At 71.6% G+C, this 230,686-nt stretch carries 171 protein-coding genes, 1 other RNA gene and 1 pseudogene (2 of these 173 running past the window's edge); 74 read left to right on the top strand and 99 right to left on the bottom strand.

Going from position 1 to position 230,686, the window contains the following annotated elements; genetic code table 11:
* Positions 1-288, bottom strand: partial view of a hypothetical protein gene (locus tag WMF19_RS37580; protein ID WP_437894764.1) — the 5' portion only. Its footprint begins 114 nt before the window's first position; the window shows 288 of its 402 coding nt (coding positions 1-288); its start codon is at positions 286-288; its stop codon lies off the left edge, out of view.
* Between WMF19_RS37580 and WMF19_RS37575 the strand changes: the two genes are divergently transcribed.
* Positions 275-2,992 (top strand): outer membrane protein assembly factor BamB family protein, encoded by a 2,718-nt coding sequence (locus tag WMF19_RS37575; RefSeq protein ID WP_437894763.1) that lies wholly within the window; start codon positions 275-277, stop codon positions 2,990-2,992. The two genes, WMF19_RS37580 and WMF19_RS37575, sit on opposite strands and share 14 nt — an antisense overlap.
* A gap of 88 nt (positions 2,993-3,080) precedes the next feature.
* On the opposite strand, the gene WMF19_RS37570 is transcribed toward WMF19_RS37575, so the two are convergent.
* The 12 genes from WMF19_RS37570 to WMF19_RS37515 all read right to left on the bottom strand — a co-directional run bounded on the left by WMF19_RS37570 (position 3,081) and on the right by WMF19_RS37515 (position 27,484).
* A complete protein-coding gene (locus WMF19_RS37570) occupies positions 3,081-4,205 on the bottom strand; it encodes an alpha/beta hydrolase family esterase (protein ID WP_437894762.1) in 1,125 nt (374 codons plus the stop codon).
* Between the two features lie 1,417 nt (positions 4,206-5,622).
* Complete coding sequence (locus WMF19_RS37565) at positions 5,623-6,387, bottom strand: hypothetical protein (RefSeq protein WP_437894760.1); 765 nt, start codon at positions 6,385-6,387, stop codon at positions 5,623-5,625.
* A gap of 470 nt (positions 6,388-6,857) precedes the next feature.
* A complete protein-coding gene (locus WMF19_RS37560) occupies positions 6,858-7,490 on the bottom strand; it encodes a glutathione S-transferase family protein (RefSeq protein WP_437894759.1) in 633 nt (210 codons plus the stop codon).
* A gap of 619 nt (positions 7,491-8,109) precedes the next feature.
* On the bottom strand, positions 8,110-13,542 hold the full coding sequence (locus tag WMF19_RS37555) for a hypothetical protein (RefSeq protein ID WP_437894758.1): 5,433 nt from the start codon (positions 13,540-13,542) through the stop codon (positions 8,110-8,112).
* A 662-nt stretch (positions 13,543-14,204) separates the two neighbouring features.
* A complete protein-coding gene (locus WMF19_RS37550; protein WP_437894757.1) occupies positions 14,205-15,029 on the bottom strand; it encodes a formylglycine-generating enzyme family protein in 825 nt (274 codons plus the stop codon).
* Between the two features lie 50 nt (positions 15,030-15,079).
* Positions 15,080-16,174, bottom strand: a complete 1,095-nt coding sequence (locus WMF19_RS37545; RefSeq protein ID WP_437894756.1) for a PEGA domain-containing protein — start codon at positions 16,172-16,174, stop codon at positions 15,080-15,082.
* Positions 16,175-16,688: 514 nt separating this feature from the next.
* Complete coding sequence (gene ltrA, locus WMF19_RS37540) at positions 16,689-17,963, bottom strand: group II intron reverse transcriptase/maturase (protein WP_437894755.1); 1,275 nt, start codon at positions 17,961-17,963, stop codon at positions 16,689-16,691.
* 564 nt (positions 17,964-18,527) lie between these two features.
* The gene (locus WMF19_RS37535; RefSeq protein WP_437894754.1) at positions 18,528-18,962 is read right to left on the bottom strand and encodes a type II toxin-antitoxin system VapC family toxin; all 435 of its coding nucleotides are present in this window, start codon (positions 18,960-18,962) and stop codon (positions 18,528-18,530) included.
* Entirely contained in the window at positions 18,946-19,269 is a 324-nt protein-coding gene (locus WMF19_RS37530; RefSeq protein WP_437894753.1) for a hypothetical protein, read from the bottom strand. The genes WMF19_RS37535 and WMF19_RS37530 overlap by 17 nt, the downstream gene beginning before the upstream one ends.
* Before the next feature lie 100 nt (positions 19,270-19,369).
* Complete coding sequence (locus WMF19_RS37525) at positions 19,370-22,117, bottom strand: hypothetical protein (protein ID WP_437894752.1); 2,748 nt, start codon at positions 22,115-22,117, stop codon at positions 19,370-19,372.
* Positions 22,114-25,581 (bottom strand): poly-gamma-glutamate biosynthesis protein PgsC/CapC, encoded by a 3,468-nt coding sequence (locus WMF19_RS37520; RefSeq protein WP_437894751.1) that lies wholly within the window; start codon positions 25,579-25,581, stop codon positions 22,114-22,116. The genes WMF19_RS37525 and WMF19_RS37520 overlap by 4 nt, the downstream gene beginning before the upstream one ends.
* A gap of 70 nt (positions 25,582-25,651) precedes the next feature.
* On the bottom strand, positions 25,652-27,484 hold the full coding sequence (locus tag WMF19_RS37515; protein WP_437894750.1) for a S53 family peptidase: 1,833 nt from the start codon (positions 27,482-27,484) through the stop codon (positions 25,652-25,654).
* A gap of 374 nt (positions 27,485-27,858) precedes the next feature.
* Between WMF19_RS37515 and WMF19_RS37510 the strand changes: the two genes are divergently transcribed.
* A complete protein-coding gene (locus WMF19_RS37510) occupies positions 27,859-30,381 on the top strand; it encodes a hypothetical protein (RefSeq protein WP_437894749.1) in 2,523 nt (840 codons plus the stop codon).
* Between the two features lie 159 nt (positions 30,382-30,540).
* Here the strand turns inward: WMF19_RS37510 and WMF19_RS37505 are convergent, their stop codons facing one another.
* Positions 30,541-32,043, bottom strand: a complete 1,503-nt coding sequence (locus WMF19_RS37505) for a hypothetical protein (RefSeq protein WP_437894748.1) — start codon at positions 32,041-32,043, stop codon at positions 30,541-30,543.
* A gap of 1,974 nt (positions 32,044-34,017) precedes the next feature.
* Complete coding sequence (locus WMF19_RS37500; protein WP_437894747.1) at positions 34,018-34,269, bottom strand: hypothetical protein; 252 nt, start codon at positions 34,267-34,269, stop codon at positions 34,018-34,020.
* 82 nt (positions 34,270-34,351) lie between these two features.
* Between WMF19_RS37500 and WMF19_RS37495 the strand changes: the two genes are divergently transcribed.
* The 3 genes from WMF19_RS37495 to WMF19_RS37485 are packed head-to-tail and all read left to right on the top strand — an operon-like array spanning position 34,352 to position 42,694.
* The gene (locus WMF19_RS37495) at positions 34,352-40,675 is read left to right on the top strand and encodes an AAA family ATPase (RefSeq protein WP_437894746.1); all 6,324 of its coding nucleotides are present in this window, start codon (positions 34,352-34,354) and stop codon (positions 40,673-40,675) included.
* On the top strand, positions 40,672-41,121 hold the full coding sequence (locus tag WMF19_RS37490) for a response regulator (RefSeq protein WP_437894745.1): 450 nt from the start codon (positions 40,672-40,674) through the stop codon (positions 41,119-41,121). Before WMF19_RS37495 ends, WMF19_RS37490 begins: the two co-directional genes overlap by 4 nt.
* Complete coding sequence (locus tag WMF19_RS37485) at positions 41,033-42,694, top strand: PAS domain-containing sensor histidine kinase (protein WP_437894743.1); 1,662 nt, start codon at positions 41,033-41,035, stop codon at positions 42,692-42,694. Before WMF19_RS37490 ends, WMF19_RS37485 begins: the two co-directional genes overlap by 89 nt.
* Before the next feature lie 286 nt (positions 42,695-42,980).
* On the opposite strand, the gene WMF19_RS37480 is transcribed toward WMF19_RS37485, so the two are convergent.
* The 6 genes and pseudogenes from WMF19_RS37480 to ppdK form a co-directional block, all read right to left on the bottom strand.
* On the bottom strand, positions 42,981-44,177 hold the full coding sequence (locus tag WMF19_RS37480) for a PAS domain-containing protein (protein WP_437894742.1): 1,197 nt from the start codon (positions 44,175-44,177) through the stop codon (positions 42,981-42,983).
* 240 nt (positions 44,178-44,417) lie between these two features.
* Positions 44,418-45,100 (bottom strand): annotated as a pseudogene (locus tag WMF19_RS37475) (helicase-related protein); the annotation flags it as partial.
* 396 nt (positions 45,101-45,496) lie between these two features.
* The gene (locus tag WMF19_RS37470; RefSeq protein ID WP_437894741.1) at positions 45,497-46,231 is read right to left on the bottom strand and encodes a hypothetical protein; all 735 of its coding nucleotides are present in this window, start codon (positions 46,229-46,231) and stop codon (positions 45,497-45,499) included.
* Positions 46,232-46,524: 293 nt separating this feature from the next.
* Positions 46,525-47,256, bottom strand: a complete 732-nt coding sequence (locus WMF19_RS37465) for a PspA/IM30 family protein (protein ID WP_272102502.1) — start codon at positions 47,254-47,256, stop codon at positions 46,525-46,527.
* A gap of 87 nt (positions 47,257-47,343) precedes the next feature.
* The gene (locus WMF19_RS37460) at positions 47,344-48,888 is read right to left on the bottom strand and encodes a hypothetical protein (RefSeq protein WP_437894740.1); all 1,545 of its coding nucleotides are present in this window, start codon (positions 48,886-48,888) and stop codon (positions 47,344-47,346) included.
* A gap of 202 nt (positions 48,889-49,090) precedes the next feature.
* Positions 49,091-51,862, bottom strand: a complete 2,772-nt coding sequence (ppdK, locus tag WMF19_RS37455; RefSeq protein WP_437894738.1) for a pyruvate, phosphate dikinase — start codon at positions 51,860-51,862, stop codon at positions 49,091-49,093.
* A 177-nt stretch (positions 51,863-52,039) separates the two neighbouring features.
* Here ppdK and WMF19_RS37450 point away from each other — a divergent pair, with 177 nt between their 5' ends.
* The 3 genes from WMF19_RS37450 to WMF19_RS37440 all read left to right on the top strand — a co-directional run bounded on the left by WMF19_RS37450 (position 52,040) and on the right by WMF19_RS37440 (position 55,117).
* Positions 52,040-52,975, top strand: coding sequence for an FKBP-type peptidyl-prolyl cis-trans isomerase (locus WMF19_RS37450; protein WP_437894737.1), 936 nt, complete (start codon positions 52,040-52,042; stop codon positions 52,973-52,975).
* Positions 52,976-53,040: 65 nt separating this feature from the next.
* Complete coding sequence (locus tag WMF19_RS37445; RefSeq protein ID WP_437894736.1) at positions 53,041-54,270, top strand: AAA family ATPase; 1,230 nt, start codon at positions 53,041-53,043, stop codon at positions 54,268-54,270.
* 181 nt (positions 54,271-54,451) lie between these two features.
* Positions 54,452-55,117 carry a PE-PGRS family protein gene (locus tag WMF19_RS37440; protein ID WP_437894735.1) on the top strand — a complete coding sequence of 222 codons (666 nt, stop codon included), beginning with the start codon at positions 54,452-54,454 and terminating at the stop codon, positions 55,115-55,117.
* A gap of 43 nt (positions 55,118-55,160) precedes the next feature.
* On the opposite strand, the gene WMF19_RS37435 is transcribed toward WMF19_RS37440, so the two are convergent.
* The 5 genes from WMF19_RS37435 to WMF19_RS37415 all read right to left on the bottom strand — a co-directional run bounded on the left by WMF19_RS37435 (position 55,161) and on the right by WMF19_RS37415 (position 62,540).
* Complete coding sequence (locus tag WMF19_RS37435; protein WP_272102496.1) at positions 55,161-55,811, bottom strand: hypothetical protein; 651 nt, start codon at positions 55,809-55,811, stop codon at positions 55,161-55,163.
* 133 nt (positions 55,812-55,944) lie between these two features.
* Positions 55,945-57,684, bottom strand: coding sequence for an ABC transporter substrate-binding protein (locus tag WMF19_RS37430; protein WP_437795581.1), 1,740 nt, complete (start codon positions 57,682-57,684; stop codon positions 55,945-55,947).
* Positions 57,685-58,009: 325 nt separating this feature from the next.
* Positions 58,010-59,815, bottom strand: a complete 1,806-nt coding sequence (locus WMF19_RS37425) for an acyl-CoA mutase large subunit family protein (RefSeq protein WP_437894734.1) — start codon at positions 59,813-59,815, stop codon at positions 58,010-58,012.
* Between the two features lie 60 nt (positions 59,816-59,875).
* Positions 59,876-60,382, bottom strand: a complete 507-nt coding sequence (locus tag WMF19_RS37420) for a hypothetical protein (RefSeq protein WP_437894733.1) — start codon at positions 60,380-60,382, stop codon at positions 59,876-59,878.
* An 82-nt stretch (positions 60,383-60,464) separates the two neighbouring features.
* The gene (locus WMF19_RS37415) at positions 60,465-62,540 is read right to left on the bottom strand and encodes an OmpA family protein (RefSeq protein WP_437795590.1); all 2,076 of its coding nucleotides are present in this window, start codon (positions 62,538-62,540) and stop codon (positions 60,465-60,467) included.
* Positions 62,541-62,788: 248 nt separating this feature from the next.
* Here WMF19_RS37415 and WMF19_RS37410 point away from each other — a divergent pair, with 248 nt between their 5' ends.
* Positions 62,789-62,992, top strand: a complete 204-nt coding sequence (locus tag WMF19_RS37410) for a hypothetical protein (protein ID WP_437894732.1) — start codon at positions 62,789-62,791, stop codon at positions 62,990-62,992.
* Between the two features lie 41 nt (positions 62,993-63,033).
* On the opposite strand, the gene WMF19_RS37405 is transcribed toward WMF19_RS37410, so the two are convergent.
* From WMF19_RS37405 to WMF19_RS37325, 17 genes are all read right to left on the bottom strand, one after another.
* A complete protein-coding gene (locus WMF19_RS37405; RefSeq protein ID WP_437894731.1) occupies positions 63,034-63,291 on the bottom strand; it encodes a BolA/IbaG family iron-sulfur metabolism protein in 258 nt (85 codons plus the stop codon).
* 124 nt (positions 63,292-63,415) lie between these two features.
* The gene (locus WMF19_RS37400; RefSeq protein ID WP_437894730.1) at positions 63,416-64,597 is read right to left on the bottom strand and encodes a thiolase family protein; all 1,182 of its coding nucleotides are present in this window, start codon (positions 64,595-64,597) and stop codon (positions 63,416-63,418) included.
* A gap of 9 nt (positions 64,598-64,606) precedes the next feature.
* The gene (locus WMF19_RS37395) at positions 64,607-66,988 is read right to left on the bottom strand and encodes a 3-hydroxyacyl-CoA dehydrogenase/enoyl-CoA hydratase family protein (RefSeq protein ID WP_437894729.1); all 2,382 of its coding nucleotides are present in this window, start codon (positions 66,986-66,988) and stop codon (positions 64,607-64,609) included.
* Between the two features lie 586 nt (positions 66,989-67,574).
* Positions 67,575-67,850 carry a hypothetical protein gene (locus tag WMF19_RS37390; RefSeq protein ID WP_437795602.1) on the bottom strand — a complete coding sequence of 92 codons (276 nt, stop codon included), beginning with the start codon at positions 67,848-67,850 and terminating at the stop codon, positions 67,575-67,577.
* 310 nt (positions 67,851-68,160) lie between these two features.
* Entirely contained in the window at positions 68,161-68,475 is a 315-nt protein-coding gene (locus WMF19_RS37385) for a hypothetical protein (RefSeq protein ID WP_437711844.1), read from the bottom strand.
* A 218-nt stretch (positions 68,476-68,693) separates the two neighbouring features.
* Entirely contained in the window at positions 68,694-69,125 is a 432-nt protein-coding gene (locus WMF19_RS37380; protein WP_437894728.1) for a hypothetical protein, read from the bottom strand.
* 85 nt (positions 69,126-69,210) lie between these two features.
* Entirely contained in the window at positions 69,211-69,507 is a 297-nt protein-coding gene (locus tag WMF19_RS37375) for a hypothetical protein (RefSeq protein WP_437894727.1), read from the bottom strand.
* A gap of 222 nt (positions 69,508-69,729) precedes the next feature.
* Complete coding sequence (locus WMF19_RS37370; protein WP_437894726.1) at positions 69,730-70,593, bottom strand: helix-turn-helix transcriptional regulator; 864 nt, start codon at positions 70,591-70,593, stop codon at positions 69,730-69,732.
* A gap of 118 nt (positions 70,594-70,711) precedes the next feature.
* Entirely contained in the window at positions 70,712-71,488 is a 777-nt protein-coding gene (locus WMF19_RS37365) for a PP2C family protein-serine/threonine phosphatase (RefSeq protein WP_437894725.1), read from the bottom strand.
* Between the two features lie 118 nt (positions 71,489-71,606).
* Positions 71,607-71,990, bottom strand: a complete 384-nt coding sequence (locus tag WMF19_RS37360; RefSeq protein WP_437894723.1) for a hypothetical protein — start codon at positions 71,988-71,990, stop codon at positions 71,607-71,609.
* Positions 71,987-73,591 carry a hypothetical protein gene (locus tag WMF19_RS37355; RefSeq protein WP_437894722.1) on the bottom strand — a complete coding sequence of 535 codons (1,605 nt, stop codon included), beginning with the start codon at positions 73,589-73,591 and terminating at the stop codon, positions 71,987-71,989. Before WMF19_RS37355 ends, WMF19_RS37360 begins: the two co-directional genes overlap by 4 nt.
* Positions 73,592-73,622: 31 nt before the next feature.
* Positions 73,623-74,687: a PEGA domain-containing protein gene (locus WMF19_RS37350; protein ID WP_437894721.1), complete on the bottom strand. Its 1,065-nt coding sequence runs from the start codon at positions 74,685-74,687 to the stop codon at positions 73,623-73,625.
* A gap of 2 nt (positions 74,688-74,689) precedes the next feature.
* Entirely contained in the window at positions 74,690-75,751 is a 1,062-nt protein-coding gene (locus WMF19_RS37345) for a hypothetical protein (RefSeq protein WP_437894720.1), read from the bottom strand.
* A 109-nt stretch (positions 75,752-75,860) separates the two neighbouring features.
* Positions 75,861-76,568, bottom strand: coding sequence for a sigma-70 family RNA polymerase sigma factor (locus WMF19_RS37340; protein ID WP_437894719.1), 708 nt, complete (start codon positions 76,566-76,568; stop codon positions 75,861-75,863).
* Positions 76,561-76,824: a hypothetical protein gene (locus WMF19_RS37335; RefSeq protein WP_272102473.1), complete on the bottom strand. Its 264-nt coding sequence runs from the start codon at positions 76,822-76,824 to the stop codon at positions 76,561-76,563. Before WMF19_RS37335 ends, WMF19_RS37340 begins: the two co-directional genes overlap by 8 nt.
* A gap of 35 nt (positions 76,825-76,859) precedes the next feature.
* The gene (locus WMF19_RS37330; RefSeq protein ID WP_437901714.1) at positions 76,860-78,926 is read right to left on the bottom strand and encodes a serine/threonine-protein kinase; all 2,067 of its coding nucleotides are present in this window, start codon (positions 78,924-78,926) and stop codon (positions 76,860-76,862) included.
* Entirely contained in the window at positions 78,923-79,435 is a 513-nt protein-coding gene (locus WMF19_RS37325; RefSeq protein WP_437894718.1) for a hypothetical protein, read from the bottom strand. Before WMF19_RS37325 ends, WMF19_RS37330 begins: the two co-directional genes overlap by 4 nt.
* Positions 79,436-79,988: 553 nt before the next feature.
* On the opposite strand from WMF19_RS37325, the gene WMF19_RS37320 reads away from it, so the two are divergent.
* Entirely contained in the window at positions 79,989-80,783 is a 795-nt protein-coding gene (locus tag WMF19_RS37320) for a hypothetical protein (protein WP_437894717.1), read from the top strand.
* Between the two features lie 326 nt (positions 80,784-81,109).
* On the opposite strand, the gene WMF19_RS37315 is transcribed toward WMF19_RS37320, so the two are convergent.
* The 4 genes from WMF19_RS37315 to WMF19_RS37300 form a co-directional block, all read right to left on the bottom strand.
* Positions 81,110-82,279, bottom strand: coding sequence for a trypsin-like peptidase domain-containing protein (locus tag WMF19_RS37315; protein WP_437894716.1), 1,170 nt, complete (start codon positions 82,277-82,279; stop codon positions 81,110-81,112).
* Complete coding sequence (locus tag WMF19_RS37310) at positions 82,276-84,078, bottom strand: hypothetical protein (protein WP_437894715.1); 1,803 nt, start codon at positions 84,076-84,078, stop codon at positions 82,276-82,278. The genes WMF19_RS37315 and WMF19_RS37310 overlap by 4 nt, the downstream gene beginning before the upstream one ends.
* Positions 84,079-84,127: 49 nt before the next feature.
* Positions 84,128-86,110, bottom strand: a complete 1,983-nt coding sequence (nuoH, locus tag WMF19_RS37305) for an NADH-quinone oxidoreductase subunit NuoH (RefSeq protein WP_437894714.1) — start codon at positions 86,108-86,110, stop codon at positions 84,128-84,130.
* 79 nt (positions 86,111-86,189) lie between these two features.
* Complete coding sequence (locus tag WMF19_RS37300; RefSeq protein ID WP_437894713.1) at positions 86,190-86,981, bottom strand: ABC transporter ATP-binding protein; 792 nt, start codon at positions 86,979-86,981, stop codon at positions 86,190-86,192.
* A 96-nt stretch (positions 86,982-87,077) separates the two neighbouring features.
* Between WMF19_RS37300 and WMF19_RS37295 the strand changes: the two genes are divergently transcribed.
* From WMF19_RS37295 to folK, 6 genes are all read left to right on the top strand, one after another.
* The gene (locus WMF19_RS37295) at positions 87,078-87,830 is read left to right on the top strand and encodes a polyhydroxyalkanoate synthesis regulator DNA-binding domain-containing protein (protein WP_437325415.1); all 753 of its coding nucleotides are present in this window, start codon (positions 87,078-87,080) and stop codon (positions 87,828-87,830) included.
* 34 nt (positions 87,831-87,864) lie between these two features.
* Positions 87,865-88,551: a sigma-70 family RNA polymerase sigma factor gene (locus WMF19_RS37290; RefSeq protein WP_437894712.1), complete on the top strand. Its 687-nt coding sequence runs from the start codon at positions 87,865-87,867 to the stop codon at positions 88,549-88,551.
* Positions 88,548-89,423 (top strand): anti-sigma factor family protein, encoded by an 876-nt coding sequence (locus tag WMF19_RS37285; RefSeq protein WP_437894711.1) that lies wholly within the window; start codon positions 88,548-88,550, stop codon positions 89,421-89,423. Before WMF19_RS37290 ends, WMF19_RS37285 begins: the two co-directional genes overlap by 4 nt.
* Before the next feature lie 82 nt (positions 89,424-89,505).
* Positions 89,506-90,462, top strand: a complete 957-nt coding sequence (gene gshB / locus WMF19_RS37280) for a glutathione synthase (protein WP_437894709.1) — start codon at positions 89,506-89,508, stop codon at positions 90,460-90,462.
* Positions 90,463-90,517: 55 nt separating this feature from the next.
* The gene (locus WMF19_RS37275) at positions 90,518-90,883 is read left to right on the top strand and encodes a hypothetical protein (RefSeq protein WP_437894708.1); all 366 of its coding nucleotides are present in this window, start codon (positions 90,518-90,520) and stop codon (positions 90,881-90,883) included.
* Positions 90,884-91,058: 175 nt separating this feature from the next.
* Positions 91,059-91,556 (top strand): 2-amino-4-hydroxy-6-hydroxymethyldihydropteridine diphosphokinase, encoded by a 498-nt coding sequence (gene folK, locus WMF19_RS37270; protein ID WP_272102458.1) that lies wholly within the window; start codon positions 91,059-91,061, stop codon positions 91,554-91,556.
* 31 nt (positions 91,557-91,587) lie between these two features.
* Here folK and WMF19_RS37265 read toward each other — a convergent pair whose 3' ends face one another.
* From WMF19_RS37265 to WMF19_RS37255, 3 genes are read right to left on the bottom strand one after another with little or no spacing between them, the layout of a single operon-like run.
* Positions 91,588-92,178: a hypothetical protein gene (locus tag WMF19_RS37265; RefSeq protein WP_437894707.1), complete on the bottom strand. Its 591-nt coding sequence runs from the start codon at positions 92,176-92,178 to the stop codon at positions 91,588-91,590.
* 4 nt (positions 92,179-92,182) lie between these two features.
* Entirely contained in the window at positions 92,183-92,959 is a 777-nt protein-coding gene (locus WMF19_RS37260; protein WP_272102456.1) for a 3'-5' exonuclease, read from the bottom strand.
* The gene (locus WMF19_RS37255) at positions 92,956-94,041 is read right to left on the bottom strand and encodes a DsbA family protein (protein WP_437894706.1); all 1,086 of its coding nucleotides are present in this window, start codon (positions 94,039-94,041) and stop codon (positions 92,956-92,958) included. The genes WMF19_RS37260 and WMF19_RS37255 overlap by 4 nt, the downstream gene beginning before the upstream one ends.
* A gap of 59 nt (positions 94,042-94,100) precedes the next feature.
* On the opposite strand from WMF19_RS37255, the gene WMF19_RS37250 reads away from it, so the two are divergent.
* Positions 94,101-94,895 carry a response regulator transcription factor gene (locus WMF19_RS37250; protein WP_437894705.1) on the top strand — a complete coding sequence of 265 codons (795 nt, stop codon included), beginning with the start codon at positions 94,101-94,103 and terminating at the stop codon, positions 94,893-94,895.
* Between the two features lie 86 nt (positions 94,896-94,981).
* Here the strand turns inward: WMF19_RS37250 and WMF19_RS37245 are convergent, their stop codons facing one another.
* Positions 94,982-96,352 carry an OmpP1/FadL family transporter gene (locus WMF19_RS37245; RefSeq protein ID WP_437894704.1) on the bottom strand — a complete coding sequence of 457 codons (1,371 nt, stop codon included), beginning with the start codon at positions 96,350-96,352 and terminating at the stop codon, positions 94,982-94,984.
* A 135-nt stretch (positions 96,353-96,487) separates the two neighbouring features.
* On the opposite strand from WMF19_RS37245, the gene WMF19_RS37240 reads away from it, so the two are divergent.
* The gene (locus tag WMF19_RS37240) at positions 96,488-97,183 is read left to right on the top strand and encodes a hypothetical protein (RefSeq protein ID WP_437894703.1); all 696 of its coding nucleotides are present in this window, start codon (positions 96,488-96,490) and stop codon (positions 97,181-97,183) included.
* 13 nt (positions 97,184-97,196) lie between these two features.
* On the opposite strand, the gene WMF19_RS37235 is transcribed toward WMF19_RS37240, so the two are convergent.
* The 4 genes from WMF19_RS37235 to WMF19_RS37220 all read right to left on the bottom strand — a co-directional run bounded on the left by WMF19_RS37235 (position 97,197) and on the right by WMF19_RS37220 (position 103,866).
* Positions 97,197-98,393: a metallophosphoesterase gene (locus WMF19_RS37235; RefSeq protein WP_437894701.1), complete on the bottom strand. Its 1,197-nt coding sequence runs from the start codon at positions 98,391-98,393 to the stop codon at positions 97,197-97,199.
* Between the two features lie 99 nt (positions 98,394-98,492).
* On the bottom strand, positions 98,493-99,365 hold the full coding sequence (locus WMF19_RS37230) for a hypothetical protein (protein ID WP_437894700.1): 873 nt from the start codon (positions 99,363-99,365) through the stop codon (positions 98,493-98,495).
* A 304-nt stretch (positions 99,366-99,669) separates the two neighbouring features.
* Positions 99,670-101,778: a hypothetical protein gene (locus WMF19_RS37225; protein ID WP_437894699.1), complete on the bottom strand. Its 2,109-nt coding sequence runs from the start codon at positions 101,776-101,778 to the stop codon at positions 99,670-99,672.
* 69 nt (positions 101,779-101,847) lie between these two features.
* Positions 101,848-103,866 carry a SpoIVB peptidase S55 domain-containing protein gene (locus WMF19_RS37220; RefSeq protein ID WP_437894698.1) on the bottom strand — a complete coding sequence of 673 codons (2,019 nt, stop codon included), beginning with the start codon at positions 103,864-103,866 and terminating at the stop codon, positions 101,848-101,850.
* Between the two features lie 129 nt (positions 103,867-103,995).
* Between WMF19_RS37220 and WMF19_RS37215 the strand changes: the two genes are divergently transcribed.
* The 17 genes from WMF19_RS37215 (at position 103,996) to WMF19_RS37135 (ending at position 121,606) form a co-directional block, all read left to right on the top strand.
* Positions 103,996-104,238 carry a hypothetical protein gene (locus tag WMF19_RS37215; RefSeq protein WP_012240189.1) on the top strand — a complete coding sequence of 81 codons (243 nt, stop codon included), beginning with the start codon at positions 103,996-103,998 and terminating at the stop codon, positions 104,236-104,238.
* A 10-nt stretch (positions 104,239-104,248) separates the two neighbouring features.
* Positions 104,249-105,244, top strand: coding sequence for an aldo/keto reductase (locus tag WMF19_RS37210; protein WP_437894697.1), 996 nt, complete (start codon positions 104,249-104,251; stop codon positions 105,242-105,244).
* Positions 105,241-106,026 carry a phytanoyl-CoA dioxygenase family protein gene (locus WMF19_RS37205; protein ID WP_437894696.1) on the top strand — a complete coding sequence of 262 codons (786 nt, stop codon included), beginning with the start codon at positions 105,241-105,243 and terminating at the stop codon, positions 106,024-106,026. Before WMF19_RS37210 ends, WMF19_RS37205 begins: the two co-directional genes overlap by 4 nt.
* Before the next feature lie 332 nt (positions 106,027-106,358).
* Positions 106,359-107,054, top strand: a complete 696-nt coding sequence (locus WMF19_RS37200) for a cytochrome c3 family protein (protein ID WP_437325431.1) — start codon at positions 106,359-106,361, stop codon at positions 107,052-107,054.
* Positions 107,051-110,050, top strand: a complete 3,000-nt coding sequence (locus WMF19_RS37195) for a TAT-variant-translocated molybdopterin oxidoreductase (protein ID WP_437894695.1) — start codon at positions 107,051-107,053, stop codon at positions 110,048-110,050. The genes WMF19_RS37200 and WMF19_RS37195 overlap by 4 nt, the downstream gene beginning before the upstream one ends.
* Positions 110,047-111,480, top strand: a complete 1,434-nt coding sequence (gene nrfD, locus WMF19_RS37190; protein WP_272102442.1) for an NrfD/PsrC family molybdoenzyme membrane anchor subunit — start codon at positions 110,047-110,049, stop codon at positions 111,478-111,480. Before WMF19_RS37195 ends, nrfD begins: the two co-directional genes overlap by 4 nt.
* Positions 111,470-112,237 (top strand): DUF3341 domain-containing protein, encoded by a 768-nt coding sequence (locus WMF19_RS37185; RefSeq protein ID WP_437894694.1) that lies wholly within the window; start codon positions 111,470-111,472, stop codon positions 112,235-112,237. The genes nrfD and WMF19_RS37185 overlap by 11 nt, the downstream gene beginning before the upstream one ends.
* Positions 112,234-112,845: a c-type cytochrome gene (locus tag WMF19_RS37180; RefSeq protein WP_437325434.1), complete on the top strand. Its 612-nt coding sequence runs from the start codon at positions 112,234-112,236 to the stop codon at positions 112,843-112,845. Before WMF19_RS37185 ends, WMF19_RS37180 begins: the two co-directional genes overlap by 4 nt.
* Entirely contained in the window at positions 112,842-114,044 is a 1,203-nt protein-coding gene (locus WMF19_RS37175; protein ID WP_437325435.1) for a hypothetical protein, read from the top strand. Before WMF19_RS37180 ends, WMF19_RS37175 begins: the two co-directional genes overlap by 4 nt.
* Before the next feature lie 10 nt (positions 114,045-114,054).
* A complete protein-coding gene (locus WMF19_RS37170; RefSeq protein ID WP_437894693.1) occupies positions 114,055-114,705 on the top strand; it encodes a hypothetical protein in 651 nt (216 codons plus the stop codon).
* Positions 114,705-115,547: an SCO family protein gene (locus WMF19_RS37165; RefSeq protein ID WP_437894692.1), complete on the top strand. Its 843-nt coding sequence runs from the start codon at positions 114,705-114,707 to the stop codon at positions 115,545-115,547. The genes WMF19_RS37170 and WMF19_RS37165 overlap by 1 nt, the downstream gene beginning before the upstream one ends.
* Positions 115,548-115,577: 30 nt before the next feature.
* On the top strand, positions 115,578-116,522 hold the full coding sequence (coxB, locus tag WMF19_RS37160) for a cytochrome c oxidase subunit II (RefSeq protein WP_272102436.1): 945 nt from the start codon (positions 115,578-115,580) through the stop codon (positions 116,520-116,522).
* Between the two features lie 19 nt (positions 116,523-116,541).
* Positions 116,542-118,179 (top strand): cytochrome c oxidase subunit I, encoded by a 1,638-nt coding sequence (gene ctaD, locus WMF19_RS37155; RefSeq protein ID WP_437325438.1) that lies wholly within the window; start codon positions 116,542-116,544, stop codon positions 118,177-118,179.
* The gene (locus tag WMF19_RS37150; RefSeq protein ID WP_437325439.1) at positions 118,176-118,862 is read left to right on the top strand and encodes a cytochrome c oxidase subunit 3 family protein; all 687 of its coding nucleotides are present in this window, start codon (positions 118,176-118,178) and stop codon (positions 118,860-118,862) included. The genes ctaD and WMF19_RS37150 overlap by 4 nt, the downstream gene beginning before the upstream one ends.
* Before the next feature lie 15 nt (positions 118,863-118,877).
* The gene (locus WMF19_RS37145) at positions 118,878-119,384 is read left to right on the top strand and encodes a cytochrome C oxidase subunit IV family protein (protein WP_437894691.1); all 507 of its coding nucleotides are present in this window, start codon (positions 118,878-118,880) and stop codon (positions 119,382-119,384) included.
* 193 nt (positions 119,385-119,577) lie between these two features.
* Positions 119,578-121,050, top strand: a complete 1,473-nt coding sequence (locus WMF19_RS37140) for a sensor histidine kinase (protein ID WP_437894690.1) — start codon at positions 119,578-119,580, stop codon at positions 121,048-121,050.
* 7 nt (positions 121,051-121,057) lie between these two features.
* Entirely contained in the window at positions 121,058-121,606 is a 549-nt protein-coding gene (locus WMF19_RS37135) for a response regulator transcription factor (RefSeq protein WP_272102431.1), read from the top strand.
* 87 nt (positions 121,607-121,693) lie between these two features.
* Here the strand turns inward: WMF19_RS37135 and WMF19_RS37130 are convergent, their stop codons facing one another.
* Positions 121,694-122,890: a trans-sulfuration enzyme family protein gene (locus WMF19_RS37130; RefSeq protein ID WP_272102430.1), complete on the bottom strand. Its 1,197-nt coding sequence runs from the start codon at positions 122,888-122,890 to the stop codon at positions 121,694-121,696.
* Between the two features lie 85 nt (positions 122,891-122,975).
* Here WMF19_RS37130 and WMF19_RS37125 point away from each other — a divergent pair, with 85 nt between their 5' ends.
* Positions 122,976-124,640 carry a nitrite/sulfite reductase gene (locus tag WMF19_RS37125; protein ID WP_437894689.1) on the top strand — a complete coding sequence of 555 codons (1,665 nt, stop codon included), beginning with the start codon at positions 122,976-122,978 and terminating at the stop codon, positions 124,638-124,640.
* Positions 124,641-124,667: 27 nt separating this feature from the next.
* Here WMF19_RS37125 and WMF19_RS37120 read toward each other — a convergent pair whose 3' ends face one another.
* From WMF19_RS37120 to WMF19_RS37100, 5 genes are all read right to left on the bottom strand, one after another.
* Complete coding sequence (locus WMF19_RS37120; RefSeq protein ID WP_272102428.1) at positions 124,668-126,785, bottom strand: ATP-dependent helicase; 2,118 nt, start codon at positions 126,783-126,785, stop codon at positions 124,668-124,670.
* Positions 126,786-126,873: 88 nt separating this feature from the next.
* Entirely contained in the window at positions 126,874-127,863 is a 990-nt protein-coding gene (locus tag WMF19_RS37115; RefSeq protein WP_437894688.1) for a hypothetical protein, read from the bottom strand.
* 51 nt (positions 127,864-127,914) lie between these two features.
* Positions 127,915-129,300, bottom strand: a complete 1,386-nt coding sequence (locus WMF19_RS37110; RefSeq protein ID WP_437894687.1) for a serine/threonine-protein kinase — start codon at positions 129,298-129,300, stop codon at positions 127,915-127,917.
* The gene (locus WMF19_RS37105) at positions 129,297-130,289 is read right to left on the bottom strand and encodes a serine/threonine-protein kinase (protein WP_437894686.1); all 993 of its coding nucleotides are present in this window, start codon (positions 130,287-130,289) and stop codon (positions 129,297-129,299) included. Before WMF19_RS37105 ends, WMF19_RS37110 begins: the two co-directional genes overlap by 4 nt.
* 191 nt (positions 130,290-130,480) lie before the next feature.
* Positions 130,481-131,923, bottom strand: coding sequence for an extensin family protein (locus tag WMF19_RS37100; RefSeq protein WP_437894685.1), 1,443 nt, complete (start codon positions 131,921-131,923; stop codon positions 130,481-130,483).
* Positions 131,924-132,163: 240 nt separating this feature from the next.
* Here WMF19_RS37100 and mrtC point away from each other — a divergent pair, with 240 nt between their 5' ends.
* A complete protein-coding gene (gene mrtC, locus WMF19_RS37095; RefSeq protein ID WP_437894684.1) occupies positions 132,164-132,994 on the top strand; it encodes a myxosortase MrtC in 831 nt (276 codons plus the stop codon).
* Positions 132,995-133,051: 57 nt separating this feature from the next.
* Here mrtC and WMF19_RS37090 read toward each other — a convergent pair whose 3' ends face one another.
* The gene (locus WMF19_RS37090; RefSeq protein WP_437894683.1) at positions 133,052-134,191 is read right to left on the bottom strand and encodes an AI-2E family transporter; all 1,140 of its coding nucleotides are present in this window, start codon (positions 134,189-134,191) and stop codon (positions 133,052-133,054) included.
* Between the two features lie 194 nt (positions 134,192-134,385).
* On the opposite strand from WMF19_RS37090, the gene WMF19_RS37085 reads away from it, so the two are divergent.
* The gene (locus WMF19_RS37085; RefSeq protein WP_437894682.1) at positions 134,386-135,129 is read left to right on the top strand and encodes a TM2 domain-containing protein; all 744 of its coding nucleotides are present in this window, start codon (positions 134,386-134,388) and stop codon (positions 135,127-135,129) included.
* An 81-nt stretch (positions 135,130-135,210) separates the two neighbouring features.
* Here the strand turns inward: WMF19_RS37085 and WMF19_RS37080 are convergent, their stop codons facing one another.
* The 10 genes from WMF19_RS37080 to WMF19_RS37035 all read right to left on the bottom strand — a co-directional run bounded on the left by WMF19_RS37080 (position 135,211) and on the right by WMF19_RS37035 (position 149,815).
* On the bottom strand, positions 135,211-137,361 hold the full coding sequence (locus WMF19_RS37080; RefSeq protein WP_437894681.1) for a beta-galactosidase: 2,151 nt from the start codon (positions 137,359-137,361) through the stop codon (positions 135,211-135,213).
* A gap of 103 nt (positions 137,362-137,464) precedes the next feature.
* The gene (locus WMF19_RS37075; protein WP_437894680.1) at positions 137,465-138,985 is read right to left on the bottom strand and encodes an NADH-quinone oxidoreductase subunit N; all 1,521 of its coding nucleotides are present in this window, start codon (positions 138,983-138,985) and stop codon (positions 137,465-137,467) included.
* Between the two features lie 3 nt (positions 138,986-138,988).
* Complete coding sequence (locus WMF19_RS37070) at positions 138,989-141,253, bottom strand: complex I subunit 4 family protein (RefSeq protein ID WP_437894679.1); 2,265 nt, start codon at positions 141,251-141,253, stop codon at positions 138,989-138,991.
* 7 nt (positions 141,254-141,260) lie between these two features.
* A complete protein-coding gene (locus WMF19_RS37065) occupies positions 141,261-143,852 on the bottom strand; it encodes an NADH-quinone oxidoreductase subunit L (protein ID WP_437894678.1) in 2,592 nt (863 codons plus the stop codon).
* 207 nt (positions 143,853-144,059) lie between these two features.
* Entirely contained in the window at positions 144,060-144,827 is a 768-nt protein-coding gene (gene yihA, locus WMF19_RS37060) for a ribosome biogenesis GTP-binding protein YihA/YsxC (RefSeq protein ID WP_437795722.1), read from the bottom strand.
* A complete protein-coding gene (locus WMF19_RS37055; protein ID WP_044966844.1) occupies positions 144,824-145,162 on the bottom strand; it encodes a gamma-butyrobetaine hydroxylase-like domain-containing protein in 339 nt (112 codons plus the stop codon). The genes yihA and WMF19_RS37055 overlap by 4 nt, the downstream gene beginning before the upstream one ends.
* Before the next feature lie 223 nt (positions 145,163-145,385).
* Positions 145,386-146,405 carry a Gfo/Idh/MocA family protein gene (locus tag WMF19_RS37050; RefSeq protein ID WP_437894677.1) on the bottom strand — a complete coding sequence of 340 codons (1,020 nt, stop codon included), beginning with the start codon at positions 146,403-146,405 and terminating at the stop codon, positions 145,386-145,388.
* Complete coding sequence (locus WMF19_RS37045) at positions 146,402-146,803, bottom strand: hypothetical protein (RefSeq protein WP_437894676.1); 402 nt, start codon at positions 146,801-146,803, stop codon at positions 146,402-146,404. The genes WMF19_RS37050 and WMF19_RS37045 overlap by 4 nt, the downstream gene beginning before the upstream one ends.
* A gap of 55 nt (positions 146,804-146,858) precedes the next feature.
* Positions 146,859-147,812, bottom strand: a complete 954-nt coding sequence (locus tag WMF19_RS37040; protein ID WP_012240223.1) for an acetyl-CoA carboxylase carboxyltransferase subunit alpha — start codon at positions 147,810-147,812, stop codon at positions 146,859-146,861.
* A gap of 122 nt (positions 147,813-147,934) precedes the next feature.
* Entirely contained in the window at positions 147,935-149,815 is a 1,881-nt protein-coding gene (locus WMF19_RS37035) for an adenylate/guanylate cyclase domain-containing protein (protein ID WP_437894675.1), read from the bottom strand.
* A 269-nt stretch (positions 149,816-150,084) separates the two neighbouring features.
* On the opposite strand from WMF19_RS37035, the gene glpK reads away from it, so the two are divergent.
* Positions 150,085-151,596 carry a glycerol kinase GlpK gene (gene glpK, locus WMF19_RS37030; protein WP_437894674.1) on the top strand — a complete coding sequence of 504 codons (1,512 nt, stop codon included), beginning with the start codon at positions 150,085-150,087 and terminating at the stop codon, positions 151,594-151,596.
* A 276-nt stretch (positions 151,597-151,872) separates the two neighbouring features.
* Positions 151,873-152,670, top strand: a complete 798-nt coding sequence (locus WMF19_RS37025) for a UPF0158 family protein (protein WP_437894673.1) — start codon at positions 151,873-151,875, stop codon at positions 152,668-152,670.
* A gap of 96 nt (positions 152,671-152,766) precedes the next feature.
* Here WMF19_RS37025 and WMF19_RS37020 read toward each other — a convergent pair whose 3' ends face one another.
* Positions 152,767-154,083, bottom strand: coding sequence for a carbohydrate porin (locus WMF19_RS37020; RefSeq protein ID WP_437894672.1), 1,317 nt, complete (start codon positions 154,081-154,083; stop codon positions 152,767-152,769).
* Positions 154,084-155,362: 1,279 nt separating this feature from the next.
* Entirely contained in the window at positions 155,363-156,064 is a 702-nt protein-coding gene (locus WMF19_RS37015) for a hypothetical protein (RefSeq protein WP_437325463.1), read from the bottom strand.
* 130 nt (positions 156,065-156,194) lie between these two features.
* Between WMF19_RS37015 and WMF19_RS37010 the strand changes: the two genes are divergently transcribed.
* Entirely contained in the window at positions 156,195-156,683 is a 489-nt protein-coding gene (locus WMF19_RS37010) for a nitrate reductase associated protein (RefSeq protein WP_437894671.1), read from the top strand.
* A 37-nt stretch (positions 156,684-156,720) separates the two neighbouring features.
* Positions 156,721-157,755: a BMP family lipoprotein gene (locus tag WMF19_RS37005; protein WP_437894670.1), complete on the top strand. Its 1,035-nt coding sequence runs from the start codon at positions 156,721-156,723 to the stop codon at positions 157,753-157,755.
* Positions 157,756-157,788: 33 nt separating this feature from the next.
* Here the strand turns inward: WMF19_RS37005 and WMF19_RS37000 are convergent, their stop codons facing one another.
* Genes WMF19_RS37000 through folP form a run of 3 tightly spaced genes read right to left on the bottom strand, consistent with a single transcriptional unit; the run spans position 157,789 to position 160,956 of the window.
* Positions 157,789-158,727, bottom strand: a complete 939-nt coding sequence (locus WMF19_RS37000; protein ID WP_437325466.1) for a CdaR family protein — start codon at positions 158,725-158,727, stop codon at positions 157,789-157,791.
* A complete protein-coding gene (cdaA, locus tag WMF19_RS36995; RefSeq protein WP_437894669.1) occupies positions 158,724-160,040 on the bottom strand; it encodes a diadenylate cyclase CdaA in 1,317 nt (438 codons plus the stop codon). Before cdaA ends, WMF19_RS37000 begins: the two co-directional genes overlap by 4 nt.
* A complete protein-coding gene (gene folP, locus WMF19_RS36990) occupies positions 160,033-160,956 on the bottom strand; it encodes a dihydropteroate synthase (RefSeq protein ID WP_437894668.1) in 924 nt (307 codons plus the stop codon). The genes cdaA and folP overlap by 8 nt, the downstream gene beginning before the upstream one ends.
* A gap of 493 nt (positions 160,957-161,449) precedes the next feature.
* Between folP and WMF19_RS36985 the strand changes: the two genes are divergently transcribed.
* From WMF19_RS36985 to WMF19_RS36975, 3 genes are all read left to right on the top strand, one after another.
* Positions 161,450-163,399, top strand: a complete 1,950-nt coding sequence (locus WMF19_RS36985) for an HDIG domain-containing metalloprotein (protein WP_437894667.1) — start codon at positions 161,450-161,452, stop codon at positions 163,397-163,399.
* Positions 163,400-163,464: 65 nt separating this feature from the next.
* Positions 163,465-165,192, top strand: a complete 1,728-nt coding sequence (locus tag WMF19_RS36980; RefSeq protein WP_437894666.1) for an acyl-CoA dehydrogenase family protein — start codon at positions 163,465-163,467, stop codon at positions 165,190-165,192.
* 250 nt (positions 165,193-165,442) lie between these two features.
* Positions 165,443-166,684: a serine/threonine-protein kinase gene (locus WMF19_RS36975; protein WP_437894665.1), complete on the top strand. Its 1,242-nt coding sequence runs from the start codon at positions 165,443-165,445 to the stop codon at positions 166,682-166,684.
* A 67-nt stretch (positions 166,685-166,751) separates the two neighbouring features.
* Here the strand turns inward: WMF19_RS36975 and WMF19_RS36970 are convergent, their stop codons facing one another.
* Entirely contained in the window at positions 166,752-167,450 is a 699-nt protein-coding gene (locus WMF19_RS36970; RefSeq protein WP_437894664.1) for a hypothetical protein, read from the bottom strand.
* A 120-nt stretch (positions 167,451-167,570) separates the two neighbouring features.
* Positions 167,571-168,671 carry a DUF362 domain-containing protein gene (locus WMF19_RS36965; protein WP_437894663.1) on the bottom strand — a complete coding sequence of 367 codons (1,101 nt, stop codon included), beginning with the start codon at positions 168,669-168,671 and terminating at the stop codon, positions 167,571-167,573.
* 327 nt (positions 168,672-168,998) lie between these two features.
* Between WMF19_RS36965 and WMF19_RS36960 the strand changes: the two genes are divergently transcribed.
* The 10 genes from WMF19_RS36960 (at position 168,999) to WMF19_RS36915 (ending at position 180,195) form a co-directional block, all read left to right on the top strand.
* The gene (locus WMF19_RS36960) at positions 168,999-169,613 is read left to right on the top strand and encodes a ComEA family DNA-binding protein (RefSeq protein ID WP_437325474.1); all 615 of its coding nucleotides are present in this window, start codon (positions 168,999-169,001) and stop codon (positions 169,611-169,613) included.
* Positions 169,614-169,956: 343 nt separating this feature from the next.
* Entirely contained in the window at positions 169,957-171,444 is a 1,488-nt protein-coding gene (locus tag WMF19_RS36955; protein ID WP_437894662.1) for a UDP-N-acetylmuramate--L-alanine ligase, read from the top strand.
* Positions 171,441-172,328: an inositol monophosphatase family protein gene (locus WMF19_RS36950; RefSeq protein ID WP_437894661.1), complete on the top strand. Its 888-nt coding sequence runs from the start codon at positions 171,441-171,443 to the stop codon at positions 172,326-172,328. Before WMF19_RS36955 ends, WMF19_RS36950 begins: the two co-directional genes overlap by 4 nt.
* A 307-nt stretch (positions 172,329-172,635) precedes the next feature.
* Positions 172,636-172,828, top strand: a non-coding RNA gene (ssrS, locus tag WMF19_RS36945) — 6S RNA.
* Positions 172,829-173,105: 277 nt separating this feature from the next.
* Entirely contained in the window at positions 173,106-173,948 is an 843-nt protein-coding gene (locus WMF19_RS36940; protein ID WP_437894660.1) for a hypothetical protein, read from the top strand.
* A gap of 3 nt (positions 173,949-173,951) precedes the next feature.
* Positions 173,952-175,718 carry an MXAN_5187 family protein gene (locus WMF19_RS36935; RefSeq protein ID WP_437894659.1) on the top strand — a complete coding sequence of 589 codons (1,767 nt, stop codon included), beginning with the start codon at positions 173,952-173,954 and terminating at the stop codon, positions 175,716-175,718.
* A 42-nt stretch (positions 175,719-175,760) separates the two neighbouring features.
* Positions 175,761-177,332: an OmpP1/FadL family transporter gene (locus tag WMF19_RS36930; RefSeq protein WP_437894658.1), complete on the top strand. Its 1,572-nt coding sequence runs from the start codon at positions 175,761-175,763 to the stop codon at positions 177,330-177,332.
* Between the two features lie 170 nt (positions 177,333-177,502).
* Positions 177,503-178,462, top strand: coding sequence for a thioredoxin-disulfide reductase (gene trxB / locus WMF19_RS36925; protein ID WP_272102391.1), 960 nt, complete (start codon positions 177,503-177,505; stop codon positions 178,460-178,462).
* 10 nt (positions 178,463-178,472) lie between these two features.
* Positions 178,473-179,618 carry a uracil-DNA glycosylase family protein gene (locus WMF19_RS36920; protein WP_437894657.1) on the top strand — a complete coding sequence of 382 codons (1,146 nt, stop codon included), beginning with the start codon at positions 178,473-178,475 and terminating at the stop codon, positions 179,616-179,618.
* Between the two features lies 1 nt (position 179,619).
* The gene (locus WMF19_RS36915) at positions 179,620-180,195 is read left to right on the top strand and encodes a DUF2085 domain-containing protein (protein ID WP_437894656.1); all 576 of its coding nucleotides are present in this window, start codon (positions 179,620-179,622) and stop codon (positions 180,193-180,195) included.
* Positions 180,196-180,198: 3 nt separating this feature from the next.
* Here the strand turns inward: WMF19_RS36915 and WMF19_RS36910 are convergent, their stop codons facing one another.
* Complete coding sequence (locus tag WMF19_RS36910) at positions 180,199-181,509, bottom strand: hypothetical protein (protein WP_437894655.1); 1,311 nt, start codon at positions 181,507-181,509, stop codon at positions 180,199-180,201.
* Positions 181,510-182,055: 546 nt separating this feature from the next.
* The gene (locus WMF19_RS36905) at positions 182,056-182,835 is read right to left on the bottom strand and encodes an ExbD/TolR family protein (RefSeq protein WP_437894654.1); all 780 of its coding nucleotides are present in this window, start codon (positions 182,833-182,835) and stop codon (positions 182,056-182,058) included.
* Between the two features lie 62 nt (positions 182,836-182,897).
* On the opposite strand from WMF19_RS36905, the gene WMF19_RS36900 reads away from it, so the two are divergent.
* The 3 genes from WMF19_RS36900 (at position 182,898) to WMF19_RS36890 (ending at position 187,394) form a co-directional block, all read left to right on the top strand.
* Positions 182,898-184,514: an AMP-binding protein gene (locus tag WMF19_RS36900; RefSeq protein ID WP_437894653.1), complete on the top strand. Its 1,617-nt coding sequence runs from the start codon at positions 182,898-182,900 to the stop codon at positions 184,512-184,514.
* A 95-nt stretch (positions 184,515-184,609) separates the two neighbouring features.
* The gene (locus WMF19_RS36895; RefSeq protein ID WP_272102385.1) at positions 184,610-185,215 is read left to right on the top strand and encodes a hypothetical protein; all 606 of its coding nucleotides are present in this window, start codon (positions 184,610-184,612) and stop codon (positions 185,213-185,215) included.
* Between the two features lie 124 nt (positions 185,216-185,339).
* Positions 185,340-187,394, top strand: coding sequence for a hypothetical protein (locus WMF19_RS36890; RefSeq protein ID WP_437894652.1), 2,055 nt, complete (start codon positions 185,340-185,342; stop codon positions 187,392-187,394).
* A gap of 209 nt (positions 187,395-187,603) precedes the next feature.
* Here WMF19_RS36890 and WMF19_RS36885 read toward each other — a convergent pair whose 3' ends face one another.
* The 3 genes from WMF19_RS36885 to WMF19_RS36875 all read right to left on the bottom strand — a co-directional run bounded on the left by WMF19_RS36885 (position 187,604) and on the right by WMF19_RS36875 (position 191,842).
* Positions 187,604-188,521, bottom strand: a complete 918-nt coding sequence (locus WMF19_RS36885) for an alpha/beta fold hydrolase (RefSeq protein ID WP_437894651.1) — start codon at positions 188,519-188,521, stop codon at positions 187,604-187,606.
* Between the two features lie 106 nt (positions 188,522-188,627).
* Positions 188,628-190,259 carry a multiheme c-type cytochrome gene (locus WMF19_RS36880; protein ID WP_437894650.1) on the bottom strand — a complete coding sequence of 544 codons (1,632 nt, stop codon included), beginning with the start codon at positions 190,257-190,259 and terminating at the stop codon, positions 188,628-188,630.
* A gap of 110 nt (positions 190,260-190,369) precedes the next feature.
* On the bottom strand, positions 190,370-191,842 hold the full coding sequence (locus WMF19_RS36875) for an MlaD family protein (protein ID WP_272102381.1): 1,473 nt from the start codon (positions 191,840-191,842) through the stop codon (positions 190,370-190,372).
* A 124-nt stretch (positions 191,843-191,966) separates the two neighbouring features.
* Here WMF19_RS36875 and WMF19_RS36870 point away from each other — a divergent pair, with 124 nt between their 5' ends.
* The 4 genes from WMF19_RS36870 (at position 191,967) to WMF19_RS36855 (ending at position 197,682) form a co-directional block, all read left to right on the top strand.
* A complete protein-coding gene (locus WMF19_RS36870; protein ID WP_437894649.1) occupies positions 191,967-193,124 on the top strand; it encodes a CAP domain-containing protein in 1,158 nt (385 codons plus the stop codon).
* A gap of 168 nt (positions 193,125-193,292) precedes the next feature.
* Positions 193,293-195,761, top strand: coding sequence for an Hsp70 family protein (locus WMF19_RS36865; RefSeq protein ID WP_437894648.1), 2,469 nt, complete (start codon positions 193,293-193,295; stop codon positions 195,759-195,761).
* Positions 195,761-196,144, top strand: coding sequence for a hypothetical protein (locus WMF19_RS36860; RefSeq protein ID WP_437894647.1), 384 nt, complete (start codon positions 195,761-195,763; stop codon positions 196,142-196,144). Before WMF19_RS36865 ends, WMF19_RS36860 begins: the two co-directional genes overlap by 1 nt.
* Positions 196,102-197,682, top strand: a complete 1,581-nt coding sequence (locus WMF19_RS36855) for a hypothetical protein (RefSeq protein ID WP_437894645.1) — start codon at positions 196,102-196,104, stop codon at positions 197,680-197,682. The genes WMF19_RS36860 and WMF19_RS36855 overlap by 43 nt, the downstream gene beginning before the upstream one ends.
* A gap of 368 nt (positions 197,683-198,050) precedes the next feature.
* Here the strand turns inward: WMF19_RS36855 and WMF19_RS36850 are convergent, their stop codons facing one another.
* Together WMF19_RS36850 and WMF19_RS36845 are read right to left on the bottom strand one after the other, a co-directional pair.
* Positions 198,051-199,157, bottom strand: coding sequence for a cation diffusion facilitator family transporter (locus WMF19_RS36850; protein ID WP_437894644.1), 1,107 nt, complete (start codon positions 199,155-199,157; stop codon positions 198,051-198,053).
* Positions 199,154-200,386, bottom strand: coding sequence for an acetyl-CoA C-acetyltransferase (locus WMF19_RS36845; protein ID WP_437894643.1), 1,233 nt, complete (start codon positions 200,384-200,386; stop codon positions 199,154-199,156). Before WMF19_RS36845 ends, WMF19_RS36850 begins: the two co-directional genes overlap by 4 nt.
* Positions 200,387-200,507: 121 nt before the next feature.
* On the opposite strand from WMF19_RS36845, the gene orn reads away from it, so the two are divergent.
* Positions 200,508-201,071, top strand: coding sequence for an oligoribonuclease (gene orn / locus WMF19_RS36840; protein WP_272102375.1), 564 nt, complete (start codon positions 200,508-200,510; stop codon positions 201,069-201,071).
* 524 nt (positions 201,072-201,595) lie between these two features.
* Here the strand turns inward: orn and WMF19_RS36835 are convergent.
* From WMF19_RS36835 to WMF19_RS36825, 3 genes are all read right to left on the bottom strand, one after another.
* The gene (locus WMF19_RS36835) at positions 201,596-202,900 is read right to left on the bottom strand and encodes a serine/threonine protein kinase (RefSeq protein ID WP_437894642.1); all 1,305 of its coding nucleotides are present in this window, start codon (positions 202,898-202,900) and stop codon (positions 201,596-201,598) included.
* Positions 202,901-203,192: 292 nt separating this feature from the next.
* Complete coding sequence (locus tag WMF19_RS36830; RefSeq protein ID WP_272102373.1) at positions 203,193-203,648, bottom strand: helix-turn-helix domain-containing protein; 456 nt, start codon at positions 203,646-203,648, stop codon at positions 203,193-203,195.
* 175 nt (positions 203,649-203,823) lie between these two features.
* The gene (locus tag WMF19_RS36825) at positions 203,824-205,635 is read right to left on the bottom strand and encodes an ABC transporter ATP-binding protein (RefSeq protein WP_437894641.1); all 1,812 of its coding nucleotides are present in this window, start codon (positions 205,633-205,635) and stop codon (positions 203,824-203,826) included.
* A 346-nt stretch (positions 205,636-205,981) separates the two neighbouring features.
* Here WMF19_RS36825 and WMF19_RS36820 point away from each other — a divergent pair, with 346 nt between their 5' ends.
* The gene (locus WMF19_RS36820) at positions 205,982-206,359 is read left to right on the top strand and encodes a hypothetical protein (RefSeq protein ID WP_272102371.1); all 378 of its coding nucleotides are present in this window, start codon (positions 205,982-205,984) and stop codon (positions 206,357-206,359) included.
* Positions 206,360-206,816: 457 nt separating this feature from the next.
* Positions 206,817-207,329 (top strand): hypothetical protein, encoded by a 513-nt coding sequence (locus WMF19_RS36815; protein WP_272102370.1) that lies wholly within the window; start codon positions 206,817-206,819, stop codon positions 207,327-207,329.
* 81 nt (positions 207,330-207,410) lie between these two features.
* Here WMF19_RS36815 and WMF19_RS36810 read toward each other — a convergent pair whose 3' ends face one another.
* Together WMF19_RS36810 and argS are read right to left on the bottom strand one after the other, a co-directional pair.
* Positions 207,411-208,643 carry a choice-of-anchor L domain-containing protein gene (locus tag WMF19_RS36810; RefSeq protein ID WP_437894639.1) on the bottom strand — a complete coding sequence of 411 codons (1,233 nt, stop codon included), beginning with the start codon at positions 208,641-208,643 and terminating at the stop codon, positions 207,411-207,413.
* A gap of 364 nt (positions 208,644-209,007) precedes the next feature.
* Positions 209,008-210,741 (bottom strand): arginine--tRNA ligase, encoded by a 1,734-nt coding sequence (gene argS, locus WMF19_RS36805; protein ID WP_437894638.1) that lies wholly within the window; start codon positions 210,739-210,741, stop codon positions 209,008-209,010.
* A 114-nt stretch (positions 210,742-210,855) separates the two neighbouring features.
* Here argS and WMF19_RS36800 point away from each other — a divergent pair, with 114 nt between their 5' ends.
* The gene (locus tag WMF19_RS36800) at positions 210,856-213,024 is read left to right on the top strand and encodes a serine/threonine-protein kinase (RefSeq protein WP_437894637.1); all 2,169 of its coding nucleotides are present in this window, start codon (positions 210,856-210,858) and stop codon (positions 213,022-213,024) included.
* A 175-nt stretch (positions 213,025-213,199) separates the two neighbouring features.
* Positions 213,200-213,532, top strand: a complete 333-nt coding sequence (locus WMF19_RS36795; protein WP_437894636.1) for a hypothetical protein — start codon at positions 213,200-213,202, stop codon at positions 213,530-213,532.
* Positions 213,533-213,936: 404 nt separating this feature from the next.
* Here the strand turns inward: WMF19_RS36795 and WMF19_RS36790 are convergent, their stop codons facing one another.
* The gene (locus tag WMF19_RS36790; RefSeq protein ID WP_437894635.1) at positions 213,937-215,316 is read right to left on the bottom strand and encodes a GH1 family beta-glucosidase; all 1,380 of its coding nucleotides are present in this window, start codon (positions 215,314-215,316) and stop codon (positions 213,937-213,939) included.
* Positions 215,317-215,363: 47 nt separating this feature from the next.
* Positions 215,364-215,567, bottom strand: coding sequence for a CopZ family metallochaperone (locus WMF19_RS36785; RefSeq protein WP_437894634.1), 204 nt, complete (start codon positions 215,565-215,567; stop codon positions 215,364-215,366).
* 224 nt (positions 215,568-215,791) lie between these two features.
* On the opposite strand from WMF19_RS36785, the gene WMF19_RS36780 reads away from it, so the two are divergent.
* Together WMF19_RS36780 and WMF19_RS36775 are read left to right on the top strand one after the other, a co-directional pair.
* Positions 215,792-216,571 (top strand): helix-turn-helix domain-containing protein, encoded by a 780-nt coding sequence (locus WMF19_RS36780; RefSeq protein ID WP_437894633.1) that lies wholly within the window; start codon positions 215,792-215,794, stop codon positions 216,569-216,571.
* Between the two features lie 15 nt (positions 216,572-216,586).
* Complete coding sequence (locus WMF19_RS36775; protein ID WP_437894632.1) at positions 216,587-217,024, top strand: membrane spanning transport protein; 438 nt, start codon at positions 216,587-216,589, stop codon at positions 217,022-217,024.
* 11 nt (positions 217,025-217,035) lie between these two features.
* Here the strand turns inward: WMF19_RS36775 and WMF19_RS36770 are convergent, their stop codons facing one another.
* On the bottom strand, positions 217,036-218,262 hold the full coding sequence (locus WMF19_RS36770) for an ROK family protein (RefSeq protein WP_437325505.1): 1,227 nt from the start codon (positions 218,260-218,262) through the stop codon (positions 217,036-217,038).
* A gap of 849 nt (positions 218,263-219,111) precedes the next feature.
* Here WMF19_RS36770 and WMF19_RS36765 point away from each other — a divergent pair.
* Positions 219,112-219,801, top strand: a complete 690-nt coding sequence (locus WMF19_RS36765; protein WP_437894631.1) for a Kazal-type serine protease inhibitor domain-containing protein — start codon at positions 219,112-219,114, stop codon at positions 219,799-219,801.
* 59 nt (positions 219,802-219,860) lie between these two features.
* On the opposite strand, the gene WMF19_RS36760 is transcribed toward WMF19_RS36765, so the two are convergent.
* Positions 219,861-220,622 (bottom strand): hypothetical protein, encoded by a 762-nt coding sequence (locus tag WMF19_RS36760; RefSeq protein ID WP_437894630.1) that lies wholly within the window; start codon positions 220,620-220,622, stop codon positions 219,861-219,863.
* A 363-nt stretch (positions 220,623-220,985) separates the two neighbouring features.
* Here WMF19_RS36760 and WMF19_RS36755 point away from each other — a divergent pair, with 363 nt between their 5' ends.
* Both WMF19_RS36755 and WMF19_RS36750 read left to right on the top strand, forming a co-directional pair.
* Entirely contained in the window at positions 220,986-221,327 is a 342-nt protein-coding gene (locus WMF19_RS36755) for a hypothetical protein (protein ID WP_437894629.1), read from the top strand.
* Complete coding sequence (locus tag WMF19_RS36750) at positions 221,324-221,899, top strand: hypothetical protein (protein ID WP_437894628.1); 576 nt, start codon at positions 221,324-221,326, stop codon at positions 221,897-221,899. The genes WMF19_RS36755 and WMF19_RS36750 overlap by 4 nt, the downstream gene beginning before the upstream one ends.
* A gap of 185 nt (positions 221,900-222,084) precedes the next feature.
* On the opposite strand, the gene WMF19_RS36745 is transcribed toward WMF19_RS36750, so the two are convergent.
* The 4 genes from WMF19_RS36745 to WMF19_RS36730 form a co-directional block, all read right to left on the bottom strand.
* A complete protein-coding gene (locus WMF19_RS36745) occupies positions 222,085-223,002 on the bottom strand; it encodes a metallophosphoesterase (RefSeq protein WP_272102356.1) in 918 nt (305 codons plus the stop codon).
* A gap of 310 nt (positions 223,003-223,312) precedes the next feature.
* Entirely contained in the window at positions 223,313-224,416 is a 1,104-nt protein-coding gene (locus WMF19_RS36740; protein ID WP_437894627.1) for an alpha-hydroxy acid oxidase, read from the bottom strand.
* Positions 224,417-224,627: 211 nt separating this feature from the next.
* On the bottom strand, positions 224,628-225,659 hold the full coding sequence (locus WMF19_RS36735) for an expansin EXLX1 family cellulose-binding protein (protein ID WP_437894626.1): 1,032 nt from the start codon (positions 225,657-225,659) through the stop codon (positions 224,628-224,630).
* 57 nt (positions 225,660-225,716) lie between these two features.
* On the bottom strand, positions 225,717-227,060 hold the full coding sequence (locus tag WMF19_RS36730; protein WP_437894625.1) for a hypothetical protein: 1,344 nt from the start codon (positions 227,058-227,060) through the stop codon (positions 225,717-225,719).
* 419 nt (positions 227,061-227,479) lie between these two features.
* Between WMF19_RS36730 and WMF19_RS36725 the strand changes: the two genes are divergently transcribed.
* Together WMF19_RS36725 and WMF19_RS36720 are read left to right on the top strand one after the other, a co-directional pair.
* Positions 227,480-228,253 (top strand): hypothetical protein, encoded by a 774-nt coding sequence (locus WMF19_RS36725; RefSeq protein ID WP_437894624.1) that lies wholly within the window; start codon positions 227,480-227,482, stop codon positions 228,251-228,253.
* A 2-nt stretch (positions 228,254-228,255) separates the two neighbouring features.
* On the top strand, positions 228,256-230,686 hold the 5' portion of the coding sequence (locus tag WMF19_RS36720; protein WP_437894623.1) for a protein kinase domain-containing protein. Its footprint extends 2,003 nt past the window's final position; 2,431 of the gene's 4,434 nt are visible here — the first part of the coding sequence; the start codon lies at positions 228,256-228,258; its stop codon lies beyond the right edge, outside the window.

Genomic DNA, 230,686 nt, shown 5'->3' with positions numbered 1-230,686 from the left:
CGGGTACAGCTCTGCAACCACAGGAGACGGCGGCGGCGGCTCCGCTGCCACGGGCAGCGGCGGCTCCGCTGGCCACGGCGGCGGCGGCTCCGCTGCCACGGGCAGCGGCGGCTCCGCTGGCCACGGCGGCGGCGGCTCCGCTGCCACGGGCAGCGGCGGCTCCGCTGGCCACGGCGGCGGCGGCTCCGCTGCCACGGGCAGCGGCGGCTCCGCTGGCCACGGCGGCGGCGACGAGAGCACCTCGACCGGGAGCGGCGGCTCGCCAGCAACATGCGTGCCGGGATCCATCGTCGCGTGCTACGCCGGCCCCGAGGGGACCAACGGCGTCGGGCGCTGTACGGCCGGGACGCAGACCTGTCGTCCTGACGGCTTCGGCTACGGGCCCTGCACGGGTGAGATCACCCCTGCTGCGGAGCTCTGCGCCACGCCGCAGGACGAGAGCTGCGACGGCGACCCCCATTGCCCGCAACCGGCCGCCTGGGCGCGCGGGTTCGGCATCGAGCCCACCTATCCCACATCGACAATCGCCGTCGACGCCATGGGGAATTACTACATCCTCGGCGCCTTCAAAGGAACGGTCGACTTCGGCACCGGCCCTCTGACCAGCGCCGGTGACAGCGACATCTTCCTTCTCAAGCTCGACCCCTCGGGCGCGCCGCTCTGGAGCAAGCGCTTCGGCACCCCCTTGCGCGAGACAGGAGATACCCTGGCCATCGATGGAAACGGCAACGTCCTGATCGCCGGCAACTACGAGGACGACTTCTCTGGCATTGGCATGGAGCTCGACTTCGGCGGGTGCGCCCTGCCGCCTCCGCCCGATCGTTCCGGGCAATTCATGGCGAAGCTCGACCCCGACGGCAATCACATCTGGAGCGATGGATTCCGCTTCTGGCCTTCGCATCCTACCTGGGCGACGAAGGTGGCCATCGATGCTCTCGGCGACGCGTACCTCGCCATCGGGCTGGAGGACGCGACAGCGGTGGTGAAGCTGGACGCGATGGGCAATGTCCTCTGGAGGCGTAGCACTCCGGGCAGCCCGAGCTTCCAGATGAACCTCGCGCTCGACAGCGCCGGCAACGTGGTGACAGTGAACAAAGCAGGTATCGATGGCGACTACCTTGTCCTCTACACGTACGTCTCGAAGCTCTCTCCGGCTGGAGATTTGCTCTGGTCCCGGAGATTGGACGGCTACGGCTTCCGTGGCAAGGTGGCGGTCAACTCGGCGGGCGAGACCCTCGTGTTGGTCGAGGGAGCTCTCATCAAGCTGGATCAGGACGGCGAGGAGGTGTTCACCCAGCCCGCCCGCCACACCGGCAACATCGCGGTCGACCCTGCCGACAACATCTTCCTCGGCGGGGGTGGGCTCACGATGCTCGACCCGAGCGGCACCGAGCTCTGGACGCGCGACTTCGCGGCCTCGGTAGCGGACATAGCCATCTCCCCGAACGGCGCGGTCGCCGTCACCGGCGTCGTGAGTGGCGCTGTGGACTTCGGGACCGGCCCGATCGCGTATACAGAAGGCTGGGATATCTATGTTGCCACATTCAATCCGCCGGCGAGCGGCGACAGCGGCGAGGGAGGAGGCAGCGGCGGCAGCGACGGCGCCGGCGGCGGCGGAGACCCGTCCGAGACGTGCGTGCCAGGCTCGATCATCGCGTGCTACTCCGGCCCTGCCGGGACCAGGGGCGTCGGACGCTGCGCTGCGGGGACGCAGACCTGCCGACCCAACGGCCTTGGCTTCGGCGCCTGCGTGGGCGAGGTGACGCCTGCCGACGAGTTCTGCTCCACGCCGGAGGACGAGAACTGCGACGGCGACCCCCATTGCCCCATGCTGTCGTGGGCGCGCGGGTTCGGCAGCACCGGCGCCGACGAGGGCCTGAACATCGCGAGCGATGCCGCAGGCAACTACTATGTCGCCGGCACCTTCACAGGAACCGTCGACTTCGGCGCGGGCCCTCTGACCTCCCCGTTCAGAAGCCACTTCCTGCTCAAGCTCGATCCATCGGGCGCGCCGCTCTGGAGCGAGCGCCTGACGAGCGGCCACCCGCTCGTCATGGCCGTCGATGGCAACGGCGACCTCCTGCTCGCCGGCACCTACTCGGGTGGCGCCGACAGGGTGTTGAACCAGTGCCTCCCCCCCTTCGAACCGGGCCACAATACCGTGGGCTTCGTGGCCAAGCTCGACCGCGATGGCAAGGCCATCTGGAGTCAAGCGCCCATCTACACGTCGGACGCGATCGACAGCTACAGCGTTCCCGAGCGTATCGCCGTCGATGCGCTCGGCAACACCTACCTGGTCTACGCCGACCTTTGGGCGAACGGTGCCTATCTGTTAAAGCTGAGCCCTGGCGGCGATGTCCTCTGGAAACACAGGATCACGCCCCCTCCCGACGAGGAGGACTATTTCACCACCCTGGAATACCACGCCGATCTCGCGATCGACAGCGCGGGCAACGCGCTGACCGTGACCGCACCGCAGGCCGACGCAGGGTATCTCACGGTCAGCAAGTTCGACCCGACCGGCGCCGTGCTCTGGAGCCGCCCGTTCGCGCCGGATCCGTCGATCGCCCCTGGCGGCGCGTGGAAGGCGGACTGGTCGGTGGCCGTCGATGCGGCTGACGAGGTCTTCGTGGCCGGCACCACGGACGGGACCGTCGATCTCGGCGGCGGCGTGCTGCCCGCCGGCCCCGTGCTCCTCAAGCTGGACGCCGCGGGTGCCCACGTGTTCAGCGACTCGATCCCCTTCGACGACGCGCTGGCGCTCGACTCCGCTGGTAACATCGTCGTCGCCGGAGACGGGCTCGCCAGGCTCGACCCGAGCGGCGCCGAGCTCTGGACCCTCAGCTTCGGCGCCAGCGCACATGGCATCACGATCTCGCCGAGCGGCGTGATCGCCCTCACAGGGGCTGCGAGCGCTGCGGTCGACTTCGGGACCGGCCCCATCCCCCACGCCGGCGGCTCCGACATCTTCGTCGCGACGTTCAATCCCTGAAACCCATGGGGGGAAGGGCGCCATGTCGAGGCGCCCCGAGCGCGGCGCTACGCGCGGGCGAGGGTCCCGTCCGCGCCGAGGACGTCGGTCAGAACTGCTTGAAGAACTTCCACGACTCGATGGGAATCCAATTCGGATTGCCGTCGATGTTCGTGTGCCCGCCGCCGAAGGTGCACACCCGCGTCGGATGTTCCGGATCGCAATCCTGGAAATCGAAGCAGCTGTACGCGCCGTTTGAAGTCGGGATGTTGTTCGGGATCGTGCAGCCGTTGTCTTCGGCTTTTTCGAGGGCGATGAACTTGGACCCTCTCTTTTGACCTTCGTTGTTCACCCAGGGGCAAGTCCCGTCGCTCATGCCCGTCGTGTGCATCCAGGCGATGGGCTTATGTGTCTTTTCAGGCAACCAGATGTTGTAGTTGGCCGGGGCGATGCCCACGGCCGCACGGATCTCCGCCTGATGGTTCGTCGACAGCGAATAGGTGATCATCCCTCCGAAGCTGAAGCCGGTCGCGAACACGCGGGTCGTGTCGTAGCAGACACTTTCATTCATGAGCTTCATGATGTCGTCGAACAGCGCGTGGTCCTTCTCTTGCCACGTTGCACCGTCCGAGGAGGGGGCCACGAAGATGGCTTGCTCTCCGTCGGCCTCCAGCTGCGGCTTGAGAAAGTAGAAGTCTTGCCCCTTGACGTCCTGGTAGCGGCTGCCGATCCAATGCGAGGTGTAGAACAGCCGGTAGGGCTTGTTCATGTCGTAGTTGCGGGGCATATCGACGTAGTACACGCGATTTTGGCCCGAACTCGAGATCGTATACTCCTTGCTCGTCAGCGTGGTTGCCTTGCCGCACCCCGCGCTCCGCACAGGCGCGTTCCCCAGGGGAATGGCGCCTTCGGGCCAGCCACCCGTGCCATTACCGCCGCTGCCGGTCGGCTCAGCCCCGCCATTCCCGCCGCTGCTGTCACCACCAGTCCCGGCCGCGGTGGTGCCGCTGGAGGTCGCAACGCCGCTGCCGCTCGCGCTGCCGCTAGAGGTCGCAACGCCGCTGCCGCTAGAGGTCGTAACGCCGCTGCCGCTCACGCTACCAACGGAACTGGTCGCCGTCGCTCCGCCCCCTCCGTCGTTGTTCGAGTCGGACTCGGCGGGGGCGCACGAAATCGCGACCCAACTCGCAAGGGTGACACAAAAGGCGAGTCGCCTGAACGTTTGATGTTGCATCACAGGTCTCCTACGTACCGGAATCAGGTGAAAAGGAAACAAAACGATTCGATCGTATCAAGGGCGACTCGCCACACTCGCCTCAGGTGACAGAGCGTTCCTTACGGGATCCGCCTCCCTGGCAAAGTGCCTCCCACCCGGCTCAGACGAGCTCCCGGACGGGGCCGATGTGATGACACCGGTGCGCCCGAGGAGCGTCTCAGCACGGCCCGCCGCAACATAGGTTCCCTCGTTCCCGAGCTTGCCATCCGGCCGCTTCGCCAGCGTCGCCGGATTCTTGACGAAATCATCTCCGGTGGAAAGCACGCAGGATTTCATGGCAGCCGTCGAACAAGCGAGGGTTGTCGCGTCCTCTATTTGGATCGCTCTTGGCAAAACGCCGATCACCATCGAGCAGCCATCGCTTCCGCGACGACCGAGCGACCAGGATCGGTGTAAAAAATCGACCGAATGGATCAGATTGACGGAGAGCTCGGTGCTCAGGAGGACCCGAGCAAACCGAAACAAAAGGATGGCCCTCGACTGGACTGTGAACGTTCACATTGCCGGTGTCAATTCCAATCGACCGGCCCTCGGGTATCTTCGGGCCCGAGGGAGGACATGGCTGGCAGGGCTCCTTCGGAGCGCCGCGTTAAGAGGGGTGGGCGCCGGACTGCCCGACCACAATCGTACTGCCAGCGTGTCATGTTGCCGCGGCCGATGCGGAAACCGTGCCGCCATGGTCACTGAGCCCCGGAACATCGTCCCTCCCGGGGCTCGCCCTACCACGGATCAGCCCGCCCTTGCGCTCCGAGGCGCCCGATGGTGCGGCGACCTTGCAGGAAGGCTCCAGTCTTACAGGGTGAGAGACGCTCGAATCTCCCGGCATCGGTTCCGCCCAGGATCGCATCGGCGCTGAATATTTCCTGCGTGACTGCGTGCTTCTGCTGCGTTCGCCGTCCTCGCGCTCATCGGCTGCTCCACGCGGCCGCAAACCCTACGAGACGACGTCGCTTCGCTCACCTCGGCCCTCGGCCCGCCGCGATTGGAGCCACGTGGCCGACGCCAACAGCTGCCTGTTCATGCAGGGCGGGGCCTACGACGAGGCGCACGATCGGGTGGTGGTGCTCAGCGGTCTCGCGGCCGACCACGTCGGCGCCGACCGCTCGCGGAGCACGAGCACGCGTCGCCGTGGTCGTCGGGCGCCACGTACACGCTCGCGGGGGCGCGCGCGGGCCGCCGACGTCGTTGCCGCCGACGCTGCCACGGTTGCCGGCGCCGCCGTTGCCCCACCATCCGATGCGAGACGGCACATCGATGCCTCGACAGCGCTGCATGCAACTGCACCATACCCCTGCTTCCTGGCGCGGCTCGCTGCTGGCCACCGCCGGAGTGCGCCCATGCATGCAGGCGAGAATCTCAGCTCATAAGGCTTCAATCATGGCCGCAACGTAAAGAACGTGTTTCCAGCCAACGTACGAAATCTCGCGAATCTGGGCCCTGGACTTCCAGTCCCTGCGGCTCTCCACCCGAACAAGCCTGTTGAGCTTGGGTCCCGGATGGCGACCCGCAACCGAGCCACATCAATCGCATTCTGTATAAAATTTCGAAAATCCGACTGCATTCGATCGTTGTCGTTGTTCGCGGCATTGACCATCTGCTGCAGCCGACGACGAACCCCCGGATCGTGGTTCGGATAATCGGAGAACCCATCAAACTGATTGGCGGCGCGAATGATGTCGATCAAATTATTCGCCCCGGGCGCCCCGAACTGAGAAGGATCGCTCGCCAATCGATTCTCCAGAACCCGTTGCATCCACCCCATACTGTCCAATGTGTCTGCTGCCAGGTAGTCTGCGTGGGAAGGACCGCGGGCCTCCGACATCAACAGTCTGGCGACAGCTCCAGCTTCAGTGGCAGGATCCGGTAATTCTATCGCAACGTCGACCACAACCCTTAGTGTCGCCTGGATTCCGGACCGTGTCTCCGCAGTCACCGTTACAGGGCCGCTACCTGATGTTGTAGCAAGGGCTTTGAGGTAAAACGAAAAATTGCCAACGGCGCGTATGCGAGGCATGCCGTCGACGCTAATTACATCAGGATTGCTGCTCGTTATTCTGGGAACACCATCCGGGCGTGGAACATCGGCGATCTCGATGCTGGCCGAAGAGTTCCCTTCGGTGCTCGATATGTGAATCGTCACAGCCGTAACATCTGTTCCATGTCGCCGAAAACGCATATATCACCTTCATATAGCGCAAGGCCCGAATCGACGCTTTGCTTCTGCATCACTCTCCAGGCCTGTGCAAGGCCAGGATCTCGCCGGAAACATGACCGTCCGTAGCGCAAGCGCCCGATCAACGCCAGCGTGATCGTCGGCGCAGCGCCGGTTCCCTTTCCCCCTTCGCGACGAAGGAGGAAGCTCGAGCGCCGCGTCGGGAGGTGGACGAGCTCGCCCTCGAAGGAGGCGACCTCGTCGCTCCACGAGGTAGAGCGAGTCGAAGCCGCGCGCCTCCACGGCGCGCGCCAGCTCTACGATGCCGATACCGCGATCGATGACGAAGTGGTTAATGCCGCAGCGGATAGGCGCTCTTACCATGTCGCCGTAGCGCACAGCGCAGGAAGAGGACGCGGCGCTCGCCGAGGCGCTCCGCTTCAATCCTTCAGGGCGCTCTACGCCCCAGGCATCTTGAGGCCGCGCTCGTCCATCACGGCTTTGTTGCGCGCCTCGCTCTTCGCGTACGCCGGGCGGGCTTTGACCCGCTCGGCATATCCGGTGAAGCTCGGGCGCGGCTCGAGCATCTTGAAGTCGAGCATGTACGCGATGGTGCCGCCGAAGATGACGTCGGCCATCGAGAACTCCTTACCGAGGACGAAGTCACGGCCAGAGATGGCCGATTCCATCGTCGCGATCATGTCGTCGTAGTTGCCCCAACCGGCGGCGCCGGCGCGGAACTCCCAGTTGCCGGCCTTGGCCATCGAGCCGGGCTCGATGACCGAGGGGGCGAAGAGCGACCAGCGAAAATAAGTGCCGCGCGCCGCGTCGTCGAGCTTCGGCGCCAGGCGGCCCGGGGCATAACGATCCGCGAGATAGAGGCCGATCGCCGCGGATTCGGTGACGACGGTGTCGCCGTCGACGAGCAAGGGCAGCTTGCCCATCGGATTGAGCTTCGTGACGTCCTCCTTCTTCTGGTCGCCGGCCATGATGTCGACGAACTTGAGCTCGTACTCGACGCCGACTTCCTCGAGCATCCACACAGTGTTGGCGGCGCGCGAAAACGGGTGGTGGTAAAGAACGATGGCCATGGTGGTGTCTCTTTCTCCGTTCGTTTCCGCCGGTCGGTCGGCGGCGCGGCGGAGGCTACCAGAGGCCGGCCCCGTTGGGCGCGGCGCCAGGTGCGGCAGATTTGAATTCCTCTGCCCGCAGCGTTCATGGTTCCCGCCTCGGCGCGTGGCGACCTCGACCGCTACCCGGCAACGCGGCGGCGGAGGGCGCCCCGATGGGCCGCACCGGAGCCGCCCTCGGCGGCGAAACAGGCGGAGAACGATGGCGATCGCCGCTATTTTCGGCGGCCGCTCGTCATCGGCCGTTTTTTCTGACGGGATTTCTGACAGGCGGAACCAGCACTGAAAGCCCATCGACCCTTGCGAGCTGGGTCGAAGCGGAGTCGTGTTCCGATCGAGAGTCCGAGTCCGATGGGAACACCGGCGCGGCGCACGCGTCGTCCGGCGAGAGGGCGCGCGCCCCGGGCGACGGAAACGGCATCGGCGGTATCCTCCAGGACGGGCATCGGCTGGTGGTGAGGGCGGCGCCTCAGGCGCGCCTCGCTCCGGTGCCCATGCGGACACGCCCAGGCTCTCGCGCTCGGCGCGTGCTGCCTCGGCCCCTCCGCGGCGCGCGCCGGCGCCGGCCGGGCAGCCTGCTTCACGGCTCTTCCCACGAGGGCTCGACGGCCGGCCGCTCGCGCTCGATGCGTCCGCTCCCCTCCTCCTGCCGCTCGCGGAACGGCGTCGACGCCGGCGGGAAGTCGCGGAGACCGCGGCGGGCCGTGTAGTCGTAGCGGAGGAAGGCCAAACCCGAGGCGCGCGGCGACGTCTCGGCTGGGCTCGGGACGTCGAACAGGAACGTCCCCTCCACGCCCAGCGAGACGCGGTGCCCGCGCGCGAGCCAGCTCCAGAACGTGAGCCCCGCGGTGAACGCGTCGCGCAGGAAGGCCTCGTCGCGCGCCTCGTTCACCGGCCGGTAGCTCGCGAGCCAGCCGAGCTGGATCCACGGCCACAGCCCCCGGCCGGGGAGCAGGTCGAGGTCGAGCGTCGCGTCGATGCGGTCGAGCGCCGACGGCACCGGGCTCAGGCGCAGCGACGTGCCCGCCGTGACGAGCGCGTCGACGAACGGCCGGTACCGCAGGCGCGCCCCGAGCGAGGCCTGCGTGTCGTGCTTGGCGCCGTACGGCGTGTAGACGTCCTTGTCGGCGCCGGTGAAGCCCCGCAGCGACTCGTCGACCGCGAGCCACGTGAAGCCCGCCCACGGCGAGAGCGTGAGCTCGCCGAGCGGGATGGACCAGAACGCGGTCGCGGCCGCCCTGGCGCCCATGGCGTCGCTGGCGTCCGGCTGGAACACCACGCGGCCGCTCAGCGAACCGCCGGGAACCCAGCCGCTCGAGCTCAGGTCGAAGCGCGCCTCCGCGCCGAAGCTCTCCGGCCCGTCGCGCAGGCGACCGAACCCCGCGGCCGCGATCCAGGCGCGCCGCTCGATCAGCTCGCGGTGCACGTCGAGGCCGAGCTCGAGGAAGCGGACCGGAAGACGGAAGTCCTCCTCGGTGAGCTCGCTGTCGACGAGGCGCGCGTAGCCGCCGACGGAGAGCGGCCCCGGGTCCGGGTCCTCCCCCACCGGGGGCGCCGGGCGGAGCAGCTCGTCCGCGGGCGCGAGCGGCGCGGGCGCGGGCGGCGGAGCGGGCGGCGGCACGCGGGGGCGGGGCGCGCCGCGCGCGACGGCGAGCTCGACGCGGAGCAGCGCCCTGCCGCCGGGCGAGGCGACGCGCAGCACGTGCGGGCCCTCGGGGAGGACGGCGACGCGCGACTCGACCTCGCCGCCGAGCCAGAAGAACGGCTCGCGCGTGACGCCCAGACGGCGCGCGGCGCGGTCCTCGGAGGCGTCGAGCGCGAGGGAGCCCTCCTCCACCGCGCCGCCGCCGGCCTCGCCGCCGGCACCGTCGAGCGGCGCCACCGAGAAGCGCAGCTGGCCGGAGGGCGTGGCCGCGGCGACCTCGGGATGGCAGGCCGGATCCCCGCCGTCCGCGGGCGCGGCGCGCGCGCGGGGCGACGCGCACTCGTAGGCGGCGCGGGCGCGGATGCGCACAACGGTCGGGCCGACGAACGCGAGCTCCAGGGGGCGCGCGGGGTCGATGTCATTCCATGTCGACAGGACGCGGCCCGAGAAGGGCTGCGCCGCGCCGGCCGCGGTCGCGCGGATCCAGCCGAGGACGCTCCGGTCCGCCGGAGGCCGCGCCTCGATGCGGTGGCTGCCCCGCGGCACCTGCACGACGCAGCGGTCCGCCGTCGGCGCGGGCGCCGCGGAGCACGCGACCGGCTCGCCGTCGAGCGCGATCGAGAACGCGCAGGGGGTCTCCTCGCGGTCGAGCGCCCGGCAGACGCCGTCGAGAACGATCGCGCCCGGCGCGGCGCGATCGAGCCGGAACTCGGCGCGCGCGCCGTCGGTGATGAGGAGCGACGCCTCCGGCGCGTCGACGAGCGCGCGCCGCACCCGCACGCGGAGCGGCAGATCGCGATCGGCCCTGGCCCGCATCTCGAGCGTCGCCGTGCCGGCCGTGGCGTCGGCGCGCGGCGGCACGGCCCAGCCGGTCACCGGGGCCAGCCGCGCGAGGGCGGCCGGCGGGAGCTGGACAGGCGGCGACGGCGCGCCCGGCGCGGCGCCGGCGGGAGGAGCGATGGCCGGGCCCTGCGCGGCGTTCCCCGAGGCTGCGGGCGCGGCGCCCTGCCGACCTGCGGAGGCCTCGCGGGCGGCCTCCTGCACGGCGAGCTCGGCGAGCACGAGGGCGCGCAGCGTGAGCCGTCGATCTGGCGCCGGGGCGGCGGAAGCCACGTCGGTCGCCAGGTTCGCGGCCCGGGAGAGCGCCGCGGCGGACCGGTGGGCGAGCCCGATCCGGGTGAAGGCGTCGGCGGCGATCTGCACCTCGCTGGAGCGCTCGGCGAGGAGGCCGAGCAGCAGCGCGTCCGCGCCCGCGCTGTCGCCCGCAGGGCCCGCGAGCAGCGCGACGCCGCGCCGCGGATCGCCGTTGGCGCGCGCGCCGCGCGCGGCCGCGAGGGGCGCGCGGTCGTCGGGCAGCGGGAGCGGCGGCACGCGCGCGGGCAGGCCGAGCGGGACCGCCACCGGGCTGCCCGGCGGCAGGGAGAAGACGGTGCTCGGCGGCGCGCCCGCGGTCGACGCGCCGGGCAGGTGCGCCGCATCCCAGGGATCCTCCTCGGCGGGGCGGTCGAGCGCGGCGAGCGCCGGGAAGCCGAGGGCGTCGAGCGCCGCGGCGCGCTGCGCGTGGAGCGCCGCGTGGGCGGGCGAGGGGGCGGCGCGGAGGGCGCGCGTGGCGCCCCGGATCTGCTCGAGCGTGCCGTCGACGGGCGCGCCGTCCGGCGGGCGCACCGGCGTGACGGCGCGCGGCGCGCCGGGCGCGGCGGGGTGCAGGCGCACCGAGGCGCGGAGGAGCGCCGGCGCGTCGGTCTCGACGCGCAGCTCGCGCGCGCCGGCGGGGACCGGGACCTCGATCGAGCCCGTGGCGCCGGCGCGCACCCAGGCCTCGTGGACGGCGGCGCCTGCGCGCACGCGGAGCACGCGCGCGGGGCCGTCCGCCGGGGGCGATGGGCCATGCGCTCCGGGCGCCATCGCTGCGGCGCCCTGCGCTCCGGGCACCGACGCAGCGGCTCCAGGCGCCGGTGCTGCGGCGCCATGCGCTCCGGGCACCATCGCTGCGGCGCCCTGCGCTCCGGGCGCCGACGCAGCGGCGCCATGCGCTCCGGACGCCAGCGCCGCCTCGCCCATCACGGCGGGCGGCGCGATGACGACGCGGGCCACCGTGGCGCGCTCCGGGTCGGGGAGCGCGAAGGTCGCTGCGCCGTCGACCCAGGCCCACTGCACGATCTCGCGCAGCGACGCGCACGGAGCGCGCCCGCTGCGCGGGATGCGCGCGAGCGCCGGCGGAGCGCCCGCGGGCCGCTGGAAGGTGCGCGCCCCGGGCGCCACGGCGACGACCGACGTGAGCCCGGCGCCGCCATGCACCGCGGCCGGCGTGCCGTCGATGAGCACCGACGACTCGGGGACCACCTGGTTCGAGGCGCTCCGCAGGAGCACCCGCGCGTGAGCCCCCGGCGGCGCCTCGACGTCGATCTGCGCGCGCTCGGCGTCGAGGACCGTCCAGCGAAGCCCGGACTCCGCGTCCACCTCGCAGAAGCCGTCCGCGGCGGCGCGTGCCGACGTGCCGCCTCCCGCGGGCGGCAGCGCGTCGCGAGGCTGCGCGATCGAGCTCCACGCGGCCACGCCATCGGGGATGTCGAGCGCGTCCCACGGGGCCTCGCGCGCCCAGGCGGTGCGCGCGAGCGGCGCCGCGCTCTCGACGTCGCCATGGCCGAGCGCATAGCGCTCCGCGAGCGGCGCCCCCGCTGGCCGGCGGCCGTCGCGCGGCGGCGACATCGCCGCGCCCAGCGCGGACACGGCCGCGATGTCGTCCGGGTGCGCGCGGCCTCCGCCGCGATCACGCGGCGCCCCTGCCCCGGGCCCAGCGGGCCCGGACCAGGGCGCATCCGCGGCGCCCGGCTCCGCGTGCGCCGCGGCGAGCCGCGCGAGGGTGGCGCGCTGAAGCGACGTGGCGCCCGCCGCCGCGCGGCCCTGCGCCGCCGCATCGCCTCGCGCCGCGGCAGAGGCCTGCGCCGCCGTGTAGGCTTGCGCCGCGCGCGCGAACGCCGCGCCGGAGGAGGGCGCCCACCGCACCGACTCCGCGAGGACGAGCGCCCGGAGCGGCGGCGGCACGGCCGGCCGCGCGGCGAGGTCGAGCGCGGCCTTCGCGGCGGCCGGCGCGAAGGCCCGGTCTGCGGCGGCGAGGAGCCGCGGCGCCTCGGCGTGGACCGGCGCGCGATCGCCGCCGCCGGCCAGATCGCGCCGCGCCGCGCGATCGAGCAGGGCGGCGCGGTCGCGCTGCGGCGCGAGGAGCTCGGCGACGCCGGCGCGTTGCTGGTAGCCGCTGGCGGCGACGGCGACCTCCCCCTCGACGACGTCGACCGTCGCCGCGCGCGCATCGACCGGCAGCGGCACCCGGATCCACCGCGGCTCGCTCCAGCGCACGGCGTCCGCGAGCCGCGACCCGGTGCGAACGACGAGCTCCCGGACGACGGCGCCACCGGCGCGCACCACGACGCGCGTGGTCCCGTAGGCGCGCGCCCGGAGGGCGATACGCAGCACTTCCGCGCCGGGCGCGCGGAGCTCCAGCCGCGCCCCGGCGCCGAGCGAGCGCCATGGCGTGGCGCGCTCGACGGCCGGGAGATCGGGGCTTTCGCGGCCTCCGCGCGGCTCGACGTCGCGCCCCACGAAGTACGGCTCGACGAGCGGCCGGAGGAGCAGCGACTCCTCGAGATAGCGCGCGGTGAGCCATGCGGCCGCGGCCGGGTCGAGGCGCGCGGAGGGCGCGCCCGCCGCGGCCGGGGCGGCGAGCGCCGCGCGTGCGGCGTCGACCCAGCGGAGCAGCGCGCCCGCCTCGCCCGGCGCGGCGGCCGGCGCGGGCGCGCGGCCGCCGAGCCACGCGGCGACGTCCTCGTCGAGGCGATACCAGGCCAGCGGCGCGCGCTCCCGTGCGGCGACCCGCACGGCGACCGGCGTGCTCCCGCCGCCGCGCGCGGCGGCCGCGCGCACGACGACGAAGCGCGCGCTCGACCACGTCGGCACCGCGACGTCGCGCGCGCCGGCCCTGAGGGGAGGCAGCGGCATCCAGGTGATCACATCGGGCACGCTCCCGACGCCCGAGCCGAGGCCGATCCCTGCGACGTCGCCGCGCAGCTCCAGCCGGTCGCCTGGGTCCACGGGCACGAGGAGCAGCTGCCCCGCGGCGAGCGCGATGGGCCCGGTGGGGTCGGCTGCGACGGGCGCGGCGCGGTCTTCGTCCGGAGCGGGGGCGCCCTGCTGCGGGCCGTTGCTCCACGCCACGACGCGGACGCTGGGGGGCGCAACCCAGGCGAGCGGCTCTGCGGCGGTTGCTTCGCGTGCGCCCAGAACGCCGTGGGCGACTCCGAGGGCGAGCACGAGCGCCGCGGCGAGCCGCACACGGCGGGCGGCGGCCCCGGGGAAGGCGTCGAGATCCACGGCGATTACCCTTGCACCATGCCCACTTACGCCCCGCGCCGTGAGCTACCGGGCTACCCGATTTCCGGGTTCGAGCGCAAGCGCGCGATCGGCGAGGGGTCCCGCGTTCCAGGAACCGGTCCGACCGCCCGCGGGACCCCGGAGACGCTCCCGGGCGACCGGTCCGACCGCCCGCGGGACCCCGGAGACGCTCCCGGGCGACCGGTCCGACCGTCTCCGAAACGCCGGAAACGCTCCCGGTCGACCGGTCCGACAGCCCCGCAGCACCGGAAATGGCTCATGAAAGCAATCGAATCGACGACACCACAGGCCTCTACGTCATCCAGCCACCGGAAGAGCTCTCCCTCTCCCCCGCATTCGATGACACACATCCGTTCAGGAAGAAGATGTCGCGGCGGATTGGGAAACGGAGGACCCATTTCGACGCGTGGAACAATGTGCAGCGCAAGAATCGAGAAACAGTTCAAGGAGAAAACTCCGAATATTTCTCGATCATCGGCATCAACGGTGCGACGGGAGGCGCTGCGCGGAGGGGATAATCTCGATGGGCCGGCTCTCTGCGACATCGGCCAACACGTTCTCGGCGACCGCGCTCTGCCGCTCTCGCGCGTGTGAGCACCGGCGGCAGGCCCGTGCGCTCGACCGCGTAGCGTCGTCGCCCCCTACTCGCCCCGCGCGCAGCGGAACCCGTAGAAAGACAGCGTCCTCTCCGGCAGCTCGCCGATACGGTACGTCGGGCTGAGCGTCTCCTCGGTGTGGGAGAACGCCCCTCCGCGGGAGCCCCTCCCGTAGCCTCCGTCGGTCAGCGCCGCGCAGTTGTTGCACGTCTCCGTCAGATCGGCATGGTAGTCGAGGACCCACTCGAACAAGCTCCCCGCCAGATCGGCTTGCCCCCATTTCCCGTCGCCCGCTGGGGATTTCGACCCGACAGACGGGATCGGGCACACAGTCGTCGTGGTATCGCAGCCGTACACCGCCAGCTCCTGGCTCGGGGCCTCGTCTCCCCACGGATAGGCGCGCTGCTCGTTCCCCCCGACCGCGGCGTAGTTCCACTCCGCCTCTGTGGGCAGCCGGCCCTCGTCCCAGGCGCAGAAGGCGAACGCGAGATACCAGCTCGCGCAGTTGATCGGCACTGCCTCGTTGCCGGCGGGCTCGTCGGTCCACGTCCGAAAATTGGGGTCGCATTCCAGCGATGCCCGCAGCTCGTCCTGCCCCGCGGGCAAGCTCGCATCCCACGCCGGATCCCAGCCGCTGCCCTGGATGAGCGGATGGGCGCCCGCTCCCGCCTTCGGTCTGGTCGCCGGGTAGCCCGCGACGAACTGCCGGAACCGGCCCACCGTCACCTCGAAGCGATCGAGCTGGAAGTCGGCGACCGTGGCCGGATAACGCGCGTCGTTCAGGCGGTTGAACTGGCCGCCCACCACCACGCCCGCCGTGGGCTCCACGTCAGGGATGCACGCGCCCGCCGCGACCAGCGGGATCGCCATCGCTGAGAGAGCTCTGAAGAACACCACGCGTCTTGCCTCGCCCGTTCGCATCAGAAGCTCCCGGAGATGCTGGCGCCAGCGCCGGACGGCGCGATCCACGGGAGCGCGACGGCCGCCGGCGCCTCTTCGCCGCCCGACCGGACGATCCCATAGGCCGCCACCCCCATCGCCACGAGCCCCGCGGCGCCGAGGCCGACGAAGAGGCCGAAATCGCGGTTCTTGCGCGCGTTGTCGGACGCGAAATCATAGCCGGGATCGCAGTACGTCCCGCCGGCGACATCGCGGCAGCTCTCGCGCAATGCGCTGATCGCGGAGAGGTCATCGATCAGGAACCCGACCGACGCGCCGGCGAGGGCGATCCCCGCGGCTCCGGAGATCCAGGCCCAGGTCGGGGCGCCCCCGCCTCGCGCCTCGTTCGCCTTGGTGGGCGGCTTCGCGGCGTTGGCCGCGGCCGTGGCCGTGGCCGCGGGTCGCAGCGTGAGCTCGACCGTCGTCGTCTCGCCCTCCGCGAGCATGATCGAGCGGGTCTCTGTCTCGTGCCCGGGGGCGGTCGCGCGGATCTCGTGCGGGCCAGGATCGACCGGCAGGGGCTCTCCGAGCGCGGCCGCCGGGAGCGCCGTGCCGTCGCGCAGCACCTCCATGCCGGCAGGCGCGCCCTTGACCACGATCACGAGCTTCGGTACGCGAGGCTCGAGGGCCGCGATCCCCTTGTTCGCGACCTCCTCCAGGCTTCGTCGCCGCTGCTCCCCGGCCGTCTCGCGGTTCAGGACGAGGGCCCGATGATAATCGTACCACGCCGTCGCGAGCTTGCCCTCGCGCTCGCGGCAACGCGCGATGTTGATCTGGGTGCTCGCCGAGGGGTTGAGCGCGAGGCTCGCCTCGAACTTCGGGCACCCCGCCGCGTCGTCCCCCTTGTCGACGAGCGCGCGCCCGGCCTTGAAGAGCGCCTCCGCGGCCACCGGGTCGCGCCCGGGCTCCTGCGCGTGCGCCGCCGCGCCGCCGAGCGCGACCGCGACAGCGGACGCGAGGCCGGCGAAGGCGCGCGCGCCTCGCGCGCGGCCAGCACCACGACGGGTGTCGGCGAGGCGAAGGATGGGCACCGCAACAAGGCATTTCCCGAGCGGGCTCGTCGTCGTTTCCGCCATGTGTGCTCGTTCCGCTGCAGCGCGCCGCTGGGGCGCGCGGGGAGACCCTACAACAAAAAGGGCGACACGACCAACCCGTCAATGAGCGAGCGCGTGGTTCGGCTTGACGAGGAGAGCCCCTTCCGATGCCATCCGCACCGCTCGACGTAGCTCCCACGCAGCTATGCGGCGCGCGGTGCGTGTACACCGGGACGCGACGGACCGCGGCAGCTGCGGCCATGGCGACAACGCAGGCGCGTGCGAAGAGGCACCGTGCCAGTTCATCCTTGCCGGCGATAAACGCTTTCAGGTGGCCCATTTGGCTGCACACCGGCAGGGATTACGGGGCCGGAGGGCCTCCCGCGGCGTTGTCAGGCGAGCTCTCTCGATGACAATCCAGCGTATGCAGGGCGGCACGCGCTGCGACGATCAGGATTGATCTGGTCGGGTAGGCCGAGGAGAGCGCCCTGAAGGACGCCCTCCCCGGCCCCCCACGGATCCGGACGTGCAGAATTCCCGCATCCGGCTCTTCAGATCATGGATTCGCTGCTCGCGGCGTGTATGGGCGCGCAATACGCGGCTGCTGGAGCGGGTACCGCTCCAGCAGCGCGTGCATCCGGTCCCAGTTCACGCGGGCGCGTTGCGAGCGGCGATCAAGCCACTTGCGCCACGCGCGGGTGACCTCGTGCAGAAAGCGTCGAAGGGCCTCCACGTTCCCGGTGATCCCGAAGTACCCGTAGTGCCCCATGAGCTTCTGCACGAGGGCTTGCTGTTGCGCTCGTAGGTCATCGTGCCGGTGCTTGCGGCACCAGTCGGCAACCCGTCGGAGCGCTCGTCGAAAGCGGTCCTTGGCGGTCGATCGACGTACGATCCACTTCCCGGCGCGTGACTTGCCCCAGTAGTGGGTGAAGCCGAGCAGATCGAAGGTCCCTGGCCGGAGCGGTGCGCCACCGCTCACGAGCGGCGCGCGTCGATCAGGCCGCCGGAACTCGACCAGCCGCGTCTTCTCCGGATGCAGCGTCAGGCCGTACTTGCCGAATCGCTTCGGCAGCACGGCCATCACCCGGCGCGCGTCCTGCTCGTGCTCGAAGAGGAGCACAGCGTCGTCCGCGTAACGGACGACGTGCGCTCGACCCGACAGACGCGGCTTGACCTCTCGGTCAAACCACACGTCGAGCACTTCGTGCAGGTAGATGTTCGCCAAGATCGGCGACACTACCCCGCCCTGCGGGCTGCCCGCGTCCGGGTACATGATGCCCCCGGCCTCGAACACACCCGCAGCGAGCCACTTGTCAACGAGGCGCAGCAGCACCCCGTCGAGCACCCTGCGGCGCAGGATCTCCCGGAGGCGTCTGTGATCCAGCGTGTCGAAGAACTTGCGCACGTCGACGTCGAGGATCCACCCGCCCGCAAGCCGCGTCGTCTGGAGCCAGAGAGCTTGCAGCGCTTGATGCGCGGAGCGACCAGGCCGGAAGCCGTACGAGCCGTCGATGAAGTCTTGCTCGTAGACAGCCTCCAGCATCATCGCCACCGCGCGTTGCAGGACCTTATCCTCGAAGGTTGGAATGCCGATGGGCCGGGTCTCCGTCCCATCGCTCCCCTTCGGGATGTGGACCCGCCGCACGGGCGGCGCGCGGTACGTGCCCGACTTCGCGCGATCAAGCAGCGACCGGAGGTTGTCCTCCAGGTTCGCCGCGTACTGCTTCGCGGTCTGCCGGTCCACGCCCGTCGCGCCGTCCTTGCGCGTGCGCCGGTACGCCTCCTGAAGCCAGGCGAGATCGACGTGATGGGCGAGTGTTGTGAACGCCATGCCGGGCGCCTCCCGCGCCCGCGATGCTATCCGTTCGAGTTTCGTGGAGATGGTGGCGGAGCTCGGTGTCTTCGTCATCTTTCCCTCGAACGGGTCCGTGACCTGGTGCCGCCCTTTGCTCGGCGGGGTCCCTCGGGCCGGTTCCCCCGCGTCACTGCTCGTACTGCGGCACTCCGACTTCCCGACGCCCCCGCTCCGCTCGCTTGCGCTCTGCTCGGCGGTTCCACGTACCGTGGAGGTGTCGGGATCTCCCAGGTTCCTGGGGAACCCTCCCGTGCATGCCCTGCTCTCCGACCTCGGCGGGACCGCTGCACCGGACCATCAGGGCAGTGCCCATCCTTGGGCGCAGCGATGTTGCCTTCCACGTTTTCAACCGCGTCGGCTCCCGCAACAACCATAATTTCGAGGCTCAATCGCACGGCCTGCACGCTCGCTGTCTACGCTTCGCAGCCACGGTCGCCCGTGCACCACGCAAGACTCACTTCCGGCTGGTGGCCCACCTTGGCCGGGCGGGGTTCGAACCCGCTGGGTTCCACCGCGAGGTTTCCGCTCTGGTTCGCTACGTCATCGCTTCCTCCTCGCCCAGGCTTCGCCTGGCGCACCGAAAATGCTGGTAATGGCCAAACCAGGCACGCGGAATAGCGGGCTGGTTCTGCGCTCGGTTGTGACCATCTCTTCCGCGCCCAGCGTGAGCGCTGCCGCGACGTGCAACGCATCCATCCCGGCCAGACCGTGCCGCGAGACCAGAGCGAACGCCTGCTCCGAGAGCTCGACGGAGAGCAGCGCCCAGGCGCAGACCGCGGAGAAGAATGTCTCGTAGAATTCGACCTCTTCCTTACGGCGGAAGTAGAGAGGCTTCGGCAGCACCTCCAGCTTCAATAGCGGACTGGAGACGAATTCCCTCCCTGCATCATCGAGGATCGAGAGGGCACGCTCCGCGTGCTCGCCAGCACCACGAGCCGCAACGATCAAGACGCCCGCATCAACGAAGGTGCGCATCGTCCTCATCGCCTTCCAGGTCCAGTTCCAGGTCCAGCGCCGCGGCGCCGCCCCGGTGCTCGGCCAGCTCCTGGCGCACGCCGACCTCATCGAGCAGCGGCTCGCCCGAGCGCTCGATCCGCGCTCGGATGGCGCGCAGCCTGCCACCGAGCGTACCGAGCGCCTCGCCTCCCGCGCTCACACCGGCTACGCGGCTACTCCCCTGCGCCTCTGCCGCCGCCTGAGCCACGATGCGCTCGGCCAGCCGAAGCCGGTCGGCAAGCGGCAGCCCGCGCACATGCTGTTCGTAGACGTCGTCGACGGTCATACCGGCCCCTCGCTCGCGTTGCCCTCGGCTCCTCGCTTCGGGCTACTCAAAGCCTACAGACCAGGCGCATCCCGCGCGCGGACGCCCCCTACGCTCCTCCTCACGGATCGTCCTCCACCCACAGCCTCGGCCCGTCGTCCCGCCCCGGCGCCTTCTGCCCGACCAGCACCGCCCCCACCCAGACCGCCTTCGCCGGCTCCCCCGTATCGCCCGGCTGCGGCCCCAGCAGCGACAGCCTCACCACCCGCTCCCCCGGCGCCAGGTCGTCCCCCAGGCGGATCACCCCGCGCCCCACGCCATCCGTCCCGCGCTTCTCCGTCGCCGCCTCCCACAGCGTCGCGCGCGTCAGGTCGCCGCCGCGGCCCGCCAGCACGCCCTCCGGGATCGTCACGCGCCGGAAGAACGCCGCCTCCCGCGACGCCGGCTTCGCCCCCTCGAGCCGGTACCGGATCCGGTAGTCCGCGTTCTCCCCGGGCGTCACCACGAACAGCACCAGGTGCAGCGTCTCGCCCGCCTCCTGCTTGAACTCGTACGTCATCGGCCGGGCGCGCGTCAGCTCGAACACGTCGCGCCGGCGCACGATCGCCCCGCCGTTCGCCGGCGGCGCGTCCGTGTACGCCACCCCCGCCTCGCCCAGCCCCTCGACCTCGACCCGGCGCGCGCCCGCCGGCGCCGTCACCCGCAGCGACCCGGACAGCGCCACGATCGGCTCCTTCAGCGCCACCTCGCCGTCCACGCGCACCGCCACCTCCTTGCCGAGCGACGCGCGCGCGGCCCGGTAGATCACCGACAGCCGCCCGGCCCGCGCCCCCGCCCCGTCCACCCGCACGTCCTTCGCCACGAGCAGCGGCGTCCACGCGTCGCCCGGCGACGGCTCCCCCGCCGACTGCCACGCCGGCATCAGCAGCCGCCGGCGCACCGGCGCGTGCTCCGGGACGAGCACCCGCTCCGGCCGATCCGCGTCCGACCTCGCGCCCTCCCCCGCCCGCTCGATCCGCACCTGCTCGCGCAGATCCGAGAAGCGCTCCTTCCGCTCCAGATCGTCGAGGTTGAGCGCGCGGACGTCCGTCCACGTGCTCACGTCGAACGGCGCGTAGCGCCACGTCTCGTCCTCGGCCAGCGTGACCCGGTACGGCAGCCGGTACAGCGTCTCGTTCACGCCCGGCTCGATCGCGCGCAGCCGCAGGCGCGTCCTCGCGTCGCCCGTGATCTCGATCCGCTCCACCCCCGCCGGCGGCCGGAGGATCGCGAGCCGCGGCTCGGACGCGTCGAACCCCTCGTTCCACCACTCGAACCGCGATCGCGGGAGCGTCACCTTGAGCTCCGCCCGCTCGGACGGCCCAGGGCCCCACCGCGCCACCACCGTCGCTTCGCCCTGGTTCGCGCCCCCGCTCGCGTCGATCTGCGTCCGGAACAGCAGCCCGAGGAGCTCTTGCCCGGGCGCCATGCGCGCGATGACCGGGTCGCTCGGATCCAGCGCCAGGTAACGCACGATCCGCACGTCCGGCGGCGTCTGCAGCCGCGTAGGAGCCGCTGCCGGCGCCGCCGCGGGCGCGGACGGAGCGGGCGGCTCCTCGGCGGCCCCCGGCGGGAGCGCCCCCGGCGCAGCGCCGGGGCCCCCCTCGCCCGCGGGCAAGGGCATCGCCGGGTGGACGATCTCGCCGATCTGCTGCATCGCCTGCGCCTCCGACGCGCTGAACCGCACGCCGAAATCCGGGCCGACGCCGTCGATCACCACCGTCCGGATGTCCTCCCGCACGAGCCGCACCGTGGCCCGCCCGAGCGGGCCGAGCGCGACGCTCGTGGACCCGCTCGCGCCGTCGCCGACCCGCACCGTGCGGCCCGGCGGGCCCTCGATGTCGAGCGACAGCGGGCCGCGGAAGTTCAGCGCGGCCGCGCGGCGCTCGCCGATCACGAACTCGGACGCGCCGCGCCCCTCGGCGCGCGGGTACGGCATCCGGAACCGCCGCAAGAGCAGCCGCGACATCTCGTAGTCGATCCCCTCGCGGCCCCCCGCCTCGAGCCGCCGCGCCCAGCCCCGGAGCAGCGCCTTCCGCGCCGGCTCCGGCAGATCGGCGAAGCCGAGCGCCGACGCCCGGAGCCCGAGCTGCCGCCGCTCCTCCGCGTCGAGGCTCTGCTCGTAGACCGCGCGCGACGCCTCGCTGCGCTGGTAGCGCCCCTCCAGCCGCGACAGGATCGTCAGCTCGCTCGGCACGCGCGCGCCGTCGCTCCCCACCGCAGGCTTCGCCCGGAGCCGCACCTGCCCGCCCTGCGGGAGCACGTCGTGCGTGATGAGCAGCGTCGAGCGCGGATCGGTCACCGCGCCCCCGCCGCTCGCGAGCCGCGCCGCGTACTCGCCCTCGCCGAGCGGCCGATCCGGATCGCAGCTGACCCGGCTCTCCAGATCGATCGCGTGCCGCGCGACCTCCTCCCCGCGCTCGTTCACGAACGCCGCGATGAACCCGTACGGGTAGCGCCGCGCCGAGTCGCAGGCGTCGGCCCTCACGCTCCCCCAGGTCGTCACCTCCACCGCGTCGATCTCGGCCGGGACCTTGATCACGAGGTCCCGCTCCGGCTCGATGTGGTAGGCGAGGATCTCGTCCTCGGCCGGCAGCGAGCTGCCCAGCGGCGGCGCGCTCGACAGCTGCGAGAGCGCGAACGCCGTCACCCCGAGCAGCGCCATCGCGATGAGCCACCGCGGGTTCAGCGCCCTGCGCGGCGCGCCGTCGCGGGCGCGGAACCCCGCCGTTGCCATGCGCGCCCGGGACGCCGGCCGCGCCGCGTGGGAGCGCGGCGGCGCGGGCGCCCCGTGGCCCGCCGGCTCGCGGCGCTTCGCCGGGGCGGTCACGGGGTCGCCCTCTGCGGCGCCGCCCCGGGCCCGGCCGCCTCGACCCGGAGCGCGCTCGTGCCGACGGTGACCGCGCGCCGCAGCCGCGAACCGCCGGGCACGGCCGCACCCGGCACCGCGACGAGCGCGCCGTCGATCGGCAGCAGCTGCGCCTCCCCCGGCCGCGCCGCGATCACCCACGGGCGCCCCGTGATCACGTCGCGCCCGATCTCCACATGGCATTGCGCCTCGCCCCGCGGCGCGGCCGGCGCGCTCCCGCGCAGCGCGGCCGCCGCCGCGGCGCGCGCCGCGGCCGCCACCCCTGCCCGAGGCGCCACCGCCACCGCTGCCCGCGACGCGTCCGCCCCTGCCCGCGGCGCGTCCGCCACGCCCGCCCGCGGCGCGCCCGCCGGCGCCGGAGCGCCCCCCGGCCCCGCCGTCTGCGTCGAGAAGTGCGCCCTCAGGTAATACGGGTTCCGCTCGGTCGTGTAGCGCCGGAAGGGCTCTATCGCTGCGGAGAGATCGCACTCTGCGGTCACGCCCCGGGTCGGGCAGAGCTCGTCCCCGCTCGCGCCTGCGCCGGCGGTCCCCGCGCACGACGCGAGCGCCTGGGCGCGCGCCGCCACGTCGGCCGGCTCGGGCGTCACGCCGAGCCGCGCGAGCCGCGCCTCGAGGCGCGTCTCCCCCTGCCCCGGCTCCACGAAGCGCCGGAGCTCGAAGAAGCGCCGGATCGCGCTGCCCAGGTACACGATCGCGAACCGCCCCTCGGCGAACCGCTTCGCATAGGCCATCGCCATGTCCGTCGCGCCGCTGAACGGCACCTGCTCGCGTGTGCCGTCGAAGATCCCCACGCGCAGCTCGAGATCGCGCAGCGTCTCCAGCAGCGGCCCCGCGAACGTCGGCACGTGCCCCGGCCGCAACACCTCGTACCCGAACGAGATCACCGCGTCCCGCTCGTAGGTCCGATCCGCCTCGATCGCCTGCACCGACAGCGCATTGCCGCCGTCCCCGACCCAGACCTCGTGCGCCCGCTGGAAGTAGCTGCGCAGCCCCTCGGCGCGCCGCACGTCGGCGGCCCCGCTCGGCTCCGCCGTTGGCACCGCTCCGGAGAGCAGCAGCGACTGCGCCGAGAGCGCGTCGGCGAGCGCGAGCCCCGCGCCGAACGCCCCGATCTGCCACCGCGGCGCGGGCACCTCGACGAGCATCGCGCCCGTCAGCGGCGACCTGACCGCCTCCGTCGAGGGCGCCGTGGGCAAGATGTCGCCGCTCGACGCAGCACGCGGCAGCGTGGGCGGCAGCGTGGACTGATGCGTCAGCACGAGCCACGCCGGGTTCCCGCGCCGCTCCGGGCCGCCCTCGTCCGGCCCGGGCTCCGCGATGCCCCACGCCGCCGGCGCCTCGGCGGTGCCGCCGATGCGCACCTCGCGGAAGCCGAGGCGCCCGAGGATCGCCCGCTCCCACGCGGTCGGCGGCGCCGCGCCGGACGCGCCGCCGGGGCGCGTCGCCGCCGCGATCAACCGCGGCGCCACCACGGCGTCGAACAGCCTGAGCTCCTCGAGCGACGGCGGACGGAAGCGGCCCGGCTGGACCTCGGTCAAGGACACCATCCGCTTCGCGAGCTCCTCCTCCAGCGTCCCGGTCCAGCGCACGGCCTCCGGCGCGCCGAGCGAACGCGCGCCGACCGCCTCGGCGACCTCGCGCGGCACGTGCAGGCGCGGCGCGTCGCCGAGGGGCGTCGACGGCTCCGCCGCCTGGCGGAACGTCATCGCCGTCTCGGCGCCGAGCCCCAGGCCGATCGACACAACGGGCAGCCCCGCCGGCGAGCCGACGACGCTGAGCTCCGGCCCGTCGCCGCCGCCCGGCTCGACGATGAGCACCTGGGGGTCTTCCATGGCGTCGATCATCGCGGCCACGAACGCCTCGTCGTGGCGCCGGATCGCCCCGTGGCGCGACAGGAGCACGACCCCCGCCGCGTCGAGCAGCCCCGCGACCCGGAGCGCCACCGCCGGCAGCGCCGAGCCGAGCTCGGTGGGCGCCGCCAGCACCAGCCACTCGGGCGCGGACGTCGGGCTCCTGCCGACGCGCTTGCGGATCGCCGCCCGCGGCACGCCCGGCGCGTCGTCCGGATCGTCGAACCGCGGGCTCAGCACGTACCACGGCCGCTCGCCGTCGCCCTCCCGCGCCACCGACACCCGCGCGCGCTCCGCCGCGCCGAGCAGCTCGTCCGCCGGCCGCCCGTCGCGCAGCACGCTGCGCGCGAGCCGGTGGGCGATCCGCCGCGACTCGATGTCGGCGGCGATCGCGGCCGCCCTCGGGCGCGGGCCGGGCCGGGGCGCCGTGTCCGCCAGCACGAGCGACAGCGCGGCGCTCTCGATGCGCGGCACCGGCCTCGCCGCGGTCGCGGGCGGCGGCGGCGCGCCTCCCCAGCCGAGCGCCACGAGCGCGTAACCGACGCCGTTGCCGACGAGGAACGCGGTGAACGACACCTGGATCGTCGGCATGATCACGATGCCGACGTGCTCCTTGTTCCACATCTTCACGGCGAGCAGGCTCGGGAGCAGGTAACCGAAGCCGAAGTAGTCGACCATCTGCAGCCCCGGCGCGTACCGCACCATGGCGAAGCCGATCGCCATCTTCACGAGGAAGCCGAGCACGTACACGAAGATCATCCGCCGCGGCCCCACGAGCAGCATCCGGGAGAACGGGCGGACCGAGGTGATCCAGCGCGAGAGGTAGAAGACGGCCAGCGCCTCGATCGTCGTCGTGAGCAGCTTCGTCGGCTCGTACCACGCCACGGCGAGCAGGCCGGGCACGAGGATGCCGTTGTAGTCCCACCCGTAACGGACGTTGTTGCGCGCGCCCATCAGCGCGCCGATGACCAGGATGATGTGGGCCTTCGGCAGCTCGAGGAACTCGAGCGACAGGCTCTCGTTGAGCACCTGGAAGCGGGAGACCGAGAGGTTCGTCGTCCGGAGCAGCACGCCGAGCACGAGCGCCGTCAGCGCCGTCACGACCGCGAGCCGCGGCGCCGCGCGCAGGAAGCCGCTGTTCCAGAAGGCGTTCGCGATGAGCGGCACCAGCACGAGCCCGATGCTGTAGAGCTCCCGCGAGTGCACGAAGTCGTAGCGCGCCGAGACCTCGGGCACGACGAAGCCCTCGACGAAGAGCCGCACGATCACCGCGCCGACGATGAACAGGTAGAACCGCTCGCGCCCGAACGCCGTGGACCACGCGCCGGTCCGGGTGATCCAGCGGCCGATCAGCGCGACGAACAGGTACGTCACGATCGACTCCGCGATGATGAACACCGCGGTGACCGGGGCCGCGAAGAACACCGTCGCGAGGTAGCCGGGCACGACGAGCCCCGCGTACGTCCAGCCGAGCGTCTCGGTGAAGAACGTCCCGAAGACGAGGCCGATCAGGACCGCGGTGTGGAGGCTCCGATCGAGCCCGTTCGGTGGAAAGAGCGGCAGGTTCTCGAGCATGCGGCGGGACGGCGGCGGCGGGGCGGGTCGGCGCGCGCCGCCGCCCGGCGCGGTTGCCAGCGCGGGCGCGCTACGGCAGCGTGGTGGCCAGGCCGATCGCGCTCGGCGCGCCCCAGCCCGTCGGGTAGTCCCAGCCGGGCCCCGCGGCAAAGAACTCCGTCTCGCCGCGCACGACGTCGCGGAACGTCGCCTGCACCGCGGGGGTCGTGTAGAGGATCGAGTTGAGGAACCCGGCGCGCGGCAGGCCCTGCTCGGCGCGGTAGCTGTTCACCACGGCGATGAGCCCCGCGAAGCAGGGCGAGGCGAACGACGTCCCGCCGTACCGCCGCCACTCGCCGAGGTAGTAGACCCAGTACGGGGTCGGCGAGCTCCCGGCGTGCATGGCGACGTCCGCGACCGCCCGCTTGCCGCCGGACCCCTCGACGACCCCGACCTGCCAGGAGGGGATCGGGAACGAGAGCGTCGGGCCGGAGCCGGAGCCGGACCAGGCGAGCTCGTCCTCGACCTCGCCGTCCGCGTCGAGCGAGAGCGACGTCCCGCCGACCCCGGTCACGTACGGGCTCGCCGAGGGCGTGTCGGTCTGCGCCGAGTCGCCGGTCGCCGCGACCACGGTGATCCCGAGCGCCGCGGCCATCTGCGCCGAGCGGTGGTACTGGAGGCGCACGGCCGGCGGCTCGGAGTCCTCGCGGTGGGCGAACGAGTCCGTGATGACCGACACCTCGCCGCGGCCGACGGCCTCGTTGAACGTGTAGACCATCGACGTGTTGCGCGCGTCGGGGCCCTGGTACACCACGAGGTCCGCGCCCGGCGCGAGGCCGCCCGACCACGCCACGTCGAGCGTCGACTCCACGTAGCGCGTCGAGGCCGGCTCCATGGTCTGGACGACCTCCGGGTTCGCCCGCTCCACGCCGAGCGCCCGCCAGAACGACTGCAGATCCTTGTACTTGAAGGCCGCGCCGATCGTGACCCCGAGCTTCACGCCCTCGCCGGTGAACCCGAGCTCGTAGAGGTCGTCGACGTCGTACGCGCCCGCGATCTGCGCGGGGGTCAGCCCCCTCTCGACGCCGGCCGGCGGATCCGGCGCGATCTCCCCGCCCTCGCCCGGCAGCGGCCTGGTGCTCGCCGCGAGATCCGCGGTGAGGATGCCGGTCGTGCGTTCCGACACCCACGTCGGCACGGTGAGCTGGCCGAGGGTGCCGTAGACGTCGAAGGGCGGATTCCCCGCCTGAGGGTTCTCGCGCTCGAAGACCCGGAGCTCCGTGTCGAAGGTCTCGTTGAACTGGCTCACCGTGCCGGTGAACTGGATCAGCAGCCGGTTCGTGGCCGTGAAGTTCACCTGCATCCCCTGCTCCTCGAGCCAGAGCTTCACGAGGTGCACGTCGCGCTCCCGGGGCGCGTACGCCGCGATCCACTCGTCCCGGGTGAGGTACTGGCGGAAGCGCGGGCCCGTCGGGTCGTAGATCTCCGCGATCCTCTGCTCGAGCAGCCCCGAGTTGCGGATGGGGAAGCCCATCAGCGCGCGGACCACCTCGTCGCCCCCGGCCACGCCCTTGTCGGTGTACACGCCCGGCAGCGGGCTCGGGATGCCGTCCGTGGCCTCGGTGGGCTCACGCTCCTCCTCGGTGAAGTCGGGCAGCTCGTCCGGCAGCTCCTCCCCACCGGCGCCGCCGGCCCCGCCGCCGCCGACCTCGGCCGCGCCACCGCCGCCGCTCCCGGCCGCGCCGCCGCCGCCCCCGGTCGCGCCGCCGGCGCCCCCGCCGCCCGCGCCCCCGCTGCCCGAAGAGTCTGCGATCTGCACATCCGACTCGCAGCCACAGCTCGAGGCCGAGAAGGCCACGCTGCTGACCAGGCTGAGCAGGCCGAGGATGGGCGCGGCACGAAGCACAGGTGAAGCACGGCGCATACGCAGCAACGATTCAAACCCCTTCCGACAGGCCGATCCAGCCGAATCGTCACAGGGCGCTGACGTCGCATCACACGTGCGCCGCCCGCAACACAACGCGCCTCGGCGGAGCGTTGGGAGCACCACGTCGCACCCTGGCGCGACCAGATTCGCCGCGGCGCCGCGGCCCGGTCGGAGATCGCGGCGCGCCGGAGGACGATAGAGGCGGGCGCGACGGCTGCGCCTGCGGCCCTGGGGAGCGACCTTCTCGTCGCACAGCCGATGTTTTTGGCGCGGCGGCCCCGGGTGGACAATTGTATTGATTCGACCACGATGCGACGCTCAGGCTGCCCGGGGCGTCCCGCGCCCCCTCGAGGCCGCGGCCTTCAGCGATTATGGCGAAGACTTACCGTCCGCGGATCCCCAAGCCCTTTCGCATCCCGCGCCCGATGGGCGCGCAGGCGGATGCGGCGCGCTTCGGGTGGCTCAGGCCCGAGGTGCTCTCGATCGTCGCGGGGGCGCTGATCGCCGCCGTGGCGCCGCTCGATCGGCTCGACTACGTGGCGCGCGGCCTCACCGCGTCCGCGCTCGCCGACGCCGCGCCGTCCGCGCAGGTGCTGCTCGTCACGGCCTCGCCCGAGTCGCTGCGCGAAGGGCTCTGCGAGCGCTCGCTCCCCGGGCTGCTCGAGCGCGGGCGCGCGCGCGGCGCGCTGCTGATCCCCCCGGCGGACGCGTTCTGCGGCGGCGACGCCGGGAGCGCCGCGAACACCACGAGCGCCGCGAACGCCACGAGCGCCGCAAACGCCACGCGCGCCGCGGGCGCCGCGCCGGTCGTCCGGATGCCGCCCGAGCTGCTCCGCCTGAGCGCCGGCGATGTCGTCGGCTTCTTCCCGCTGACGGCGGAGAAGCGCGCGCCGGAGCTCGGCGCGCTCGGCGTCTCGGCGGCGCCCTGGGTGCTCAAGAAGGCGCCGCAGAGCGTCCCGGCGGTCAGCCTGCGCGATCTCGCGGACGGCCAGGTCCCCGCGAGCGCGCTCGAGGGCCGCGTCGCCGTGGTCGCGGTGGGCGCCGGCGGCGTCGCCCCCCAGGCGGTCGCGACGTCGGCCCTGCCGCCGGCGAGGGGCATCGCCGCGGTGCTCGGCGGGCTGCTCGACGGCGGCCGGCGCGCGGCGGCGCCGGCGTGGGTGCCGGCGCTGTTCGTGCTGCTGGCGGGCGGGCTCGTGTGGATCGCGCGCCGCCGCTACGGGAGCCTTGTCGCCACGGTCGCGCTGTTCCTCACCGTCTTCGCGCTCGCGGCGGGGCAGGGCGTGCTCGCCGCGCGGGCCGAGGCGAGCCTCATCGCGCTGCCGAGCGCGCTGTTCGGCCTCGCTGTCGCGTTCACGGGGGTCATGATCGTGCGCGGGCTCGTCGTCCAGCGCTCCGTCGATCGCGCCGCGGAGCTCATCCAGCGCGCCGCGCTGTTCCGCATGCAGGGGGTCCACACGCTGCCGGACGAGGAGTTCTGGCCGCGCGTGGCGCGCCTCGCGGAGCAGGCGCACCCGGCCGATCTCGTGCTCGTCGCGGAGCTGCCCGCGGGGAGCTGGCACCTCCGGTTCTGGAACGACAGGCAGGGTGGCGGCGAGAGCCTCGTCGCCGAGCTCCGCCGCGACGTCCGCCGCCCGCCGTACAGCAGCGAGCAGGGCGTGCCGGCGATCCGCCTCTCGCGCCGGTTCCTGGCCAAGCAGGACATGCCGGCGGTCGTGGTCCCGCTCATGGCGTTCGGCGAGATCGAGGGGTACGTGTTCTTCTGCGGCCCGGTCGCCGAGCAGACGTTCTCGCGCGAGCCGGAGCGGGCCGAGCACGTCGGCCGCGAGCTCGCGCTGCTCCTGCGCAGGAAGCGCCTCGCGCGCACGGCGCAGGCCGGCGCGGGCGAGGCGCGCGGCGGCGGCTCGCCGGAGGACGATCTTGTCGAGGGCGCGCGCGTCGCGCTCGACGACCTCCAGCTCTTCGGCTCGATGCTGCGCAGCGCGCCGGTCGGGCTGCTGTACGCGGACGCCTTCGGCGACGTCCGCTTCGTCGCGCCGGAGTTCGCGAAGTGGCTGCGGGCGCGCGACGTCACGGTGCCAGCGGAGAGCGCGAGCGCGGCGCTCCCGCCGGGCTCGCTCACGCTGGGCGACGTCCTCGGCGCCACGTCCGCGAGCGACGCCGCCGTGTCGCTCTCCAGCGTGATGGCGAGCGACGACGGCATCGAGTTGAGCGTCAGCGCGCCCGAGCCGGCCGTGCTCTCGGTGCGCCCGCTGCGGCGCGAGTCCGACGGCTCCTCGTGGATCGCGGGCTACGTCGCCGCGCTCATCCCCGTCCAGCAGGCCGCCCCGGTGTCCGACAACGTGCGGCCGCTCGCGGTGCGCGACGCCGCCGATCCGCTCTGCGCCTTCCAGCTCGGCGACGTCGTGGCCGATGCCGTCGCGAGCGCCGCCCGCGCGACGGGCCGGGCCGTGCGGCTCGAGCCCATCCGCGGCGCGACGCACGCCCTCGGGCACCGCGGCGAGCTCGAGCAGGTGCTCGAGGCGTTCCTGACCGACGTCGCGGGCCGCGGGCTCCCTGGCCACGGCCCGGTCGTGTCGGTGCGCGAGGCGCCCCAGGGCGTGCAGCTGTCGATCCTGGACGTCGGCTTCGGCCTGGGGCTGCCCGAGTCGGCGCTTCAGCGCGTGCTCACCGCCCCTGGCTCCGCCCCGGCGGGTCTGGAGCCGCTCGGCCGGCTGATCGTGGCGGTCGAGGACAGCCACGGTCACGCAGAGCTCAAGACCAACGACGGCTGGGGCATCACGCTCACCGTGACGCTCCTCAGGGCGCACCCGCGCGCGTTCGTGTCCGCGAACGAGGGCGGCAAGCCGGCGGCGCAGCAGAACGTGATCGCGATCGGCAGGGCGGGACCGAAGTAGGGGCGGGCGCCGGGGGGGACGAGCACACGGGCGCGGCGCGGGAGCGCGCCGCCCGAGGAGGTGGGGCGGGGCTGACGAGATCGCTTCGTCGCCTGGGACAACGCCGCTGCTGCCCTGGCCCGCGGAGAGGAGAGGGCGTGAGGGCCCGGCGTGGCGTGCTCAGGTCGCGGGCACGACGGTGATCTCGCCGGTTGTGTAGAGCGCCGAGGTGTCCCAGGCGAGGCCTGAGGCGAGCGGCACGGCGATGTTCACGGCGGCGAACGTCCCCTCGAGGTCACCGCCCCAGCCCAGCAGGGCGATGGTGTCCCCGACCTGAAACGACACGGAGCTGTCGGCCGGCACGACCTCCAGCCCCCCATCGACGAGGAGGTCCCCGTCGACCTGGAGGAGCGGCGAGGGGCTCGATCCCCCGACGACGATCCTCAGGGTGGCCCCCGGCCCCTGGCTGTAGCTGCCGACGATGTCCGTCGCCGGGTGAGCCTCTCCGACCGAGAGCTCGCCGGACTGCATGTTGGCGAGATCTCCCACGAAGCTGCCGGTTTCGAGGCGCCCGCCGGCGAAGTCGAAGTCTCCCGCCTCGATCTCCATGGCGCCCGCGATGAGGTCGCCGTCCTCGATGCGCACGGAGGGCCCCAGGTGGGGATAGAGGCCGACGGCCTTCGGCGCGGTCCGGAGGAGGCCGTCGATGCTCACGAAGGCGTCCTTGCCGACCACCACCGACGGAGACGCATTGCCGCTGGCAAAGACGGTGACGTCGCCGCTGTTGAGCCATGACGCATAGACGTCATTCACCTTGATGAAGGCGTGGCCAAGCTCGGAATAGATCTCGGTATCTTCCGTCACGAGGGTCCCGTACGCCCCGATGGTGAGCTCGCCACTTCCTTCCACCGTCCCCACGCGAAAGAGCCCCTGGTTGGTCCACGTACCACCCCAACCGTGCACGCTGGCCTTGCTTCTCGACAGGGTCTCCCTGCGACCGATCCTCGCATTGTTCGTGAAGACCTCGGCCCGGTCGATGTCCAGCGTGCCCTGACTGTTCACGCCCAAGATGAATTCTCCCGTGCTCACCCACCTCGTTGCGGAGCCGGTCACGGTCACGTGGCCATTGCAGCTCGAGCAGCCCGACGCGCCGCTGCCGCCGCCGATGTAGACATTGTTCGAGAAGAAGCTCGCCCCTTGCTTGATATCAACCCGACCGCGCGCTCCGACGCCGACGTACGTATTCACCTGGCTCGTCAGGGTGGCGCCATACCCTTCGACGAGCACGTTGCCACCATAGCTCTCGGAGCTTCGATTACCCACCACAAGATCATCGGTGAGCACCTCGGCGCCGTTCCGGACGACGAGCAGCCCCTGACAATTGGAGCCCTTGACGCAGAGCTGGATGGATCCGCTGTTGGTCCACTTCGAGCCGTACCCGACGACCTGAACCGTGCCGCTGCGATCATTTCCTAACAGTGCGCCCGCGCTGAACAGCTGCCCGCCGCTCGCGACGGTCACCTCCCCGCTAGTGAAGGTGGGCTCCCAGGGGTTGCTCGCGCCGCCCACGCGGAGGGTGCCCGCCCCCAGATCCCACGGGTCGCTCGGGTTCCCGGGCGACACATCCCCCGTGATGGTCACGTAGGCATGCGCTGTTCCCGCCACGCCCAGCGACGTAGCCACGAGCAGGGTCGATAGAGCAGTTCGAATGTGTTTGTCCATAAATCGTACCCTCCGCCAATGGTTCAATGGTCATGAGAGCCCACCGTCGCCCTGATGCTCCCGCGACGCGGGAGCGCCATGCGCGCGCAGTCCCCCACGATTAGATCTATAGATGAATCAGTCGACCACGACAACACCATTTAGTAAGTTAGCGCGACTTGGTCCGGCGCATTTTGGTCCGGACAAGATGGTCCAGGCCGCAGAGATCAGGCCGTGAGCCCCGCGGTCCCCATGGCCGGGCACCGCAGGATCATGCGCGGTCGGACCGAGTGCGACTGGTCCACTGGTCATGAGAGTCCGCCGACGCCCTGATACCCCTGCGACGCTGGAGAGTCAGGGACGCGCGATCTCCCACGATCAACTCTGTACATGGACCAGTCGACTATGGCAACACAATTTCGTAAATCAGTTGCATTTGGAGCATTTTGGTCCGGACGAGATGGTCCAGGCCGCAGAGATCAGGCCGTGAGCCTCCGCGGTTCCCGTGGCCGGGCACCGCAGGATCAGGCGCGGTCGGACTCCGAGCGACTGGTCCAATGGTCATGAGAGCCCGCCGTCGCCCTGATACCCCCGCGACGCGGGAGCGTCATGCACGCGCGGTCTCCCACGATTAACTCTGTAATTGGGTCAGTCGACTATGGCAACACAATTTAGTAAGTCGCCGCATTTTAGTCCGGACGGGATGGTCCAGGCCGCAGAGATCAGCCCGTGGGCCTCGCGGGCCCCGTGGCCGGGCACCGGGGGATCGCCGGAGAATGAGGGAGCCGCCAAGGCGCCAGAAGGCGCCAAGATCTTTGTGTTTTTTTGGCGTGCTTGGCGTTTTGGCGCGCTTGGCGGTTCCAAAGACCCTACCTTCGGCCAAAGTACCCCACCACCCGTCGCCGCGCGGCCGGGGCGATGCCCCCCCGATGTCCCATCGCGCGCCGCGCGCGCCCCGGACCTGCTCCTGTCTATCAACAGCGCTTCCAGCGCGAACCGGCTGGCCAGATCGATCGCGCTCCCAGCGGAATCGGCTGCGACCCCTCGCGCTCTCCTCGAGCGCTGGCGACGCCCGATGGTCCCCGCCGGGCAGCGCGAATCAATACGGTGCGCGTCCCTCCGATGCCGCGCGCAGCCGAGACATTCACGCCGAGAAGCGACGACGCGCCCTCCAGAGGAGGAGGAGCGCCCGCGCGGCAGCGGCCGACGCGGGGCCGTGGGCCGCTCCCTGCACACGCGCTCTCTGCTCTGCGCGCGAGACGCGAGGATGCCGAGACATGGAGCGCCGCATCACGCCCGGAGCTCCTCGGCGTCCGGGAGCGAACGCGATCCATGGAACACAAGGCCAGAGGACGGCGGGCGATACCTGCCAGGGGAGCCCTCCGGGCTTGCCGGACGGGTCGCGCACCGTGCGGCGATCTCCGGAGGTATCCCGGAGCAGGTCGGCGACCCGCTTCGCAGGCCGAGGGGCTTCCCGGATCAGGTGATCGACCCCTTCCGTAACCGTCGGACCGCGGCTCGGAGCGCGGAGGTCAGCGCGACGCGAACCCCGCCCCGCGGCAGCACTCCGGGGGTCAGCCGGGCACCGTTGCACGCCTGCCGCGCCTTCACGAGCATCCTCATGAGCCGCTCCAGCTCCTCCTTGCGCAGCGCCCGGCGCTCTGCGATCGCGCTCGGCCGGGCCCGGTAGTCCGCCTCGAGCTCGCGCTGCTCCCGCGTGAGCAGCGAGCGCCGCCCGCGCGACGGGCCGGGCCGTGCTCGAGCCCATCCGCGGCGCAACGCACGCCCTCGGGCACCGCGGCGAGCTCAGGCAGGTGCTCGAGGCGTTCCTCACCGACGTCGCGGTTGGCGAGGTCGACCGGCGGCTCGCCCTCTGGACGCCCCTGGTTGGCCTGGTTCTGCAAATTGCACATCAGTACAACACCGCAGTCCACCGCAGTTCGGACATGCCTTGCCTTACCCGCCTTCGTCCTGAGTCGATTCGACGGACGCGATCTCCCGCAGGGCGGCGCGCAGGTGGTTGTTGTTGGTGTCGTCCGCCGACCCGCACCTAGCTCTGGGGAGCTCGTTCCGCCGCTCGTACTCGTCATCGAATAGGTGCTGGCTCAGCACGTCGGGCTCGGAGCGGTTGGCCGGGTGCCGCGTCCCCCGCGGGGACTCCCAGTTGGTCACCCCGTTCGGCGACTGCACCTGAACCTGGTTCGCCATGATGTTAGCGGGCCGGGGGGCGTGGGCAGTACCAACCCCTGGCGGCACAGCTCGGTGCCAGATCTCCCCCTCGGAGATATAATTGGTTGCGTGGACAACATTTCACGAGCAGGCGAGCAAGGTTAGGTTATCGATGATCGTCGAAAGAGGTTATGCGCTCGTCGAGAAGATCGAGGAGAACGTCGATTTCAGCTTGATCCGCGCATGCCGTGAAGACGACGGTGTCCCGATCTTGCTGAAAGTCCTGCGCGCGGAAAGAGCGACTCGCGCCGAGGTCGCGCGCTTCAAGCACCAGTACGAGCGCATCGCGCAGCTCGCCTCGCCTCACCTCGTCGCGCTGCGCGGCATCGAGGAGCTCTCCGGCGTACTGATTGTCGTTCTCGAGGATTTCCCGGGCCGCGATCTCGCGCGGATCCTCGCCGCGCGCCCGTCGCGCACAATGCCGGTCAGCGAGGCGCTCGATCTCGCGGCCGCGCTCGCCGAAGGCCTCGCCGCGGTGCACGCGGCGGGGCTCATCCACCGCGATCTGCGCCCGCACAACGTGCTCGTCGACGCGTGCGGCGCGGTCAAGATCACAAGCTTCGGCGTCGACGCCGAGATCACCCGCGCGCACGAACGGCTCTACGCGCCGGCGGTGATCGCCGACGTGCTGCCCTATATCTCCCCCGAGCAGACAGGCCGCATGAACCGCGGCGTCGACTACCGGACGGACCTCTACGCGCTCGGCGTCATCCTTTACCAGATGCTCACGGGTCAGCGCCCCTTCGAGTCCCTGGACCCGATGGAGCTCATCCACGCGCACCTCGCCCTCGCCCCCGCGCCGCCGTCCCGCGTCGACCCGACGATCCCCGAGGCCATCTGCGGCGTCGTACTCAAGCTGCTCGCGAAGAACGCCGAGGACCGCTACCAGAGCGCCGAGGGCCTGCTCGCCGACCTCGAGCGCTGCCGCGAGGCCCTGCGCGGCACGGGGACGATCGAGCCCTTCGTCGCGGGCCAGCACGATCGCCAGGACCTGTTCCGGATCCACCAGAAGCTCTACGGCCGCGAGCAGGACATCGAGGCGCTGACCGCCGCGTTCGAGCGTGCGCTCGAGGGCAGCCGCGAGAGCGTCCTCGTCTCCGGCTACTCGGGCATCGGCAAGTCCTCGCTCGTGCAGGAGATCCTGCGGCCGCTCGCGCGGCAGAAAGGCTATTTCACGAGCGGCAAGTATGACCAGTACAACCGCGACGCGCCCTACAGCGCGGTGATCCAGGCGTTCGACGGCCTGGTGCGGCAGATCCTCACCGAGAGCGAGGCGCGCATCGAGCGCTGGCGCAGCGCGATCCTCGAGGCGCTCGGGCCGAACGCGCAGGTCGTCTGCGACGTCATCCCCTCGCTCTCGTATGTGGTCGGCGCGCAGCCGCCCGTGCCAGCGCTCGACCCGCTCGAGGCGCAGAACCGCCTGAACCGGTGCTTCTTGCTATTCGTCTCGGTGTTTGCGCGCGGTGCGCACCCGCTCGTCCTGTTCCTCGACGACCTGCAGTGGATCGACCCCGCGAGCCTGGGACTGCTCCGCACGCTCCTCGCCGACGACTCGCTCGAGGCGCTCTTCTTTTGCGGCGCCTACCGCGACAACGAGGTGTCGCCCGGGCACCCGTTCGTCCGGGCCATCGACGAGCTCAAGCACACAGGGATCGTCGTGCGCGACATCGTGCTCGCCCCGCTCGCGCGCCCGCACCTGCTGGAGATGCTCTCGGACAGCCTCAAGCGCGACGACTGCGGGCCGCTCGTCGATGCGGTGCAGAAGAAGACGGGCGGCAACCCGTTCTTCGTCAAGGAGTTCGTCCGGTCGCTGCACGTTCACGACGTGCTCACGTTCGCTGCGGGGTCAGGCTGGCGCTGGGACCTCGCCCGGATCGAGGCGCTCGCGTACACGGACAACGTCGTCGACCTCATGGTGCGCACCATCGCGCGCCTGCCGTCGGAGGCGGTGGAGGCGCTCAAGCTCGCCGCGGCGATCGGCAGCCGGTTCGAGCTCGACGTGCTCGCCACGGTGAGCGAGTGCTCGCCGGAAGAGGTGTACGGCCGCCTCGATCCCGCCGTCGGCGAGGGGCTCGTGCTCGCCGGGCGCGAGGGCTACCGCTTCGCTCATGACAAGGTCCAGGAGGGCGCCTACGCCATGATCCCGGAGGCGGACCGGCCGGCCTTCCACCTCCGGATCGGCCGGCTGCTCGCGGGCAAGCTGGACCTCTCCGAGAGCCAGAGCCTCTTCGACGTCGTCAGCCACCTGAACAGCGCCGGCGACCTCGTGTCGGACCCCGCGGAGCGGCTTTCCCTCGCCCGCATGAGCCTCGAGGCCGCCTGCCGCGCCGAGGACGCGTCCGCCTTCGGCGCGGCCCTGCGCTACCTGAAGCTCGGCCTCCTGCGCCTTCCGGAGGACGCCTGGACGTCGCAGTACCCGCTTCGCCTCGAGTACGGGATGAAGACGGGCCTCATGCTCTCGCTCTCGGGCCAGCACGACGATGCCCTCGCGGTCCTCTCCGACTGCCTGGAGCGCGCCACGAGCCGGCTCGATCGCACCGAGGTGCTGCGGCTCAAGATGAACGTGCAGGTGCTCAAGAATGATCTGCCCGCTGCGCTCGCGGAGGGACTCGCGGCCCTGCGCCCGTTCGGGCTCGACCTGCCCCTGTTCCCCGACGAAGCTATGGTCGACGCCCAGATCCGGGCGACGGTGGATCTCGTCCGGGAAAAGACGCTCGAGGCGCTGCCAGACATGCCGCCGCTCGCGGACCCGGAGATCCGCGCCATGCAGGATGTGCTCGAGGCGCTCTTCCTCCCCTGCGGGTTCTTGAGCCCCAACAACCGCGGCATCACGGTCGCGAAGCTCGTCGAGAACACGCTCCGCCACGGGCTATCGAAGCACGCGATCTTCGGCTGCATCAACTTCGCAACGTTCCTCTGCGGCCGCGGCGACATCGAGCTCGGCTACCGCTTCGGCCGCGCCGCCATCGACCTTTCGGAGCGCTACCCGGACAAGAAGTCCGAAGCGATACTCCGCAACATGTGGGGCTCCTACGTGCAGCACTGGAGGGAGGGTTACCCCGCCTGCCAGAAGTCGCTGCTCGCGGGGATGCACACCGGGCTCGAGACGGGCCAGTACATCTGGGCGTTCTACACCGCGGTCAACGCCGTGCTGAACAGCCTCCTGCGCGGCCTCCCGCTCTCCGACCTCCTCGCCGAGGCGCAGAGCTACAAGCCGATATGCAACCTCGACAGGGGCAACGCCATCTCCTGGATGGTCGATGCGGTCGTACAGATCGCGCACCAGCTCTCGGTCGAGACCGCGCACCCGGCCAAGCTCAAGGGCGCGTGGATCGACATCGACGAGGTGATCGAGAAGGCCCGCCGGATGGGCAACGTGGTCTCGCCTCCCTCCGCCCAGATGTACATCGTGATCCTCGGCGTCTTCCAGGGCGCGTTCGAGGAAGCGGCGCGCATCGCGCTCTCGATGGACTTCGAGATCCAGAGCGTGGCGGGCTGGCTCGGCATCCCCGCGTGCCATTTCTACGCCGGCGTCGCGCTCACGCGGGCGGCGGACGTGGTCTCTCCGGACGAGCGCGCGCTCTTCCTCGCCCGAGCGGAGCTCTTTGCCGAAAAACTCTCGCGCTGGGCGGACCTCTGCCCGGAGAACATGGCGCACCGCAGCGCCCTGCTCGGCGCCGAGCTCGAGCGCATCCGCGGCGACGCGCGCGCTGCGTGGGAGCGCTACGACGAGGCGATCGCCCTCGCGCAGCGCGGCGGCTACCTCCACGACGAGGCGCTCGCCAATGAGCTCGCGGGCGTTTCCTTCCGCGCGCTCGGCAAGACCACCATCGCCCGCGCCTACCTCACCGAGGCGCACAGGGCCTACGGCCGATGGGGCGCGACCGAGGCGATGCGGCGCCTCGAGCGCTCGTACCCCGACCTCGTCCCGTGCGAGATCCTCCGCGGCGCGACGTGCCCGGAGGCCGACGCGCCCGCCACCACCGCGCTCGACCTAGGCTCGGTGCTCAATGCCTCCCAGGCCATCTCGGGCGAGATCGTCCTCGACCGCCTGCTCGACGCGCTCATGCGCATCCTGGTCAAGAACGCCGGGGCGAGGCGGGGCTGCTTGCTCCTCGCCCGCGCCGAGACCCTGTTCTTGGCTGCCGAGGCAAGGGCGGAGGGGTCCCAGATCGAGGTGCGTATTCCCCACGAGCCCGACGCCTCCCCTTCGGACCTGCCGGCGTCCCTGCTCAACTACGTCCGGCGCAGCCGAGAGAAGGTGATCCTGGACGACGGGACGGCACGGAATCCCATCATCGCCAGCGACGACCTCTATCGGTACCCCAAATCCGCCCTCTGCCTGCCCATCCTGCGGCAGGCAGAGCTCGTGGGGTTGCTCTACCTGGAAAACGACCTCGTCGCCGGCGCGTTCACCCCGGACCGGCTTTCAGTGCTGGAGCTGCTCGCGGCCCAGGCCGCCATCTCGATCGCCAATGCCACGCTCTACGCCGACCTGCTCCAGGAGAACAGCGAACGCCGGCGAGCGGAGCAGGCCGTGCGGGACAGCAAAGAGCTGCTGCAGTCGATCGTCGACAACTCGACAGCGGTCATCTACCTCAAGGATCTCGAGGGTCGTTACCTGATGATCAACCGGCGCTACGCCGAGCTGTTCCACGTCGGTGAGCAAGCGATCGTCGGCCGGACCGACTACGATGTCTTCCCCAAGGAGCGGGCCGATGCCTTCCGCGCCGTCGACCACGAGGTGCTGGCCACCGGAGCGGCGCTGCAAGCCGAGGAAGAGGTTCCCCAGAGCGATGCGCTGCACACCTACATCTCTCTCAAGTACCCCCTGTGCAACGCGGCGGGGCAGCCTTATGCCGTCTGCGGCATTTCCACCGACATCACCGAGCGCAAGCAGGCTGAAGCGGAGCGCCAAGCCCGCAAGACGGCCGAAGCCGAGAGCCGAGCGAAGACCGAGTTCCTGAGGAACATGAGCCACGAGCTGCGCACGCCGCTCAACGCCATCCTCGGCTACGCCCAGATCCTCAAGCGCTCCCGGGGGCTCGAAGGCCGCGAGGCGGTGGGACTGAATACCATTCAGCAGAGCGGTCAGCACCTCTTGACCCTCATCAACGACCTTCTGGACCTGGCCAAGATCGAGGCGGGCAAGCTCGATCTCTACCCCGAACCGATCCATCTCTCGACCTTCCTGACGGTCGTCGCCGACATCATCCGCGTCAGGGCGGAGCAGAAGAGCCTTTACTTCGTCTTCGAGGTCACGCCCCACCTGCCCCAGGCGGTGCTGGCCGACGAGAAGCGCTTGCGCCAGGTGCTGCTCAACCTGCTGGGCAATGCGGTGAAATTCACCGACCGGGGGCGGGTGCGCTTCGGGGTGCAGGGGCTGGCCCAGGACGGGGCCACGGCGCGGCTGCGCTTCGAGGTGGAGGATACAGGCGTCGGACTGACGCCGGAGCAGCTGGCCAAGCTCTTCCAGCCCTTCGAACGGGTGGGGGATGCGCGGCGCCGCGCCGGGACCGGCCTTGGGCTGATGATAAGCCGCCAGCTGGTGCACCTCATGGGCAGCGAGATCCACGTGCAAAGCCGGCCCGGCGAAGGCAGCCGCTTCTGGTTCGACGTGACCCTGCCAGTGGCCGAGATCGCAGCACCCCTCCGGCCCTCCGAGTGGGACGCCATCGGCTACGAGGGGCCGCGCCGGAAGGTGCTGGTTGCTGACGACGTGGTGAGCAATCGGGCGGTGCTTCTGGACCTGCTGAGCGGCCTGGGCTTCGAGGTCTGCGAGGCGGCCAATGGCCAGGAGGCCGTCGAGCAGGGGATGGCGGCGTCGCTGGATCTGGCGGTGATGGATCTGATCATGCCGGTGATCGACGGGCTGGAAGCCATGCAGTGCATTCGTCGCAATCGCCAGGCTCGGGGGCTCGCGCGGCTGCCGTTCATCGTCGTCTCCGCGAGCGCCAACGAGGAAGACCAGGCTGAGAGCATTGCCGCCGGTGCCGACGCCTTCCTCGCCAAGCCGATCGACCGGGAGAGCCTGCTGCGGATCATCGGCGCCCAGCTCGGGTTGACCTGGGTCTATGGCAGACCGGCCGAGGAGCGAGCCGGGGACGGGGAGGGCGCGGAGCTCCTGGCGCCGCCCCGAGAGGAGATGGAAGTCCTGCATACCCTGGCCCTGAAGGGCAACATGCGCGACATCCGAAAGCGGGCGGCCTACCTGACCACCCTCGACGAACGCTACCGCCCCTTCGCCGACCGCCTGCATCGCCTGGCGCAGGGCTGCCAGTCCAAGGCGATCCGCAGCCTGGTCGAGGAGCACCTGCAGGGGATGGAGCCGAGGGCGAGGCTGGGGCTGGAGCCGCGGCGCATCGGGGGCGACCGGCGACCATGAGCAGCGCCACAGCGTCCGGTGCTCGCACCCGCATTATCCTGATCGTGGATGACATGCCAGCCAATCTCAACGTGCTGGTGGATAATCTGGAATCGGTGGGTCATGAGGTGCTCATCGCTGAGGACGGTGAAGAGGCTTTGGAGCGGGCCCGCCTCATGCAACCCGACCTGATCCTGCTGGACGTGTTGATGCCTGGCATCGACGGTTTCGAGACGTGCCGGCGCCTGAAAGCGGATGAAAACACCCGAGACATCTCGGTGCTCTTCATGACCTGTCTTACCGATGCGGCTGACAAGCTCGAGGGGTTCAAGGCGGGGGGGCGTCGATTACATCGCCAAGCCATTCGAGATTGGAGAGGTGATAGCGCGGGTCACGACGCATCTGAGCCTGCGCGATGCGCAAAAGGAGCTCGAAGAAAAGAACGCGGAGTTGCAGCGTGCCCATGAAGAGCTGGAACAACGGGTGCGAGATCGCACGGCCGAGCTGGCCAGCTCGAACGCCGCTCTCCGCGAGAGCCAGCATCTGCTTCAGGCCATCGTCGACAATACGGCCGCCGTCATCTTCGCCAAGGACATCGAGGGTCGCTACATGCTCGTCAACCGCGGGTTCGAAGAGCTCTTCCAGATGCGCCGCGAGCAGGTCATCGGCAAGACCGACCGTGACGTCTTCCCACGCGAGCAGGCCGAGGAGTATCGCGCCAACGATTCGCTCGTCCTGCAGCAGAATCGGGCCATCGAGCTCGACGAGCTGGCCCCCCAGAGCGACGGCGTACGCACGTACATTTCCCTCAGGTTCCCGCTGCGCGGCCCCAACGGAAAACCTGAGGGCATTTGCGGGATCGCGACCGACATCACCTCCCGCAAGCGCGCCGAGGACGTGCAGCGCCATTCCTACTCGCTCCTCGAGGCTACGCTCGAATCGACGGAGGACGGCATCCTGGTCGTCGACGGCGCGAGGCGCATCGTGCGCCATAACCACAGGCTCGCGCAGATGTGGCGCGTTCCCACCGATGTCCTCGCCAGCGGATCGGCCGATGTGTTCCTCGCGTTCGCCGGCGGCCAGCTCCGCGAGCCCGAGCTATTCCTGCAAAGCGTCCGTGACCTCGATGCCGATCCCGAGGCGAGCGTCTTCGATACGTTCCCGCTTCGGAACGGGTGGGTCTTCGAGTGTTATACGCAGCCCCAGCGCCTCGAAGGGCGCGTGGCCGGGCGGGTCTGGAGCTTCCGCGACATCACCGCGCGCGTGCAAGCCGAACAGCAACGCGATCGGCTCCTCCTGGACGAGCGGCGCGCGCGCGCGGCGGCGGAGGAGGCCATCCGCCTGCGGGACGAGTTCCTCCTGATCGCCTCGCACGAGCTCCGCACGCCGGTCACCACCCTGCAGCTCTCTATTCAATCGCTGGAGCAAAGGCTCTCGCGGGGCATGGACGGCGAGCGCGTGCGATCGGCGGTCGCCCTCTCCGGCCGCCAGGTCAAACGCCTCGCCCACCTCATCGACATGCTCCTCGACGTCTCCCGGATCCAGGCGGGGAGGATCGAGCTGAACCGGGCGCCCGTCGATCTACGCGCGTTGGTCGCCGAGATCGTCACCCACCTCGGCGACCAGCTCGCGCAGTCGGGCAGCACGCTCGCTGTGCGCGCGGAGCAGCCGGTCACCGGCTGGTGGGACCGGTACCTGCTGGAACAGGTCGTGACCAACCTCCTGACCAACGCCATCAAGTTCGGGGAACGCGCGCCGATCGAGATCACCATCACCGCGGAAGGTGGGGTCGCACGGCTCTCGGTGACGGACCACGGGATCGGGATCCCGGCCGAGGTGCGGACGCAGCTGTTCGAGCGATTTCGCCGCGGCGTCTCGTCGCGGCATTATGGGGGGCTCGGGCTCGGCCTCTATATCACGCGCACCATCGTCGAGGCGCACGGCGGACGAATTAGCGTGTCGAGCGAGGTCGGCCTGGGCTCGACCTTCTACGTCGAGCTGCCGCTCTCGACCGAGAGCGCAGCGAGCCACTATGCATAGCTGGAGCCGGTCACCCCCAGCATACCGGCTTCGGGGCTACTCCCGACCCCAGTCATCGATACCGCCGAGGCTCGTCACCTGCTCGTAACCGGCCTCGATGAGCACGTCTTTCGCCTGCTGCGCTCGCCTCCCGGCGAGCTTTGGATTGCAGACCGTGCATACGCCAATCCCCCAGGAATCGCGTGGGTAGCTCCTGCGCGCTGAGGTTCCAGTCGTTACAGACGTTCAGGTCCGCGCTCATGGCGAGCGCGATCGCTCATGCGGGAACACTGGGGCAAGTTCTCGTTTAACGCCGATGCGGTCCGATCCTCTGCGCCAGCGCGCCCTTTCGATCGAGCGCATAGGCCACGCCGGCCCGGAGATCGCCGCGCGTGATCAGCGCTCCGAAATCGACGCCTAGCTGCACCAGCGCCTGGGCGATCGACGGCGCGATCCCGACCAGCACACACTCGGCGCCGAGCAGCGCCGCGGCCCGCGTCGCCTGGATCACGTGGCTCGCCACGGCCGTATCGACCGTCGTCACGCCCGTGATGTCGATGATGACGATCTCCGCCTGGTGTCGCTGGATGCCGTCGAGCAAGGTCTCCGTGAGCCGCTCCCCCCGCTCGCTGTCCATCTGCCCGATCAAGGGCACGACGAGCACGCTCTCGTGGATCGGCAGCACGGGCGTGGACAGCTGCCGGATCGTGTCGAGGAGGCTCTCGCGCGCCTTCGCCAGGTCCAGCTCGACCTCTTTTTGACGGGTCACGTCCCGCACGAGGCCCACGAGGTAAAGGGGCTTGTCGTCCCTGTCGCGGACAGGCACCTTCGTCGTCTGAAAGCTCCGCGTCCGCTTGTCCTCGAACAGAAGCTCCTCCTCGAAGAAGGCTCGCTCGTGACCGGCGGCGATGCGCTCGTCCATCGCGTTGAGGTGCCCGGCGACCTCCGGCGGGAAGAGTTCGTCGTTGCGTTTCCCGACGATGGTCTCGGTCGTCAGACCGACGCCCTCCGCGCCGGCCTTGTTGCTGAAGACATAGCGTTGCCCGTCGGCGCTCTTCACGAACAGGATATCGGGCACCACGTCGATGGCGGCCTGGCAAGCGATCCGGAGTAGGCGCAGCTCCTCGGCGTGCGCCTTCTTGACCCCGCTGATGTCCTCGAACACGACGCCCACACGCCCTTCTCCGAGTGGGAACGCCTTGACCAGCAGGACGGGCGCGCCGTCGTCGCCCCCGCCCAGGCGGACGCCTCCTAGGCAGGCGGGCGAGCCCGATCTTGCCACGCGGGCGCAGAGCTCGGGGACGCCCGCGCCTCGCAGGGCCGGGAACACCTCCTCGACGCGCGCGCCCGCTGCGCCGCGGCCGAGGGCGCGCACGGCCGCCGGGTTCGCCGCGACGAAGCGCGGCTCCGGGGTGACCTCGGCCCCGTCGCAGCTGTAGACATGAACCGCCGTCGGCAGGCGCTCGAACAGATCCGTGAAGGCGCTCCCGCTCCCGTCGCTCATGACGCCACTTCACCCTGTTTCACGCGGCATCGCAATTCCGAGTCAAGGCGGAGGGCGCGCTGCAACGCTCAGGCGATCACGCGACGCCAGGTTTTCCAACGTCGTCTTCGCCGCTCTCTTCCTGGCCGGCGCCTCCTCGTCGCGGCTTCTTCTTCCCTGCCGCTGCAGCCGCGCGCGCCTCCTCCGCCCACCGCGAGAGCTCCTCCGGCGAGTCCCGTACGGGAAGCTCTACGTCGGCACCATGCGGTGCGCGCGGGCCGTGCGCTGGTCGAGGCGCGCCGGGTTCCACGGCAGATCCAGGTGCACGACGTAGCTCGCAGCCTGCAGGTTGAGCCCCATCCCGCCGGCGTCCGTGCTCAGGAGCACCCGCACCGCCGGGTCGTCCCGGAACCGGTCGAGCAGGGCCGGGCGTCGGTCCGTCGGAACGTCGCCGTGGAGCATGGCGTGGCCGACGCGCAGCCGGTCGCGCTCGCCCGTCCACCGCGCGATCTCCTGCGCCCACTGGTGCTTGAGCGACGCCGCCGTGACGATGAGGACCCGCCGCGCCTCCCCGCGTCGCCGCAAGAGCTCGCATGCCGCTATCGCCTGGCGGGTCTTCGCCACGCCGGACGCTCCGCGACCGCGCGGCGCACGGCCTCGAGATGCTTGCACGTGCCGAGCTCATTGCCCAGGAAATCAGGGCAAGAGCAGGTGTCGTGGCGCGCGCCGGCGTCGACGAGATCGACGACGTACCGCCCCCCGCTCCCGCTCACCACAGCGTAGTCGCCGTCGACTCGACCGCTGAGCGGCGTGACGGAGAAAGGCTCGCTGTGCGCTCGATAGACACGCACCTCGCGCTCGTACCGGCGGACAGCGTCGGTATCCTCGTAGTCATCGCATCGCGGGGAACCCCAGCGGGTGGGCTCGATCGAGGCAGGGCGCACGGCGCAGCTTTGCCGCAGCCGCCAGGTTGTCGCAACAGCCCAGAGGAGAGGGTCGTATCGCCGTCCACCTGCGCCCGAGCGGCGCCCCGATGCGCCCGGTTGCCCAGCTTGGCGCGCCTTCGAGGCGCAGCTTCATCGCAGGCTGGCCCGAGCTCACGGCGTCCGGCGAGGTCGCGCGGCCGCCGCGCCGTGCGACCTCGCCCACGGCGGCCCGCGCGCGGAGCTCCTCACGCGGCCACGAGCGGCTTATGAGGAGTCGAGACGAGCGAGGCCGACCAGCGCAACCGCACCGCGCGCACGCGAGCAGCCTTACCTGGTCGCGCCCTTTACGTTCTTCCTCTCCGTCAGGTGCGGCCTCCGTCGGGCGGAGGCGTGCCGCTTGATCTGCGACGTGCTCTATTCGATGGAGAGAGTGACGGCGTCATCCGTCACGTCCGCCACATCGAGGGTTCCGGTGAAGATCGCATCGAACGTGAAGTTGCGGAGGACGAACGAATGGCGCCCCTCGCCGATCGCCGCCGCCGCGTCCGAGAAGGAGTGCTCCAGGATGTCGATATGGATGTCCCCCTCGAACTCGCGCGACGCGATCCAATAGGGATCTCCCTCGACCAGCACGGGCACTAGGGCGCACGCGTCGTTGGTGGGCTCGCCGTCGATGAAGTCGGTCTCCCCGACGCCCCAGGCCCCGTCCACGAACGTCGCGCAGCCCGCCGTGGCGGCTTCATCGGAAGCGATCGCGAGCTCCGTCGTATCGAGGCTGCTGCCGCCCGCGCCGCCGCCGCCTTCCGCATTGCCACCCGCACCTGCGCCGCCGCCTTCCGCATTGCCGCCCGCGCCGCCGCCGCCTTCCGTATTGCCGCCCGTGCCTGCGCCGCCACCGCCATCCGCACTGCCGCCCGTGCCCGCGCCGCCGCCACCTTCGGCACTGCCGCCCGTGCCTGCGCCGCCGCCGCCTTCCGCATTGCCGCCCACGCCCGCGCCGCCGCCGCCTTCCGCACTGCCGCCCGCGCCCGCGCCGCCGCCACCTTCGGCATGACCGCCCGCGCCCGCGCCGCCGCTACCAAAGCTGACCTCGTCATCCCCGCAGGCAACCAGCAAGCACCCAAGAAAGACGATCGATATCCACTTCATTCGCACCTCGGCTCTCTGTGACGCGCGGCAGCGTAACATGAGCTACAAAGACGCCAAAAATCTCGGGCCGGACGGCTGAGCCCGCAATCTCGCGACGCGCGCCCGGTGGCCGCGCCGATGTGCGGGATGTCGCCCGCACCGCTCCGTGATGGAGCCTTCGTCACCTGTCGAAGGAAGGGTGCTCGCGACGCGGAATGACGCTCGATGCATCGCCAGCGCCGCGGAGCGCGTCCGGCGAGGACGGCCGCCGCTCCCCCGCCCTCGTGCCGCGCTTCCTCTCGGCTCTCAGCCCCTCAGGACCCGATCCGGATCCGCTTCTTCAGCGCGGCGAGCTCGTCGTCGACCGCCGCCCCGCCCGGCTTGTCCGCGCTGCCGCCGCCGGCGCCCCCGCGGCCGTGCTCCAGCTGGGCGAACTTCGCCTCCAGCTCGGCCGCCGACAGCCCGCCGCCGGAGATCGCCTCCTCGATCTCGCGCGACGCCGCGACCTGCGCCACCTGCCCCTCGACCTGCTCCTCCATCCGCCGGAACTCGGAGAAGGCGCTCTGGCCGCCCCGCGCCCCGAGCCCCTCGGCGCCGCCGCCGGCGCGCTGCTGCTGGATCTGCGCCGCCAGCGTGCCCTTCCGCGCCTGGAACTCCTCCTGCTTGGCCTCCATGCGCTCGAGCTCGGTCTTCATCGAGAGCACCGCCGAGCGCTGCTCCGCGCGCATCGCCTCGGCGCGGTCGCGCTCGCCCACCACGCGCTTCTTCTGCACGAGCGCCTCGCGGGCGAGCTTCTCGTCGTTCGCCTTCAGCGCGAGCTCGGCGCGCTTCTCCCACTTCTCCGCCTCGGCGTCGAGCTCGTCGACCTTCTTGCGCAGCACCTTCTCGGCCGCCACCGCGTCGACCAGCTCCTTCCGCGCCGCGCGGACCTGGTCCTTCATCTCCTCGACGATGAGATCCAGCGACTTTTTCGGATCTTCCGCCTTGTCGAGGAGCGCGTTGACGTTGCTCGAGATGACCTTTCCCATCCGGTCGAAGATGCCCATGCCGCTAGCGTGCACCGCCCCGCCGCGCCTGTAAAGCGCCCGCGCGCGGGGCCGCAGGCGCCCCCGCGGCCCCGGGGAGACCGGCGATCAGGGCGGCGGCGGGTACGCCGGACCGAAGCTCGACTCCACGGACGACCGCGTCGTCAGCAGCGGCGTCTTCAGCGTCTCGTCCTCGTACAGCGGCCTCACCACGCAGGTGTCCTCCCCGCACTCCCCCCCATCGACGAACGCGACGTCGGCGACCAGCCAGTACCGGGTGCTCCCGTCGGCCGGCGCGAACGTGACGGGCGCCTCCGGGTCGTAGAACCCGGTCGGGCCGAGATCCGCCCCGAGGGAGCCATTGCAGAAGATCTTGATCCGCGGATGGACCGCGTAATTCCGGCCATGAGCCGAGTAGTAATGGACGCCGATCCGCGTCCACTGGCCGAACGGCGGAAAATCCACGTTGATGTTCTCGGGCGCGCAAAAATCATCGCTGTCCGGGTTCGTGACGTCGGGGTCGCACGTGATGTTGTCGATGTCGAGCCGCGGGTTATAGCAACCCTGATCGAGATCGCGCCACGCCTGCCCGGCGCCGCGAGGGGCGTAATAACACGTGTTCTTGGCCTCCTCCGGGTCCGCATACCAGCTCACCGGCTCCGGCGGAGACGCGCCGTCGCTGAACCACCGGAGCTCCGGATCCGACCCCAGCGTGTCCACGGTGCAGTTGTTGTAGCCGCAGTCGTTCGGCGAGCCGGAGACCGCCCACGGCTGCGTGTCGCCCGGCTTGTGCAGGTGCAGATCGAGATCCACCCCTTGGCCGCCGAGGTCGTGCTCCCACTCGAGCTCGACCCGCAGGCCGGGCGCGCCGACGTAAAGGGCATACTCGCAGGAGTCGGTCGCGCCGTCCGCGAGGCGCTTCGTGTAGATGACCTTGTACTCCCCCGACTGGAGCGGCTTGTAATCATCCGCCGGGCTCGCTCCGGACACCGCCGGACAGGGATCGATGCCCGCGGGGCAAACGACGCTCCAGGTCTCCGAGCCAGGCTCGGCGTCCACGCTGAACGTGCCTGTCCCCTCCTTCAGATCCACGTTCGCGAACGGAGGCACCCTCAGCGCGTGGCACCCCGCGGGGTTCTCGCTGAAGCAGGCCTCGGTCGCGTGGCTGCCGCCGACGCACGGCCCCCAGACCCCCACCTCGTTGCAAAGCTCGGTGCCAGGAAAACACCCCTCCGCCGCGCGGTACGAAGGATCGCCCATGAAGCACGCGTGCGCCTGCCCCGCGACGCAGGAGCACGTCTCGTCGACCTGACCGTCGCAGTCGTCGTCGAGGCCGAGGTGGTTGAGATCGCAGAGCTCCTCGGGACCGCACTGGGTCCCGCACGGGTTCACGGCAGCATCGCCGCCGCCGCCGTCGTCTCCGCCAGGGGCAGCCCCGCCAAGGCCGTCATCCGGAACGAAATCGCCGCTGCCGCTGCCGCCCTCGGGCGCGCCGCCGCCGCCCGCGCCGCCGCCGCCGTCCCCGGGCGCGCCGCCGCTCGCGCCGATCTCGGCGCGCGGGCCCGAGGCGTGGCAGCCGACCGCGACGAACACACCCGATGTCGCGGCCCCGAGAAATGCGAGGAGCGCAGAGGAGACGCCGAGATGACGCATGAAACCTCCATGTCTCGCCAGCGCGCGGTGGTGCGGCTCGGGCAGGCAGGCGCGCCCGGCGAGACACCGGCGATGAACAGCGAGGTTCCTGGTTTAGCAGACTTGGCGAGATACCAAAGCTCGCACGAGCGTAATCAAAGCACGCTCGTGAGAACGGATGTCCCGACGCCCTCTCCGGGCATATGTCGCCGGACGGTGGGTGTCAGTCCGTCGCGCGCGGACCCCTCGCGGCCTCGGCGGCGAGCGCCGCCTGCGCCGCGGCGAGGCGGGCGATGGGGACGCGGAACGGGGAGCAAGACACGTAGTCGAGCCCTGCCCTCTCGAAGAACGCAATCGAGCTCGGATCGCCGCCGTGCTCGCCGCAGATACCGAGCTTCAGCCCGGGCCGCGCCGCGCGCCCTCGATCCCGCCCGATCTCGACGAGCTCTCCGACGCCGGGCACGTCCAGCGACTGGAACGGATCCTTCGCGAAGATGCCGGCCTCGACGTACGCGCCGAGGAACCGGCCCGCGTCGTCGCGCGAGATGCCCAGGGTCGTCTGCGTGAGGTCGTTCGTGCCGAAGCTGAAGAACTCGGCCTCCTCGGCCAGCTCGCCGGCCCTGAGCGCGGCGCGCGGGAGCTCGATCATCGTCCCGAACCGGACGTCGACCCGCCGCCCCTTCTCGGCGAAGACCTTCTCCGCGACCCCCTCGACGAGCGCGCGCGTGAGGGCGAGCTCGCGCCGGGTCATGCTGAGCGGGATCATGATCTCCGGCTCCACCTCGATGCCCGCCGCCGCGACCTCGCACGCCGCCTCGAGGATGGCGCGCGCCTGCATCTCGTAGATCTCGGGCGACGTGATCGCCAGCCGGCAGCCGCGGTGGCCGAGCATGGGGTTGTACTCGGCGAGCTCCGCGCTCTTGCGCTGGAGATCCTCCGCGGAGACGCCCGTCGCCCTCGAGAGCTGCTGGAGCTGCGCCTCGTCCTGCGGCAAGAACTCGTGCAGCGGCGGATCGAGCAGCCGGATCGTCACCGGCAGCCCGGCCATCTCCCGGAAGACGCCCACGAAATCGCTGCGCTGGAACGGGAGCAGCTTCGCGAGCGCGCGCCGCCGCCCGACCTCGCCGTCCGCGAGGATCATCTCCCGCACCGCCTGGATGCGCTCCTCGTCGAAGAACATGTGCTCGGTGCGGCAGAGCCCGATGCCCTCCGCGCCGAAGTTGCGCGCCGTCCTCGCGTCGTGCGGCGTGTCGGCGTTCGACCGCACCCTGAGGCGCCGGACCGCGTCGGCCCAGGCCATGAGCTCCTCGAACTCGCCGCTCAGCGCCGCCGGGATGGTCGGCACCGCCCCGAGGTAAACGGTGCCGGTGCCGCCGTCGAGCGTGATCAGGTCGCCGTCCTTCACCGTGATCGTGCCGGTCGCGCGCCCGTGATCGTCGTAGATCGTCACCGCCATCCGGCCCTGGCTCACGCTGATGGCCGAGCAGCCGGCGACGCAGCTCTTGCCCATCCCCCGCGCCACCACGGCCGCGTGGCTCGTCATGCCGCCGCGGGCCGTCAGGATGCCGCGCGCCGCCTTCATGCCGTGGATGTCCTCCGGCGACGTCTCGGAGCGCACGAGGATCACCGCCCTGCCCTGGCCGGCGCGCCGCTCCGCCTCGTCCGCGCTGAACACCACCTGCCCCGTCGCCGCCCCGGGGCTCGCCGGCAGGCCGCGCGCGAGCAGCTGCTTCGGCGCGCTCGGGTCGATGCTCGGGTGCAGCAGCTGATCGATCGAGCCCGGATCCACCCGCAGGATCGCCTCCCGCTGGCTGATCAGGCCCTCCTTGGCCATCTCGACCGCGATGCGCACGGCCGCGCGGCCCGTGCGCTTGGCGGTGCGGCACTGGAGCAGGAAGAGCTCGCCCTGCTGGATCGTGAACTCCAGGTCCTGCACGTCGCGGAAGTGCTGCTCGAGCTTGCCCTGCACCTCGACGAGCGCCGCGTACGCCGCGGGCATCCGCGCCTCGAGCGAGCTCTCGTCGTCTACACCGCGGCCGCCCTCGCCCGCGCCGGACATCGACAGCGGGTGCGGCGTGCGCACCCCCGCGACGACGTCCTCGCCCTGCGCGTTGGGGAGCCACTCGCCATAGAAGCGCCGCTCTCCGGTCGACGGATCGCGCGTGAACGCGACCCCCGTGCCGGAGTCGTCACCCAGGTTGCCGAACACCATCACCTGGACGGTGCAAGCCGTCCCCCAGGCCTCTGGGATATCGTGCATCTTCCGGTATACCTGGGCCCGGTGGTTCTTCCAGCTATCGAATACGGCGCCGATCGCCCCCCAGAGCTGCGCGTAGGGCTCGTCGGGGAACGGGCGGCCCGTCGCCCCGAGGACGATATCCTTCTGCCGCTGGATCAAGGCCGCGAGCGACTCCGGATCGAGCTGGGAGTCGGGCACCTTGCGCTCGAGCTCGGCCGAGTTCAGGCGCGTCGCGTCGACGCCGAGCTTCGCGGCGGCCTGCCTGCGCGCGCGGCCGAGCGCCTCCTCGAAGCGGTCGCGGGGCACGCCGAGCACGATATCGGCATACGCCAGGATGAACCGCCGATAGGCGTCGAGCGCGAATCGCTCGCTGCCCGTTCGCCGCGCGAGCCCCCGCGCGATCTCGTCGTTCAGGCCGAGGTTCAGGATGGTATCCATCATTCCCGGCATGGACGCGCGCGCGCCCGAGCGGACCGACACGAGCAGCGGCGCCTCGGGGCTGCCGAACCCCGCGCCGCGCAGCGACTCCAGCCGGCCGATCGCCGCCTTGATCTCGTCCTCGACGCCGGCGGGGAGCGCCTTCCCTGAAGCGTAGTAGGCGTTGCAGACCTCGGTGGTGACCGTGAAGCCCGGCGGCACGGGGATGCCGAGGCGGGTCATTTCCGCGAGCCCCGCGCCCTTTCCGCCGAGCAGATCCTTCTGCTGAGCGTCCCCGTCCGCCTGCCCTGCGCCGAAGAAGTATATCGATCTCCCCATGGCGGGCGCACGCTAGACCGTCCTCGCAGTCAGGTCGAGAGCCCTCGAACCGCGGAATGGAGGCCCGACGGACGGCCGGCCGCCGACGTCCCCTGTCGGATCCAGAGCCGTCGGAACCGCGGCGTGCACCTCACAAAAATACCGGCCCTCGACGGCAGACGAGCTATGAAGCCGCGCATGAAGCGCTTTTCCCTCGTCCTCGTTGCGATGCTCGCCGTCCCCCTCACCGCGTGCGACCAGAAGCCCGCCTCACAGGCGACCGCCGACGCGCCGGTGAGCGTCTCGGTCAACCAGGCCCCGCCGCCGCCCACCCCGGAGCCCCCCGCCGCGCCGCAGCAGCCCGAAGAGCCCGCCGGCCTGCCCGCGCCGCCGGACGTCGCGGCGCCGCCCGCCGACGCGCAGAAGACCGCATCGGGCCTGGCGTTCAAGGTGCTGGCGCCGAGCAAGGAGAAGGCGCATCCCGGCCCGGACGACAAGGTGACGGTCCACTACACGGGGTGGACCACGGACGGGAAGATGTTCGACAGCTCCATCGTCCGCAACGAGCCGGCCACCTTCCCGGTGGGCGGCGTGATCAAGGGGTGGACGGAAGCGCTCCAGCTCATGAGCAAGGGCGAGAAGCGCCGCCTCTGGATCCCTGGGGACCTCGCCTATGGCGACAAGCCGACCCGCCCGGGCGCCCCGGCCGGAATGCTCGTGTTCGACGTCGAGCTGCTCGACTTCGCCCCCGCGCCGAAGCCGCCGCCCGCGCCGAAGGACGTGAAGGCGGCGCCGAAGACCGCGACCAAGACCGCCTCCGGGCTCGCCTACCAGGTCCTGCAGAAGGGCACGGGCACCGAGCACCCGAAGCCGACGAGCCGCGCCACCGTCCACTACACGGGCTGGACGACCGACGGGAAGATGTTCGACAGCTCGATCGTCCGCGACGAACCGGCCACCTTCCCGGTGGGTGGCGTGATCAAGGGGTGGACCGAGGGCTTACAGCTGATGGTGAAAGGCGAGAAGGCGCGATTCTGGATACCGGCCGACCTCGCTTACGGCGACAAGCCCACACGCCCCGGCGCGCCCGCCGGCATGCTGGTATTCGACGTCGAGCTGATCGACTTTCGCTGAGCCGTCGGCCGGCGCTTTACAACCGGCCGACTGCCTGGTCACATGATCGCTGCGAGCGGCCAGGCATGCTGACATCCATCCGACTCAGGAACTTCAAGAGCTTCGCCGATCAAACGGTGGAGCTGGCCCCCTTCACGCTGCTGCTCGGGGCCAACGGCTCCGGGAAGAGCAACTTCCTCGACGCCCTGCGTTTCCTGCAGGGCGTCGGGCTGGATCTACCCCTGTGCGACATCTTCCGCGGCCGCGTCGACGGCAAGCGCGAGGTGTGGCCGGGCCTGCGCGGCGGCACGCACGGGGCCACGCACAGGGGCGCCAAATCGTTCACCATCGAGAGCCGATGGGCGATCGGGAAGGAGGAGCTCACACACAAGATCACGTGTCAGGTCGAGCCTGACGTGATCGTGGAGCACGAGTCGCTCGAGGCGAGGTCGGCCGGGGGCACGCTCTTCGACACGCCGGCGTCGGCGCTGAAGGGGCTGGAGGGGTTCGCCTCGGGCGGAGCGATGAAGGCGGCGTCGAAGAAGGGCCGCTCGATGCGGATCGCGTCGATGGATCGCAACCCCGCGCGGCGCAGCCTGCTCGGCCAGATAGAGCACCACCGCGGGCGCGGCGACGACGTGAGCCTCGCGGACGTCATCGCGCTCTGCAACGCGCTCCAGGTCGCGATGCGGAGCACGCTGTCGCTCGACATCGATCCTTCGCGGATGAGGGGTTACGTGCCGCACGAGATAGAGAACCTCGGCGCCGGCGGGCAGAACCTCTCCGCCGTGCTCCGCTGGCTCTGCCAGGAGGCCGAGCACAAGGCCGATGTGCTCGGCTGGGTGCGCTCGATCTTCGCGCCCGAGATCGAAGATATCGAGTTCGCGGAGACGGGCCTCGGCGACGTCATGATGGTGCTCGTCGAGAAGGGCGGCGCCCGCGTCCCGGCGCCGAGCCTCCCGGACGGCGCGCTGCGCGCGCTCGGCAAGATCGCCGGCGTGCTCACCGCGCCGGAGGGCTCGCTCCTCCTCGTGGAGGACCCGGACGCCGGCATGCACCCCGAGCGCGCCGGCCTGCTCGCGCAGCTCTTCGAGGGGGCGGCGCGGCCCTCCGTCTGCCAGATCGTGGCGACGACGCACTCGCCCGCGCTGCTCCGGGGGGTGTCGAAGCAGGGCCTCAGCCGCGCGATCGCGTTCCAGCGCGACCCCGAGACCTCCGCCACGACGACGCGCCGCCTCGCCGACCTCCCGCGCTTCGAGGACATGGCCGAGCGCGACCCGGGAGAGCTGCTCTCCTCGAAGGCGCTCTCCGCGTAGACGCGACGAACCAAGCCCCGTACAGCTCTATCATTGCATTGCAGTGTCGCGAGCTCGCGATAACGATAAGCATTTTCATTTTCTGAAATGCGTTGTGGATGGTAACGATGCCATCTAGGGTCCTCCGCGAGTTGACGGCGCGGCGCTCGCCGCGCGAACACAGCGTCAAAGAGGTCCTCACATGCTTTCCCAGAAAACTGCACTTCAACTGGTCCTCTGTCTGACCATCGGCTTCTCGGCGGCTGCCTGCTCTGACGACGGTGGCGAGACGGGCAACAGCACAAGCACCTCGACCAGCACCTCGACCGGCAGCAGCAGCACCAGCAGCAGCTCGGGCCAGGGCGGCGGCACCGGCGGGACCGACGGCCAGGGCGGCGCCGGCGGCGCGGATGTCGGCACGGGCGGCCAGGGCGGCGGCACCGGCGGCGCGGATGTCGGCACGGGCGGCCAGGGCGGCGGCACCGGCGGCGCTGGCGCCGGCGAAGGCGGCTCCGCCACCCCAGGCGATCCCGCGTGCGGCGCGGACACCGCGACCTTCGCTGACGTGCGGCCGATCCTGCAGACGAACTGCGCGGGGTGCCACGGCAATAACGGCCCGGCGTCCGGCGGCCTCGATCTCCGCGCGAACGCGGCCCACGACGGGCTCGTCGAGCACGACAGCGCGACCTGCGACGGCAGGGTGCTCGTCGTGCCGGGCAAGCCGAGCGAGAGCTACATCATCAACCTGCTGCACGGCCAGAACCTCTGCGCCGAAGGCAAGCGCATGCCCCCGCCCCCGAACCAGGCCCTGTCCGCGGCCAATATCAAGAAGATCAACGACTGGATCTGCGCCGGCGCTCCCGAGTGAGCCCCTCTGCCCAGCTCAGCGCCTGTCCCGACGGCGCAGGCTCTCAGTAGACCTTGCAGCGCGCGCCGCCCGCGGCGCGCGCATACGGGATCTTCGCGCTTCTCCCCTTCACGTAGATCGCCCCGCCCGGAGCGGGCCTCGGGATCACGGCGCCTGTCGCGAGCGGCCGCCCGGTGGGCAGCTCCTCGACCTCGATGACGATATCGTTCCCTTCCTGATCGACCGCCGAGATCGAGGGCCGCCGGCTCTCCTCGTCGGCAGCGCCGCCCGGGCAGGGCACCCCGCGCGCGCTCAGGGCGATGGCCAGCGTATTTGCCGAGGTCTCCGGCGCGCCGGCCGCCCACTGGAACCTGGGGTCGCGCGCCTCCCCCACCTCCACGGCCAGGCAGCTGCAGCGCTCCTTGCGCGACTCGGCGCGCGCGAGCGAGAGATCGTGCCGCACGCCCACCCACGACGAGGGCGCCCGCTCCTCGGGCGTGGACGGGGCGCCGCCGAAATCGTCGGGCTCGCCGAAAGCCCTGCGCGGCGCCTTCTTCTTCGCGCCCGCCTGATCCTCCGGCGCGGCGGGATCGACGGCGTTGCCCTCCCAGAACGCCGCGGCGCCCGCGTGCTGGTTGCCGCCGCAGGCGGCGAGGAGGAAGACTCCGGAGAGGAGCGCAGCGAAGCGTGCAATCTGGACGCCCGAGGGGAGCATGCAGTGCGATCTTCGCACCGGCGCCGCCGGCGGCCAAGGTTTGTGCTGAGTCGGAGGGATGAAGAGAGAGAGAAAGGCTAGGCGGGGACACACACGCTGCGCGCCGGAAGCCCGGCGCGCAGCGCAGGAGCCTTCACTTCGGCTTGATCTCGGTCAGAACGAGCAGGTAGTCCGGCGAGTTGTTCGGCGACAGCTTCGCGTACGGGTTCTCCTTGCTGGGCCACCCGACGAAGCGCTTCGTGCTGTACTCGCCCCAGGACGGGTTCTTGAACAGCGGGATGACCGGCACCTGCTGGGCGTAGATCATCTGGAGATCGTCGACGATGGCCTTCTGCTCCGCCGGATCCGTCGCGGCCGCGAACTTCTTGAACAGCGGCTCGGCCTCCTTGGCGGCGAAGCGGTGCCAGTTGCGGTTCGAGACCTCGTTGACGGGCTTCACGAACTCCGGGGCCATGAGATCGCGGTAGTAGTTGAACGGCGTGGGCTCGGTGTTGGTCCAGCCCATCGACATGTCGAACGTGCCCTTCTGGAGCGCCTCGAAGAACGCGCTGAAGTCGTAGGTCTTCAGCGTGGCATCGATGCCCACGGCCTTCAGGCTCTGCGCGGTGATCTGGACGGCGCGCACCCAGTCGGACCAGCCGGTCACGACGTTGATGTCGAACTTCAGCGGCTTGCCGTCCTTCGCGCGGATCCCGTCGGCGCCCTTGGCGTAGCCGGCCTCGTCGAGGAGGGCGTTCGCCTTGGCCACGTCGAAGGTCGTCCAGTCGCCGGCCGCGGCAGCCTTGTCGCTGCGCCAGCGCCCGTAGGCGTCGTCGAGCCCGGTCCCGTCCGCGCCGACCGTGTAGCCGTTGACCGCGACCTTCGCGATCTGGGCGCGGTCGATGGCCATGCTGATGGCCTTGCGCAGCTTGATGTCGTCGAACGGCTTCTTCGTGGCGTTCGGGTAGAGCGTCACGGTGCCGCCGACGAGCGGGAACCAGTAGTGGTTGTTCTCCGGGTCCTTGGCGACGTAGGTCTTGTCGATGTCGGGCACGAAGTTGCCGGCCCAGTCGACCTCGCCGTTGATGAGCGCCAGGTTCGCCTGGTCGTTGCCCGGGTACGCCGGGAAGCGGAGCCCCTCGACCGCCGGCTTGCCCTTCTGCCAGTAGTTCGGGTTCTTGCCGAGCTCGTAGATCTGGTTCTGGAAGGTCTTCACCTCGGTGAAGGGGCCCGTCGCGACCGGGTTCTCGTTCGTGAACGTGACCGGGTCGGCGACGTCCTTCCACTTGTGCTCCGGCACGATCGGCTGATGGCCGATGTAGGTGAGGCCGGGGACGAACGCCTCCTTGAAGACGAACTCGACCGAGGTGTCGCTCTTGGCCTCGACCGAGTCGATGAGCTTCCACACGCCCGTGAGATCGAGCGCCGGGAACTTCTTGAGGAGGCCGAACGTGAACGCGACGTCCTTCGCCGAGAAGGGTTGTCCATCAGACCACTTGACTTCGGAGCGGGTCGTGAAGGTGAGCTTCTTGTTCGAGTCGCTCCACTCGTACTTCGTGGCGAGCCACGGGACGTACTCGCCCTTCATCGTGTTGTACACGATCATGGGCTCGTAGATGCCCGCGACGGTGGGGAAGCGCGTGGCCCCCTCGCCGAGCAGGGGGTTGAAGTTACGAACCCAGGACGCCTGCTGCTCCCTGGAGATGGTGACGAACTTCGCGCCGCCCTTCGCATCGCCCTTCGCGCCCGCAGCCCCGGCAGCGGGCCCGGCCGAGCCAGCGGGCCCCGCGGCACCGGACTCGGGCCCCTTGTTGTCGCAGGCCGCCGTGGCGCCGACAGATAGGACGAGCGCCGAAAGGGCAAAAATGCGGCGCGACATGGATCGACTCTTCATAAGCTTGCTCCCTACGCGGCGACCTCGGTCGCCCACGACGATCCTCTTTCTCGACCGACAGCTCGCAGCGCCGCAGCGCAGCGACAACAGCAGACCGTACGGCGGCGCCACGGATGAGCCGCGACTGCGGCAACCTGACGCCGGCGCACTCTACCGGCCGACGTAGAGAAGTGTCAACCTGACGAATCGAGGGGTTCCCCGGCCCCTACGCCGCCCGCAACCTGATCGGATGCGCACGCCGGGGCCCGCGGCGCACCGCAGCAAGCGGCGCGCGCTCCTTCCTGTGCGCTCTTACCCGAGCGATCCCGCGCGTTCCCGCGCGCGCTCAGAACTCGGCCGGATCGCTGTAGGTCCCCAGGACGTCGCGCAGCACGTCGCAGATCTCCTGCTCGGTCGCGTAGGCGCTGGCCGCCGCGATGAGGGGCGGCATCAGGTTGTCGCGGCCCCGCGCGGCGCTCCGCACGTCGGCCAGGGCGCGCCGCACCCGGTCCTGGTCGCGCTGGGCCTTGACCCGGGCCAGGTTCTCGCACTGCACGCGCTGCACCTCCTCGTCGATGCGGAGGAGGGGGATCGTCTTCTCGCCCGCCGCGGCGTAGCGGTTGACGCCCACCATGATCCGCTCGTTCGATTCCAGCTCTCGTTGAAACCTGTAGGCCGAGGCGGCGATCTCGCGCTGCGGATACCCCTTCTCGATGGCGGCCACCATCCCGCCCATCTCGTCGATCCGCTGGATGTAAGCGAGGGCCTCCTTCTCCAGGCGGTCTGTGAGCCACTCCACGTAGTAGCTGCCGCCGAGCGGATCGATGGTGTTCGCGACCCCGCTCTCGTGGGCGATGATCTGCTGGGTCCGGAGGGCGATGGTCACGCTCTCCTCGGTCGGGAGCGCGTACGTCTCGTCGAGCGAGTTCGTGTGGAGCGACTGGGTGCCGCCGAGCACGGCGGCGAGCGCCTGGAGCGAGACGCGGACCACGTTGTTGTACGGCTGCTGCGCAGTCAGCGACACGCCGGCTGTCTGCGCGTGCGTCCGCAGCTTCATGCTCTCGGCCTTCTTCGCCCCGTACCGCACCTTGAGGAACCGCGCCCACATGCGGCGCGCGGCGCGGAACTTGGCGATCTCCTCGAAGAAGTCGCTGTGGACGTCGAAGAAGAACGACAGGCGCGGCGCGAAGGCGTCCACGTCGAGGCCGCGCGCGACGCAGCTCTCGACGTAGGCGAGCCCGTCCGCGAGCGTGAACGCGAGCTCCTGCGCGGCGGTCGAGCCCGCCTCCCGGATGTGGTATCCGCTGATCGACACCGAGTTCCACCGCGGCACCTCGCGCGCGCAGAACTCGATCATGTCGGTCACGATGCGCATGGCCGGGCGCGGGGGGACGAGCCAGGCGTGCTGGGCGATGAACTCCTTGAGGCAGTCGTTCTGCACGGTGCCGCCGACGCGGCTCCGCGGGATCCCGCGCTTGTCGGCGAGCGCGATATAGAACGCGAGCAGCACGGCGGCGGGGCCGTTGATGGTCATCGACGTCGTCACCTGGTCGAGCGGGATGCCGTCGAAGAGCACCTCCATGTCGCGGAGCGTGTCGACCGCGACACCGCACATCCCGACCTCGCCGAGCGACCGCGGAGAGTCGGAGTCGTAGCCCATGAGGGTCGGGAAATCGAAGGCGGTCGACAGGCCCGTCTGGCCCTCTGCGAGCAGGTATTTGAACCGCGCGTTCGTCTGCTCCGGCGTGCCGAAGCCCGCGAACATCCGCATCGTCCAGAGCCTGCCGCGGTACATCGTCGGCTGGACCCCCCGCGTGAACGGGTACTCCCCGGGCAGCCCGAGATCCGCCGCGTGGTCGACCGGCGCGTCGGCCGGGGTCGCGAGGTCGGGCACGTCGATGCCGCTCCACGTCGTGAACCGCTCGCTCCTCGGCGGGAAGCGCGCCGACGCCTCGGCGACCGGGCCCGCGCGCCACGCGGCCACCGCGCGCCGGAGCGCCGCGAGCCCTGCCTCGTCGAGCCCGAGCCCCTCTCCGCCCCCGCCGTTCGTGCATCGGAGCGCGTCGCCGCCGCGCTCGCCGGCGTTTTCCGGGGATCCGACCGCGCGATCCGCCGCCGTCTCCGGAGGGGGGGTGAGCTCTCGAGGCGCCATGGCCGGCATTTTAGCGCGGCGCGCGCGCGATGGCGCCGGGCAACGCGCCGGTGCGGCGCATCACGGGCAGTCCGCGTGGAACACCGCGGAGGCGACCGGCGTCGCCCCGTCCTCCAGCGAGTCCTCGATCGCGCCCGTGATGCGGATCCCCTCCGCGGCGCAGAGCGCCGCCGCGGCGTCGGCCGGGAGCGTCCCGCCCTGAGCGCCGGTATCGACGGTGAACGCCACGGTGACATCGCTGTCCGGAGCGACCTCGACCGGAAGCGCCGCCGTGGTCTCGGCGGGGAGCGGCTCGACGATCGAGGTCTTCTGATCGGCGCTCGTGATCGCGAAGGTGCGCACCGCGACGCGGCTGGGCCCGCTGGCCCGCGCGCTCAGGTGGAGCTCCAGCGCGAAGCTCGCGGTCAGGCCGGTCCCCAGCGCACTCGAGGAGACGGTCGCCTCGGGCGCCGCGATGGACGGGTCGACGAACACGGCAGCGTCGGTGTTGATGCAGCCGCTCGCCGTCATGGCGAGCGCCGCGGCGGCGAGCGTGGTGGCGGCGGAGCGGCTGGCTCGGGCCTTCATGGGCCCACTCTCTCCCGGCCCGACCCGTCCTGTCCAGATCGGCGGCGCCGCCCTTTCGCTCAGGGCGGCGCCGCACCTCCGCTCAGGGAGGCGGCGGGTTGACGCCCTTGGATCGGGCCAGGGCGCAGCCGAGCTCCACGTTGGTCGGCCCCTTGTCGGTCCGCACGACCTTGAACTCGACGCGCCGGTTCTTCTCCCAGGCGGCCGCGTTGTGGGCCGGATCGATCGGGCAGTACTCGCCGTAGCCCATCGAGCGAACGCTGTCCTTGTTGACGCCGCGCTGCGCGAGCGCCGCGGCGACAGCGTCCGCGCGGGCCTGGGTCAGCTTGAGGTTGTACGCGTCGGCCGAGCGCTCGTCGGCGTGCCCCTGCACCTCGATCATCGTGAACTCCGGGTGGTGCTTCAGCGTCTCGGCCACCGCCTGCACGATGCCGAACGACTCCGGGAGGATCTCGGCGCTGCCGGTCGCGAACTGGATCTTCTCGAGGATGACGATGTTGTTCTCCTCGATCACGACGCTGCCCTTGTCCGGGCAGCCGTCCTCGTCCTCGAGGCCGTTGAACGTCTCCGGATCGTTCGGGCACTTGTCGGCCACGTCCGGGATGCCGTCCCTGTCGTTGTCGGGCTCCGGGCACCCGTCCTCGTCCTCGAAGTCGTCCTTGTCCTCGGGGTCGTTCGGGCACTGGTCGGACTTGTCCGGGATGCCGTCCTTGTCGTTGTCCGGATCCGGGCAGCCGTCCTTGTCCTGGAAGCCGTCGCGGTCCTCCGGGTCGTCCGGGCACTTGTCGCGCGAGTCGAGGATGCCGTCGCCGTCGCGATCGCCGTCGCTCCCCTCCGGGCAGCCGTCGTCGTCCTCGTCGCCGTCGCGGTCCTCCGGGTTGTTCGGGCAGCGGTCGTCGACGTCGAGGATGCCGTCCTCGTCGTTGTCCGGATCCGGGCAGCCGTACTTCCCCGGGGGCGAGTCCGCCTTCGTGTCCTGGAAGCCGTCGTAGTCCTCGGGCTCGTCGGGGCAGTCGTCCTGATCGTCCTTGATGCCGTCGCCGTCCCGATCGCCGATCGACGGCTCGAAGACGAACCCGATGGTCCCGCGCTGCGCCGCGGCCTGGAACCCGGGCGTGTACCCGACCCCGAAGCCGAGCATGAGGAAGCTGTTCCGCTCGATGAAGAGCTTGATGCCCCCCATCGCCTCGGCCGACAGCTTCTGCTCGGCGCTGTCGCCGCCGCCGACCTGCTGGGTCAGGTAGGTCTCGACCACGAGGTCGAGCGGCGTGAGGACGCGGTAGCTCATGCCGGCCCCGGCGGTGATCAGGTCGGAGTACTCGAGGTCCCCGTGCTTGAGCTGGAAGGTCGTGCCGTCCTGGCGCAGGCCGAACACGGGGTTCTTCCCGGCGTGGCCGCGGTAGCCGACGTTCGCCGCGATCCGGAACGGGTTGGTCGTGCCGAGCCGCTTCTCGAGCACGAGCTGCGGCCAGAAGAAGAACCCCGGATCCGACGCGAAGTCCTGGGTCCCGCCGACCCCGATCCCGGCCTGGGCGATCACCGCGAGCCCGATCACGTCCTGATCGGGGCGGAGGATGCGCGCCTTCGCGTGGATCGCCAGGTTGCCGAGCGCCTGCGCGTCGAGCGAGTCGTCGTTGTAGTTGGCGCTGCCGCCCGGGCCGATGTCGTCGACCGGCTTGCCCCCGTTGAGCACCACCGGGACCGAGAGCCCGACGACCAGGAAGTTGGCGATGCCGTAATCGAACTGGAACGTCCCCTGGAACGCGTGATTGAGCATCACGTCCGTCCCCCGGTCGTTCTTGGTGAGCGGCAGGATGTTGTGCCCGTAATCGAGCACGAGCCCCAGGCTGATGTCGTTCGCGCCGAGGATGTCTGCCCCGTTGACGGAGAAGAGCCCCTTGGAGTCGATCGCCGGCCTGAACAGGTGCAGGTCCATGCCGTCGCCGTTGGTGCCGTCTCCCGTGCGCGTCTGGGCCGCGGCGTCGCCCGCTGTGGCGGCGGTCATCGCGGCGCCGAGGACGAGGGAGAGCAGCCCGGCGCCCAGGCGGGAGGCTCGGCCGGGGCGCGCCTGGGCCGGGAGCGCCGGGAGCCGGGCGTCGTTCGCCCCAGGGGCGCCTGGGAGCGGTTCGGCGGGGAGCAGCGGGGAACGAGGCGTCATGGGAGGGTCCTCGGGATCGTGTGAGGTCGCTATCGGGCCAGCGCGTGGGGCGCCCGGCGCCACGTACCATCGCGCGAATTCCGGTGTCAAACAGACGGCGCGGCGAGCTCGCGGCGCGAGCGACGGCGGCGCCCCGCCGGACCTGCCACACGCCCGGCGCCGGGCGACTCGCCCGGGAGCGGCGCGCGCCCGCCGCGCCCTTACGGGAGGCCCGTGATTCGCCGGGAATCCTGAGTCGGTGCGCGTCGATGCGCGCTGACGTGCTGCGCGGCCGAACGCCGGGACGTCCGGGTAGGGCGAAGTTGTCCGGACGATCGGAGCGGAGTATTCCGTGGAAGGTTGGGGCAACAGGTGCTCGGCGCGCGCTCGGGGGTCGAGGGGAGGCCCCCGTCGCCGGCAACACCGCCAACGGCGACGGCTGCAGCAGCACCTGCCACGTCGAGGGCGACTGACGTCACGCCCCCCGCTGATTCGCCGAGCGGGGCGCCCCCGCTTAGGGCGTACGCGTCTTGAGGCTGTCGATCGCGTGGACGGGCGCCTGGTCGCCGGCCATCAGGTGGGCGATCGCCCCGTAGACCAGCCGCTGGCTCTCCAGCATGCTCTTGCCGGCGAACACCGGCGACGTCACGACCAGGTTGAAGTGGCCCCCGCCGCCGGTCACCTCGGCGGTGGAGCTCTCGATCTTCGCTTCGATGGCCTGCTTCAGGGCCTCGGGGATCGACCCCTGAAAGGTCGTCAGGTGGCTCGGCATGGGCGATCTATAGGCCATCGCCCCGCCGCGGGAAAGCCGGAGCGCTGGGCTCGGGCCGCGGCGGGGCGCGCTGTCGACGGGATCGACGAGACGGGAGGGGAGAGGCGGGATCGGCGCTGTGGGATCAGGCGCGCGCGGCCGCGCCGGCCAGCTCGATCAGGCCGGCCGCGCCCATGCCGCCGCCGATGCACATCGTCACGACGGCGTACCGGCCGCCGCGCCGGCGCAGCTCGTAGAGCGCGGTCGCGGTGAGCTTCGCGCCGGTGCACCCGAGCGGGTGGCCGAGCGCGATCGCGCCGCCGTTCACGTTGAGCTTCTCCTCGGGGATCTCGAGCGTCCGCTGCACGTAGACGGCCTGCGAGGCGAACGCCTCGTTGACCTCGAAGAGGTCGATGTCGGCCATCTTCAGCCCCGTCCTCGCGAGCAGCTTGCGCACCGCGGGCACCGGGCCGATGCCCATGATGGCGGGGTCGACGCCGACGGTCACGAACGCCCGGAAGTACCCGAGCGGCTTCACGCCGAGCGCGTCCGCCTTCGCCTTGCTCATCACGAGCGCCGCGGCCGCGCCGTCCGACAGCGGCGAGCTGTTGCCCGGCGTGACGCTCCCCTTCGCCGAGAACGCCGGCTTCAGCCCCGCGAGCGCCTCCGCCGTCGTCTCCTTGCGGATCAGCTCATCGGTGCGGAAGTCGAAGGTCGCGCGCTTGCCGTTCTCGAAGCGCACCCCCTTCACGGTGACGATCTCGTCCTCGAAGCGCCCGGCCGCGCGCGCCGCCGCCGCCTTCTGGTGGCTCTTCAGCGCGAACGCGTCCTGGTCGGCGCGGCTCACCTGGAAGCGGTTCGCCACGTTCTCCGCGGTGATGCCCATCGGCGTGTACACCGTCGGACAGCGCTCCATCGCCTCCGGCGACGCGCTCAGCTTGTTGCCGGTCATCGGCACCATCGTCATCGACTCGACGCCGCCGGCGACGGCGATGTCGAGCGATCCCATCGCGATGCTGCCCGCGGCGCTCGCGATCGCCTGGAGCCCGCTCGAGCAGAAGCGGTTGATGGTGATCGCGGACCCTTCCTGCGCCATCCCGCCGAGGAGCGAGACGACGCGCGCGACGTTGAGCCCCTGCTCGCCTTCCGGCATGGCGCAGCCGAGGACGAGGTCCTCGACGTCCTCCGGCTTGACCTGGGGGACGCGCTGGAGCAGCGCGGCGACGACCTCGCCGGCGAGCTCGTCGGGGCGCTTCAGCGCGAGCGACCCTTTGTGGGCCCGGCCAACGGCCGAGCGGACGGCCTCTGCAATTACGACGTCGACCATGGCGTTCACCTAGTTCCGGAGGGGCTTGTTGTTCATCAGCATGTACTGCATTCGCTCGGCGCTCTTGGGCTCGCCGCACAGGCTGACGAACGCCTCGCGCTCGAGCTCGAGGATCTCGTCCTCGGTCACCTCGCGCGCCCCGCCGCCCGCGCCGCCGCAGAGCACCTCGGCGAGCTTGCGCGCGATCTTCGCGTCGTGCTCGCTGGCGTGGCCGCCGGCGACGAGCGTGTCGATCATCATCTGCAGCGTCGCGATCCCGCTCTCGCCCGGAAGCTTGTAGGCGCGCGGCACGGGCGCGTGGTACCCGGCCTCGGCCAGCCCGATCGCGCGCGCCTTCACCTCGTACAGCTGGCGCGCGCGGTCGAACGAGACGCCGTCCGTCTTGCGGAAGAAGCCGAGCGCCTTCGCCTCGTCCGCGCTGGTCGCCACCTTGGCGAGGGCGATGTTCTTGAAGACCTGCGTCACGATGTCGTACGTCGGCACCGTCACGCCCTCGGGGATCCCCTCCAGCGCGCGCCAGAGCATGTTGAGCGTCCCCGCGCCGCCCGGGATCAGGCCGACGCCGACCTCGACGAGCCCCGCGTACGTCTCGGCCGCGGCCTGCACCGCGTCGCAGGCGAAGCAGAGCTCGAGGCCGCCGCCGAGGGTCATCCCGTAGGGCGCGGCCACGACCGGCACGCTCGCGTACTTCAGCCGCTGGGTCGCATCCTGGTACGCCTTCACCATCTTGCGGATCGCGTCCCAGTCCTTGTTGCCCGCGGCCATGGCCACGAGGAACAGGTTGGCGCCCACGCAGAAGTGCTCGCCCTGGTTGAAGACCACGAGCGCGCGGAAGTCCTGCTCTGCCTTCTCGGCGGCGAGCGAGAGCATCCCGATCGAGTCCGGATCGAGGCTGTTCGCCTTGGTCTTGAAGGTGACGCCGAGCACGCCGTCGCCGAGGTCCCAGGCCTCTGCGCCGTCGTTGGCGAGCACGGCCTTCGCGCCCCTCGCTGTCGCCCGCGCGCCGGCCAGCGTCACGTTGCGCGGATCGACGGGCCGGGCGACGTACTCTCCCTTGAGCAGATCGAACACCGCCCCATCGGCGCGGTAGAACGACGTCGCGCCGCTCTGCTTCATGCGGAGGATCGACTCGGGCAGCTTGATGCCGTCCTTCTGCATGCGCTCGACGGTCTCGGCGAAGCCGAGCGCGTCCCAGGTCTGGAACGGCCCGAGCTCCCAGTTGTACCCCCAGCGCATGGCGTCATCGATCGCCACGATGCTGTCGGCGATCTCGCCGACGCGCCGCGCCGTGTACGCGAGCGAGCGGGAGAGCACCTTCCATGCGAACTGCCCGGCCTTGCCGGTGTCGCTGGCGAGCTTCTTCACGCGCGCGGCGGGGTCCTCGATCTTCTCGCACGACCTCGTGGCCTTCTTGATCGCCTCGTCGCCGCCGTGGGGGCGGTACTCGAGCTTGGCCGGGTCGAGCGTCTCCAGGCCTTCCTTGGCCTTGCGGTAGAAGCCGCCCTTCGTCTTGTCGCCGAGGAGCTTCGCCTCGATCATCTTCCGGATGTAGGCGGGCACCTTGAAGACGTCGCGGTCCTCGTCGCGCTCGAGCGCCGAGTAACAGTTGTCGGCGACGTGGGCGAAGGTGTCGAGCCCGACGATATCGCCTGTCCTGAAGCTCGCGCTCTTCGGGTGGGCCATGGCGATGCCGGTGATGGCGTCCACGTCTTCCGGCGCGAGGCCGTCCTCGATCATGAGGTGGATGGCGGTCAGCATCGCGTGGGTGCCGATGCGATTGCCGACGAAGTTCGGCGTGTCCTTGCCGAAGACGAGGCCCTTTCCGAGCACGTCCTCGCCGAGCTTCCGCACGCGGGCGACGACGGCGGGATCGGTGTCGGGCCCGACCACGAGCTCGAGGAGCTTCATGTACCGGACCGGGTTGAAGAAGTGCATGACGAGGAATCGCTTGCGGAAGTCCGCCGAGCGCCCTTGCATCATCTCCTCGATGCGCAGCCCGGACGTATTCGACGCCACGACCGCGTCAGGCCGCAAGACCTCTTCGAGCCGCGCGAAGAGGGCGCGCTTCGGCTCCATCTTCTCGATGATCGCCTCGATAACGAGGTCGCATTGGGCGAGCTCGGCGAAGTGGTCTTCGGTGTTGCCGGTGCGCACGAGGCGGGCGTTCGACGGGTGGAAGAACGCGGCGGGCCTGGCCTTGAGGGCCTTCTCGAGCCCGCCTGCGGCGAACCTGCTGCGGGCGGCCGGGTCCTTCTTTTCGGCGTCGGTGAGGTTCGGGGGCACGATATCGAGGAGCAGGACCTCGATGCCGGCGTTCGCGAAGTGGGCGGCGATGCCGCTGCCCATGACGCCCGCGCCGATGACGCCCGCGCGGCGGATTGGTTTCGTCATGCAGATCCTCCGGAGAGATGAATGGGGCGCAAACCATTGACGGAAAGGGCCCCGAGCGCAAGCGTATCCGAGGTGGACGGCCGCGCGGGAGAGCGAGCAAGGTCACGCGTCGCTGTCGGGGGCGCGCGCTGATCGGCGGGGCGCCGCGGGACGCCGGGCGGACCAGCGCGGGTGTGCGACACGGAGCGACAGCTGCAATGAGAGGCGGCGTACGTGGGACACCGCACGGGCGCGGGTGGGTGATGCGAGCGGAAGCTGCGATGAGAGGCGGCGCGCCGGAATGAGGGGTGGCGCATCCGGACGAGGGACGGCGCAGCCGAGCCGACGCGGCAGCGTCCTCTGGATTACCGACGACCCGTGCGTTCCAGCGATTGGCCGTCCTCTGTGCGCTTCCGTTTCCGGGAGAGCGGCGGAGATAGGGAGTTGGCTTCTGAGACGAGCTGTCCAGGGCGCCCGCCTGCGATGCGGCCGTGCTCAGGTGAGGCCGCGCAGGCGCGCTCAGGTGAGGCCGTGCGGGCGTGCTCAGGCTGGGCGTGCGGGCGTGCTCAGGTGAGGCCGCGCGGGCGCGTCGGCTGGTGTCGGTCGCTCAGTGCCATGCCTGAGCGGACTGAACTGGCTGTCCGGTGCGGTCGTGCTCGGCGAGGAGGCGCTTCGAGATCTCGACGCACTCGACGCAGGTGGCGAAGCGCGACTTGTGCAGGCACTGGATCCAGGTCGCCGATCCTTGCGCCAGGAACTCCTCCGGATCGAGGTGCTTGCCGCAGGCGACGCAGTGGATGTGCTTGTGCTCGTGGGGCTGCGCCGGGCGCGCGGGCGCGAGCGCCTTCCGCTCGCGCTTGGTCAGTCGCTTCTCTCGCTTCATGGTCTCCTCGATGACGGGTGGCCGCACGGCCTCGTGCGGGCGCCGGTGAAGCTACCACGCGCCGCTTGGCGAGGGTCCCGGACGGCGGCGCGGAGGACTGCGGTGCGGCGGCGCGGGACGGACCGGCGCGACGTCGCCCGCCGATGGCAGCGGCGTGTGGGCGTGTGGGTTGACTTCGTCCATGGGGTGTGCGTACCGGGCCAGGCGACCGCGCGCCGGAGTCCGCGCTGCGCTCGGACGGCGTTGCGAGAGCGGCGCGGACTGCGGGAGTGGCGTGGGCGCTGGGCCGGACGCCGTGGGCCCGCGCGCGTTACCCCTCGCCGTCCTCGCAACCACGGAGCGCCTCCTCTTCGTCCATCTCGGCGACCTCGGTCGCGTAGTACCGAAGGGAGTGATAGGTTCGCCGCAAGGCCTTCAGGAAATCGAGCCCATCCTCGAGGTTGTAGACGCGCTCGTAGCTAGGCAGCCCTTGCTCGAGGATGTCGCCCACCGCGTTCATGCAATTCGGGTGGAGCTTCACGATCTGCACGGGGGGGCCCTCCGACCCGAGGACGAAGCGAGCCAGCGGGACGACCTCCTGGTGAGCCCTGACGAGGTGGAGCTCCACGAATTTGACCTTGGCCATCTTGCTCTCACTCTACCTTGATTTTTCAGCTCTTCGTCGAAGTTCGGGCCAGCGTATTCACGCGGCAGCACGCAGGGGAGCCTGCATCGCTGAAGATGGCCGAGCACGGGGTCCCGTTCACGCCACGCTTGATTCATGTGCCGACGACCTCGAGAACGCCTGGCTCACTCCCAGGGCTCCGAGCGCCGCTCTGCACGCGCCGCCTCGCGTCTCCTGCTTCAATGCGACGCTGCGAAGATGACGGAGGGTGCCTGCTCGATCTCCGGTCTGTCGTAGACGATCTCCCCCGCGTCATTCTTGCGATAGATCTGGAACACCTGGACCGCTTCGCCCGAGGCGAGCTCCACGACGGCATGGATGGCGTCCACGTCCTCCGATGCGCCTCGTTCGCGGACCCGCACGTCTCGATAGAGCGCGACCGCTCGGAGCTCCTCGGCCGCCGCGCGCTGCCGGAACGCGGTCGTGAGAAGCGTCCAGCCGTCAACACCGCCGTGCGGTGCGACGCCAATGGCGTACTTCCCGGCGGCGTCGACCGCGATGGAACCGGGAAGAAATGTTCCCTGTTCCTCCAGAGCACCCTTTGCAATGTCGAGCGCCAGCGCAACGAGACGCGAGAGCTCGCGCATCCTTTCGTGATTTTCGTTGTTCATAGACGGCATGTCCCGATCCTGATCGGTTGATGGATGTCTCGATGAAATACAGTGAGCCGCGAGGCGGAGCAAACAGGTCCTCCCGTCATGACGTGATGCCAAGCAAGAACGGCGCGTCGGACCAGAGGGGCCAGAGCGTGCGGTACGGGTGCGTCGCCAGCATCACACCGCCGCTCGGGAGGCGGCGGACGTGGTAAGGAGAATGGCGTTCGATGAACCAGATGTGCTTGCCCGTGTAAACGTTAACCTCGGAGGTGGGCGCGCCCTCCTTCGTCTCATGGATGAGTTCGAGCGCGCGCAGCTCGACAGCGCGCCACTCGTCGACTGACACGGCGGAGGCTTCGAGCGCATCGAGCAGTATGGCTGGCGGCGTGGAGAGCATCGCGAGAACTTGCTCGCGCGTGAGTTCGACATCGCCCGGGAGGCGGGCACGTGGGCCGCGCCGAACCGCGCTGGCGTGTGCAGGCCGCTGCCTCGATTGTCATAGAATTCCCGCTCATGTCACCCGTCTCCCAGCCGCGCCAGCACGCATGTCACGTTGTCTGGTCCGCCATACTCCCAGCCACCAGGCGTCCGGTCAGGGAGCCCGGAGGCAGAGATCTTTTCACCCATGGCGCCCTACGCCCGGGAGTGTCGTGTTCAGGGGAGAGCGCTCTGCTTCCTCCCAGTCGGAAGCATTGGCAGCGCTCGCCCCTCCTTCGTCGGGCTGTAGCGGGAAGCTCGTCAGGGTGGCAGCGCGGCGGGCGAGCTCTTCCCCCGCGACGGCGCGGACAGGGCGCGGTGGCCGGAGCTGCGGCAGGGGAGGCGGCGGGAGCTTCGCCCGCGGGTTCCTGGCCGCGAGCTCGGGAGACGGCACCACGGGCGGAGGAGTGTCGAGCGCGCGGGGAGGTACCGTCGGCGGAGCCGGCGACGCCGGGCTCTCGCGCCTGGTGACGGGCTCGCCGACCTGGACCACCACGGTATCCTCCGCGTCAGTCCGGCGGTCGTCGTGCAGCCGCCAGAGGCGCTCCCAGTACCGCGCCGGCGTGCCGGTGAAGGTCTCCAGCTGCCGCGCGAGGCCGGGCGTCATGGGCAGGTCGCTCCTCAGCAACCGTTCCACCTCCCTCGGTTCCAACCCCGTGCTCTCGCCCAGCTTTCTCCTCCACGAAGGCGTCGTCGCACAGAACGACTCGAGGACCCTTCCCGGCCAGGGGACGGGGCGCCCTCGGGCGTCTCTCAGCTCGGCGAGCGTCGCATCGACGTGACAGTCCAGGATGCGCCGGTATCGATCTCGCTCGCCCGCTGCCTGCTCCTTCGCATCGGTGAGGGCTGCCTCCTCTTCATCGTGCGCGTGCTCGCGCGCCTCACGAAGCCCGCGCTCTCGTCCCAGCGCTTCGCGCGCGGTGACCGCGAAGCCGATCGCGACGCACGCGATCATCGCGAACCCGAGCGGCGAGACGAGCCACATTGCACCCAGCATGTCCTCCATGTTCCCTCCTCAACCGTGAGCCTTCTTGTCCGCTGTACGGCGGAGCCAGGCCTTGTGCTGCCCGACACGAGGCATCCCCTCGAGTCCGCCCTTCGTCGCGCCTGCCACGGCGCGCACGTCACCCGCCTCCCAGCCGCGCCAGCACGCACGTCACGTTGTCCGGCCCGCCGTGCTCGTTCGCGAGGTCGATCAAGAGCTCCGCCGCAAAGCCCAGGTCGCGATGCGCCCCGAGGATCCCGGCGATGCGCTGCTCGGGTACCGGGCCCCACAGCCCGTCCGAGCAGACGAGGAAGATGTCTCCCGGCGCCGTCGCCTCCACGCGCGACTCGATGTCGACGTTGTCGTCGGCCCCCAGCGCGCGGGTGATCGTCCTCGCCCGGTTGCTCAGCGCCTCGACCGCCTCCCGCGCTCCGTCGCCGTCACCGAGCAGCTCTTCCAGCAACGTGTGATCCCGCGTCAGCCGCTCCAGCTTTCCGTTACGCAGCCGGTAGACGCGCGAGTCGCCCACGTGCGCGATGTACGCCATGCCCGGACCGAGCAGCACTCCTGCGAAGGTCGTCGCCATGCCACGCACCTCGTCCCGCCGCTGGCTCGCCTCGTAGATCGCGCGATTGGCCTTCCGCACGCTCAGCACCAGCCGTACCTCGTCCCGGTCGTGTGGCGTCGCCGTGCCGTAGGGCCACGTCTCTTCGAGCGCTTCATCTTCCTCGAAGCAGCTCTTGACGACCTCGATGGCCATGCGGGACGCGACCTCTCCGGCCGCGTTGCCGCCGAGCCCATCGGCCACCATGAAGAGCCCCACGCACGGCAGCGCCGCGAAGCTGTCCTCGTTGTGGCTCCGTCGCCGGCCCACGTCCGACTGCGCTGCCGCCTCGATGGCGAGCTGTGGATACACCTTCGTCCTCCTCGCGCGCTCGTCGTCAAGACGAGCCGAGCCATGGCGCGCCGCCCTCGGCGGCGCGCGTTCCTCGAGATCTGAGCAGTCCGCGCCGCGCGCGGCCTTCGCTACGTCGCTATCTCAGCGCTACCAGCGCCACGCCGCACATGACCGCCAGCACGAAGAGCACCGCGCCGAGCAGCGCCAGGCGCGAGCTGCGCCGCTCGGTCTCGCCGTTCTCCGGCACCGCGCTCACCCACGCCTCGTCGCCCGCCCTCTGGGTGGCGGCTCGCTCTTCAGCGGCCCACTGCTCCACCTGGCTCGCCAGCCGCACGAGCAGCGCCTCCATCCGGGGGTCCTCGACCCCATAGATCTCCATGACCCGTCGGGCCCGCTTCTCCGCGAGCCGCTGCTTCTCCGCTGGCGGCGTCGTCGCGCACCACACCGGATCCATCCACGGATCGAGCGAGGCTGCCGGATCCGCTCGCAGCTGGGCGCGGATGTCCTCCATGCTCATCATGGCGTTGACCCCTCACACGGCGCCTGCGCCCCGAAATCCCAGCAAACCCCGCTCGCCCCCGGCGCCCCGGCGCTCACGGGCGGGCCGCCCGGCGCGGCGCTGCCGCCGTCGCCCGCCGTGCCGGGGGTGAACTGTACCGCAGGCGCTTTGCCCGGGGCCGCCGCATAGGCAATGCCTACGGCGTGGCCGCCTCGACCGCCGGCGCCTGAGCCGCCAAGACCGCCTCGGCCGCCATCTCCACCCTTGCAGCCGGGAATCGAGTCGCCCTGTCCCGACCTGTCACCGCCGGCACTACCTGCACCTCCAAGGGCACCCGGTTGTCCGCTCGCTCCATCGCCGCCCTTGCCGGCCTTGCCCACCGCGACGGTCACGTCCGTCAGCACCAGCTTCGTGCCCACGCTGAGGATGCCGACGCTCGACCCGCCAGCCTTGCCGCCGCCTCCTCCTTTGCCGCCGCACCCGCCGGCTCCGCCGCCGCCACCGCTCGCGCCCACGCCATCGACGAGGGTGGAGTTGAGCGAGCAGAACAGGCCGGCCTTCGCGCCGCCCCCGCCTCCTCCCCCTTGACCTCGCGTCCCCAGTGTGCCGTTGCCGCCGTCGCCGCCCGCGATGCCGGTCATCGTCAGCGTCGTATCGCTGCCAGCGACGCCGGCGACGCCGGCATCGCCGCTCTTGCCGTCCTCTCCACGCCTGCACTCATCAGCCGCATCGGTTTGACCGGTGCCGCCCAGCCCCTTGTTGTTCGGGTTCGGGTCCGGCATCGGCTCGCCATCCCGGCCCACCTGCCCGTTGCCCTCCTCTGTCCCCGTGATCCCTCCGGTCCCGCCGTCTCCGCCGCGCGTCTCGCCGTCCTCGCACGTCGTCACGCCCGCGGTCCCGCCGATGACCTGGTTCGGCGCCACGCATGCGTTCGACGCTTTCATCGCCTCTGCGCTCGCGCCCGTCACGGGCGCCTCGGTCGGCGTCGTCCCGTTCTCGCCGTCCATCCCATCGCCCGCGCTCACGTCCACCTGCGCGAGTTCCGCCTCGATGTCCGCCACCGCCACGCCGATCGACGACCCGCCCGGCAGCGTCGCGCTCGCCGCGCGCACCGCAAAGCTGCGCACCTTCGCCCCGCTCGCGCCCTCCGCCAGCGTCAGCGCGATCCGATCCGCGGGCCCCTCGATCGCGCTGCGTGCCTCGGCGCTCCAGATCCATCCGGCGTCGCAGTCGAAGCCGCCGATCACCTCGACCTCGGCTCCGATCGTCACGCTCTCCGCGAACGCTCCGCTCGCGCACGCGAGCACCCGCTTGCCGTTCGCGTTCGCGATCGCTTCATCGAGCGACGCGTACGGCTGTGCCTTCGTCCCATCCCCACCAGGCTCGGCGCCTGCGCTCGCGAACACCGCGCACTCCTCCGTCACCGTGCTCGCGTCCTCCGTTGGGTCCGCATCGCACACGGCGTCGCTGCCGCCTCCACCGCCCTCACCGCTGCTTACGTCGCACACGAGCGTGAGCGTGCAGTCGTCCGGCATCACATACGGGAAGCATCCCAGCGGCTGGCTGCCCGCAACCATCACCCCGAGAAGGATCACCGAGCCACAGCGAGCAGTCCGACGCATGTTTCTCTCTCCTCGATCCCCTACGCCCTGCTCAGAAGCCACCGCGCACTCCAATCCCGAGGCCGTTCGACCCGACGAGAGGCACTACATGCACGCGCTGCTCGTTCACCGGGGGGCGGGAGACGACGCCATAGACGACTGTTCCGATCGCGACCGTCCCCGCACCGACGAAGCTCCAGAACGCCGCGTTGCTGAAGTCGTAGCGAGCGGCGACGGCGTCCTTCAGCTCCGTGCATCGCGCAGGTGCCCTCGGAGCCTTACACGCATCCAAGCCGCCCTCTTGGCGCAGCAGGCTTCGCTGCTCTTCCGCGTCGCTGGCGTTCGCGTTCGCCAGCACCGTGAACACCACCCCCGCCACCGCCGCCGCCCCCGCCGTCGCCGCGCCGCCGATCAGCAGCGCCGTCCTCGGATCGCGGGCGTGCTTCTCGGCGCCGCGGACCAGCGGCGCCATGGTGGTCTCCGGTCGCTTCGGCGGCGGTGCACCCGCCGATCTTTGCCCAAGCTCCACCTCATCCTCGATCTGCGCGCCGGCCACGAGCTGCACCGTCATCTTCTTCGTCTCGTAGTCCTCGTGCTCCACCGAGATCGCGTGCGCCCCAGGCTCGACGAACAGCGGATCCGCCAGCGGCGTCAGCCCCCGCAATATGCCGTCCACAAACACACGCGCCCCGTCCACCTTGGTGCGCACCACCAGCGTCCCCACCTTCGCCCGCGCCGCTGCGTACGCCGCTTCCCCTCGGGCGCGCTCCTCCGCGGTGCTCGTCGCGTCCTCCGCCATCTCCCGCACGTACCTCGCCAGGTGCTCCGCCGCGTCGCGGTGGCGGCCCAGCTTCAGCTCCGCTGCGCCCAGATTGCCGCGGATGGTGTAGTGGGGGTTCAGCGACAGCGCCGCCAGGAACGCGGCCCGCGCGTCGGCCCAGCGGGACTGCGCGAAGGCATCGACGCCTTCTCTGAACAGCTTTCGAGCTTGCTGGGTCATCGCGACGGTTTCCGCCTCGTGCGGCGCCGTGCTCGGCTGTGTCCTGCCTGGCACGGTCGTCGAGAGCAGCGCGAGAAAGCTGGCGACAGAAGCGATGCTGCGAATGTAGCTAGGCATGATCAGAACTTCGGCTCCGTGTGGAAGGCGCGAATGGCCGATGGATCGCGGGACGCGTTGACGCTGGCAGCAGGCGCCAAAGACGGCGCCTCCGTCGACGCGGTCGCGGGTGGTGCCGGTGTGACGGGTGCCGGTGGCGGCGTGTCGGCCGTCCTCACCGGTGAAGGCTGCCGCGTCGGCGGTTGCGGCTCGGGCACCCTCGGCGCCGGCGCGTGCACCGCGGGCGCAGGTCTTCGGCGCGCAGCAGGCGCTGCTTCACCTCGATCGGAAATCACCGCAGGCGCCGCGCGTTCGGCGGACGCCTCGGGCGGCGCTCCCTCGGCCGCGATCTCCTCGACGGCCAGCGGCGCGCTCTCCGCGCGCTCGTCGCTCCCTGTCACGGCTGCGCCGCTCGCTGCCGCGCCGCTCGCCGCCGCCTCGCGCATCGCGCGCTCAGCGCTCGCCGCGTCCCGCGCGACCGCGCTCTCCACCGGCGCCTTCTCCTTCGCCCCGCACATCGCCGCGGCCCCGATCCCCGCCGCCAGCGCAAGCATCGCCGCCACCGTCCCGGCGCGCCGCGCCTTCCCCGGCCTGGCGTCGGTCTCGCCGCCGTCCTTCTCCTCCGCCGCCTCGCTCCTCGGCCGGTGCGCCGACGGCAGCGCGCTCTTGTCGATCACCGCCGCCCCGGCCGCCGCGTCCGCCGCCCACGGGCTCCCCCCGCCGCTCTTCTCCGCGCCGCTCTTCCCTCCGCCCCGCTTCGCCGCTCCCTTGCGCGGCGCCATCGCCTCGCGCAGCCGCGCCGCCGTGCTCGGCTTCTCCTCGTGGTCCACCCGCACGTTCACGCGCGGCTCTCGGGGCGGCGGCCCTTGCTTCGTCCTCTCCCACACCGCGTACGCCTTCCAGTACGCCTCCACCTCGTCGCGCAGCTCCGGCTCGATGTAGATCACCCCCGTCCGGAACGCCGGGTGCGACACCAGCTGGCTCGGCGTCGGCGCCGGGCTGGCCGGCGCGCCGGCGTCCGGCTCGCTCGCCGCGCCTCCCTCCGCCTCGCGCTCCCCGCGCTCGTCCCGGTCCTCGTCCTTCACCGCCTCGCCTCCTGTCCGTGCCGCCGGCCCCTCACCGCGATCCATCGTCCCTGCGCGCGCGACTTCTCATCTTTCTCATCCCCGATCGACCCGCCCGCCCGCCGCCCGCTCACAGCTCGTCCTCGCGCGGCGGCGGCTCGGTCACTCCGGCCGCGCGCAGCAGCTTGCCGAGCCGCACGATCGCCCGGTCGTGGACCCGGTACGCGCCCGGGTGCGGGATCCGGAGCGCGCCGCCGATCTCCGCGAGCGGCCGCCCCTCCACGTAGCGCATCGACAGCACCTCGGCCTCGCGCGGCGTCAGACGCTCCAGGGTGCGCCGCAGCAGCGCGTGCGCCCGGCCGTGGCGCTCGCGCCGCGACAGCGCCTCCTCCCCGGTCTCCGGCGTCGCCACGCCGGCGGCCGTCGCGAAGACGCTCGCCGCGAGGCCGTCGACATGGTCGAGGAGCCGCTCCTCCGCCTTGCCGTCGACGTCGGTCATCACGTCGCCGGACCGCCGCTGCCGCGCGATGTAGTCGTACCCGCCCTGCAGGCAGAGCGCGACCACCCGGTCCTGCTCCCGCGCCTCCCGGAGGTACCCGTCGAGCATCGCGCCCCGGATGCGGTGCCGCGCGAAGCGCGGGAAGCTGTCGTCCCGCGCCGGATCGTAGGCGAGCGCCGCCTCGATGAGCCCCGCACGGCCGAGCGACATCAGCTCGTCGAACGAGAGGTGCTTTCGCAGCCTCGGCGAAAGCCGGCGCGCCGCGCCGCTCACCTCGTGCAGCGCCGACGCCGCGAGCGCCTGCTGCGCCGGCGTCAGCCTCGCCTCGGGGTCAGCCATTGTCGCCGCCCCCCGCCTTGCGCCGGGGCTCCACGGCGCCGTCCCGGGCCGCCACGCCGCTCCCGAGCGGCGCCGCGCGAGGCCGCGCGCGCTCCAGGAGGTCCCGCCCGACCTCGTCCTCGGTGAGCGCCTCCACGAGCAGCTCGCGCATGGTCTCGATCACGTCGTGCGACGCGATCCCGCGGTAGCGCGCGAGCGTCCGCTCGACGACCTCGTCGAGGAAGGGATCGGTCGCGCTGGGCTCGTCGTTCGACATGTCTTCGCTCCTTGCTCGTTGCTCTGCGCTCACCCTCAGAAATTGGGCTTGTTCCCGAACGGCAGCTCCTCGTGTCGTCTCTCCCGGGGCGGTGCCGGCCGGGCCGGCGCCGAAGCGCGCCCGCTCGAGGGCATCGGGTAGATGTCCTCCTCCTCGTCCGGGGAGATGTCCTTCTGCCCGCCACGCCCCTTCGACGTGAGAAGCCAGTCCCACGGGCGCCGTGCGGGCGCTCGCGCCGCCCCCGCGACCGGACGCGCCCGTGTCGCCGGCACGCTCGGCGACGCCGGCGCGCTCGGCGACGTCGGCGCGCTCGGCGACGCCGGCACGCTCGGCGGCGCCGGCGTGCTCGGCGGCGCCGGCACGCTCGTCTGCGCCGGCGTGCTCGCCTCCGCAGGCGCGCTCGCCTCCGCAGGCGCGCTCGCTCGGGCCGCCGTTCCCGTGGATTCGGCGGGAGGTGACAGCGCGGCCTCGGACGCCTCGACGCCGCGGGGTTCGGCTGCGCTCTCCGGCACGCGCGCGTCCGGCGGCGCCCCGCTCTCGGCGCGCGTGGCGTGCATGGCGTTGGAGCGCGCCGGCGCCGCCGGCGCGCTCGCGACGACCCCGCCGGCGGACGCGGCCGGCACGGCCCCGCTCTCGGAGGCGGCCATCGCAGGGCGCTCGCGGCGCACATGGATGTACAGCGCTGTCGCGGCGCCCGAGACGGCGATCGCCAGCACCGCCGCGACGGCGCAGCGGCGCAGGAGCTGCATTCGCCAGCGCCGGTCGGCGACGCGGTCCGTCGCCGGCAGACCAGGTCCCACGAGGCTCGCTCCCTGGGCTCCCGGGGACGATCGCACCGTGACCGGCCCGGGGGTCACGAGCAGCGGCCAGCCCGGGTCGGCCCCCGGCGGCACGCTCGGCGGCGGGTGCCACGGAGGAGCCGAAGGCTGCGCCGGCCGCGCCGTGCCCTCCTCGCGCGCAGCATGCGCCGCGTCCTCCTCGCGCGCCGCCGGCGCCGTGTCCGCGTCCTCGCGCGCATCGCTCCCGCCGAGCTCGGCCGAGGCTGCCGGCCCGGGGACGATCACCCGGCTCTCGTCGGGCTGCGGCGCCGTGATCAGCCGCTCGGGCGATCGCGGACCGTGGTGCTCCCGCCGGGCGCCCGGCGTCCCTGGGTCCGGCCCCGCGGCGAGCCGGCCGGCGCGCACGTCCGACAGGTAGCGCTCCCGGAGCTCGCGCAGCGCGCTCGCCGCCGCGCCGGCGTGCCTGAAGCGCTCGGCCGGCCGCTTCGCCAGGCCGGTCTGGACCACCGGCCAGACGTAGTCCGGGATCGACGGCACGATCTCGTGCACCGGCACCGGCATCCGCAGCATGTGCGCCGCGACGAGCTGGCCCTCGCTGGGCATCCCCGAGAGACCCCGGCCCGTGGCGAACACGTAACGGCCGGCCAGGAGCTCGTAGATCACCAGCGACAGCGCGTAGACGTCGCTCGCCGGCGAGCACGGCTCTCCCCAGCACTCCTCCGGCGCCGTGTACGCCGTCGTGCCGAACCGCTGGCCCGGCCGGGTGCTCGGCAGACCGTCGACCCGGATCTTCGCGATGTTCAGGTCGAGCAGCTTGACCTCGCCGTGCCGGTCGACGAACACGTTCTCCGGCTTCACGTCCCTGTGCACGATCCCGAGGTCGTGCGCCGCCGCGAGGCCGTCGGCGATCTCGATCCCGACGTGGAGCGCCCGCGCGATCGGCAGCGGCGACTCCACCTGGCAGATCCGGCGGAGCGACTGGCCCTCCAGGAGCTCCATGGCGATCCAGACCGTACCGTCGGGCAGCGCGTCGGCGCTGTGCACGGCGACGATGTTCTTGTGCCGCAGCCGGCAGAGCGCGATGGCCTCCTTGTGGGCGCGCTCGCGCACCTGCTCGGAGCTCGCGTAATGCGGGAGCAACAGCTTGAGCGCGACCCGCCGCTGCGTGAACTCGTGGACCGCCTCGTAGACGACGCCGACGCCGCCCGCGCCGATCATCCGCACGAGCCTGTGGCCCGCGACGTTGCTCCCCGGAAGATAGGTCGCCGGCGGCGAGGACGTCCCGGCATCGTCGTCTCGCGTGCTGAGCTCGCCCTGACTCATCCAAGCCACCCCCGCATCAAGAGCGCGCCGACCATACCAAAGAACGCCGCGGTCGCGGCGACGGCGAGCCAGCTGGCCACCGGCGCTGGCGGACGCGGAGCGAGCGCCCGCGCGGAGCACGCGCGCCACTCCGTCGGATCGGAGCGTGGAGCCCGGCGGACCGGAGGACAGGGCACTTCGATCACGATGGGTCGCGTCACGATGGGTCGCGTCACGACAGGTCGCGTCACGACAGGTCGCGTGACGGCCGCCGGTGCGACCGGCGCGAACGGCGACGGCGCCGTCACCACGGGCACCGGCGCCGTCGCCACGGAAGCGGGCGGCGCCTGGGACGGCTGCCAGGGAAGAGGCGAATCCGGGCGAAACGACACCGAAAGCGGCGCGGTGATCAGCGGGGCCGGAGGGGGCGCGACGCGACCCAGCGGCCCGGCGGCGCCCTCGCCGGCGCGAAGGACCTCGTCCAGGGGCACGGTCGCGAGCGAGCATTCGATCGAGCTGCGGGCGGTCACGGCCAGGTTCCTCTCCAGCAAGCGCGGGCATGAGCGCAGGCATGAGACGGCGGCGGCAACGGATCCCGGGCGTGACATCCGAAGGGGGTCGTCGCTCTCCTGCCGTCCACGGGTACCATCGACCCTGCGCGCCCGATTTCTTAGAAAAGTGATCGGTCCCGGGAAAACCATGGGCGCCTGAGGGTGCGGCTGCGCTCCCCGAGAGCATGGCTGCGCAGGCGGGAGCCGTGGCTGCACGCTCGGGGGCCATGGCTGCAGGAATGGCTTTCTCCGGCCTGGTCCGCCGCGTGTCATCACGTGTCATCGCGTGTTATCGCGTGTTATCGCGTGTTATCGGATCGCGCGTCATCGCGTGTTATCGAATCGAGCGCTCTCGTTGATGGTGCCGCCGGATCCATAGAGCACTCACCATGCCGAGCCGGTGGAGCAAAAAACCGACGGCTGCTCACACCCGCGCGCGCAACAATCCTATTCCAACCGTCGAAACACCCATTGTAGCTTCTGTTCTCATTGCCGCCGTCCGGATCCCCCGGTCGGCAGGGAGGAACTCAGCATGGATTATTCGGACGAAGTCCTCGAGATCACGCCGGAGCGCGTCACCAAGTTCTTGACGGGGCTCGGCGCTGTCGCCGCGATTCGCACGTCGATGGCCGGGGCGGGGATGACCGATGACGATATCGTGGAGGGCCGCACGCTGCTCCTCGATGTCCTCGCCGCTCCCCGCAAGATCGGCGCACCGCCCGACACCGACGATGCCAGGGCGCAGCGCGCCGCGACGGGGGAGCTCGATCAGTGGGACGAACGCAACTTCACCCGTCATGGCGCCGCGCTCCGCCGGCGCTTCCCCGAGGTGAACGCTTATGTCTTCAAGGACCTCGCGCCCTCCACCGGCACCGCGGCCGTCCAGGGAGTGGCCACCTTCCTCGCGCGGCTCGATGCCCTCGAGAATGGCACCGACCCGGGCCGCGCCGGAACGAAGCAGGGCGACAAGAAGGCAGTCGCTTTCCTCGCGACTCGCAGCCTCGACAAGGCCGAGCGCAAGCGCCTCCAGGGGCTCGTCGACGTCGCGCTCGGCCCGACATCCCCTCTGCCCGAGCAGACCGAGCTCCCGGAGACCGCGCGCCGGCGCGAAGCGCTCGTGAAGCTGCGCGGCTGGTTCGACGAGTGGTCGACCACGGCCCGCGCCGTCATCAAGAAGCGCGGGTACCTCATCCGCCTCGGCCTCGCGAACCGCAAGGCACGCCAGCGCAAGCCCACCGCCGCGCCGCCCAAGCCGGGCAAGCCCACGGCCGCGCCATCCCAGCCGACCTCGCCGGGCGAAGAGACCCGCGAGAACGACGTCGAGTAACCCGATTCACAAATCAATGCTTCCGGCGCGCCGGTCTGCCCTTCCGACGCGCTCCGGAAGCTTCCGACGCGTTCTGAAAGCTTCCGACGCGCTCCGGAACACGACATTTCGCATACTTGGCAGCGTCCGCTGCGCCCCCGAGGCCGTCCGACGCGCGCCGGGGGACGAGTTTCCCGGCAAATTCCGCATCCCGCCTCCGCGCCGGAAGCTTCCGGAGCGCGTCGGAGACCTCCGGCGCGCGTCGGAAGCTTTCGTGCCGGCGGCGCGAACCTTCGCGAGCGCAACGGATCCCGCCCGCCGCGCCCCCGACGCTTCCCCGCGCCCCCTCAGCGCACCGCCGCCGACTCGAACCTGGGCGCGGCGTCGAACGTCTCCGCCAGCCTCCTCCGGTACTCGTCGGCCATCTGCACGAGCCCATCGATGAGCAGCGCCACGTCGTGGTCCGCGCAGCCCTCCAGCGACGCCACGCACGACGCCGACACCTCGTCGCCCGTGAGCGACACGCGGAACTCCCCCGTCGTCTGGTCGTTCATCGTGAGCAGGAACCGGTAGAACGGCTCGTGGTTCGCCGCAGGCAGCCCCACGACCGGCGCGCGCAGCGTGAGCAGGCGCCCCGCCTCGTCGATCTCGATGTCCACCTGCGTCGCCGTCTCCGCCGTGGGGTACGGCCGCTGCGCGATGCGCCACGCCCTCGGACCGACGCGCACCCGGTTGGCGATGAGCCCGAGCGCCGTCAGCCCCTGCCGGATCACCCGCTCGACGCCCGCGCGCGCCGGGCACGGCGGGTACGCGTGCGGCAGCAGGCGGCCGCAGCCCAGGCACCGGTCGCACTCGACGTCGAACGGCTCCTCGCACGCCGGGCATCGATACACAGGCGCCCGGTCCCTGAGCTCCGCGAGCGGCCGGTCCCCCAGGGCGAGCAGCGGCTGGAACGCGCCCGCCGGGACCACCACGCAGTGACCCGCGAGCTCCCCGGCCGCGCCGGACGGCGCCGCGACAACGCCGATCACCCGCCCCTCCGGATCGAGCACCGGCGCGCCGAGAGGCGCCGCCACGTCGAGCTCGAACGCCGGGAGCTGCCCGTCGACCTTGCGCGCCACGTGGCACACCCGCGCGACCGCGAGGCGCAGGCTCTGCCCCGGGAGGCAGCTCAGCACCGCGGCGCGCTCGCCGAGCCGCGGCTCGGCCGCCGCGCGGGCGGCGAGCGCCGCGACGCCGGGCGGCTCGGCCGGCGCGACGAGCGCCACGTCGCGGCCCACGTCCGCGGCGATCACCCGCCCGGCCATGCCCCGCCCGTCCTCGAACGTCAGCGCGACCTCCGTCGGGTAGCCGAGCCCGCGCCGGCTCGCCACCACGACGCCGTTGCCGAGCGCCACCCAGCCGGTCGTCACGAGCGCGCCGGCGCGGATCGCCACCACCGAGCGGCGGGCGCGGGCGACGCGCTCGTGGAGCAGCGCGAGATCGCCGTCGCCGTGCGCCGCCAGCTGCGACGTCATTGCGCGACGATCCTCGAGAGCGCCGTCATCAGCAGCTCGATCGTGCCGGGCTTGGCGCCGTCCCGCTGCGCGTAGGCGACGATGTCGCGCAGCCGCTGCTCGGTCTTGGCGGGCAGCTTCGTGCGCACCAGGAGCTCGGACAGGGCCCCGATCGCGAGGAAGTGGCGGAGCATCGGGTCGGCCGGCGCGCGCTCGATCTCGCGCAGGTAGCGGCCGAGGTGCTCGCGCGCGAGCGCCGCCGTGGTGAGCGGATCGATGTGCAGCGGCTTCTCCTCGGGCACCTGGCCGCGCATCGCCACGAGCCGCTCCATCGCGAGGAGCGCCGGCTCCGCGACGCCGGCGGTGTTCCCGCGGCGCGAGCCGCCCTCGGCCTGGATGAGCTCGCGCGTCGCGGCCGCCGTGCAGCGGTAGAGGTGCGCGACAGCGTCGGGCATCGCCTCGCCGTGCTCGTAGATCGCCCGGAAGACAGTGCACCGGATGAGGAGCACCATGACGCCCGGCCGCTCCTGGAAGCTGAGCGCCGCGCCGAGCACCTGCGCGTCCCGGAGCAGCTGGCAGAACCGATCGGCCGCCGCGTTCGCCGACTCCGGGCGGGACGGGATGCTCCGGCGCGACGGAGGCTCGATCTCGACCTCCGGCAGCGCGGGCGGGCGCACCGACAGCGGCGTCACCGCCATGGAGGGCGAGCGACGAAAGGGCACGGTGCGCGCGCTGCGGCGATCGCCGACCTGCGCCGGATTGTCCGCGGCCGCCGCCGGCTCGCCCGACAGCGGCGCCGCCGCGCTCGCCGAGATCGGCTTCGCAGCGCCGCCCTCCGACCCCGGCGTCGCGGCGCCGCCGCTCGCCTTCGACGCCGCGCCGGCGTCGTGCGCCGGCGGGAGGATGCCGGCCTTGGGCGCGGGCGCGCCGCCGTTCTTCGATGACGCGACGCTCGCCGCCGGCATCGGCGCCGACGCCAGCGACGGGGACAGGATGTCGGGGATCGCGTCCGCGTCGCGGATGGGGCGCGCGACCGACTCGGGCAGGCGCGGCAAGGGGGGCGCCGCCCACGCCGCCAGCTCCTCGAGCGGCGTCCGCGCCCCCGAGACAGGCGCCGCCGGCGCACCGGCCCGCACCGAGGGAGCGCTCTGCGGGCGGGCCGGCGCGGGCGGGACGGTGAGGTTCTTGAGCGGCCGGGCGCGGCCGGCGGAGGCCCACGTGAGGCTCGCCCGCTGCTCCTCGGAGAACGGCGGCCGCGCGTCGAACCACGCGCCCAGCGTCTCGCCGAGCCGTTGCGCCGCCTCGCCGCTCTCGCGCAGCGCCTGGCGCAGCGCCTCCGGCGTGAAGGCGGCGACGCGGCCGACGCGGCGGAGCAGCAGCAGATCCTCCCGCATGCAGAGCCGGAACGGCTCGGAGCCGCCCGACAGCTCCAGCGCCGTCCTGAGCAGCGGCACCCGGTGCCGCTCCGCGACGCGCACGACCGGGACGTCGATCGACACCCGCTCGTTCGCGGCGTCGAGCGAGGCGAAGAGCGTCATCGCCCCGAGCGGAACGATCCACCCCACGCCCTCCTGCAGCGTCGTCGCCTGGAGGCTCGCCCCGGCCTCCGCGGAGGCGCAGTGCGCGACGAAGCGCACCGGGTCGCGCGTGCGCCAGGCGTCGATCGAGCTCCCGTCCCAGTCGGCGTCCGCGGGCGGCGGCTTGCGCGAGACGGAGAGCGCCGGCGACCGGTCCACCCCGCACGCCTCGCACCGCGGCCCACGCAGCGGGAACCCGCACGCGGAGCAGAAGTCGGAGGCCGGGCTCGAGGGGACCGCCACGCCGACAGCATACCTCAGCGCAAGGCCGAGGTGGCACCGCGGTTTGCGCTCAGAGGAACGGATTCAGGTGGAGCGCGACCTTGGCCTCCCGCAGGTTGTGCTGGACCCTGCGGATGAAGTGGATGAACAGGTACGCCCAGGCGGCGAAGGTGACGACGCTGATGACGAGCTGGACCGTCTTGCTGACGCCGATCACCATCCAGAGCGCCGTCAGGAGGAAGGCAACGAACGACAGCGGGACGAACCACTTCCAGCAGAGGTTCATCATCTGGTCGATGCGGACGCGCGGCAGCGTCCAGCGGATCCAGATGACCACGAAGACGAGCGCCCAGCTCTTCAGCAGGAAGACGAAGACGCCGACGAGCTGGAGCCCGAAGCTCGCCTCCTGCTGGGCCGGCGAGACGCCGGGGATCTGCCAGCCCCCGAGGAAGAGCGCGCTCGCGATGCCGCACATCACGAAGACGTTCGCCCACTCGGCGAAGAAGAAGAAGAGGTACCGCATGCCGGAGTACTCGGTCGAGTAGCCGGCCACGAGCTCGCTCTCCGCCTCGGGCAGGTCGAACGGCGCGCGGTTGCCCTCCGCGAGCGCCGTCGTGAAATAGAGGAAGAACAGCGCGAACGTGATCGGGTTGCGGAAGACGAACCAGTGCCAGGGCCAGCCGCCCACGTCGAGGAGCGAGGGCCCGGCGCCGCCCTGCGCGCCGATGATGTCCTGGAGCCGCAGCGAGCCCGTCATCATCACGATGCACACGATCGCGACGGCGCCGGGGATCTCGTAGCTGATGATCTGCGCCGCCGAGCGGATGCCGCCGAGGAGCGACCACTTGTTGTTCGACGCCCAGCCGCCGGTCATGAGGCCGATGGTGACCAGCGACGTCACGGCGATGACGAAGAGGATCCCGATGTCGAGGTCGGCCGCGATGAGGTACTGGCCGAACGGCATGACGACGAAGGTGGCCGACACGCCGACGAACACGAGGTAGGGCGCGAGCCGGAACAGCGCCTTGTCGCTCTCGGCCGGGATGACGTCCTCCTTCATGATCGACTTGATCCCGTCGGCGACCCACACGAGGAAGCCCTGCGGCCCCGCGCGGTTCGGCCCGATGCGGGACTGCATGCGCGCAGAGACGCGTCGCTCGACCCAGGTGATGATCCCCGCGGTCGGCGCCATGAAGAGGAGGATGATCGCGGCGGCCACGCCGAGGATGATCCCGGCGCCGAGCAGATCGGTCGGGGCGCTCGCCTGGAACCCCTCGGTCGAGAGCTCGATCTCGGACGGGGTCGCTCCGCCGCCCCGCCGGATTCCGATCGCGGACCGCCGCTCGTGGCCGCTCGGGATCACGTCGGCCTTCGAGAGGACCTTCACGCCCTCGAAGCGCGTGATCACGTCGCCGGGCTGGAGCCCTGCCTGGCCCGCCGGGCTCCCGTCGCGCACGCCCGTCACGACGAGCCCGCCGGCGGGCGGCGCCTCGGCCGCGACCTCGACGCCGAAGAACGCGAGCGCGCGCGCCCCCTCCTTCACGCGCGCCTCGATGACGGCGCGGCGCGGGGTCGGCGGGAGGAAGTCCATGGTGACGCCCCTCACCGTGCCGTTCACGGGGAGCGCGCCCTGCGCGGTCGCGGGGATCTCGACGACGACGTCGCCGTGGAAGGTCGTGTGCACCGCGTCGTCGCCGCGGCCGGCGAAGCGGGATTGCAGGCCCTCGGAGAAGACCAGCGAGATCTTCGTGCTGCTGACCTGCGCGCCCTCGATCTCGATGCTCTGGCCGGTGAGCGGCGCCTGGCCGGGGCGGCGGAGGGTGCCGCGGAACGTGACGACCGCCTCCTTCGCCTCGGCGGTGGGCAGGTTGGTCCCGAGGATCTCGATGCGGTCGCCGAGGTCGACCTCGCGCGGCACGACGTCGACGACGCTCAGGAGCTCGGGCGCCGTCCTGCTCTCGGCGCAGCCGGCCGCGCCGAGCAGCGCGAGGAGGGCCAGGAGGCACGGCAGGAGGCCGAGAGAGAGAGCTCTCCAGGGAGGAGATCCGCGCATGGTGCCGCTTATAAACCGCGCCGCTCGTGCGGTCGAGAATGCGGAGAAGAGCGCTCGCGCCGTCCACCTACCGACTTGCCTACCGGCCTCGGACGGGGAGGAAGTAACGGCTGCCGTCGAGCTCGTTCACGCCCACGTAGAGCTCTGCCTCGAACACGTCCTTGAGCCGGCGGTAGGTCATCACCTCCTCGACGGTGCCGTGGGCGACCAGCCGCCCGGCCTTGAGGAGCGCCACGCGGTCGGCGTACTGGGCGGCCGCGTTCAGGTCGTGCAGCACCGCGACGCAGGCGAGGCGCCGCTCGGCCACCTCCCTGCGCACGACCTCGTGGACCTCGATCGAGTGGCGGATGTCGAGGTGCGCCCCGGGCTCGTCGAGGATCAGCACCTGCGCCTCCTGCGCGAGCGCGCGGGCGATGGCCACCCGCTTCTGCTCGCCGCCGGAGAGCTCGGCCACCGGCCTCCCCGCGAGCCCCACGAGATCGCAGGCGTCGAGGGCGCGGGCGACCGCCTCCTCGTCCCGGCCGGCGGCGAGCATCCACGCGCCCTGGTGGGGCGCGCGGCCCATCATGACGACCTCGCGCACCGTGAAGCCGGGCGCCGAGGCGATCCCCTGGGGCACGACCGCCACGCGCCGCGCGATCGCCCGCCGGTCCATGCCGGCGAGCGGCCTCCCCAGCAGGGTCGCCTCGCCCCGCGCCGGCCGCAGGGCCCCCGAGAGGACCCGGACCAGCGTCGATTTTCCCGCGCCGTTCGGCCCCAGGACGGCGCAGAGCTCGCCCGCGCGCACCTCCAGGCTGATCCCCTCCAGCGCCAGCCTCCCGGTGGGATAGCTCGCGGCCACGTCACGCAGATCGATCGCCGGCCCCTGCACGCGGTCTCTTTTGTCGAATGATTCGAGTGATATCGAGTGATCTTCCCTTGCGCGAGGTTTCTCGCGGTGGTCCAATCGACTCGAGGCGTAGAGGAGATGGAAACGGCGAAGGAGACTCTGGGAGGCGGCGAGGTACCGCGTCGCGTTATTAAGCGCTACTCCAATCGGAAGCTCTACGACACGAAGGACAGTCGTTACGTCACCCTGCAGCAGATAGGGGAGATGGTCCGGGCTGGCGAAGAGGTCCAGATCATCGACAACGCGACCAAGGAGGACAAGACCGAGGTCACGCTGGCGCTGATCATCTCGGAGGATCTCAAATCGCAGCCGCGCTCGGTACCGCTCGGCACGCTGAGAGATCTGATCCAGGAGCGCGGCGAGCGGCTGCTCTCGCAGCTGCGCGAGGGCCCGATCGGCCGGCTCATCCCCGGCGCGGTCCCTGGCGAGGGCGGCGTGGCGGCGCCTGGAACGGCGCCCGCCCCGGGGACGGAGCAGGCGACGCCCGTGTCGCCATCGTCCCATCCGCCCCCGCCGCTCGACACGGACAGGTCGAGCCACGCGAAGGGGCGCCTGAGCGGGATCGTCGAGAGCTCGAAGCAGACGCTCGATCAGTGGCAGCAGGCCGTCGACGAGCGCATCCGCGCCATCCTCCCGGGCCTCGGGCTGGTCCGCGATCTCCAGGCCGATGTCAAGCGCCTGTCGCAGCGCATTGACGAGCTGGAGGCGAAGCTCCAGGGACGCGCGGGTGAACCCATCGAGGACGCGGCTCCGCTCCAGGCGGGCTCCGGCGCGGACGAACCCGCGGGCGAGGGTCGCGAGGGTCAAGGGAGCGAGAGCAGGCTGGAATAGCCCTGGGCGCTCCTCTGTTCCCCCAGGCGAGCCCATGCCGTTCTTCTTCAGCAAGAAACCTGCGTCCGTAGCGCAGGACCTGTCGTTGGCCAGCGCCGACGGTGGCCGCGCCGACGCCTTCGAGATCGAGCTGCTGGGTCATCTGGACACGCTCTATGGCGTGAGCTGCCGGATGACGAAGAGCTCGACGGAGGCGGAGGATCTGGTCCAGGACACCATCGTCAAGGCGATGCGTGCCCGGGGTCAGTTCGAGCCGGGCACCAACCTCAAGGCCTGGCTGCTTCGGATCCTGACGAACACGTTCATCAACCGGTACCGTCGCGGGGGCCTCGAGCGAGGCATCTTCGACGGCCCCGACGCCGAGCCGCTCACCGATGCGTGGGTCGGCGCGACGACGATGCGCGCGATGCGCGATCCGGAGACCCAGGCGCTCACGCCGCTCGTGGAGGCGGAGGTGCAGCGCGCCCTCGACGCGCTGCCCGAGGAGTTCCGGCTGGCCGTGGTGCTGTCGGACATCGAGGAGCTCTCCTACAAGGAGATCGCCGAGGCGATGGGCTGCCCGATCGGCACCGTGATGTCGCGCCTGCACAGGGGCCGCAAGCTCCTCCAGAAGACGCTGCGCGAGCACGCGATCCTGATGGGCATCGTCAGCGAAGACGCCGCGAAGGACGCGCCCGCCGACCTGGACGCGTACCGCAAGCGGAAGCGGGGTGCCGCATGAGCGCTGCGAAATCGATCGAGAGCTGTTCGCGGTTCGACTACGCGCTGTCCGCCTACGTCGACGGCGAGCTGGATCCGGATCACGCCGTCGATCTCGAGTCCCACCTCGTCCAGTGCCCTCCGTGCTTCGAGCAGGTGAGGCTCTTGCGCTCGCTGCGGACGAGCCTGAAGCGGGCGCGGCCGTCGGGGTGCCCGGACGCGCTGCGGGCGCGCGTCGCCGCGGCGGTGGCGCACGAGCAGGCGCGCGGGGCGGCGCGCGAAGCGGCGCAGTCGGTCGAGGCGAGGCCGCGCCTCGTGCACAAGGGGTACGCGATCGCGCTCGCCGCGGCGGCGGGCGTCGTCTTCATCGTGGGCGTGGCGCGGCGGCCGGACGCGCCGGCGGACGCCGCGAAGGCGAGCCCCTCGAGGGCGGCGGTCGATCTCGCGGGCGCGGAGAGCGTCGAGGTCCTGCTCGACGATCTCGTCACCCAGCACGCGCAGCCGCTGCCGCCGGAGACGACCAACCCGGAGGACCTCCCGCGCTTCGATCCGTTCGTCGGCGTCCCGGTCCGCAGGCCGCAGTTCCAGTCGATTCCGGCGAACTTCATGGGCGCCCGCGTGCACACGATGCGCGATCGGCGCGCCGCGCTGCTCCAGTTCGTGGTGCGGGGCAACCACCGCGTGACGGTCTACCTGTTCAACTCGCGCGCGGTCCCGGTGCAGAAGGCGCAGCCGATCCTGCAGCCTCGCGTCGTGCGCGAGCGCCCCGTCTACGTGGGCAACATCAACGGCTACTCGGTCGCCGCCGCCGAGCGCAGCGGCGTCGGCTACGCGCTCGCCTCGGATCTCGGCGACGACCTCAGCACGCAGCTCGTCCTCGCTGCGATGCAGTGAGCGCCCCCGCCCCGCTCCGTGGCGGGGTGCAGTCCTCCCCCTTTCTCGATCACCCCGACCAACCCCTACCGCGAGAGACCGCATGCGCTTCGTCTTCGTCATGGATCCGCTGAGCCGCGTGACGCACGACAAGGACACGTCGTTCGCCTTCATCCGAGCGGCGCAGGCGCGCGGCCACGAGAGCTACCACTGCTTGCCGCGCGACCTCTCGATCGAGGGCGGCGAGGCGCACGCCTCGGCCTCGCCGCTGCACATCGGCGACGCGCCCCCGTTCATCTCGCTCGCGGCGGGCCCCGAGCGGCTCCGGCTCGCGGACGTGGACGCCATCTTCATCCGCAAGGACCCGCCGTTCGATCGCAGCTACCTGTACGCGACGCTGATCCTGGAGCGCGCGCGGCGCTGCCCGCTCATCGTGAACGACCCCCGCGGGCTGCGCGACGCCAACGAGAAGCTCTACGCGCTGAACTTCCCCGAGTGGACGCCGAGGACGCTGGTGACCGCCGACCGCGAGCAGATCCACGCGTTCGTGCGCGCCCTCGGCGGCGCGGCGGTGATCAAGCCGCTCGACGGCGCGGGCGGCCTCGGCGTGCTGCAGATCAGCGAGCGCGACAAGAACGCGCGCGCCATCGCGGACATGATGACGAGCGAGGGGCAGCGCCTCGCCATGGTCCAGGAGTACCTGCCCGCCGTCGTCCACGGCGACAAGCGCGTCCTCTTGCTCGACGGCGAGCCGCTCGGGGCCATCCTCCGGGTGCCCCGCGACGACGATCACCGCTCGAACATCCACGTCGGCGGGCGCGTCGTCTCGACGGAGCTCTCGCCGCGCGAGCTCGATCTCGTCCGCGCTGTCGCGCCTCGCCTCCGCGCCGACGGCCTCTTCTTCGTGGGCCTCGACGTCATCGGCGAGCGCCTGACCGAGGTGAACGTCACGAGCCCGACGGGCATCCAGGAGCTCGGGCGCTTCACCGGCGCGGATCCGGCGGCGAGGGTGATCGCCTGGGCCGAGGAGCGGGCGCGCGGCCGGTCCGCGCGCGCGTGAGCCACCTGGCTCCGGAAAGTTGGCCCGGAGCGCCCGCCTCTGCGAAGGCTTCCCCATGGGCGAGTCATTCGAGCGGTGTGCCGTCTGCAGCGACGGCGAGCAGGGCGATCGGGAGGGCGGCGCGCCCGGGGATCCTCGCGCGAGGACGCGGATGGCGCGCGTGGTCATCCAGGGGCGCTCGCTGAGCCTGTGCCGGACGCACGCGGCGACCGTGGCCGCCGCCATGCCGGAGACGTTCGAGGAGATGCGCGCGCTGTTCGTGGGGCTCCAGCGCAGCGCGCAGCCGGCGCAGCGCGAGCCGTCCATCGAGCGCCGCTCCCCGATCGCGCGCCGCAGCCCCGAGGATCGGCGCGTCTTCCCCCCGCGGCCGGAGGGCCGGCGGATCGGTGGAGGACGCCGCGCCTCGGATCCGGGCGAGTGATCGCGACGGCCGCGACGGCGCCCTCCCGGCGCGCGCCGGAGCCCACCGCGCGCACGCCGGAGCCCACCGCGCGCGCGCCGGAGCGCACCTCGCGCCGTTCTCCGGAGCGATACCCGCGCTCCGCGCGGAGCGCCGCGGGCCGCCGGGTGCGCGCGGCGCATGGTAAGTTCTCGCCATGAGGCCCCGCCGGCGCGTCGTCATCGGGATCGGGTCGAGCCTGGGCGATCGCCTGGCGACCCTCCGCGCCGCCATCGCGGCGCTCGGCGCTGATCCCGATCTCGACGTCATCCGCGAGTCGTCGCGCTACGAGTCGCCGCCCGCAGGCGGCCCTCCGCAAGGCGACTACGTGAACGCCGCGGTGCTCATCGCCACGTCGCTGCCCGCGCGCCAGATCCTCGAGCGCACCCTCGCCGTGGAGCGCTCGCTCGGGCGGACGCGCCCCGATCCTGTGCGATGGGGGCCGCGCACGATCGATCTGGACCTGCTCTGGATCGAGGGCGAGGCCGTCGCGGAGCCGGATCTCGAGGTGCCTCACCCGCGGCTCTGCGGCCGTGTGTTCGCGCTCAGGCCGCTGCTCGACGTCGCCCCCGACGCGCGCGACCCTCGCACGGCCGTCGCCTACGCCGCGCTCCCCGAGGCGAGCGCGCCCATTCGCAAGCTCGATCCGAGCTGATCTGCGCCGCAGCGGCGCGCGGGCGCGGCGCTCAACGCGAGCGCGGCGGGCCGGGAGCGGCGCGGGATCGGAGGCCGGCGCTGCCGCCGGCGTACGACGCCGCGCTGCCGATCGTGACGACCACGACCAGCAGCAGCGCCCACCCCAGCGCGCCCGCCGGCGCGCCCTCGGCGAGGGCGAGCGCCCAGGCGAGCGCCGCGACGACGGCGCCGCTCGCGGCGGCCTCGCGCCGCCCGGCGCGCCCGCCGAACCGCCCCACGAGGTAGCCGCCGGCGACCCCGGCGAGCGCGAACGCGATCACGTTGAGCCCCACCATCGCGAGCCGCACCGAGCCCTCTGCCCCTGCGTCCCCCGTCCGCTCGATCATCTTGCGCAGCAGCGTGTTGACGAGGCCCGCGAGCGGCAGCCACGCGATGAAGATCGCCACCGTCCCGAGCGCGATCCAGTGCCACGGCGGCCGGTCCTCGCCCTCGTCGTCGCCGCTGCTCTGCAGCACGGGGAGCTTGCGCTTCTCCGGCGCTGCCGCGCCGCCGCCGGGAGGCGCCGCGCCGCCGCCGGAGGGCGCCGCGCCTGCCGCGCCGCTGCCGACGACCGGGAGGCGTCGCTTCGGCGCGTCTCCCATGACGTCAGCTGGGCTTCGAGGTCGGGGGCGGCGCGGCGGCAGGAGCCTTCCGCCAGAACTTCCGCGCTTCGTCCTGCTGGCGGACCAGCCGCCGCTGCTCCTGGATCAGGCCGCCATAAGCGCGAGGCACCCGCGGATCCTTCGCGAGCGCGTACAGGACCTGGAGCGCCGCCTCGGCGTCGTCCGTCGCGCGGTGCGCCTTCTCGAGCGAGATCCCGAGCCGCGCGGCCATGTCGCCGAGGGCGCGGCTCTCCTCGTTCTTGTAGAGCTCGCGAGCGAACGTGAGCGGATCGACCCAGTCGACCTCGCGCCGCATGGCGGGCGGCGGCTCTTGCGGACGCATGCCCACGCGCTCGAGCTCGGCGAGCAGGAACGAGCGGTCGAAGGTGGCGTTGTACGCCGCGGGGATCGCCCCCTTGAAGCAGGCGAGGATCTCCTCCGCGACCTCGGCGAACGACGGCTTGCCCTCGACGTCCGCGTCCTTGATCCCGTGGATGGCGGTGCTCTCCGCGGGGATGGGCCGCCCCGGGTGGATGAGCCAGTTGTAACGCGTCAGGATCTCCCCGGCGCGGCCGATGACGATGCCGAGCTCGATGATCCTGTCACCCGCCGGATCGCGCCCCGTGGTCTCGACGTCGACGAAGGCGATGGGCTGCTCGATCCAGGCGCTGCCCGCGTCGATCTCCGACGCGACGCCGACGGCGCGCACCTTGAGGAGGTGCGCGATCCCAGGGTAGTGCCGGCCCGTCGGGAAGCAGCCGCACGGGTCGGCGACCTTCACGGCGTCCTCGGCTTGGCGGGCTGAGCGGGTGCAGCCGAGGTCGCGGGGCGCGCCGCGCCGCCCGCCGGCGCGCTGGTGCCGGCAGCGGGCGTCGCGCTGGCCGCGGGCGTCGCGCTGGCCGCGGGGATCGCGCTGCCTGAGGGCGGCGCGTCGCCTGCCTTCGGGGGCGCAGGCCGCGGCGTCTTGCCGAGGAGCTCCAGATCGAGCTTGACCCAGGCCTCGAGATCCTCGCCGGGGTTCGTGAGGAGCTGGAGGTTGACCTCGCGGCCGTTGATGAAGATGAGGGGCGTCCCCTCGAGCCCGACCCCGTCGGCCTGCAGCTTGTCCTTGTCGATGCGCCCCTTGGTGTCGGTCGAGACGAGATCGGCGCGGAACTTCACCATGTCGAGCTTGAGCCGCTGCGCGTAACGCTCGAGGTCGGCCTGCTCGAGCTTGTCCTGGTTCTCGAAGAGGAGGTGGTGCATCTCCCAGAACTTGCCCTGGTTGAGCGCGGCGGTCGCCGCGCGCGCGGCGGGCTCGCCGTGGACGTGCGCCGAGAGCGGGTAGAACTTGAAGACGAGGCGCACCTGCCCGTCGAAGCGCTTCACGAGCCCCTCGAGCAGCGGCGCCATGAGCCTGCAGAACGGGCACTCGAAATCGGCCCACTCGACGATCGTGATCGGCGCGTCGGGCGGCCCCATCTCCGGCGAGCCGTCGGTGGCGAGCGTCTTCACCTTGTTCGCGTCGAAGCGCATGTGGAACGCGTCCTCGCGCTCCTTCTTCGACCGGCCGTCCTTGACCTGATCGAGCAGGAGCTGCGCGGCGGGGAGGCACGCCTTGCACGCGCGCTGCTCCTTCACGCACTGCGCGATGCTCACGGGCGTGTCCGGGCAAGGGGAGAGGAGCTCGGAGACCTGTGCCCCCCACTCCCGGCGCTCGCGGGGTGTCAGCGAGGAGGTGTCCACGCCCGGCAGCGAGACCGTTACCTCCGGGCTCGCGGCCGGCTTGGGCTCGTTCGAGCTCGGGTTCCCAGGACAGCCCGTGGCGCCGATCGCGAGCAACGGCAACGCGAGGAGCGGCGGCATCCAGCGCAGGAATGACATCGCGGCGCGAGCTTAGTCGGACCCCTTGCGAGATGCTAGCGCGGGTGTAGCGTCAAGAGGTGCGGAGCGTCCTCTACCGCTTCCCGGATCTGCAGCAGTTCGAGCAAATCGTGTGCGATCCGGAGGAGCGTGACCTCGAGCTCGGGCTGCCCGCGGGGGAGTCCGTGGCCGACGGCGAGTGGGTGCTCGCCATCTTCGAGCTGGGCGAAAACCGCCGCGCGACGTCGGCCGCGGCGTGCGCGTCGGTCTCACCGGAGGGGGCGCGGCTCACGTTCGAGCCGCGCGACTGGCATCGCCTGGCCCACTTCGCGCGGACGGAGGCGCCCCGCCCCGGATCCGTGCCCGACACCGACGCCGCGGCGCTCCTCCGCGCCGCGGACGGGGCCGGCGCCGCGCCAGCCGGCGTCCAGGGCGCCGGCCCGGCGGGCCGGGCGCCGCCGCCCCCTGCGCCGCCTCGGCTGAAAGGCAAAGGCTCACGGGTCCTCGTTGTCGACGACGACCCCCACATCCGCGAGCTCCTGTCGGCGATGCTCGAGGCGGTCGAGCTCACCGTCGTCGCCGTCGCCAGCGCGGAAGATGCGCTGGCGCGGGTCCGCGGCTCGCCGTTTCACCTCGTCGTCCTCGACTGGAACCTCCCGAAGATGACCGGCATCGACCTGTGCCGGACGCTGCGGCAGGAGCCCGGGCTCCGCGATCTTCCGGTCCTCTTCCTGACGGCGCACGCCTCCTCGCAGGACATGGTCGAGGCCTTCGCCAGCGGCGCCGACGACTACATGGTGAAGCCCTTCCGCGCCCCCGAGCTGGGGGCTCGCATCTTCAGCCTGCTCCGCCGGACGCGGCGCTTCACCTCCTGAGGCCCCTCGCCGCGGCGCAGCGGCTCCGCCGCGACGCGGGCTCGCGCTCGGTCACCGCACGCAGATTCCGCGCGCAGATTCCGCGCTCAGAAGGCGACATCGACGTTGAGGTTGAGCACGCCGATGTTCTGCGTGTAGTGCCCGCCGGAGTCGGGAGCCCTCGAGTTGGGGTGCAGGCCCGCGGTGATGCTGTCCCCCGTTGTGTCGCGGTCGACGTAGAACAGCTGGGTATACGACGCGGCGAGGTGCAGCTGCTCCGCGACATGGAAGCGCCCGCCCAGGGAGAACGAGACGTCGTGGAAATCGACGCCCGATGGATCCAGGGTCTCGTCAGGAACTGCGTTGGAGTCGTACCCGAGGCCGCCGAAGAACTCGATCGCGGGCCGTGGCCAGTGGCTCCAGCCCACGCGCACGCCGAACGTGTCGTTCCAGCGGCGGGGGATGTTCTGGACCACGCGGGCTCCCTCTCCGGCGAAGCCGTCGCTGTCGATCGCGCACGCCGCGCCGACCTGGGTGAGGCACTGGTTTTCCATCGAACTCCACCGCGTCCAGTCGCCGAAGAGCCGCACCTCGAAGCGCTCCGCCGGGACGAAGCGGGCGCCGAGCCGCACGATGTCCGGCAGGCCCTCGTGCAGCTCCACGTCGCTCGGGGAGCCCGACACGCCGCTGAAGCGGTTGGTGAGCGTGCCCTCGAGCGAGTCTCCCCCCGTGACGTTCGGCCGCGACTGGTACGACGCGCCGATCCAGAGCTGCTCCGGCACCGCCTCGACCAGCGCGCCGACGCCGAAGCTCGCGTGGAAGCCGCTCACCTCGAGCAGCGAGCGCCCCTCGGTCGCAAGGAGGTTGTCGCCGGAGGCGTTGCGGGCGCGCACGGTGTTCACCTGGGTTCGAATCAGGTTGCCCGAAACGCCGAGGCTGAGGCGGAGCGACGGGATCTTGTAGGCGGCGGCGAGGGTGAAGAACATCGCCTGGAGCGAAGACTCGATGGAGTGCCAGCGCTGCACCCCGTCCACCGGCCCGGCGAGCTCGCGATTGCCCTCGAACGCCGCGTTCGTGTCCCAGGACGCGGCGCCGCCGAAGGGCACATAGACGCCGGCGCCCAGCGCCAGGTCGCCGAGTTTGGCCGACGCGCCGAGCATCGGCGCGGCAGCCACGTTGAACAGGGTCGCCTTCCCCGTGTTCGCCTGCGGCACCGTCACGTCATCGGTCGCCGCCGCCGCGTGCGTGTAGGACGCGGCGCGCAGCGCGATGTTTCCGTCCAGGAACAGGTGAATCCCCTCGCTCTCGGCGAGGCCTGCGGGGTTGTAGTAGACCGCGGTCGGATTGCTCGTGATCGGGTTGCCGTGCTCGCCGCCAAACCGCGCGGTCGCGAACCCACCGGCGAGCGCGGATCCGGTCCAGGCGAGACCGCCGAGGAGGCCGACGGAGATCGCGAAACAGGGGCGGTTGATGGACATATCCGGTGTTCTCGATTCTGAGGGCGGAGGAATGCGGCGCCTGCGGCGGACCCTGCATGGTAGGGTTGCAACTCCTGCCACGTCGGGGAATGTTCTACCCGCTCAAGTCAAATGTCACCTTTCGAACGGTGTCAAATGCTTTTCTCCCGCACCATCCGGACAACGCTCGCCTCAGCTGCCCTCACCTCCACCGCGCTCCTCATCGGCTGCGCCGACCCGCAAGGCAGATACGATGACTTCGAAGCTCGCGATACAACGATCCGCGAAGACCAGAGCAGCGGCGGCGAGGGTGGTGGTGGTGGCGGCGACGAAAATGGCGGCGCTGGTGGCGGAGCGGACAACTGCCTGCCGGAGGCGGGCGCCGTCGACGGCGATTTCCTCTTCAGCCTCTCGGCCTATCTCAACCCGCGGGCCCCTATCCTCTTCGTGGCCAGCCTGACCACCGAGGCCAGCGACGGCGGCCTGAGCTTCTCGCTCACCTTCCAGCCGCTCACGGCCGCCGATCGGAGGACGCCCACGGGCGAGCCGTTCGATGTGGGTCCCTTCGAGCTGCCCGCCGATGGGAAGTTCACCGCGCAGCTGCCCACGCTCATCGTGCCGGGCGACGCCAACCCCATCTCCGGCAGCGAGCTCGAGGCCACCATCACGCTCACCGGCTCCCTCTGCGCGCCCGCCGACTTCATCTGTGGCGTTGTCACCGGCAGCGCGGCGAGGCCGATCCCCCTGAATCTCAAGGGCTCTACCTTCGCCATGGAGCGAATCACCGATCCGAGCAGCTACCCGGCGCCGGTCATCAACTGCAAGAAAGACCCGGCGAGCCCGCTCCCGTGAGCGCCCGGTCGGGTCACGCCACGGCCTCCGCCGCGGCGGCGCCTTCGAGCTCGATCAGCGAGATCTCGGACGGCGCGCCGACGCGCATCGGCGGCCCCCAGTAGCCCGTGCCGCGGCTCACGTAGATCTGGCTGTCGCCGTGCGAGGACAGCCCGGCCACGTAGGGCTGGTCGAGCCGCACGAAGAAGTTCCACGGGAAGATCTGACCACCGTGGGTGTGGCCGCTGAGCTGCAGGCCCACGCCCCGCTCCGCGGCCTCCAGGATCTGCTTGGGCTGGTGCGCGAGCAGCACGAGCTCCCGGGAAGGGTCCCGCCCCGCGAGCGCGCGCGCGAGGTCGGGGCCATGGCCGCGGCCCATGCCGCGGGAGCTCCAGTCGTCGACGCCGGCCAGGTCGAAGCCGTGCTCGCCGTCGCCGATCGAGACGCGCTCGTTGCGGAGCACCGTCACGCCGAGCCGGCGGAGCTCCGCGATCCACGCCTCGGCGCCGGAGTAGTACTCGTGGTTGCCCGTCACGAAGAACACCCCGTGCTTGGCGCGCAGATCGGCGAGCGGCGCTGTGTGCTCGCGGAGCTCTTCCACGGAGCCGTCGACGAGATCGCCCGTGATCGCGACGAGATCCGGCTCGAGCGCGTTCACGCGCGCGACGACGCGCTCGAGCCACGCCCGGCCGATCGTCGGGCCGATGTGGAGGTCGGTCAGCTGAACCACGCGAAAGCCCGACATGGCCGCGGGGAGGCGGCGGAGGCGGACGCGCACCGGGCGGACGGCGACCTCGCCGAGGGCGCTCGCGGCGCCGGCGACGCCGAAGCCCATGGCGAGCGCTCCGGCCGCGCCCGCGAGGGCGCGCGAGAGGAAGGTGCGGCGCTCGCCGTCGAGCGGCTGGTTCAGGATCGCGGTGAGGCCGTGGGCGCCGAGGCGGACGAGCTCGGAGGTGAGCAGGAGGAAGAAGAGCAGGACGGCGAGCCCGACCCACGTGTAGACGACGCCGGCCACGACGCCGGCGATGTGCCGGGGCAGCGCGCGGGTGAGCAGGAGGCCGAGGGGCACCAGCGACGCGAGCACCACCAGGGCCACGCTGCCGACGCGGTGCCAGAGCGGGCCGAGCTCGGGCGCGCGGATCAGGCGCTGCCAGAGGTAGTAGTGGACGCCTGCCACGATGGCGCTGAAGACGGCGATGAAGATGACGAAGGAGAGGAGAGGCCGCTGCACGCGTCCAGCATGACCACGGCGGCGCGCGCCCGCCGCTCCGATCCGCGCGGGAGCCGGGCTCTACAACATTTCTTAACGGAGCGACGCGGCGGACGACGGCTACGAGGTGCTGACACACACGCCGAACCCGGCGGGGTAGATCGCGCTGCCGCCCTGGCACTTGGCGCCTGCGCCGCAGTCCTGCGCCCTGCTGTCGATCCGGCAGAGCTGCTTGCACTGGTTCGTCAGCATCGAGCAGACGAAGCCGGGCGCGCACGGGCAATGCTCGCCGGTCCGCCCCTCGCCGGGGACCACGCAGCTCGTCGTCCCGTCCTCGCGGACGATCGTGCAGGTGAGGCCCGTCGGGCACACGCTGTCGTTCAAGAGCTCGCAGTTCATCGCGGGAACACAGACCGGGATCGGGACCGGAGCGCTCGCCTCGGCGACCGACTCGGCCATCGGTCGCTCGTCGCAGTACGTCCCGGCCGCGCAGCTCTCGACGTGACCGCAGCAGTACTGCCGGCACACGCCGCCCTCGCCGTCGGCAGCCACGCACCCCAGGCCAGCCGCGCAATCGGCGCCGCTGTGACAGGGGCCGCCTGCCTCGAAGCGGCCCGCCGGACGGCAGCTCGGGATCGCATCGCCGTCGTCGAGCACGAGCTGACAGTGCAGCGTCTGCGCGGCAGGGAGCCCCGTCCCCGTCCCGGTCCCCGCGTCGCCGTCCGACGAGCACTCGGTCGGCTCGCCGCCTGGGGTGCAGCCATCGCCGCACAGGTAAGCGAAGCGGGTGTAGGGATCCTGCGCCTCCGGAGCCGCCGGGATGTTGACGTCCTCGCTCACGACGCCACCGCCGCTGCCGCTGCTGGTACCGCTGGCGCTGCCGCTCGCCGGCGGAGGGCTGCCGCCCGATTGGCTCGACTCGCTCTCGCCCCCCCCACCCGCGAACAGCCCGCCGCCGTCGTCGTACCCACCCGCCGCATCGAAGTCGCCCATCGAGCACGCGGAGAGCGCGAAAACCCAGGTCGCAACGAGGCCAGAAAGCAGACGGGCGTGGTGTGAGCTCATTCCAGGACTACCAGAAAAGCACAAGCGGAATGAGCGTATCATGTCGCCTCCTGCATTCACAGAATGTGCCCATTCGGTGTGTCGTCGCCAGGGCGCCGAGCGCAACCTGGGTGGGGGCGCCACCCTGCGCGCCGCGGACACGGATGCGCCTCGCCTGCGGGCGCCCCTGGCGCAGGCATGACGCCCGTGTCGCGCCGAGCGCCGGGCCTCGCGCGACGGTGTGTGACGGCGCCTACCGCGCCTCGATGTCGCGGGTGACCACGTTGCCCGCGCTGTCATAGGCGCGCACCGCGATCAGGTGCGCGCCAGGCGGCACGATCGCGCCGAGATCCGCTTCGAACGGCTCGACGGCCTCGTCGAAGACGCCGTCGCTCGGGAAGATGGGCCGCCACTCCTCCAGGCCCGCGATCGAGACCTCGATGCGCGCGACAGGACCGAGGCCGTCCGCGACCTCGCCCGTGAGCCGGCGCCCCTGCAGCGCGAGCGCCCGGAACAGCGGCGGCGTGTTGTCGACAAGGACGGTGCCCGACTCGAGGCTGTGGCGCAGCGTGCGCTCGGGCGGGTTCGCCAGCTCGTCGCTCGCCTCGACGAGGATGCGGTACTCGCCTTCGGGAAGCGCGGTCGTGTCCCATACGTGCTCGGCGCGCGTCACCTTCTCGCCCGGCTTCAGCAGGCTGCGCCAGGTCGACTGCCCCTCCATCCGGTAGGAGAGGCGGTAGCGGAGGTCGTCCTGGTCTGGATTGTCGACCTTCCACGTCAGCTGGAGCGCGCTCACGGGCTTCGGCGCCTCCCCGCCCGAGGGCGGGAGGCTCGAGCGAGAGGGCTTGGTCTGCCCCTTCGGCGCGGCCTCGATCGACGTGACCACGGCGCGCGCGTTGTCGGTGACGAACGAGAGCTTCACCTCGCGGAGCACCGCGCCCGGATCGCGGCGCCAGCGCGCGCGGATCTGCGCGAAGCGCGCCGGCGGGCTCTTCGCGTCGCCCGGCGCGGCGAGCGCGGCGGACCACGGGCTCCAGGTGCCGTCCGGCGCGTCGGTGTTTCCGCTCCGGGTCTCGAGCTCCAGCGCGCCGTCGGAGCGCCACGCCAGGCGCCCGAACGTGGCCCGCAGCCCGGCGTCGAGCACCTTGCTCGTCCACACCGCGTCCGGGCCGCCGACGCCCTTCACCTCGTGGAAGACCGCGGGGTCGGTGGTCGCGACGAACCTGCGCTTCCCGGCCATCATGAAGGCGCCGACCTGGCGCTCGTCGGTGTCGGCGACGAGCCGCGCGACGTGGTTGCCGCTCACGGTGTAGAGCTGGCCTTCCGCGCCCGTCCCGACGTACGGCGCCAGGTCGTCGCCGAGGCCGAGCGAGACATAGTGGGTGTCGTCGTCGCTCATCATCTTCTCGGCGACGCCGCTCCGATCGAAGCGCATGAGCACGCCCTTGCCGGGCTTCTGCGCGCGCGCCGGCTGCGGCGACGGCGGCCCGCTCCGGTTGCGCTTCGGGGGGGCGAACGCCTCGGCGTACTTGTTGGCGATCGCGTAGATCGCGCCGCCCTTCGCGCCCGGCGCGACGGCGATGGCCTTCACGTCGTCGGCGTCGAAGTCGTAGAGCACGGTCGCGCGCCCGGGCGCCGTGAGCTTGTAGAGGAGCGCCTTGCCGTTCGAGCCGGCGTAGACGGCGCCGTCGTCCCCGACGGCGACGCTCATGAGGTGCGGCTCGTCGCTGTCGAAGTACACCTGGGCCTTGCCCGCGGCGTCGACGCGGAAGAGCTTCCCGCCGGAGCCGGTCGCCGCATAGAGCGCCTTCGCCCTGGGATCGTACGCGAGGCCCCACACGTCTTCGGTGTCGGGGAGCTCGGCGAACACCTTCGCCGGGCCGCCGTTGCCCGCGCCGCGCGGCAGGCGGAAGAGCTTGCCCTCGGGGAAGGTCCCCGCGATGACGTCGCCGCCTTCCGCGAGCGCGAGCGCGCTGACCGCCATCTGCCCGGTCGTGGCCACGAGCGCGACCCGGCCGCCCGAGACGCTGTAGATCTTGCCCTCGTTGCCCGTGCCGAGCAGCACCGTCCCGTCCGGCAGCACCACGGAGCTCCAGATGGACGTCGCGTCCGGCAGCGGCGTCGCGCCGAGCGTCAGCCCGGCGCGCACGGCGCCGTTCGAGTCCACGCTGACGCCGGTGAGATCCCCGCCCTTCAGGTCCTCGAGCGATCGGAGCTCGAAGCTGCGCGTGCCCACCGCGTGGGCCGGCAGCGCCACGAGCCCCGCGGCGGCGACGGCGGCGGCGAGGAGCCTGCGCGGAGAGGGGATGGTGCGGTGAGGGTGAGGCGATCGGGGATGGGCAGAAGAGCGCTCTGTGCTCATGGGTCGCAAGATGGAGGGGGTCAGGGAGAGGGGGGCCAGGGAAGAGAGGGAGGCGGGAGACCGGCGGGCTCAGCGGAGGATAGGCCGGACCGTGACGCTCACGGAGTCTTTCCCGACCAGGAAGCGCTTGAGGGACACCGGCACCTGCACCTGCGCGCCGAAGGTCTCGGGCGCGTCGGAAGCGGAGCTCGGGCGCAGCGTGTCCATCGCGCCCGGGGGGAGCCGCGACGCGACCTTGCCGCGGTACGCCGCGCCGTTCTCCCGGAGCCGGAACGTCGCGACGACGCTCTCCGCGTCGTGGGTCTGGTTCGGCAGCATCGCCACGAGCTCGGCGACGTTGTTCGGGGTCGCCATCGGGCGCTCCACCTCGTAGCCGGGCGCGAGATCGATGTCCACCTGGCTGCCGGCGAGCTCGCGCGGCACCGGCACCTCAATGACGCGCGACTCGATGGGGCCCTGGTGAGGCTGGAGATCCAGGCGGATCCGCGCGGGCGCGCCCGCCTCGATCTCGGGCTCGAGCACCTTCGCGCCGCGCAGCAGGACGACCTGGCGGTCGAAGGTGACCTTCACGCGGGTGTCGACGCGCTCGATCGAGACGTCCTCCCACGGGTTGTTGAGCAGGGCGCCCATCGCCCGGACGAGCCGGCTGCGGACGAAATCGTCGCTGCTGAGCGGGGTGCCGTTGCCGGCGCCGAAGTCGACGAGCGAGATGGTGCCGTAGCGCCCGATCTTCACCTGGCTCACAGCGCGCCAGGTCATGTCCCGCCGCTCGGCCGTCGTCGCCTCGACGGCGTTGCCGACGGCCATCGAGACGAAGGCGGGCGCGAGGAACTGATCGTGCGCGACCTCGACGTTCCACGTCGGGTGCGGCGCGCCCTCCACGCCGTCGATCTGGACGCGCATCGGGAAGACCGGCGCCTTCGCCGAGCTGTCGACGACGATCGCGGCCTGCCGATCGTTCACCAGCGTGCCCAGGGGCCGCACCGCCTCGCCGATCTTGAAGCTCCGGTTCTGGCTCGCGAGGATCCAGTGGACGCGCGCGATCGCGGCGGGGAGGTTCGTGACGCCGCCGTTCATCATCGGGTGGCCGAACGCGACCAGCTTGTCGCCCGACACGCGCGTGACCGTGCCGATGCCCATCGCGGAGATGTCGCCGCGCACGAGCTCGACGCCGATGGCCCCCCCGTCGACGTACTTGGTCGGCGCGCCAGGCTCCGGGTTCGCGGACGAGCCGCCGCCGGCCTGCATCGGATCGAGCCCCATGGGGCCGAGCAGATCGCTCGCGATGCGCAGCGACGTCCCGCCGAGCCCGCCGAGCATCACCGGCGTCGAGGCGCGCGCGAGGCCCGTCGACTCGGGCGGGGCGAGCGACGACGCGACGCGCGCGGCGATCTGCCCGGCGTGGCCGGCGAGATCGTAGGCGTCGACGGCCCCCAGGAAGCCGCGGCTCCCGTGCAGGCGGGCCGGCGCGGCGGCGCGCGGCGGCGTCGCACCACCGGCGCGGCTCACCGGGGCGGGCAGCGGGCCGCCGACCTTCGGGGCGATCCCGCGCGGGAGCGGGCGCGCGAGCTCGTCGAGCATCGACTTGATCGGGGTGACGCCGGCGATCGCCTCCGCGCCGAAGAGCCAGCCGTACGCGTAGGCGCCGATCATCTTGCCGTTGAGGTAGATCGGGCTGCCGCTCATCCCCGCCACGGTGCGGGCGACCTCGAGGCGCGGGTGCTGCGTCTTGATGAGGATGAGATCCTGGTTCGGCCGGAAGTTGCGGAGCGTCGAGATGACCTCGACGTCGAACTTCTCGGGCGTGGTGCCGGAGAAGACGGTCAGGCCGTATCCCTTCATCCCCGGCTTCACCTCGGAGATCGGCAACGTGTCGGGCGGGGCGGAGATCGCCTGAGCCGCGCCGACGCCGACGGCGACGCTGCACGCCGCGCCGGCGAGCAGGCTCAGGGGGATGAGGCGGCCGTCGCGGTCGACGAGGGCGCGGGCGGCGCCGGCGATCGCCCTCGCGCCGCGGGTCGCGAGCGGGGCGGCGCGCGCGGTGAGGAAGGAATCCGGACGAAAACACGGCATGTTGCGCAGAGGCACGGCCCAAGCTTAGCCCGGATTTGGTAGCGCGACAGAGCGGGGGCCAGAGGCGCGCCGGGAGGTCGCCGCGCCACCCGGGGTCGCCGTTTTCCAGAGGCGGGGCGCGCCGGCGACGCTAGGCTTCGCCCCGTGAAGGATATCGCGGCGACCGCGACGCTCGTCCTTTCGTTCGCCGCCTGGGTGACCACCCACGTCGCGCTGGCCGCGCGGCTCGCGCTCCGGAGCCAGCCGCGCTGGCGCGGGCTCGTCGCGCTGGTGGTGCCGCCGCTCGCGCCGATGTACGGCTTCCGGCTGGGGTGGCGGCGGACGAGCACCCTGTGGCTCGTATGGCTCATCGTGTACGTGCTCGCGCTCCTCGTCGCGCGGGCGTGAGGAGCGGGGCGTGGCGCCTGACGTGAAGGCTGACGACGTGAGCGCGGGAATGACGGCGAAGCGGCGCCCGGGCGCGCCGCCCGCGATCCTCGTCGGCACGATGAACTTCGGCGGCCGCACGCCGCCCGAGGAGGCCGAGCGCATCACCCTGCGCGCGCTCGATCGAGGGATCACCGCGTTCGACACGGCCAACCTCTACCAGGACGGCGCGTCCGAGCGGATCCTCGGCCGGGCGCTCCGGGGCCGCCGGGCCGAGGCGCAGATCGCCACCAAGGTCGGCCTGCGCCGCCTCCGGGGCAGGCCCGAGGGGCTCGGGCGCGAGCGCGTGATCCGCGCCGTCGAGGAGAGCCTCGCGCGCCTCGGCACCGACCACGTCGACGTCTGCTATCTCCACGCGCCGGACCCGGAGACGCCCATCGAGGAGACGCTGTCGGCGATCGACGCCCTGCTCGAGCAGGGGAAGATCCTGCAGTACGGGGTCAGCAACTTCGCGTCGTGGCAGATCCTCGAGATCATCGCGCGCCGCGACGCCGCAGGGCAGCCGCGCCCCGCCGTCTCTCAGGTGCTCTACAACGCGCTGATCCGCCAGCTCGACGTCGAGTACGCCGCCTTCGCGCGGCGGTACGCGCTGGCCACCGCGGTGTACAACCCGCTCGCCGGCGGGCTCTTGACGGGGCGGCACGCCGGGCCGGAGGCGACGCAGGCGGGCTCGCGCTTCGAGGGCAACGGCCTCTACCAGCGCCGGTACTGGAGCAGGCGCATGTTCGAGCTCGCGGCCGGCTACGCCGCGATCGCGGCGGACGAGGGGACGAGCCTGATCTCGCTGTCGTACGCCTGGCTCGCGGGGCGGGACGTCGTCGACTCCATCCTGGTCGGCCCGGTCCGGGCAGAGCACCTCGACGCGGCGGCCGACGCCGTCGCGCGCCCGCTCTCGAAGGAGGCGGCGCGGCGCATGGACGCGCTCTACCGCGATCACCTGGGCACCGACGCGAGCTACGCGCGATGATCGATCTCCTGCTGCCCGAGGCCAGGGATCTCGATCTCGCGGGCCCCCTGGCCGACTACGCCGCCCGCGGCCACGCCCGCCTCGGGCGCGTGATGACCGACGCGGGGCTCGCGGCGCTGCGCGCGCGCTCGGATGACCTGATGCTCGGGCGCGTCACGTACCCCGGGCTCTTCTTCCAGCACGACGCCGCGTCGGGCCGCTACGAGGATCTGCCGTACGGCAAGGGCTACCAGGGGCCGAGCACGTCGTACCGGAAGCTCGAGAAGCTCGAGAAGGACCCGCTGTTCCTCGCCTGGATCGAGAACCCGCTCTTCGAGAGGATCGCGCGCGCGCTCATCGAGGGAGAGGTCTCCATCTACCGGGCCGTGCTCTTCAACAAGGCCGCGTCGGGGGGGACGCCGCTGCCCTGGCACCAGGACGGCGGCAGCTACTGGGGGCTGGATCGCGACCCCGAGCTGCAGATCTGGACAGCGCTCGACGACGCCCCCGCCGAGGGCGGTTGCGTGGAGGTGCTGGAAGGCAGCCACATCGACGGGCTCGCGACGCCGCTCGGCGGCGTCGTTCCGGGCGACCGCGTGCGCGCGGCCGACGCGGACGCCCGCAAGATCGCGCTGCCGGCGCGCGCGGGCGAGGCCCTGCTGATCCACAATTACCTCTGGCATTGCTCCGCCGTGAACCGGAGCGGCCAGCCGCGCCGGGCGTTCACGGTCTGCTACATGAGCAGGGCGACCCGATGCCTCCGGAAGAAGAAGGCCCCGCGCACGTTCACGCCGGTGTTCTGAGCTCCCCCGGGCAGGCGGCCCCGGCGCGGTCGGCGGCCCCCGCTCGCCAGCCCTCCCCCTCCCCGGCTTCCCCGGGGGGGTTCTCCGGCCGGCGTCGATGTTTCGAGAATTTTTCGAGCCGGTGTCGCGTCCAGTTTCCACCCGTGTCGTAAGGACGGACGCCTGTATCCGCGGCAAAGTGCCGCACCCCCGCGGCGGCCTGCCGCGGCGTGGACCTTCAGTTATCCACAGCGGCAATCTGCCGCAGTCACGCGGCACTTTGCCGTCTTGTCGCACCCCGCCAGCAAGCCATAACTGCGCCCGCGCGTCCCTCCGACGCCCACCACAACCCTATGGCGCGGTTCCTGTTCCCACGATGGGCCAACAAAGTGGTTCCGTTGGGGCTGCTCTTCGGAGTCCTGCCCCTCGGCGCCGCTGTGATCGGCGGATTCTGGTACTACGGTACCAACAAACATATCGAGGTTGGGTATCAGCCGGATCAACCGGTTGACTATTCCCACAAGCTGCACGCCGGCGACCTCGGTATCGACTGCCGCTACTGTCACAGCACAGTAGAGGTCTCCAGCTTCGCCGCAGTTCCCCCCACCGAGACGTGCATGAACTGTCATGCCAAGGTGCGGCGGGACAGCGAAAAGCTCCTCCTCGTCCAGGAGAGCTGGGCGACGGATCAACCCATCCCCTGGGTGCGCGTCCACAACCTGCCGGACTACGCCTATTTCGACCACTCGGCCCACCTGGCCGCAGGGGTCGGCTGCGTGAGCTGTCACGGCCGCGTGGACCAGATGCACAAGGTCCGGCAGGTCCAGCCGCTCTCGATGGGATGGTGCCTGGACTGCCACCGCAATCCGGGTCCCAACCTCCGCAATCCCGCCGACGTCACCAAGATGGATATGGCACCCGCGACGGCCGCCATGGCGGGCGCCGGCATCCCGGCGAGCCACGAGCCTTACAACGATCGCGTGCCAGCGGTCACTTCCTCCGGGCGGCAGGTGCAGGCGCCGCTTCACTGCTCGGGGTGCCACCGATGAGTAAACGAACTCCTCTCCCCCTCGCCCAGGACCTCTCTGGAAAGACCTACTGGCGCAGCTTGAACGAGCTCTCCGGCTCGCCCGACTTCGTCGACGCGCTCGGGCGCGAGTTCCCGCCGGCCGCGTTCGAGCCGCCGGAGGGCGTCGGGCGGCGCACGTTCCTGAGCCTCATGGGCGCGTCGCTCGCGCTCGGTGGCCTCGTGGGCTGCCGCCGGCCCGTCGAGCAGATCCTGCCGTACTCGCGGACCCCGGAGGAGGTCATCCCGGGCAAGCCGCTGTTCTTCGCGACGGCGCTCCCGATGATGGGCACGGCCTTCGGCGTCATCGTCGAGAGCCACGAGGGGCGGCCCACCAAGATCGAGGGCAACCCGAAGCACCCCGATAGCCTCGGCAGCACCACCCTCTACACCCAGGCCGCGGTCCTCGACCTCTACGATCCCGATCGCAGCAAGTCGCCGCGCGAGGGCGCGAACGAGAAGTCCTGGGACGACGCCGCGGCGTTCCTCCGCACCGAGGGCGACAAGCTCCGCGGCCGCGGCGGCAAGGGCCTCACGATCCTGACCGAGGCGCACCGGTCGCCGACGCTGGCCGCGCGCCTCGCGGATCTCCGCAAGACGCTGCCCGAGGCGCGCGTCGTCCGGTACGAGCCCTTCTCGCGCGACGCCGCGCGGGAGGGCGCGCGGCTCGCGTTCGGCAAGCCGCTCGAGACCACGCTCGACCTGACGAAGGCGCGCGTGATCGTCGCGCTCGACGCCGACCTGTTCGCCTCCGACGGCAGCCCGCTCAAGCAGGCGCGCGCGTTCTCGGCGGGCCGCGCGGTCGACAAGGACCCGAAGGCGATGAACCGCCTCTACGCCGTCGAGAGCACCTTCACGATCACCGGCGCGGCCGCGGATCACCGGCTCCGCATCCAGAGCCGCAAGATCCCCGCCTTCGCCTTCGCCCTCGCGACCGAGCTCGGCAAGCGCGGGGTCGCGCTCGACGCGGAGCTGCTCAAGGCGCTCGAGGGCAAATCGGAGGGGCTCGACGCCAAGGCGACGCGGCACGTCGCCGCCATCGCCGCCGACCTCGCCGCCAACCGGGGCCAGGGCGCGGTCGTGGCCGGGCGCTCGCTGCCGAAGGAGGTCCACGGCCTCGTGCACCTCATCAACCTCGCCCTCGACAACACGGGCAAGGCGGTCCGGCTCGTCGCGCCCTTCGACGACTCGCGCGAGGGCCCCGAGGCGCTCGTCGAGCTCGCGCGCTCCATCGAGAAGAACGAGGTCGAGACGCTGATCATCCTGGGCGGCAACCCGGCCTTCGACGCGCCCGCGGACGCGCGCTTCGCCGACGCGCTCGCCAAGGTGGCCGTGAGCGTGCACGTCTCGACGCACGTCGACGAGACGAGCGAGCGGACCAAATGGCACCTGAACCGCGCCCATCCGCTGGAGTCGTGGAGCGACGTCCGGGCGGAGGACGGGACGGCCAGCGTCGCGCAGCCGCTCATCGCGCCGCTCTTCGGCGGCAGGACGGACGCCGAGGTCATCGAGCTCCTGCTCGGCGGCTCGCGGACGGCGTACGACCTGGTGCGGGCGACCTGGCTGACCGCCGAGGGCGCGAAGCGCACCGAGGACGACTTCCGCCGCGCGCTGCACGACGGCCTCGTCGCGGGCACCCAGCTCGCGGACGAGCAGGTGGCCGCCGCGGCGCAGGGCGCGATCGAGGCGCTGCGCGCGTTCGCGCCCGCAGCGGGCGAGGGCCTGGAGGTGACCTTCCGGCCCGACGTGCACGCGTGGGACGGCCGGTTCGCGAACAACGGGTGGCTCCAGGAGCTGCCCCACCCGATGACGAAGCTCACCTGGGGCAGCGCCGCGAACCTCTCGCCCTCGACGGCGGCGCGGCTCGGCCTGAAGGACGGCGACGTCGTCACGCTGACGGGCAGCGGGGCGTCGGTGCGGATCCCCGTCCTCGTCGCGCCGGGGCAGGCGGACGACTCGGTGGGCATCACCGTCGGCCAGGGCCGGCGCGCGCAGCTCCGGGTCGGCCACGGCGTCGGCGTCGACACGACCCCGCTGCGGAAGAGCGACGCCTTCGAGCTCGCCGGCGGCTTCTCGCTGGAGAAGGCCGGCGAGGTGGTGGCGCTGGCGCGCACCCAGGAGCACTTCGTGATGGAGGGCCGCCCGCTCGCGCGCGAGGGGACGCTCGACGAGTTCCAGAAGGACGCGGAGTTCGCCGCCAAGCAGGTGCACGTGCCGCCGCTGCTCAGCCTGTTCAAGGAGCCGAACCGGCGGCAGGGGCACGCGTGGGGCATGAGCATCGATCTCAACGCCTGCATCGGGTGCAACGCGTGCGTGGTCGCCTGCCAGGCCGAGAACAACATCCCGGTCGTCGGCGCCGAAGGCGTGCGCATGACGCGCGAGATGCACTGGCTCCGGATCGACCGCTACTTCCAGGGCACGGACCCGAACGAGCCGGAGAGCATCCAGCAGCCTCTCCCCTGCCAGCACTGCGAGAACGCGCCGTGCGAGCAGGTCTGCCCGGTCGCCGCCACGACGCACAGCCCCGAGGGGCTGAACGACATGGCGTACAACCGGTGCGTCGGCACGAAGTACTGCGCCAACAACTGCCCTTACAAGGTCCGTCGCTTCAACTTCCTCGAGTACGGCCAGCCGGACTCGGAGGAGCGGAAGATGCAGTTCAACCCCAACGTCACCGTCCGATCGCGGGGCGTCATGGAGAAGTGCACCTTCTGCGTGCAGCGGATCAACCACGCCAAGATCGACGCCAAGCGAGAGGGTCGGGACCACATCAAGGACGGCGAGATCGTGACCGCGTGCCAGGGCGCTTGCCCGACGCAGGCCATCGTCTTCGGCGACCTCGACGACGCCACGAGCCAGGTGGCCGCCACGTCCGCTAGCCCGCGCGGTTACAGGCTGCTGGACGAGATCAACACCAAGCCGCGGGTCACCTACCTCGCCAAGATTCGCAACAAGAACCCGGAGCTCGCCGACGCATGAGCGCCACAGCACCCCTCCAGGTCGACCACCCCCGGCTCTCGGACCGCGCCGCCCTCTTGGACGAGGCGCCCCTCGTGCAGGGGAAGGACGACTTCCGCTCTCTCACCGACAAGGTCTCGGGCATCATCCTCAGCAAGCGCCCCCCGGGGTGGCTCGTCCTGCTGTGCCTTGCCCTCAGCATCCTCCTTATCCTCGCCGGCTCGCTCGCTCACCTCGTCGGTACCGGTATCGGTATCTGGGGGCTGAACACCACGGTCAACTGGGCGTGGGACATCACCGGCTTCGTGTTCTGGGTCGGTATCGGCCACGCCGGCACGCTGATCAGCGCCATCCTCTTCCTCTTCCGCCAGAAGTGGAGGACGAGCATCAACCGCGCCGCGGAGGCGATGACGATCTTCGCGGTCGCGTGCGCCGCCATCTACCCGGTGGCCCACCTGGGCCGGATCTGGTTCGCCCACTGGCTGTTCCCGATCCCGAACCAGATGAGCATCTGGCCGAACTTCAAGAGCCCGCTGCTCTGGGACGTGTTCGCCGTCTCGACCTACGCGACGGTCTCGACCCTGTTCTGGTTCGTCGGGCTCATCCCTGATCTCGCCACGATCCGCGACCGGGCCACGACCCGGACGAAGCAGATCGTCTTCGGGATCCTCTGCCTCGGCTGGCGCGGCTCGCACCGCCACTGGCTGCACTACGAGAAGGCCTACCTCATCTTCGCCGGGCTCTCGACGCCGCTCGTGCTCAGCGTGCACACGATCGTGTCGTTCGACTTCGCCGTCTCGATCGTCCCCGGCTGGCACACGACGATCTTCCCGCCGTACTTCGTCGCGGGCGCCATCTTCAGCGGGTTCGCGATGGTCGTCACGCTGATGGTGTTCGCGCGGAAGGCGTTCGGCCTCGAGGGCCTCATCACGATGCGGCACCTCGAGAACATGAACAAGGTCATCGTCGCGACCGGCACCATGGTCGGGTACGCGTACGGGATGGAGCTCTTCATCGCCTGGTACAGCGGCAACGGCTACGAGCAGTTCGCCTTCCGGAACCGCATCCTCGGCCCGTACGCCTGGGCCTACTGGACCATGGTGAGCTGCAACGTGATCTTCCCGCAGCTCTTCTGGTTCAAGAAGGTGCGCACCAGCATCCCCGCGATGTTCATCCTCTCGATCCTGGTCAACATCGGGATGTGGTTCGAGCGCTTCGTCATCATCGTGACGAGCCTCCACCGCGACTTCCTCCCCTCGAGCTGGACCTACTTCCGCCCGACCATCTGGGACATCTCGACGTTCTTCGGTTCGTTCGGCCTCTTCTTCACGCTCTTCCTGCTGTTCGTCCGCTACCTGCCGATGGTCGCGATCAGCGAGGTGAAGGGGGTCACGGCGGCGGCCGATCCTCACGGCTCGCACAGCAACGACGAGGCTCATCATGCAGCGTAACAGCGATGCCCGACGCCAGAAGCGCTCCGGGAAGCCCGCCTCGGCCGAGGAGGCACGAGCGCACAAGGGCTCCGCGCGCGACAGCCAGCCCGACATCGAGCCGCAGGGCCACGTGCCCGAGGACGACGCGGAGTACTCCGAGCCCCACGACAGCGGGCCGCACGGTCAGGCCGCGCTCTCGATCGAGCGCAAGCTGGAGCGCAAGGCCGAGCAGGAGGCGGACGGGGAGTCGGCCCTGTTCGGGATCATGGGCTACTTCACGAGCCCGAAGGACATCTATCACGCGTGCGAGGCGCTCCGGGACGCCGGGTACAGCCGCTTCGACGCGCACACGCCGTTCCCCGTGCACGGGCTGGAGAAGGCGATGGGGCTCAAGCCGTCTCCGCTGCCGTGGCTCGTGCTCGGCGGCGGCACGGCGGGGCTCGCCAGCGCCATCGCGCTCGCCTGGTACACGCAGTACTACGACTATCCGCTCATCATCAGCGGCAAGCAGTCTTTCTCGTACCAGGCCTTCATCCCCATCTTCTTCGAGCTCACGGTCCTCTTCGCGGCGCTCACGTGCTTCTTCGGGCTCTTCGCGCTCGGGCGCCTGCCCACCCTGTTCCACCCCACCATGACGCACCCCTCGTTCCCGCGCGCGACCGACGACGCCTTCTTCATCAGCGTCGAGGCGAGCGACCCGAAGTTCGATTCCACGGAGACGCGCAGCCTCCTCCAGCGCCTCGGCGCCCAGGGCATCCGGGAGGTCTCGTCGTGAAGCGCTGGAGCATTCCCCTCCTCCTCGTCCTGGCAGGCTGCCGTGGACAGGCGAGCAGCGATCCCCCGATCCACGTCTTCGGAGACATGGACTGGCAGCCCAAGTTCCAGCCCGAGGAGGGCACGCGCCTGTTCCCCGACGGGCGGGCGATGCGGCCGATCGTCGAAGGCACGGTGGCCCAGGGATCGCTCGACGAGAGCGAGGCCTTCCGCACCGGCAAGGAGAAGGACGGCGAGACGTTCCTGGCGTTTGCGCCCATCACCGTCGATGAGGCGGTGATCCGGCGCGGCCAGGATCGCTTCCACATCTACTGCACCCCGTGCCACGACCACAGCGGGAGCGGCCAGGGCATGGTGGTGAAGCGCGGATACCCGCCCCCCATCGACCTCGCGTCGGACCGGGCCCTCGGCCTGCCCGACGGCGAAATCTTCAACGTCATCACGAACGGCGTGCGCAACATGCCGGCTTATCGGAAGCAGATCCCGGTCAAGGACCGGTGGGCGATCGTCACGTGGGTGCGCGTGCTGCAGCACAGCCAGCACGCGCACATCGACGACGTGCCCGAGGCCCAGCGGGGCAACATCGCGAAGGAGAGCGGAACTCCATGAAGTCCCACGGAAGTGCTCTGGCCGAGGACACGAAGGTCCTCGATCCGGCGGTCGCGAAGCGGCTCGTCTCGGGGAGCATGGTGCTGGCGATCGTCGGCGTTGTGCTCTCGGCGGCGGCGGCGGTGACGGACACGAAGCGCTTTGCGTTCTCGTACCTCACCGGCTTCACGTGGCTCGTGACGATCGCGCTCGGCGCGCTGTTCTTCGTGATCATCCAGCACCTGACGCGCGCGCGCTGGTCGGCGGCCGCGCGCCGTCACATGGAGTGGATGAGCGGCATCCTGCCCGCCTGCATCGTGCTGTTCCTCCCGGTCGCGGTGCTCGCCCACGACATCTACCATCACTGGATGGGGCCCGACGCCGCGAACGATCATGTGCTCCACCAGAAGGCGCCCTACCTGAACCCGACCTTCTTCTACATCCGCGCCGTGGTGTTCCTCGCGGCGTGGGCGGGCCTCGCGCTCTGGTTCATCAAGACCTCCCGCGCGCAGGACAAGAGCGCCGATTTCCGGCCCACCGCGAGGATGCGCGCCGGCGCGGCCCCGGCCGTCATCGTCTTCGCCCTGACCATCTCGTTCGCGGCGTTCGACTGGCTGATGAGCATCGACCCGCACTGGTACTCGACGATCTTCGGCGTCTACGTGTTCGCCGGCTCGGCCACGAGCTCGCTCTCGGCGCTCGCGCTGATCACGATCGCGCTCCACAAGGCGGGGCTCCTGCGCAAGGTGAGCAACGTCGAGCGCCAGCACGACATCGGCAAGCTGCTCTTCGGGTTCACGATCTTCTGGGCCTACATCGCGTTCTCGCAGTTCATCCTGATCTGGTACGCGAACATCCCCGAGGAGACGATCTTCTACCGCCACCGCTGGGAGGGCTCGTGGCACGTCGTGAGCCTGGCCTTGCTGTTCGGGCACTTCGTCATCCCGTTCCTCGTCCTCCTGTCGCGGCACGCGAAGCGGAGCCCGCTCGTGCTCGGCGCGGCGTCGGTGCTCCTCCTCGTGATGCACTATGTCGACCTCTACTGGCTCGTCATGCCGAACGTGGATCACCACCTGCACCTGAGCTGGATCGACCTCGCCGGCCTGCTCGGCCCGCTGGGCGTGGGAGCCTGGATGCTCGCGCTCCAGGCGGCCAAGAGCCCGCTGTATCCCCTGAACGACCCTCACCTTGCCGAAGCGGCTCGGATCGACAACCCGTAAGGAGCCGGCCATGAGCGAAGCGACCGACAACACAGCGACCGATCACGACGAGGCCCAGGCCGAGGCGGATCGACCGAACAACTCGCTCATCTTCGTGATCGTGATCGCCACGCTGTTCTCCATCGTGGTGACCGTGCTCTTCGTCAACGAGATCTTCAAGTCGACGATGGAGCACGAGATCTCGAGCAAGGTGCTCGAGCCGCCGAACAGCGCGCTCCGCGGCCTGCGGGCCATGGAGCAGGAGCGGCTCAGCCGTTACCAGTGGGCCGACGAGAAGAAGGGCGTCGTCCGCATCCCGGTCGATCAGGCCGTCGCGCTCACGCTGAAGGACTACCAGGAGAGGCGCGTGAGGAGCGCGGCCGCTCCCGCTGCGACGGCCGAGCCCGCGCAGCCCGCGGACGGCGCGGCGAAGCCCGACGAGGGCGCCGCCGCCGGCGAGCCGTCGAAGGGCCAGGACGCAGCGAAGCCGGGCGACAAGGACGCGGCGAAGCCCTCGGACGCCGCCAAGCCTGCCGCCACGGCCACGCCTGCGAAGCCTGCCGAGTCGGCCAAGCCGGCCGAGGCCGTGAAGCCCGCCAAGCCCGCGGACGCGAAGCCCGCCCAGCCTGCAGGCGCGGCGCCCAAGCCTGCGGCCCCGGCGACCCCCGCTCCGGAGCAGTGATGTCCCGCCCGCTGTCTAGCCTGCTCGCCGTTCTCGCGCTCGTGGTGGCCACGGTCACCCCGGCGCGGAGCGCGCGAGCTGCGGACACGACCATCCCCACCGAGCTCACCGGCATCGACATCGACGAGCGGCCGGGAGCCCTGCTCCCGCAGAAGCTCCGGCTCCGCGACCAGTCGGGGCAGGAGGTCGAGCTCGCCAGGTACGCGGCGGGGGACAAGCCCCTCGTCCTGGTGCTCGGTTACTTCGAGTGCCCGATGCTGTGCTCGCTGGTCCTGAACGGCGTGCTCCAGGCCATGAAGGAGAGCGCCTGGAGCGCGGGCAAGGAGTACCGCACCCTCGTCGTGAGCTTCGACCCCCGGGACACGCCCGAAGCCGGGCGCAAGAAGCGGGCGAACTACATCGAGGCGTACGGCAGGCCGGTCACCGGCGACGGCTTCGACTTCCTCGTCGGCGACGAGGCGTCGGTGCGCGCGCTCGCCGACGCGGTGGGCTTCCACTACCGGTGGGACGAGACGACCCAGCAGTACGCGCACGCGGCGGGCGCGTTCGTCTTCACGCCGGATGGACGCCTGTCGCGCACGCTCTACGGCATCTCCTTCCCACAGAAGAACTTCGGCCTCGCGCTGCGCGAAGCGGGCAGCGGGCAGGTCGGGAGCACCTGGGATCGCGTGCTCTTGTTCTGTTTTCACTACGATCCCAACGCCCGAGGGTACGTCCTGGCGACGAAGCGGCTGATGATGGCGTCAGGCGCGGTCACCGTCGTGCTCCTCGGGCTCTGGCTGATTCGCTTCTGGCGGACTGAACGCTCCCGCACGAGGGTGCGCGTAAACGAGGCTTCCTAGGTACAAGGTGGCGGAGCCACAACTATGGTGATGAAAAACCCGATCGAACTCGGCTCCTTCTGGCTGCCCCGCCAGGGCTCGACGCTCGCTGAGCGAATCGACTCCGCGTGGGCTGCGGCTTACTGGGTCTCCGTCCTCTTTTTCATCCTGGTGGCGGGGGCGACGGTCCTCTTCGCCATCAAGTACAAACGGCGCAGCGAGCGCGACAAGACGAGCCCCATCGACCACAGCACGACGGTCGAGGTCGTGTGGACGCTGATCCCGCTCGCCATCGTGATCTCGCTCTTCTTCGTGGGCATGCGCGGCTACGTGCACGCCTCCGTCGCGCCGGCCGAGGCCTACGAGATCAACGCCACGGGCGAGATGTATCTGTGGACGTTCACCTACCCCGACGGGACGACGACCGTGAACGAGCTCGCCGTGCCGCGGGGGCGTCCGGTGCGGATCATCCTGAGCTCGAAGGACATCCTCCACGCCTTCTTCATCCCGGAGTTCCGGGTGAAGCAGGACGTGGTCCCGGGCTCGTACACGTCGGTGTGGTTCGAGGCGACCGAGGCGCGCGAGACGGTGCTCCTGTGCGCCGAGTACTGCGGCTCCGGTCACTCCGACATGATGGCCACCGTCAAGGTGCTGGAGCCGTCGGATTTCGACAAGTGGCTCGAGGGCAACAACAACAGCGACCTGCCCCCCGAGGAGCTCGGCAAGCTGCTCTTCGCCAAGCGGAGCTGCGCGACCTGCCACTCGCTCGACGGGACGCGGATCCAGGGCCCGTCGCTCAAGGCTGTCTTCGGCCGCGAGGAGGAGCTCGCGGACGGGGCCAAGGTCGTCGTGGATGAGAACTACATCCGCGAGAGCCTGTTCAACCCCGGCGGCCAGGTCGTGCGCGGCTATCCGCCGGTGATGCCGTCGTTCAAGGGGCTCCTGAAGGACAAAGAAGTGGACGCGCTCATCGCTTATCTGAAGACGGTGAAGTGAGCGCCGGGGAGAAGCAGTCATGTCGCAGACCGTAACAACCCTCGACGTCAATACGGCACCCGACGGCGGCCACGGAACGGACTACATCCGGGCCCAGAGCGGGATCATGTCGTGGCTCACCACGGTCGATCACAAGCGGATCGGCCTGATGTACCTCATCAGCACGTTCATCGCGTTCGCGATGGGCGGCGTGTTCGCGCTCATCCTCCGGCTCGAGCTCCTGACGCCGAAGGAGACGATCATGAGCGCGAACACCTACAACCAGATGTTCACGCTGCACGGCGCGGTGATGACGTTCCTGTTCATCATCCCGAGCATCCCCGGCGCGCTCGGCAACTTCCTCCTGCCGATCATGATCGGCGCGAAGGACGTCGCCTTCCCGAAGCTGAACCTCCTCAGCCTGTACCTCTACTGGATCGGCGCCCTCTTCACGCTGTCGTCGCTCATCACGGGCGGCATCGACACCGGCTGGACGTTCTACGTGCCGTACTCGAGCACGGTGACCACGACGTCGGTCCTGAGCGTCACGTTCGGCGTATTCATCCTGGGCTTCTCCAGCGTGCTCACGGGGCTGAACTTCATCGTCACGATGCACAAGCTCCGGGCGCCGGGGATGGGCTGGTACAAGATGCCGCTCATGCTCTGGGCGATTTACGCGACCAGCATCGTCCAGATCCTCGCCACGCCGGTCCTCGGCATCACGCTCCTCCTGCTCATCGCGGAGCGCGCGTTCCACATCGGCATCTTCGACCCGGCGCTCGGCGGCGACCCGGTGCTCTACCAGCACTTCTTCTGGTTCTACAGCCACCCGGCCGTCTACATCATGATCCTTCCGGGCATGGGCATCATCAGCGAGCTCATCTCCGTCCACGCGCGGCGCAGGGTCTTCGGCTACAAGGCGATCGCGTTCTCCAGCGTCGCCATCGCCCTGGTCGGCTTCCTCGTGTGGGGCCACCACATGTTCACCTCGGGCCAGAGCGAGTTCGCGGCGATCATGTTCTCGTTCCTGACCTTCCTCGTCGCCATCCCCAGCGGGGTCAAGGTCTTCAACTGGATCGCGACGCTGTGGCGCGGCTCCATCAGCTACAGCGCGCCGATGCTGTACGCGCTGTCGTTCCTCATCCTCTTCTCGATCGGCGGACTCACCGGCATCTTCCTCGGGATGCTCAGCGTCGACCTGCACCTCCACGACACGTACTTCGTTGTCGCGCACTTCCACTACGTGATGGTCGGCGGCACCGTCATCGCCTACATCGGCGGGCTCCACCACTGGTGGCCCAAGATCACCGGGAAGATGTACTCGGAGCGGCTCGCGACGATCTCCTGCGCGCTCGTCTTCATCGGCTTCAACGTGACGTTCTTCTCGCAGTTCATCATGGGCAGCCGCGGGATGCCGCGCCGCTACTACAACTACCTGGACCAGTTCCAGCCGCTGCACGCCTTCTCGACCGTGGGCTCGTGGATCCTGGGCCTCGGCTTCCTCGTGATGATCATCTGCTTCATCAAGTCGCTGCGCTCCGGCGCGCCGGCGCCGGCGAACCCCTGGGGCGGCCTCAGCCTCGAGTGGACCACCGCCTCCCCGCCCATCACCGAGAACTTCGTCCGCACCCCGGTCGTGACCAAGGGCGCATACGACTTCAACACGGAGAACGCATGAGCGCGCACGCCGAGGCCGCCGACCGGCCGAACAAGGCAGGCACCGCCCTGTCCCCCGACTTCCACGTCGCCCATCATTTCGATTCCGCCGACACGCAGTTCGACGCCGGCCGGATGGGCATCTGGCTCTTCCTGGTCACGGAGATCCTGCTCTTCGGCGGGCTGTTCTGCGCGTTCGCCATCTTCCGCGGCTGGTTCTTCGATTCGTTCGTGGAGGCCCACCACCACCTCGACAAGGTGATGGGCGGCATCAACACGATTGTGCTCATCTGTTCCAGCCTCACGATGGCGCTCGCCGTCCGGTCTGCGCAGAGGAGCGACAAGAAGAACACCACCCGGCTGCTCGTGGTGACCCTGCTCTGCGCGGCCGTATTCCTCGTGATCAAGTACTTCGAGTACCAGCACAAGTTCCACGACGGCCTGCTGCCCGGGAAGTACTTCACCGCCCAGGGCTTCACAACGGCCCACGCGGGGACGTTCTTCGCCATCTACTTCATGATGACGGGCATCCACGGCCTGCACGTCGTCATCGGGATGGGGCTCATCACGTGGATCCTCATCCGCAACACGCGCGGTGAGTTCTCGAGCCGTTACTACTCGCCGGTCGAAGGGGTGGGGCTGTACTGGCACCTCGTCGACCTCATCTGGATCTATCTCTTCCCCCTGCTCTACCTGGTGGGCTGAGGCCTAGAGGACCGCATGTCGACACACGCAGAAGCAGCCGGCGCGCACGGGCACGGGCACGGCCATGGCCATGGCGCCGATCACGTGCCTCACGTCCTGCCGCTCAAGGTCTACATCGCCACGTGGCTCGCGCTGCTCGTGCTCACGGTCGTCACCGTGGGCGCGAGCTACGTCGACCTCGGCGCCGCCAACCTGGCGATCGCGATCATCATCGCGACGACGAAGGCGGGCGTCGTGGCGCTCATCTTCATGCACCTCAAGTGGGACCATAAGTTCCACGCCCTGATCTTCGCGTCGTCGCTCATCTTCCTGGCGATCTTCATCGGCTTCACGATGTTCGACACGGCCAACCGCGGCCGGGCCGAGCAGATCGAGGCCGAGCGGCCGGCGGACATCAAGGCGCCGTTCGACGGCAAGCGCGCCGCCGACGACTGGAGGATGAAGCGCTCGCACAAGGCGCCGCCGCCGCCCGAGCACGGCGAGCACGGCGCGCACGGCGGCGGAGCCGAAGAGGCCAAGTGACCGGCCCGGGGCCGAGCGCCCCGCCGGCACGAGGTCGGATGTAATCCGGCCAACAATCTCAAGTCAGTGGTTTCGCTGGGGTTTTTCCTGATAGCCCCAGGATGTGGGCCGGGGCGCACCTCGCGCGTGCTCGCGGCTTTCGTGCGCGGTACAAGGGAGCGGATGCAAGGCAACGTCGGAAGGTTGCTCCGGGATGGACGCCGGACGCCTCGACCGCGCCCTGGAAAGCCTCTCTGTCCGCGCGCGGATGCAATCCTCCTTCCAGCCATGGTCGCTTGACGCAGGTCCCGACCCCGCCAAGAGCAGCGCGCCCCCGGCGGCGCGCCGGCGGCTCGCGGTCCTGCTCTCCGGGCCGAAGCCCCCATCCTGGGACACCGCCGACAGGTGGCTGATCCAGCTGCGGTGGGGGGCGATCGCGGGGATGATCGCGACGACGGTCGCGGGCAGGAAGCTCGTCCCCGACCTCGGGCTCGCTCCGCTGATCGTCGGCATCGCCGCGATCGCGGCGGCCAACGTCGCCTGGACCTTCCGGGTCCAGCGCGCGCGCCGGCCGAACGGGGGCGAGCCCTCGGCGCGCGAGCCCGCGCAGGATCACGCGCGCGCCCAGCTCGTGGGCGACGTGCTCGCGAACGCCTGGATGCTCTGGTTCTCGGGCGGGCTGGCGAATCCTTTCGCCGTCTTCCTCGCCTTCCACATCGCCCTCTCCGGCCTCCTCTGCCCGCGGCGCACGACCGTACTCGTGGGCCTGTTGACGCTGGCCGCGATCGCCGTGCTCACGTACGCGGCGCCGCTGCCGCTCGACGCGGCGCCGCTCGGCGGCGAGCGCATCCGGCGGCTCGGCGACCTCGTGTCGCTCACGTCGCTGACGCTGTTCCTCGGCTTCTTCGTCGTCGTCTACGCGCACAGGCTCGAAGAGCTCCGGCAGCAGAGCCAGCGGAACGAGCGGCTCGCGATGCTCGGCCGCATGGTCGGCGGGATGTCGCACGAGCTCAGCACGCCGCTCGCGACGATCCTCCTCGCGAGCAAGGACCTCGTCGACGTGGCGCGGGAGACGGGCTCCGAGGACGCGGCGCGCATGGCCGAGACCGTGGCCGGCGAGGCGCGCCGCGCGAGCGACATCATCGGGCTGATGCGCGGCCAGATCCGGCTCGATCAGCGGCTGGAGCCGCTGGAGCTCACCCGCTTCGTGCGCGACCTGACGAAGGTCGAGCTCGCGCGGCTCGGCTACCGCGGCGCGCTCGCGTTCGACACGCCGCGGCCGGTGCAGGCGGACGTGCTGCGGCCGGCGCTCTGCCAGGTGCTCGTCAACCTGCTCGTCAACGCCGCCGAGGCGACGGCCGGCTCGGCCGAGCAGCGGATCGAGGTGAGCGTCGTCGAGCGCGGCGACGTCTGCGAGATCGCGGTCTCCGACAACGGGCCGGGGCTCAACCCCGACATCGCCGGGCGGCTCGGGGAGCCGTTCCAGACGACGAAGATGGAGCAGGGGGGCATGGGGCTCGGGCTCTACATCAGCTCGATGATGGCCTCCCGCATGAACGCGGTGCTGCGCATGGAGAGCGTCGAGACCGGCGGCGCGAAGGCGACCTTGCGCCTCCGCCTCGACGGGAGCACGGACCCCATGGACGCGGATCTCCCCGGCGCGCTGAAGCGCTCCGGGGCCGCCTGAGGTGAAGATGACGCGACGGATCGAGACGGCGCTCCTCGTGGACGACGACGACGCGTTCCGCACCACCCTGCAGGGCGCGCTGCGCCGCCGCGGGGTCGTGGCGAGGACCGCGGCGACGATCGACGAGGGGCTCGTGGCGCTCGAGTACGAGCCGGTGGACCTCGTGGTCATCGACTACCGCATGCCGCGCGGCGACGGGCTCAGCGCGCTCGCCCAGTACCGCAAGCTGCAGCCCGACGCGGCGATCGTGATGCTGACCGGGTTCGGGGACATCCCGCTCGCGGTGGCGGCGATGCGCGAGGGCGCCGACACGCTGCTCAGCAAGCCCGTCGACGCGGACAAGCTGCTGCGCGAGGCCGCGAACCTCCGGGACCGCCAGCGCCCCCCGCCCTCGGCGGCGCCGACGCCGCCGCCGGGGAGCCTGAAGCTCGACGATCTCGAGCGCGAGGCGATCCGCGCCGCGCTGAGGGAGTCGGGCGGCGTGGTGGCCACCGCGGCGAAGCTGCTGGGGATCGATCGGCGGACGCTGCAGCGGAAGCTGAAGAAGCTCAGTTAGCTCCGCCCGCCAGGAGCCCGGCCACGGATGGCCGGGCTTCTGCGCCGCTTCGCGGCGGATTCGCGCGGGCGGCCCCCGCTGGCGCGGCTAGGGCTTGCCGAGCGCGTCGAGCGCGCCGACGATGTCCCTCACGACGTCCTCGGTCTCCTCGATGCCGACCGACAGGCGGATCAGCGCGGGGGAGATGCCGATCGCCGCGAGCTGCTCGTCGCTGAGCTCGTGGAAGCTCATGATGCAGGGCTGCTCGATGAGCGTCTCCACGCCGCCGAAGCTCGGTGCGATCGCCGCGATGCGCGCGCCGTCCACGACGCGCGACGCCGCCTCTCGCCCGCCGCGCACGATGAAGCTCACGACCCCGCCGAAGCCGCGCATCTGCTCGGCCGCGACCTTGTGATCCGGGTGCGACGGGAGCCCCGGGTAGAACACCCGCTCCACCGCGGGGTGCGCCTCGAGCGCGCGCGCCACGGCGAGCCCTGTCGCGTTCTGCCGCTCGACGCGGAGCGCGAGCGTCTTCATCCCGCGCCCGATCAGCGCCGCGGCGTGGGGATCCATGATGCTCCCAAGGACGCTCCGCATGTCGCGGATCAGCGAGATGAGCGCGCTCGATCCGGAGACCGCGCCGCCGAGGACGTCGTTGTGCCCCGACAGGTACTTGCTGGCGCTGTGGACCACGAGGTCGATGCCGCGGCCGATCGGGTCGGAGTTGCAGGGGGTCGCGAACGTCGCGTCGACGACCGTCTTCACCCGCGCCTTCTTGCAGATCTCGGCGAAGCGGGACAGGTCGATACAGTGGAGGTAGGGGTTCGTCGGCGACTCGCTGAGCGCGAAGCGCGTGCGCGGCCGGATGGCCGCCTCGAGCTGATCGAACGCGCCCGGGTCGATCAGCGTGTGCTCGACGCCGAGCCGCGAGAGCACGTTGATCACGAACTGCCGTGTGCGGCGGTACACGTCGCGGAACAGGATGACGTGGTCGCCCGCCTTGAGGAGCGCGAACGCCGTGGTCGTCACCGCCGCCATGCCGCTCGCGAAGAGCAGGGCGTCCTCCGCGCGGTCGAGCGCCGCGATGCGCTGCTCGACCTCGCGCACCGTGGGATTGCCGTAACGGCCGTACTCCTGCCGCTCGGGATCCGCGTCGCCTCCGGCGAAATAGCGCTCGAGGTCCGCCGTGTCCGCAAAGGTGTACGTCGCCGTCTGCGCGATCGCAGGCGCGAGGGTGTGGGAGGGGCGCTGGCGGAGTACGCCCGCGTGCACGGCTTCGGTCGAGTTCGGCAGAGCGGTCTTCATGGTGCTGGAGGCCGGATACCACGTGGAACCGACCGTGATAATTGTCGCACTTGACGCGTCGGAAATATAGGGAATACCATCGGTTATGTCGCAACGAGTCGAGCGCCTTGCGGCGGCCATCGACGTACACGCCGAGAACGTCGCCAAATTCAAACGTGGTGAGCTGACCCCCGACCAGTTCCGCCCGCTGCGGCTGGCCATGGGTGTCTACGCGCAGCTCGCGCACGTGAAGCACATGCAGCGGATCAAGATTCCTGGAGGGCAGCTCACGGCTGCGCAGCTGGAAGCCCTCGCAGAAGTCACGGAGCGGTGGGGGCGCGGCCTAGCGCACGTCACGACCCGCCAGGACATCCAGCTCCACTACCTGGAGATCGAAGAGACGATCGACCTGCAGCGCGTGCTCGTGCGCGCGGGGGTGACGACGGTCGGCGCGTGCGCGGACACGCTCCGCAACATCACCGCGTCCCACCTCGCTGGCGTGGTCGAGGACGAGGTGTTCGACGTGACGCCCTACGCGCACGCGGTCACCGAGCACTTCCTCTTCCACGAGCACAACCGGCGGCTACCGCGGAAGTTCAAGGTGGCCTTCTCGGGGAGCGCGCGCGATCACGCGCAGATCATGATCAACGACGTCGGTCTGCTCGCGAAGATCGGCGACCGCGGGCGCGGCTTCGCGGTCTACGTGGCCGGCTCGCTCGGGTCGACGCCCGAGATCGCGCACCTCTGGAAGGAGTTCATCCCGGAGGCCGATCTGCTGCCGGTGTGCGAGGCCGTGGTGAGCGTGTTCCACCGGGACGGAGAGCGGAAGAACCGGAAGAAGGCGCGGCTCAAGTTCCTGCTGCGCAAGATCGGCGAGGCGGAGTTCCTGCGCAGGCTCGACGAGGAGTTCGCTCGCATCAAGGCGGAGCGCGGCGAGGCGCTCGCGGCCGAGCTGACGGAGCAGGTGGCCGGGTACCGGGAGAACGATCCTCCCCCGCTCACGCCGCTGCGGGAGACGCTCGGCGACGGCGCGTTCGCGCGCTGGAAGCGGACCAACACGATCGCGCAGAAGCAGCCCGGCTACCGGGTGGCGACCGTCAAGCTGCCGCTCGGCGACATCACCGGCGAGCAGCTGAGGCGCCTGGCCGACATCTCGCGGCGCTACGGCAACGGCGAGGTGCGGGCGACGAACACCCAGAACTTCGTGCTGCGCTGGGTGCCGGAGGGGCAGCTGCTCAGCCTGCACCGCGAGCTCTCGCAGATCGGCCTCGCCGAGGCGGACTCGGGGCACATCACGGACGTGGTGACCTGCCCCGGCGGCGACTACTGCACGCTCGCGATCACGAAGAGCATGGAGGTCGGCACGCGCATCCGGGATCACCTGGTGCCGAACGGCAGCCGCCAGGAGACCGACGACTTCGTCAGCGCCCTCGGCGAGTTCGACATCAAGATCTCGGGGTGCCCGAACTCGTGCGGCCAGCACCACGTCGCGGACATCGGGATGACGGGCCTGATGGTGAAGGGCAAGGACGGCGTGGAGCGCCCGCACTACTCGCTCCGCGTGGGCGGCTGCTGCGGCCCGAGCGCGCGCATCGGCGAGCGCCTCGACGGCCGCATCCCCGAGGAGGAGACGCCCAAGGTCATCGCCGCGATCGCGCGCTTCTACATGGCCGGCCGCGCCGAGGGCGAGAGCTTCCGCGACTTCGTCACGCGCAAGGGCGTGCAGGAGATCACCCGCGCCGGCTTCGCGGCCGCCGAGGGCGCCCTCTGACCGAGCCCCCGCCGTCCCGCGCCCCGCTCAGCTGCGGCGGCGCGGGATGAGGGGGGGATCGCCTGCGAACGGGTTCATCGACAGCGCGGCCAGCACGCCGGCCGCGCCCGCCTTCACCTTCTCCATCCCCGGTGCGACGGGCGCGAGCTCCTCGCGCTCCTCCAGGAGCTCGGGGGGGATCTCGAGCATGAACCGGCTCGGCGTCCTCGGCACCATCTTGCCGCGCGAGCCGCGGTGCTTGGCCCGCGTGAGGTAGAGCCGATCGCGGGCCCGGGTGACCGCGACGTAGAAGAGCCGCCGCTCCTCCTCGATGCTGTGACCGCCCGTGTCGCCGCCCTCCGCGCCGCTCGGCGCGGCGTCCGTGGCGCGCTCGTCGAGGCTGCGCTGGTGAGGCATCAACCCCTCCTCCAGGCCGATCACGAACACGTACGGGAACTCGAGCCCCTTCGCGCCGTGCATCGTGGTGAGCGTCACCCGATCGGTGGCCTCCTCTTCCTCGGAGTCCTGCCGCAGGGCGAGCAGCCGCAGGAACTCGGCGAAGCTCGCGCGGTCCCCCTTCCCCTTCTCGTCGCGGCGCGCGAAGACGTTGAGCAGGCCCTCGATGTTGCCCCAGCGGCGCGCCGCGGCGTTGGCCGTGGACGAGCCGGCCATGATGTCTTCCTTGAAGCCGGCGTCGGCGAGGAGCGCGCGGGCGACCTCCGCGGAGGGCTCGCCGCGCTCGAACCGCGCGCGCGTGGCCTCGATGATCCGGAGCAGCTGGCGGCAGCCCTCGATCGCGGCGGCGGTCAGCTCGTGGACGGCGTGCGGCCGCGACACCGCCGTCCAAAGCGTCGCGTCGTGCGCCGTCGCGTAAGCGCCGAGCTTGGCCACCGCGACGTCGCCGATGCCCCGCGCCGGGTAGTTCAGGATGCGCCGCAGGCACATCTCGTCGCCCGGGTTGAGCGCGACGCGGAGGTAGGCGATGAGATCCTTGACCTCCTTGCGCTCGAAGAACTGCTGGCCGCCGATCATCCGGATCGGGATCTGCCGCTCCTTGAGGGCCGACTCGATCGCGGCCGCCTGGAGGTTCGAGCGGTACAGCACGGCGATGTCCTTCGGCCGCGCGGCCTCCCGCTCCAGGAGGCGCTGCGCCTCCGTGGCCACGAAGCTCGCCTCGACGTCGGGGTCCACGCAGATGATGGACCGCACCTTGTCGCCCTCCACGCGGGTGGCGATGAGCGACTTCTTGTGCCGCCGGGCGCCGGACTTGGCGAGCACCGCGTTCGCGACGTCGAGGATCGGCTTGCGGGAGCGGTAGTTGTGCTCGAGCTTGACGACCTTCGCGCCCGAGAAGTGCTCCTCGAAATCGAGGATGTTGCGCACGTCGGCGCCGCGCCAGGCGTAGATCGACTGGTCGTCGTCGCCGACGACGACCACGTTGCGGTGCTCGCCGCAGAGCAGGCGCAGGAGCTCCAGCTGGGCGCGGTTCGTGTCCTGGTACTCGTCGACGATCACGAAGCGGTAGCGCATCCGCCAGCGCTCGAGGACGTCGGCGCGCGACTGCCAGAGGCGGACCACCTCGCAGATGAGATCGTCGAAGTCGAACGCCTGGAACGAGCGCAGCGCCGCCATGTAGCGCGGGTACACGAGCATCGAGATCTCGTCGTACTCGTCGATGCCCTTGCCCTGCCGCTGCGCCTCGGCCCAGGTCTCGGCGTCGAGGAACGCGTTCTTGGCGTTCGAGATGCGCGAGAGGATCGCGCTGACGTCGTAGCTCTTGCCGGCGCGGAGCTCGCGGAGGATCTCGCGGATGACCCCCAGGGCGTCGGACTGGTCGAAGATGGCGAAGGAGCCGCCGCGCAGGCCGAGGGCGCGGGTCTCCGCGCCGAGGACGTCGAGCCCGAAGCGGTGGAAGGTGCAGACCTTGAGCTCGCGCGCGACCTTGGAGCCGACGAGCTTGCCGACGCGCTCGTGCATCTCGGCGGCGGCCTTGTTGGTGAAGGTCATCGCCAACATGGAGCGCGCCGGGATGCCGCGATCGAGGAGGCGGGCGATCCGCGTGGTCACCACGCGCGTCTTGCCGGAACCTGCGCCGGCGAGCACCAGCATTGGCCCGAGCTCGTGCTCGACGGCCGCACGTTGAGACGGGTTCAATAAGTCCGACACCGTGCCGTGGCCTAGCCCGGCGCGCGGCGGAGCGGGAGCTTGATTTTGTCGGAGCGCGGAGGAGGCGCGAGATGCCCGCTGGAAAGGCTCAGATGCCGGGCGGCGTGGCGAACTGCCCCGGGAAGGGGTCCGCCTCCCGGCGGCGCTGGACCTCGTCGAACGTCCAGGGCGTCGTCCCGCGCTCGTTGAAGAGGGCCACGCCGATCACGCCGACGTTCCTCGTGTCGCCGTGCTTCTGGTTCGCGTAGGAGCCGCGGACCGAGCCGAAGCGGAACGCGGCGACCGTGTCCACGGACTGGCGGAAGCCGTCGATCTCGAGCTCGCCGTGGGGATCGATCAGGTAACCGCGCTTGCTGAACGCCGCGGCCTGGCCGTCCATGACGTCGAGGCCGTCGACGGAGACGACGCACTCGAGCCGGTTCGGCGTGAGGTTGCGCAGCACGATGCTGTAGCGCTGGCCGGCCTCGCCGACGACGTGGGTCTTCTCGCCGGCGACGAAGCCGCTCAGGAAGCCGCCGCCCTCGCCGCGGAGCCCGACCGCGACCGCGCCGCCGGCCAGCGTGAAGGCCTGCGGCGACGTGCGGCGGAAGCCGGACGCGCTCGCCATGGCGCGGGCGCCCTCGGCGTCGTTGTAGAACAGGCTCGCGACGACGAAGGGGCGGTTGACGTCGGCCCGGACGAACGGCGCGGTCGAGATGCGCGACACGCGCGTCTCACCCCACTCGGTGCCGAGGCCCGGGCGATCGATGGGCTCCGGCGCGACCTGGCTGCTCGGCGCCTTGCGCGCCGCCCCCTCGGCGCGCGAGGCGCCGCCCGTGGCGGAGGGCTGCTCCAGCGCGGCCGAAGGCGCCGCGGGCGAGGCGTCGGGCGACGGCGGCGCGGCGGGCGCGCCCGGCTCGAACGCGGCGCCGTCCTCGAACCCCTGTGCGCTGGAGGGCTCGGGAGCGCCCGTGATCGCGCGTCCCCCCTTTGCCGTGGAATCCGCCGGCCGGGCCGCGGTGCTGCCGCCGCAGCCGGCGGTGCCCGCGAGGAGCGATATCGCCAAACAAGCCAGCCCGATTCGTCGCATCCGGTTCATGGTCCCTCCACTCCGCATTGCGGTGTCGACCAAGGAACGGGCTCGACGAGGCTACCTTACAGCCGAGCGCGCCTGCGCCGCGGCGGGCGCGGACGGCGGCGCAGGCGCGGCGTGCTCGCTCGCCGCGATCGAGCGCTGCCCGAGCGCGAGCCCGAGCGCAGCCGACGCGACGGCAAGCGCGCCGATGGCGAGCGCGCAGACGGCGAGCGCGGAGGCGCGCGACGCCGCACGGGCGACGGGCCGCGCCGGAGGTGCGCGCCGCATCGAGCGCGCCCTCGGGCGGCGCGAGAGGCGCGCGGCGCCGGCCGACGCGGCGAGCAGCTGTCGGCGGAGCAGCTCGGCGGGCACCTCGCCGCGCGCAGGCGTGCAGGCCGCGACGGCGTCGGCCGTGGTCGGGGTGAGCGCGGTCGCGCTGACCGCCGGCGCGGCGCTCGACTGCGATCCGTCGTGCAACCGGCCGTGCAATCGGCGCACAGCGGCTTCCATGTCGGCGGCCGTCTGGAAGCGATGCTCGGGCGCCTTCGCGATCGCGCGCAGGATCAGCTGCTCGAGCGCCGCCGGGATCGGCTGCGGCGCGAAGCGCGAGGGAGGAGGAGGCTCCCGCTCGCAGTGAGCGAAGCGGAGCGCGTCGCCCCGGCCGCGCAGCTCGTCGAAGGGGCCTCGCCCGGCGACGAGCTCGTAGAGGACGAGGCCCATCGCATAGATATCCGCGCGCGGATCGATCGGCTGGGCGGCGCACTGCTCGGGCGCCATCGTCCTGGGCGTGCCGATGACGGCGTCCGGGGCGGTCATCGAGGCGCTTGCGTGGAGGAGCTTCGCGACGCCGAAGTCGAGGACCTTGAGCGTGCCGTCATCGCACAGGAACAGGTTCTCGAGCTTGAGATCGCGGTGGACGATGCCCGCCGCGTGCGCGAGCGACAGCGCGGACAGGGCCTGCAGGACCAGGTCGAGCGCTGTCGGGACCGCGACCACGCCGAGGCGCGCGAGCTCGGTCCGGAGATCGCGCCCCTCGAGGAGCTCCATGGCGAAGTAGGGGCGGCCGCCGTCGGTCGCGCCGAGGTCGAACACGCCGGGGAGGCCCGGGTGGCGCAGGCGGGCGATCGAGCGCGCCTCGGCGCGCAGGCGCGCCGAGAGATCGCTGCGGCCGGCGTGGCTGCGGTGCAGCACCTTGACCGCGAACCGGCGGCCGAGCGCCCGGTGCTCGACCTCGTACACCTCGCCCATGCCGCCCTGACCGAGCAGGCGCAGCACGACGTACGGCGTGCCCCGGAGCGGCTCCCCCTCGCCCAGCGCGCGGAGCGGCCACGCGTCTTCGAGCGGCTCGCCCTCGCCTCTCGCGCGGAGCGGCCGCGCGAAAGGGGCCCTCGGCGCGAGCGACACCCCGCCCGCGTAGAGCAGCGTGCGCGCCCCGGAGCACTCGGCGGACGCGCCGCTCATCGCGCCCCTCCGGCCGCGAGGCGCGCCCGCGCGCTGCGCTCGCCGTCCGGCGGCGAGGGGCGCCCCGCCCCGCCGAGAGCCGGCGTCTCCCTGCCCCCGTCTTCGCCCTGCGCCTCCGCGAGCGCGGCGGCCATCGCGTCCGCCGTCTGCCAGCGGAGCCCCGGATCCTTCTCGAGCGCGCGCGCGACGGCATGATCGAGCGCCGGAGGCACCCAGAGCAGCGAGCGAAGCCGCGGCGCCGGTGTGCCGAGGTGCGCCCGCATCACCGCCATCGAGTCGACCACCGGAAACGGACCACGCCCGGTGATCGCCTCGAAGAGCAGGAGGCCCACCGCGTACACGTCGGTGCGAGCGTCGACCTCCTCGCCGCGGATCTGCTCGGGCGACAGGTAGCGCGGCGTGCCGAGGACGTTCGAGCCTGTCGACGGCTCCAGCCCCTCGCGGCTCACCTTCGCGATGCCGAAGTCGATGAGCACGGCGTGCTCGGCCTCGGGCGCACCGGACGCGCTGTCCAGATCGGCCAGGCCCTGCTCGGCGCAGCTCGATTGCGCGAGGAAGACGTTCGCCGGCTTGATGTCGCGGTGGACGACGCCGGCGCGGTGCGTCGCCGCGAGCCCGCCGAGCACCTGGATGGCGACGCGCACGGCGGTGGGCGGCGCGAGCGGTCCGCGCGCGTCGAGCCGCTCGCGCATCGTCTCGCCGAAGAGGCGCGGCATGACGAGGAAGGGCCGGCCGTCGCTCGTCACGCCGACCTCCTCGACCTTCACGATGTGGGGATGGCTCAGCGCCGAGAGAGTGCGCCCCTCCTGGACCAGGCGCGCTCCGATCTCGCTCGACCCGTCGTGCATGGCGCGGAGCAGCTTGAGCGCGCGCAGCTGGCCGCGGCGCCCGGTCACCTCGAAGACCTCCGAGCACGAGCCTGCTCCGATCCGACGGAGCACACGGTAGGAAGTCCCCGGCAGCGGCTGTCCGTCTCTCTTTTGCACCATGTCCGTCGACCTCCCTTGCGGGGGCGCGCGGCGGAGCGCCGGCGCCTTCGTTCGGGAAGGGAATCGTCGCTCTCGCGGCGGAAGTTGCGCGAACAAACCGCTCAGATCATCAAAAAACGCGCAATCAACGGATGTGCAGTGCGGCGCGCTGCGAGCCGTTCAGGGCTGTACAAGGGGCGCGCGGCCTTCGCTCAGTGATAGAGGAACCACCGGACGCCCGGCTTGATCTCCATATGATAATGGTCGACGTGCGCCGCATTGAAATTGGGCGTCAGCACATATGTAAAAATCCCGAGATCCGCCGCTTCGCACACGATGGACCGGAGCTCGCGCGCCTCGGGGAGCTCGGGCTGGGGCGCCCCCTCACCGCAGGTCTTGTCCCCGATGCGGCCGTGGAAGTGGCGCGCGACGCTGATCCAGGTGCCGTCGCGCTTCTTGAGCGCGCCGACGTCGATGGCCAGGCCGGCGGGGTGCCGCGTGCCAGGCGGAGCCCACGTACCGCGAGGCTTCTGCGCTGCATCGCTGCGCAGAGCGACGTCGCCACGGTGCTTGACCGCAGACGTCGTGGCCCGGGTCGGCTCCACGGCTTTGCGCCGAGCAGCGCGGCGCGCTCCGACCTTGCCGGCGGCCTTGGCTTGCCCGCTGCGCGCCGCGATCGTGCGCGTGCGCTGGCCAGGAGCCTTGGATGCGGCGCTTGGCTCGGCTTCCGAGGCGCCCTTCTCCTTCGGCGCGGCCTGCGCTGCGGCCTTCTCCTTCGGCGCGGCCTCGGCCGCCCCCTTCTCCTTCGGCGCAGCCCCCGCTGAGGCCTTCTCTTTCGGCGCGGCCCCCGCTGAGGCCTTCTCCTTCGGCGCAACCCCCGCTGAGGCCTTCTCCTTGGGCCCGGCCTCCGCCGCCCCTTTCTGCGCCGGCCCGGCCTCCACTGCGGCCCTCGCCTTGGGCGCGGCCTGCGCTGCGGCCTTCTCCTTCGGCCCGGCCTCGGCGGCCCCCTTCTCCTTCAGGCGTCGCGGTGGCTCATCAGGCGCCTTGGACGCCCCATCGAGCGCGCCCTTCTTGCCGAGCTCCACCGGCGGCGCGGGCTCGACCGGCGAGGCCTGCCTCGTCGATTCCTCGCGGGCAGCGCCGTCCGCAGCCTCTGCCTGCTTCACCGCGCTGTCCGCGGCCCTCGCGTGGGCGATCGGGTGCCCGTGCTCTCCGTCGCCGTCCACGCCCTCGCCGCCGCGCATCGGCACGTTGGGCCGATACATCGTGTAATGGACGACCTCGTCGATATCGTGCCTCGAGAGCACGGCCGCGAAATCGTCGAGGGCGAGCGCGAGGCGCGCGTCCAGGATCTCGAACAGGCTCGTCACGCGCTGCTCGGGCGGGAGCACCGAATGAAAGTACACGCCGTTCAGCCGACCCGTGAGCCGGATCGGAGCGCGCACCCCGGGCGCGTGGTCGACCTTGAGATACAGGATCTTCCGGCGATCCAGCTCCGCCAGCGCCTCTTCGTTCGTCATGTTGGCATAGCGGTACGCCGGGGACGCCTCGGCGACGCTCGCCTCCGGCATCATGAGGAACGGCGACGCGGCCGACGCGGGCGCCGGACCGAGCGTCGCGACGGACGCAAGCAGCGCGCAGACCAGCGGCTTCATCAGACAGCGAAGTCGGGAAAACGCCACAGCGGCCGCACTCTAACGTGACCGGGCTGGAAGGCTAGAAAATGGGCGTTGGCTGGACCCGTGTGCAGCGCTCGAATCGCGCCGCCGTGAGCGCTGACCATCGCGGAGGGACATCCTGGCGGCTAGGCTGAGCGCGCGCGGCCGCGAACCCTGGTCGCCGAGACCCCCGCGTAAGCCCCCGCACCGCGCACCCCCCTCCGCGACGAACACGCCTTGCAGCCGCCCACCCCCATCGAACCGAGCCGCGACGCCCGTCCACGTGCCGGCGACGAGACACCTGGCGCGCCGACGGACGCGAACGCCGCCCATGCGAGCGTCGACGAGCGCGAGCGCGAGCGCCCGCGGGCGCCCGAGCCGACCGCCGCGCGCGCGCTCCTCGCCGCAGGCGTCACGACGGCCGCCGTGACGGCCGTGTCCTACGCGGCGCCGAAGAGCTACGCCGGGACGCTCGTCGGCCTCGCCTTCTTCGCGGCGACGTTCTGGCTCGTGCTGAGGTACGACGAGTCGACGATCCGCGCCCACGGCCTGTCGCTCGGGGGGCTCCTGGAGCCCGTGCCGCTGTCGCCGAAGCGCCTCGTCCGCGCTGCGCTCCACGCCGTCGCCTGGGCGGCGCTGGTCGCCGCGATCGTCTTCCCGCTCTTCTGGCTGGGCTACCGGCTGTACTGGGGCGCGACCTCGCCGTTCGTGCTGCGCCCGCCGCCATCGCTCGCCGACGAGATCGCCGCGCAGTTGCTCGTGGTCGCGCTGCCCGAGGAGGCGTTCTTCCGGGGCTACCTCCAGAGCGCCCTCGACCGCGTCTTCCCGCCGCGCTTCCGCGTCGCCGGCGCGACGCTCGGCCCGGCGTGGCTCCTCTCGTCGGCGATCTTCGCGCTCGGCCACGTGCTCACGATCCAGCACCCGGCCCGGCTCGCCGTCTTCTTCCCCGCGCTCCTCTTCGGATGGCTGCGGGCGCGCACCGGCGGCATCGGGGCGTCGCTCGTGTTCCACGCGGCGTGCAACCTCCTCTCCCTCACCCTCGCCCGCGGCTACGGCCTGTCGCCGTGAGCGCCTCGCTCCAGGGCGCGGACCGCGCCTTTCGCAGCGCTCGGGCGCCCCGTCGCGTCACACCGGCGGTCGTGAGGCCGGCGGCGGTCGCGACGTCGGCGGCGGTCGTGACGTCGGCGACTTCAGCGAGGGTGGCGGCTGCGACGTGTGCGGGCCCAGCGGGAGGCTCGGACCGGGGATGCCCGCGCGCGTGTCGACCGCCCAGAGGACGATCGCGGCGACGACCGGGCCGATGAAGATCCCCGCCGCGCCGAACAGCTCGAGCCCGCCGAAGATGGCGAGGAGCGCGATGAGCGGGTGCATGCCGCCGTGGGAGCTCTGGACCCACGGCCGGATCACGTTGTCCGAGAGCCCGACGACGACCGCCGCGGCGCACATGCCGATGCCCGCCCCGATGCGCCCGACGACGAACAGGTAGATGGCCGCACCCAGCGTGACCGGCGTGGTGCCGATCATGGGGACGAGCGAGAGCAGCGTGGCCAGGAGGCCGAAGAGGAACGCGCCCGGCACCTTGCAAGCAAACAGCGCGATCGTCGTCAGCGTCCCCTGGACGGCCGCCGTCGCGAGCAGGCCGAGGACGGCGCCGTGCACCGTGTCCTGGATCGACGCGAAGAGGACGTCCGTCTCCTCGTTCCTGAACGGCGACTGCGTGAGCAACCAGCGCAGCAGCAGGCCCCCGTCGCGGAGCAGGTAGTAGAGGCCGACGATGAACAGGAACGCGTCGACGATCGTCTGCGGCACCGCGGCGACCATGCCGCCCGCGAAGCCGGCGATCGAGCTGCCCACCCGCTCGAACAGGTTGCTCACGTACGTGCGGACGTCGTCCCCGGACAGGCCGGCCCTGTTGAGGAGCCCCGTTATCCTCCCGTCGTTCAGGAGGCCTTGGACCCGCTCGATCGTGTTCGACCAGTCCCGCGCGAAGAAGCGGCTTATCGAGGCGGAGGCCTCGATGATGATCACCGCGAGCGGGATGCACACGAGGATGATCACGCCCACCGTCGAGATCGCGGGCGCGAACTTGCGGAAGCGGCCGAGTCGAGGCGCGAGGCGGCCCTGGAGCGGAGAGACGAGGAGCGCGACCAGACCGCCGAGCAGGACGGGGACGAGCAGCCCCTTCACCATCCAGAAGAACAGAGCGATGAGCCCCGCCCGGAGGGCGAACGACAGCCATCGATCGGACTGAAACTCTTGCTGCATCGCCGGGTGCGCTCGCTCCTGGCGCCGCGATCAGCGGCCCATCGCGGGCAAGGTAGGGTGGGCCTCCGGCAACCACCAGCGATTTCCGCGTTGCGCAAGCGCGGCGCCCCGGTTCCGGGCTACAGTCAGGCTCGGCGGACGACCGCGGGGGCGCGCGGCCGTCTCCGCAGCCGCATCGGCTGGAGGGAACGAGGATGAGCACGAGCGGAGGCGGGGTTCCGCCCGGTGGCGGAGGCTGGGGCAACGCAGGCGGCTGGGGGAATGGCGGCTGGGGGTCTAACCCGCCCGGCGGCCAGGGCGTGGCGCCGGGCGGCGGTGGCGGCGCATCCTCGTCGGGCGGATACCCGCCGCCGCCACCCGGCGGATACCCGCCGCCGGGCGGATACCCGCCTCCTGGCGCAGGATGGGGCGCGCCCCCAGGCGGCTACGGCGCGCCGCCTGGAGGCGGCTGGGGCCCGCCGCCGGCTCATGGCGGCGGACCGCCTCACGGCGCCCCGGCGCACGCCTATTCCGACAAGGACCAGGCGACAGCCTTCATGCTCGCTGTGTTTCTCGGGACCTTCGGCGTCGATCGCTTCTACCTGGGCCAGACGGGGCTCGGGCTCCTGAAGCTGTTCACGTGCGGTGGCCTCGGCTTCTGGAGCCTCATCGATACGATCCTGATCGGCACCGGCTCGATGCGAGACGCTCAGGGGCTCGTGCTCAGGCGCGACCCGCCCGTTGGCCACCCGACCAAGAGCCAGTCCACGCTGTTCTTGCTCTCCTATTTCCTCGGCTACTTTGGCGTAGATCGCTTCTATCTGGGACAGACCGGGCTCGGCATAGCGAAGCTCTTGACGTGCGGCGGGCTCGGCATCTGGTCGCTGATCGACATCCTCATGATCGGCATGGGCCGCTTCCGCGACGCAGAGGGCAACTCGCTGCGGTTCGAGCGCTGATCGAGGCCACACCGGGTCAGGAGGGGATCGAGCGGAGATACCGAGCCTCGCTGGCCGTCGCCGCGCGGCGGCGCGGCGGGGCTACTCCAGCGCGAGCATCCGCACGGAGCGAGGCACGAGCCGCACCTCGAGCGCCCCGCGCCGCGCCTCGAAGTGCGCGTCGTCCAGCACATCGCGCGCGCGCTGCGCGCTGACGGTGACGCGCGCCACCACGTCCGCGTCCCCGGGGTTCAGCAGGAAGAGCACCCGCGGCGTGCCCGACGCGTCCTCGTGCAGCGTGGCGAACACGCTGTCCGGATCACACGCGAAGGTCGGCAGGCCGAGCGCGTCGATGGCGCGCGACACCGCGGCGTCGGCCGCGGCGGGGTCGTCCTGGAGAAGCGCCGGCAGGTTCTGGCCGGGGGCGAGGAGCCGCTTCAGATCGTAGGGCCGCGGCAGCTGGCGGAAGGCGCCGTCGAAGGCGGGCTCGCGGGGGCCGAGCGTGATCAGCGTCCCCTGCCTGGACGTCGCCTCGAGCCACGCGAACAGCTCCGGGCTCAGGCCGCCCGAGGTGGCGCAGATGACCCAGCGCGCCCCGACGAGCGAGATGTCGCGATCCTCGCCGCCGACGTGGGCGTAGGGGACGCCGCGCGCGTCGAGCGCCTCCTCGAACGCGCGCACGAACGTGTCGGACTCCACCGCCAGCGGGTAGCCGAGCCCGAGGTCGTCCTCGAGGCAGCGATCGCGGGCGCCGAAGTTCATGATCGAGAAGAACGCCCCGGTGAGCGGGCCGAAGGCGTGCATCACGCGGGAGAGCCGGCGCTCCGTGCGCGGGGTGACGATGCGCACCGGCGCCGGGCGGCGGAGCTCGTGGAACCTCGTCGCCTCGAGGGCCGCGGAGAGCTTCCGCCAGAAGGCAGCGAAGGGGCGAGGACGGCCGCGCGGATCGATCGGCGCGCCGATCCAGCGGTCGCGCTCGACCGCCATGTAGATGTTGTACCCGCGCAGCCCGTAGGCGAGCGCGGCCATCATCACGAACACGCTGTCGCGCTCCTCGAGCGGCGGGAAGAACGGCGGGAAGCCGGCGCCCATCTCGCACGCGAAGGGCGGCAGCGAGAGCGCCTCGCAGCGCACGGCGAGCTCGCTCGTCCGGCGGGCGATGATCTGCCGGGTGCTCGGGCTCGCGATGCTGTAGTAGTCGAGGCCGACGAGGTCGACGACGCGCGAGATGCGCGCAGGGTTGAGCGGCGTCGCGTCCTGTCCCATCGGGAAATTGTGCATCGTGGGCAGGCCATCGACGCCCGCGGCGGAGAGCGCCCTCGCGAAGCGGCCCATGGCGGTCTCGAGGAGGTGCTCGTGGAACTCGCTCCAGTCGAGGTGGCGCGCGAGATCGCCCGGCGTCTCGGCGTCGAACGCGACCGGCGGCGTGATCGTGGCGAACCGCAGGTCGCCCTGCTCGGCCTGCGCGCGCTCGCGGGCGACAGCGCGCACGAGCGCCGCGCCGACGTCCTCGGCCGCGTCGCCCTCCGGCGTGGGCTCCGCCCGCTTCGCGTAGGCGCGCTGGAGCGCCTCGATCGTCCGGTACTTCTCGCGCAAGAAGTCGCGGTACAGGGAGATCGCGTCCGGGTGGTAATCCTGATCGTACGCCCCGTCGCGGAAGTAGAGCGCGCCCTCGTTGTCGATCTGCAAGAGCACGATGGGCCCGTCCGGGTAGAGGTGCGGCTTCAGGACCGGGGCGAGCGCGTTGAAATAGCGGGCGACCTCGTCGTGGAATGCGTTGCTCGCGTAGCTCGGGACCGGGAACCCGTACGGCACCATGGGGAGCACGACCGGGTTGTTCCGCGCCGAGCGGGCCTGGCAGCTCGGGTCCCAGATGACGCGCTCGGGGATGCCGAAGCAGGTGAGCTCCGCGTTGATGTGCGGGCCAGGGCGGGCGATGACGTAAAAACCGAGCTCGTGCGCAAGGCGAAGAAAGGCGCCGACGTCGCGGCGCGGATCGGCCCGGCCGAAATCGAACTGCCCCGGGCCGGTCTCGTGGACGGCCCACGGCACATAGATGTCGATCAGGTGAACGCCGAGCGAGCGCGTGGCCTCGAGGCAGGCGCGCCAGTGCTGCGGGTCGAGCCGCCAGTAGTGCACGCTGCCGGCGTACAGCGGGACCAGCTTGCCGCCGATGTCCAGGCCGCCCGGGGCAAGGCGTACCCCCCGCGCGAAACGTTCCTCTGGAGAGCTCGCGTCCTGCGTCGTGGCCACGCGCGCGCACACTAGCAAGGATCGCAGGGAGATCGATACCGCCGCGTTCGGCCCGGCGCGCGCCGGATGGGGCGACGTCGGTCCTTGACTCAGCGCTCAGCGCTCAGCGCAGGATCGCCACCGAGCGCGCCACGAAATCGTAAACGGGCCCCCAGTAGACCCCGAGCAGCAGGGTCGGAACCGCGAGCGCGCACGTCGTCGCGCCGAGAAGCGGCCGCACCGGCGTGGGCTCGGTGCGATCGCTCTTGTCGAGATACATCGTGCGGAGCAGGCGCGCGTAATAGAAGAGCGAGATCACGCTGTTCAGCACGCCGACGACCGCGAGGACCCAGCTCCACGCGCCCCCGGCGGCGAGCAGCGCCGAGAAGAGATAGAACTTGCCGATGAAGCCGGCCATCGGGGGCAGGCCGGTGAGCGAGACGAGGAACACGGCCATCGCCGCGGCGACGAGCGGGGCGCGGCGCCCGAGCCCCCGGAAGGCGGCGAACGTCTCGTCTCCGGCGCTCTCCTCGGCCACGGCCATCACCACCATGAACGCGCCGAGGTTCATGAAGCAGTAGGTGACGATGTAGAACGCGATCGCGGCGACGCCGGCGCCGCTGAACACCGAGAAGCCGAGCAGCATGTACCCCGCGTGCGCGATGCTCGAGTAGGCGAGCATGCGCTTCACGTTCTCCTGCTCGAGCGCCGACAGGTTGCCGACGGTCATGGTCGCCATCGCGAGGCACCCGAAGAGCACCGGCCACGGCGTCGCGACGCCGGGCGACGCGCTCCCGGCGCCGAGCGCGTCCGAGAAGAAGCGGATCAGCACCGCGAAGCCCGCCGCCTTCGGCCCCACCGAGAGGAGCGCGGTCACCGGGGTCGGCGCGCCCTCGTACACGTCGGGCGTCCACATGTGGAACGGGGCGGCGCTGATCTTGTAACCGAACCCCGCGAGCATGAAGGCCGTGCCGACGAACACGACCTCCGGCACCTTGCCCTGCTGCGCCGTGAGCGCGGCGATCCGCGCCCCGCACTCGTCGAGCCGCATCGACGCGGTGATGCCGAAGATCCAGCTCATCCCGTAGAGCATGATCCCCGACGCGACGCCGCCGAAGATGACGTACTTGAGCGCCGCCTCGCTCGATTTCGCGTCGTTGATCTTGATGCCCGCCAGCACGAAGCTGATGACGCTGACGAGCTCGAGCGACAGGTAGATGAGCAGCAGGTGGCGGCTCGCCGCCATCAGGTTCATGCCCAGCGAGAGCACGAGGATCAGCGTGAAGAGCTCGCCCGAGTCGCGGCGGAGCTCGGGCTCGATCCCAGGGGCCCGCGGGGGCACCAAGAAGAGGACGATCGCCCCGGTGACGAGCGCGAAGATCACGCGGAAGAGGTTCGAGAAGCGATCGAACGCGAGCAGGCCGTGGAAGAGCGCGCGAGGGCCGGCGTCCGTCGCCAGGAAGTACGCGCCCAGCCCGCCTGACCAGGCGAGCGCCGCGAGGCTGAGGATCACGAGGCCGGCGAGCTTGAGGCGCGCCGGGGACGCGAGGTCCCACACGACGAGCAGCAGGGCCGCCGCGATGAGGCCGAGCTCCGGCGCGAAGTAGGCGAGGCTCGCCACGTTGTCGAGGGCGCGGGGTTCCACGGCTTACCTGGCGCTGGCGAGGGCGCCCTGGCCCGGCGAGGCGCCCTCGTCCGGAGCGCCCGCGCGGGCGTGCGCGGCGCCGCCCACGCTGTCCACGCTCGGCGCGCCGGCGATCTGGGACTGCCCCGGCCTGTCGACGAGGCGGTGCACCTCGAGGGCCCCGCGATCGATGAGGCTGAGCAGCGGGCGCGGCCAGAAGCCGAGGACGAGGACCAGCGCCGCGAGCGGCGCGATCGACGCGAGCTCTCGCCCGCTGATCTCCGGGAACTTCCCGCCGAACGGCTCGAGGTACTTGCTCTGCCGCCACGACGCGCGGAACGTGCCGAGGAACATCCGCTGGAGGGCCCAGAGGTGGTAGGCCGCGGTGACGATCACGCCGACGGCGGCGAGGATCGTGAGGGCGCGGTAGCGCGGGAAGGCGCCGATGAACGTCATCGCCTCCCCCCAGAAGCCGGACAGGCCCGGCAGGCCGAGCGACGCCATGAACGCGAAGCCGACGAGCGCCGTGTAGAGCGGCATCTCCGAGGCGAGGCCGCCGAACCTGTCGATGTCGCGCGTGTGCACGCGGTCGTAGACCACGCCGACCAGGGTGAAGAGCATCCCGGTGATCAGGCCGTGGTTGAACATCTGGACGAGGCAGGCCTGGATGCCCTGCGGCGTCATCGCGCCGAGCGCCAGCAGCGTGAAGCCCATGTGGCTGACGGAGGAGTAGGCCACGAGCTTCTTCAGGTCGCTCTGCGCCATGGCGCAGAAGGCGCCGTAGAGGATGTTGACCACCCCGAACACCGCCATGGCCGGCGCGGCCCACTGCGTCGCCTCGGGCAGCAGGGTGAAGTTGATGCGGAGGATGCCGTAGGTGCCCATCTTGAGGAGCACCCCCGCGAGGATCACGCTGATCGCCGTGGGCGCCTCCACGTGGGCGTCCGGCAGCCAGGTGTGGAACGGGAACATCGGGATCTTGATCGCGAACCCGACGAACAGCCAGATCCAGACCACCTTCACCGCGGCGGCGCCGAGGATCGTGAGCCCCTGCGCCGCCCAGGCGACCCGCGAGAGCTCCGGGATCGAGAAGATGCGCTCGGTGGCCTGGCCGTCGACCAGGTAGGTGTGGCCGGCGTTCAGGTAGAACCAGATGAACGCGAGCAGCATGAAGACGCTGCCGGCCAGCGTGTAGAGGAAGAACTTGATCGCCGCGTACTCGCGCCGCGGTCCGCCCCAGATGCCGATGAGGAAGTACATCGGCAGGAGCATCACCTCCCAGAAGACGAAGAAGAGGAACAGGTCGAGCGCGATGAAGACGCCGAACATCCCCGTGACGAGGAGGTTGTACATCGCGAAGTAGCCCTTGAGCTGGTCGTGGACGCTGTAGCTCGCGAGGGCGCCCACGAACGAGATCAGCGCCGTGAGCAGGACCATCGAGATCGACACGCCGTCGACGCCGACGAAGTACTCGACGTTCAGCGAGCGGATCCACACGCCGTGCTCGATGAACTGGTAGCCGTCGTTCCCGTCGATCCTGGTGAAGCCCCGGTCGAACTGCGCGTAGAGCCACGCCGCGAGGACGAGGTTCACGCCCATCAGCACGACGGTCATCAGCCGGAGCTTCCTGTCGTCCCGGTAGCGAAAGAGGTGCGCGAGGAAGACAGCGACCACGCCGAGCAGCGGCAGGAACGTCAGGATCGAGAGGATGTGGTCGCCGACGAAGCCCAGGCTGCTCCCGCGCTCCGCGTGGATGCCCATCGCGACGGTCCGCGCTACCTCCAGCACGCCGGCCGCGCCGGCCGCCACCGCGTCCGACTCGACGACGACGTGCCCGTAGAGCTCGCGCGCGCGCACGCCCGCGGTCTTCCACCGGACCACGACCTTCCGGCTCGCGCCCGGCGCGAGGGTCGCCGAGGCGCCGCCGCCCTCGAGCTCCACGCTGACGCCCGGCGGGACGCGCGGGTCCTCGGGGGACGTCCGCACGATCACCCGCGTCACCTTCAAGGGGCCGTCGCCCTGGTTCTCGATCGTGAACGAGCCGACGTGGTCCGGCCCGCTCGCGGCGAGCTCGACAGGCGCGCCGGGCGGCTCCGCGCGCAGCGCGATCTGGCCGCGCGGCCCGGGCGCCCTCGGCGCATCGAGCGCCTGCGCCAGCGCCGGCGGCGCCGCCCCGAGCACGACGGAGAGCGCGACCAGGAGGGGGAGCAGGAGCTTCATCGAGGTGGACCTGGCCGATCTCGCGAGGGCGAATCCACGGCGCATGCTGACGAGGGAGAGGTTCGACATCGGCCGTTCACCGCAGGAAGTAATGAACGATGCTGAACAAGGCGACGCCGCCCAGGAGGAAGTAGACGTAGCTCTGGATGCGCCCGGTCTGCAGGGTGCGGAGCTTCGCCCCGGCGCTCAGCGTGCCCTCGGCGACGAGGTTCACGACGCCGTCGACGAGGTACCGATCGATGGCGCCCGTGACCCAGGCGGCGGCTCGGGCCAGGACCGCGACCCCGTTGACGATGCCGTCGACGATCCAGCGATCCATCTCGGCGAAGAAGAGGCGCAGCGAGAGGGCGGCGCGCACCACCGTCGCGTCGTAGATCTCGTCGACGTAGTACTTGTTCGATAGGAGCTGGAAGCCCGGGAGCCGCCGCTCCTCATCGGCCCAGCGCGGAGAGCGACGCGCGCCGTACCGGGCGCGCGCGAGCGAGAAGGCGACGATCGCGCCGCCGACGGAGAGCGCCATGAGCGCGAGCTCGAGCCCCAGCCCGTAGCGCCGGAACGAGACCTCCGCGTGGGCGAACACCGGATGGAGCCACGCCTCCAGCAGGGGCTCGCCGTGGCCGCCGACGAAGTGGCTGGAGAAGCCGAACACGACGCCCGCGAACGCCGACAGGACCGCCAGCACCGCGAGCACCCAGGTGATCGCCGGCGGCGACTCGTGGACCCGGGTCTCGATCTCCTTTCGGGCGTGGGGCCCCTCGAACGTCAGGAAGTAGCTCCGCCACATGTAGAACGAGGTGCCGAGCGCCGCCGCGAGGCCCATCGCATAGAGGAGCAGCCCCGGGATCGGGCCGGTGTTCTCGGCGCCGAACGCCTTCCAGAGGATCTCGTCCTTGGACCAGAAGCCTGCGAAGAACGGGATGGGCGCGGCGGTGATGGCGAGGCACGCCGCCTGGTACGTCCGCGCCGTGAGCGGCATGACGCGGCGGAGGCCGCCCATGTTGCGCATGTCCTGGGCCGCGGCCTCGTCGTGCTCCACCGCGTGCATCCCGTGGATCACCGAGCCGGAGCCGAGGAACAGGCACGCCTTGAAGAAGGCGTGTGTCATCAGGTGGAACACGGCGGCCCAGTACGCCCCGACGCCGACCCCGATGAACATGAAGCCGAGCTGGCTCACCGTGCTGTAGGCGAGCACCTTCTTGATGTCGTACTGGAAGAAGCCAATCGACGCCGCGAGGAGCGCCGTCGAGGCCCCGATCAGCGCGATGACGCCGCCTGCGACGGGGCTCAGCGAGAACAGGAAGCTGAGGCGCGCGACCATGTAAACGCCCGCCGTGACCATGGTGGCGGCGTGGATCAGCGCGGAGACGGGGGTCGGGCCGGCCATCGCGTCGGGCAGCCACACGTGGAGCGGGATCTGGGCGCTCTTGCCGGCGGCGCCGACGAAGAGGAAGAGACAGGCCAGCGTGATCAGCGCGACGCCGCCCCACACCGTCTTCGACTCGAGGGCATCCTTGAGGAACGCCTTGCCGCTCGCGTCCTTGATCACGAGCTGATCGTGGATCTCGCGGAACGTGACCGTCGAGCCCACGGTCGCCACCACGATCTCCTTGCCCGGCTCGACGCGCATCCGCTCGATCGCGGCAATCTCGACGCCGTCGCCCCCGATCACGGCGCCGTCGCCCGGCACGATCACCACGGAGTGCGCCCCGGCGTCGATCTCCTTGCGGATGAAGGGGGACACGCCGAACGGCCGCGGGTTCGAGGCGAGCTGAGCGGCGTCGGCGATACCGAGGTACACGCGCGCGCCGGGATGACCGGTGAAGGTGAGATATCCCTTCGCCCCGGCGAGCGGCTGCGCCCTGCGCTCGCCCGCCTTGCCGCCGGCGCCGTCATGCGCCCCGGCGGAGGCGCCGTGGTCGCCGCGCGCCTCCTCGGCCACCGCGATGAAGCGCGCGCGGTAATCGGAGAGGAAACGGCCGTCGTCGAGCCACCTGGCGCCGAGACCCCAGAAGAGGAGCGCGAGGCCGCACACGAAGCCCCAGTCGCCGATCCGGTTCACGACGAAGGCCTTCATGCCGGCAGAGGCCTTCTTGTAGTCGCTGTACCAGAACCCGATGAGCAGATAGCTGCAGAGGCCGACGCCCTCCCAGCCGAAGAACATCACGATGAAGTTGTCCCCGAGGACGAGGAGCAACATCGAGAAGACGAAGAGGTTCAGGTAGGTGAAGAATCGCCAGTACGCCGGCTCGGCCTCCATGTACGAGGCGGCGTAAACATGGATGAGCGCGCCGACGCCGGTGATGATCAGCGTCATGAGGCAGCTCAGCGGATCCATCACGAACGCGAAGTTCGCGTCGAGCGATCCGATGCGGATCATCTGCCAGGCGAAGCTGTAGAGCGCGCGTTCTCCCGGAGCGAGGCCGACGAGCTGGACGAAGCTCGCGAGCCCGAGAGCGAAGGCGCCCAGCATGGCGCCCACCGCGACGAGCGTGACGCCGAAGCTCCCGATGTGGAGCCGCTTCGACACATCGCGGCCGAACGCGCTCCGCTGCAACGCGCGGCCGAACAGCGCGTTGATCACCGCGCCGAGCATCGGCAGGAGCGGAATCCACCAGAGTGGCGTCAGCGCCGTGTGAACGTGCGTGACCTGGCCGGAGTAGTCGGGCATCGTTGGGGCAGCCGGTGAGAACATGGGCCGGCACGCGCGTCTTGCTCTGCAACCACCCCGCGACGTGTCAGTCGGCTCTGGTGACTCCCCCGCGGAACCGGAGGAGCCGCACGTTAATGGAGGGCCACAGGGCGGGTCAATACTTCCATCCGCCCTGTTCCACGGCGAGACGCGCCGCCTCTGCGTGCATCTCGCACCTCTGCGAGGTCACCCGTCGGTCGTCCTCGAGGCATCGTCCTCGCGTCCCGCGTCGCCGCTCGGTGACGGCGCCGCGCCGCCGAGCCGCGTCACGCGCCGGATCGCGAGCCACAGATCCCGCCTGCCCTCGCCGGTGATCGACGAGAAGCCGATCGCGCGGCGGAGGGCGCCGCCCGCCGTGCGCGGGGCCGCCGCGGACAGCTGGTCCAGCGCGCGCCGGACCGACGAGCGCGGCACCTTGTCGACCTTCGTCGCGACGAGCAGCAGCTCCACCGGCCGCCGGGCGACGTCGCGGGACGCCTCGATGAAGCGGATGAGCTCGAGATCGTCCTCCTCGAGGCCCCGCCGCGCATCGACAAGGAGCAGCACCGCGGCGAGCGTGACGCGCCCGCGCAGGTACCCCTCGATGAGCGACGCCCACGCCGCTTGCTCCGACTTCGAGCGCCGGGTGAAGCCGTACCCCGGGAGATCCACGAGCTGGAACACCGCGCCGTCGCGGGCCCGCGCCTCATAGAGGTTGATCTGCCGCGTCGAGCCGGGGTTCGAGCTCGTCCGGACGAGCCCTTTGCGCTCGACGAGCGTGTTGATGAGGCTCGACTTGCCGACGTTCGAGCGCCCGCCGAACGCCACCTCCGCGCTGACGGGCGGAGGGAGCGACGCGAGCGAGCCCGCGCCGGCGACGAAGGACGAGTCGACGATCTGGAACGGATCGAGCTGCCGCTCGGCGCGGGCCGTCGGAGCAGCTTGAGGCTTGGGGGCGCGGCGGGAGGTGGTCACTTCGAGCGAGGCGGCTGGAACTGCGGCTTGCACTCGTCGCACTGGCAGAGCGAGCGCAGGTACCGGAAGGTGTAGATGCCCGAGTCGTGCCGATCGCCCCACGTGAACTGGAGCGCGTAGTTGCCGACCTGCTCGATCTCGCGGACGTTCAGGTCACCGCCGGGCACGAAGTTGATCGTGCCGCCGTGCCCCTGGCAGTTCGCGCACGGGCAGTACCCGCGCAGGATCTCGTGCGGAAGGACGCTGCGGTGGCCGTCGGCCCAGTGGATCTCCATCACCCGCGCTCCGTGCGGCGCCTTGACCTGAGTGGGAGTGAGCTTCGGATCCTGCGGCATCGTGCCCTTCCAGCCGACGGCAGTACCACGCCGATCCGGCGCTGCAAAGCGCCCCGGCGCGTCGACCGGGCGCAGCTCCGCTTTTCTCGGATCCGGCTGTGTCTCCGAGGCTTCCAGGGCTCCCGCCGGGCTCGACCGCGCCGGTGCTCTCCGCGCCCTCTCGGGCCTCGGGCTGGCCGAAGCGGGAGCGGACCGCGGCTACGCAGCTACGCTGTTGCGCACGTTACCCTGCGGCGACCACCCGCGCATCGACGGGGGCGAGCGTCGCCTCGACGCGCTCGAGGATCGTCACGACGGCGGCGCCCTCGTCGAGCGGCGTCAGCGGCGGCGCGCGGTCCTCGACGCAGCGGAGGAAGTGCTCGATCTCCACGGAGAGCGGCTCGCGCCACGGCACCTCGAGCTCCCGCCCTGCCGGAGCGAGCTCGAGGTGCGAGGGACGCTCGCCGGCCGGCGCGCCCGCCGCGGCGCCGCGCGCGTCCAGGAACAGGAGGCGGTCGGGCGCGCGCACGTCGTCGAAGACCGCGACGCCCGCGCTGCCGACGAGCCGCAGCCGCCGCTCCTTGGTCGGGCTCGACGAGCAGAGCTCGATCCGCGCCGCGAGGCCGCTCTCGAGGCGCGCTTCGAGCGTGACGAGCTCGCCGCACGGCGAGAGGTGGGCCCGCGCCTCGGCGAGCGAGCTCGAGTCGAGCGCCGAGAGCAACGACAGGTCGTGCGGCCCGAGCGTCCAGAGCGCCGACCGGGCCCCGCCGACGGCGCCGGCGGCGCCGGCGCTCATCGACAGGCGCGCCGCGCTGAAGCTCACGAGATCGCCGAGGCGCCGCTCGCGCGCGAGCGCGACGAGGCGCACCACGGAGGGGTGGTAGCGGAGCAGGTGGCCGACCATGCCGATCCGGCCGAGCGCCGCGGCCCGGGAAGCGCAGCGATCGGCCTGCGCGGCGGAGAGGGCCAGCGGCTTCTCCACGAAGACGTCCGCGCCGGCCTCGAGGGCCCGCAGCGCGAGCTCGGCGTGGCTCGCCGCGGGGGTCGCGATGACCACCGCGTCCACGCGCGCGGCCAGCGCCTCGTCGATCGTGCGCACGAGCCGCGCCCGCGGGGCGAGCGCGCGCGCCCGCGAGAGGCGGCCGCGGTCGACGTCCGCCACGGCGATCACGCGCGCCCGCGCGTTCTCCGACAGCGCGCGGAGGAGCTTCTCCCCCCAACGCCCGCAGCCCACCAGCGCGACGCGGACGCTCGCGTCGCTCACGGCGCCCCCGGCGCGGCGGCGGACTCGGCCGGCCGGAGCGCGAGCTCGCCGAGGATCGCCTCGCCCTCGGCGTTGCCCGGGTGGATCGAGGGCCCGTTGATGTCGACGAGGAAGTCGTACGGCGCGCGCGCCTCGCCCTCGATCGTCGCGCGCACGCGGACGTGCTGGAAGCAGGCCGACTCGGTCATGGTGCTCCAGGCGGGCGCCTTTCCCGGGTGCCGCGCGCCGATCGCCTCCGGCACGCTCCGGCCGCCCTCGGGGCGGTACTGCTGCACGATGCCGAGCGCCGCCCTGCGGTCCGAGGCGTTGAACCTCGCCTGCGTCCAGAGGACCGCGCCGCCGGCGGCGGCGCTGGTGCCCACGAGCAGCAGCATCCGCACCGCCTTGCCGTAGTCCATCCGCGAGCCGTATAGCCCCGGCGCTCGAGGAGAGCCAGCCGGGGCGCCGCGCCGCCTAACCCACGAACGATCCGAGCCCGCGGAACCTGCGGTACCGGTCGTCGACGAGCTCCTCCGGCCCGAGCCCGTCCATCGACGTGAGCGTCGCCCAGAGCGCCTTGTCGAGCCGCGCCGCGGCGTCGTCGTGGTCCTGGTGCGCGCCGCCGGTCGGCTCCTCGACGATCGTGTCGACGACGCCGAGCTGCAGCAGATCCGGCGCGGTGATCTTGAGCCGGGCCGCGGCCTCGTCGGCGCGGGAGCCGTCCTTCCAGAGGATGGCCGCGCAGCCCTCCGGCGAGATGACCGAGTAGCAGCTGAACTCGAGCACCAGCACCCGGTTGGCGACGCCGAGCGCCAGCGCGCCGCCCGAGCCCCCCTCGCCGATGACGGTCGCCACGATCGGCACCCCGACCCGCGCCATCGCGGCGAGCGCGGCGCCGATCGCCTCGCTCTGGCCGCGCTCCTCGGCGCCGATGCCCGGGTAGGCGCCCATCGTGTCGATGAACGTCAGGATCGGGAGCCCGAACCTGTCGGCCATCTCGTAGAGCCGGATGGCCTTCCGATAGCCCTCCGGGTGCGGCATCCCGAAGTTGCGCTTCACGTTCTCCTTCGCGCCGCGCCCCTTCTGGTGGCCCACCACCACCACGCTCCGCCCGTGGTACGTCGCGAGCCCGCCGACGATGGAGCAGTCGTCGGCGAAGCGCCGATCGCCCTTCAGCTCGACCCAGTCGGTGAAGAGCCGCTTGATGTAGTCGAGCGTGTACGGCCGGTTCGCGTGCCGCGAGAGCAGCACCTTCTGCATCGGCGTGAGGCCCGCGAAGATCTCGCGCGCCAGCCGGCCCGTGTTGTCCTCGAGCTGGGCGAGCTCCGGCTCGAACCGCGGGTCCGCCGCGGCGAGCGCGCGCAGCTCCCGCACCTTCTCGATGAGCTCTGCGACAGGTTTCTCAAAGGGTAGGATCGAAGCAGCCACGGCGCGGACCCTAACGCTGCAGCGGGCGGACGGCTACGGCGCTGTGCTGCCGCGCCGCATCGTCCACGGGATGACGCGCGCGCACGCCCCGGCCGATCGGCCGAGGCGCCGCGTCACCTCGGTCATTCGGGGAGCGCGTTGGTCGGCTCGGCGTGGATGAAGGCGTTCGCCGGGACCTGCGACATCGGCCGGCTCCGGATGACGTTGTAGATCGTGACCGGCTTGTCCTTGCCCTTCACCTTGGCGGGCTGGAGCTCCTCGGTCTCGAACCTTCCGCCGAGCTGCGCGTACGTGCTCTCGCTGATGACGATCTGCCCGGCCAGCGCGATGGAGCAGAGCCGCGCCGACGTGTTCGCCACGTCCCCGATCACCGTGTAGCTGAGCGCCTTCGAGCTCCCGATGTACCCGGCGACGAGCGGGCCGGTGTGGATCCCGATGCCCACAGCGAGCGGCAGCTCGCCCTTCTCGAGCCGCTCGCGGTTGAACTCGCCGAGCACCTCGCCCATCTTCAGGGCGCACTCCACGCTGCGGACCGCATCGTCCCGGTGGGCGACCGGCGCGCCCCAGAGCGCCATGATCCCGTCGCCCATGAACTTGTCGAGCGTGCCTTCGAACTGGAAGATGGTGTCGACCATCCGCTCGAAGTACTCGTTCAGCATCTCGACGAGCTCCTCGGGGCGCTTGCTCTCGGCCATGCGCGTGAAGCCGCGGATGTCGCTGTTGAAGACGGTGCACTCCTCGACGTGCTGGCCGCCCTGCTTCACGGCGAGCTGGCCGCTCAGGACGCGCTCGGCGATGTTCGGCGAGAGCAGCCGGCGCAGCTGCTCGCGCGTGACGATCTCGTTCTCGATCTTCTTCCCGAGGATGTTGATCTCGATGAACATCGCCGCCTGATAGGCGATGGCCGTGACCAGCTCGAGGTCCTTGGGCTGGAACTGCGCGAGCGTCTCCGAGTCGAGCCAGAGCACGCCGAGCACCTCGCTGTTGTGCTGCAGCGGGGCGACGATCGCCGAGCTGATCCGGTTCAAGATCATGCTCTTGCCCTTCGACGCCGCGAAGTCCATCGCCGCGTCGTGGGTCAGCACCGCCGCCCGCTCGTGGACGACGTGGTTCAGGATCGTCGACGACACGCTGATCGGGGCCGTCGTCCCGTCGCGCCGCTGCATGGCCTGCGGGGTGAGCTCGCCGTTCTCGTTGCGCAGGAAGATCACCCCGCGGTCGGCGCGGATGAACTTGAACACGCTCGTGAGGATCTTCTCGAGCAGCTTCGTCGTGTCGCGCTCGGCGGCGATCTCGCGCGACAGCTCGTGCGACAGGCGCAGCCGCTCGTAGTCGGCGCGCAGCTGGTTCATGTCGTTGGCGATCCGATCGAACGCCAGGAACCCCTTGTCGACAGCGGCGATCTGGGTCCCGATCTGCCGGGCCTGATCGTTCACGTCGATGCGGGTGCCCTGCGCGACGAACGAGCCTCCGTGCGCCCCCGAGCGCCCTGGCAGCGGCGCCGTCCCGCCCGGCCCGGCGCCCAGCGGCGGCGGCGGCACGTACGGCTGGCGCGTCACCGGCGGCGCCGCCGGCGTACCCGGGAGCGGCGGCTGCGGCTGGCGCTGGTACTGCGGCGGCTGCGGCGGATAGCCGTGGCCCGGCGGCTGCGCCGGCGCCGGGCCCTGGTGGTTGACCACGGGCGGCCAGCCCGGGACGAGGGGCGGCGCGACCGGGGCGCCCGGATCGTCGAAGCGGCCACGCGTGGACCCCAGGGCGATCTCGTCCCCGTGCTTGAGCGGCGCTTCGCCCCGGACACGCTCGCTGTTGATGAACGTGCCGTTCAGGCTCCCCAGATCGCGCAGGACGAAGTGATCGCCCCGCTGCTCGATGATGCAGTGCTCCTTGGAGACGATCTTGTCGAGCAACTGGATGGAGTTGTTCGGGTGGCGCCCCAGCGAGTTCACGGGTCGCAGATCGATCGCCTGCTGGCCCTCGGCGGTCTGCAGGATGAGGCGGGCCATCGGTTCTGGCAGATTACCCAGCCGGGCACGGACCGACAATCTTTCCGGCCGAAGTCCAGCGTCGGCCGAGGAAAGCGACCGTGCCGGGCCGCGCCAAACGCGCCTCGGCCCCGCTGGAAACACCTGCGCCGAGCTCGACCGCCCGGGGCAGCTGCCGTCGGCTGTCGCATGGATACCTGACCGGATGATTAGCCTGCCGGGCCCTGCATCTCACGGAGGCGTCGCCTGGAACGGCTATGCGCCCACATGCCGCCGCGTTAGTCGGCCGCATGGATTCCGCGTACCTCCTCGCGATCGACCAGGGCACCACCGGAACGACGTCTCTCCTCATGGACACGTCGGGCGCGACGCTGGGCCGCGCCACGCGCGAATTTCGCCAGCACTTCCCGGAGCCGGGCCTCGTCGAGCACGACCCGGAGGAGATCTGGCAGAGCGTTCAGGATGCCGTGGGCGAGACGCTCAGGGCGGCGGGCGTGGCCGGCAGCGCGATCAAGGCCATCGGCATCACGAACCAGCGCGAGACGACGCTCGTCTGGGAGCGCGCGACCGGGCGCCCGATCCACCGCGCGATCGTGTGGCAGGACCGCCGCACGGCGGCGCGCTGCGCCGAGCTCCGCGCCGCGGGCCACGAGCAGGCGGTCGAGGAGACCACCGGCCTCGTGCTCGATCCGTACTTCAGCGGCACGAAGCTCGCGTGGCTCCTCGACAACGTGCCCGGCGCGCGCGCGCGCGCCGAGCGCGGCGAGCTCTGCTTCGGCACCATCGACAGCTTCCTCGTCTGGCGGCTCTCGGGCGACGCGGCCGGCGGCTCGCCGGTGCACGCGACCGACGTCACCAACGCGTCGCGCACCCTGCTCATGAGCCTCGCGTCGCTGAGCTGGGACGACGCGATGCTCGCGATGCTCCAGATCCCGCGCCCGCTCTTGCCGCAGATCGTCGGGTCGGCGGGCCGCATCGCGGCGACTCGCGGCTTCCCGCACCTGCCCGACGGCATCCCGATCGCCGGCATCGCGGGCGACCAGCAGGCGGCCCTCTTCGGCCAGGCCTGCTTCGCGACGGGCGACGCGAAGTGCACCTATGGCACCGGCGCGTTCGTGCTGGCCAACATCGGCGATCGCCCGCTGAGGAGCCGCTTCGGCCTGCTCACCTCCGTCGGGTGGAAGATCGGCTCCGAGGTGGTCTTTGCGCTCGAAGGAAGCGCCTTTATCGCCGGCGCGGCGGTGCAGTGGCTCCGCGACGGCTTGGGCCTCATCAAGAGCGCGGCGGAGATCGAGGCGCTCGCTCGCAGCGTGCCCTCGAGCGAGGGCGTCACGTTCGTCCCGGCGCTCTCGGGCCTCGGCGCGCCCTACTGGGATCCGGACGCTCGCGGGATCATCTCCGGCGTGACGCGCGGCACGACCGCGGCGCACCTCGCCCGCGCGACGCTCGAGGGAATCGCGCTCTCCGTGACGGATCTCGTGCGGGCCATGGCCGACGACCTGGGCCACCCGCTGCGCCGGATGCGCGTGGACGGCGGCGCCGCCGCGAACGACCTGCTCATGCAGTTCCAGGCGGACGTGGCGAACGTCGCTATCGAGCGCCCCACCGACCTGGAGACGACGGCGCGAGGCGCGGCAATGCTCGCCGGGGTCGGCGCCGGCCTCTTCCTCACAAAGGAGGACGCGGCCCGCATGTCCCGTGTGGGGCAGAGCTTCCAGGTCGCGATGAGCGAAGCGGATCGATCCGCCCACCTCCACCGCTGGGCCGACGCCATCGCCCGCACGCGCTCGAAGCGCAGCTGAGCACTCGCCGATTCCCCTGAATTTCCACGCTGTTTTCCGCTTGAACCAGGTCTTCCGAAGCTCTCTCCCGAGCCGTCATCGCGCCGCGGCTCGGCGGCCGAACGGGCTTCCGGATCAAGGAATCAACCCTAGGTTGCGAGAGTTAGGCCCAGAAGCCCCCAACCAGCGTAGAGTGCTATGACGACGGCGCATTTCCGTTCAAACTTGGTGCACTTGAACCGAGGCGCGCGGCCAGCCCACCGCCGCCTCGCTGCTTTCGATGGAGACGAGGAGGACATGCCGACTACCGAGAATGCTTCAGCCGGCGGGACGGCCGTTCGCGACATCCCGATCGACTGGGAGGCGCTGGAGGACGCCTTCGAGAACAACGCCCCAGAGGTGCACTCGTACCTGCACCTCGGCACGGGCGACGTGCTGCGGGTGGTCGACGGCGTGGCGGATCCGCAGATGCACGCGCGCATCGCGGCGGACGCGAACTACCTCCGGATCGATCCCGTGAGCTCGCGCGAGCAGTACCGGTGGATGGAGCGCTACATCCCGATGGTGGAAGACATGGATCTCCAGGCGAAGCTCAGCCAGGCGATCGATGGCAAGGGCGCGTTCCGTCGCTTCAAGGATGTGTTGATGTCCTACGGTCCGGAGCGGGAGCGCTGGTTCGCGTTCCGCAGCGAGCGGCTGCGGATCTTCATGGAGGCGTGGCTGAGCGCTCACGCGCTGAACCCGGTCCCTCGCCCGCTCTGGGTGCCGGAGGTGCCGGCTCGCCCGGAGGCGGTCGTCCCCGCGGCCCCTGCGACGGAGCCGCCGGCGCGCGAGCGCGAGCGCGAGCGCGAAGAGACGCGAGAGCCCCGCCGCGGCAAGAGCGTGGAGAGCCTGCGCAAGAACCTCCGCGACATCGCCGAGGCGCTCGGTCCGCGGGATCTCGACACGCTGACGGCGTTCGCGGAGTTCCTGAAGGCGCGCCGCGCGGCGCGCTCGTTCGCGCACCACTACCACGAGGCCCAGGGGCCGGTGGACGACGACGCCGGGCCTGCTTCGCAGGAGATCGCGAGCGAGTCGCGCAGCGATACGGCGTGAGGGCGCGCCGCCGGCGCCGCGATCGCGGCGCCGGGGCGCTGGCCTGAGGGTGGGTGGGGGAACGGAAGAGAGCGGCGGCTTCGAGGACCGAGCGGTCTAGAAGTACCAGTCGGTACGGGCACCGATGTACTGGCCGACCTTCGAGCCGACGCCCGGACCGGCGCCAACCCGCTGCAGGTAGCCGGACATCGCCGCATCCCTCGCGACATCGTTGTAGATGGCGAGCGAGTAGATGAGCTTGAAGTGCGGCCGCGCGCCGGCGCTGAGCTCGCCCGTCGGGACGAGGGTCGGGACGACCGAGACCTTGACCGCGGTGCCCAGGTCGCCGTCGCCGTCCTTCCGGCCCTGGAACGAGGCCTCGACGACGGGGTGGAAGTTCTTGTGCGCGAAGATCGTGGCGTTCGCCTGGACCGAGAAGTCCATCTGCTTCTCGAGGGCGGTGGGGGGCGCGGCGCCCTCGGCCTCGTACGCCGCCTTCGTGTAGTGGAAGGTGGCGAGGCCTTCCAGGGCGGCGGCGTCGCCGAGCCGGAAGCCGAGGTGCTCGACCGCCTCGATGCCGAAGGAGCCCGCGAAGGTGCCCTCGTCGTTCGGGGCGCCCCAGGTCTGGTACGTCTTCGCGCCGCCGGCGGCGCCGTTGGCGATGCCGGTGCCGAAGCGCACCGCCGTGTCGCTCCAGTTGCCCTGGCCGAGGCCGAGGTGGAGCTTCGCGCCGATGACGCCGCCGAAGTCCGCCGGCGCGTTGTCGGGCACATTCCACCCCTCGCCCCGCTTCGCGGCCGGCAGGACGTGGAACTCGCCGTGGACCTTGACGTGGTGCTTGGCCTCGCCGCCGAACTCCGCCTTGTAGTTACCGGCGAAGACGGTGCGGAAGCGCTCGACGTCCACGCCGCCGTCGCCGTTCACGTCGACGTTGTAGGGGGGCGTGGTGTTGCCAAAGCCGCGATACCCGAGGATCGCGAGCTGCAGGCCGCCGTACTTGATGCCGCCGCCCTGGCCGCTGAGGTCGTCGAGGTAGAAGTAGTCGCCGATCGGCGCGTACTGCTCGCGGAAGAACTTCGCGCCGCCCCAGACGCTGAGGCCCGGGACGAGGAAGTTGCCGGCCTCGATGTACGCCTGGTTGAACTGCACCGTGATCGACTGGCCACCGTTCGAGGACGGCTGCATGAACGGCCCGCCGTACTGGTTCCAGATGGCGAAGGTCATCTCGGACTTGACGTAGAAGTCATCCGGCGTCGCGCCCTTCACCACGTGCGCGACGAACGACGGCTCGGAGTAATCGCCCTCTTCGTAGCGGCCGCCGATGCCGAACCCGAGCAGGTTCAGGGACGCGCCCTGGACGTTCTGCCCGTAGACCGGGGACCACGCCATGCCGAGGCGTGAGTACCAGTGCCACTCAAAATTCTCGCTCCCCACCGCGTGAGCCGACCGCGGCGCCGCCGTGAGGCAAAGGGCGGAGACGGAAAGCAGCCCGAGGGCTCGGACAGCGGCGCGCCGACCCGCGATTCGCTTGCTGGGGACCGACGACCTGTCTCTCATAAGTGATGTCATCGAACGACGCTCCTATCCATTCTCTGGGAGTGTGCTTGGGGTGATGGGAGGTGATTCGGCCAGATGGCCAAGCGCGGCAGAGGTAGTGGCCTGTCAAGAGAATCTAAGTTGACTCTGTAGGAAAGAGCCACCCGCTGCCACACATGCGGGGCCCGCGGGGGGCACAGTTAACAGGAACGTTCTGTTCATGTCAAAGGTCTCCGAACCGCCTTCGGCAGTTTGTCATCTTCTGCGGCGCGTTATTATTAAGTAATCGAAATCACTTGGTTAAGCAGGCCCCGCCCTCTTCTTCGGGCCAGGAACGGGGGCCTGAAATGACGCGTCGCACCAAAAACAGGCTCGCGCTGGCTCTCGCGCTGGCTGAAGTGTTGCCAGAAGAATTCACGGGTGCCCCCTGGTGCGTTACCGGGTGCGCGCCGCGCGCGTGACACGGACAGGAAGGCTGCATTGGCCAGCCCCGGCCAGCTGCGCTTTCGCAGCGCGGTGGCGCCGCCGCGCCCGACGATGTGCCGCGTGTTTCGGGACCACGAACCTGGCTTTTCATGTCGACACCTGCCGGGGCGCCGCCGGGGTGCTCGTCTCTCTCTCCTGGGTTGAACCCAGAGCGACCCCTCGCCCCGGTGAGCTTCATTGACGCTCGCCGGCGCACCGGACGCGCCGCGCCAGCGCGCCGATCCTGCGCGCGCGCGCAGGATCGGCGCGCTGAGCGCAGGCCGCGCAGCCGGATCGCCCTCGGTCGACATGATAATGCATCGCGTCGCAACGGCGCAGATCCAGAGCGGGCCAGTCTCGATTGCAGTGCAGCGCGGGTGGACATGTTCTTGTCCAGGAAGGGCGTTGCGCTGTCGCCCCGAGACATCCCAGGTGCTTCGGCGAGGCCGGGTGTGCCGGCAGCCCCCGGGCGCGGTTGCGGCGAGCGCCGCGATGCCACCGACTCGCCGCACCGAACGCTTGAGTTGAACGAGAGGCTTCCATCCTTCGCGTGGACAGCGGCATGTGAGCCCTCTTCGCGATGTCTGGTGCCGTCCATCGATATCGAGAGGTGGAATCGACCCGCGAGATGGACTTCCGCTCTCTCGCCGCTCGGTCATGCCAGCACCTGGCGCGCGACCGACCGGCCGCTCGCCACGTCGCGCGGCGCGGCTCAGCGAGCGGGCATGATGCTCAAGGAGACCCGGGCCCGCGCGTTCTGGTAGTACGCGTCGAGCGCCTGGGCGAGCCGCTGCCCGACATACCATCGCTTCAGCGCCGGGGCGACCTCCTCGTAGCGTTGATCCTTGAACGGCGTGGCGCCGGAGCGCAGGACGATCTTGAGCTCGAAATCGGTGGGCTCGAGCATCGGCGCCACCATGCGGTCCAGGTACAAGCTCGCGCGCGCCTGACGGCGCAGCAGCGCGTCGAGCTCGTCGGAGCTCATCCCCTCGGCGGCCGCCGCGGCCAGGAGGCGCGCGCGGCCGCGAGCGCGCTGCTCCAGCGCGATCCGGGCGGCCTCGGCCCGCTGCGCCACCTCGGTCGAGGTCGGCGCCGGCGAGATCGGCAGGCTGGCGAGCAGCGTCTCTGCGATGTGCCTGTCGAGCGCGGCGCGGACGTGCCTGTCCCGGTAGAGCCCGGGCTCCGCGTCGGGATCCGCGAGCGCCTCGATGCGCGCCTCGAAGGCGAGCTCCCGCTCGAAGATGAACTGAGGTCGACGCACACCGCCCGTCTCCGGCGCATGCCAGCGCACGACGACGCGGTCGAGCGGCACCGGCGCCGCCGCCGACGTCGCGGCCTGGCCATGGGCGCTCGGGGTCAACGACGCGAGCGCGAGCGACGCGAGCAGCGTCGTGAGGAGCCCGGAGCGGCGCACACCGGCAGGCTAGCGCAACGGCGCCGCGCATCCCATCCCGGGCTGCGCCGCGGCTGCTCGCGGAGCGTCGGTCAGCCGAGCGTCGGTTCGCGGAGGGTCCGCGCGCGGGCAGCGGGTATAGAATGGCGCCATGTACAGGCAGTTCGCGCTCGAGGGCGAGGTCCACGCCTCGCTCGACTGTGTGCCGCTCTCGGTGCGGCGGAAGCTGGACCTCGCCGAGATCAAGATCTCGCTCGCAGGGTGGCAGGCGCTGTCGCGCGCGGAGCGGCTCGCCCTGTGTCACCTGCCGGCCGACACGGACGAGGACGTCGCCGTCTACGCCGAGGTGCTCCGCGGCTTCGCGGAGCGCGCCGGGGTCGCCCTCGCCCCCCTCGCGGGCGCGCCGGTGCGCCGCGCGGCCTGGGACCGGGACAGCGTCAGCGCGCGGCTGCGCGACCGCCTCGGCCCGGACGGTGCGCTCGACGAGCGCGCGCTCGGCCGCCTGGCAGAGCTGACCGAGGAGGAGCGCTACGCCATCGTCAAGCTTGCGGATCCGAAGCGCGGGCCCGAGAAGCTGCGCGCGCTGCTCGGCGAGCTCGGGCTGTCCCGGGACGCCGGCGGCGAGCGGCCGCCCGGCTGAGCAGCCGAGCGGCGCGCCGCTGTCGCCCGCTCGATCCATGCCCGCCGCGCTGCCCCTCCGCCGTGCCACCGCCGCCGTCGCGGCGCTCGCCGCCCTGTCGCTGCTCCTGCCCGCGCGCGGCGAGGCGCCCCGCGGCGAGGGCGAGCGCGCGGCGGTCCGCGTGGGCCTCGTCTTCGACGTCGGCGGGCGCGGGGACAAGAGCTTCAACGACGCCGCGGATCTCGGGCTCGCCCGCGCCGCGCGCGAGCTCGGCGTGACCACCGAGGTGCTCGAGCCGAGCGGCGCGGAGGATCGCGAAGCGGCGATGCGGCTGTTCGCCGCGCGCGGGCTCGACCTCGTGATCGGCGTCGGCTTCATCTTCTCGACCGACGTCGAGGTCGTCGCGCGCGCGTTCCCGGCCACCCGCTTCGCGTGCCTCGACTACGCGCCGCCGCCGTCCGGCGCGCTGCCGGAGAACCTCGCAGGCATCACCTTTCGCGAAGAAGAAGGGGCCTTCCTGGTCGGCGCCGTCGCAGGGCTCACGACGGCGACGGGCCGCGTCGGCTTCATCGGCGGCATGGACATGCCGCTCATCCACAAGTTCGAGGCGGGCTACCGCGCGGGCGTGCGAGAGGTCTGCCCCGCGTGCGACGTGAGCGTCGCCTATGCCGGGACCACGCCCGACGCGTTCCGCGATCCCGTGAAGGGCAAGGCGCTCGCCGTGAGCCAGGCCGCGGCGGGCGCCGATGTCCTCTTCCACGTCTCCGGAGCGACGGGTCACGGCGTGCTCGAGGCGGCGCGCGACATGGGCGTCAAGGCGATCGGCGTCGACAGGGATCAGCACGACGAGATGCCGGGGACGGTGCTCACCAGCATGATCAAGCGCGCCGACGTGGCGGTCTTCGAGGTGATCCGCGCGCTCGTGGAGGGTCGCTTCGAGGGCGGCCTCTCGTCCTTCGGCCTGGCCGAGGGCGGCGTCGGCTACGTGAGCGAAGGCCCGCACGCGGCGGGGATCCCGGACGCCACGAAGGCGCGGGTGAGCGCGCTGTCCGCGCGGATCGCGCGGGGCGAGCTCGTGGTCCCCTCGCGCTGACGTCCGCGGCGGCGGAGCGTCAGCGCGCCGCGCTCACCACTTCACCATGACCTTCGACGGGTTGACCTCCGCGGTGACGCGCGGAACGTCGACGAGCACGTCGAGGAAGTCGCTGCCCGGCTGGCTCAGATCGAGGTTCGCCGCCTTGGGCTCCACGCGCGCCACAATGGCGTCGGCGTTGACGGCGCCCACGTCCTCCGGCGTCCCCGTGATCCGCACCTGCACGACGGCCGGCGCGACCGTCGCGCGCGGGATGCCGATCACCTCGACCTTGCGCTCGAACGTCCGCGTGGCGAGCTCGCGCCCGATCTCCAGCGTCGCCATCACGCTCTCGAAGCTGTACGTCACGAGCTTCGGCGGCCGATCGAGCGCGAGCTGCCGCTGGTAGGTGCCCTCCGTGAGGCCGCTGATGTCGAACGGCGCGGTGCGCGCGAGCTGCATCACGTCGACGACCGAGCGCGGGCCGCGGGCGCTGACCATCGGCGGCTCGACCGAGACCATCCCCTTCACGAGGAACCCCTGCGCGGCGTCCCCGGTGCGGGGTACGTGCACCGGGATGGCCCGGGTCACGACGTCGTCCCAGCCGAGCTCGATCGTCGACGGGTACATCTGCTCGACCACCAGCCCGGCCGGCACGTGGAACATCGAGGCGTCGAGATCGATGTGCGTCACCGTGCCGTTGCGGAGATCGAGCCGCAGCGTCCCGAGGCTCTCGGCGCGCAGATCGTCGAGCTGCGTCCGGGAGCCCCGCACCGTGACCGCCACCTCGTTCGGGATCTGGGTCATGAGCTGCCGGTTGCTCGACTCGGGCGGGAGGATCGAGACGACGCTGAGCATCAGCGTGCGCTGCGCGTTCTCCGCGCCGTGGATGAAGGCGTAGAGGCACAGCGCGAAGGTGATCGAGAGCAGCTTGAGGCCGAGGTTGTCGAGCAGCGCCGAGCGGAGCGCCTCGCGGATGCCGGCAAGCGTCATGGCTCATCTCGCGGGGGCATCCCCTCCGCGCTCCCCTTGGATGCGGCGGTCGCCGCGACCTGCCCGGTCGGGACGAAGGTGCGCTGTGACGGGACGGGCGAGTCGGTCGCGGCCGCCGCGGGGACGTCGACCATGGCCGGCCGGCCGCGCTCGGACGGGCGATCCGCGTCCTGCGGCCCGGCCGTCCCCCCCGGGCCCCGCGCCTCGGCGCCGGCCCCGGCGCGCAGGTCGGCGCTGGATCCCATCGCGGCGCGCGCCTCGGCGCCCGAGCGCATCGGCGTGGACGTCGACATCCGCGCCATCGGCCGCGCGTCTGGGTCCACGGCCGCCTTGATCATCGAGGACGTCTTCGAGACCGGCGCTGCAGGTTTGGCCTCGATCGGCGCAGGCTTCGCGGCGGCGGGCTTGCCGGGCTCGTGCGCCTGCCCGGCGCCTTGCGCCGCGCCCACGGCGGGGCCGCGCGCCGCCGGCGTGGGGAGGCTCGCGCGGCCGACCTGGGCGACCTTCTTGGCGAAGCGCCGCCTGCGCGACGAGCGGCCGAAGAGCCCGAGCAGCGCGTGCCGCAGCGACTGGCCGTCGAGGTTCGAGACGATGTTGCCGCTGAAGCAGAAGCTGATCGTGCCGCGCTCCTCGCTGACGACGACGACGACCGCGTCGGTCTCCTCGGTGATCCCGAGCGCGGCGCGGTGGCGGGAGCCGAGGCTGGCGTCGAGGATCTTGGTCTCCGGCATCGGGAAGAAGACGCCGGCGCGCGCGATCTTGAGATCGCGGATCAGCACCGCGCCGTCGTGCAGCTTGTTCACCGACTCGGGGACGAACAGCGAGACGAGCAGCTCTCGGGTGACGACCGAGTCGATGTGGATCCCCTCGCTCTTCACGAACTCCAGCACGTTGGCGTCCTGCTCGAAGGCGATGATCGCGCCCATGCGGTGGCGGGCGAGCTCGGTCGCGGCGGCGACCACCTCGTCGATGACGCGCGACTGCTGCTCGCGTCCGCTCGTGAACCAGTTGCTGCCGCCCACGCGGATGAGGGCGCGGCGGATGTCGTTCTGGAAGACGACGACCACGATGAGGATGATCGAGGAGAGGAGCCAGGAGAGGAGGTTGAGGAGCGTGGTCAGGCCGAAGATCTTCGCCCCGAGATAGATGAGGAAGACGATGCCGAGCCCGAGCCCCATCTGCATCGCGCGGGTCCCGCGCAGCACGAGGAGCGCGCGATAGACGACGTAGGCGACGATGAAGATGTCGAAGAAGTCCCGGATGACCTGCGTCGCCGGCCTCACCGAGAAGAGGCGGAGGAACCCTTCAACCATCGCCGCGCGCCCCCTGGGCGACGGGACCATCCGCGCGCCGACGGTCGACGGCGCCCGCGCGCTCGATCGCGCGTATCACGTCGAGGGCCTGGCGCACGGGGAGGACGTCGTGGACACGGACCGCCGCGGCGCCGCGCGCGACGCACGCGAGCGCGGCAGCGACGGTGCCGCCGAGGCGGTCGGGGGGCGGCGCGAGCGGCGCTTCCCCGCCGTCGCCTCGCCCCGCGGCCTCCGAGGCCGCGGCGCGCGCCAGGAACGACTTGCGGCTCGGCCCGACGAGCACGGGAAAGCCGAGGGCGCACAGCTCGCGCAGCCGGGCGCACAGCTCGAGCGACTGCCGCGCGTTCTTGGCGAAGCCGAGGCCCGGATCGAGGACGAGCTCGCCCTCCGGCAGGCCCGCCTCGAGCGCCCGCGCGGCGGCGCTCGACCACTCGCGGGCCACGTCGGCCACGACGTCGCCGTAGGCGTCGTCGGGGTACGCGGAGAAGCCGGCCATCGCCGACATCGGTCCGCGGCTGTGCATGAGCACAAGCGACGCCCCGCGCCGAGCGCAGAGCGCGCCGAGCTCCGCCGCGCTGTCGAGCGAGATCGAGTTGACCACGGCCGCGCCGTCGTCGAGCGCGCGCGCCGCCACGGCGGGGGAGGTCGTGTCGATGGAGACCACCGCTCCCCTCCTCACCGCGTCGCGCACGCTCCCGCCGATGCGCGCGATCTGCTCGTCATCCGGCACGGGCCGCGCGCCCGGCCGCGTCGACTCCGCGCCGATGTCGATCATGTCTGCCCCCTCGGAGAGCATCGCATCGATCTGCGCGAGAGCCGTATCTTCATCCGCAAAGCGACCGCCATCGGAGAACGAGTCCGGCGTGCGGTTCAGGACCCCCATGATCACCACGCTCCTGCGGCGTTCGAGCAGCATGCGCAGCGGGGACATTTCCTGTGGGTAGCAACTTTTGCGCCGAACGGCAATTGTCTGCTCGAATCGATGTTTTCCAGGAGCAATTGGAACATCGCGAGGGTGGTCCGGCGCCTTGCGCTCCCGCCAATGCCGGGTGGGCCGACGGGCGCGCGCCGGCGTTGGACGGCGCACCGGCGTCCACATTCGCTTCGGGCGCCGGCTTCCCGGCGGCCGCCCCGCCCTCGGGCGGGGACTCGGAGCGGATCATGGGGAAGAAAGGGAACCGAGGGAACGGACAGAACGCAGAGAACCGAGGCAATCAAGCAAGGGGGCGGCGTGCCCGGGGGCCCGCGCTCCGCGCGCCGCTGACTCGGCCTTGCTTCTTTGCTAGGGTCCCGCCTACACATTGACATCGGCGGCCCCTCGCGGTCGTCCGGTGGAGGCGGGGAGACGCGCGAGCGTGCCCTGTCAACCGTTTCTCAGGCTGCACCAGCGGACGATACCGAGCGGTTCCATGCTGCGCACGCGTATCCGGGCAGGTCCCCTCGCCGGCTTCGTCTTGAGCGCCCTCTTCGCGGCGTGCTTCGCCGTGCTCGGCGTTGGCGAGCTCTTCATCCCTGCGCTCAGCCCCGAGATGGGCAAGCCTGCGCCCGTGACGCTGCGCGTCCCGTACGGTCCACGGATCGTGCGCGACACGCACGACGGGAGCTTCACGCTCTCCTACGAGCACAGGCGCGTGATCGTGCCGCGCGGCACGGTCCTCTCGGAGCACAACGAGGATCACAACGCCGCGATGGCGTACGAGACGGTGCGGCGGATGAGGCGGCCCGGGCTCGGCGCGCGCCTCGCGAGCATGTACGCCATCTACCTCATCGTCTGCCTGATGCTGACGGTCTACCTGCGTCGCTTCGGGCAGAACCGGGTGCGGCTGCTCCGCACGCAGGTGGGCATGTTCGTCCTGATGACGGGCTCGCTCATCGTCGCGAAGCTCCTCCTGCTCTTCACGGCGCTGCCCGAGTTCTGGATGCCGGTCGCGGCGCTCCCGCTCTGGGTCGCGATCGCGTTCGATCGGCGGACCGCGTTCCTCGTCGAGGTCGGGGTGGCGTTCATCGCGTCGTCGCTGCTCCGGTTCGACGTGGTGCTCCTGTCGGTGCTGCTCGTGCGCGGCATCGCCGCGACGATGTTCTTCTTCAAGCGCAAGGGCTCGCGGCAGCTGCTCGTCGCGGGCAGCCTGGCGGGCATCGCCGGCGCGATCGGGTTCATCGCGCTGACCGTGCTGTTCGAGGGGAGCTTCGATCTCGGCGCCGATCTGAAGCGCTGGCTCGGCTCCAACGTCCTGGCCTGCGTCGGCGGGGGCCTGCTCGTCGGCGTGCTCGGTCGGAGCCTGAGGGAGCCGGCCGAGCGGGCGATGGGGCACGTGCCCCGCGACAAGCTGCTCGACCTCACCGACCTGGAGCAGCCGCTGCTCAAGAAGATGGCGGCGGAGGCGCCGGGCAGCTGGGAGCACGCGCGCGCGATGGCGAACCTCGCCGAGGCCTCGGCCGCGGCGATCGGCGCCGACGCGCTGCTGACGCGCGTGGGCGCCTACTACCACGACCTCGGCAAGACCGTGCAGCCCAAGTACTTCATCGAGAACCTCCCGCACGGCGAGCGATCGCCGCACGAGGAGCTCGAGCCGGAGGTGAGCGCCGACGCGATCATGGCGCACGTCGTGATGGGCACGAAGATCCTGCGCGAGGGCAACATCCCCGAGCCGGTGGTCGAGTTCGCGTACACCCACCACGGCACGCAGGTCGTCGAGTATTTCTGGCACAAGTGCGTCGAGCACGGGAACCCGAAGGACTTGACGCAGGAGCACTTCCGCTATCCCGGCATGAAGCCGCAGACGAAGGAGACGGCCATCCTGATGCTCGTCGACTCCATCGAGGCGGCGTCGCGGACCATCTGGCCGCCCGAGCACAAGAAGTTCGAGGAGATGATCCAGCGGGTGATGTTCTCGAAGCTCGCGTCTGGCCAGCTCGATCAATCCGGGCTGACGATCGAGGACCTGCGCATCATGACGAGCCGGATGGCGTCGACGCTTGTCAACATGTACCACGGGCGCATCAAGTACCCGTGGCAGCGCGAGAGCGATCGCGCCGGGCACACGCCTGCGCCGCCGACGGTCACGCCGCACCCCACGCGCCCCGCCACGCCCACGCCCGTCCCGGCGTCCAGCGCGCCGGGTCGGGACGGGAGCGCTGCCCCGCCGCCCTCTTCGAGCACACGGGGCGCCGCCCCGTCGCCCTCTTCGAGCGCGCGGGGCGCTGTCCCGCCGCCCCCCTCGAGCACACGGGGCGCCGTCCCGCCGCCCTCCTCGAGCACACGGGGCGCTGTCGCGCCCGTCGTCGTCGACGAGGCCGGAGGGCCCGTGAAGGAAGAGAGCCCGGCGGAGTCCGTGCGGACGCCGAGGAAGACGCACTGAGCAGGCCGGGCGCGCCGCGCGCTCCCGCGGAGGCCGAGCGGCCTGCTCCAGGAAAGGACGGTCCGATGCCTCCCACGATCGAGCAGAGCTTCATGAAGGCCCTCTTCCACGGCATCATCGCCGAGGACATCATCTTCCCGTATCCCGAGATGCCGGCCGAGGACCGGGAGACGACGTCGATGATGCTCGACAGCGTGCGGAGGTTCTTCGCGTCGAGCGTCGACAGCGGCCGGATCGACAGGGAGCACGCCATCGATCCGGGCCTCCTGGCCGAGATGAAGAGGCTCGGCCTGATGGGCCTGCAGATCCCGGCCGAGCACGGCGGCGTCAACCTCAGCAACATGGCGTATGCGCGCGTGATGCAGGAGATCGGCGGGCTCGACGCGTCGATCGCCGTCACCCTCGGCGCGCACCAGTCGATCGGCTTCAAGGCGATCCAGCTCTTCGGGACGGAGGAGCAGAAGCAGCGGTATCTCCCGAAGCTCGCGACCGGCGAGTGGATGGCGGCCTTCGCCCTGACGGAGCCGGGCGCCGGCTCCGACGCCGCGGCGATCAGGACGCGCGCCGAGATGTCGGCCGACGGCTCGTACTACACGCTGAACGGGTCGAAGATCTGGATCACGAACGGAGGCTTCGCCGACGTCGTCACGGTGTTCGCCCGGACCTCGGCGCTCGAGGAGGGGAACAAGCCGAAGCTCACCGCCTTCATCGTGGAGCGGAGCATGGGCGTGAAGAGCGGGCCGAACGAGCAGAAGCTCGGGATCCGCGGCTCGTCGACGACGGAGCTCTTCTTCGACGACGTGAAGGTGCCGCGCGAGAACGTGCTGGGCGAGGTCGGCAAGGGCTTCAAGGTCGCCGTCGAGGTGCTCAACAACGGGCGCCTCGGGCTCTCGGCGGGGTGCGTCGGCGGGTGCAACACGCTGATCCGGATGGCGCTCGACCGGGTCCAGGAGCGGCGCGCGTTCGGCCGGAGCATCGGCGACTTCGGGCTCATCAAGGACAAGATCGCGACGATGCTGGCGCACACGTATGCGCTCGAGTCCATCACGTACCTGACGGCGAGCCTCGTCGACGCCAAGGTCCCCGACTTCTCGATCGAGAGCGCGATCTGCAAGGTCATGGGGAGCGAGACCCTCTGGTTCGTGGTCAACGAGACGCTCCAGATCGCGGCCGGCATCGGCTACATGGAGGAGTACCCCTACGAGCGCCACCTGCGCGACGCTCGGATCAACATGATCTTCGAGGGGACGAACGAGATCCTGCGCTGTTTCATGGCGCTCTCCGGGATGAGCGGCCCGGGCAAGGCGCTCGCGGACGTCGCGAAGGCGATGCGAGAGCCCATCAAGGGCTTCGGGCTGCTCAGCGATTTCGCGCTCCGCAAGGCGCGGTCGGTGCTCGGGCGCGAGCGGATGTCGAAGGCGCACCCGCTGCTCAGCCGGGAGGCGGTGATCTTCGAGGACTGCACCGCCGAGCTCGCCACGCACAGCGAGGACATGCTCCGGAAGCACGGGCGGGAGATCGCGGAGATGCAGTATGCGCAGCGCCGCATCGCGGAGATGGCCATCGATCTTTACTGCATGGCCGCGTGCATCTCGCGCACGACCCGGGCCATCGAGCGGCGCGGGGAGGACGGCGCGCGGCGGGAGATCGATCTCACGACCGTGTTCACCGGCATGGCGCAGAAGCGGCTGCGGCAGCACGTCGCCGACTTCCAGAAGAACGACGACGAGCTGCGCAAGGCCATCGCGGTGCGAGCGTATGCCGATCGCGCCTACCCCTTCGATATCCTGTAATCGCAGGCTGCCGCACCTCGACAGACATCGATTCACCTCCAGTCGCATCAAGCCACACATGCGCCATGCGCGTTTCGGCGCAGTACGCTCATTCGTTGTGAGCTGCGCTCTGTTTCGGGACGTTTTCGGCTCACCGTCCGGACGGATTGCTCTATAGTTTGATCAGGCGTAGTATCGGGGGTGGGCCCTTCGACAGGAATCGGGTGATCACTTGTCCCAGGCTAGAGCAGTGGGTGGCAGGTGCGGAGCCATGAAGGAGACTGCTGAAGGTCGTGCCGTGATGGACAAGTACCGTCTCGAGCGCAGGCTCGGAGGCGGTGGGATGGGTGATCTGTGGCTGGGCTTCGATATCAAGCTCAGGCGGCGGGTCGTCATCAAGTTCATCCGCAGCTTCGCGGCGACGGAGCCCGAGCTCATCGCCCGCTTCGAGCGCGAGGCCCGCGCGTCCGCGCGTGTCCGGAGCCCCTACGTCATCGAGACCTACGATTACGGCGTCGATCGCGGCTGCGCGTTCATCGTGATGGAGTACCTCGAGGGAGAGGACCTGAATCGCCGCCTCGAACGCGAGGAGCGGATCCCGCTCGCGCAGGCGACGACCTTGTTCACGCAGCTCGGCAAGGCCCTCGACGCGATCCACGCCGCGGGGGTGATCCACCGGGATCTGAAGCCGGGGAACATCTTCATCACGTCTTCGGCCGGCGACGATCTGGTCAAGGTCCTCGATTTCGGCGTCGCGAAGTCGTCCTGCTCTCGCGATCGGATCACGAAGACGGGCATGGTCCTCGGGACGCCCAGGTACATGAGCCCAGAGCAGACCATGGCGCCCAGGCAGGTCGATTACAGGAGCGATCTCTGGTCGATGGCGGTGATCCTTTACCGCGCGATCACTGGCCAGTGTCCTTTCGCGGGTGCCAACATCAATGAGCTGGTCAGGCACATCTGCCAGACGTCGTTCCCGAAGGCGTCCGAGCTCGCGCCGGAGCTCCCGCCCGGGATCGACGCGTTCTTCGCCCGGACGTTCGAGTTCGAGCCCGAGGCGCGGTTCCAGTCGGGCAAGGAGATGATGGAAGCGTTCTCCGCGATCGCGCAGGCGCCGGCCTCCCTGCCGTCGTCGGAGTCGCTGCGAGCGATCCCCGTCCCGCCGCCGTCCGAGCGGAGCGCGATCGTGAAGCGGAGCGCGATAGGCGCGGTCGCGGCCCCGCTCCGCTGCGCGATGGATGATCAGACGACCATGGCCGCGATGCTGGCGACGCCTGCGAACGATCTCGGCAGCACCACGGCGACGGACGCGGCCGTCGAGCCCGCCTCCGCCTCGTGCGACCGGCAGAGCGAGGTCGTGCTGGACAGCCGCGTCCTTCCGCCGCTGCGGGTCCCCTGGATGGTCGCCGTCGGCCTGCTCATCGCGGCCGCCTGCGTCGTTGGCCACAGCGTGGCTCAGGGCGCGCCGTGGTCGCTCGAGGCCGCGGAGAGCCCGGCGCCCACGGGACCTTGATCTCGAGGGGCGCCGCGATGCCGCCGTGGCGCTCGCATCACGGGCCATCGCCAGCGCGTCGGCGCCGCTACCGCGCGCTGGTCGTGGGCGCCTCGGTGATACCGGACGTCCACTTGAGCTTCGGGGCGCCCTCGTCGATCCAGCGGTCGCGCACCCGGCGCGCGAGCTCGGGGTGCTGGGTCGACTTCACGGCCATCGCGGCCACGAGGCATGTCCCCGGCCACGACTCGTAGACGGCGATCGCTCCGACATACTCGTCGCTCACGAGCACCGAGTCGACGCTGCCCTCGAGGACCTTGAACACGAGCGGCCGCACCTCGCCGTCGATCTCCTGCGTCGTGCGGATGATCTGCGCCTCCCCGAGCCGCACGCCATAACCGTCGGCGAGCGACGCGTTCTTCGCCCAGAACTCGTCGAGGCAGCTGTCCGGGTCGCTCGGCCCCGAGGTGGTCGTGTACACGACCGACAGGGCGGCGTAGTGCTCGTCGCCGTACCGGAAGGTCGCGCGCGTCGGGTAGGTCAAGATCCGCACCCTGCGCCAGCTCTTCCAGTCGACAAGCGGTACGTCGAGCGTGTTGAACCGGTCCTGCCGCCTGCCCCACGGCTCGGCCAGCAGCCGCTCTAGCGCGGCCCGCTCCGGGTCTGCCGCGTCGCCCCCCGGGTTCTCGCGGGTGACCGAAGCCGGCGTGGGAGGCAACCCCGGCGGCCTCGTCGGGGGGGTGCTGCTGCAGGCGACGACCACGAGGGACGCGACGAGCGGGACCACCGGCGCGGCCCTCCGGCGTGTGGACGAGCGCGCAGTCGACCTGGAGCAGGACATGAGCAACACGAGCCTCGGCGAGCGGCCTCATCGACGGCGGTCACGCGGGCGGATCCCGCGGCGCCGCTACAATCCGACCTCGCGCATCGCGATTTTATTCTTGTCGAAGACGCCCAGACCGAGCTCGCCCGCGATGCGGATGTACGAGGGTTCACGGCTCGCCTCTTTCAGCGTGGGCAGCCCGTTCTCCTTGCGCCACGCCTCGACCACGCCCCAGCCGATCACGTCCATCGCGACCGGATCGGTCGTGGCGTAGACCGACTCGTGGAGGACACGCCGCTTCGGGTTTTTGTCGAGCGGGCCCTGGTCGTAGATGAGCTTGAAGCCGTCCGTGATGTGCAGGCGGACACGGCTCTTCACGACGTCCTGCCCGTAGAGCTCCGCGATCTGCGGACTCGCGGTGTGCTCATGGAAGGAGTGCGGGTTGATCGTCGTGCCGTGGGTGATGTTCTTGAGGCAGCCGGTATAGCCGCAGATCGAGTGGTCCTTGATCAACGAGACGTTGATCACCGCGGTCGCCTCGGTGAACGGGCGCACGAACTTGGTGGGGATGCCGCAGACCGAGATGCTCGGCATCACCGCATCCTTGTTCTCGTGAACCGCGGCGCGGATCCCGGCCGGGAACTCGGCAGCAGGCTTGGCGCTGCGGTCGGCGCAGCGGGTGCCGGCGAGGAAGGACGGGTACTGCTCGAAGATCTCCACGTTCTCCGCTGGGACGCCCGCCGCGATCACCCCGCGCACGATCTCGAGCACGAGCTCCTTGTTGGTGGCCATGGTCGCCCCCTTCTGGCCGGCGATCCCGTTGGTCTTGATCGCCACGCGGTCGTCCTTGTGGACGAACCGCGCGAAGGCGGCCCCGAGGTCCGCCTTTCCGGTGAGCTCGGCCATCGCCCGCTCGAGCATCGCCTTCGCCGCGGACGCGTCGGGCCAGAGGCCGTTCGGCTGCATCGAGTTCGACTTCGTGACCTTCACGATCTTTCCCGGAATGGAGAGCGGCGTGAAGCCGGGGGGCGGCGTGGCCGCGAGGCTCAGGGGCTCCTCGGCGAACGCCGCGCGCGAGCCGAGGAGCGCGGCGCCCGCGGCGCCGGCGACGAGCCCGCCGAGGAAGCCTCGGCGCGAGCGCCCCGCGGGGCCGTGATCAACGAAGCGACGGGGATCGTGGGGCATAAGACCTCGTGGTGAGCGCCTTGCGGCGGTGGTGGATGCCGCCGGTCGCGGGGCGCCCGGGGCGGTGATGGTAGCCGAGCTTCTCGCTCGAGACACGGCGCTCGGCCGCCCGCCGGCGAGGTCGACCGCGCCGCGCCGGCCGCGCCGCGCGCCTCCGCCATGGCGGCGCCAGGCCCCGGAGCGCCTGGCACCCGGGATTTGCTCGGGTTTCCAGGCGAGCGCGCGCCGGCACGCCGTTCGCCAGGCGACCACGCCGAGGAGACGAACGCCGCTCGCTGGTGCGCAGAGGGCGACGTCCTTGGCATGGGAAGAAGGAGACGCGGCACGATGCAAACGACATCGAAGGGGACGGGCTCGCACGCCGGGCCGGCAGATGCAGTGCAGGACGACGAGGTGTGTCGCCCGTGGCGAGAGCGAGCGCTGGCAGCGCTGAGGGACTCGGCCTGGACCGCGCTGGGCGGCAAGGTCGCGGCCTACGTTGCAGGGTTCTTCGCGCTGGCGCTCGTGGGCTCCGGGCATGCGCTGAGCCTGCTCCCGGCCCGCCCGGCCAACCCGGGCCGCCCGGCAGACCCGACCGCAGGGCTGGCGATGGTCGCCGGCGATCCAGCGCCGCTCGGCTCCGCGGTAAGCCCCCCGCCCCAGGCCACCTCCGAGCCGGCCGCCGATGCGGGGGCGGCAGCGGTAGAGCCGCCGCCGCCCAGCGATGGCGGGGCGGGCGCTCCCGCTGGCGTGACCGCAGACGGAAAGGTCGTGCTGAACCTCGCGACCGAGGCGGACCTCATGCGCCTTCCGGGCGTCGGTCCAGCGAAGGCGGCCGCGATCCTGGCGCTCCGCGCCAAGCTCAAGCGCTTCCGGAAGGTCGATGACCTGCTCCGGGTCAAGGGGCTGGGCCGGCGGTCGCTGAAGCGGCTGAGACCGCTCGTGCTCGTCGATCCGCCTTGACGCTGGACGCGAGCCGCAGCGCAGCGGCCCGCTCGCCCTTTCGGCGGCCCACTCGCCTTTTCGGTCGAGTCGCCTTTTCGGTCGAGCCGCCTTTTCGGCCGAGCCGCCTTCTCGGTCGAGCCGTCCAGACAAGGAGTCTGCAAGGGCCGGTAAACGCGCCGAGCGCGAGATGTCGAGTCACGGGGAGCTCGCTGTCTTCGGTATCCCTGCAACGAGGTTGCGCGCGCGACTCCAGGCATCGCGGGCGGGGCGCGCGGCGACTCCCTGGGACCGGCGCGGTCTGGCGAGCTCTCGCGCGGATGCCCCCTTGCCCCCCCGGGGCGCTCGGGCACACTGCGCCGCGATGCACGTCCACTTCGTCGCCGTCGCGGGCACCGGCATGGGTGCGCTGGCGGGGCTCTTCAAGGCCGCGGGGCACGACGTCTCGGGCTCCGACGTCTCGTTCTACCCGCCCATGGGGCCGGCCCTCGAGCGGTGGGGCATCCGCCTCCTGACCGGGTTCGATCCCGCGCACCTCGACCCCCGGCCCGATCTCGTCGTGATCGGCAACGTCTGCCGCCCCACGAACCCCGAGGCCCGCGCCGCGATCGACGGAGGCATGCGGGTGACGACGATGGCGCACGCTCTCGCGGATCACATGCTCGCCGGCCGCTCCCCGCTCGTCGTGGCCGGCACGCACGGCAAGACGACGACGAGCTCGATGTGCGCGTGGATCCTTCACGAGGCGGGCAGGGCCCCTGGCTTCCTCATCGGCGGCTTGCCGAAGAACTTCGAGGCGAGCTTCCGCCTGCCCCGGAGCGCCTCCTCGGCGAGCGACCGCCGCGGCCTGCCGCTCCTCGGCGAGGCGGGCGCGGGTCGCCGCAGGACGCCGTTCGTGGTCGAAGGCGACGAGTACGACACCGCCTTCTTCGAGAAGACGCCGAAGTTCTGGCACTACCAGCCCGAGGTGGGGGTCGTCACGTCGATGGAGCACGATCACATCGACATCTACCCCGACGCCGCCTCCTACGAGGCGGCGTTCCGCGGGTTCGTCGAGCGGATCCCGGAGACCGGGCTCCTCGTGGCGGCGGCGCACGATCCGCGGGTCGTCGAGGTGGTGTCGCGCTCGGCGCGCGCAGAGGTCGCGTGGTTCGCGCTCGAGGGCGACGACACGCACGGGCAGCCGCCGCACTGGCTCGCCGCGCCCGCGGAGGCCGGCGAGAGCGGCCAGTCGTTCGATCTGTACGCCGGCGGCGTCCTGGCCGGGCGCTTCGCCCTGCAGATGCCGGGGCACCACAACGTGCGCAACGCCATCGCCGCGATCGCGGCCGCGGCGCAGGGCTTCGGCGTGCCGCTCTCGACCGCGACCACGGCGCTCGCCGGCTTCACGGGCGTCCGGCGCCGGCAGGACCTCCTCTTCGAGGCGCGCGGGGTCCGCGTCTACGACGACTTCGCGCACCACCCGACCGCGGTGGACGAGACGCTGCGCGCGCTCCGGTCCAGGCACCCGGGAGGCGCGCTGTGGGCGGTGTTCGAGCCGCGCAGCGCGACCGCGTGCCGCGCCCTCCACCAGGAGCCTTACGCGCGCGCGTTCGACGCGGCCGACCGCGTCGTGCTGGCGCCGCTCGGGCGCCCCGACATCGCCGCCGGCGAGCGGCTCGATCTCGACAGGCTGGTGCACGACCTCGAGCGCGGGGGCAAGCGCGCGGAGGCGGCGGGCTCGGTGGACGCGATCGTCGCCGCGATCGCGCGCGACGCGCGGGAGGGCGACACGATCGCGCTCCTCTCCAACGGGGCGTTCGGCGGCATCTACGAGAAGCTCCGCGGCGCGCTGTCGGCGGGGGCGCGATGAGCGGGCGCGGATCAGCCGAGCTGCTCGAGCTCTCCGCGATCGCGCTGCGCGTCGCCGAGGAGGCAGCGGCGCTCGTCCAGGCCGGGTTCCGGGCAGGGCCGCGCGGCCTGCACGTGGAGGAGAAGGGGCCGCACGACCTCGTGACCGAATTCGACCGGGCGAGCGAGGACCTGCTCGTCGCGCGGCTCGACGCGCTCACGCCCGGCGTCGCCGTCGTCGGCGAGGAGCAGAGCGCCGCGCGCCGCGAGGAGCCGCGCGGCGGGCTCGTCTGGTACGTCGATCCGCTCGATGGCACGACGAACTTCGTCCACGGCCACCCGTTCTGGTGCGTGTCCGTCGGCCTGATGGATGACGATGTGCCCGTCGCCGGCGCCGTCGTCGCGCCCGCGCTCGGGCTGCGCTGGACGGGCTTCCGGCCGCGCGAACCGGGCCCGCGCGACGCCGCTCGCGCGCCGGTGAGCACGGCGGCGATCGACGGAGAGGCGCGCCGCAACGGCGAGCGATGCACGGTCAGCGCCACGGCGTCGCTGCAGCGCGCGATGGTGGCGACCGGCTTCCCGCCGATCCGCGACAGGGCGCCGGACAACAACTTCGACGCCTTCATGACCGTCAAGCGCAACGCTCAGGCCGTGCGTCGTTGCGGCAGCGCGGCCATCGATCTCTGCATGGTCGCGGACGGAACCTACGATGCGTACTGGGAGCGCCGGTTGCATGCGTGGGACGTCGCCGCCGGAAGCGCGATCGTGCGCGGCGCGGGCGGCGTCATCACCGCGCTCGACGGCGGTCCGCCGAACTACCCTACAGGCAACATCGTGGCGTCGAACGGCCTCGTCCATGCCGCCATCGTCGCGCTGTTCTCTCACCCGGGCCCGCCGACCTGCTAGGCGCCGGCCAGCTCGGGGCTACCCGTACGCCATCAGGCTCTCATGCATGACCCGTGCATGACTCGCGGGCGAATCGAGCGAGATCCGTGCGCGATTCATGCATGACCCGTGCGAGGCGAGCGACGTGAACCGCGAGCGACGTGAACCGCGAGCGACGTGCGGCGCGCGACGTGCGACGCGTGGCGAACGGCGAGCGTCAAGAGTCAAGAGCGTCAAACGACGAGCGCGCCCATCAGAACATGAGCAAAACATGAGGACGTGCGGAAGAGCGGTTGACGGAGCCGCCCAGTGAACTATCCTATGGTTGTTCCCTCTGCCGACTTCGTGAGGCGCTGGACGATTGAATCCCGAGTAAGCAAGAACCAGGGAGCCAACAACGATACCGTGGTGAGCTAGGCCCGGAACCATTCACCGGGAAGCCTGAAGCGGTACTTAGGCTCCCACCTAGCAGCTATGCTAGGGGTTCAAGTCCTTCGGCCCACGTCCTCGGCGGTACGGAACATCTCTCTCCTGCGGGCCGTCCAAGCGGCCCGCAGTTTTTTGATGTCCTCGACATGCGCCCGGCGGCCGGCGCACCGCGGCGTCACCTGACGGCGGGGGGTACCCCGCCTGGGCGCGGCGCTCGCGGCGCTCGCGGCATGGAGCGCGGCTCGAAACAAGGCCGAGCACACCGCACAAGGAACGGGGAGCCCGGGGGGCGGCTCAGGCGGGGCACGCGGAGCACGGCCCGGCTTTTGTTTCCGTTCTCATCCCCCTTCCGGTAGCTTCGGGCCTGCGATGGATACGAGATCCCCTCGATCTGCAGGTGCGCAGCACGGCGAGCAGCGCCCGCTCGTCGGCGCAGCGCGGTTTGGGTCGTCAGGCCACCTCGCGCGCCGCCTCCCCGGCGGCTCGCGCTTCGTCCGGCGCCTGGCCTTGACGCTCGCGATCCTCACCGTGCCCGGGGCCGCCCTGGCAGCGGTGACGATCAAGGGCCGGGCCACGGGCATGCCCAAGCTCCTGAACCCGGTCTGGAACGAGGCCAAGGACCCGAAGACGAACCGGTACACCTTCCGCGAGCCGTCCCCGACCGTCCGCGCCGATGTCCGCGCGCTCTTCGGCTACGCGCCGAAGGAGCTGTGCATCGCCGCGCTCGGCGAGAAGGGCGCGCCGCTCAAGACGCCGCGATCGATCGTCATCGCGGGCGGCCGCACCTCCCCGGTGACGGTCGTCGTCGCCGAGGGCCAGCAGATCCAGTTCGAGAACCAGGACCCGTTCCCGCACAAGATCTACGACGTCGGCAACAAGGGGCTCCAGCCGGTCGAGATCGCCGCGGCCAAGACCCGCGCCTGGACGCCGCCAGGCCCCGGCAAGTACGAGCTCCGCGACCAGCTCGCCCCGAGCGTCCGGTCGTGGATCGTCGTCGAGCCGAAGGCGGTGGCCATCGCCTACCCGGATCGCCAGGGCAACTTCGCCATGGAGATCGAGGCCGGCACGTACACGCTGCAGGGCTACTTCAACGGCGAGCCGGTCGGGAAGGCCATCGAGGCGATCGTGAAGCCCGGGCCGGACGAGCAGTTCATCAAAGACGCGGTCGTCGTGGGCGAGACCGGCGGACCGAGCGCGGAGGCTGGAAAGTAGGCCATGCTGCTGTCGCGTTTCTGGTACGGGGTGCTCGCGCTCGCGCTCGGCGCCGCGGTCTTCGTCCTCTTCGTCGCCGCGCAGCTGTACAACCGCTCGAGCCACCGCGCGATGAGCGAGGCGCTCAGCGCCGACTCCAGCGCGGTCGAGTGGTTCCTCAACGACGACGCCAGGAAGCGCTCGAGCGCGCTCATCCGGGTCGCGCTGAACCCGGCCCTGCGGACCGCGCTGGCCAAGTCGTCGACCGAGGCCAAGCCCGGCGCCGAGCTGCGCGAGAAGGCCCGCACCGCGCTGCGCACCGCGACCGCGGAGGTGCCCCCGGACCTGAAGTTCGATCACGTGTGGGCCGTCGACGCGGCCGGGCGGGTGATCGCGTCGGTGGACTTCGAGCACCGCGAGGACTGGGAGCTCGGCGGCTACCCGCTGGTCGCCGACGCCCTCCACGGCTGGATCCGCGATGACGCGTGGGTCTGGAAGGGCCGCATCCTCCGCGTCGTGGCGCGCCCCGTCGAGCAGGACGTCAACGGCGAGCCGGTCGGCGCCGTGATCGGCGCCAAGATCATCGACGACACCTTCGCCCGCGCCGTCACGAAGCGCACCGGCGCCGCCGTCGGCTTCTACGCCGAGGGGGCGCGCGTCGCCTCGGGCGCGCCCGAGGGGTTCGACAAGGCGAACCTCGACCAGATCACGCAGGATCTGAAGCTGCTCGACGACAACAAGGACTACGTCGAGAAGGGGCGCTCCGAGGTCCGCGTCATCGGCCAGCACCTCGGCGTCGTCTACGCGCGGCTGCCCGGCGAGGCGTGGGAGCTCGGCGCCGGCTACGCGGTCGGCCGCCTCGCGGCGTCCGTCGACTCGCCGCTCAACTTCCTCGACAAGGCGAACAACGACGACAAGAGCGAGGTGCCCACGGTGCTGATCCTGGCCGGCGTCCTCGGCATGGCCGCGATCGGGCTGGTGCTCTCGTTCCTGGAGCACACGCGGCCGCTCCATGTCTTCCGCGGCGAGGCGGCGCGCTTCGCCAAGGGTGAGGTCGACGTGCTGGCGCCGAGCCGCTTCCGCGGCGCCTACCGGAAGATCGCGGCCGACATCAACGACGGCGTCGAGAAGGTGGCCGCGAAGGGCGGCGCGCCCCGGAAGGCCGCCGACCTCGAGCAGGTGCTCGGCCCGATCCCGACGCAGCCGGCGATGAGCGCGTTCTCGGTGCCGCTCGGCCCCGGCGAGCCGCGCCCCGACTCGCGCCCCTCCTACCCGAAGCCCATGGTGAGCCCGCGCGGCCCGACGCGGCGGCCCGGCTCGCACCCGCTCAGCGGTCCGCCGCCGGCCCGCGACTCCGTGGAGCCTGTCGAGGCGATCGAGGAGGTCTCGGACGCGGGGATGCCGATCTCCGCCCTCGAGCCCGCGGGCGCTCCCGGGCGCCCGCCGCCGCGGCGCCCGCCGCCGCCGCCGCCGCCCAGGGCGCCGGGGGCGCCCGCCATGCCGAACCCGATCCCCGAGGTGGCGAGCGCGCCGGCAGCGCCAGCGCCGCCGCAGCAGGACGGCGCGGGAGATCCGGACGAGCTCACCGAGTGGAACGCCGTCTACGAGGAGTTCCTGTCGGTGAAGCAGCAGTGCGGGGAGCCCACGAACGCGCTCACCTTCGAGAAGTTCAAGGGGACCCTGCAGCGCAACAAGGACGCGCTCGTGGCTCGCCACAACTGCTCGCGTGTTCGCTTCACGGTCTACGTGAAGGACGGCAAGGCGGCGCTCAAGGCGTCTCCGGTGAAGTGAGGCCGCGCGGCGGGGATCGCCGCGCGGCGGGGACGGGGGGTCATGAGACGAGGATCTGCCGGCGCCGCGGGCGCCGCGTTCGCTGCGATGGTGGCCGCCGGCGCCGCGCGCGCGTCGTCGGGGCTCGACTCGCCTGACATCGGGGTGGTCCAGCTCGGCCGCGGCGGGGCGTGGGTCGCGCGGGCGGACGATCCGCTCGCCGCCTACTTCAACCCGGCGGGGCTCGCCGCGCAGCGGAGCGGCGCCCACGGCGGCGTCCACTTCATCCAGCTGGCCCAGTGCTTCACGAGGCTCGGCCCCGGCGGCCGCCCCGTCCCGCCGAGCGCCACGACGGCGATCCCGGCGCCCGGCAGCGACGGCGGCCCCGACCCCGAGGTGTGCGCCGAGGGCGGCCTGTTCCCGAACCCGCAGCTCGCGGCGACCCTGCGCTTGAGCGACGCGCTCGCCCTCGGCGTCGCGGTGCTCGGCCCGCACGGCGTCGGCGAGCGGGCGTGGCCGGAGTCGCTCCGGTACACGCACCCGAGCTTCGGCGACATGACGCAGCCGTCGCCTCAGCGGTACCTGCTCACGTCGCTCGACGCCCTGATGTTGATGCCCACGCTGTCGGTCGGCTTCACCCCCGCGGAGGGGGTCTCGCTCGGCGCCGGCTTCATCTGGGGCACGGCGGCCATCGATTTCGTCAATTTCAGCGAGGCCCTCTCGGGCGAAGGCGGCGACGACTTCAAGGCGCACGGCGATCTGCGCACGCGCGCGAAGGCGACCGACCTCTTCATCCCAGGCTTCGTCCTCGGCGCGCGCTGGGCGGCGGCGGCTCACCTCGACCTGGGCGCGTGGTTCAAGTGGCAGGACGCCGTGCGCGCGAAGACCGATCTCACCATCGAGTCTCGCTACTGGACGCCGGCAGGGGCCAAGGACGAGGACCCCTGCAAGGGCGAGGCGCCGAAGTGCAACGTCACCGAGGAGCAGAACGCCGGCGATCTCACGATGCGGATCCCCATGGAGGCGAAGCTCGGCCTCCGGTACCACAGGCCTCGCGCCGGCGCGCGGAGCGCGGCGAGCGCGCGCCGCGCCTCCGCCGCCGAGCCCCGCGTCCGCGACCCGATGGCGGATGACGTCTTCGATGTGGAGCTCGACTTCACCTGGGCCAACAACAGCGCGGTCGACGCGATCGAGGTCCGGTTCCGCGAGGGCATCCCCGTCCGCGGCACGAGCGTGGGCACGGTGCCTCCCAACGCCGACGTCCCGCACCGCTGGCGAGACGTCCTGGGGGTCCGGCTCGGCGGCGATTACGTCGTGCTCCCGAGCCTCCTCGCGCTGCGCGCCGGCGGCTTCTTCGAGAGCAAGGGGCAGGACGACGCCGATCTGAACCTCGACTTCCACCTCGGCTACCGGATCGGCGCCGGGGCCGGCGTGACCGCGCGGGTCGGCCCTGTCGACATTTCAGCCGCGTTTCAGCACACGTCGTTCGGTGCGCTGGACAACGGCGGGAACGGGCGCCTCAAGGCCGTATCCGGCGCTGCGCTGAGCGGCTACCGCAGCATCCAGAGCGTCAACGGCGGCCGCTTCGAGAGCAGCCTGGACGAGTTCGGTCTGAGCGGAACCATGCGCTTCTGAGCGGGCGGCTGCTCGGGCGCGGCTCCGGCGTGCCTCCGGTGTGCCTCCGGCGTGCCTCCGGCGTGGAGGACCGGAGCGCAGGACGCGCGGAGCTGCGGCGCAGCGGCGGCGCGCCGGGCCGCCGGGGCGGTCGACGCGGAAGGCGGTCGCGCCTATAAGATGCCTCCATCATGAGTGAATCGAACGTCCGCAACCTGGTCATCATCGGCTCCGGCCCCGCCGGGCTCACCGCCGCCATCTATGCGGCGCGCGCCAACCTGAAGCCGCTCCTCATCGAGGGCTTCAGCGCCGGCGGCCTGATCCCGGGGGGCCAGCTCATGTTCACGACCGACGTCGAGAACTACCCCGGCTTCCCCGAGAAGATCACCGGCCAGGAGCTGATGCAGCGCTTTCGCGACCAGGCCGCGCATCAGGGCACGGAGATCGTGACGGCGGACGTGACCAAGGTCGAGCTGACGGGCCACCCCTTCAAGATCTGGGTGGAGGACACGCTCTACCTGACGAAGGCGGTGGTGGTCGCGACGGGCGCGCGCGCCAACTACATCGGCCTCGAGAGCGAGGACAAGCTCAAGAACAAGGGCGTCAGCGCCTGCGCGGTCTGCGACGGCGCGCTCTTCCGCGGCCAGGACGTCGTGGTCGTCGGCGGCGGCGACACGGCGATGGAGGAGGCCACCTACCTGTCCGGGCTCTGCAGCAGCGTCACGCTGGTGCACCGCCGCGACGAGTTCCGGGCGTCGAAGGCGATGGTCCAGCGCGTGGTCGAGAACCCGAAGATCAAGATCCTCTACAGCCACGTGGTGGAGGAGGTGCTCGACGTGAAGGCCGATATGGTGACGGGCGTCCGCGTGAAGAGCACGAAGACCGGCGACAGCCACCTCGTGCCGGCGGCGGCGATGTTCGTCGCGATCGGCCACACGCCGATGACCGATCTCTTCGTCGGGCAGCTCGACACGCACCCGAACGGCTACCTGAAGACGGTGCCGGGCTCGACGCGCACCAACATCCCGGGCGTCTTCGCCGCGGGCGACGTGCAGGACTGGAACTACCGCCAGGCGGTCACGGCCGCTGGCACGGGCTGCATGGCCGCCCTCGACGCGGAGCGCTGGCTCGCGCAGCAGGGCGGCCATTGAGGGGACGACCATGGTCGAAGCGCTGCGCGAAGAGCTCGCCGATCTGACCGCCTCGGTCCGGGCGTTCCTGGAATGGCACGCAACGACCGGCGCAGACGGAATGCCGGGCCACCCTGCAGCGCTCCACGAGGCGCTGGGTGCGGCGTCTTCGGAAGGCGCTCCGCCGGCGCCTCGGCGGCCGGAGCGCGGCTTCTCCGGGCTGGATGCGCCCTCGCCGCCGATGGCGCGGGGGGGCAGCGACGCGGCTTTTTCGCCGCCGCCGCCGCGCGGTGGCGCCGCGGGCGCCCCTCTGCCGCCTCCGGAGCAGCGCGGAGCCGCCGCGAGCGCCCCTCTGCCGCCTCCGGAGCAGCGCGGAGCCGCCGCGAGCGCCCCTCTGCCGCCTCCGGAGCAGCGCGGAGCCGCCGCGAGCGCCTCCCCGCGTCCTGAGCAGCGCGGCGGCCTCGAGTCGCAGGGGGCGTGGTCGCCGGCGCAGGCGCAGCGGGGTCCCGAGCCGTCGCCCCGGCCTGCCGTGAGCGCCGCACCGGCGCCTCGCGCGGAGACGGCTGCGCGCGCGAGCGCAGCGCTGCCGGACACGAAGGAGGAGCGCGTGGCGCGCCTCGCCCTCCTCGCGGAGGAGGTCCGCACCTGCCAGAAGTGTCCGCTCCACGAGGGCCGCACCCACACGGTGTTCTCGCGCGGAGACCCGAGCTCCGAGGTGGTGTTCGTCGGCGAGGGGCCGGGGGCGGAAGAGGACCTGCAGGGGCAGCCGTTCGTCGGCGCGGCCGGGCAGCTGCTCGACAAGATGATCGCGGCGATGGGGTACCACCGCGACGAGGTCTACATCTGCAACATCGTGAAGTGCCGGCCGCCGAAGAACCGGAAGCCGGAGCCGGCCGAGATGGCGGCCTGCAGCCCGTACCTCACGGCTCAGCTCGCGCTGATCAAGCCGAAGGTGATCGTGGCGCTCGGCGCCACCGCTGTGCAGGGGCTGATCGGCACGAGCGAGGGGATCACGAAGCTCCGCGGCACGTGGAAGCTCTACAAGGGCTCGATCCCGATCATGCCCACGTTCCACCCGGCCTACCTGCTGCGCCAGCCGGGCGCGAAGCGAGAGGTCTGGAGCGATCTGAAAGAGGTGATGCGCCACCTCGGCAAGAGCGCGCCCGACAGAGGCTGAGGTGGCCGCGTGCGCTTCCGGGCGCGGGCAGCCAGCGGCGCAGGTACCCGCCGCCGGGCGCGTGGGCGCCGAGCCGCGCGCGCTCGCCGCTGTCGGCGCAGGCGCCGAGCCGCGCGCGCCCGGCGAATCGAGCCCGGCCGAGCAGCCCTCGCTGCTGTCGATCGTGCGCTGGGCGCTGGTGTTCCTCGGCGCCCTGCCCTGGTGCCTCGCCCTCGCGCGGAGCCGCGCGCCGCTCGGAGAGCTCGGCTCCGCGCTCGATCGAGTCTTCGCGCCGCTGTGCCACCGGATGCCCGAGCGATCCCTCGCGCTCGACGGCGTCGTCATGCCGCTCTGCAGTCGCTGCGCCGGCATCTTCGCCGGGTTCGCCGCGGGCGCCGCGATCGCGCGCCCTCGCCTGGCGATGACGGCGTGGCGCCCGATCCTCATCGCCCTCGCCGCGCTGATGGCGGTCGACGTGGCGACCCAGGACCTCGGGCTGCGCCCCGTCTGGCATGCGAGCCGCCTCGCCACGGGCGTGGCCTTCGGCTACGCCGCGTCCGCGGCGTTCCTGGCGCAGATCGCTCGCCGCCCGCTCTGAGCGCTACTTGCGGCCGCCCATGGCCCTGCACTCGTGGATGGGGCCCTTCGTGGCATTGCGAACGCAATCGCTGTACGCGGCGAGGCCATCCTTCCACTTGCCCGTGTCCTGGAGCGCCGAGCCCAGGTAGAGATAGGGCAGCGCGTCGCTCGGATCGGCCGCGATGGCCGCGCGGGACGCCTCGATCGCGTCCTTGTACCTGCCGCGGTTGAGGAAGCTCAGCGCCTCCTTCTTCAGCTTGCCCGCGTCCTCGGCGCCGGCCGCCGGCGCCTCGGCCTTCTCCGCCGCAGCCTTCTCTGCCTCGGCTTTCTCCGCCGCAGCCTTCTCTGCCTCGGCCTTCTCCGCCTCGGCCTTCTCCGCTTCGGCGGCCGCCTTCACCGGATCGGGAACGGCACCTGCCCCCTTCGCAGAGGGCTCCATCAGCGCCGACTCGGTCTGCGCGGGCGTCTTCGCCCGTCCTGGAGCGGGGGCACCCGCGGCGGCCAGGAGCTTCGTCTCGACGGGCGCTGGCTTCGGAGCCGGCGCGGCCATCGCGACCGGAGCAGGCGAGGACGGCTTGCTCGAGAATACCGCCTTGGCGACGACCGCCACGGAGATCACGCCGGCGAGCCCCGCGACCGCCGCGACGATCCGACGAAGGCGCGCCCGCCGGGCGAGGGTCTCGGGCGACAGCTGATGAACCACCACGAGGCGCTCGTCAGCGTGATCGTCGGGGCCGCTGGCCACCTCGGCGAGAGGCGGGAACGACTCCTCCTCCTCGCGCCGGAAGAACGCCGCCGTGGGCGAGGAAGGGTCGATCAGATCGAGCGCATCCGAGTCGGGCGCCAGCTCATCCGACGGGGACGCAAGGGCACTCGGCTGGTTCGGGGCGCCGGCTTGTCGAGCCACGATCAACAGGTCGTGATCCAGCGCCTTGTCAGGGTCCGCGTCGTCCGCGTCGCCTGGAACGGCGCGCTGCGCGGCGAGCGCCTCGGACGCCGGCGCAGGCGCGGCGATCGCTACGACCGGCGCAGGCGCGGCGACCGGCGCTGCCGCGGCGACCGGCGCAGGCGCGGCGACCGGCGCTGCCGCGGCGACCGGCGCAGGCGCGGCGACTGGCGCAGGCGCGGCGACCGGCGCAGGCGCGTCGACTGGCGCTGCCGCAACGACTGGCGCTGCGACCGGCGCTGGTGTGTCGACTGGCGCTGCCGCTACGACCGGCGCTGCCGCAACGATCGGCGCTGCCGCTGCGACCGGCGCAGGCGCGGCGACCGGCGCTGCCGCGGCCACCTCCGCCACGATCGGTGCAGCGGGCGCCTCGAGAGCCGGCGACACGGCGGGAGCATCGTCCTCAGCGGCAGCCGCTAGCGCAGGAGCGGCGGAACACTCAGCTTCCTCGGCGACGACGTCCGAGCCGTTCGCGACCGGCCTCGCGGAGTCCCTTGTCGCGACGGCCGGCCCCTCAGGCGCCGCCGACACCCGCGGCTGGGAGGCCCGGGGACGGAGACTCCGGCCCCTGTTCGCGCGGGCCGATCCAAGAAGTCGCTTCGACATGTCCGAACCATCCTCCCGTGATTGTCACGCCCCCGATGGCGCAGGGGACCGGCGACTCGCCCTATTCATGATCCAGGCCGACCCCAACGGCGAGCGCTCAGCCGCGCATTTCCGTGCCTTCGCAGCACCATCGCGTGTGCCGGATCGTGCCGCGGTCGCCCCAGCCAACCCTACCCGCGCTCGAACGAGCACACACGAGATCTCGCCCCGCCGCGTTCGACAGCCCCTCCGCAAAAATGCGCACCGAGCGCACCCGCTGCCCGATGCGGCCGGTGCGCCCCGAAGGCACGGCGGTCCAGGCGATGGAGCCCCCCGGCGCCCTGCACGTCAGCCTCCACCGAGCTGCACCGGCCGCCCCGCGACCGGGGCAGCGCGGAGCAGGACGAGCGTGTCGAGCTTCTTCTTCGCGTCGGAAGCCATGACCGTGCCCGCCAGGTTGTGCGCCATCTCCCAGGGCACCTCGTCGTCCGCCGAGAAGAAGGCCACCGTCGCGCTGCACGCGGCGATGTCCTTCGTGAGCTGCTCGCCTGTGTTCGACAGATCCGGGCCGGCGAGCCCCTTGCGCTGCTTCTTGCCCAGGCCGCCGCCGAACGGCCAGATCGCCGTCGCGAGGTCCTTCAGCACCATCGTGCTGACGGCGCAGGAAGGCGGCTTCGACGCGCGCCCCTCGGGCACCACCGTGATCTCCTTCGGGAGGTCGTCTCGCCCGTCGGTCTTGATGACGACCTTCGGCGCGCCGGCCGCGCCGAGCTCCGTCACGACGGCGGCGACAGCGCTCGGCTTCGCCCTCTTGTCGGCCAGCAGCGTCACGGGCTTGCCCTCGATCGGCAGCTCGCGGATCACCTTCGTCAGCTTCTCGGGCCCCTCCTTCTGCGCCAGATCCACGCGCTGGCCGCCGATGTAGGGGCCCATGGAGTCGACGAGCAGCTCGGGCATGCCCTTCGGCTTCGGCGGCTCGACGGGCGCCTCGACGCTCGGGGCCGCCGTCACGGCCGCGCCAGGCCCGGAGGGCTTCGGCGCGCTCTCGCACGCCGCCGCAGCGAAGATCAGGCCGGCGGCGACCGCGAGGCGCGGCGAGGCGCTGAAAAGGAGGCAGGAAGCTCTCATGACGCGGCAGTGTAACCAACCGGCCTGGCTCCGCGCACCTCCGCTGTGCGAGAGTTCGCGCGATGGCTTCCCCGCTCGTCGACCGGCTCGCGCAGCTCGGCTCGTCCGCCCGAACCGCCGTCGAGGACGAGCGGGGGCAGACCACCTTCGCGGCGCTCCTGGAGCGAGCCCTCCGCGTCCGCGGCGCGCTGCTCGCCGGCGGCGCGCGGCGCGGCGCGGGTGAGGTCGATCACCCGAGCTCGCTGGAGGGGGAGCGGATCCTGCTCCTCGTTTCGCCCGGCGCGGCGTGGGTCTCGGCGTTCCTCGGGACGCTCCTCGCCGGCGGGATCGCGCTGCCGCTGTCGGCGCTCTATCCGCCGGCAGAGCTCGAGTGGCTCGCGAGCGACGCCGGCGTGCGGCGGATCATCACCGACGGCGATCTCGCCGCCGTGGCCGCCCCGATCGCGCAGGGCCGCGCCGTGCTCCGCGTGGAGGATCTCGAGCGCGCCGCCCCGGGGCGAGACGCGGCGATCTCCGACATCGCCGCGGACGATCCGGCGCTCCTGCTCTACACGAGCGGCACGACCGGCAAGCCGAAGGGGGCGCTGCTCACGCACCGGAACCTGGCGGTGCAGGCGGAGCTCCTGCGCGCGGCCTGGGGCTTCTCGGATCACGACATGCTGCTGCACGCGCTGCCGCTGCACCACCTCCACGGCGTCGTCATCGCGCTCATGACGTCGCTGCTCGCGGGCGGCGCGACAAGGATGCTGCCGCGCTTCGACGCCGGGCGCGTCGCCGCCGAGATCGAGCGCCGCTCGGTGACGTCGTTCATGGCGGTGCCGACCATGTACCAGCGGCTGTTCGAGCACGTCGACCGGGGCGGCGCGCCCGGCTTCGCCGCGGGGGCGCAGGCCCTGCGGCTCGCGACGAGCGGCTCCGCGGCGCTGCCGGTGACGCTCGCCGAGCGCTGGCGCGACCTCACCGGCACGATCCCGCTCGAGCGCTTCGGGATGACCGAGATCGGCGTCGGCATGAGCAACCTGCTCGATCCAGGCGCGCGGCGGGCAGGCTGGGTCGGCTTCCCGCTGCCGACCGTCGAGGCCCGCATCACGGACGACGCGGGCAACGCGTGGGCGCCGGGTGAACGACAGCCGGGCGACCCGCCAGCGCCGGGCGGCGGCGCCGCGGTCGCGCGAGGCGAGCTCTGGATCCGCGGGCCCAGCGTCTTCAAGGGATACCTCGGGCGCGAGGACGCCACGGCCGCGGCCTTCCAGGACGGCTGGTTCCGCACCGGCGACGTCGCGGAGCGCTCCGCCGACGGGTGCTTCCGGCTCCTCGGGCGGACCTCGGTCGATATCCTCAAGAGCGGCGGATACAAGCTGTCCGCCCTCGAGATCGAAGAGGCGCTGCGGGAGCACGGCGCGATCGCCGAGGTCGCGGTGATCGGCGTCCCAGACGAGGCGTGGGGAGAGCGCGTCGTCGCGGTCGTCGTCGCCGCGCCCGGGCGAGAGGCGGAGTGCGCCACCGGACCGCTCCGCGCCTGGGCGAAGGAGCGACTCGCGCCCTACAAGGTCCCACGCGAGTCGATCGTCGTGCGGGCCCTGCCGCGCAACGCGATGGGCAAGGTCGTCAAACCAGAGCTCGTGAAGGCCATCGCCGCGGGGATTGCCGTCGATGAGCGCGGCCCGCTCGCGCGGTAGACGCGCGGTGGAGACGCGGTAGAGACGCGGTAGTCGCCGCTTGACCGACGCGCTCGGCTCCGGCCTACTCGACGCCAATGCAGACTGCCAGCCCCATGGTCCAGGCCCAAGCCGCGTACGGCGGCCTCGCGGTTCAACCGTTCTCGCACCCCACGTACACGATCAAGCGGCCTTTCTGGTCGCTGCTCGGCCGCAAGTTCCACGTCTACGCGCCCGACGGCTCCCTCGTCTGCTTCGTCAAGCACCCGCTGCTCAAGCTGCGTGAGGAGTTCACCCTCTTCGCGGACGAGTCGGAGTCGCAGCCGCTGCTCACGATCCGATCGCGGCAGGTCATCGCCCTCAACCGGTGCCTCGACGTCCTCGACGCGCGCACCGGCGAGCGCGTCGGCACCATCCGCTCGCGCGGGCTCAAATCGATCGTCCGCGACACCTGGGACATCCTCGACCCCGCGGATCAGCCGGTCGGGCTGATGCAGGAGGATGGCGCCGCGCTGCTCCGCCGCATGTTCCCGCTCCTCGTCGGGAAGTGGCACATCGAGCTCCACCAGCAGGAGGTCGCGAAGGTGAAGCAGGTGTTCCGCTTCTTCGTGAAGGAGTTCACGCTCGACCTGTCGATGAACCAGGGGCGACTCGACGCCCGGTTCGCCATCGCTTGCTCCCTGCTCGCCCTCATGGCCGAGACGGCGCGCGAGTCCCGCTAGGCCGGCGCGCGAGTCCCGCTAAGCCCGCCGCGGCCTCGGGCGAGGCCCGCTGACGCCGCGGCCGGCGGTCGCGCGATCGCCGAAACTTGGCCCATTTCCGCGAGCTCTGCGAGGGTCCCGCGCGATGCGCCTCGATCCTGTCTCCCGCCTCGACTCCGCCTCCGAGGAGGGCCGACCGACGTCCCCCCCTGCGCCCCCGTGCGGCACGGCCCGCTTCGCCCCGAGCGGGCAGGGCGCCGACTCCGAGCGCGAGCTCAGGTCACAGCGCTTCCTCTGGGCGAGCGCCCCGGCGGCGCCCGACGGGCAGCTCCGCGCGACGATCGAGGAGGCCGTCGAGCTCGCGCTGGCCCTGCGCGGCGCGCTGCCGCCGCGGGTCCAGGCAGGCGCGCCGGTCGAGGTGGTGATCGCGGACCAGATCTTCCGCGCCAGGGCGCTCGGCGCCGCGGGCCTCGCCGTCGCCCTGCCGCGCCTCGCGGGCGGGCGCGCAGCCTCGCCGCGCGCGATCCACCCGGACGACAGCGCGACGCTCCTCGCCTGGCTCGGCGCGGCGCGCGAGGCGCCCGTCGCGCTCGTCTTCGACGCGGACGACAGGTGTGCGCAGGTGCTCGCGCCGGTGCCCCTCGCGGATCTCGTCGAGAGGAGCGCATGCGACGGGTACGGCGCGATCTCCTCCATGTCCCCGCGCGGGCAGGCGCGGAGCCTCGCGGCGCGCGGGGAGGAGCGCCCCGTCGGGCCGGCGCAGCCGAGCTCCGCAGTGAGAGCTCCGGTCGAGGCGCGCCCGGCCGGACCGACAGCGCTGGACGACGCGCGCCCGGTCGGGCCGACAGCGCTGGACGACGCGCGCCCGGCCGGACCGACAGCGCTGGACGACGTGCTGCAGGCCGGGCCGACAGCCCCGGACGAGGCGCTCCGGGCCAGGCCGACGGCCCCCGAGACGCACGGAGCCGCTGCGTCGATCGCCTCCGCCGAAGGGCGGACGGAGGGGCGGCTGCGCGGCGTGCTGCCCCCCCGCTCCTCGAGGATCCGCCGCGCGGACGCGCCGGCGGCCGTCGCCGGGAGAGGCGCCGTCGCGGCGCGGGCGCCGGGCGCGAGCACGCCGCCCGCCGCGGACGAGGCGGCCGCGATGGCGCCCGCCAGCGCCGAGCCGGTCGCGCTGGCCGCCGAGCCCGCCGCGCCGCACGAGGAGCACGGCGCAGGGACGACGCTCAGGCCGCCGCGAGGGGCGCACGAGGCCGCGCCGAGCGCGCCGAGCGCGCCGCACGTCGACGCGGCCCAGGCGGACGCCGACGCGCCCCCGCAGGCGCGGCGGGAGCGGAAGGCGCCGCGCGACCGGGTCCTCAGCGCGGCGGAGTGGCGCGCGCTCGCCGTCGAGCTCGACAACGCCCGCGGCCCCAAGCCGGTCCGGGTCATCGAGCAGCTGTTCGCGACGCACTACACGCCGCTGCTCGGCGCGACGCTCGCCGGCGAGACGGACGCCGCGGTGCGCGGCGTCGTCGACAGCTGGAGGACCAGCTTCGAGCACAGCTACCGGGAGGCGTTCTCGGCGCTGCGCGTGACCGGCAAGCGGCCGCCCATGGTGTTCGACGCGCCGGACATCGCCGCCCGCATCGCCCGGCTCAACGGGGCGCGCGGGGTGAAGCTCCTGCTCGTGGACGCGATGCGCTTCGACCTCGGCGAGCGGGTCGCCGCGCACCTGAGGGAGATGATGATGGATCGGGCCATCCTGGTGGAGCGATCGCTGCTCTGGGCGGCGCTGCCGCCGACGACGACGGCGCAGATCTCGCTGCTCGCCCGCGGGCCGGACGGGCTCCGCGAGACGATGCCCCCGAGCGAGGCGGAGCCCGCCATCGCCCGCGGGCGCGCGGTGGCGACGCTGCGGCGCGAGCGGGTCGGGTCGCGCGAGCTGATGAAGCTCGACCTCGTGGAGGCGCGCCTGCGCGCCGCGGGCCCGCCGTTCGCCGAGCGGATCGAGGCCATCGCGGAGGAGGTCGCCGACGTGGTCGCGCGGTTCATGGCCAGCCTGCCGCCGCGGACGCTGCTGCTCGTGTTCGGCGACCACGGGTTCCGCATGACGCCGATGGGAGACGGCAGCGCGACCGGCCCGGCGTCGCAGGGCGGAGGCTCGCCCGAAGAGGTGCTCGTCCCGGCGCAGGCGTGGCTCGTCGGCGGCGTGCACTGAAGCCCTCGACCGCGATCCTCCCATCCCGGACCGCAATCCTCCCATCCCGGACCGCGATCCTCCCATCCCGGACCGCGATCCTCCCATCCCGGACCACGATCCTCCCATCCCGGACCGCGATCCTCCCATCCCGGACCACGATCCTCCCATCCCGGACCGCGATCCTCCCCTCCTGAACGGCGCGGCGGTGTCGCGCCACCGCATGAAGGCTACGGGGATGAGGCTGCACCGGCCGAGAGAAACGCCGTGAGCGCCGGGAGGACGAGCGCCGGGTCCTCCAGGTGGGGCGCGTGCCCGAGCGGCACCATGTGCAGCGTGGCGCGGGGGATCGCCGCGGCCGCGGCGATGCCGATCGGCGCCGGGAACACGTCGTCGCGCTCGCCCCAGAGCACCAGCGTCTCCGCGTCGATCTCGCCGAGCCGCGGGAGGCGATGGGGAACGGCGCCGAAGGCGGGGAACAGCGCGTTGAACGCGGCGACGGGCGCGACCCGGCCGTCGGGCACGGCGTAAAACTCGCTGTGCAAGGCGGCCAGACGCTCGCCCAGCGGGGTGGGCCGCGGCGGATGGATGCGGCGGAAGAGCGCGGGGCCGAGCACCCGCACCAGGCGCTCCGGCGGGGCGCGGAAATAGGCGCGGCTCCACGAGGTCATGACGGGACCGACCCCCATCGCGCCGATGAGCACGAGCCTCCGCGGGCGCGCGCGCCTGCGGAGCGCGATCTCCGCCGCGACCAGCGCGCCGAGGGAGTGGCCGACGAGCGCGGCGTCGCCGAGATCCAGCTCGAGGAGGAGCTCCTCCACGGGATCGGCGAAGAAGCGGAGCCCTTCCTCGAAGCCCCCGCCCTCGAAGGGCGGAGACGACGCGTGGCCGAAGCCCGGCAGATCCACAGCGACGACGCGGTGGCGCCGCGCGAGATCGGGGAGCAGCGGGAACCACGTCGTCGCGGCGTTCCCGCGGCCGTGCAGGAGGACCACCGGCGAGCCGCTGCCGCCCTCCAGGTAGCGGAGCGTCGAGCTCAGCGCGGCGCGGCGGTGCACCGCGAACGGGGGCGCGCCCGCGGTGAGCTCCGCAAGGATCGCGCCCTCGACAGGGCCAAGGCGGGAGACGACGGCGTGGACGTTCGTCACAGGCGCATGCCGTAGCGCGATCGAATCGGCGCGGGAATGCCGCAGCCCGGAAGCAGCCCAGAACCAGATGAACCACGAGGAGAGGGCCGCCGTCGCGCCCCCTCCTTCAGTCCCTGCCGTGCCCGGGGCCGAGGATGAGCTGCATCTTGGCCACGGGGTCGAAGCCCTCCACGTGCGGCGGGTGGTGACACTGCGCGACGCAGCTCTGGGGCGGGGGCGAGAGCACGATGAGCCCCTTCTTGTCGGGATCCTTCGCGTGCAGCGAGCCGGGACCGTGGCACTCCTCGCACTGCACGTTCTGCAGCGAGGCGTTGTGCGTCACCGTGGATCCGCCCGGCTTGGCGTACCCGGTCACGTGACAGCTCACGCAGTCCAGGTTGAACTCCTTGAAATCCTGCTGCAGCGTGGCGTAGGCGCGCGCGTGCGCGGTGCCGTCGAAGACCTTGCGCTCCTCGTCGTGGCAGTTCGTGCAGGCGTCGATGCCGATGTAGCTGGCCTCGCCCTTCGCCGGCTTCTCGGGGACGCGATCCGCGAAGGCCTGCTTGTTGTGGTCGTTGACCCGCTTGTAATAGGCGAGGAGCTGCCCGGCGACGTCCTTGTCGGCCCCGAGCTTCTCGCGCACCTCGATCGAGCTGTAGCGGAAGAAGCTGCCGGTCACCTTCGTCTCCGCCGCCTCGAGCTGCGCCTTCTCGGCCCGGAGCTTCTCGAGATCCGCCTTCCGCGCCTCGACGTCCTTCGCCGCGACCCGCTTGTCGCCCTCCCAGCCGTTGAGGCGGATCTCGAGCTCCCGGATGCGCTCCGACAGGCTGATGAGCTCCCCGGCCTTCGCGACGCCGCCCGCGTCGGCGAACACGAGCGGGCCGCTGCCGCCGCCTCGGACGAAGAGATCCACGACCGCCACCGACTGGAGGTGGTTCGGCGTCTCCACGACCAGCGTCGACCCGATGATCTCGGGCGGCTTCGGGCCGTCGTTGCCGTCGCCGCGCTCGCTCGGCTTGCCGAGCACCAGCACGTGCAGCTCCGGCACATTGTCCGCGAGCCGCAGCGCCTCGCCCCTGGGCAGCGCCGCGAGCCCCACGAAGACGCTCGCGCCCTGCTTCTTCGCCTCCTCGACGCCCGCCTTCATCGCGTCGATCGCCGGGGCGGCCTTGACGCCGTCGGGGTAGGCGCCGGCGCGGCCCTTCGGGTCGCTCACGCCGATGAGGCCCACCTTCACGCCGGAGACGTCGCGCACGACGACCCCCTGGACGCCCTTCGCGCCCTCGAGGTTCTTGCCGAGCAGCGCCGCCCCGGACTGCTCCTGGTACTTGCCGAGCGCCTCCGCGCCGAGCGCCCAGTCGTTCTCGCCGGGCGCCCACGCCGTCAGCCCGATCTCCTTCGCCGCCAGCGCCATCGCCTCGGCCTTCCACGCGTCCTGCGAGGAGCGCTCCGGCTTCACCTCGGGGTCCGTGAAGAGCAGCGGCCCCGCGCCGACAACGAGCCGATCCGGGGCCTCGCCGCGCTGGGCCTCGATCAGGGCGGCGAGGTGGTCGATGCCTCCCAGCTGATCCTTCGTGCAGCCGCACGGCTCCAGCGCGCCAGCCACGGTGCTGAGCACGTAGAGGCGCACCGTCGGTCTGTTCGCGTTCGCGTTCGCGTCCACGTCCGCGTCCGCGCTGACGGCGGCCGTCGCAGGGAGCTTGCACCCCTGACAGGCCGAAGCGAAGGCCGCCGCCGAGATCGCGACGAGAGGGATCAAGAGCGCGTATCCGCGACGCACTTCACGAAGAAGCGAGCGCTTCATGCTCGCGCTATAGCACAGGGGCTCGTGCGCACCGCCGGGGCCGCGACGAGAGGGCGGGGGCGCGATCAGAAGCTCGACGGCGCGAAGGGCAGGACCGTCTTCAGATCGGCGTCGTTGAACCGGAGCTGCAGGCCGATGAAGTAATCCCGGCGATCGGCGTTCAGGATGTCGTCCATCCCGCCGAGCAGCCACAGCTTGCGGATGAACTCGTACGCGAGCGCGACGCGCCAGCGCGGCGACAGCTCCTCGCCGAAGCCGAAGAGGTCCTGGCGGAGCTCGAACCGATCGTCGAGCAGGTGGAGATCGAGGCCGAGGCCGCCCGTCGACTCCTTGATGCCGAACCGGCCCGTGAAGGGGCCGAGCCGCTTCGCGAACTGGAACGAGAACCGGAAGGCGTTCGTCGTGATCGTGCGGACCTCGCGGTAGTGCGCGGGCTCGTTCGGGTTGGTCGTGTCGATGTCGATCTGCTGGAAGTCCGTCTTGCCGCGCGGGTCGTTCACCAGCTCGACGACGTAGTACTTGTCCTCCGCCGGCTGGAGCCTGAGCTCGACGTAGCTCTTGATGGTGTTCGCCAGGAAGTTGTAGTCGGTCCGCAGCCCGACAACGGTCTGGAACCGGCTGAGCCCGCCGACGAGCTCGCCGACGTTCTCGACGACCGTCTCGACCTCGTTGATCAGCGTCTCGTCCCGGGTGATGCGGCCGAGCGTCCCCTCCCCGCGGTCGACGCGCGCGGCGACGCTGTCCACGTGCTTCAGCGCCGACTCGAGGCTCTCGGTCGCGCGGCCCACGCGCTCCGCGGCGCTGCGGAGCTCCCCGGGCTGGCCGTTCCGGCCGGGCACCTCGGCCGCGGCCGTCATCGTGCGGATGTCGCGGGTCACCTGCTCGACGTTGCGCAGGATCTCCCGCAGGCGCGGGCCGGACTCGCCGGTGATCTGGTTGATGTTGTTGATCGTCTGCGTGACGCCGGCGCGGTTCTCGCGCACGGTCGCGTTCATCTGCTCGGTGACCTCGGCGAGGTTGTCGAGGATCTGGGCGAGCCGCTCCTGCCCGTTCTCGGAGCCGACGGTGTTCCTCAGCGTCTCAGTGACCGTCTTGACGTCCTTCAGGATCTCGGCGACCTGCCCCTGCATCGACTGGATCGTCGGCTCGTCGATGTAATAGAGGACCCTCCCCTCGTCGGGGATGCGCGGCTTGCCCTCGGTGCCGGGCGAGAGCACGACGAACGACTCGCCGATGAGGCTCGTCGCGCGCTTGCCGATGGCCGCGTCCTCGTAGAGCGGGACGTCGGGGCTCATCTTGATGTCGATGCGCGCCTGGCCGTTGTAGAGCGAGATCTTGTCGACGACGCCGACCTGGATGCCCGAGATCATCACCCGCGACTGCGGCGATACGCCGATCGCGTCGGGCAGCGTGGCCCAGACCCGGTAGCCGCTCCCGCCGCCGACGTCGCGCGAGACGAAGCGGTACCCGCCGTAGGCCGCGCCCGCGAGCACGATCGTCATCACGCCGACCTTCGCGGCCTTGGAGACCTCAGCCATGCTGCGCGACGGCCACGGTAGCACGAGCCGCCCGCGGGAATGCGCGGCTTTCGCCGCGACGCAGGTGGATGCGGGGAACGCGGGTGAACGAGCGCCGGGGCGGGAAACCTGCTAGCCGAGTCGAATGCGGTCATGGTGGGCCAGCGGGGTGCTCGGCGCGGCGCTCGCCTCCGCGGGCGCGGCGGCAGCGGAGCCGCCGGCGCTCACGTGGGAGGCGACGACGCGCTCGCCACAACCCCCGAGGGCGGTCTCGGCGGAGATCGCCGCGCTCGCGGCGCGCTGCGGCAGCGCGGACTCGGCGCTCGCCGCCGTCGCCCAGCGCAACGTCGAACGGCAGCTCCAGGGCGGGGAGATCATGCCGCCCGACGAGCTCGCGTTCACCCTGCGCGCCGCCGGCGCGCCGCACGCCTGGCCGAGGGGATGGTCGATCTCCGGCCAAGGGCTCGGGCCGGCGGAGATCGGGGCGCGGATCGACGGGTGGCTCTCGGGATGGCCCACCCTCGGGGTGCGGCGATGTGGGGTGGCCCAGGCGAGGAAGCCGGACGGGACGGTGATCGTGGCCGCGATCGGGGTGGACGCGCTCGCGGATCTGTCGCCGCTGCCGACGACCGCGCGGGTGGGGCAATGGGTGACCCTCGAAGGGACGATGCGGGTCCCGGCGACCGCGGCGAAGGTGGTGCTGCTGGGGCCGCGGGGCGCGCCCAAGACGGTGCTGAGCTCCCTGTCGGGCGCGCGGCTCCGCTCGAGCTTCGCGGTCGACCAGCCGGGGAGCTGGCTCGTGCAGGTGCTGGCCACGGTGTCGACAGGGCCGAGGCCCGTGCTGGAGGCGATGATCTTCGCGGGGAGCGCTCCGCCGGGGCGGTTCGTCCGCGCGGCGGCGCCCGGCGAGGACGCCGCGAAGGGGGCGCAGGGCGACGACGACGCGATGCTGCGGATGATGAACGCCGCGCGGGCGTCGGAGCGCCTGCCCGCGCTCGCGCGCGACGCGGCGCTCGCCGCGCTGGCGCGGGCGCACTCCGAGGAGATGATCAAGGCGAAGATGGTGGGCCACGACGTGGGCTCGGGCGATCCGGCGGCGCGCCTCAGGGCGGCCGGGTACGAGGCGACGATCGCGGGGGAGAACGTGGCCAGCTCGGGCACGACCGAGGGAGCGCACCGCGCGATCTGGGCCAGCCCGTCGCACCGGGGCAACCTGCTCGACCCGCGCTACCGGAGGACCGGCGCGGCGGTCGTGCGCGACCCGAGCGGCCGGGTCTGGGTGACGCAGCTGTTCGCGGGGTGACCGCGGGCGTCGCGGCGCTGCGCCGACGTGCGCCGTCCCCGTACCCCGAGGGCGGACGCGCCTCGCGGCGAGCGGGCGCCCGCTGCGAGGCGCCACGCGGGCGCTTCGCCCGGCGTGTTCCGTGCCTCACCGGGCGGCCGCCGTTCCGCGCGTGTATCCTTCCGAGCGATGGCTGCACGCCCGCTTTACGTCGGCATCGACCTCGGCACCACGAACTCGACCGCCGCCGCCTTCGACGGCGAGAAGGTCACCCTCGTCAGGAACTCCCAGGGCGCGACGCTCACCCCGAGCGTGGTGCGGATCGACGCGCGCGGGACGGTCACGGTCGGCGCGCGCGCGCGCCGGTTCCTGGAGAGCGATCCGCAGAACACCCGCGCTGAGTTCAAGCGGCTGATGGGGACGGCCCAGCCGATCGAGTTCGCGGCGGCGAAGGTCGCGAAGAAGCCCGAGGAGCTCGCCGCCGAGGTGCTGCGCTCCCTGCGCGCCGACGTCGCGGAGCACCTCGGGGTCCTGCCGGCCTCGGCGGTGATCTCCGTGCCCGCGCTCTTCGAGCTTCCCCAGAGCGCGGCGACGTCGGAGGCGGCGCGGCGGGCGGGGTTCGAGCGCATCGAGCTGATCCAGGAGCCTGTGGCCTCGGCGCTGGCCGCCGGCTGGACGGCCGAGGAGTCCACGGGCAGCTGGCTCGTCTACGACCTCGGCGGCGGGACGTTCGACGTCTCCCTGCTCGAGACGCGCGACGGGCTGCTGCGCGTCGTCGGGCACGACGGCGACAACTTCCTCGGCGGGCGCGATTTCGACTGGGCGATCGTCGACTGGGCGCTCGCCGAGATCGCGCGCGCCCAGTCGACGATCGCCGTGAGTCGCGCCGACCCGCGGCACGCCGCCGCGCTCCGCAAGCTCAAGCTCGCGGTCGAGGAGATCAAGATCGAGCTCACCCGCGCCGAGGAGGCGGCGCTCGCGGTGCCCGCGGCGTTCGAGGTGGACGGCGCGCCCGTCGACGTCGACCTGGTCCTGCGGAGGTCCACGCTCGACGCGCTCTGCGCGCCGATCATCGATCGCTCGATCGAGGTGTGCCGGCGGCTGCTCGCGGCGCACGGGCTCGACGCGTCGCAGCTCGCGCGCGTGGTGCTCGTGGGCGGGCCGACGGTGATGCCGGCGCTGCGCGAGCGCGTCCGGGAGGCGCTCGGCGCGCCCTTCGGCGAGGGGCTCGACCCGATGACCCTCGTCGCGCAGGGCGCCTCGATCTACGCGGCGACGGCGGGGCTCGACGCGCGGGCCTCCTCCGCGGGCGCGCGATCCAAGGAGGAGGGTCGTCGGCTGTGGCTCCAGTACCCGGCCATGTCGAGCGATCTCACGCCCCACGTGGTCGGCCGCGTCATGGAGGGGCCGGGGGCCGCGCCCGAGCGGATCCGGCTCGCGCGCGAGGGCGACGGGTGGACGAGCGCCGAGGCCCCGCTCGACGCCGAGGGGGCGTTCGTGGTGACCGTCGACCTGCTCCCGCGCCGGCCGAACGTCTTCAACATCGAGGCGAGCGCGGCCGGCGGCGCGAGGGTGCCGGTGCACCCGCAGACGATCACGATCGTCCAGGGGCTCACGATCGGCGATCCGCCGCTGTCGCGCACGATCGGGGTCGCGCTCGCGGACAACTCCGTGCGCGTCTACTTCGAGCGGGGCGCGCCGCTGCCGGCCCGGCGGACGTTCGTGCACCACAGCGTGGAGAGCGTCCCGAAGGGCTCCAGCGCGTGCGTGCTGAAGATCCCCGTCGTGCAGGGCGAGCTCGACGTCGCGCACCTCTGCCGCGTGGTCGGGGCGCTGGAGATCGACGGGAGCGGGCTCACCGCGACCCTGCCCGCGGGCTCGGCGATCGAGCTGACGCTCGAGCTCGATCGGGGCGGGCACCTCTCGGCGCGCGCGCTGATCCCGTCGCAAGGGCTCGTGTTCGAGCGCGTCGCGCACCTCCTCGTCCCCGAGGCGGCGCCGGAGGTGCTCGACGCCTCGCTCGCCGCGATGCGCGAGCGGCTCGCGGCGGTGCGCCACGCCGCCCTGCGCAGGGACGCGCCGCACGCGCTCGGCAAGGTCACCTACGTGGAGTGCGCGCTCGCCGAGGTGGAGCGCGACGCCGCCGCGGCGCGCGGCGGCGACGCCGACGCGGGGCAGAAGGCGCGGCGCGCGCTGCTCGAGCTCGACGTCCTGCTCGAGCAGGCCGAGGCCGACAAGCGCTGGCCGGAGCTCGACGCCGAGGCCCAGGCCGCCGTCGCGAACGCGTCGACGTGGATCTCCCAGCTCGGCTCGAGCACCGAGAAGGCGCTCCTCGAGGAGGCCGCGCAGGGCGTGGCGCGGGCGCGCGCCGAGAAGAACCAGGTCGAGCTGCAGCGGCAGCTCCGCCTGGTCCGCAACCTGAGCAGCGCGGCGTTCCACCGCCACCCGAAGGCGTGGGAGTGGATGTTCGAGGACGCCGCCTCCGAGGCGCACCAGGCCTCGGATCTGGTGCGCGCGCAGCGGCTCGTGCGCGACGGGCGCGGCGCGGCGGGGCGCGGCGACACGGCGGCGCTCCGGACGATCACCGAGGAGCTCTGGCGCCTCCTGCCGGTCGACGCGCAGAAGCGAAGGCTCGGCCACGAGTCCGGGGTGCGGTGATGGACGACGCGCTCGGCCGCATCCGCGACAACCCGTTCTACGTGCTCGGCCTGCGCCCGAGCGCGAGCCGCGCGGAGATCGAGCGCGAGGGGCAGAAGCTGCTCGGGATGCTGGAGCTCAAGCTGGCGAGCGCCGCGATGTACCCGACGCCGGTCGGCCCCGGCGCGCGGACGGCCGACAAGGTGCGGCAGGCCATGGCGGCGCTGCGGGACCCGGAGCGCCGCCTGGCGCACGAGGTCTGGGCGCGGCTCGACCCGAGGCCCCCGCCGAAGGACGACCTCGACGACGATCTCGGCGAGCTGCCGCCGCCGGAGCCGCCCGGGGAGGATCCGCGCGCGCCGTGGCCCGAGGCGCTGTCCGCGCTCGGCTGGAGGGCGCGATGAACTGGGGCGTCCTCCTGGTCCTCGCCCTCGTCGTGCGGGTGATCAGCGAGGCTGCCGTGCGGAGGGCCTCGCCCGGGGCGGCGCCGCGCCCCGAGATGCTCGGCCTGACCCACTGGAACACCGTCGTGGTGATCGTCCTCGTGCCGATCGCGTTCGCGCTCGCCTCGGGTCAGCTCTGGTGCGCGCTGCCGCTCGCGCCGCTCACGGTCCTCATGGCGCCCTGGCTCTTCGCGCGCCACGTGCTCATCCCGCTCGGGCTGCCGCGCACCGCCTACTGCGTCGCGTGGCTGTCGGACGCCACCTGGCGCGCCGACCGGCGCGGCGGCGCGGCGCTCGCGGCCGCGTGGGCGCTCTGCCGCGCGCGGAAGCCAGACGCCGCGGCGGAGGCCTGGGTCAGCGAGCTGATCGAGCGCGGCGGGGAGCGCATGGGCGCGGGGCCTGCGCCGTCTCCGACGTCGCCGAGCGCCGTTCCGCTGCGCGGCGCGGGGATCGCCGCCGGCGCGATGCTCGCGGCGCACCGCGGGGACGTGGAGGGCGCGCGGGAGCTCTTCGACAGCGTCGCCAGCCTGGACGAGCGCGCGTGCCCCCGCGAGGCCCGCCGCATCGCCGCGGGCTGGCTCGCCGCCGAGGCGGCCTCCCGCGGCGACTGGGCGGCCGTGTCCGCGCACGCGTGCGTGGGGGGCGGCAGGGCGCTGTCGCTGCTCGGCGCGGTCGCCGCGCGGCTTGTCGGCGAGGAGCCCGCGCCCGGGGCGCTCGAGCTCTGGCTGCGCTGGCTCATCGCGCCCCGCCGCCGCGCCACGCTGCCGCTCGTGCGCCGCGCCCTGGCCGCGGGCGCGGGCGCGCCGCGCCCGGAGCCGGAGGCGCCCGAGCCCTGCGCCGCGAAGGTCGCCGAGGGGGACCTGTGGAGCCGGGCGGTGCTGCTCCACGCCGCGCTTCTGCTCCGGCCTCGGGGCCAGGTCTCGGGCGACGACCTCAGGCGGCTCGGCGGCGCGTGGGACGCGGCGCTCGACGACGAGCGCGCGCAGGCCGAGCTCCGCGAGCGCGCGGCGTCGCTCGGCGCCTCGGGGGCGCAGGCGGCGCTCGGCCCGCTCGCGCGCGCGGTCGAGGAGGATCTCGCGGCGACGCTGCGCGCGGCGCGCGTGCCGCGCGAAGCGTGGGACGACCTCGGCGCGACCATCGGCCGCACGCACCGGCGCCTCCGGGACGAGTTCCTGTCCGAGGTGGAGATCGCGTGCGACGCCCTGCGCCGCCGCGTCGACGAGCGGCGCGAGCTCCCGCCGCTCTCGGAGTGGCGCGAGTGGACCTCGCTGCGCGCGCAGTACGAGGCCGCGGCGGTGCTCGTCGGCACGGAGTTCCGCCGCCTCGCGTTCCCCAAGCTGCACGCGGACGTGTGCCACGCGGCCGTCTGGCTGTTCAACACGCGCAAGGAGCGGGCGATCGCGAACGGGATGTTCCGGTGGCTCCTCGCCGAGGCCGAGGCGCTCGGCGACTCGCGCCTCACGGGGCTCCAGCGCGGCAACGTCGACTGCGGCGTGTGACGCGAAGCGGAGAGCCGGATTTAGAGCGGCGCTCAGCCGCCCCTGAACCACGCGTCGCCGAGCGGCGGTCACCCGCACAGGAGACGGGCCCAGATCGGCGTTTTCGGCGCGGAAGCGCACTCCAGTGCGCTGAGCACCGAAAACGTCGAGATGGGCCCGTATCCGACGCGGGTGACCGCCGCTCTAATACTACAGTTGCAGTTTGCTGCCTGGCGAACTGGCGCAACCATCTAAGCCTCGGGATGCTCGACGTCGGGCTCGGCGGGACGGTGGGCACCCGGGCTCTGCAGCTCGCACCAGGTTTGCGCGGAACCGCATTGGAACCGCATTGACGAGTCGTCCGGCCCGGAGCATGTGCAACTGTAGTACTAAGCGCCGCTCCGATCGCCCGCGGGCCCGTCCCCGCGCGGCGCCCCGGCGCCCGGCCGCCTGAGCGTCACCAGGTGCTCTTCCTGGAGCGGCTCCGGCTGGATCGTGCAGTGGTTGAGCGCGTGCTTCTCGCGCAGCCGCCGGGCCACCGCGGCGGCCACGTTCGTGCCGTGGTGCCCCTTGGCGAGGACCACGTGCACGGTGAGCACGTTGAAGCCGTCGGAGATCGACCAGACGTGCAGATCGTGGAAGTCGACGACGCCGGGCACGCTCCGGATGGTGTCCTCGACGTGGGCGAGATCGATCTCGATCGGGCTGCCCTCCATGAGCACGCGGGACGTGTCGCGCACGAGCCGCCAGCCGCCCCAGAGCACGAGGGCGCCGATGGCCGCGCTGATCACGGGATCGGCCCGCGTCCAGCCGAAGGAGAGGATGAGCACGCCCGCCGCGATGGCGCCGATCGAGCCGAGCGCGTCCGACACCACGTGCGCCAGCGCGGCCCGCGTGTTGATGTTGTGCCCGTGCTCGCCGGTCGAGAGCAGCACCGCCGCGACCACGTTCACGATGAGCCCCAGCGCCGCGGTGATCGCCAGCGCCTCGGCGTGCACCGCCTGGGGCGCGCGCCAGCGGTGGGCCGCCTCGATGAAGATCCAGATCGCCGTCAGCGCCAGCGCGACGCCGTTGGCGAAGGCCGCGAGCACCTCCGCGCGCCGGAATCCGTACGTCCGCTCGCGCGTCCGCGCCTGCGCCGCGATGCGCTGGGCGATGATGGCGATGCCGAGCGCCGCGGCGTCCGCGAGCATGTGGCCCGCGTCGGCCAGCAGGGCGAGGCTCTTCGACCACCACCCGACCGCCGCCTCGACGACCAGGAACGACGCCGTGAGCGCGAACGCCGCGATCAGCCGGCGGAGCGGCGCGCGCCGGAGATCGTGGCTGTGGTCATGGTGGTGCGGGTCGCCGTGGTCGTGGCCGTGATCGCTCCCTGGAGCGTGGTGATGCCCGTGATCGTGCCCCTCGCCGCGTCGAGCGCCGCGCCCGTGCCGGTGCTCGTGAGAGGCGCCCTCGTGCTCGTCGCGCACCTCCATCACCGCGCCGGAGCGGCTCACACCCGCTCGATGATGGTGGCCACGCCCATCCCTCCGCCGATGCACAGCGTGATCAGCGCGGTGGCCTTACCGGCGCGCTCCAGCTCGTCGAGCGCCGTCCCGATCAGGCAGGCCCCGGTCGCGCCGAGCGGGTGCCCGAGCGCGATCGCGCCGCCGTTCACGTTGACGCGGTCGAGGTCGATGCCGAGCTTGCGCGCCGTCTGCAGCGGCACCGCCGCGAACGCCTCGTTGATCTCCCAGAGATCGACGTCGCGCGCCTGCATGCCCGCCTTCTTGAGCGCGCGCTCCGACGCGGGCGCAGGGGCCGTCAGCATGATCACCGGCTCGGCGCCGGCCGTCGCCGTGGCGCGGATCCTCGCCCGCGGGGCGAGCCCGTGCGCCTTCACGTAGTCGCCGGACGCGAGCAGCACGACGGCCGCCCCGTCCACGATGCCGCTCGAGTTGCCCGCCGTGTGCACGTGCTGGATCGACGCCACCTGCGGATAGCGCGCCAGCGCCAGCGCATCCACGGTCTCGCCGGCGGGGCCCATCGGCGTCGACCCGAGGCTGGCGAACGCGGGCTCGAGCTTCGCGAGGGCCTCCATCGTCGCCCCGGCGCGCGGGTGCTCGTCCCTGTCGAGCAGCGGCTTGCCGTCGAGATCGACGACCGTGAAGAGGCTCTTCGCGAAGCGCCCCTCGCCCGCCGCCCGCTCGGCCTTGCGCTGGCTCTCCAGCGCGACGCGGTCGACGTCGTCCCGCGAGAAGCCCTCGATCGTGGCGATGAGGTCCGCCGAGATGCCCTGCGGGACCATCGCGAGCTTCTTGCGGAGGGCGAGGTTGTTCCCGTCGAGGGGCGCGCCGTCCGAGCCCATCGGCACGCGCGACATGCTCTCGACGCCGCCGCCGATGGCGACCTCCTGCTGGCCGGACATGACCCCCATCGCCGCGAAGTTCACGGCCTGGGCGCCCGAGCCGCAGAAGCGGTTGACGGTCACGCCGGTCACGGCGTCCGGCCAGCCGGCCGCGAGGATGGCGGTGCGCGCGATGCACGCCCCCTGCTCGCCCGCCTGGGTCACGCACCCGACGACCACATCCTCGACGTCCTGCTTGCGGACGCCGGTCTTCTCGGCGAGGCGATTGAGCGTTTGCGCGAGGAGTTCTTGAGGGTGCACGCCCGAGAGCGCTCCCTTGCCCGCCTTGCCTCGGCCGCGCGGCGTGCGAACGGCATCCACGATGAAGACGTCTCGCATGACAGGCCTCCGAGCCCGATGTCCGGCCCGTGCTTAGCACACCGCCCGTTCCCGGGGCAGCCTCGGTCGCGACGGGTCCCGGTGGACCTGAGCCGGCGCGGATCGGCTATGCTCGCCGCCGATGACGGACCGGTCGCAGCGCATGGTGTGGGTCGATCTCGAGATGACGGGGCTCGACGAGAGCTCGTGTGCGATCGTGGAAATCGCGACCATCGTCACGGAGCCCGACCTGACCGTGGTCGCCGAGGGGCCGTGCCTCGTCATCCACCAGCCGGAGAGCGTCCTCGCGGGGATGAGCGACTTCGTCCGCGATCTCCACGAGCGCTCGGGGCTCCTCGAGCGCATCCGCGCGTCCACGCTCTCGGTCGGCGACGCGGAGTCCCAGACGCGGGCGTTCCTCGAGGCGCACTGCGACAAGGGAACGGCCGTGCTGTGCGGCAACTCCGTGTGGAAGGACCGCGCCTTCCTGCAGCGCTACATGCCGGAGCTCCTCTCCTTCCTGCACTACCGCATCGTGGATGTCTCGACCCTCAAGGAGCTCGTGCGCCGCTGGTACCCGACGCGCGCCGCGCCCAGGAAGCGCGAGATCCACCGCGCGCTCGACGACATCCGCGAGTCGATCGAGGAGCTCAGGTGGTACCGGGCGAGCGTGTTCCAGCCGCTCCCTGGGAACGAGCTCCGCTGAGCGCTCGCGGAGCGCCGAGGGGAGTCTGAGGGCCGCCCTCGTCCTCGGGCTTGCGGTTCAGCGTCCCCGCTCGCCGGCGTCCTCAACCTCGGTCGGTTCGCCCCGCCGGCACCTCAACCTTGGTCGGTTCGCCCCGCCGGCACCTCAACCTTGGTCGGTTCGCCCCGCCGGCACCTCAACCTCGGTCGGTTCGCCCCGCCGGCACCTCAACCTCGGTCGGATCACCCGCCCGACGCCTCAACCTTGGTCGATTCGGCTCGCCGGCACCTCAACCTCGGTCGGCGCCCTGCCCTCAACCTCGGTCGGTTCGCCCAGCGCCTCGCCCTCCGAAATCCGGCTGAAAAGGCGGCTCTGCTGGCAATCGAAGAAAAATTCTCCGCGAAGTGAGAAAACACGATCGATCGAGGCAATGCTTTTAGTAGGGTAGCCATGCGTCCAGGCCTCCGGCACGAGGTCTGCGGCGTAGACACCCCGGCGGCCCCAATCCGCCGGGGTGTCGTTTGCTACCGGACTTGCGGATTGCCTTAGAAAAGCTGGTCGCCGTACCACCGTGGCCCGGGGCTACCCTTGGCTTCCACGGCCGGAGTCGCGACCAGCGGGGCCGGCTCGACACGGTGCGTCGCCCCGGACTTCGTCGCCGGCGCCTCGACGGACGGACCCACCGCCTCCGAGGCGCCGGGGTCGCACTGTGCCGGTGAGGCTGTCGACTCATCGCGATGTGAATCACTTGCGTGCGCCGGCGGCTCGGCCGGCGGGGGCGGTGTCCCCCGTTGGGCGATGTACGAGCTCAACGGCACCGCGACGGCGGCGCTCGTCAACGCGACGAGCAGCAGCGCTCCACCGGCCAACAGGACGTTGTTGCGCGAGCGCGGTGCGGCGATCTCGACGACGGGGTGCCGCATGGCCTCCGGAGGGAAGGTCCCGGTGGGCAGCGTGTTGCGGGACGCCGGAGCGGGCACGCTCCGCTCCGTATCCGGAGCCGACTCCTGCAGCGACGGGGCCCCCGCTGCTTGCGGGCGCGCCGCCCTCGGCGGCGGAGCGCCCCCCGCGAGCGGCGCCGCAGCAACGAGCAGCGGCCGCACGGCGGCCATGAGCTCGTGGACCGTCTGGAACCGCGCGTCAGGGTCCTTGGCGAGCGCCCGGGTCAGCGCCTCGTTCACCTGGGCCGACACCCCCTCGAGCGGCGGCGGCACCTCGTCGAGCGCGCACACATCCAGATCGTCGTGGCCGTCGAACGGGCGCTGACCCCCGAGGAGGCAATACAGCAGCATCCCGAGGCCGTAGACGTCGGTTCGTTGATCGATCGCACGCGAGTCGAAGAGCTCCGGCGCCCGGTACCGCGCCGCGTCCGCCATGGCGTCCTCGGGCGCCCCGAACAGCAGGTGCAGCCCGAACGCCCTCAGGACAGCGGCGCCTTGACCGGTGACCACCACCGTGTGCGGGCCGAGATCCCCGTGCGAGAGCCCCAGCGCGTGCGCCGCGCCGAGCGTCCGCGCGACGTCGACGACGAGCTCGTACGCGACGGAGCGAAGCCGGGGCAGCAGATCTTCCACCGAGGGATCGTCGCTCTGCCGGGCAGCGATCCACCCCGCGTCTCCCTCCATCCCGCCCGCGATCACAGGCACGATGCCGTGCACCCCCGCAGACACCGAGAGGAGCCGCTCCAGCGCGCCGCGGAACACATCGGCGTCGGTGCCCATGCCCTCCTGGACATAGAGCGTCACCTCGCGGCCATCCGCGTCGAGCGCGCGATACGCCTCCGCCGGAGCGGGAGAGTCGAGGCTCGCGACGATGGTGTAGCCCGCGAACTCCTGCCCCAGGATCACCATGGCCCCTCCGCCTCGGCCAGCACGATGGAGACGGAGGATTCAGGTCCCGCGCGCGGGAAGAAGAAGAGGGAGAGGACGGCCCGGCGCGCGTCCTTCAATGTTGGCTGCGGTGTTGGATCAGCCCAAAAGATTCTGCTCACTGCGTCGGACCTCCGGCACGAGGTTCGAGTCCATGACACCCCCGGACACGGCGCGGGGGACATCGGTTGGCGGGGACAGTAACAGAGGTCTCAGGCGCGCGGAAGCCGTCGCCAGCGCGGACCGGCGCCACGGAGCGCGCGAGGCGGGTCTATCACTTTCCGGAACGACGGCTCGACGGCGGAGTAATACGCCCTGAAAAAGCGCGCTCCGGCCGGGGCGACTTGGGCGGAGCTGCCGGGCGTGCGCGCTCCGGATCTTCGCTGGCGAGGGCGAGCATTGCTTGCTTTCTCGGTGAATCGTCAGGCTCCATGAGCAGAAAGAGGATCGCGCTCTGGAGCGTCTCCTCGGCCTGATCAAAGCGCTCTGCCACGATGGATGCGACAGGGCTGCGCCCGTCGCCGGGGAGCAGGAGGCGCGGCTCGCACTGGAGCCCCTGGGCGATCAGGCCGAGCGCGCCGAGCCCGAGATCCCGCTCGCCTCGCTCGACCTGCCGCAGGTACGTGGCCGAGAGCTGCGCCCGCTCCGCGAACTCCTGCATGCTGAGCCCACGGAGCAACCGGAGGATGTGGACCGCCTGGCCGACCTCCTTGGGGAGCGTGTCGCGCATGAGCGCGAGCCTAGCAGGCAGAGCTCGCCTGAGCCCCCGGGAAGGCAGGCCGCCTCGCGTGAGCAGCGCGCCGCCTCGCGTGAGCAGCGCGCCGCCTCGCGTGAGCAGCGCGCCGCCTCGCGTGAGCAGCGCGCCGCTCGCTCGCCGGCGCGCCGAACGCGCCGCGCCGGCGGCGCTACAGGTACCCTTCGGCCTGCAGCGCGAACATGCGGGCATAGCGCTGGCCACGGGCGACGAGCTCGTCGTGGGTGCCTTCCTCGACGATGCGCCCGCCGTCGAGCACGACGATTCGGTCGGCCATGCGCACGGTCGGGAAGCGGTGAGAGATGACGATGGTCGTCCGCCCCTTCGACAGCGACCGGAACCGCTGGAAGACCGCGTGCTCGGCCTCGGCGTCGAGCGCCGCGGTCGGCTCGTCGAGCACGAGGATGTCGGCCTGCTCGCGCATGAAGGCGCGCGCGAGCGCCACCTTCTGCCACTGCCCGCCGCTCAGCTCGACGCCGCCCTTGAACCAGCGCCCGAGCTGCGCGTCGAGGCCCCCGGGCACGGTCGTCACGACCTCGTCGGCGCCGCCCTCGGCGACCGCGCGCGCGACGCGCGGCTCGTCCGCGAGGTGCTCGACGCTGCCCAGCCCGACGTTCTCGCGCAGCGTGAGCTGGTATTGGTTGAAGTCCTGAAAGACGACACCGATCCTCCGGCGGAGCGCGTCGGGCTCCCAGGCGCGGAGATCCTTGCCGTCGAGCAGGATCCGCCCCTCGGTGGGCTCGTACAGCCGCGCGAGCAGCTTGATGAACGTGGTCTTTCCGGCGCCGTTGTGCCCGACGAGCGCCAGGCTCTGGCCGCTCGGGATGTGGAGATCGATCCCCCGGAGCGCCCAGCGCGACTGGCCAGGATACCGGTAGCCGACCCCCTCGAACCGCACGCCCCGGTCGTGCGCGCCGTCGGCCGACAGGGGCGCAGGCGCGCCTCCGCTGACGGCCGGCAGCGCGGTCGGCTCGCCGGTCGGGATGGCCAAATACTGAAAGAGATTCGACATGTAGAGGTTGTGCTCGTACATGCCGCCGACGCCGGCGAGGACGGCCTGGAACGCCTGCTGGCCTTGCCGGAAGGCAGCGACGTAAAGGACCATCTCGCCGAGCGAGAGCCTCCCCGCCGCGGCGCCGGCCGCCATGGCGCCATAGCAGCCGTAGAACGCGGCGGTGCCGAGGAGCGACAGGCCGTAGGACCACCCGGCGCGGCGGACCGCGAGGGCGCTGTCCTCCCGGTAGAACGACGTCGCGAGCGCCTTGTACCGCTCGAGGAACATCGGCCCGAGCCCGAAGAGCTTCACCTCCTTGGCGTGGCCGTCGTTGGCGAGCACGTACTCCAGATAGTTGAGCTGGCGGGCCTCGGGAGAGCGCCAGTTCCGGAGGCGGAACGCCGCGCCAGAGAAGCGAGCCTCGGCGACCGTGGCGGGGACGGCCGCGAGCACGAGCGCGATCACCGCGAGGGCGCTGAACCCGACGAGCAGCGCGGCGTACCCCGCGAGCGTGATCAGGTTCTGCACGAGGGAGAAGCTCTCGGTCACGACGGAGGCGGGGCGAGACGACGCCTCGCGGCGCGCGCGGGTGAGCTGGTCGTAGAACTCCGAGTCTTCGAAATGGACCAGCGAGAGCGAGAGCGCCTTCTCGAGGATCATCCCGTGGATGTCGATCGAGAGGCGCGCGCCGAGCAGCTGCCGCATCAGCGAGAGCCCGCGCTGCACGAGCGCGAGCGCGGCCACGAGGCCGAGCTCGACCGAGACCCACACGAGCGCCGCGCGCTCATCGCGGGCGACCACCGCGTCGGTGATCGCCTTTCCCACGTAGGCCACCCCGAGCGGCAGCCCCGCCGCGGCGAGCGTGAGCGCGCCGAGGGCGACGCTCGCCGCCTTCGACGAGCGCCAGACGAGCTGGAGCGTCCGTGGGGTGTAGGCAAAGCTGTCCCGCAGGCGGGAGAGGCCGAGCATGGACGGCAGATTCTAACCACGCCGCGGCGCCCCGCCCGCGAAGACCCGCGAGGGCGCGAGGGCGCGAGGGCGCGAGGGCGCGAGGGCGCGAGGGCGCGAGGGCGCGAGGGCGCGAGGGCGCGAGGGCGCGAGGGCGCGAGGGCGCGAGGGCGCGAGGGCGCGAGGGCGCGAGGGCCGAGGAACGCGAACGCGGCCGCGGCGACCACGGGCTGCCTCCCGCGGGCGGGGTGATGACGAGCGCGCGAGCGCGCGAGCGCGGGCGCTCGACGGGCGGGCGAGCAGGCAGGACGCGGTGGCGGGCGCGCGCCCGGCGCGGTATCCCGGGGCTCCGAAAAGGAGGCTCTTCATGTCGAGCATGTCCACGTTGACCATGGGCTACGGAGCGCTGCTCACAGCGCTCGGCGTCGGAGGATTCGCGGCGACGAGCGCGCCGACGGCGCTCATCCCGGCCGGCTTCGGGGTCGTCGCGATCGGGCTCGGCCTGCTCGCGCGACAGGAGAGGTACCGCATGCACGCCATGCACGCGTCGGCCATGGTCGGCGTCCTCGGCTTCCTCGGCTCCGCGCGCGGCCTGGCCCAGCTGCCGACGCTGCTCTCCGGCGGCGACGTGGCGCGCCCGCCGGCCGTCATCGCCCAGTCGGTGATGGCCGTCCTCTCGGCGGGCTACGTCGCGCTCTGCGTGCGATCCTTCGTCACGGCGCGCCGCGCCGCCGCCCGCACCTGAGCGCGGCGCGCGCCGTCTCGCGTGAGGAGCGCGCCGCCCTGCCAAGGAGCCAAGGCCCGCTCACAGCCCGCTCCACCCATCGCCTTCCTATCCCCGTCCGGCCGGCGCGCTCCGTGCGGTCCTGTCGGGCGCGAGAGCCATCGAACGGCGCGCTCCTGCCGATCCGTAGAGAACGGCCGCTGCGGCTCCTCTCGCGTGGCGCGTGGTGGATGAGCCTCGTCCCCTCTCCTCACCCGCCTTACTCTGCACGTCCCATCTCTGCGCGTCCGATCTCCGCTCGTCGGATCCAGGCGCCCGCGCACCGAGGAGCTCTTTCATGTCGATTATTTGACAATCCGGACCGGCAGTCCGGAATGCTATAAATCCGCTCGCAAAAAGCCAGATCGGTGCCCTCGATGCCCGTGCATGATGTACTGTCATCGTCACCAGACCATCAACTACGAGAAGAGCGAGCACCATGCTTCGACGCGTCATTGCATTGGGGCTGACGGCGCCTTTTTTCCTTTCCTGCGAGGGGAGTGGTGGTGTCATCCAGATCTGGAATTGCGAGGAGTGCCTCAAGGGCTGGACCTGCACGGCGGATGCTTGCATCCCCCCGCACTGCAGCAATGACGTCACGGATGAGGACGAGGGAGAGACCGACCGCGACTGCGGCGGCTCGTGCCAGCCGTGCGGCTTCGGCGCCTCGTGCGAGACGGGCATCGACTGCAAGGAAGGCGTGTGTCGTCAGGGGGTTTGCCAGGCTCCGACCTGCGTCGACGGCGTGGCGAACGGCTTCGAGACCGGCATCGACTGCGGCACGCGCTCATGCCCGCTCTGCCCCGCGGGCGAGGGGTGCCTCACCGGCGAGAACTGCGCGTCCGGCGTGTGCAGGGAGCGTGTCTGCCAGGCGCCCTCGTGCGACGACGGGGTCCTAAATGGAAGCGAGCTCGCCGTGGATTGCGGGGGGGACTGCCTGACGTGCCGGTAGCCCGGAGCGCCCAGCGAGGCCACCAGGCCTCGCGACCCCACCCCGACGAGGCGTCGGCGCGAGGGAGGAGCGCCCCTCGCCTCAGAGGGGATTGACCGCGGGCGCCGTCTCCAGGCTGACCGTGCCGCCGGTCGCGATCCAGCGGAAGCCATCGATGAGCGCGGTCGAGTCGAAGCGATCGTCGCCGGTGTCGAACAGGATGAACCGGAGCGAGATCTCCTCGCCGCCATGCACCGGCGCGCGGGTCTTGAGCCACCGGGTGCCGCCGTCGTGGCGCGGGCTGAACCCCGTCCCCACGAGCTCGCCCGAGCCGAGCGGACATCCGTCGCAGACATCGAAGAACGCAATATTGACGCTGACCGGCCTCCCCTCCCCGTCGAACGAGAGATTGCCGTTGTACGATCCGGGAGGCGCGGGCGTCGCCAGCGCGACGAATTGATCGTTGAAGTCCTCGCAGACCCACTCCGGGTATTCGAACGTATAGAACTTGAAGAGGAACTCGTAGCCGGTCGCGTTCGTCGGCGCGCGCAGGACGACCTCGAGGCCGATGTCGTCGTTGATGAAGCTGGACGGAGGACAGGCAGGGTTGTCCTGAGGGAACCCGGGGGGCGCTGTGCCGGCACCGTAGCTCGAGCAGCTCCCGGACCAGCAGGCGTCGGGGTGGCCAGGCAGGCGTGCGCTCCCCGTCGAGAGCGCGAGCAGGCGCGCGCCGCCCTGCACGTGCACGTTGGGGCCGAACCCATCGAAGACGCCAACCGCGGGCGACCGCTCTGCAGACGAGCCGTCCCCGCGGACATACCTCGCGGAGATCACGCCCCACCGCCTGTCCTCGCGGGACGCCACGGCGCAGAGGTCGATCGCCTTGGCCCCGTCCACCGGATCGAAGTCCTCCAGCGCGAGGCCCTCGTCGCACGGTGGCGGCACGTTGTCGATCACACCGTCGCAATCCTCGTCCGCCGGCGCGGGGATATGGCCGCTCGCGTCAGGCTCGGTGACCTCGACCTCGATCGCGCCTGGATTCACATTTCCATCGACGTCGTTGCAGTCGCCCTCGGCGGGCGTGAACCCGTCCCCGTCGCCGTCCACGTTGGGATCGGTGACAGGGATTGCGCCACCAGGGCCGAGCCCTGGCTCGCCCGGCTCATCGAGCCCGTCGGAGGCGTCCTCGCCGATGGTCCCCGCGGGCTCACCGCGCCCGTCTCCCCCACCCCCCTGCGCGGACGCGCCGCCCACCGCGGAGCACCCGAGTGCAACGGCGAGCATCGCCGTCACGGCCATGCCGGTGCAGGGGAGAGCGAGCCGTCGTTCGATCATGCTGCACTTTGCCATAGGGAACGGACCGACGTCCCACGCAACCTCGAGCGGGCGAGCGCAACCTCGGTTCGATTCGAACACGCGCAGCTCACGCAACGCGCAGCTCACGCAACGCGCAGCTCACGCAACGCGCAGCTCACGCAACGCGCAGCTCACGCAACGCGCAGCTCACGCAACGCGCAGCTCACGCAGACGCGCAGCTCACGCGAGCGCGGAGCTCACGCAGACGCGCAGCTCACGCGAGCGCGGAGCTCACGCAGACGCGCAGCTCACGCGAGCGCGGAGCTCACGCAGACGCGCAGCTCACGCAGACGCGCAGCTCACGCAGACGCGCGCCCGCCGACGGGCGCCGCTGCCGGCCGCTCTACATCCGCTCCGGCGCCTCGATCCCGAGCAGGCCTAGGCCCTTCGCCAGCACCTCCGCCGTCAGATCGCACAGCGCGAGGCGCGAGCGGCGCACCTCGTCGCTCTCGGCGCGGAGCACCGGGCAGCGCTCGTAGAAGGTCGTGAACGACCCCGCGAGCTCGAACAGGTAACCGCACAGGCGGTGCGGCTCGAGCGTGGCGGCCACGTCCTCCAGCACGGCGCCGAACCGGAGCAGCTCCAGGACGAGCGCCCGCTCCGCCGGCTCGCTCAGCACGATCCCGGCCTCGCGCGGCGACTCGACGCCGGCCTTCCGGAAGATCGACCGGATGCGGGCGTGCGCGTACATCAGGTAGGGCGCCGTGTTCCCCTCGAACGCCAGCATGCGATCCCAGTCGAACACGTAGTCCTTGATCCGGTCGCTCGAGAGATCGGCGTACTTCACCGCGCCCACGCCGACCGCCCGCGCCACGGCATCGGCGGCCTCGGCGTCGAGCTCGGGGTTCTTCTCCCGCACCACCTTCGACGCGCGCTCCGTGGCCTCGTCGAGCAGGTCCGAGAGCTTCACGGTGTCGCCGCTCCTCGTCTTGAACATCTTCTTGTCGGCCCCGAGCACCGAGCCGAACGCCACGTGCTCGGCCCGGGCCGGCGGCGCGAGCCAGCCCGCCTCGCGCGCGGTCGCGAAGACCATCGCGAAGTGCTGGCTCTGCGGCGCGCCGACGACATAGACGATCCGGCGCGCGCCGACCGCCGTGAGGCGGTGGCGGATCGCCGCGAGATCCGTCGTGGCGTAGCCGTAGCCGCCGTCCTGCTTGCGCACGATGAGCGGCAGCGGCGCGCCGTCCTTGCCCGTGAAGCCGGCCGGGAAGACGCAGAGCGCGCCCTCGCTCTCGCGCGCCAGCCCCTTGCGGCCGAGCTCCTCGATGACGTCGGGCAGCATCGGGTTGTAGAAGCTCTCGCCGGCGAAATCCGCGTCGGTCAACGTCACGCCGAGGCGGCGGTAGACCGACTCGAAGTAGCGCGTCGACTCGCGCACGAGCTGCCGCCAGAGCGCGAGGGTCTGCTCGTCGCCGCCCTGCAGCCGCACGACCCGTCGGCGCGAGCGCTCGGCGAACGCCGGGTCGCCGTCGAACTTGGCGCGCGCCTGCCGGTAGAACGCGTCGAGATCGCCGACCGAGAGCTCCTGCGAGGCCGCGGCCTCGCCGAGATCGAGCATGTGCTCGATGAGCATGCCGAACGGCGTGCCCCAGTCGCCGAGGTGGTTCTGGCGGATCACGCGGTGGCCGAGCGCCTCGAGCACGCGCGCGAGGGCGTCGCCGATGATCGTGCTGCGGAGGTGGCCGACGTGCATCTCCTTCGCGGCGTTGGGGCCCGAGTAGTCGACGATCACCGTCTCGGGCTGCGCCGCGGGCGCGATCCCGAGCCGGCCGCCGCCCGCCGTCTCGGCGAGCTCGCGCGTGAGGTACGCGTCCTCGAGCGTCAGGTTCACGAACCCGGGGCCCGCGATCTCGACCTTCCGGCAGATCCCGTCGAGCTGCAGCGCCGCGACGATCGCCGCAGCGACCTCGCGCGGCGGCCTGCCGAGGCGCTTGCCGAGCGCCATGGCGGCGTTCGCCTGGTAGTCGGCGTGGGTGGAGCGGCGCAGGGAAGGATCAACCGCGGCGTGCTCGGCGCCGAACGCGGCGGTGATCGCCGCCTGCAATGCGCGGGCGAGGGCGTGGACGGGATCGGCCATGGCGCATCCTTTGGCCCGGGCGCCCGGCCAATTCAATAGGCAAGCCGGAGCGGCACCGCCACATCAGCGCACCTTTGACAAAAATCGGGGTAGGCCGGACAGTTCACGCCTCACGTGAGCGCTTCCCCGCCCCCTGCCCCCGGCGATCCGCCGCCCGCCGCGAGCAACGCGCTCGCGGAGAGCGCGGCGGCCCAGCTGGTCGGGACGGTCATCTCGGACCGGTACCGGATCGTGGAGCTCGTGGCGACGGGCGGGATGGGCGCGGTCTACAAGGCCGAGCACCTGCTCCTGCGCAAGTGGCTGGCCGTGAAGCTCCTCCTGCCCGAGGCGAAGGGCTCCCCGGAGCTCACGGCGCGCTTCGAGCGCGAGGCGATCGCAGGCGCGCACATCCAGCACCCGAACATCGCCTCGGCGACCGACTTCGGCACCCTCCCCGACGGCTCCCGGTTCCTCGTGCTGGAGCACGTCCGCGGCACGACGCTCGATCGCATCATCAAGAAGGGCCCCGTGCCCGCCCCGCGCGCCGCGGAGATCGCGCGGCAGATCGCGGCGGCGCTCGCCGCGGCCCACGAGCGCGGCGTCATCCACCGCGATCTGAAGCCGCGCAACGTCATGGTCGAGGACGGCACCGACGCGGTGAAGCTCATCGATTTCGGCCTGGCGAAGGTGCCGATCGAGCGCCTCTCCACGACGGACGCGCACAGCAGCGAGGCGCGGCCCGACGCCGGCCGGATCACGCTGAGCGGCATGGTCTTCGGCACGCTCGCGTACATGGCGCCCGAGGCGGCGCAGGGCATGGATCACGTCGACGAGCGCTCCGATCTCTACGCGCTCGGGCTCATCCTCTACGAGATGCTCGCCGGAAAGCACCCGTTCGACGCGATCCTCCCCGTCGAGATCTTCCGCGAGCAGCTCCACACGGCGCCGCCGCCGCTCCGGCTGCGCGCCCCGGGCACGGCGGCGCCGCGCGAGCTCGAGGCGCTCGTGATGCGCATCCTGCGCAAGGACCCGGCGGAGCGCCCCGCGAACGCCCGCGCGCTGCTCGCGGCGCTCGACGCGGCCGTGCCGAGGTCCGAGGCGCTCGGCCTCCTCCCCTGGAAGGAGCCGCTCTCGAGCGGGGCGTGGCGGCTCAGCGACCCGCTGCGCGCGATCCCGCACGCCGCGCCGCCCGAGCTGCCGGCAGGGCAGGACCGCGCGGGCGCGGCCGGCGGCGCCGCGGCCAGGGGAGCCGCGGCCGGCGGCGCGGCGACCGGCAGCGCCGAGACGGATGCGTTCGGCCTGCAGCTCGGGGCCGCCGGAGCCGACGGCGGGGCGCCCGGGAAGGCAGCGCGCGGGGCGGCAGGAGGCCGGCCGCGAGCGCGGAGGCGCGCGTGGGGCTGGCTCCTCGGGGTGGCCGCCGTGGCCGCGATGGGCGCGGCGGGCGTGCTGCTCCTCGGCCGGCTGCCCGCGGGCGCAGGCTGGCTGCGCGCGGGCGCCCCGGCGGCGGCCGGCCCGGAGCTCCAGGCGGCGCCCGCAGCGGCGCAGGCGGCCCCCGCCGGGGCGCCGGCCGCCCAGGCGCAGGACGCCCTCGCCCCCCCTCCGCAAGCCCCCTCCGCGGCGCCCGTCGCGAGCGCCTCGGCCCCCGGGTCGGCCGACGCCGCGGCGGCGCCGGACGCGGGCGCGGCGGCACCGGAAGCGGATGCCGCGGCGCCGGACACGGGCGTGGCGTCGGCCGGCACGGGGCCGATCGAGGGCGCAGGCCTCCCGGCCGAGCGCGAGCGCCTCGTGGCGGCGGTCCGGGCGAAGCGGTGGGGCGACGCGGAGAGCGCGCTGCTCACGCTGCTCGAGAAGGATCGCGCCGCCTTCGAGCAACGCGACGTGATGACGGCCGCGGCCGCCGTCGCCGTGAAGAGCTCGTACCGGACCGACGGCCGCGCGGACGCGATCTTCGACGCGCTGGAGGGCCGCCTGGGCCCGGAGGGCCTCGACATCGCCTACGAGATCGCGAGCGGCTACGGGGGCACTCAGGGCGGAAAGCGCGCGGCGGCGCTGCTCCGCCGCCCCGAGGTGCTGAAGCGCGCGAGCGTCCCGCTGCGCATCGCCGTGGCGCTGCGCGAGGCCCCCTGCCGGCGCAAGGAGGCGCTCTTCGAGCGTGCGGCGCTCGAGGGGGACGCGCGCGCGCTCGTGTTCCTGGAGATGCTCCGCTCGTCGCAGTGCCAGCCGCGCATCGGGCAGTGCTGCTTCCACCACCACGCGGGGCTCGAGAACGCGGTGCGCGCCCTGCGGGACCGGCTGCGCTACTGAGCCGACCGCGCGCGAGCCGACCGCGCCCGCGCGGCGCGGGCTCCCGGCGCGAGGCGGCCCCAGGGCCGCCGAGATGGGCTAGGCTCGCGCCCCCGGGTTCCACGGCGCCCAGGAGGCCAGAGCACGGCGACCGGGCGACGGGCGACCTGCGGACGACAAGAACGAAGGAACAGGAATGAGCGACAAGACGAATGAGGAGATCTACAGGGCGTATCTGCTGGGTTACGCGTGCACCGGCGACGCCTCGAAGGTCGCGGTGCTCCAGGACGCGCGCCCGCTGACGTCGGTGATCGCCGCCGCGCTCGCCCTCGCCGAGCGCGACCGCCAGGCGAGCGAGCCGCCTGATACATGGGATTCCCTGTCCGGGCGCCTGCAGGCCATGTTCGATGAGTTCGACCCGCACGGGTACGACCTGGCGGGCGGAGGCGACGAGTCGCTCGAAGACGAGGACGAGGACGAAGAAGAAGACGACGAGGACGAAGACGGCGACGAGCCGATCGCCTCCTGAGGCGCGCCTTCGAGGCACGGACGCGCAGCGTGCGCCGGTGACACGGCCACTCGCCCGGCGATGCCGGGCGAGTGGAGGTTCCTCACACCGCCTTCGCTCTGCGGGCGGCGGAGCTCACGACCTTCCCCTCGGCCTTAATCAAGCTCGCGCCGCGTTCTCCTACATCCGAACGTTTACGTAGTCGTAGTCGTAGTCGTGGTCGTGGTCGTGGTCGTGGTCGTTCACGGCCTGCCGTTGACGACCACGACCACGACCACGACCACGACCACGTAAACGTTCACGTTCACGTTCACGTTCACGTTGGTGACTGGTGGAGGGGGGGCAGCATTCGTGCCCTGAACGTGACCGAACGAGCCTCGTTAACGCCACAGATCATCGAGGCGCTGCGCGCGACGCGGCCCCGCTCACCCCCCGAGGGTCGCGCCGTTCGAGGCGATGACCTCACGATACCAGTGCGCCGAGTCCTTGAGGACCCGCCTGCCCGTCGGGTAGTCGACGAAGACGAGGCCGAAGCGGTGTTTGTAGCCGTGAGCCCACTCGAAGTTGTCCATGATCGACCAGTGGAAGTAGCCGTTCACGACCGCGCCCTCGGCGATCGCCCGGCGGAGCTCGATCAGGTGGCGCGCCATGAAATCGATGCGCTGGGGGTCGTGCACCTTCCCGTCGAGCGAGATCCAGTCCCGGGTGGACAGGCCGTTCTCGGTGATCACGATGGGCCGCTTGTACCGCTCGTAGAAGAACCGGGGCCCCCAGTAGAGGCACTCGGGGGTGACCGACCACTCGAACGCGGTGATCGGGTGCCCCACCGGGTGGGGCACCACCTCGGCTGCGCCGTTCGCCCCGGCGCGCACCGGGACTCCCCAGTAGACGTTCACGCCGCAGAAATCGACCGGCTGCGCGATGATCTCCATGTCACCGCTCCGGACCTCGGGGAGCTCCTTCGCGAACAGGCGGAGCCCGTCCTCGGGATACCTGCCGAAGAACACGGGATCCATCCACCACGTGTTGGTCCAGGTGGTCCGAGCGTTCACCGACCACGTGGCCGCGCGCGCCGCCTCCAGATCCTCCGGCGACGAGGTCGCGGGGTATTTGACCTGCGCGACGGGCGCATAATAGACGTTGCATTTCCCGGGGCTCGACGCGCGGATGGCCTGCACCGACTTGCCGTGCGCGAGCAAGACGTGGTGGCAGAGCCGGAGCACCTCGGCGAAGCGCAGCCGGTCGCCGGGCGCGTGGCGACCCTCGTAGTGGCCGGCGCCGGCGAACACCTGCGGCTCGTTGAGCGTCATCCAGTCCTTCACCCGGTCGCCGAGCTTCCTGACCACGACGCTCGTGTACTCGGCGAACCAGTCGGCGCTGTCGCGGTTCAGCCACCCGCCCTTGTGGTAGAGCGCGAGAGGAAAGTCCCAGTGGAACAGCGTGGCGTGGGGCTCGACGCCCGCCTCGAGCAGCGCGTCCACGAGGCGATCGTAGAACGCGAGCCCGCGCTCGTTGACGGCGCCCGTGCCCTCCGGGAGGACGCGAGGCCACGAGATGCTGAGTCGATAGGCGCGGAGGCCGATGTCGCGCATGAGGGCGACGTCCTCCGGGTACCGGTGGTAGTGGTCGCACGCAACGTCGCCGGTCTGGCCGTTCCACACGGCGTCCGGCTTCTTGCAGAACATGTCCCACACGGACGGCCCCTTGCCGTCCTCGTACGCGGCGCCCTCGATCTGGTACGACGCCGCGGCGGCGCCCCACAGGAACCCTTCCGGAAAGCCCTCTTCGCTCTGCTGTCGCGTCATGGTGGCCGCCACCATACCAAAGGCGGCCGAGCTCCGGCACCGCGGCGTCAGCCGGCCTCGCGCGCCTCGTAGCCGGCCTCGCGCACGGCCGCGAGGAGGGCCTCCTCCGTCGCGCTCCCCTCGACGACCGCCTCTCCGCGCTCGAGGCTCACCTCGCTCACCCGCGTCACGCCAGGGACCTTCGCGAGCGCCTTCGAGACCGCCTGGACGCAGTGGCCGCACGTCATCCCTTCGATAGCGATTCTGTGCATCTCCCCCCTATGCCCGCTCGAGGTGGCAGCGTCAACGACGGCACGCCCGGCGCGCCAGCGAGGATCGCCGGCGCGCCGTCGACCCAAGAGTCCTCCGGAACCGCCCAGGAAGTGGCCTCTCCAGCGCGCTCCGGCGCTCCGCGGCTGCGTGGTTGCGCCAGTTGCGCCAGTTGCGCCAGTTGCGCCGGTTGCGCCGCCCGCGTCCGGGTGATGTTCTCTCGAGCGTGACGGCTCTCGAGCACACGGCGCTTGTCGGCCACGGCGGCGTGCACATCGTCGAGGGCGCCGGGGGGACGCGCCGCCATGCGCTCCACCTGGTCAAGCTGGTGGTGCCGGTCGAGGGTCCTCTCGAGATCGAGGCCGAGATCGGGCGGCCGTTCGAGGTGCGCGCGCCCGTGCTCACCGGCGCCGGGGTCGCCCATTCCATCGGATCTCCCGGCGCGACGGTGACGGTCTTCCTGGCGCCCGACGGGCTCGGCGCCGGCGCCCAGGCGGCCGCCCGCGGGCGGGTGCTCGCCCTCGAGGGCGCGCAGGCCGAGCGGGCGCGCGCGGCGGCGCGCGACGTGCTCCGCAGCGGGCTCGATCACGCGGCGACGCACGAGCTCATGAGGACGTGCGCCGCCGCGTTCGCGCCGGGCGGCCCGCCGGCCGATCGCCGCGTGCTCCGCGCCATGCGCCGCCTGGCGGAGCAGGCGCCGGGCCGCCCCGCGCTGGGCCCGCTCGCCGCCGCGGAGGGCCTCTCTCGCTCGCGGCTCTCCCACCTGTTTCACGGCGCCTTCGGCCACCCGCTGCGCGACTACGTGACCTTCCTGCGGGTGATGACGGCCATCCGGGCGCTCATGGAGGGCACCCCGCTGGCGCAGGCGGCGCTCGCCGGCGGCTTCCACGACCAGGCCCACCTGGCGCGCGCGGTCGTCGCGACGCTGGGCCGCACGCCGGGCTCGGTCGCCCGCAGCCACTTCGTACAAGCCGCAGCCACGGCCGGGGCCATGGTGATCCCCTGAACCCAAGGAGGATCCATGCCCCCCCGCGCTGTCGGCGCAGCCCGCGTCGCCCTCGGCCTCATCGTCCTGCTCGGCGGCATCAACGGATTCGTGCGCATCGTCCCGGTCCCCGAGCCGCTCCACCCGTTCATCCAGCTGCTCGTCGACAGCGGCTACATCCACGCGGTCAAGGTCGTCGAGATCGCCGCCGCGGTCCTGCTCCTGCTCGACCGCCGCCGCCCGCTCGCGCTCGCGCTGTTATGGCCTGTCGTGGTGAACATCGCCCTGTTCCACCTGCTGCTCGACCCCCGCGCCGGCATCAACGCCGTCATCCTTCTCGGCCTGCTCGGCGCCCTCACCTGGCATGATCGCCACGCGTTCGCGCCGCTGCTCGCCGAGGAGCGCGCCGGGTCGCGCGCCCGCGCGCCGATGGGCGGCGACGCGGCGCGCGGAGAGCGCGCCTCGCCCGCCTAGAGCCCGATCACCTACGGCGCGCTGTCCTGGAGCACGCCGTCGGGCACGAGGCGGAGCGAGCGAACCGCGCCCTCGCGCGCGAGCAGGAGGGCGCCGAGCACACCCGCCTCGCTGCCCAGCGGAGAGGCGACGACCGGCACGTCCGCGCCGCGGACGGCGTGGCGCGGCAGCTCCTCTCGCACGCCGGCGAGGAGGATGTCGGGCGCGGCGAGCAGCTCGCCGCCCAGCACGACGAGCTGGGGGTTGAGCAGGTTCAGCAGGACCGCGATGCCGCGCGCGAGCTGCGTGCCCGCCTGGTGGAAGATCGCGCGGGCGCTCTCGTCGCCGGCGAGCGCCGCGCTCGCGATGGCGCTGACGGCGTGCGGGCGAGCGAGCGCGGCGAGCTGGGGTGAGCGCGCCGACGCCGCCTCGGCGGCGCGCCGGAGCGCCATGACCGAGGCGAACGTCTCAAGACATCCGCGGCGCCCGCAGCCGCAAGGCGGGCCGTCGTCCGCAATGCGGCAATGGCCGATCTCACCGCTGTACCCCTGCATCCCGAAGAACAGGCGTCCATCGGCGACGAGGCCCGCGCCGACGCCGAGCCCGACGTAAATCCACACGTACGACGCCTGCCCCCGCGCCGCGCCGAGCTCCCCTTCCGCCACCGCCGCTGCCTGAGGCAGGTTGTACACAGGCACCTGCATGCGGAGCGCGCGGCTGAGCTCCGCGCGCACAGGGAACCGCTCCCAGCCCAGGTTGGGCGCAAGCACGCAGACGCCGCTCGGCCGCTCGATGAGCCCAGGCAAGACCGCGCAGGCGCCGCGCAGCCGCTTCCGCGGCACCCCGCTCAGCTGCAGCACCTTTGGCAAGAGCTCGACGATATCGCGGACCGTCCGGTGCGGATCGCGCAGGACGGTGGGCTGCTCGAGGCGCGCCCGCAGCCGCCCGCGGGCGTCGGCCACGGCCACGGCCGTCTGCTCGACGCCGATCTCGATGCCGAGGAAGGCGGCGCTGTCGTCGTTGAACTCGAGGAGCCGCGCCGGGCGCCCGCCGCGCGATTCGCTCCCGACATCGCGGACGCTGCCGCTGTCGAGGAGCTCCTCGATGATGGCCGAGACCGTCGGCTTGGTCAGCCCGCTCAACCGCGCGAGGTTCGTGCGGGAAATCGGGCCGTGCTCTTGCACGAGGTCAAGGACGAGGGAGCGGTTGAGCTCCCGAGGGGTACGGTTGTTCGCCGTCTTGTCGCTGGCACGGACCATTCGAGCAAAAACAGACTTAGCCGTCCTCGCACAGCAAAAGCAAGGGGGGTCGCAACCGAGCTGTCACGAAAGCGCGCGCGGCGAGCGCTCGTGGTCTCCCGCGCTTCCCCGCTCCTCACGCGCGTCACGCGCGCTTGCCGCTCCTCCCCGCCTCTCCGCCACGTCTTCCCGCTTCCTCTCGCTCACCGCGCGCATCGCTGCCTCGACGCCCCCACCCCGCGGCGCGTCAGAGCTGCTTATGTCAGCATCACAATCGCCGCTGCCCGAGACGGCCGCCGCGCAGCGCCCCTCCCGCCTTCCACGTAGCAAACTGCCCCGCTTCGGGGGATGGGCTCCTACAGCCCGCACCTCCGTGTGGCGGAACGCCGCATCGCCCCTTGTGAGGTAGAAACAGGGAGCGCGCGGTCCTCTCGGCGTTCGACCCGCCCGGACCTGGCGATCGCCGCGCTCCCCGCTCCCGCGACGCCGCAAAGTTCCGCGGCGGGCGAGCTCATCTCTTCTCGCAGGGAACACCGATTGCAGACGGCAACGAACAACAAGCGGTGGATGACAGACGGCAGACGCTCATCGGCCATCGACGTCCAATGAACGACAAACGGCAAACGCGGGAAGCGAGCAGACATCGAGTCGATGAGCGCAGACGCCGTGGGGCGTGAAGGAGAGCGAGCGTCGAGGCGCTGGAGTCCTGACATGCCGACGCACTGTCGTCCCAGGTCGAGCGAGGGCTCAAGGGGTTGGAGGACACGGCGACATCGCGCAGCGACGCTTTGCCCAGCTCGCGCGCGATGCGCAATGCCGAGGAGACGCCCGGAGCGCCGGGCGGCATCCTCACGAGGAGTTTTCACGATCATGAAGATGGCAGACGTTCTGGGTGCAGTGTTCGCTGTGACGCTCGCCGCCTGCACGGCGACATCCGATGAGGTCGCGGATGCGGAGGAGACCGGGGCCGACGAGGGCGCGCTCGGGGTGAGCGACGTGGCGGCTGCACCGGCGACTTCCGAGCACGAGAGCCGCTTCAGCCTCGCGCGGCCCGGCGCCATGTGCGGGGGCATCGCCGGCATACGCTGCGCGGTGGGCCTCTATTGCGACTTCGCCCCCGAGGCGAACTGCGGCGCGTACGACCGGAGCGGCACGTGCGCGCTCATGCCCGACGCGTGCCCGCAGGACTACGATCCGGTGTGCGGCTGCGATGGCCGCACGTACAGCAACGGCTGCGTCGCGGCCACGGCCGGCGTCTCGGTGAGGAGCGCGGGGGAGTGCGGCCCCACGATCGTGGGGGTCGGCGAGAGCTGCGGCGGCTTCACCCTCGGCGGGCCGCGCGTGTGCGGCGAGGGGCTCTACTGCAAGTACGCGCCTTCCGCGATCTGCGGGCGCGCGGACGCGTCCGGCAGATGCGCGGAGAAGCCCGATGTCTGCACGAAGGAGCTCGCGCCCGTGTGCGGCTGTGACGGCCAGACGTACGCCAACGCGTGCACGGCGGCCGCGAGCGGCACCTCCGTCGACGCGCGGGGCGCGTGCGAGGACGCGCCGATCGAGTGAGCGAGATCGCCGCCCCGCTCCGCGGCTGCTCGAGCGCGAGGAGCGCGGGCGGCGCGCGGTCACGGCTTCTTCTCGACGGATTGCACGTCGAGCTGGATGAACTGACCGTTGAACGGCTGGGGCGCCGGGGGGACGCCGTCCACGACCAGGTGCTTGAAGTTGGTGATGCTGATGTCATTCGGGTCCTCGCCCTTGAAGGACACCTTGGCTCCGCCCCGGATCGGAATGGTCTTCGTGTGGTCGATCTTGAACGTGTCGTGCCCCACGTTGGGGCTGTCGTTGAGCCAGTAGACCTCGGCCGGGTCGGAGACGGAGATGCTGTAGCGGTTGTACTCCCCGTGGTCGGGTGCACCGCCCACGCGGAAGTGCATGCCGTCCGACGTGCCGCCCTTGTAGGTCTCCGGCTCGACGACGCCGCGGAGCCGGACGGTCACCAGATAGACCGTGTCGGGCGAGCCGCCGAACGTCTTTGTCGCGTCGACCTGCGCCGAACACGCACACTCGTCGCTGTTGCCCGGGTCCCGGTCGCACGGCATCTCCCAGCGGAAGCCGTCGATGCTGTCGGCCGCGGCGAGCAGGTTCTCTTCTTCGCCGCCGCCGCTGCCGCCGACCCCGCCGCTGCCGCCGCTGCCGCCGCTTCCGCCGACCCCGCCGCTGCTGACGGAGCTCGCGCTGCTGGAGGCGCTCGCGCTGCTGGAGGCGCTCGTGCTGGCGGCCGTCGAGGCTCCCCCGCCCGAACTCGCAGCGCCCGTCGTGCTGGCGCTGGCCTGGTCGTCCGCGGGCGGGTCGGAATCGGAGCCGCAGGCGAGAAGGACCATCATCGCAGGAACCACGATCAAAGAGATTCTCATTTTACACCAGTCCGGCGAGGGCGCCGGCAGTTGAGGCTGGGGACGCGAAACGTCGTTGCCTTGGTATCACGGCTCGTTCGCGTGGCCATGTCAGGGTCGTGAGCGGTCCGGTGCACTACCGGACGAAGCCAAAGGAGGACGTGCGGCCGACAATGTGAACGTTCACATGACGGGCGTCAACGCGAATCGACCGACCCGCGGGGTTCCTCGAGCGTGCGGGGGAGCGAGGACCGAGGACATGCGGACATGGGCGTGCGCTCGCGGTAGGCTGCCATGGCGCCCGGGGCGCCGCGCTTCGCCGCGCCGCCTTCGCGCTTTGCAGCGAGGTTGAACGTGAGATCCTGGATCTCTGCCCGTCGAATCCTGTGCATCCTCCTGCTCGCGCCGCTCGTCCTCGGGATGGGCATCAGCGAGCAGGAGTTCCTGTGCGAGAACGCGGCTGCGCATCTCGAGGAGTGCTGTCCGTCGTTCTCCGCGACTCCCGCGCTCTGCCGGCAGAACGGCGGCTGCAACGGGGACGAGGAGCTGTGGCTCACGGCCGACGAGAGCCGGTGCATCCAGGACAGGGAGTGCGGCGACCTCGTCGCGAGCAACGTCTGCGAGCAGGCCGCCACGCGCATGAAGCTCGCCGAGGGCGGGAGCACGGGCGTCGCGCGCCCGGTGGTGTGCCGGTGAGGCGGCGTATCCGCTCGTCGAGGCGACGATGGGGCGTTGCCGCCGCGCTCTCCGGGCTCCTCGCCCCCGCCCTCGCCAGCGCGCAGGCGGCGCAGCCTCCTCCGGGGGCGCCCGCTTCCGAGGGCCCGGAGGGGTGGAGGCGCGGCTTCGGCGCCAAGTTCTACGCCGGGGGCTCGTGGCAAAGCTTCTATTCCCTCGCCATCTATGGAGCGAGCTTCGGCGCCGCCGCCGGGGGCACGCTCGAGCACGTCGCGCTCTGGGGAGGGTGCGAGGGCTTCGTCGGCGTCACCGAGTTCGGCCTCCCCGCGCGCATGATCCGCCCGAGCTTCGCGGTGGAGACCCACCTCGGCGATTTCCGGCTCGGCGGAGGCGCTGGCATGCTCGTGCTCGCGGTGACCCGCGCGACGTCAACGTCGTCGATGACCTCCGCGGCGTTCGGGTTCAGCGGGCACCTGAGCTACGACCTCGTCACCCTCGATCAGCACGCGATCTACCTCGAGGCTCGGATGAACGTCGATCTCGCCTCGGCGATCCTCTGGGGGCCCTCGGGAGCCCTGGGCTTTCGCTACTAGCGCTGCTGCGGGAAGTCGGACGAGGGAGCGAACCGCCATGACGCCAAGGGCGCCAAGAAACCAGGGAGATGGGAGGGGACAATACCGAGACGGCACTTCCTCTCTCCCCTTGGCGGCCTTGGCGCCATGGCGGTTTTTCTGCCGATCCGGGGCAACTTCCCGAAGTCGTGTTCAGCGCCGCGGCGCTACGGCTCTCCGCCGCCGGCGCTGCCCTCGCCGTGCCGGTGCACCCGCGCCCGCCGCTCCCGGTTCCTCGCCACCTTCGCCGCGCGGCTCGCCATGAGCTCCGGCGACGGCTTGCGCCCCAGGTGCGGCGCCTGCTCCGCGTGGTGCTCGTCGAACGACCCCGGCTCGCTGCCGAGCTCGAAGATCGCGACCTCCCGCTGGCCCCGCTCGCCGAGGCGCAACGGCATCACCGCCGCGCCGATCCCCGCCCCGACGTAGACCGCCCCCTGGCCGGGCTCCCCCCGCTTGCGCGTGCCGTAGAGCCCGTGAATGTACCGGTGCCCCGCGATCTTGCCGATCGAGAGCTCGTTCAGGCGGGCGACCGTCACCTGGCCCGCGTGCGTGTGGCCCGACAGCACCAGCGGGATGCCATGGCGCCAGAGCCCGTCCGCCTCCTCGGCGATGTGCGAGAGGCCCAGCGTCGGCAGGTCGCGCCGCACCCCCTTCACCGCCTTCTCGAGCGACGCATGGCCGGTATACGCGTCGTCGAGCCCCACCACCTGGAGCCGCTCATGGCCCAGCGTGATCACCGTGCTCGCGTTGCAGAGCACCGCGGCGCCGCCCCGCTCGAGCGCGCGCTTCACCGCGTCGGCGCCCGACCAGTGATCGTGATTCCCCAGCACGGCGATCACCGGCGCCTCGAAGCCGCGCACCACCTCTTCCAGCTGATCGAGGTAGAGCTGGCTGTGACACACGAAATCGCCCGTGAGCACGACGAGATCGGGCCGCTGCAGGTTCGTCAGCGCGACGGCCGCGCGCTGCACCCGCACCGACGTCACGCGACCGACATGCTGATCCGTCAGGTGGGCAATCCGGAGCGACGACACCTGATCGAGGTAGGCCGCCGGCCCCGCGAAGCGCCGGAGCCGAATCCCCATGGTCGGGTCCGCCCCCTCGGGCGCTGGCGCCCCCCCGGAGGCGCCAGCGCCTCGCGTGAAGAGCCTCCGCCACCGCTCCCTCGCAGGTACTGCGCTGCTCACGATGGCCGAGTGTAAGGGTGAGGCCGAGTGGCCGCCACCTTTTCTTTCGTCGAAGACGCCTTGACACCTCGGTTCAGCGGAGCGCAGCAATCCGTCTACATGGGTTACATGGGCGACGTGAACGCCGTGATCGTCGCCATCCGCCGGGACGCACGCGGGGACAGCGCCGATCTTGGAAAACTCCGCGCTCGTGCGACTCAGGCATCCATCATCGCGCCTGAGCTCGTCGGATCAGGTCGCGATCGATGGATGCCAGGGTAGGACAGCCGGCGAGCGCCATGGCGATCGAGAGCTCATCGCGCAACCCCGCGAGCACGCGCGCGACGCCCTCGCCGCCGAGCGCGGCGAGTCCCCACAGGACTGGGCGTCCGACCAGCACCGCGCGGGCGCCGAGCGCGATGGCCTTCAGCACGTCGGTACCCCACCGGACACCGCCGTCCATCAGCACCAGGCACCTCCCGGCGACCGCCTCGGCGATCGCCGGGAGGACCTCGATCGTCGCGGGGGCGCCGTCGAGCTGCCGCGCGCCGTGGTTGGACACGACGACGCCGGCCGCGCCCGCGTCGAGCGCGCGGACCGCGTCGTCGGGCCTGACGATGCCCTTGAGCAGGAGGGGGAGCCTCGTGAGCGAGGCGAGCCACCCGACGTCGCGCCACGTCAGCGAGGCGTCGTGTCGCGAGGCCACGTAGGACGCGAGCAGCGAGCCCCGCTCCTCGGCCGGCGCGGCCGACGCGGCGTCGACGAGGTTCGCCATCACGAGCCCCTCGGGCAGCGCGAAGCCGTTGCGCACGTCCGCTATCCGGCGGCCGAGGACCGGTGTGTCGACGGTCAGGATCAGCGCCCGGTAGCCGGCGGACTCGGCACGCTCGACGAGGGCGCGCGTGAGGCCGCGATCCTTGTGGACGTAGAGCTGGAACCACTTCGGCCCTGAAGACGCGTCCGCGACCGCCTCGAGGCTCGTCGTCGAGAGGGTGGAGAGCGTGAAGATGGTGCCGAGCTCGGAGGCCGCCCGCGACGAGGCGATCTCGCCGTCGGGGTGCGCGAGGCGCTGGTAGGCCGTCGGCGCCACCAGGATGGGGAACGGCACCCTCGTGCCGAGCACCGTCGTGCTCATGTCCCGCTCGGCCACGTCGACGAGGACGCGGTGATGGATCTCGAGGCGGCGGAAGGCGCGCCGGTTCTCGCGGAGCGTGCGGCCCTCGTCGGCGCCCGATCGGTAGTAGTCATAGGCCATCTTCGACAGCCGGGCGCGCGCTGCGCGCTCGAAGTCGTCGACGGTGAGCAGCGACGGGGCGGGGCGAGGGTCTTGCACGGTGTTCTCCTGGAGATCCCGGCGGCGCGTCCGCCCGCAGGGGGCGGTCATCCTACCAGCTGGCCCCGCGACGAGCCGGCCGGCGAGCGCGCTTCCCCGCACCCGGGCGCGGTCGCGGCGCCCGGGTGCGCTCGGCCGCGCCGCGCGAGGGGCGCGGCCACCACCGGGCCTCCGGGCGGCCGCGCTCGAGCAGGGGGCGCAGGCCTCGGGCTCAGTTGCAGGCGGGGAGCTGCGCGCTCGCGGGCTGGTTTCCGGCCTTGAGCTCCAGCATCGCTTCCACGGTGGAACCGTTGATGTCGGTGACGCGGACGTGGTACGGCGCATTCCCCATGTTCCCATCGCCGACGACGAAATAGTTGTACGGCTCCCGCGTGGCCGTCTTCCACGTGCCGTTGATCTCCACCTCCAGCTTCTCGATCGGGTGCGCGTGCCCCTCGACGAGGATCTGGTTCCAGTTCTTGTTTGTCGGCTCCTTGAGCCGGAAGGAGACTGCACCCGTCGTCGGGCACGGGATGTACCGCCACGAGATCTTCCCCGCCGCGCCGCCGTGGGTGGTCCCCAGATACCCCTCGCGCTCTTCGCCGATCTTGAGAAAGGCGTTCTTGCTGAGATCGATGTGGCCCGCAGTGCACTTCGGGTTCGTGGCGATCGGGCACTGGTCCACGACCATGGCCTGCACCTTGCGCCCGTCGTCCCGGGAGACCTCGACGCACGCGCCGCACATCGCCGCCGCGTTGTAGTCGGCGGTGTTCATGGCGGCGAAGAACTTGCCTCCTTCGAACGGGACGTGCCCGACGACGTCCGGGTTGCGCCCTACGATCGGATAGCTGCAGTTCACCTCGGTCGAGCCCATGTCGAGCGTGTAGAAGGTGACGGAGCCGTTCTCGTACGCCGCGGGATAATCGCAGCTCACCGCCTGCTCGCCGCCGGTCGCCGCCGTCGTGGTGGTCGCGCCGGTGGCCGTCTCGCCGGGCTCGCCGCTGCTCGTCGACGTGGCGCTGCTCGTCGTGGAGCCGCCGGAGCCAGCGCCCGCGCCCGTCGTGACGCCGCCGCCCCCTGCCCCTGCGCCGGTTCCGCCGCCGGAGCCGACCGCGCCCGCGCCGCCCGGCCCGCCGGCGGCGGACGAGGCGCTCTCCGCGGCGCCGGCGTCACCGCCGCCGCCGTCGCTGCAGCCGGCGACGCCAAGCGCGATCAGCGACACGAGCGGCCATGAAATGCCCTTGGGCAGATAACCTAGCTTCATCTCGACTCCTTAAGATTTACGATAGGGATGGATTCGCGAATCCACGCGGTTGGCTTATCACGGCCCCGCGGCGCGCTGCTCGATGAAGGTGCCGGCCGGCGTCGTGTACGCGATCCACAGCGAGCCGCCGCGATCCGCCTCGATCGCCACGTGCTTGAACGACTTGCCCTCCACCGCCACGCAGCGCGCATGAAACCGCCCTTCGGCGTCGAGCTGCCCGAGCTCGAGCGCGTGGCGCGCCCCGGGCTCGCGCGAGACGGGTCGGACCCGGGCCACATGGATCGGCGAGACGCCCTGCGTGGCCGCGATCGGCGCGGGGCTGAGCCCGTTCGGGTAGAGCGACCAGACCGCCGGCATGTCGTCGCGCGGCGCCTCGTCGATGCGGATCGCCGCCATGCCGAACGCCGAGATGTCCTTGGCCGCCGGCAGCAGCACGTACGCAGGCCCGGCGGCGCCGATGGCGAGCGCGCCGCCCATCCGCGATTCCCCCGCGTCGCCGACGAAGACGACCGCGTCGGGGCCGAGCTCGAGCTTGCCTTCCGCCGTGAGCCCCAGCGTGCGGGCGTGCACAGGCGTCAGCGCCGAGCGCGCGTCGATGTACATCGCCAGCGCGCCTCCCTTCCAGGGCGACAGCGCGACGAAGGTGGCGCCGCTGCCCTCCTCCGAGAGCGGCACGGCGGCCCTGTCGTCGAGCACAGCGAAGGCCTGCGTCACGGCGCCCTCGCTCGTCTTCCGATCCGAGAGAAAGGCGAGCAGCGTGTGCCCTCCGGGCAGGGCGACGGCGGAGATCCCCGTGCCGCGGCGCCCGGCGCCGATGGGCGGTCCCTCGCCGCCGCCGAGCGGGGTCCTCCGGATCGTGCCGCCGTGATCCATGCAGTACACGAACCGAGAGGCCACAGCGCACGCCGGCCACGAGGCGCGCTCTGGATCGCCGCTGCCATCCCCGGCGTCGGGCGCGGCCTCCGCGGGCGGCGAGCCCGGCGCGGTGAGACCGCCGAACGACGGCGCGACGTGCTGCGCCACGCCGTCGCGGTTGAAGATCACCCGGAAGTCCGCGCGCTCCGCCTCGTCAGGAGACCACAGCAGCGCCGGCCCCCGGAGCGTGAGCGCGAGCGGCCCTCGGCGCAGCTTGCAGCCCTCTGCTGCGTTCGCATCCACCCCCGCGTCCGGCGCCGCCGATGCGCTCGCCACCGAGGCCGCGCTGGCCGCCGCGGCCGCGCCGGCCACCACCGCCACGCTCGCCGCCGCGGTCGGGAGCGAGGCGGGCGCGACGGGGAAAGATGCCGCCGCGGGAGCGCCCGGGTCCGGTGCCGGGCCGGCGTCGGGCACACCAGAACCGCCACGGCAGGCAGCGAGCGCCGCCAGCGCGACCACGCAGGTGCGGAGGGGCGAGCAGCTCACAAGCGCGGCTGGACTCCGAGGAGGATCAGGATGTTCCCCATTCGCATGCCGAAGGTATCCGGCGGACGTGCCGCAACGTCAACCCGGGGTCACCCGCTCCCAACCATGCCCTTCTCTCCGACCCCGATGGGACCGCGGCGACGGGGCAGTCGGGCGTCGCCTGTTGGTCGCCTCGGTATTGCCTACCGCGATTTCGACGTCGCCGGCTGCCACCACAAACTCGCTCGGTGACATGCGGCCACACCGAAGGAGAGCAGTCGCTCGACGAGCCGCGGCAACGAGCGGTATCTTTCGCTCCCGCCCGCCCGCCGCGATGCTGCCGATCGTGGCCTGTACAATTGGCGTTGGATCGCCGTCGTGAGCAGCCTACCTTGCCCGTGCACGTCCGGCCCCATCCGCCCGCGCCCCGGAGTATCCCCATGGCCACGCCCACCCCTTCCCAAGTCGAGAGCTTCTACCGCGCCGGCGCCCTCGGTCTCCGCGCGCTGGAGGCCCGCGAAGGGCGCGGCCGCCGCCTCGGACCCGCAGCGGATGCCACCTGGCGCGCCTTCCGCGGCGATCCCGGAGAGCTGGACGACCGCGATCGCCTCGACCTTCTCCTCCGCGACGCCGCCGCCACTTACCCGCTGGCCTTCGCGCCGCGCCGGATCTTCGCGCTCGCCGGGCTCGCCGACGATGAGCCGTTCGGCCACGAATGGCCCGGTCTTCCCGTCAGCCTCGCCAAATCGCTCCTCCGCGACGCCGCCGGCGACCTCTCGCCGCGGCCCGCCCGCGGGGTCCTCGCCGAGGTCGCCTCCGCGTGGGGCTTCGCGCCCAGCGCGACGCTCGCGGGTGACGGCGGCGTCGAGCTCGCAGGCCTCGGACCGGCCTCGCGCGTCGCCGCCTCCGGCGCCGGCTCCGTCCTGATCCTCGCCGAGCACTTCGCCAGCCGACGGGATCTCGATCTCGGCGACCAGGTGCTGTTCGTCACCGATCGGCCCGGCGAGCGGCAGCTCTTCGGGCTCGCCGTCGCCCTGCTCGGCAGCGCCACCGCGCCGCGCGTCGCGCTCCCGGCTGCCGCACACCCGGACGGAGCGCGTGCCCTCGGGTTCGATCGCCTCACCGCCGCGATCGTCTCCGACGACGCCGACGCTGGCGCGCGCGACGCCGCGCTCCAGCTGCGGCACGGCGGCGACGCGGGGCGCCGGAGCTAGCCGTGGCGCTCTCGCGTGGGAGGGTCCTCGCCCAGGGCACGACGCCGCATCGCCACGAGCAGGAGGCGCTCGAGTTCGTCAAATCGGTCCTGCCAGACACCGACCCGTACCGCATCTGGGCGCTCGTCGACCTCGTCGACTCGAGCGGACGGCGGTACGAGCTCGACCTCGTCGTGCTCGGCTACCACGCCCTCTACCTGGTCGAGATCAAGAGTCATCCGGGCACCGTCTCCGGGGATGTCGTCGACTGGCGCTTTCGTTCTCCCGAAGGGCACGTCTCCATCAAGGAAAACCCCCTCCGGCTGACAGCGCTCAAGGCCCGCGTCCTCGGGAGCCTCCTTGAAAAGCAGATGGGGAGAAAGCGGCCGTACGTCGAGCCGCTCGTCTTCCTCTCCGACCCGAACATCCAGGTCACGCTCGAGGGCAACGCGAAGGCCCGCGTCGTCACCCGGCGCGGCTTCCTCGCCGCCATGCAGCACGGCGACTACCCGGGCTCCGAGGCGCGCCCGCTCGGCTCCCCGATCGATCGGCCGATGGGGCAAGCGATCGATGTAGCGCTCAAGGCGCTCGGGCTTCGCGAGAGCAAGGGCGCGATGAAGGTCGGCGATCTCGCGCTCGGCGAGCTCATCGAGGAGGGGCCGGGCTACCAGGATCGCGAAGCCCAGCACGAGCGCATGGCGACGTTGAAGCGTCGCGTCCGCAGCTACCTCGTCCCCCAGAGCCCCGGTCAGGAGCGGCGGGACCAGCTCCGGCGCGCCGCCGACCGCGAGGCCGAGGTGCTCTCGGTCCTGAGCGATCATCCCGCGATCCTGCGCTTCACCGACTACATCGCCGAAGGCCCAATGGGCGGGCCCTGCATCGTCTTCGAGGACTTCGCGGGCGGGCTCCCCCTCGACGCCTACCTCCGCCGGCACCCGGATCTGTCGTTCGATCACCGGATCCACATCGTCCAGCAGCTCGCCGATGCGCTCGACTACTGCCACCGGAAGAAGGTCCTGCACCGCGGGCTGCACCCCGGCGCCGTGCTCGTCCGCGAGCGGCAGGACAACAAGCCTCCCGAGGTTCGCCTCTACAACTTCCAGCTTGCCAGTCGGGAGGACGGCAGCTCTGGCACCGTCCACCTCTCGGCGCTCGCGCCCGATCGCGCCGTCGTCTACCGCGCGCCCGAGGTCATCGAGGAGCCCTCCGCGGCCAAGCCGGAGAGCGACATCTTCTCGCTCGGCGCCATCGCGTACCAGATCTTCACGAGGACCGCGCCCGGGGCGACCCTCCTCGAGCGGGAGATGCTCTTGCAGGCGGGCGGAGGCCACCTGTCGATCGCGGCGGTGCGCGACGACCTCGCCGGCGGGGCCACGCCGCTCGGCGAGACCGAGCGCAAGTCCCTCGACGAAGTCGTCGGGTTCGCCACCGAGGCGAACCCCGTCCAGCGCGCTGACAACGCGCTTGATTGGCTCGATCTGCTGCTCCAGGCGGTCACCGCGCCCGCGACCGGGCCGGTCCCGGGTCTCGACCCGCTCGAGGCGCGCCCGGGCGATCTCCTCGGCGGGAAGCTCTCGGTGGCGCGCCTCCTCGGCACGGGGGCCACCGCGCGCGTGCTCGCCGTCGAGCGCGAGGGGTCGCTGCTCGCCCTCAAGGTGCCGCTCGCCCCCGAGTTCGAGGATCGCCTGCGCGCCGAGGCCGAGGTGCTGGGCGCGCTCCGGAGCGAGCGCATCGTCCGGCTCGAGGGCACGCCGACGCTGGGGGGCCGCTTCTGCCTGCTCACCTCCTACGGCGGCGAGACGCTCGCCGATCTCCTCACGCGCGAAGGCCCGCCGAGCCTCGATTACGCGCGCCGCTGGGGCGAGGACCTGCTCCGGGCCCTCGAGTTCCTCGAAGACGAGGGCGTACAGCACCGCGACATCAAGCCCGCGAACGTCGGCGTCCTCCCGAGCCAGTCGAAGAAGCAACGGCACCTCTACCTGTTCGACTTCTCCCTCTCGATGCTCGACAGCGCCCAGACCCTCGTCGGCACCCCCGCCTACCGCGATCCGTTCGTCCCGCTGCGCGGCCGCTGGGACGAGGCCGCCGATCGCTTCTCCGCCGCGGTCACGCTCTACGAGCTGCTCACCGGCACCCGGCCCCGCTGGGGTCGAGGCGACGTGCCCGCCACCGCCGGCCAGGAGGAGATGTCGCTCGACGCCGAGCGCTTCGATACGGCCGTGCGCGGGCGCCTCGTGCCGTTCTTCCGCCGCGCGTTCGCCCGGGAGGCGGGCCAGCGTCACGAGACCGCCGAGCAGATGCGGACCGAGTGGATCGCCTGCTTCGCCGCCGCGCCCAGCGAGGCCGGCGCCGACGAGGCGGACGGCGCGCCTCCCGTCGCGGCCGATCTCTCGATCTTTACCGAGGCCACGCCCGTCGAGGCCCTCCCGCTCGGCGCGCGCGAGAAGAACGCCC

It is taken from the genome of Sorangium sp. So ce124, assembly GCF_051525235.1.
Classification (GTDB): domain Bacteria; phylum Myxococcota_A; class Polyangia; order Polyangiales; family Polyangiaceae; genus Sorangium; species Sorangium atrum.
Note: the sequence above shows the minus strand (reverse complement) of the source record. Positions and strands in the feature narration are given on the sequence as shown.

Excerpts from the sequence above, each read along its gene's own strand:
- WMF19_RS37570 (WP_437894762.1), bottom strand. The coding sequence starts at position 4,205 with ATGCAACATCAAACGTTCAGGCGACTCGCCTTTTGTGTCACCCTTGCG.
- WMF19_RS37560 (WP_437894759.1), bottom strand. The coding sequence starts at position 7,490 with ATGGCCATCGTTCTTTACCACCACCCGTTTTCGCGCGCCGCCAACACT.
- WMF19_RS37550 (WP_437894757.1), bottom strand. The coding sequence starts at position 15,029 with ATGGCGATCCCGCTGGTCGCGGCGGGCGCGTGCATCCCTGACGTGGAG.
- WMF19_RS37545 (WP_437894756.1), bottom strand. The coding sequence starts at position 16,174 with ATGGCGGAAACGACGACGAGCCCGCTCGGGAAATGCCTTGTTGCGGTG.
- ltrA (WP_437894755.1), bottom strand. The coding sequence starts at position 17,963 with ATGGCGTTCACAACACTCGCCCATCACGTCGATCTCGCCTGGCTTCAG.
- WMF19_RS37535 (WP_437894754.1), bottom strand. The coding sequence starts at position 18,962 with ATGCGCACCTTCGTTGATGCGGGCGTCTTGATCGTTGCGGCTCGTGGT.
- WMF19_RS37530 (WP_437894753.1), bottom strand. The coding sequence starts at position 19,269 with ATGACCGTCGACGACGTCTACGAACAGCATGTGCGCGGGCTGCCGCTT.
- WMF19_RS37520 (WP_437894751.1), bottom strand. The coding sequence starts at position 25,581 with ATGCTCGAGAACCTGCCGCTCTTTCCACCGAACGGGCTCGATCGGAGC.
- WMF19_RS37515 (WP_437894750.1), bottom strand. The coding sequence starts at position 27,484 with ATGCGCCGTGCTTCACCTGTGCTTCGTGCCGCGCCCATCCTCGGCCTG.
- WMF19_RS37510 (WP_437894749.1), top strand. The coding sequence starts at position 27,859 with ATGGCGAAGACTTACCGTCCGCGGATCCCCAAGCCCTTTCGCATCCCG.
- WMF19_RS37500 (WP_437894747.1), bottom strand. The coding sequence starts at position 34,269 with ATGGCGAACCAGGTTCAGGTGCAGTCGCCGAACGGGGTGACCAACTGG.
- WMF19_RS37490 (WP_437894745.1), top strand. The coding sequence starts at position 40,672 with ATGAGCAGCGCCACAGCGTCCGGTGCTCGCACCCGCATTATCCTGATC.
- WMF19_RS37480 (WP_437894742.1), bottom strand. The coding sequence starts at position 44,177 with ATGAGCGACGGGAGCGGGAGCGCCTTCACGGATCTGTTCGAGCGCCTG.
- WMF19_RS37470 (WP_437894741.1), bottom strand. The coding sequence starts at position 46,231 with ATGAAGTGGATATCGATCGTCTTTCTTGGGTGCTTGCTGGTTGCCTGC.
- WMF19_RS37465 (WP_272102502.1), bottom strand. The coding sequence starts at position 47,256 with ATGGGCATCTTCGACCGGATGGGAAAGGTCATCTCGAGCAACGTCAAC.
- WMF19_RS37460 (WP_437894740.1), bottom strand. The coding sequence starts at position 48,888 with ATGCGTCATCTCGGCGTCTCCTCTGCGCTCCTCGCATTTCTCGGGGCC.
- ppdK (WP_437894738.1), bottom strand. The coding sequence starts at position 51,862 with ATGGGGAGATCGATATACTTCTTCGGCGCAGGGCAGGCGGACGGGGAC.
- WMF19_RS37450 (WP_437894737.1), top strand. The coding sequence starts at position 52,040 with ATGAAGCGCTTTTCCCTCGTCCTCGTTGCGATGCTCGCCGTCCCCCTC.
- WMF19_RS37445 (WP_437894736.1), top strand. The coding sequence starts at position 53,041 with ATGCTGACATCCATCCGACTCAGGAACTTCAAGAGCTTCGCCGATCAA.
- WMF19_RS37440 (WP_437894735.1), top strand. The coding sequence starts at position 54,452 with ATGCTTTCCCAGAAAACTGCACTTCAACTGGTCCTCTGTCTGACCATC.
- WMF19_RS37435 (WP_272102496.1), bottom strand. The coding sequence starts at position 55,811 with ATGCTCCCCTCGGGCGTCCAGATTGCACGCTTCGCTGCGCTCCTCTCC.
- WMF19_RS37430 (WP_437795581.1), bottom strand. The coding sequence starts at position 57,684 with ATGAAGAGTCGATCCATGTCGCGCCGCATTTTTGCCCTTTCGGCGCTC.
- WMF19_RS37425 (WP_437894734.1), bottom strand. The coding sequence starts at position 59,815 with ATGGCGCCTCGAGAGCTCACCCCCCCTCCGGAGACGGCGGCGGATCGC.
- WMF19_RS37420 (WP_437894733.1), bottom strand. The coding sequence starts at position 60,382 with ATGAAGGCCCGAGCCAGCCGCTCCGCCGCCACCACGCTCGCCGCCGCG.
- WMF19_RS37415 (WP_437795590.1), bottom strand. The coding sequence starts at position 62,540 with ATGACGCCTCGTTCCCCGCTGCTCCCCGCCGAACCGCTCCCAGGCGCC.
- WMF19_RS37410 (WP_437894732.1), top strand. The coding sequence starts at position 62,789 with ATGCGCGCTGACGTGCTGCGCGGCCGAACGCCGGGACGTCCGGGTAGG.
- WMF19_RS37405 (WP_437894731.1), bottom strand. The coding sequence starts at position 63,291 with ATGCCGAGCCACCTGACGACCTTTCAGGGGTCGATCCCCGAGGCCCTG.
- WMF19_RS37400 (WP_437894730.1), bottom strand. The coding sequence starts at position 64,597 with ATGGTCGACGTCGTAATTGCAGAGGCCGTCCGCTCGGCCGTTGGCCGG.
- WMF19_RS37395 (WP_437894729.1), bottom strand. The coding sequence starts at position 66,988 with ATGACGAAACCAATCCGCCGCGCGGGCGTCATCGGCGCGGGCGTCATG.
- WMF19_RS37390 (WP_437795602.1), bottom strand. The coding sequence starts at position 67,850 with ATGAAGCGAGAGAAGCGACTGACCAAGCGCGAGCGGAAGGCGCTCGCG.
- WMF19_RS37385 (WP_437711844.1), bottom strand. The coding sequence starts at position 68,475 with ATGGCCAAGGTCAAATTCGTGGAGCTCCACCTCGTCAGGGCTCACCAG.
- WMF19_RS37380 (WP_437894728.1), bottom strand. The coding sequence starts at position 69,125 with ATGAACAACGAAAATCACGAAAGGATGCGCGAGCTCTCGCGTCTCGTT.
- WMF19_RS37375 (WP_437894727.1), bottom strand. The coding sequence starts at position 69,507 with ATGCTCTCCACGCCGCCAGCCATACTGCTCGATGCGCTCGAAGCCTCC.
- WMF19_RS37370 (WP_437894726.1), bottom strand. The coding sequence starts at position 70,593 with ATGGAGGACATGCTGGGTGCAATGTGGCTCGTCTCGCCGCTCGGGTTC.
- WMF19_RS37360 (WP_437894723.1), bottom strand. The coding sequence starts at position 71,990 with ATGATGAGCATGGAGGACATCCGCGCCCAGCTGCGAGCGGATCCGGCA.
- WMF19_RS37355 (WP_437894722.1), bottom strand. The coding sequence starts at position 73,591 with ATGCGTCGGACTGCTCGCTGTGGCTCGGTGATCCTTCTCGGGGTGATG.
- WMF19_RS37350 (WP_437894721.1), bottom strand. The coding sequence starts at position 74,687 with ATGCCTAGCTACATTCGCAGCATCGCTTCTGTCGCCAGCTTTCTCGCG.
- WMF19_RS37340 (WP_437894719.1), bottom strand. The coding sequence starts at position 76,568 with ATGGCTGACCCCGAGGCGAGGCTGACGCCGGCGCAGCAGGCGCTCGCG.
- WMF19_RS37335 (WP_272102473.1), bottom strand. The coding sequence starts at position 76,824 with ATGTCGAACGACGAGCCCAGCGCGACCGATCCCTTCCTCGACGAGGTC.
- WMF19_RS37330 (WP_437901714.1), bottom strand. The coding sequence starts at position 78,926 with ATGAGTCAGGGCGAGCTCAGCACGCGAGACGACGATGCCGGGACGTCC.
- WMF19_RS37320 (WP_437894717.1), top strand. The coding sequence starts at position 79,989 with ATGGATTATTCGGACGAAGTCCTCGAGATCACGCCGGAGCGCGTCACC.
- WMF19_RS37315 (WP_437894716.1), bottom strand. The coding sequence starts at position 82,279 with ATGACGTCGCAGCTGGCGGCGCACGGCGACGGCGATCTCGCGCTGCTC.
- nuoH (WP_437894714.1), bottom strand. The coding sequence starts at position 86,110 with ATGCGCGGATCTCCTCCCTGGAGAGCTCTCTCTCTCGGCCTCCTGCCG.
- WMF19_RS37295 (WP_437325415.1), top strand. The coding sequence starts at position 87,078 with ATGGAAACGGCGAAGGAGACTCTGGGAGGCGGCGAGGTACCGCGTCGC.
- WMF19_RS37290 (WP_437894712.1), top strand. The coding sequence starts at position 87,865 with ATGCCGTTCTTCTTCAGCAAGAAACCTGCGTCCGTAGCGCAGGACCTG.
- WMF19_RS37285 (WP_437894711.1), top strand. The coding sequence starts at position 88,548 with ATGAGCGCTGCGAAATCGATCGAGAGCTGTTCGCGGTTCGACTACGCG.
- gshB (WP_437894709.1), top strand. The coding sequence starts at position 89,506 with ATGCGCTTCGTCTTCGTCATGGATCCGCTGAGCCGCGTGACGCACGAC.
- WMF19_RS37275 (WP_437894708.1), top strand. The coding sequence starts at position 90,518 with ATGGGCGAGTCATTCGAGCGGTGTGCCGTCTGCAGCGACGGCGAGCAG.
- folK (WP_272102458.1), top strand. The coding sequence starts at position 91,059 with ATGAGGCCCCGCCGGCGCGTCGTCATCGGGATCGGGTCGAGCCTGGGC.
- WMF19_RS37265 (WP_437894707.1), bottom strand. The coding sequence starts at position 92,178 with ATGGGAGACGCGCCGAAGCGACGCCTCCCGGTCGTCGGCAGCGGCGCG.
- WMF19_RS37255 (WP_437894706.1), bottom strand. The coding sequence starts at position 94,041 with ATGTCATTCCTGCGCTGGATGCCGCCGCTCCTCGCGTTGCCGTTGCTC.
- WMF19_RS37245 (WP_437894704.1), bottom strand. The coding sequence starts at position 96,352 with ATGTCCATCAACCGCCCCTGTTTCGCGATCTCCGTCGGCCTCCTCGGC.
- WMF19_RS37240 (WP_437894703.1), top strand. The coding sequence starts at position 96,488 with ATGCTTTTCTCCCGCACCATCCGGACAACGCTCGCCTCAGCTGCCCTC.
- WMF19_RS37230 (WP_437894700.1), bottom strand. The coding sequence starts at position 99,365 with ATGGGCGACTTCGATGCGGCGGGTGGGTACGACGACGGCGGCGGGCTG.
- WMF19_RS37225 (WP_437894699.1), bottom strand. The coding sequence starts at position 101,778 with ATGAGCACAGAGCGCTCTTCTGCCCATCCCCGATCGCCTCACCCTCAC.
- WMF19_RS37205 (WP_437894696.1), top strand. The coding sequence starts at position 105,241 with ATGATCGATCTCCTGCTGCCCGAGGCCAGGGATCTCGATCTCGCGGGC.
- WMF19_RS37200 (WP_437325431.1), top strand. The coding sequence starts at position 106,359 with ATGGCGCGGTTCCTGTTCCCACGATGGGCCAACAAAGTGGTTCCGTTG.
- WMF19_RS37195 (WP_437894695.1), top strand. The coding sequence starts at position 107,051 with ATGAGTAAACGAACTCCTCTCCCCCTCGCCCAGGACCTCTCTGGAAAG.
- nrfD (WP_272102442.1), top strand. The coding sequence starts at position 110,047 with ATGAGCGCCACAGCACCCCTCCAGGTCGACCACCCCCGGCTCTCGGAC.
- WMF19_RS37185 (WP_437894694.1), top strand. The coding sequence starts at position 111,470 with ATGCAGCGTAACAGCGATGCCCGACGCCAGAAGCGCTCCGGGAAGCCC.
- WMF19_RS37175 (WP_437325435.1), top strand. The coding sequence starts at position 112,842 with ATGAAGTCCCACGGAAGTGCTCTGGCCGAGGACACGAAGGTCCTCGAT.
- WMF19_RS37170 (WP_437894693.1), top strand. The coding sequence starts at position 114,055 with ATGAGCGAAGCGACCGACAACACAGCGACCGATCACGACGAGGCCCAG.
- WMF19_RS37165 (WP_437894692.1), top strand. The coding sequence starts at position 114,705 with ATGTCCCGCCCGCTGTCTAGCCTGCTCGCCGTTCTCGCGCTCGTGGTG.
- coxB (WP_272102436.1), top strand. The coding sequence starts at position 115,578 with ATGAAAAACCCGATCGAACTCGGCTCCTTCTGGCTGCCCCGCCAGGGC.
- ctaD (WP_437325438.1), top strand. The coding sequence starts at position 116,542 with ATGTCGCAGACCGTAACAACCCTCGACGTCAATACGGCACCCGACGGC.
- WMF19_RS37150 (WP_437325439.1), top strand. The coding sequence starts at position 118,176 with ATGAGCGCGCACGCCGAGGCCGCCGACCGGCCGAACAAGGCAGGCACC.
- WMF19_RS37145 (WP_437894691.1), top strand. The coding sequence starts at position 118,878 with ATGTCGACACACGCAGAAGCAGCCGGCGCGCACGGGCACGGGCACGGC.
- WMF19_RS37140 (WP_437894690.1), top strand. The coding sequence starts at position 119,578 with ATGGACGCCGGACGCCTCGACCGCGCCCTGGAAAGCCTCTCTGTCCGC.
- WMF19_RS37135 (WP_272102431.1), top strand. The coding sequence starts at position 121,058 with ATGACGCGACGGATCGAGACGGCGCTCCTCGTGGACGACGACGACGCG.
- WMF19_RS37130 (WP_272102430.1), bottom strand. The coding sequence starts at position 122,890 with ATGAAGACCGCTCTGCCGAACTCGACCGAAGCCGTGCACGCGGGCGTA.
- WMF19_RS37125 (WP_437894689.1), top strand. The coding sequence starts at position 122,976 with ATGTCGCAACGAGTCGAGCGCCTTGCGGCGGCCATCGACGTACACGCC.
- WMF19_RS37115 (WP_437894688.1), bottom strand. The coding sequence starts at position 127,863 with ATGAACCGGATGCGACGAATCGGGCTGGCTTGTTTGGCGATATCGCTC.
- WMF19_RS37110 (WP_437894687.1), bottom strand. The coding sequence starts at position 129,300 with ATGAGCGGCGCGTCCGCCGAGTGCTCCGGGGCGCGCACGCTGCTCTAC.
- WMF19_RS37105 (WP_437894686.1), bottom strand. The coding sequence starts at position 130,289 with ATGGTGCAAAAGAGAGACGGACAGCCGCTGCCGGGGACTTCCTACCGT.
- WMF19_RS37100 (WP_437894685.1), bottom strand. The coding sequence starts at position 131,923 with ATGAAGCCGCTGGTCTGCGCGCTGCTTGCGTCCGTCGCGACGCTCGGT.
- WMF19_RS37090 (WP_437894683.1), bottom strand. The coding sequence starts at position 134,191 with ATGCAGCAAGAGTTTCAGTCCGATCGATGGCTGTCGTTCGCCCTCCGG.
- WMF19_RS37085 (WP_437894682.1), top strand. The coding sequence starts at position 134,386 with ATGAGCACGAGCGGAGGCGGGGTTCCGCCCGGTGGCGGAGGCTGGGGC.
- WMF19_RS37070 (WP_437894679.1), bottom strand. The coding sequence starts at position 141,253 with ATGTCGAACCTCTCCCTCGTCAGCATGCGCCGTGGATTCGCCCTCGCG.
- WMF19_RS37065 (WP_437894678.1), bottom strand. The coding sequence starts at position 143,852 with ATGCCCGACTACTCCGGCCAGGTCACGCACGTTCACACGGCGCTGACG.
- WMF19_RS37055 (WP_044966844.1), bottom strand. The coding sequence starts at position 145,162 with ATGCCGCAGGATCCGAAGCTCACTCCCACTCAGGTCAAGGCGCCGCAC.
- WMF19_RS37045 (WP_437894676.1), bottom strand. The coding sequence starts at position 146,803 with ATGGACTACGGCAAGGCGGTGCGGATGCTGCTGCTCGTGGGCACCAGC.
- WMF19_RS37035 (WP_437894675.1), bottom strand. The coding sequence starts at position 149,815 with ATGGCCCGCCTCATCCTGCAGACCGCCGAGGGCCAGCAGGCGATCGAT.
- glpK (WP_437894674.1), top strand. The coding sequence starts at position 150,085 with ATGGATTCCGCGTACCTCCTCGCGATCGACCAGGGCACCACCGGAACG.
- WMF19_RS37025 (WP_437894673.1), top strand. The coding sequence starts at position 151,873 with ATGCCGACTACCGAGAATGCTTCAGCCGGCGGGACGGCCGTTCGCGAC.
- WMF19_RS37010 (WP_437894671.1), top strand. The coding sequence starts at position 156,195 with ATGTACAGGCAGTTCGCGCTCGAGGGCGAGGTCCACGCCTCGCTCGAC.
- WMF19_RS37005 (WP_437894670.1), top strand. The coding sequence starts at position 156,721 with ATGCCCGCCGCGCTGCCCCTCCGCCGTGCCACCGCCGCCGTCGCGGCG.
- WMF19_RS37000 (WP_437325466.1), bottom strand. The coding sequence starts at position 158,727 with ATGACGCTTGCCGGCATCCGCGAGGCGCTCCGCTCGGCGCTGCTCGAC.
- cdaA (WP_437894669.1), bottom strand. The coding sequence starts at position 160,040 with ATGGTTGAAGGGTTCCTCCGCCTCTTCTCGGTGAGGCCGGCGACGCAG.
- folP (WP_437894668.1), bottom strand. The coding sequence starts at position 160,956 with ATGCTGCTCGAACGCCGCAGGAGCGTGGTGATCATGGGGGTCCTGAAC.
- WMF19_RS36985 (WP_437894667.1), top strand. The coding sequence starts at position 161,450 with ATGCTGCGCACGCGTATCCGGGCAGGTCCCCTCGCCGGCTTCGTCTTG.
- WMF19_RS36980 (WP_437894666.1), top strand. The coding sequence starts at position 163,465 with ATGCCTCCCACGATCGAGCAGAGCTTCATGAAGGCCCTCTTCCACGGC.
- WMF19_RS36975 (WP_437894665.1), top strand. The coding sequence starts at position 165,443 with ATGAAGGAGACTGCTGAAGGTCGTGCCGTGATGGACAAGTACCGTCTC.
- WMF19_RS36965 (WP_437894663.1), bottom strand. The coding sequence starts at position 168,671 with ATGCCCCACGATCCCCGTCGCTTCGTTGATCACGGCCCCGCGGGGCGC.
- WMF19_RS36960 (WP_437325474.1), top strand. The coding sequence starts at position 168,999 with ATGCAAACGACATCGAAGGGGACGGGCTCGCACGCCGGGCCGGCAGAT.
- WMF19_RS36955 (WP_437894662.1), top strand. The coding sequence starts at position 169,957 with ATGCACGTCCACTTCGTCGCCGTCGCGGGCACCGGCATGGGTGCGCTG.
- WMF19_RS36950 (WP_437894661.1), top strand. The coding sequence starts at position 171,441 with ATGAGCGGGCGCGGATCAGCCGAGCTGCTCGAGCTCTCCGCGATCGCG.
- WMF19_RS36940 (WP_437894660.1), top strand. The coding sequence starts at position 173,106 with ATGGATACGAGATCCCCTCGATCTGCAGGTGCGCAGCACGGCGAGCAG.
- WMF19_RS36935 (WP_437894659.1), top strand. The coding sequence starts at position 173,952 with ATGCTGCTGTCGCGTTTCTGGTACGGGGTGCTCGCGCTCGCGCTCGGC.
- WMF19_RS36930 (WP_437894658.1), top strand. The coding sequence starts at position 175,761 with ATGAGACGAGGATCTGCCGGCGCCGCGGGCGCCGCGTTCGCTGCGATG.
- trxB (WP_272102391.1), top strand. The coding sequence starts at position 177,503 with ATGAGTGAATCGAACGTCCGCAACCTGGTCATCATCGGCTCCGGCCCC.
- WMF19_RS36920 (WP_437894657.1), top strand. The coding sequence starts at position 178,473 with ATGGTCGAAGCGCTGCGCGAAGAGCTCGCCGATCTGACCGCCTCGGTC.
- WMF19_RS36905 (WP_437894654.1), bottom strand. The coding sequence starts at position 182,835 with ATGAGAGCTTCCTGCCTCCTTTTCAGCGCCTCGCCGCGCCTCGCGGTC.
- WMF19_RS36900 (WP_437894653.1), top strand. The coding sequence starts at position 182,898 with ATGGCTTCCCCGCTCGTCGACCGGCTCGCGCAGCTCGGCTCGTCCGCC.
- WMF19_RS36895 (WP_272102385.1), top strand. The coding sequence starts at position 184,610 with ATGGTCCAGGCCCAAGCCGCGTACGGCGGCCTCGCGGTTCAACCGTTC.
- WMF19_RS36890 (WP_437894652.1), top strand. The coding sequence starts at position 185,340 with ATGCGCCTCGATCCTGTCTCCCGCCTCGACTCCGCCTCCGAGGAGGGC.
- WMF19_RS36875 (WP_272102381.1), bottom strand. The coding sequence starts at position 191,842 with ATGGCTGAGGTCTCCAAGGCCGCGAAGGTCGGCGTGATGACGATCGTG.
- WMF19_RS36870 (WP_437894649.1), top strand. The coding sequence starts at position 191,967 with ATGCGGTCATGGTGGGCCAGCGGGGTGCTCGGCGCGGCGCTCGCCTCC.
- WMF19_RS36865 (WP_437894648.1), top strand. The coding sequence starts at position 193,293 with ATGGCTGCACGCCCGCTTTACGTCGGCATCGACCTCGGCACCACGAAC.
- WMF19_RS36860 (WP_437894647.1), top strand. The coding sequence starts at position 195,761 with ATGGACGACGCGCTCGGCCGCATCCGCGACAACCCGTTCTACGTGCTC.
- WMF19_RS36845 (WP_437894643.1), bottom strand. The coding sequence starts at position 200,386 with ATGCGAGACGTCTTCATCGTGGATGCCGTTCGCACGCCGCGCGGCCGA.
- orn (WP_272102375.1), top strand. The coding sequence starts at position 200,508 with ATGACGGACCGGTCGCAGCGCATGGTGTGGGTCGATCTCGAGATGACG.
- WMF19_RS36835 (WP_437894642.1), bottom strand. The coding sequence starts at position 202,900 with ATGGTGATCCTGGGGCAGGAGTTCGCGGGCTACACCATCGTCGCGAGC.
- WMF19_RS36830 (WP_272102373.1), bottom strand. The coding sequence starts at position 203,648 with ATGCGCGACACGCTCCCCAAGGAGGTCGGCCAGGCGGTCCACATCCTC.
- WMF19_RS36825 (WP_437894641.1), bottom strand. The coding sequence starts at position 205,635 with ATGCTCGGCCTCTCCCGCCTGCGGGACAGCTTTGCCTACACCCCACGG.
- WMF19_RS36820 (WP_272102371.1), top strand. The coding sequence starts at position 205,982 with ATGTCGAGCATGTCCACGTTGACCATGGGCTACGGAGCGCTGCTCACA.
- WMF19_RS36815 (WP_272102370.1), top strand. The coding sequence starts at position 206,817 with ATGCTTCGACGCGTCATTGCATTGGGGCTGACGGCGCCTTTTTTCCTT.
- WMF19_RS36810 (WP_437894639.1), bottom strand. The coding sequence starts at position 208,643 with ATGATCGAACGACGGCTCGCTCTCCCCTGCACCGGCATGGCCGTGACG.
- argS (WP_437894638.1), bottom strand. The coding sequence starts at position 210,741 with ATGGCCGATCCCGTCCACGCCCTCGCCCGCGCATTGCAGGCGGCGATC.
- WMF19_RS36795 (WP_437894636.1), top strand. The coding sequence starts at position 213,200 with ATGAGCGACAAGACGAATGAGGAGATCTACAGGGCGTATCTGCTGGGT.
- WMF19_RS36790 (WP_437894635.1), bottom strand. The coding sequence starts at position 215,316 with ATGACGCGACAGCAGAGCGAAGAGGGCTTTCCGGAAGGGTTCCTGTGG.
- WMF19_RS36785 (WP_437894634.1), bottom strand. The coding sequence starts at position 215,567 with ATGCACAGAATCGCTATCGAAGGGATGACGTGCGGCCACTGCGTCCAG.
- WMF19_RS36775 (WP_437894632.1), top strand. The coding sequence starts at position 216,587 with ATGCCCCCCCGCGCTGTCGGCGCAGCCCGCGTCGCCCTCGGCCTCATC.
- WMF19_RS36770 (WP_437325505.1), bottom strand. The coding sequence starts at position 218,262 with ATGGTCCGTGCCAGCGACAAGACGGCGAACAACCGTACCCCTCGGGAG.
- WMF19_RS36765 (WP_437894631.1), top strand. The coding sequence starts at position 219,112 with ATGAAGATGGCAGACGTTCTGGGTGCAGTGTTCGCTGTGACGCTCGCC.
- WMF19_RS36760 (WP_437894630.1), bottom strand. The coding sequence starts at position 220,622 with ATGATGGTCCTTCTCGCCTGCGGCTCCGATTCCGACCCGCCCGCGGAC.
- WMF19_RS36745 (WP_272102356.1), bottom strand. The coding sequence starts at position 223,002 with ATGGGGATTCGGCTCCGGCGCTTCGCGGGGCCGGCGGCCTACCTCGAT.
- WMF19_RS36735 (WP_437894626.1), bottom strand. The coding sequence starts at position 225,659 with ATGAAGCTAGGTTATCTGCCCAAGGGCATTTCATGGCCGCTCGTGTCG.
- WMF19_RS36725 (WP_437894624.1), top strand. The coding sequence starts at position 227,480 with ATGGCCACGCCCACCCCTTCCCAAGTCGAGAGCTTCTACCGCGCCGGC.